Source organism: Flavobacterium sp. LM4 (assembly GCF_002017935.1).
Taxonomy (GTDB): domain Bacteria; phylum Bacteroidota; class Bacteroidia; order Flavobacteriales; family Flavobacteriaceae; genus Flavobacterium; species Flavobacterium chungangense.
Window position 1 is genome coordinate 1,672,473 of the sequence record NZ_MUFW01000001.1, and the last position, 230,686, is coordinate 1,903,158.

The 230,686-nt window shown below is 33.7% G+C and carries 201 protein-coding genes, 4 tRNA genes and 3 pseudogenes (2 of these 208 only partly in view); 98 read left to right on the top strand and 110 right to left on the bottom strand.

What is annotated here, in order from left to right; all coding sequences use genetic code 11:
* From BXU10_RS07525 to hutH, 9 genes are all read right to left on the bottom strand, one after another.
* Positions 1 to 530, bottom strand: the start of a protein-coding gene (locus BXU10_RS07525; protein ID WP_078226814.1) for a beta-ketoacyl-ACP synthase III. The gene continues 607 nt to the left of window position 1, outside the view; 530 of the gene's 1,137 nt are visible here — the first part of the coding sequence; it begins with the start codon at positions 528 to 530; the stop codon falls past the left edge of the window.
* A gap of 16 nt (positions 531 to 546) precedes the next feature.
* Positions 547 to 1,449, bottom strand: coding sequence for a hypothetical protein (locus BXU10_RS07530; RefSeq protein WP_078226815.1), 903 nt, complete (start codon positions 1,447 to 1,449; stop codon positions 547 to 549).
* Positions 1,450 to 1,491: 42 nt separating this feature from the next.
* Complete coding sequence (locus tag BXU10_RS07535; RefSeq protein ID WP_078226816.1) at positions 1,492 to 3,132, bottom strand: NAD(P)/FAD-dependent oxidoreductase; 1,641 nt, start codon at positions 3,130 to 3,132, stop codon at positions 1,492 to 1,494.
* Positions 3,133 to 3,198: 66 nt separating this feature from the next.
* The gene (locus tag BXU10_RS07540; protein ID WP_078226817.1) at positions 3,199 to 4,074 is read right to left on the bottom strand and encodes a lipid A biosynthesis acyltransferase; all 876 of its coding nucleotides are present in this window, start codon (positions 4,072 to 4,074) and stop codon (positions 3,199 to 3,201) included.
* Positions 4,074 to 4,328 (bottom strand): acyl carrier protein, encoded by a 255-nt coding sequence (locus BXU10_RS07545; RefSeq protein ID WP_078226818.1) that lies wholly within the window; start codon positions 4,326 to 4,328, stop codon positions 4,074 to 4,076. The genes BXU10_RS07540 and BXU10_RS07545 overlap by 1 nt, the downstream gene beginning before the upstream one ends.
* A 2-nt stretch (positions 4,329 to 4,330) precedes the next feature.
* Positions 4,331 to 5,554 carry a beta-ketoacyl synthase gene (locus BXU10_RS07550; RefSeq protein WP_078226819.1) on the bottom strand — a complete coding sequence of 408 codons (1,224 nt, stop codon included), beginning with the start codon at positions 5,552 to 5,554 and terminating at the stop codon, positions 4,331 to 4,333.
* Positions 5,555 to 5,573: 19 nt separating this feature from the next.
* On the bottom strand, positions 5,574 to 6,305 hold the full coding sequence (gene fabG / locus BXU10_RS07555) for a 3-oxoacyl-ACP reductase FabG (RefSeq protein ID WP_078226820.1): 732 nt from the start codon (positions 6,303 to 6,305) through the stop codon (positions 5,574 to 5,576).
* A gap of 49 nt (positions 6,306 to 6,354) precedes the next feature.
* Entirely contained in the window at positions 6,355 to 7,485 is a 1,131-nt protein-coding gene (locus BXU10_RS07560) for a WG repeat-containing protein (protein ID WP_078226821.1), read from the bottom strand.
* Positions 7,486 to 7,517: 32 nt separating this feature from the next.
* Positions 7,518 to 9,038, bottom strand: a complete 1,521-nt coding sequence (gene hutH / locus BXU10_RS07565) for a histidine ammonia-lyase (protein ID WP_078226822.1) — start codon at positions 9,036 to 9,038, stop codon at positions 7,518 to 7,520.
* A gap of 104 nt (positions 9,039 to 9,142) precedes the next feature.
* On the opposite strand from hutH, the gene BXU10_RS07570 reads away from it, so the two are divergent.
* Positions 9,143 to 10,381, top strand: a complete 1,239-nt coding sequence (locus tag BXU10_RS07570; protein WP_078226823.1) for an NAD(P)/FAD-dependent oxidoreductase — start codon at positions 9,143 to 9,145, stop codon at positions 10,379 to 10,381.
* Positions 10,382 to 10,432: 51 nt separating this feature from the next.
* Here the strand turns inward: BXU10_RS07570 and BXU10_RS07575 are convergent, their stop codons facing one another.
* Positions 10,433 to 11,038 (bottom strand): hypothetical protein, encoded by a 606-nt coding sequence (locus tag BXU10_RS07575; RefSeq protein WP_031453932.1) that lies wholly within the window; start codon positions 11,036 to 11,038, stop codon positions 10,433 to 10,435.
* Positions 11,039 to 11,462: 424 nt separating this feature from the next.
* Between BXU10_RS07575 and BXU10_RS07580 the strand changes: the two genes are divergently transcribed.
* Positions 11,463 to 12,737 (top strand): Y-family DNA polymerase, encoded by a 1,275-nt coding sequence (locus BXU10_RS07580; RefSeq protein WP_078226824.1) that lies wholly within the window; start codon positions 11,463 to 11,465, stop codon positions 12,735 to 12,737.
* On the top strand, positions 12,728 to 13,168 hold the full coding sequence (locus BXU10_RS07585) for a LexA family transcriptional regulator (protein WP_078226825.1): 441 nt from the start codon (positions 12,728 to 12,730) through the stop codon (positions 13,166 to 13,168). The genes BXU10_RS07580 and BXU10_RS07585 overlap by 10 nt, the downstream gene beginning before the upstream one ends.
* Before the next feature lie 51 nt (positions 13,169 to 13,219).
* Here the strand turns inward: BXU10_RS07585 and BXU10_RS07590 are convergent, their stop codons facing one another.
* Complete coding sequence (locus BXU10_RS07590) at positions 13,220 to 13,588, bottom strand: hypothetical protein (RefSeq protein WP_078226826.1); 369 nt, start codon at positions 13,586 to 13,588, stop codon at positions 13,220 to 13,222.
* 126 nt (positions 13,589 to 13,714) lie between these two features.
* On the opposite strand from BXU10_RS07590, the gene BXU10_RS07595 reads away from it, so the two are divergent.
* Positions 13,715 to 14,002 carry a hypothetical protein gene (locus tag BXU10_RS07595; protein ID WP_078226827.1) on the top strand — a complete coding sequence of 96 codons (288 nt, stop codon included), beginning with the start codon at positions 13,715 to 13,717 and terminating at the stop codon, positions 14,000 to 14,002.
* A 56-nt stretch (positions 14,003 to 14,058) separates the two neighbouring features.
* Positions 14,059 to 14,382, top strand: coding sequence for a hypothetical protein (locus BXU10_RS07600; RefSeq protein ID WP_078226828.1), 324 nt, complete (start codon positions 14,059 to 14,061; stop codon positions 14,380 to 14,382).
* A 328-nt stretch (positions 14,383 to 14,710) separates the two neighbouring features.
* Here the strand turns inward: BXU10_RS07600 and BXU10_RS07605 are convergent, their stop codons facing one another.
* The 16 genes from BXU10_RS07605 to BXU10_RS07680 all read right to left on the bottom strand — a co-directional run bounded on the left by BXU10_RS07605 (position 14,711) and on the right by BXU10_RS07680 (position 31,638).
* Positions 14,711 to 15,952, bottom strand: coding sequence for a PQQ-binding-like beta-propeller repeat protein (locus tag BXU10_RS07605; RefSeq protein ID WP_078226829.1), 1,242 nt, complete (start codon positions 15,950 to 15,952; stop codon positions 14,711 to 14,713).
* Positions 15,953 to 16,223: 271 nt separating this feature from the next.
* Positions 16,224 to 16,652 (bottom strand): hypothetical protein, encoded by a 429-nt coding sequence (locus tag BXU10_RS07610; protein WP_078226830.1) that lies wholly within the window; start codon positions 16,650 to 16,652, stop codon positions 16,224 to 16,226.
* Between the two features lie 14 nt (positions 16,653 to 16,666).
* The gene (locus BXU10_RS07615; RefSeq protein ID WP_078226831.1) at positions 16,667 to 16,861 is read right to left on the bottom strand and encodes a hypothetical protein; all 195 of its coding nucleotides are present in this window, start codon (positions 16,859 to 16,861) and stop codon (positions 16,667 to 16,669) included.
* Positions 16,862 to 16,952: 91 nt separating this feature from the next.
* Positions 16,953 to 17,477, bottom strand: a complete 525-nt coding sequence (locus tag BXU10_RS07620) for a hypothetical protein (protein ID WP_078226832.1) — start codon at positions 17,475 to 17,477, stop codon at positions 16,953 to 16,955.
* A gap of 102 nt (positions 17,478 to 17,579) precedes the next feature.
* A complete protein-coding gene (locus tag BXU10_RS07625) occupies positions 17,580 to 18,314 on the bottom strand; it encodes a hypothetical protein (protein WP_078226833.1) in 735 nt (244 codons plus the stop codon).
* Between the two features lie 191 nt (positions 18,315 to 18,505).
* A complete protein-coding gene (locus BXU10_RS07630) occupies positions 18,506 to 19,285 on the bottom strand; it encodes a hypothetical protein (RefSeq protein WP_078226834.1) in 780 nt (259 codons plus the stop codon).
* Positions 19,286 to 19,409: 124 nt separating this feature from the next.
* Positions 19,410 to 20,096, bottom strand: a complete 687-nt coding sequence (locus BXU10_RS07635; protein WP_078226835.1) for a hypothetical protein — start codon at positions 20,094 to 20,096, stop codon at positions 19,410 to 19,412.
* Positions 20,093 to 20,800: a hypothetical protein gene (locus BXU10_RS07640; RefSeq protein ID WP_078226836.1), complete on the bottom strand. Its 708-nt coding sequence runs from the start codon at positions 20,798 to 20,800 to the stop codon at positions 20,093 to 20,095. Before BXU10_RS07640 ends, BXU10_RS07635 begins: the two co-directional genes overlap by 4 nt.
* A 2-nt stretch (positions 20,801 to 20,802) precedes the next feature.
* On the bottom strand, positions 20,803 to 23,541 hold the full coding sequence (locus BXU10_RS07645; RefSeq protein WP_078226837.1) for an OmpA family protein: 2,739 nt from the start codon (positions 23,539 to 23,541) through the stop codon (positions 20,803 to 20,805).
* Between the two features lie 17 nt (positions 23,542 to 23,558).
* Positions 23,559 to 24,059 carry a DUF4280 domain-containing protein gene (locus BXU10_RS07650; RefSeq protein ID WP_078226838.1) on the bottom strand — a complete coding sequence of 167 codons (501 nt, stop codon included), beginning with the start codon at positions 24,057 to 24,059 and terminating at the stop codon, positions 23,559 to 23,561.
* A gap of 12 nt (positions 24,060 to 24,071) precedes the next feature.
* Positions 24,072 to 25,238: a LysM domain-containing protein gene (locus BXU10_RS07655; protein WP_078226839.1), complete on the bottom strand. Its 1,167-nt coding sequence runs from the start codon at positions 25,236 to 25,238 to the stop codon at positions 24,072 to 24,074.
* Between the two features lie 121 nt (positions 25,239 to 25,359).
* Complete coding sequence (locus BXU10_RS07660) at positions 25,360 to 27,045, bottom strand: sodium/sugar symporter (RefSeq protein ID WP_031453954.1); 1,686 nt, start codon at positions 27,043 to 27,045, stop codon at positions 25,360 to 25,362.
* Between the two features lie 273 nt (positions 27,046 to 27,318).
* Positions 27,319 to 28,332 (bottom strand): UDP-glucose 4-epimerase GalE, encoded by a 1,014-nt coding sequence (gene galE / locus BXU10_RS07665; RefSeq protein WP_078226840.1) that lies wholly within the window; start codon positions 28,330 to 28,332, stop codon positions 27,319 to 27,321.
* A 1-nt stretch (position 28,333) separates the two neighbouring features.
* Positions 28,334 to 29,383, bottom strand: a complete 1,050-nt coding sequence (locus BXU10_RS07670; RefSeq protein WP_078226841.1) for a UDP-glucose--hexose-1-phosphate uridylyltransferase — start codon at positions 29,381 to 29,383, stop codon at positions 28,334 to 28,336.
* A 2-nt stretch (positions 29,384 to 29,385) separates the two neighbouring features.
* A complete protein-coding gene (galK, locus tag BXU10_RS07675) occupies positions 29,386 to 30,555 on the bottom strand; it encodes a galactokinase (RefSeq protein WP_078226842.1) in 1,170 nt (389 codons plus the stop codon).
* A 36-nt stretch (positions 30,556 to 30,591) separates the two neighbouring features.
* The gene (locus tag BXU10_RS07680; RefSeq protein WP_078226843.1) at positions 30,592 to 31,638 is read right to left on the bottom strand and encodes an aldose epimerase family protein; all 1,047 of its coding nucleotides are present in this window, start codon (positions 31,636 to 31,638) and stop codon (positions 30,592 to 30,594) included.
* 102 nt (positions 31,639 to 31,740) lie between these two features.
* Between BXU10_RS07680 and BXU10_RS07685 the strand changes: the two genes are divergently transcribed.
* Positions 31,741 to 32,739 (top strand): GntR family transcriptional regulator, encoded by a 999-nt coding sequence (locus tag BXU10_RS07685; protein ID WP_078226844.1) that lies wholly within the window; start codon positions 31,741 to 31,743, stop codon positions 32,737 to 32,739.
* Between the two features lie 182 nt (positions 32,740 to 32,921).
* On the top strand, positions 32,922 to 34,064 hold the full coding sequence (locus BXU10_RS07690; protein WP_078226845.1) for a geranylgeranyl reductase family protein: 1,143 nt from the start codon (positions 32,922 to 32,924) through the stop codon (positions 34,062 to 34,064).
* A gap of 11 nt (positions 34,065 to 34,075) precedes the next feature.
* Here BXU10_RS07690 and BXU10_RS07695 read toward each other — a convergent pair whose 3' ends face one another.
* Positions 34,076 to 34,516 (bottom strand): hypothetical protein, encoded by a 441-nt coding sequence (locus tag BXU10_RS07695; RefSeq protein ID WP_078226846.1) that lies wholly within the window; start codon positions 34,514 to 34,516, stop codon positions 34,076 to 34,078.
* Between the two features lie 386 nt (positions 34,517 to 34,902).
* Here BXU10_RS07695 and BXU10_RS07700 point away from each other — a divergent pair, with 386 nt between their 5' ends.
* Positions 34,903 to 36,945, top strand: a complete 2,043-nt coding sequence (locus BXU10_RS07700) for a transketolase (protein WP_078226847.1) — start codon at positions 34,903 to 34,905, stop codon at positions 36,943 to 36,945.
* 23 nt (positions 36,946 to 36,968) lie between these two features.
* On the top strand, positions 36,969 to 37,625 hold the full coding sequence (gene fsa, locus BXU10_RS07705; protein WP_031453962.1) for a fructose-6-phosphate aldolase: 657 nt from the start codon (positions 36,969 to 36,971) through the stop codon (positions 37,623 to 37,625).
* Between the two features lie 125 nt (positions 37,626 to 37,750).
* Here the strand turns inward: fsa and BXU10_RS07710 are convergent, their stop codons facing one another.
* The gene (locus BXU10_RS07710; protein WP_031453963.1) at positions 37,751 to 38,440 is read right to left on the bottom strand and encodes an NUDIX domain-containing protein; all 690 of its coding nucleotides are present in this window, start codon (positions 38,438 to 38,440) and stop codon (positions 37,751 to 37,753) included.
* Positions 38,441 to 38,991: 551 nt separating this feature from the next.
* On the opposite strand from BXU10_RS07710, the gene BXU10_RS07715 reads away from it, so the two are divergent.
* The 18 genes and pseudogenes from BXU10_RS07715 (at position 38,992) to BXU10_RS07815 (ending at position 65,904) form a co-directional block, all read left to right on the top strand.
* The gene (locus BXU10_RS07715) at positions 38,992 to 42,060 is read left to right on the top strand and encodes a TonB-dependent receptor (protein ID WP_078226848.1); all 3,069 of its coding nucleotides are present in this window, start codon (positions 38,992 to 38,994) and stop codon (positions 42,058 to 42,060) included.
* Positions 42,061 to 42,088: 28 nt separating this feature from the next.
* Complete coding sequence (locus BXU10_RS07720; RefSeq protein WP_078226849.1) at positions 42,089 to 43,651, top strand: RagB/SusD family nutrient uptake outer membrane protein; 1,563 nt, start codon at positions 42,089 to 42,091, stop codon at positions 43,649 to 43,651.
* Between the two features lie 127 nt (positions 43,652 to 43,778).
* Positions 43,779 to 44,780, top strand: coding sequence for an arabinan endo-1,5-alpha-L-arabinosidase (locus BXU10_RS07725; RefSeq protein ID WP_078226850.1), 1,002 nt, complete (start codon positions 43,779 to 43,781; stop codon positions 44,778 to 44,780).
* 61 nt (positions 44,781 to 44,841) lie between these two features.
* Complete coding sequence (locus BXU10_RS07730) at positions 44,842 to 46,389, top strand: alpha-N-arabinofuranosidase (RefSeq protein ID WP_078226851.1); 1,548 nt, start codon at positions 44,842 to 44,844, stop codon at positions 46,387 to 46,389.
* An 11-nt stretch (positions 46,390 to 46,400) separates the two neighbouring features.
* Positions 46,401 to 48,017 carry an arabinan endo-1,5-alpha-L-arabinosidase gene (locus BXU10_RS07735; RefSeq protein WP_078226852.1) on the top strand — a complete coding sequence of 539 codons (1,617 nt, stop codon included), beginning with the start codon at positions 46,401 to 46,403 and terminating at the stop codon, positions 48,015 to 48,017.
* Positions 48,018 to 48,087: 70 nt separating this feature from the next.
* Positions 48,088 to 49,047 (top strand): glycoside hydrolase family 43 protein, encoded by a 960-nt coding sequence (locus BXU10_RS07740; RefSeq protein ID WP_078226853.1) that lies wholly within the window; start codon positions 48,088 to 48,090, stop codon positions 49,045 to 49,047.
* 166 nt (positions 49,048 to 49,213) lie between these two features.
* Positions 49,214 to 51,529, top strand: coding sequence for a glycoside hydrolase family 127 protein (locus BXU10_RS07745; protein ID WP_078226854.1), 2,316 nt, complete (start codon positions 49,214 to 49,216; stop codon positions 51,527 to 51,529).
* Between the two features lie 9 nt (positions 51,530 to 51,538).
* A complete protein-coding gene (locus BXU10_RS07750; RefSeq protein WP_078226855.1) occupies positions 51,539 to 52,522 on the top strand; it encodes an arabinan endo-1,5-alpha-L-arabinosidase in 984 nt (327 codons plus the stop codon).
* Positions 52,523 to 52,765: 243 nt separating this feature from the next.
* On the top strand, positions 52,766 to 54,751 hold the full coding sequence (locus tag BXU10_RS07760; protein WP_078227939.1) for an alpha-L-arabinofuranosidase C-terminal domain-containing protein: 1,986 nt from the start codon (positions 52,766 to 52,768) through the stop codon (positions 54,749 to 54,751).
* Between the two features lie 165 nt (positions 54,752 to 54,916).
* A complete protein-coding gene (locus BXU10_RS07765) occupies positions 54,917 to 56,608 on the top strand; it encodes a ribulokinase (RefSeq protein WP_078227940.1) in 1,692 nt (563 codons plus the stop codon).
* Complete coding sequence (locus tag BXU10_RS07770) at positions 56,592 to 57,293, top strand: L-ribulose-5-phosphate 4-epimerase (RefSeq protein WP_025570946.1); 702 nt, start codon at positions 56,592 to 56,594, stop codon at positions 57,291 to 57,293. The genes BXU10_RS07765 and BXU10_RS07770 overlap by 17 nt, the downstream gene beginning before the upstream one ends.
* A 434-nt stretch (positions 57,294 to 57,727) precedes the next feature.
* Positions 57,728 to 59,965 (top strand): annotated as a pseudogene (locus BXU10_RS25735) (hypothetical protein); the annotation flags it as partial.
* Positions 59,966 to 60,064: 99 nt separating this feature from the next.
* A complete protein-coding gene (araA, locus tag BXU10_RS07785) occupies positions 60,065 to 61,573 on the top strand; it encodes an L-arabinose isomerase (RefSeq protein WP_078226859.1) in 1,509 nt (502 codons plus the stop codon).
* Between the two features lie 139 nt (positions 61,574 to 61,712).
* Positions 61,713 to 62,900, top strand: a complete 1,188-nt coding sequence (locus BXU10_RS07790) for an aldose epimerase family protein (protein ID WP_078226860.1) — start codon at positions 61,713 to 61,715, stop codon at positions 62,898 to 62,900.
* A gap of 233 nt (positions 62,901 to 63,133) precedes the next feature.
* A complete protein-coding gene (locus BXU10_RS07795; RefSeq protein WP_078226861.1) occupies positions 63,134 to 63,472 on the top strand; it encodes a hypothetical protein in 339 nt (112 codons plus the stop codon).
* Positions 63,473 to 63,584: 112 nt separating this feature from the next.
* The gene (locus BXU10_RS07800) at positions 63,585 to 64,565 is read left to right on the top strand and encodes a phospholipase D-like domain-containing protein (RefSeq protein WP_189328069.1); all 981 of its coding nucleotides are present in this window, start codon (positions 63,585 to 63,587) and stop codon (positions 64,563 to 64,565) included.
* A gap of 334 nt (positions 64,566 to 64,899) precedes the next feature.
* Positions 64,900 to 65,118, top strand: a complete 219-nt coding sequence (locus tag BXU10_RS07810) for a DUF2281 domain-containing protein (RefSeq protein WP_078226864.1) — start codon at positions 64,900 to 64,902, stop codon at positions 65,116 to 65,118.
* 321 nt (positions 65,119 to 65,439) lie between these two features.
* Positions 65,440 to 65,904, top strand: a complete 465-nt coding sequence (locus BXU10_RS07815; protein ID WP_078226865.1) for an OsmC family protein — start codon at positions 65,440 to 65,442, stop codon at positions 65,902 to 65,904.
* A gap of 82 nt (positions 65,905 to 65,986) precedes the next feature.
* On the opposite strand, the gene BXU10_RS07820 is transcribed toward BXU10_RS07815, so the two are convergent.
* From BXU10_RS07820 to BXU10_RS07830, 3 genes are all read right to left on the bottom strand, one after another.
* Complete coding sequence (locus BXU10_RS07820) at positions 65,987 to 66,643, bottom strand: aspartate kinase (RefSeq protein ID WP_025570960.1); 657 nt, start codon at positions 66,641 to 66,643, stop codon at positions 65,987 to 65,989.
* A gap of 117 nt (positions 66,644 to 66,760) precedes the next feature.
* The gene (locus tag BXU10_RS07825) at positions 66,761 to 67,132 is read right to left on the bottom strand and encodes a YraN family protein (RefSeq protein WP_078226866.1); all 372 of its coding nucleotides are present in this window, start codon (positions 67,130 to 67,132) and stop codon (positions 66,761 to 66,763) included.
* Between the two features lie 120 nt (positions 67,133 to 67,252).
* Positions 67,253 to 68,254: an LD-carboxypeptidase gene (locus tag BXU10_RS07830; RefSeq protein WP_369801768.1), complete on the bottom strand. Its 1,002-nt coding sequence runs from the start codon at positions 68,252 to 68,254 to the stop codon at positions 67,253 to 67,255.
* Positions 68,255 to 68,374: 120 nt separating this feature from the next.
* Here BXU10_RS07830 and BXU10_RS07835 point away from each other — a divergent pair, with 120 nt between their 5' ends.
* Positions 68,375 to 69,466: an endonuclease gene (locus BXU10_RS07835; protein ID WP_078226867.1), complete on the top strand. Its 1,092-nt coding sequence runs from the start codon at positions 68,375 to 68,377 to the stop codon at positions 69,464 to 69,466.
* Between the two features lie 75 nt (positions 69,467 to 69,541).
* Positions 69,542 to 70,081 (top strand): 3-hydroxyanthranilate 3,4-dioxygenase, encoded by a 540-nt coding sequence (locus BXU10_RS07840; protein ID WP_078226868.1) that lies wholly within the window; start codon positions 69,542 to 69,544, stop codon positions 70,079 to 70,081.
* Between the two features lie 130 nt (positions 70,082 to 70,211).
* On the opposite strand, the gene BXU10_RS24970 is transcribed toward BXU10_RS07840, so the two are convergent.
* Together BXU10_RS24970 and BXU10_RS07845 are read right to left on the bottom strand one after the other, a co-directional pair.
* Positions 70,212 to 70,370: a hypothetical protein gene (locus BXU10_RS24970; RefSeq protein WP_189328070.1), complete on the bottom strand. Its 159-nt coding sequence runs from the start codon at positions 70,368 to 70,370 to the stop codon at positions 70,212 to 70,214.
* 7 nt (positions 70,371 to 70,377) lie between these two features.
* Positions 70,378 to 71,718, bottom strand: a pseudogene (locus BXU10_RS07845) (serine hydrolase domain-containing protein).
* 225 nt (positions 71,719 to 71,943) lie between these two features.
* On the opposite strand from BXU10_RS07845, the gene BXU10_RS07850 reads away from it, so the two are divergent.
* The 7 genes from BXU10_RS07850 (at position 71,944) to BXU10_RS07880 (ending at position 76,688) form a co-directional block, all read left to right on the top strand.
* The gene (locus BXU10_RS07850; RefSeq protein WP_078226869.1) at positions 71,944 to 73,158 is read left to right on the top strand and encodes an aminotransferase class V-fold PLP-dependent enzyme; all 1,215 of its coding nucleotides are present in this window, start codon (positions 71,944 to 71,946) and stop codon (positions 73,156 to 73,158) included.
* A gap of 11 nt (positions 73,159 to 73,169) precedes the next feature.
* Positions 73,170 to 73,595: a hypothetical protein gene (locus tag BXU10_RS07855; RefSeq protein ID WP_078226870.1), complete on the top strand. Its 426-nt coding sequence runs from the start codon at positions 73,170 to 73,172 to the stop codon at positions 73,593 to 73,595.
* Between the two features lie 2 nt (positions 73,596 to 73,597).
* Positions 73,598 to 74,023: a SufE family protein gene (locus tag BXU10_RS07860; protein ID WP_078226871.1), complete on the top strand. Its 426-nt coding sequence runs from the start codon at positions 73,598 to 73,600 to the stop codon at positions 74,021 to 74,023.
* 183 nt (positions 74,024 to 74,206) lie between these two features.
* Positions 74,207 to 74,617: a GxxExxY protein gene (locus BXU10_RS07865; RefSeq protein ID WP_078226872.1), complete on the top strand. Its 411-nt coding sequence runs from the start codon at positions 74,207 to 74,209 to the stop codon at positions 74,615 to 74,617.
* Positions 74,618 to 74,761: 144 nt separating this feature from the next.
* A complete protein-coding gene (locus tag BXU10_RS07870; protein WP_078227942.1) occupies positions 74,762 to 75,085 on the top strand; it encodes an SUF system Fe-S cluster assembly protein in 324 nt (107 codons plus the stop codon).
* Between the two features lie 82 nt (positions 75,086 to 75,167).
* Positions 75,168 to 75,677 (top strand): DUF2480 family protein, encoded by a 510-nt coding sequence (locus tag BXU10_RS07875; protein WP_078226873.1) that lies wholly within the window; start codon positions 75,168 to 75,170, stop codon positions 75,675 to 75,677.
* A gap of 78 nt (positions 75,678 to 75,755) precedes the next feature.
* Positions 75,756 to 76,688 carry a DUF3078 domain-containing protein gene (locus BXU10_RS07880; protein WP_078226874.1) on the top strand — a complete coding sequence of 311 codons (933 nt, stop codon included), beginning with the start codon at positions 75,756 to 75,758 and terminating at the stop codon, positions 76,686 to 76,688.
* 447 nt (positions 76,689 to 77,135) lie between these two features.
* Here the strand turns inward: BXU10_RS07880 and BXU10_RS07885 are convergent, their stop codons facing one another.
* The 18 genes from BXU10_RS07885 to namA form a co-directional block, all read right to left on the bottom strand.
* Complete coding sequence (locus BXU10_RS07885; RefSeq protein ID WP_123921967.1) at positions 77,136 to 77,654, bottom strand: hypothetical protein; 519 nt, start codon at positions 77,652 to 77,654, stop codon at positions 77,136 to 77,138.
* A gap of 89 nt (positions 77,655 to 77,743) precedes the next feature.
* Complete coding sequence (locus BXU10_RS07890; RefSeq protein WP_078226876.1) at positions 77,744 to 78,370, bottom strand: hypothetical protein; 627 nt, start codon at positions 78,368 to 78,370, stop codon at positions 77,744 to 77,746.
* Between the two features lie 77 nt (positions 78,371 to 78,447).
* Positions 78,448 to 78,975, bottom strand: a complete 528-nt coding sequence (locus tag BXU10_RS07895; RefSeq protein WP_078226877.1) for a hypothetical protein — start codon at positions 78,973 to 78,975, stop codon at positions 78,448 to 78,450.
* Positions 78,976 to 79,077: 102 nt separating this feature from the next.
* A complete protein-coding gene (locus BXU10_RS07900) occupies positions 79,078 to 79,584 on the bottom strand; it encodes a hypothetical protein (RefSeq protein ID WP_078226878.1) in 507 nt (168 codons plus the stop codon).
* Positions 79,585 to 79,595: 11 nt separating this feature from the next.
* Entirely contained in the window at positions 79,596 to 80,075 is a 480-nt protein-coding gene (locus BXU10_RS07905; protein ID WP_078226879.1) for a hypothetical protein, read from the bottom strand.
* A 28-nt stretch (positions 80,076 to 80,103) separates the two neighbouring features.
* Positions 80,104 to 80,859, bottom strand: a complete 756-nt coding sequence (locus tag BXU10_RS07910; protein ID WP_078226880.1) for a hypothetical protein — start codon at positions 80,857 to 80,859, stop codon at positions 80,104 to 80,106.
* 1 nt (position 80,860) lies between these two features.
* Positions 80,861 to 82,282, bottom strand: coding sequence for a T9SS type A sorting domain-containing protein (locus BXU10_RS07915; RefSeq protein ID WP_078226881.1), 1,422 nt, complete (start codon positions 82,280 to 82,282; stop codon positions 80,861 to 80,863).
* A gap of 76 nt (positions 82,283 to 82,358) precedes the next feature.
* On the bottom strand, positions 82,359 to 83,225 hold the full coding sequence (locus tag BXU10_RS07920; RefSeq protein WP_078226882.1) for a hypothetical protein: 867 nt from the start codon (positions 83,223 to 83,225) through the stop codon (positions 82,359 to 82,361).
* A gap of 34 nt (positions 83,226 to 83,259) precedes the next feature.
* The gene (locus BXU10_RS07925; protein WP_078226883.1) at positions 83,260 to 84,786 is read right to left on the bottom strand and encodes a hypothetical protein; all 1,527 of its coding nucleotides are present in this window, start codon (positions 84,784 to 84,786) and stop codon (positions 83,260 to 83,262) included.
* A gap of 22 nt (positions 84,787 to 84,808) precedes the next feature.
* Positions 84,809 to 86,380: an O-antigen ligase family protein gene (locus BXU10_RS07930; protein ID WP_123921968.1), complete on the bottom strand. Its 1,572-nt coding sequence runs from the start codon at positions 86,378 to 86,380 to the stop codon at positions 84,809 to 84,811.
* Between the two features lie 675 nt (positions 86,381 to 87,055).
* Entirely contained in the window at positions 87,056 to 88,285 is a 1,230-nt protein-coding gene (gene hflX / locus BXU10_RS07935) for a GTPase HflX (RefSeq protein ID WP_031454005.1), read from the bottom strand.
* 162 nt (positions 88,286 to 88,447) lie between these two features.
* A complete protein-coding gene (locus tag BXU10_RS07940) occupies positions 88,448 to 89,311 on the bottom strand; it encodes a hypothetical protein (protein ID WP_031454006.1) in 864 nt (287 codons plus the stop codon).
* A gap of 296 nt (positions 89,312 to 89,607) precedes the next feature.
* Entirely contained in the window at positions 89,608 to 90,960 is a 1,353-nt protein-coding gene (locus BXU10_RS07945; protein ID WP_078226885.1) for a DUF5689 domain-containing protein, read from the bottom strand.
* A gap of 19 nt (positions 90,961 to 90,979) precedes the next feature.
* Positions 90,980 to 93,817, bottom strand: a complete 2,838-nt coding sequence (locus tag BXU10_RS07950; protein ID WP_078226886.1) for a carboxypeptidase-like regulatory domain-containing protein — start codon at positions 93,815 to 93,817, stop codon at positions 90,980 to 90,982.
* A gap of 301 nt (positions 93,818 to 94,118) precedes the next feature.
* Positions 94,119 to 95,336, bottom strand: a complete 1,218-nt coding sequence (locus tag BXU10_RS07955) for an MFS transporter (RefSeq protein WP_078226887.1) — start codon at positions 95,334 to 95,336, stop codon at positions 94,119 to 94,121.
* A gap of 111 nt (positions 95,337 to 95,447) precedes the next feature.
* A complete protein-coding gene (locus BXU10_RS07960; RefSeq protein ID WP_078226888.1) occupies positions 95,448 to 96,011 on the bottom strand; it encodes a DUF4256 domain-containing protein in 564 nt (187 codons plus the stop codon).
* A gap of 127 nt (positions 96,012 to 96,138) precedes the next feature.
* A complete protein-coding gene (locus BXU10_RS07965) occupies positions 96,139 to 97,182 on the bottom strand; it encodes a Gfo/Idh/MocA family oxidoreductase (protein ID WP_078226889.1) in 1,044 nt (347 codons plus the stop codon).
* Between the two features lie 76 nt (positions 97,183 to 97,258).
* Positions 97,259 to 98,329: an NADPH dehydrogenase NamA gene (gene namA, locus BXU10_RS07970; RefSeq protein WP_078226890.1), complete on the bottom strand. Its 1,071-nt coding sequence runs from the start codon at positions 98,327 to 98,329 to the stop codon at positions 97,259 to 97,261.
* A 199-nt stretch (positions 98,330 to 98,528) separates the two neighbouring features.
* On the opposite strand from namA, the gene rseP reads away from it, so the two are divergent.
* The 6 genes and pseudogenes from rseP (at position 98,529) to BXU10_RS08000 (ending at position 104,323) form a co-directional block, all read left to right on the top strand.
* Entirely contained in the window at positions 98,529 to 99,875 is a 1,347-nt protein-coding gene (gene rseP, locus BXU10_RS07975; protein ID WP_078226891.1) for an RIP metalloprotease RseP, read from the top strand.
* Positions 99,876 to 99,961: 86 nt separating this feature from the next.
* A tRNA-Asn gene (locus BXU10_RS07980) sits at positions 99,962 to 100,035 on the top strand.
* A gap of 39 nt (positions 100,036 to 100,074) precedes the next feature.
* A tRNA-Asn gene (locus BXU10_RS07985) sits at positions 100,075 to 100,148 on the top strand.
* A 116-nt stretch (positions 100,149 to 100,264) separates the two neighbouring features.
* Positions 100,265 to 100,702: pseudogene (gene tnpA / locus BXU10_RS07990) on the top strand (IS200/IS605 family transposase).
* Positions 100,703 to 100,867: 165 nt separating this feature from the next.
* Positions 100,868 to 101,821, top strand: coding sequence for an AAA family ATPase (locus BXU10_RS07995; protein ID WP_078226892.1), 954 nt, complete (start codon positions 100,868 to 100,870; stop codon positions 101,819 to 101,821).
* Positions 101,822 to 101,827: 6 nt separating this feature from the next.
* The gene (locus tag BXU10_RS08000; RefSeq protein WP_078226893.1) at positions 101,828 to 104,323 is read left to right on the top strand and encodes a S8 family peptidase; all 2,496 of its coding nucleotides are present in this window, start codon (positions 101,828 to 101,830) and stop codon (positions 104,321 to 104,323) included.
* Positions 104,324 to 104,427: 104 nt separating this feature from the next.
* Here the strand turns inward: BXU10_RS08000 and BXU10_RS08005 are convergent.
* Positions 104,428 to 104,507: transfer RNA gene (locus BXU10_RS08005), tRNA-Leu, on the bottom strand.
* A gap of 302 nt (positions 104,508 to 104,809) precedes the next feature.
* On the opposite strand from BXU10_RS08005, the gene BXU10_RS08010 reads away from it, so the two are divergent.
* From BXU10_RS08010 to BXU10_RS08025, 4 genes are all read left to right on the top strand, one after another.
* Positions 104,810 to 105,751, top strand: a complete 942-nt coding sequence (locus BXU10_RS08010) for a ribose-phosphate pyrophosphokinase (RefSeq protein ID WP_078226894.1) — start codon at positions 104,810 to 104,812, stop codon at positions 105,749 to 105,751.
* 73 nt (positions 105,752 to 105,824) lie between these two features.
* On the top strand, positions 105,825 to 106,436 hold the full coding sequence (locus BXU10_RS08015) for a 50S ribosomal protein L25/general stress protein Ctc (RefSeq protein ID WP_031454017.1): 612 nt from the start codon (positions 105,825 to 105,827) through the stop codon (positions 106,434 to 106,436).
* Between the two features lie 595 nt (positions 106,437 to 107,031).
* Positions 107,032 to 107,658 carry an aminoacyl-tRNA hydrolase gene (gene pth / locus BXU10_RS08020; protein ID WP_078226895.1) on the top strand — a complete coding sequence of 209 codons (627 nt, stop codon included), beginning with the start codon at positions 107,032 to 107,034 and terminating at the stop codon, positions 107,656 to 107,658.
* A gap of 137 nt (positions 107,659 to 107,795) precedes the next feature.
* Positions 107,796 to 108,407, top strand: a complete 612-nt coding sequence (locus BXU10_RS08025; protein WP_078226896.1) for a superoxide dismutase — start codon at positions 107,796 to 107,798, stop codon at positions 108,405 to 108,407.
* Positions 108,408 to 108,856: 449 nt separating this feature from the next.
* Here BXU10_RS08025 and BXU10_RS08030 read toward each other — a convergent pair whose 3' ends face one another.
* Positions 108,857 to 110,755: an amidophosphoribosyltransferase gene (locus tag BXU10_RS08030; RefSeq protein WP_078227943.1), complete on the bottom strand. Its 1,899-nt coding sequence runs from the start codon at positions 110,753 to 110,755 to the stop codon at positions 108,857 to 108,859.
* Positions 110,756 to 110,835: 80 nt separating this feature from the next.
* Positions 110,836 to 111,759 carry a PfkB family carbohydrate kinase gene (locus tag BXU10_RS08035; RefSeq protein WP_078226897.1) on the bottom strand — a complete coding sequence of 308 codons (924 nt, stop codon included), beginning with the start codon at positions 111,757 to 111,759 and terminating at the stop codon, positions 110,836 to 110,838.
* 233 nt (positions 111,760 to 111,992) lie between these two features.
* Here BXU10_RS08035 and BXU10_RS08040 point away from each other — a divergent pair, with 233 nt between their 5' ends.
* Complete coding sequence (locus BXU10_RS08040) at positions 111,993 to 112,562, top strand: hypothetical protein (RefSeq protein ID WP_078226898.1); 570 nt, start codon at positions 111,993 to 111,995, stop codon at positions 112,560 to 112,562.
* Between the two features lies 1 nt (position 112,563).
* Here BXU10_RS08040 and BXU10_RS08045 read toward each other — a convergent pair whose 3' ends face one another.
* Positions 112,564 to 112,959, bottom strand: coding sequence for a hypothetical protein (locus BXU10_RS08045; protein ID WP_078226899.1), 396 nt, complete (start codon positions 112,957 to 112,959; stop codon positions 112,564 to 112,566).
* Positions 112,946 to 113,530, bottom strand: a complete 585-nt coding sequence (locus tag BXU10_RS08050) for an RNA polymerase sigma factor (protein ID WP_078226900.1) — start codon at positions 113,528 to 113,530, stop codon at positions 112,946 to 112,948. The genes BXU10_RS08045 and BXU10_RS08050 overlap by 14 nt, the downstream gene beginning before the upstream one ends.
* A gap of 335 nt (positions 113,531 to 113,865) precedes the next feature.
* Between BXU10_RS08050 and BXU10_RS08055 the strand changes: the two genes are divergently transcribed.
* Positions 113,866 to 114,216, top strand: a complete 351-nt coding sequence (locus tag BXU10_RS08055; protein ID WP_031454026.1) for a DUF6249 domain-containing protein — start codon at positions 113,866 to 113,868, stop codon at positions 114,214 to 114,216.
* Positions 114,217 to 114,265: 49 nt separating this feature from the next.
* Here BXU10_RS08055 and rnhA read toward each other — a convergent pair whose 3' ends face one another.
* Positions 114,266 to 114,742 carry a ribonuclease HI gene (gene rnhA / locus BXU10_RS08060; protein WP_031454027.1) on the bottom strand — a complete coding sequence of 159 codons (477 nt, stop codon included), beginning with the start codon at positions 114,740 to 114,742 and terminating at the stop codon, positions 114,266 to 114,268.
* Positions 114,743 to 114,821: 79 nt separating this feature from the next.
* Entirely contained in the window at positions 114,822 to 115,385 is a 564-nt protein-coding gene (purN, locus tag BXU10_RS08065; RefSeq protein WP_078226901.1) for a phosphoribosylglycinamide formyltransferase, read from the bottom strand.
* A 175-nt stretch (positions 115,386 to 115,560) separates the two neighbouring features.
* Here purN and BXU10_RS08070 point away from each other — a divergent pair, with 175 nt between their 5' ends.
* The 5 genes from BXU10_RS08070 to pyk all read left to right on the top strand — a co-directional run bounded on the left by BXU10_RS08070 (position 115,561) and on the right by pyk (position 120,031).
* Positions 115,561 to 115,797 (top strand): acyl carrier protein, encoded by a 237-nt coding sequence (locus BXU10_RS08070; RefSeq protein ID WP_007137004.1) that lies wholly within the window; start codon positions 115,561 to 115,563, stop codon positions 115,795 to 115,797.
* A gap of 178 nt (positions 115,798 to 115,975) precedes the next feature.
* Complete coding sequence (fabF, locus tag BXU10_RS08075) at positions 115,976 to 117,229, top strand: beta-ketoacyl-ACP synthase II (RefSeq protein ID WP_078226902.1); 1,254 nt, start codon at positions 115,976 to 115,978, stop codon at positions 117,227 to 117,229.
* A gap of 8 nt (positions 117,230 to 117,237) precedes the next feature.
* The gene (gene rnc / locus BXU10_RS08080; protein WP_078226903.1) at positions 117,238 to 117,978 is read left to right on the top strand and encodes a ribonuclease III; all 741 of its coding nucleotides are present in this window, start codon (positions 117,238 to 117,240) and stop codon (positions 117,976 to 117,978) included.
* Positions 117,979 to 118,103: 125 nt separating this feature from the next.
* Complete coding sequence (locus tag BXU10_RS08085; protein WP_031454031.1) at positions 118,104 to 118,592, top strand: IPExxxVDY family protein; 489 nt, start codon at positions 118,104 to 118,106, stop codon at positions 118,590 to 118,592.
* Between the two features lie 5 nt (positions 118,593 to 118,597).
* Entirely contained in the window at positions 118,598 to 120,031 is a 1,434-nt protein-coding gene (gene pyk / locus BXU10_RS08090) for a pyruvate kinase (RefSeq protein WP_031454032.1), read from the top strand.
* A 159-nt stretch (positions 120,032 to 120,190) separates the two neighbouring features.
* On the opposite strand, the gene BXU10_RS08095 is transcribed toward pyk, so the two are convergent.
* Together BXU10_RS08095 and BXU10_RS08100 are read right to left on the bottom strand one after the other, a co-directional pair.
* Positions 120,191 to 121,051 (bottom strand): CPBP family intramembrane glutamic endopeptidase, encoded by an 861-nt coding sequence (locus tag BXU10_RS08095; RefSeq protein WP_078226904.1) that lies wholly within the window; start codon positions 121,049 to 121,051, stop codon positions 120,191 to 120,193.
* A gap of 78 nt (positions 121,052 to 121,129) precedes the next feature.
* Entirely contained in the window at positions 121,130 to 121,927 is a 798-nt protein-coding gene (locus BXU10_RS08100) for an AraC family transcriptional regulator (protein WP_078226905.1), read from the bottom strand.
* A 242-nt stretch (positions 121,928 to 122,169) separates the two neighbouring features.
* On the opposite strand from BXU10_RS08100, the gene BXU10_RS08105 reads away from it, so the two are divergent.
* The 5 genes from BXU10_RS08105 (at position 122,170) to BXU10_RS08130 (ending at position 131,703) form a co-directional block, all read left to right on the top strand.
* On the top strand, positions 122,170 to 123,366 hold the full coding sequence (locus BXU10_RS08105) for an aminopeptidase C (protein WP_078226906.1): 1,197 nt from the start codon (positions 122,170 to 122,172) through the stop codon (positions 123,364 to 123,366).
* Between the two features lie 156 nt (positions 123,367 to 123,522).
* On the top strand, positions 123,523 to 124,248 hold the full coding sequence (locus BXU10_RS08110) for a metallophosphoesterase family protein (protein WP_031454036.1): 726 nt from the start codon (positions 123,523 to 123,525) through the stop codon (positions 124,246 to 124,248).
* 43 nt (positions 124,249 to 124,291) lie between these two features.
* Positions 124,292 to 124,822, top strand: a complete 531-nt coding sequence (locus tag BXU10_RS08115; protein WP_078226907.1) for a DUF6646 family protein — start codon at positions 124,292 to 124,294, stop codon at positions 124,820 to 124,822.
* A 557-nt stretch (positions 124,823 to 125,379) separates the two neighbouring features.
* Positions 125,380 to 128,211, top strand: a complete 2,832-nt coding sequence (locus BXU10_RS08120; RefSeq protein ID WP_078226908.1) for a T9SS type A sorting domain-containing protein — start codon at positions 125,380 to 125,382, stop codon at positions 128,209 to 128,211.
* 465 nt (positions 128,212 to 128,676) lie between these two features.
* Positions 128,677 to 131,703 carry a T9SS type A sorting domain-containing protein gene (locus tag BXU10_RS08130; RefSeq protein WP_078226910.1) on the top strand — a complete coding sequence of 1,009 codons (3,027 nt, stop codon included), beginning with the start codon at positions 128,677 to 128,679 and terminating at the stop codon, positions 131,701 to 131,703.
* Positions 131,704 to 131,781: 78 nt separating this feature from the next.
* On the opposite strand, the gene BXU10_RS08135 is transcribed toward BXU10_RS08130, so the two are convergent.
* Positions 131,782 to 133,335, bottom strand: coding sequence for an aldehyde dehydrogenase family protein (locus tag BXU10_RS08135; protein WP_078227944.1), 1,554 nt, complete (start codon positions 133,333 to 133,335; stop codon positions 131,782 to 131,784).
* Between the two features lie 169 nt (positions 133,336 to 133,504).
* Here BXU10_RS08135 and BXU10_RS08140 point away from each other — a divergent pair, with 169 nt between their 5' ends.
* The gene (locus tag BXU10_RS08140; protein WP_078226911.1) at positions 133,505 to 134,464 is read left to right on the top strand and encodes an MBL fold metallo-hydrolase; all 960 of its coding nucleotides are present in this window, start codon (positions 133,505 to 133,507) and stop codon (positions 134,462 to 134,464) included.
* Between the two features lie 85 nt (positions 134,465 to 134,549).
* Here the strand turns inward: BXU10_RS08140 and sufD are convergent, their stop codons facing one another.
* From sufD to BXU10_RS08170, 6 genes are all read right to left on the bottom strand, one after another.
* Positions 134,550 to 135,866, bottom strand: a complete 1,317-nt coding sequence (sufD, locus tag BXU10_RS08145) for a Fe-S cluster assembly protein SufD (RefSeq protein WP_078226912.1) — start codon at positions 135,864 to 135,866, stop codon at positions 134,550 to 134,552.
* 115 nt (positions 135,867 to 135,981) lie between these two features.
* Positions 135,982 to 136,350, bottom strand: a complete 369-nt coding sequence (locus BXU10_RS08150) for a four helix bundle protein (protein WP_078226913.1) — start codon at positions 136,348 to 136,350, stop codon at positions 135,982 to 135,984.
* A gap of 50 nt (positions 136,351 to 136,400) precedes the next feature.
* Entirely contained in the window at positions 136,401 to 137,147 is a 747-nt protein-coding gene (gene sufC, locus BXU10_RS08155; RefSeq protein ID WP_078226914.1) for a Fe-S cluster assembly ATPase SufC, read from the bottom strand.
* A gap of 13 nt (positions 137,148 to 137,160) precedes the next feature.
* Positions 137,161 to 137,649 carry a flavodoxin family protein gene (locus BXU10_RS08160; RefSeq protein WP_078226915.1) on the bottom strand — a complete coding sequence of 163 codons (489 nt, stop codon included), beginning with the start codon at positions 137,647 to 137,649 and terminating at the stop codon, positions 137,161 to 137,163.
* A 7-nt stretch (positions 137,650 to 137,656) separates the two neighbouring features.
* Positions 137,657 to 139,105: a Fe-S cluster assembly protein SufB gene (sufB, locus tag BXU10_RS08165; protein WP_078226916.1), complete on the bottom strand. Its 1,449-nt coding sequence runs from the start codon at positions 139,103 to 139,105 to the stop codon at positions 137,657 to 137,659.
* Positions 139,106 to 139,185: 80 nt separating this feature from the next.
* Positions 139,186 to 139,515 carry an iron-sulfur cluster assembly accessory protein gene (locus BXU10_RS08170; protein WP_031454045.1) on the bottom strand — a complete coding sequence of 110 codons (330 nt, stop codon included), beginning with the start codon at positions 139,513 to 139,515 and terminating at the stop codon, positions 139,186 to 139,188.
* A 515-nt stretch (positions 139,516 to 140,030) separates the two neighbouring features.
* Between BXU10_RS08170 and BXU10_RS08175 the strand changes: the two genes are divergently transcribed.
* Positions 140,031 to 140,954, top strand: coding sequence for a hypothetical protein (locus tag BXU10_RS08175; protein WP_078226917.1), 924 nt, complete (start codon positions 140,031 to 140,033; stop codon positions 140,952 to 140,954).
* Positions 140,955 to 141,036: 82 nt separating this feature from the next.
* A complete protein-coding gene (locus tag BXU10_RS08180) occupies positions 141,037 to 141,894 on the top strand; it encodes an MBL fold metallo-hydrolase (protein WP_078226918.1) in 858 nt (285 codons plus the stop codon).
* 66 nt (positions 141,895 to 141,960) lie between these two features.
* On the opposite strand, the gene BXU10_RS08185 is transcribed toward BXU10_RS08180, so the two are convergent.
* Positions 141,961 to 143,268 carry a T9SS type A sorting domain-containing protein gene (locus BXU10_RS08185; protein WP_078226919.1) on the bottom strand — a complete coding sequence of 436 codons (1,308 nt, stop codon included), beginning with the start codon at positions 143,266 to 143,268 and terminating at the stop codon, positions 141,961 to 141,963.
* A 174-nt stretch (positions 143,269 to 143,442) separates the two neighbouring features.
* On the opposite strand from BXU10_RS08185, the gene BXU10_RS08190 reads away from it, so the two are divergent.
* The 8 genes from BXU10_RS08190 to BXU10_RS08225 all read left to right on the top strand — a co-directional run bounded on the left by BXU10_RS08190 (position 143,443) and on the right by BXU10_RS08225 (position 157,888).
* On the top strand, positions 143,443 to 145,077 hold the full coding sequence (locus BXU10_RS08190) for a S8 family peptidase (protein WP_078226920.1): 1,635 nt from the start codon (positions 143,443 to 143,445) through the stop codon (positions 145,075 to 145,077).
* A gap of 88 nt (positions 145,078 to 145,165) precedes the next feature.
* Positions 145,166 to 147,031 carry a M1 family metallopeptidase gene (locus tag BXU10_RS08195; RefSeq protein ID WP_078226921.1) on the top strand — a complete coding sequence of 622 codons (1,866 nt, stop codon included), beginning with the start codon at positions 145,166 to 145,168 and terminating at the stop codon, positions 147,029 to 147,031.
* Positions 147,032 to 147,216: 185 nt separating this feature from the next.
* Positions 147,217 to 148,008, top strand: coding sequence for a hypothetical protein (locus BXU10_RS08200; protein WP_078226922.1), 792 nt, complete (start codon positions 147,217 to 147,219; stop codon positions 148,006 to 148,008).
* 36 nt (positions 148,009 to 148,044) lie between these two features.
* Positions 148,045 to 149,775 (top strand): DUF4280 domain-containing protein, encoded by a 1,731-nt coding sequence (locus tag BXU10_RS08205; protein WP_078226923.1) that lies wholly within the window; start codon positions 148,045 to 148,047, stop codon positions 149,773 to 149,775.
* 51 nt (positions 149,776 to 149,826) lie between these two features.
* On the top strand, positions 149,827 to 152,271 hold the full coding sequence (locus tag BXU10_RS08210; protein WP_078226924.1) for a glycoside hydrolase family 104 protein: 2,445 nt from the start codon (positions 149,827 to 149,829) through the stop codon (positions 152,269 to 152,271).
* 1 nt (position 152,272) lies between these two features.
* Entirely contained in the window at positions 152,273 to 153,373 is a 1,101-nt protein-coding gene (locus BXU10_RS08215) for a hypothetical protein (RefSeq protein ID WP_078226925.1), read from the top strand.
* Between the two features lie 467 nt (positions 153,374 to 153,840).
* Positions 153,841 to 154,992 (top strand): serine protease, encoded by a 1,152-nt coding sequence (locus BXU10_RS08220; protein WP_078226926.1) that lies wholly within the window; start codon positions 153,841 to 153,843, stop codon positions 154,990 to 154,992.
* Positions 154,993 to 155,059: 67 nt separating this feature from the next.
* Positions 155,060 to 157,888, top strand: coding sequence for a VIT domain-containing protein (locus BXU10_RS08225; protein ID WP_078226927.1), 2,829 nt, complete (start codon positions 155,060 to 155,062; stop codon positions 157,886 to 157,888).
* 64 nt (positions 157,889 to 157,952) lie between these two features.
* Here BXU10_RS08225 and BXU10_RS08230 read toward each other — a convergent pair whose 3' ends face one another.
* Positions 157,953 to 158,891 (bottom strand): L-threonine 3-dehydrogenase, encoded by a 939-nt coding sequence (locus tag BXU10_RS08230; RefSeq protein WP_078226928.1) that lies wholly within the window; start codon positions 158,889 to 158,891, stop codon positions 157,953 to 157,955.
* Positions 158,892 to 159,096: 205 nt separating this feature from the next.
* On the opposite strand from BXU10_RS08230, the gene BXU10_RS08235 reads away from it, so the two are divergent.
* From BXU10_RS08235 to BXU10_RS08250, 4 genes are all read left to right on the top strand, one after another.
* Positions 159,097 to 159,705 carry a hypothetical protein gene (locus tag BXU10_RS08235; protein WP_078226929.1) on the top strand — a complete coding sequence of 203 codons (609 nt, stop codon included), beginning with the start codon at positions 159,097 to 159,099 and terminating at the stop codon, positions 159,703 to 159,705.
* Complete coding sequence (gene mfd / locus BXU10_RS08240; RefSeq protein WP_078226930.1) at positions 159,698 to 163,060, top strand: transcription-repair coupling factor; 3,363 nt, start codon at positions 159,698 to 159,700, stop codon at positions 163,058 to 163,060. Before BXU10_RS08235 ends, mfd begins: the two co-directional genes overlap by 8 nt.
* Positions 163,061 to 163,883: 823 nt before the next feature.
* Entirely contained in the window at positions 163,884 to 164,966 is a 1,083-nt protein-coding gene (gene dinB / locus BXU10_RS08245; protein ID WP_078226931.1) for a DNA polymerase IV, read from the top strand.
* Between the two features lie 78 nt (positions 164,967 to 165,044).
* Positions 165,045 to 165,560 carry a PAS domain-containing protein gene (locus tag BXU10_RS08250; protein ID WP_078226932.1) on the top strand — a complete coding sequence of 172 codons (516 nt, stop codon included), beginning with the start codon at positions 165,045 to 165,047 and terminating at the stop codon, positions 165,558 to 165,560.
* A 49-nt stretch (positions 165,561 to 165,609) separates the two neighbouring features.
* Here the strand turns inward: BXU10_RS08250 and BXU10_RS08255 are convergent, their stop codons facing one another.
* The 19 genes from BXU10_RS08255 to aspS all read right to left on the bottom strand — a co-directional run bounded on the left by BXU10_RS08255 (position 165,610) and on the right by aspS (position 182,959).
* A complete protein-coding gene (locus tag BXU10_RS08255) occupies positions 165,610 to 166,386 on the bottom strand; it encodes a Bax inhibitor-1/YccA family protein (protein ID WP_078226933.1) in 777 nt (258 codons plus the stop codon).
* A gap of 161 nt (positions 166,387 to 166,547) precedes the next feature.
* Positions 166,548 to 167,939 carry an NADH-quinone oxidoreductase subunit N gene (locus BXU10_RS08260; protein WP_078226934.1) on the bottom strand — a complete coding sequence of 464 codons (1,392 nt, stop codon included), beginning with the start codon at positions 167,937 to 167,939 and terminating at the stop codon, positions 166,548 to 166,550.
* A 64-nt stretch (positions 167,940 to 168,003) separates the two neighbouring features.
* Complete coding sequence (locus BXU10_RS08265) at positions 168,004 to 169,014, bottom strand: NuoM family protein (RefSeq protein ID WP_255406038.1); 1,011 nt, start codon at positions 169,012 to 169,014, stop codon at positions 168,004 to 168,006.
* Entirely contained in the window at positions 168,972 to 169,445 is a 474-nt protein-coding gene (locus tag BXU10_RS25215) for a hypothetical protein (protein ID WP_223255408.1), read from the bottom strand. Before BXU10_RS25215 ends, BXU10_RS08265 begins: the two co-directional genes overlap by 43 nt.
* A 10-nt stretch (positions 169,446 to 169,455) precedes the next feature.
* Positions 169,456 to 171,345 carry an NADH-quinone oxidoreductase subunit L gene (nuoL, locus tag BXU10_RS08270; RefSeq protein WP_078227945.1) on the bottom strand — a complete coding sequence of 630 codons (1,890 nt, stop codon included), beginning with the start codon at positions 171,343 to 171,345 and terminating at the stop codon, positions 169,456 to 169,458.
* Between the two features lie 6 nt (positions 171,346 to 171,351).
* Positions 171,352 to 171,672 (bottom strand): NADH-quinone oxidoreductase subunit NuoK, encoded by a 321-nt coding sequence (gene nuoK / locus BXU10_RS08275; protein ID WP_026982591.1) that lies wholly within the window; start codon positions 171,670 to 171,672, stop codon positions 171,352 to 171,354.
* Positions 171,672 to 172,211 carry an NADH-quinone oxidoreductase subunit J gene (locus BXU10_RS08280; RefSeq protein WP_078226935.1) on the bottom strand — a complete coding sequence of 180 codons (540 nt, stop codon included), beginning with the start codon at positions 172,209 to 172,211 and terminating at the stop codon, positions 171,672 to 171,674. The genes nuoK and BXU10_RS08280 overlap by 1 nt, the downstream gene beginning before the upstream one ends.
* Positions 172,212 to 172,757 (bottom strand): NADH-quinone oxidoreductase subunit I, encoded by a 546-nt coding sequence (locus BXU10_RS08285; RefSeq protein ID WP_031454067.1) that lies wholly within the window; start codon positions 172,755 to 172,757, stop codon positions 172,212 to 172,214.
* A 157-nt stretch (positions 172,758 to 172,914) separates the two neighbouring features.
* Positions 172,915 to 173,970, bottom strand: a complete 1,056-nt coding sequence (gene nuoH / locus BXU10_RS08290; protein ID WP_078226936.1) for an NADH-quinone oxidoreductase subunit NuoH — start codon at positions 173,968 to 173,970, stop codon at positions 172,915 to 172,917.
* 2 nt (positions 173,971 to 173,972) lie between these two features.
* Positions 173,973 to 175,004 carry a 2Fe-2S iron-sulfur cluster-binding protein gene (locus BXU10_RS08295; protein WP_078226937.1) on the bottom strand — a complete coding sequence of 344 codons (1,032 nt, stop codon included), beginning with the start codon at positions 175,002 to 175,004 and terminating at the stop codon, positions 173,973 to 173,975.
* Positions 175,005 to 175,102: 98 nt separating this feature from the next.
* On the bottom strand, positions 175,103 to 175,675 hold the full coding sequence (locus BXU10_RS08300; protein ID WP_078226938.1) for a hypothetical protein: 573 nt from the start codon (positions 175,673 to 175,675) through the stop codon (positions 175,103 to 175,105).
* Between the two features lie 8 nt (positions 175,676 to 175,683).
* Positions 175,684 to 177,054 (bottom strand): NADH-quinone oxidoreductase subunit NuoF, encoded by a 1,371-nt coding sequence (gene nuoF / locus BXU10_RS08305; protein ID WP_078226939.1) that lies wholly within the window; start codon positions 177,052 to 177,054, stop codon positions 175,684 to 175,686.
* 1 nt (position 177,055) lies between these two features.
* Positions 177,056 to 177,586, bottom strand: coding sequence for an NAD(P)H-dependent oxidoreductase subunit E (locus BXU10_RS08310; protein ID WP_031454071.1), 531 nt, complete (start codon positions 177,584 to 177,586; stop codon positions 177,056 to 177,058).
* Positions 177,587 to 177,668: 82 nt separating this feature from the next.
* Entirely contained in the window at positions 177,669 to 178,907 is a 1,239-nt protein-coding gene (locus tag BXU10_RS08315) for an NADH-quinone oxidoreductase subunit D (protein ID WP_078226940.1), read from the bottom strand.
* 17 nt (positions 178,908 to 178,924) lie between these two features.
* Complete coding sequence (locus tag BXU10_RS08320) at positions 178,925 to 179,446, bottom strand: NADH-quinone oxidoreductase subunit C (protein ID WP_078226941.1); 522 nt, start codon at positions 179,444 to 179,446, stop codon at positions 178,925 to 178,927.
* A 1-nt stretch (position 179,447) separates the two neighbouring features.
* Positions 179,448 to 179,996, bottom strand: a complete 549-nt coding sequence (locus BXU10_RS08325; protein WP_031454074.1) for an NADH-quinone oxidoreductase subunit B — start codon at positions 179,994 to 179,996, stop codon at positions 179,448 to 179,450.
* Positions 179,997 to 180,085: 89 nt separating this feature from the next.
* Complete coding sequence (locus BXU10_RS08330) at positions 180,086 to 180,451, bottom strand: NADH-quinone oxidoreductase subunit A (protein ID WP_031454075.1); 366 nt, start codon at positions 180,449 to 180,451, stop codon at positions 180,086 to 180,088.
* Between the two features lie 242 nt (positions 180,452 to 180,693).
* The gene (locus BXU10_RS08335) at positions 180,694 to 180,888 is read right to left on the bottom strand and encodes a cold-shock protein (protein WP_007137066.1); all 195 of its coding nucleotides are present in this window, start codon (positions 180,886 to 180,888) and stop codon (positions 180,694 to 180,696) included.
* A gap of 319 nt (positions 180,889 to 181,207) precedes the next feature.
* Positions 181,208 to 182,959, bottom strand: a complete 1,752-nt coding sequence (aspS, locus tag BXU10_RS08340) for an aspartate--tRNA ligase (protein ID WP_078226942.1) — start codon at positions 182,957 to 182,959, stop codon at positions 181,208 to 181,210.
* 159 nt (positions 182,960 to 183,118) lie between these two features.
* Between aspS and BXU10_RS08345 the strand changes: the two genes are divergently transcribed.
* Together BXU10_RS08345 and BXU10_RS08350 are read left to right on the top strand one after the other, a co-directional pair.
* A complete protein-coding gene (locus BXU10_RS08345) occupies positions 183,119 to 184,114 on the top strand; it encodes a TlpA disulfide reductase family protein (RefSeq protein WP_078226943.1) in 996 nt (331 codons plus the stop codon).
* 206 nt (positions 184,115 to 184,320) lie between these two features.
* Positions 184,321 to 184,668: a toxin-antitoxin system YwqK family antitoxin gene (locus BXU10_RS08350; protein WP_031454078.1), complete on the top strand. Its 348-nt coding sequence runs from the start codon at positions 184,321 to 184,323 to the stop codon at positions 184,666 to 184,668.
* Positions 184,669 to 184,748: 80 nt separating this feature from the next.
* Here the strand turns inward: BXU10_RS08350 and BXU10_RS08355 are convergent, their stop codons facing one another.
* The 9 genes from BXU10_RS08355 to BXU10_RS08395 all read right to left on the bottom strand — a co-directional run bounded on the left by BXU10_RS08355 (position 184,749) and on the right by BXU10_RS08395 (position 196,582).
* Entirely contained in the window at positions 184,749 to 186,296 is a 1,548-nt protein-coding gene (locus BXU10_RS08355; protein WP_078226944.1) for a PepSY domain-containing protein, read from the bottom strand.
* Between the two features lie 4 nt (positions 186,297 to 186,300).
* Positions 186,301 to 186,591 carry a hypothetical protein gene (locus BXU10_RS08360; protein ID WP_078226945.1) on the bottom strand — a complete coding sequence of 97 codons (291 nt, stop codon included), beginning with the start codon at positions 186,589 to 186,591 and terminating at the stop codon, positions 186,301 to 186,303.
* Positions 186,592 to 186,593: 2 nt separating this feature from the next.
* Entirely contained in the window at positions 186,594 to 186,926 is a 333-nt protein-coding gene (locus BXU10_RS08365; RefSeq protein WP_078226946.1) for a hypothetical protein, read from the bottom strand.
* Between the two features lie 62 nt (positions 186,927 to 186,988).
* Positions 186,989 to 189,424: a TonB-dependent receptor gene (locus BXU10_RS08370; RefSeq protein ID WP_078226947.1), complete on the bottom strand. Its 2,436-nt coding sequence runs from the start codon at positions 189,422 to 189,424 to the stop codon at positions 186,989 to 186,991.
* Between the two features lie 211 nt (positions 189,425 to 189,635).
* Complete coding sequence (locus BXU10_RS08375) at positions 189,636 to 192,812, bottom strand: efflux RND transporter permease subunit (RefSeq protein ID WP_078226948.1); 3,177 nt, start codon at positions 192,810 to 192,812, stop codon at positions 189,636 to 189,638.
* Between the two features lie 118 nt (positions 192,813 to 192,930).
* Positions 192,931 to 193,998 carry an efflux RND transporter periplasmic adaptor subunit gene (locus BXU10_RS08380; RefSeq protein ID WP_078226949.1) on the bottom strand — a complete coding sequence of 356 codons (1,068 nt, stop codon included), beginning with the start codon at positions 193,996 to 193,998 and terminating at the stop codon, positions 192,931 to 192,933.
* Positions 193,999 to 194,007: 9 nt separating this feature from the next.
* Positions 194,008 to 195,342, bottom strand: a complete 1,335-nt coding sequence (locus tag BXU10_RS08385; protein ID WP_078226950.1) for a TolC family protein — start codon at positions 195,340 to 195,342, stop codon at positions 194,008 to 194,010.
* Between the two features lie 14 nt (positions 195,343 to 195,356).
* Entirely contained in the window at positions 195,357 to 195,953 is a 597-nt protein-coding gene (locus tag BXU10_RS08390) for a TetR/AcrR family transcriptional regulator (protein WP_078226951.1), read from the bottom strand.
* A gap of 107 nt (positions 195,954 to 196,060) precedes the next feature.
* Positions 196,061 to 196,582 carry a YceI family protein gene (locus BXU10_RS08395; RefSeq protein ID WP_078226952.1) on the bottom strand — a complete coding sequence of 174 codons (522 nt, stop codon included), beginning with the start codon at positions 196,580 to 196,582 and terminating at the stop codon, positions 196,061 to 196,063.
* A gap of 249 nt (positions 196,583 to 196,831) precedes the next feature.
* On the opposite strand from BXU10_RS08395, the gene BXU10_RS08400 reads away from it, so the two are divergent.
* From BXU10_RS08400 to BXU10_RS08410, 3 genes are read left to right on the top strand one after another with little or no spacing between them, the layout of a single operon-like run.
* A complete protein-coding gene (locus BXU10_RS08400; RefSeq protein ID WP_078226953.1) occupies positions 196,832 to 197,806 on the top strand; it encodes a polyprenyl synthetase family protein in 975 nt (324 codons plus the stop codon).
* A gap of 15 nt (positions 197,807 to 197,821) precedes the next feature.
* Complete coding sequence (locus tag BXU10_RS08405) at positions 197,822 to 198,568, top strand: hypothetical protein (protein WP_078226954.1); 747 nt, start codon at positions 197,822 to 197,824, stop codon at positions 198,566 to 198,568.
* 54 nt (positions 198,569 to 198,622) lie between these two features.
* The gene (locus BXU10_RS08410; RefSeq protein ID WP_078226955.1) at positions 198,623 to 198,976 is read left to right on the top strand and encodes a hypothetical protein; all 354 of its coding nucleotides are present in this window, start codon (positions 198,623 to 198,625) and stop codon (positions 198,974 to 198,976) included.
* A 45-nt stretch (positions 198,977 to 199,021) separates the two neighbouring features.
* Here the strand turns inward: BXU10_RS08410 and BXU10_RS08415 are convergent, their stop codons facing one another.
* Entirely contained in the window at positions 199,022 to 199,576 is a 555-nt protein-coding gene (locus tag BXU10_RS08415; protein ID WP_078226956.1) for a hypothetical protein, read from the bottom strand.
* A 118-nt stretch (positions 199,577 to 199,694) separates the two neighbouring features.
* Here BXU10_RS08415 and BXU10_RS08420 point away from each other — a divergent pair, with 118 nt between their 5' ends.
* From BXU10_RS08420 to BXU10_RS08430, 3 genes are all read left to right on the top strand, one after another.
* A complete protein-coding gene (locus BXU10_RS08420; protein WP_078226957.1) occupies positions 199,695 to 202,475 on the top strand; it encodes a 2-oxoglutarate dehydrogenase E1 component in 2,781 nt (926 codons plus the stop codon).
* A gap of 78 nt (positions 202,476 to 202,553) precedes the next feature.
* On the top strand, positions 202,554 to 203,795 hold the full coding sequence (odhB, locus tag BXU10_RS08425; protein WP_078226958.1) for a 2-oxoglutarate dehydrogenase complex dihydrolipoyllysine-residue succinyltransferase: 1,242 nt from the start codon (positions 202,554 to 202,556) through the stop codon (positions 203,793 to 203,795).
* Between the two features lie 85 nt (positions 203,796 to 203,880).
* Positions 203,881 to 205,104 (top strand): TCR/Tet family MFS transporter, encoded by a 1,224-nt coding sequence (locus tag BXU10_RS08430; protein ID WP_078226959.1) that lies wholly within the window; start codon positions 203,881 to 203,883, stop codon positions 205,102 to 205,104.
* 81 nt (positions 205,105 to 205,185) lie between these two features.
* On the opposite strand, the gene BXU10_RS08435 is transcribed toward BXU10_RS08430, so the two are convergent.
* The 7 genes from BXU10_RS08435 to BXU10_RS08460 form a co-directional block, all read right to left on the bottom strand.
* Entirely contained in the window at positions 205,186 to 206,637 is a 1,452-nt protein-coding gene (locus BXU10_RS08435; protein ID WP_078226960.1) for an RNA-binding domain-containing protein, read from the bottom strand.
* 145 nt (positions 206,638 to 206,782) lie between these two features.
* Positions 206,783 to 207,223 (bottom strand): retropepsin-like aspartic protease, encoded by a 441-nt coding sequence (locus BXU10_RS08440; protein WP_078226961.1) that lies wholly within the window; start codon positions 207,221 to 207,223, stop codon positions 206,783 to 206,785.
* Positions 207,175 to 209,823 (bottom strand): CHAT domain-containing protein, encoded by a 2,649-nt coding sequence (locus BXU10_RS08445; protein WP_078226962.1) that lies wholly within the window; start codon positions 209,821 to 209,823, stop codon positions 207,175 to 207,177. The genes BXU10_RS08440 and BXU10_RS08445 overlap by 49 nt, the downstream gene beginning before the upstream one ends.
* A 124-nt stretch (positions 209,824 to 209,947) precedes the next feature.
* Positions 209,948 to 211,708 (bottom strand): PKD domain-containing protein, encoded by a 1,761-nt coding sequence (locus BXU10_RS08450; protein WP_223255409.1) that lies wholly within the window; start codon positions 211,706 to 211,708, stop codon positions 209,948 to 209,950.
* Positions 211,624 to 211,899: a hypothetical protein gene (locus tag BXU10_RS25220; protein WP_223255410.1), complete on the bottom strand. Its 276-nt coding sequence runs from the start codon at positions 211,897 to 211,899 to the stop codon at positions 211,624 to 211,626. Before BXU10_RS25220 ends, BXU10_RS08450 begins: the two co-directional genes overlap by 85 nt.
* 185 nt (positions 211,900 to 212,084) lie before the next feature.
* Positions 212,085 to 213,068, bottom strand: coding sequence for a hypothetical protein (locus BXU10_RS08455; RefSeq protein WP_078226963.1), 984 nt, complete (start codon positions 213,066 to 213,068; stop codon positions 212,085 to 212,087).
* A gap of 192 nt (positions 213,069 to 213,260) precedes the next feature.
* Positions 213,261 to 213,557 (bottom strand): hypothetical protein, encoded by a 297-nt coding sequence (locus BXU10_RS08460; RefSeq protein ID WP_078226964.1) that lies wholly within the window; start codon positions 213,555 to 213,557, stop codon positions 213,261 to 213,263.
* A gap of 126 nt (positions 213,558 to 213,683) precedes the next feature.
* On the opposite strand from BXU10_RS08460, the gene BXU10_RS08465 reads away from it, so the two are divergent.
* From BXU10_RS08465 to BXU10_RS08545, 17 genes are all read left to right on the top strand, one after another.
* The gene (locus BXU10_RS08465; RefSeq protein ID WP_078226965.1) at positions 213,684 to 214,268 is read left to right on the top strand and encodes an RNA polymerase sigma factor; all 585 of its coding nucleotides are present in this window, start codon (positions 213,684 to 213,686) and stop codon (positions 214,266 to 214,268) included.
* Between the two features lie 2 nt (positions 214,269 to 214,270).
* Positions 214,271 to 214,996, top strand: coding sequence for a hypothetical protein (locus BXU10_RS08470; protein WP_078226966.1), 726 nt, complete (start codon positions 214,271 to 214,273; stop codon positions 214,994 to 214,996).
* Positions 214,997 to 215,310: 314 nt separating this feature from the next.
* Positions 215,311 to 216,090 carry a TatD family hydrolase gene (locus tag BXU10_RS08475; RefSeq protein WP_078227946.1) on the top strand — a complete coding sequence of 260 codons (780 nt, stop codon included), beginning with the start codon at positions 215,311 to 215,313 and terminating at the stop codon, positions 216,088 to 216,090.
* Between the two features lie 63 nt (positions 216,091 to 216,153).
* On the top strand, positions 216,154 to 217,290 hold the full coding sequence (locus tag BXU10_RS08480) for a 1-acyl-sn-glycerol-3-phosphate acyltransferase (RefSeq protein ID WP_078226967.1): 1,137 nt from the start codon (positions 216,154 to 216,156) through the stop codon (positions 217,288 to 217,290).
* The gene (locus BXU10_RS08485) at positions 217,280 to 218,317 is read left to right on the top strand and encodes an asparaginase (RefSeq protein WP_078226968.1); all 1,038 of its coding nucleotides are present in this window, start codon (positions 217,280 to 217,282) and stop codon (positions 218,315 to 218,317) included. The genes BXU10_RS08480 and BXU10_RS08485 overlap by 11 nt, the downstream gene beginning before the upstream one ends.
* Before the next feature lie 84 nt (positions 218,318 to 218,401).
* Positions 218,402 to 218,488, top strand: a tRNA-Ser gene (locus BXU10_RS08490).
* 513 nt (positions 218,489 to 219,001) lie between these two features.
* Complete coding sequence (locus BXU10_RS08495) at positions 219,002 to 219,226, top strand: hypothetical protein (RefSeq protein ID WP_078226969.1); 225 nt, start codon at positions 219,002 to 219,004, stop codon at positions 219,224 to 219,226.
* Between the two features lie 60 nt (positions 219,227 to 219,286).
* Positions 219,287 to 219,583 carry a helix-turn-helix domain-containing protein gene (locus BXU10_RS08500; RefSeq protein ID WP_189328071.1) on the top strand — a complete coding sequence of 99 codons (297 nt, stop codon included), beginning with the start codon at positions 219,287 to 219,289 and terminating at the stop codon, positions 219,581 to 219,583.
* Positions 219,558 to 220,400, top strand: coding sequence for a reverse transcriptase family protein (locus BXU10_RS08505; protein WP_078226971.1), 843 nt, complete (start codon positions 219,558 to 219,560; stop codon positions 220,398 to 220,400). The genes BXU10_RS08500 and BXU10_RS08505 overlap by 26 nt, the downstream gene beginning before the upstream one ends.
* A gap of 322 nt (positions 220,401 to 220,722) precedes the next feature.
* A complete protein-coding gene (locus BXU10_RS08510; RefSeq protein ID WP_078226972.1) occupies positions 220,723 to 221,085 on the top strand; it encodes an S-adenosylmethionine decarboxylase family protein in 363 nt (120 codons plus the stop codon).
* A 3-nt stretch (positions 221,086 to 221,088) separates the two neighbouring features.
* Entirely contained in the window at positions 221,089 to 222,321 is a 1,233-nt protein-coding gene (locus tag BXU10_RS08515; RefSeq protein WP_078226973.1) for a DUF4178 domain-containing protein, read from the top strand.
* A gap of 2 nt (positions 222,322 to 222,323) precedes the next feature.
* Positions 222,324 to 222,503, top strand: coding sequence for a hypothetical protein (locus BXU10_RS08520; protein ID WP_078226974.1), 180 nt, complete (start codon positions 222,324 to 222,326; stop codon positions 222,501 to 222,503).
* 11 nt (positions 222,504 to 222,514) lie between these two features.
* Positions 222,515 to 222,730 carry a DUF350 domain-containing protein gene (locus BXU10_RS08525; protein ID WP_078226975.1) on the top strand — a complete coding sequence of 72 codons (216 nt, stop codon included), beginning with the start codon at positions 222,515 to 222,517 and terminating at the stop codon, positions 222,728 to 222,730.
* The gene (locus BXU10_RS08530) at positions 222,723 to 224,243 is read left to right on the top strand and encodes a polyamine aminopropyltransferase (RefSeq protein ID WP_078226976.1); all 1,521 of its coding nucleotides are present in this window, start codon (positions 222,723 to 222,725) and stop codon (positions 224,241 to 224,243) included. The genes BXU10_RS08525 and BXU10_RS08530 overlap by 8 nt, the downstream gene beginning before the upstream one ends.
* On the top strand, positions 224,218 to 225,846 hold the full coding sequence (locus BXU10_RS08535) for an NAD(P)/FAD-dependent oxidoreductase (RefSeq protein ID WP_078226977.1): 1,629 nt from the start codon (positions 224,218 to 224,220) through the stop codon (positions 225,844 to 225,846). The genes BXU10_RS08530 and BXU10_RS08535 overlap by 26 nt, the downstream gene beginning before the upstream one ends.
* A complete protein-coding gene (locus BXU10_RS08540) occupies positions 225,824 to 226,849 on the top strand; it encodes a hypothetical protein (protein WP_078226978.1) in 1,026 nt (341 codons plus the stop codon). Before BXU10_RS08535 ends, BXU10_RS08540 begins: the two co-directional genes overlap by 23 nt.
* Positions 226,850 to 226,879: 30 nt before the next feature.
* A complete protein-coding gene (locus BXU10_RS08545; protein ID WP_078226979.1) occupies positions 226,880 to 227,416 on the top strand; it encodes a hypothetical protein in 537 nt (178 codons plus the stop codon).
* Positions 227,417 to 227,569: 153 nt separating this feature from the next.
* Here BXU10_RS08545 and BXU10_RS08550 read toward each other — a convergent pair whose 3' ends face one another.
* The 4 genes from BXU10_RS08550 to BXU10_RS08565 form a co-directional block, all read right to left on the bottom strand.
* Entirely contained in the window at positions 227,570 to 228,346 is a 777-nt protein-coding gene (locus tag BXU10_RS08550; RefSeq protein ID WP_078226980.1) for an SGNH/GDSL hydrolase family protein, read from the bottom strand.
* 67 nt (positions 228,347 to 228,413) lie between these two features.
* Positions 228,414 to 229,196 (bottom strand): DUF3050 domain-containing protein, encoded by a 783-nt coding sequence (locus BXU10_RS08555; protein WP_078226981.1) that lies wholly within the window; start codon positions 229,194 to 229,196, stop codon positions 228,414 to 228,416.
* An 89-nt stretch (positions 229,197 to 229,285) separates the two neighbouring features.
* Positions 229,286 to 230,464: an acyl-CoA dehydrogenase family protein gene (locus BXU10_RS08560; RefSeq protein ID WP_078226982.1), complete on the bottom strand. Its 1,179-nt coding sequence runs from the start codon at positions 230,462 to 230,464 to the stop codon at positions 229,286 to 229,288.
* 138 nt (positions 230,465 to 230,602) lie between these two features.
* Positions 230,603 to 230,686 carry the 3' end of a tRNA1(Val) (adenine(37)-N6)-methyltransferase gene (locus BXU10_RS08565; protein WP_078226983.1) on the bottom strand. 624 nt of this gene lie beyond the right edge of the window, so only the last 84 of its 708 coding nucleotides appear in the window; the start codon falls outside the window, past its right edge — the gene reads right to left on this strand; its stop codon occupies positions 230,603 to 230,605.

Below are 230,686 nucleotides of genomic sequence, written 5' to 3' on the forward strand. Positions count from 1 at the left end.
GGCTGTTCTTCAAGATTTTTTAAATTGATGATTTCGTGATTGTATTTTTGGGCAGCAAGCCATGTCGAAACTTTTTCGGATCCGGTACAGATTGCATTTTTAGAATTTCCTGATTTTACCGAAAGATAGCCAAACTTTAAGGCGTTCATACCAGAGCAGCAAATTCCCGACGAAGAATTCAACTCAACCGATTTATTTTTTAATAAACCATGAACCATAGCGGCATGAGAAGGGGCCAGAACATCTGGTGATGAAGTACCGCAAGAAAGGACTTCCAAATCCTGAGGTGTAAAATTGTCATCAAACAATTGTACAACAGCGTTTCGGGTTAGTTCCGTATTGTTATGTGTACTGTTTCCATTTTTATCAACAGCATAATAACGAGTGGCAATTTTATTATTGCGCAAAATAATACGTCTTGCTTTTGAAGCAGTATCATTTATTAGTCCTAAATAGTTTTCCATTTCATCATTCGAAACGGCTTCATTTGGCAAATACTTTGCAGCTTTTGTAATATATACTTCAAACATAATTTAAATTAGGATTCTAAACTCCTTGATAATATTGGGTTTGTCTTTTTATGGTTTTTAGTTTAAAAGGATAGGTAATGAGGTGCAATATATATACTATTGGCGAGATTACCCATATTGCTAAGAATAAATAAATATAAAATATTTTAAGAAGTCGCTTTCTGTTGTTTTGATTTTTAAAAATGAATTTAGACCATTTTTTAAAAATTTTATTTGCAGTTTTGTCAACTTTAATTAAATATGAACTAATTCTAACAGCGCCCAAAGCTACCAATTTTGGCTGTAAATTAACTAAATTATTTTGGTTAAATTCTGAAAGTATTGCTTCTCCGAATTTTGTTGATTCCTGAATATCTTTTTCAGACACGCCAGGTAATGGAAAGAAGCCTAAATATTTTTTCTTTACACCTGAAAACATCCATTCAATAATAGTAATAACACTAATTAAGTTTCCAACACGATCTACCAAAGCTATATTTCCTACCAATTGGGCATTTGCCTGTTGCAATAACACCTTAATTTTTTCCTGAGCCATAATCCACATGTTGCGGGATCCGTTAATAGTAACTATAGGAGTATTGTTTAAGATTTTTTTGCCTTCATTACTTTTTAAAAATGAATTCATTGGAATGGATGGTGATAAATACCAAACCTGATAGTGCAGCAAAATCAAATCAAATTTTGTGTTTAGAATTTCTTCAGAAACGGGTTTTAATGTTGTGGGAATTTGTAGAAATGTTTCAGGAAAAGCATCAAAAAAGGAAGTTTTGTCCCAAGGAAACGGAAATGGTTTTTCTAATTGTATTTCATGAAAAGTAACTTTTATTTCTTCGGAATCTAAAAATGGCTTTGCAATGTTTTTTGCAATAGATTTTAATTGTCCGGATTGCGAATAATAAATAACGAGAACATTTTTCATTAGGCTGGCTGCTTTGGTAGATGGCAAAAGTAAGTATTTTTTTTAAACGAATTTTCGTATTTTATCAGTTCGTTTGGTATGAATCCAATCTGGCCAGGTTGTTCTGTCTTCGGCATCATAAATACGTATTTTTTGGTTCTCATCTTCAATTAGTAAATCATCTGAGGTACATTTTAAAATGGAGGCTGCTGCCGCAAGTCCTGAATAAGTTGCTCCTGTAACGCCATGTGATAAGGTACATGCGCCACAAAGATGTAAATTTTCTATTTCAGATTTGTTTTTATATGAAAATGGTCCAACCTGATTTAAGGTTTTTTCAGTACCGTAGACATTTCCATTGGTCGAATTAATGTAAAATTCATTTGTTTTTGGAGTTCCTAATTCAGCCTGAATGACATGTTTTTTTGCATCAGGAATAATTTTCTCTACATTGTTCATTAATTTTTCAGTAACTTTTTCTTTAAACGCAATGTACTCCTCATTGTGATAATCTTCTGTATCTGAAAAATTAGGGATATGTTCGTAATTGACATACGTTACAATTTCGAAATTATGATAGCGCCCGTTAAAACTTGGCGGATCTTTGAGTGTTGTACAACTCATAAACAGTGCTGGGAAAGAATCCCCATCAGCAATAGTGTCGCTCATTAAATCCTCAAAATTTGCATCGTCATTTTCATCTTTCATGACCCACATATTTCCGGAATCAATCCCGTAGCGTGTTACATCTAAGTCCAGCGTTAAAAATAAAATTAGGGAAGTAACTGAATATTTTGTTTTTTGCAGTTTTTTCAGCAGCGAATTGCTTAAGTATTCCTTGCCAATCAACTTAAGATAGGTAATTGACGGATCAGCATTTGAAATAATATTTTTTGCAAAAATCTGATGTCCGTTTTCTAATTGTACACCAATTGCTTTATTATTTTCAATTATTATTTTTTTTACATTTTGCTCGACCCTTACTTCGCCTCCATGTCTTTTTATTCCGTTAGTCATGGCTTTTACAATTCCGCCGCCACCGCCCATTGGGTAAAATCCGCCATCAAAATAATGACTCATTACTGAACAATGTACAGGAAAGCAGGCTCTGTTTGGCGAAAGTCCATGATCGCCACACTGAATATTTAAAACAGCTTTTAGCATTGGATTTTTTATATGCCAGCCGATAACTTTTTTTAAGGGGAAAAGGGCAAATTTTCCAAAGTGTTTGGTTCGAAAAGGAACGGTTATTTTCTGCCACCAGCCTTTTAATTTGGGAATTAGCTGAAGTTCATAACTTACCCTTTCTACTAATGTAAGATATTCATTGATATTTTTTTTTTCTGAAGGGAAATGTGCCGAAAGCGTTTCTTTGAGGTTATCTATTCCTGCAGGCAAATCGAAAGTTTTATCACCTATCAGGCAATGTTCAAAAGCATTTTTGTTCATTCTGAAAAACACCATATCATTGGCAATTCCCAGACCACGATAAAGTTTGTTTGTTGATTGCCCTTCATCCAGAAGTCCAACATAATGTACTCCCGGACTAAAACGTTGTCCTTTTAGTGTAAAACTATGACTCCACCCTCCAGGTACATAATGTTGTTCGAGAACTAAAACTTTTTGTCCTGCTCTTGCCAGGCAAATTGCAGTTCCTAAACCACCAACACCAGAACCAATAATAACCGAGTCAAATTCTTCCATACATTATTTTAAGTTTACAACTATAAAAAACAATAGCTGTTTGTCATTTTAATTGAGGTTTTTTATTTAATTATTTTTCCAAAAATCGAAATAATTAAACCACTGCAGCGGATATTTTTGCAGAATATTTTCTACACTTTCAACATAAGCTTTTAAGAGTCCTTTTTCATCACGATGTTTTACGGCTGCCTCTCTTGCATATAAATGATAATGTAAATTGGGTTCTTTCATTACATAAACAAAAACTACGGGTACTTTTAATCGTGAAGCTATTAAAAAAGGACCTGCAGGGAAGTTTGCTTCCTGTCCCAAAAGTTTTTCAGAAAGTGATTTTGTTCCTTCAAAATAACGATCGCCTGTAAAACAAACTAATTCATTGTTTGCCAAAGCGGCATTGATCTCAAAAATATGAGATAAATCATCTTTGATAATGATGAATTTTACGGCTGATTTTTGAGTAACACTTTCCAGATATTTTTTAATAGCAGAATGTTCCAAATCGGTAGTGACCAGATTAATCTGAAAATCAAGATCGATTTCTCCAAAAAAGTGTTCGGCAATTTCAAAGTTTCCAACATGGGCACTTATAAGAACTCCACCTTTTTTCTCTGCCAATAAATTTTTCAGAATTTCGATTCCATCAAATTCATAGGTAAATTTATTTCGCATTCCTGCCGAAATGGAAACTTTGTCAATAATGGTTTGACCAAAAGTGTAATAACTTTTGAAAACCATTTTTTTAGATTTGAAATTAGAATAGTGGAGCCTCTCTTTAAAATAATAAAAAATCGCTTTGTTGCTTTTCTTTAAGAATAAAAAATAATAAGAAGCAACAAAATAAAGTAATACATAAGCAGCTTTAATACCTGCTTTTTGTATTAAAAAAACGAATATTCTATAACCTAAAACTGTTCCTTTTGATTTGCCATCCCATTGACTCATTAAGCAACTTTAACTTTTAGTTTAGAGTCGATAAGGTCATAAAAATTCTCGAAAGTGGCAATTCCTACAAAATCGACTTCAACTAGTTTTACTCCAAAATTTGCTTCAATAGAAACGACCAAATCTACATAATCCAAGCTGTCAAGCCCAAGTGTGTCTTTTAAATTGGCATCTGGTTGAATGTCATCATTGTCAACCTCAAATTCATCTACCAAAAAACCATTAATTCTCTTTATAATCTCTTCTTTGTTCATCTTCATTTAAACTTTTTAACTACCAACGCAGAGTTGGTTCCTCCAAACCCGAAGGAATTCGACAAAAATATATCAAATTTTTTATTTAACGTAGTTTTAACTAAATTTAATTTTAATGCATCTTCATCAGGGTTTTCTAAATTGATGTTTGGTGCAATAAAATCGTGCTGCATCATTATGATAGAATAAATTACCTCACTGGCTCCTGCCATCCAGCATTCATGACCTGTCATTGATTTTGTAGAACTTATGTATGGATTTTTCTCACCAAAAACTTCAAAAATTGCTTTGGCTTCATTTTCATCACCAACCGGAGTTGAAGTTGCATGAGCATTTATATAATCAATATCACTTGGTTTTAACTGTGCATCATCAAGTGCTCTTTGCATAGCAATTGAGGGTCCTTCGACATTTGGAGTAGAAATATGACCTCCGTTTGATGAAAAGCCGTAACCTCCAATTTCTGCAATGATAGTGGCACCACGGGCTATAGCAGATTCATAGCTTTCTAGAATCAAGGTTGCTCCTCCGCCACTCGGAATTAAACCATCACGGCCGGCATCAAAAGGTCTTGATGCTTTTGTAGGTTCGTTTTCTCTTGAAGCAAAAACACCTAAGCCATCAAAACTGCTCATTGCATATTTGTTAATTTCCTGTGCACCGCCACAAATAATAATATCCTGAAAACCACTTTTTATTAAAAAATAAGCCAATCCAATAGAATGTGAACCGCTTGCGCAGGCTGCACTTATAGTCAGATTAATCCCTCTAAGTTTAAAAATAGTAGATAAATTCATTGTTATTGTTGAATTCATCGATTTAAAAATAGCTCCTGAACCAATTAAAGCAGTGTCTTTTTTATCCCGAATAATATCTGTAGCATCAATAATAGCTTTTGAGACACTATCATTTCCATACATAATTCCAACTTCTCGAGTATCAAAAAAAGAATCGTCAATATTGGCATTTTTTAAGGCTTCGATAGTTGCCATATATGCATATTCGGTTTCTTCACCAATGCTCATTCGTTGTCTGCGGGTCAGTGCGTTTTTTAAATCAGGTTTTGGAACCATTCCTGTTAAGGAAGATTGAAAACCAAACTCTTTTCGTTCAGGATCAAACTGAATACCTGATTTTCCATTGTATAAAGACTCCTTTACCTCTTCTAATGAGGTACCAATGCAGGAATAAATTCCCATTCCTGTAATTACAACTCTCCTGTTCATCTTCTTTTAAAGTAATTTTTTAAGAATATATTCCTCCGTTTATGTTGATAATTTCACCTGTAATATAACTTGCTTTTTTTGAGATTAAAAAACTCACTAAATCGGCTACTTCTTCAGCTTCTCCAAAACGATTTACCGGAATTAGTTTTAGTAATTCTTTTTCGTCTAACTGACTTGTCATATCGGTTCTGATAAAACCAGGTGCAACTGCATTTACAGTGATATTGCGTTTTGCAACTTCCTGTGCCAATGCTTTTGTTGCTGCAACTATAGCGCCTTTTGCAGCAGAATAATTGGTTTGGCCTGCTGTTCCTTTTACACCTGAAACGGAGACCATATTTACGATTCGGCCATATTTATTACGCAACATTTTTTGCATAAAAAACTGCGTCACATTAAAAAAACCGTTTACAGTTGTATTGACAACCCCATTCCAGTCTTCAGGAGTCATCCACATAAAAAGACCATCTTTTGTAATTCCGGCGTTGTTGACAATAGCTTCAACAATAGCTTCAGGATTTGATTCCTGCCATTTTGTTAGCGTATTTTGAACCTCCTCAAAATTCGAAACATCAAAACCTAAGATTTCCCCCGTTGCTCCTAATTTCTGAACTTCCTGAAGTGTTTCTTCGGCAGCAGTTTTATTGGAATGGTAGTTAATCAGGATATGATAATCAGATTCAATGGCCAATTTTTTACAAATAGCACTTCCAATTCCTCTTGAACCGCCCGTTACTAATACACATTTCATAGATTAAAAATATTTTTTTTTGAATTCCGTTTTTTTGAATAAACCGGAATTAGATTTTTGGTTTATTATTTGTAAAAAGTTCTGCATTTTCAAACCATTGGTTTCCTAAAACGGTACCGTCTGGTTTAAGAAAACCCCATTTGCCTTCGTTTTGTACTCTTGCAATGCCATCGATAAAGCCTTTTCCCTGATCTGTAAACAATGCTGCAAAACCTTTGGCAGTAATTCCGTATTGTGTTGGGATTACCAGTTTCCCTTTTTCATCAATAAAACCCCAGTTGTTTTCTTTTACAGGAGCCAATCCGTTTTTACTGAAAACTTCGGCATCTTTGTAAGTTGGCGGAATAATGAATTCTGCTTTCAAATTGATATATCCCCATTTTGACCCTATACATACCGGAGCTAAATTTTTTGAAAAAGCTTTTGCTTTATCATATATAGGTAAAATTATCCATTTTCCTTTTAAGTCAATGTAACCAATTTTTCCGCCCTTTCTGGCATACGTTATATCTTGTGACTCAAAATCCCAGATTTTATCTGCACCGTCTACAGGAATAAATTTTCCGGCGGTTACTAATCCAAAAGCCTCTCCTTTTTTTGCCCAGGTTGTGGTTTTGTAATAATTTCCGATTTCGGCATAAATTGGTTCAACGACTTCTTTTCCTGCTGTATTGATAATTCCCCATTTGTCATTATTCTTTACTCTTGCAAACCCATTTTCAAACGGTTTGATCAAATCGTATTTTGGTTCTAATATAACCGTCATTTTAGAATTGATTAACCCTACTTTGTTTCCTTGTTTGATAAAAGCTATACCGCCATCAAAATCAAATAATTTTTCAGAAGCCGGTGCTTTTAGTACTTCTCCTTTTGTATTAATGTAAACCCAGTTTTTATCTTTGGATACGATACAGATTCCGCTATTAAAATATTTTACATTGTCAAAAGTAGCTGGGATTGCCCAGTTTCCTTGTGCATCGATAAATCCCCATTTTCCGTTATCTTCTACAGCAGCAAGGCCTTCTGAGAAGTTTTTGGCAACCTTATATTTAGGTTCTATCTGAAATGTTCCTGCTTTAGTAAAATAACCAAATTTGCCATTTTTCTTAACTAAAGCCAATTCCTGACTATTAACAAATTGAATAGATACTAACAATAAAAAAAGCAATGATTTTTTCATGGGTTTAAGATTCAAGATTAATAATATATGGTTTAACTGTTTATAAGGTAATCTTTTACATTTTGAACAAAAGGATACATCACCTGGTCTTCCTTAAATACAGGAATTATGTTTCGAACATCATCGTACCATTTTCTGGTTACTGACGAAATTTTGTCTTTTTGCTGTAAATAATCGATTGCCTGAACAATTGTAATCATTTCGATTGCTAATACTTCAAAAGAGTTTTCGATCACTTTTGATGTAATTACCGCCGAGTTTGTTCCCATACTCACGATATCCTGATTGTCGTTGTTGTTAGGAATACTGTGTACGTACATTGGGTTAGACAACATTTGGCTTTCTGCTGTTGTTGAAGTCGCCACAAACTGAACACCCTGCATTCCGAAATTGAAACCTAATGTTCCTAAATTGACAAAAGGAGGAAGTAATTCGTTGATTTTTGAATTTAATAAATAATTCAACTGGCGTTCTGCCAACATTGTTAATTTGGTAATAACAATTTTCAATTTATCCATTTCAAGCGAAATATAATCGCCGTGGAAATTTCCTCCGTGATAAACGTGCTGGTTTTTTACATCTATAATAGGATTGTCGTTTGCAGAGTTAAATTCATCTTCTAATATAGAAGCGACATTGTTTATTGTTTCTAAAACGGGACCTAAAATTTGAGGCACGCAACGTAGTGAGTAATATTCCTGAACTTTTTCTTTGAATATTTCTTCAGTGTTTTCTCCTGAATATAAGTGATCTTCTCTTTTACGGATCAATGTACTGTCAGAAAGATTTTGTCTCATTCTTGCTGCTACTTCCTGTTGTCCTTTATGACGTTTGGTTTGGTTTAATTCCTGAGAGAAATGATCATCATAAGCCTGAACCAATTCGTTTATGGCACAAGAACATTTTAAAGACCAGTCTAATAATTTATTAGCGTGATGTACATTTACAACCCCAATTCCGGTCATTACTGAAGTTCCGTTAATCAATGCCAGTCCTTCTCTGATTTCTACCTGAATTGGTTTTAGTCCTTCGATTTCGAAAACTTCCTGAGTTGGTCTTCGGTCTCCTTTATAAAAAACCTCACCTTCGCCAATTAAAACTAATGCTAAATGTGACAATTGTACTAAATCGCCGCTGGCACCTACACCGCCATGTTCGAAGATTAAAGGTGTAATATCTCTATTGATAAGTTCTGCCATTAAATGAATTACTGACGAATGTACGCCAGAATTTCCTAACGAAAGAGTGTTTAAACGTGCTAAAATTGCTGCTTTTGCACAGGCAGGACTTAGTGGTTTTCCTGTTCCAGAAGAGTGGCTTCGGATTAAATTATATTGTAATTGAATCTGATCGGACTCCTTAATTCGGTATTGGGCCATTGGTCCGAAGCCTGTATTAACACCGTATATTACTTTGTTTCCTGAAAATTCTTTCAGGAAATTGAAGCTTTCATTGACTCTGTTTAAAACAATATCGCTGATAACAACTTTATTATTACCAAAGATAATGGCTTCAAATTCTGCTAAACTTAAATATTCATTAATTGTATTCATTAAACCTGTTTTGATTGTGCTAATTTAATTTTATTTATCAAAATAAATGTAGTTATTTTGATGATGGCAAATGTAAGTTAAATAAATCATAACATTTCGAAAATATGACAAAGGAGTTTGTAGATGTTTTAATCATAGGTGCGGGACCATCAGGATGTGTATCGGCATCGTACCTATATAAGAATGGAGTTAAAATAAAAGTAGTTGAGAAAACAAAGTTTCCAAGACTTGTGGTTGGCGAGAGCCTTATCCCTAGGGTTATGGATCATTTTTCTGAAGCAGAACTTTTTGAAAGTCTGGATGCAATGAATTTTGAAAAGAAGCTTGGAGCGCGTTTTATTCGGGGCGAAGAAATTTGTGTTTTTGATTTCAGTAAAAAATTTGGTGAGGGCTGGGACTGGACCTGGCAGGTTCCCCGTGCAGATTTTGATAATACGATGGCACAGGAAGTAATCAGAAAAGGAATTGATCTTGAATTTGAATCAGAAGTATTGGAAGTGTCTTTTGAAGGAAAAAATTCGAAAACGATTGTAAAAGATAAGGATGGAAATCTAAAAGAAATTCATGCTAAATTTATTATTGATTCCAGTGGATACGGACGTGTATTGCCAAGACTTTTAGATCTTGATACCCCATCTAAATTAGATCCGCATTCTTCAATTTTTGCACACGTAAAAGATATCAACAGACCGGAAGGCGAGGAGGGAACCTTGATTTCTTTTGATATTTTGGAAACTGAGGTTTGGCTATGGGTCATTCCATTTTCGAACGGAAACACCAGTTTAGGCGTTGTAGGACCGACAGATTTTATCAATTCGCTTTCTGAAAACAAAGACAATGCAGAGGCTCTGCGAAATGCAATTCAGCTTTCAGATTATTATATAAAAAGATTTAAGGGAACGGAATTTTTATTCACTCCTGTAAAATTGGAGAATTATTCGAGAGCCGTAAAAAAAATGTACGGAGATGGTTTTGCGTTAACAGGAAACAGTTCTGAGTTTTTAGATCCTGTTTTTTCATCAGGAGTTGCTTTTGCTACAGAATCAGGAATGCTGGCTGCAAAATTATACCTTAAAGAGTCAAAAGGTATCGAAGTTGACTGGGAAGTTGAATTTACAGAATATATGAAACGCGGTATTGGTGTTTTTACTACTTATGTGAAAGAATGGTACACTGGAAACCTGCAAACCTTGTTTTTTCATCAGCCTGAAAATCCAGATGTTAAAGAGAAAATTTGTTCTGTTTTAGCAGGATATGTCTGGAATGAAGAAAATCCGTTTGTTAAAAAACATGACAATGTGATAAAAAATATGGCCTATCTTATTGATATGGAAAAGAAATAAAAACAAAAAACCCTGGTGTGAACCAGGGTTTTTTTTTTATTTTGGATTGTATTATTTGTAAGCCTTTTTCAAAAGTAATTTAGCAAGTGATTTACCTGTTTTAGCATAACCTTCGCCAAGTCTTGATTCGTTGCTGAAGTTATTTCCCCATTGATCTCCTGGAGCCTCTTCACTTGTAATCTCTAATAATACATTTGATTTGTTTGCCGTTTCAACAAATTTTAAATTTGTAGTAACTTTTGCAGGCTGTTTCATCATTGCCACATCCCAACCCGGGTATAACCAAACTGTTTTTACTATTAAAGTGTAAGGAGTACTTAATCCTTCCTGAAAAGTAACATCTTTCTTTTCTTTACTTAATACGATATTTACAAGCTCTAAAAACTTTGGAGTCCAGATTAATTCTTTTGCAGATTCCCATTTCTTTTTCCAGATGTTTCCGTTTCCTTTTGTTTTTTCATTTAATTCTGCAGTTCTTTCTTCTACATATTGTGCCTCAGTTTTTTTGTCTTTCATCATAGTAAAATCACTATAATCAAATTCTACGTTGATTTCTTTTTGATCTTTTAAAAAATCAAAGCTTCCTTTTACAACATCTACGTCCTGAGCAAATGTAATTCCTGTAAAAAGCAATAATGCAAGTACTGTTTTTTTCATAAAAAATGTATTTAAGTTAAAATTCAAATGTAAGTTTTTTATTTAAATTAAAACATTAAATTTTTATTCTGTTTTTTTTAATTTAATGGTATCAAAGCTTTCAAAAACTGGCTTTGCAGTAATTCAATTCTTTTGATTTTGTTTCGTATAAATATTTTATAATCAGTAAATTAAGTTTATTGATTCTGAATTTAAAAATCACGTATGATCAGTTTTCTGGTTTTTCTGATTTTTTTAAAGCCTGGACAGGGTGTTTACACTTGCATTCAATAGTATGGTAAAAACACTCTTCCTGAAAACAATTAAGCAGAAATAAGTTTAATTCTAAAAAAATTAAATTATTTCAACGATAAGCGTATTGCTTAAAATAAAATTTAACTCTTCTTATCAAAAAGCATATTGCACTATTGCGTAATTTTGCAAGATGTATGCTTTAGTTGATTGTAATAATTTTTATGCTTCCTGCGAACGTGTTTTTCAACCGGAATTCAACGGAAAACCGGTTGCGATATTGTCCAACAATGATGGCTGCGTAATTTCGAGAAGCAATGAGGCTAAGGCGGTTGGAGTTCCTATGGGTGTGCCGGCATTCAAGATTAAGGAATTGGTAAAAGAAAAAAACATCAAATTGTTTTCTTCAAATTATCCTTTGTATGGAGATTTGAGTGATCGTGTGATGAAAATTCTGGAGCAGTTTACGCCCAATGTAGAAATTTACAGTATAGACGAAGCCTTCCTGAATTTTGATGGTGTTGGAGTTTTAAGTTATCAGGATTATGGCCTTCAAATAAAATCCCGTATTCAAAAATGGGTTGGGCTTCCGGTTTGCATTGGCTTTGCCGAAACGAAGGCGTTATCAAAATTAGCCAATAAAATTGCCAAGGAATTTCAGGACAGAACTAAGGGTGTTTATGTTATTGATACCGATGAAAAAAGAATCAAAGCTTTAAAATGGACCAAAATTGAAGATGTCTGGGGTATCGGCCATCGAACAAAAAAGAAAGTCAAACTTCGCAACATTCATACAGCCCTGGATTTTATTCAGCCACAACACGAAGCCTGGATTAAAAAAGAAATGGGCGTGATTGGCCTTCGCCTGAAATATGAACTGGAAGGGAAATCGGTTTTGGATTTGGAGCCTTTGCCGGATCAAAAAAAGAGTATTGCAACTACCAGAAGTTTTCCAAAACAAATATCCGATTTTGATTTGCTGCGTGAGCGTATTGTTACTTTTGCCTCTGTTTGTGCCGAAAAGCTTCGCAGGCAAAATTCGTGCTGTCATACTATAATTGTAATGCTGGTTATTGACAGGCATACCATTAAAAGTTCTAAATATTACTTTAATATGGCCGTAACGCTCCCTTATGCCAGTAATTCGACTTTGACAATTTCAAATGCGGCTGTAGAATTACTGAAGAAATTACACAAAGGAAATGAGAGCATCAGGTTTAAAAAAGCAGGAGTTGTAGTGACAGAATTGATTGATGAAGATAAAAAGCAGTTTCAGTTGTTTGAAGAAGAAAACCCAAAACATCTGGCTTTGATGAAGGTGATGGATCAGCTGAATGATAAAATTGGAAAAAGAAAAGTTAAACTGGCTTCGCAGGATCTTAGTTTGACCTGGAACATGAATCAGAATTATCTCTCGCCTAAATATACTACTGATTTCAAAAAATTATTGGAAGTAAAATGTCTGTAAAAAAAGAACAAAAACTGACCTTCTTTAAGGCTGATTTCGAAAGTGAAATCAGGATTCCGTACAGTACTGAAGGTGTTTCGGCTGGTTTTCCGTCGCCGGCTGCAGATTTTATGGAAACCAGTATTGATCTTAATAAGGAGTTAAGTGAGAATGCGCTGGCTACTTTTTACATTAGGGTCAAAGGTAATTCTATGATTGATGCAGGGATTAATGACAAAGATGTTTTAGTTGTCGACCGAAGCCTGGAACCACAAAATAATAAGATTGCGATTTGTTTTATCGATGGCGAATTTACCGTAAAACGCATTCAGGTCGAAAAAGACTGTTTGTACCTCATGCCTGAAAATTCAAATTACAGCCCCATAAAAGTTACGGAAGACAACCAGCTTATTATTTGGGGAATAGTTACTTATGTGATTAAAAAAGTTTGAGTGGTTTTACTAATTTGTTTTAGTAGAATACGTTTCGCAAAATATTCTGTATTACTTCTTTTTCTTATCCTCTAATTTCTTTTCGATTAGGGCAATGATTTTATCTGTAGTGGCTTCTTTATCAAAGTATTTTAAGAAAGCTACATATCCGGGATCTGAATTTTGATAAACTGAATTTGGATCACGCAAAATGTTGTCTTCTGTAATTTCCATATCACCCATACCTGTTAAAACCCAGTTTATGTTTAAATTAGGATAAACCTGCATAATTTTTTTCAAAATATTCATTCCCAATGACCTGGAATTCGTCAAAATTGGATGTAAAGAGGTGTATAATATATCATTTTCTATACAGAACTGCCTAAGGTTAACCTCCTTGCTTTCAATGTAGTAGCGTAATCTTTCGCCTTCTGTTTGCATTTTTTTTAAATTTTTGTATTAAAAATGATACAATATATCAATAAATGATATATATTTGAAATAGTTACTTCGTAGTAAATACGTAGTAAAAATACAATAATTATATGATTCAAATAAAACTTATCTATGATTACAGCCAGACAAAGGAATAAAATGAAGAAAGTCTTTAAAACAGGCTACTCAAAAGATGTTCAAAAGCTTTTAGCAGAGAAAGCGATATGGAATAAAAAAGGGATGCCGTTTAGTAATTCTTACATTACTCATGTTTTTAATGGCAGAAATACGAATAACGATATTGAAGAAGCTATCATTGAATTGTATCAAAAAAGATTATACGAAGAAACGAAGATTACATTGCGGAGAAAAGAAATTTTTGGCAAAAAACAAAAAACAGACCGTATTAGAAAAAATTAATATTTAATGCAAATAAAAAGATTACCGTAGTTATAAATTAAAAATCATCAGTAATTATGAAAATAATAAAAAATGAAAGTTTAGGAAATATGGGTTACTTCTCAGACAAACATGGTTTATTAACGAATTTTATTTTTGAAATTCTGTCAGTCGAATACAGTGATAATCTGTATGGCTATTTCAGAATAAAGCTGACAAATGATAATTCAAAATTTGTGGTTATTAATAATCTTAGCATCTGTGGTTCATTTTCTGACACTTTTCCGGATCGGGTATTAGAAGAGGGTTTGTATTTATGCCATCCGGATTTAAACCATGAAATTGTGCTTGATATATTCAGCTTTGAATTTGATTTGTATAAAAGCAGATCCTTTAATTAAAACAAGAAAAGCAGATTTTTTTACTATCGCAAGATTTAATATATAAAAAAAGTTTATTTGATTTAACCCATAGTTCAATTAGCTTTTCCATAAGTGTGAAACCCTTTTTTTGGGGTAAGTATTGAGCTTTTTTTAATCTAAAAAAAAATACGCGTTAATTTGTAATAATTGTGATCTGTTACTTAGGTACAGCATATTTAGAAAAAGAAACCCCGCCAAACTTAAAATGATTAAGTGAAGCGGTTCTGTACGATTTTAGTCGATAGGTACTATTATCGTCTTTTTCAGCATCTTTATTTTTTTAATGTTTGATAAAATGGATAATTATTTATTCAATCTGCATATATGGGCTTGTATACTCATCCTCGGGTTTGTATTTTATTCCTTTATAAACAATGGTTTCTGTTTTTAGTGTTTTGTTGAGTTTATATAAAACCCCATCTTTGCGCAAATAATAATAAAAATCATTAGTAGCTTTTATTGCTCCTACAATCTCGTTGTTGAAAAGAAACTTTTTTCTTTTTAAATTACCATTGTTTGAGTCATATACCGCAATACAGGAAGAAGTATTTGCAACAACTTCTTCGTCTATTATTTGTAATGATTTCAGCACTCCCACTTTGTCATTCAGTATACTATGGAGATCCTGATCTTCTCGTAAATTCTTTCTAACCTGAGCTACATCCTCTGGTGATTCCCAATTGATAATTGGTATGGTTGCTAACCATTTCATTTGTCCGGTTTTTTTATCAATACCAATAATATGTTCTGCATCTCCCAGTACAATTAGTTTTTCTCCTGCAGTAAGATTAGTTAAGGTGTTAATATTGGTATCTGTAGTCACATTAGTATTGGCGTTCTCATCGTATTGTGTGTCGGTTATATAATTATTTACTTCAAATTGCCACTTTGTGTTTAATTCCTGATCAAGACAAAAAGCATTTCCGTTTTCATCGATAACAAAAATTTCTCCATCACTTACCACTGGTTCATGCGGTAGCGGATGAACAAATTTCAGGTTGGTAATAAATTGCCCGTTTTTTGCATTTACAGCACAGAGATTATAGCCGGTGTTTACAATAATTTTATCTCCAATAGCAGTTGGCGATACAAACACTTTATTTTTTACATCATATACCCAATTTGGCTGCATTGTATTCGAATTAATAGATTTTACTTTTCCATTTAAATTAGAAAAAATAAAATTACTCTCATACACAAGCGGGTATTGCGAAAACATAAAAAGTGAGGGACTTTCAGGTATAGACTCGTTCTCTTGATATTTTTTTATGATAGCACCTGTCTGTTTATTGAACACAATTATTTGTCCGTTTTCATACGATTTTATTATGGTATTGTTGTCAATTTTAAAATAGGAGTCACTACGGGTGTCTTCTATATTTTTTATGTTTTCCCAATTACATTTTCCGGTTGCTAAATCTATGCTGTATAGGTTTCCGTTATTGGTTGTGAGAAATAAAGTAGTGTTTTTTGAAACCTCTTTCTGTTTGCAGGAAAACACAGATAGTGCAAGAATTAGAAATATTTTTTTTAATAATAATTTGTTCATTATGTTTTAGGGGAATTAAAAATGATGTTTAAGTGTTTTTATAATAATAAAAAGGTAAGAGATGCAACTTTCAAATATGTGTACAAAAAAATGGAAAGGATTATTAAAATCGAACAGTAATGTTGGTATTATTCTTCTGTACAAAAATGTACAATTAGATATGTGAGATAGTTTTTACTGCAGACTCATTAGGCATCTTCCCTGACTCTTTTATTAAACTTGTACAATAATTACAATACGATAAAATCAAAAATTAACTTAGGATCATCTTCTATTTTTTATCCTGAGTTATACAATGATTTTTTATTATATCGTTAGTTACCTCTATATATTCTCCAATTCTCGCTGAGTTTTCATCAATTCCTAATCTTTTTTCATAGTTTTTAATTGCATTACTTAACATTTTATGATGTTCTTCAAAATATTCGGGAGAATAATTCCCAAGCCTTACCTCATATTTTTTATCTAATATCAATGTGCATGAATCAGAAAGAGAATAATGAGAATAGTTGAAATATTCACAAAACGAAATGTTTTTTTGATCTAAACTATCTAATAATGTATTAAAGACGACTAGAGTGTCTTTTTGTATGTGAACCTTAGAAAGTATTTCTTCTCTAAAAGCATCATTTACTTTAAATTCTTTTTTACAGCTTATTAATGCAAAAAAAGCAGCAAGTACCAATAATTTGTTTTTCATATCTATTCTAATAATTATATTACAGTTAATTTTTCTCCTTTTTCTTTTCTTTGAAATCTAAAGTCTAAATGTATAACCTCGGCAGGATTCTTTTTGTTTTTCAATTTTATGATTCCTTCTCCGTCTGCTTTATGTAAAAACATAATAATTTTTCCATATGCTTGATATTCTAATTGAAATGTTTCTTCAAACAAGAGCTCTATTTTCATAATCGTTATTATTAAGCCAATCTTCCGCCATTTTTATTTTTTCTTTATGGTTTTTTTCAGTAGATTACATTGTTTTTCCTATATTTTAATGTTAAATTGATCCATCTCTTTTATAAATTTCCTCTACAGTTCTATTATATCTATCATACAACATTTTCCAAGGTAATTCGTTAGATCTCTTTGGTTTCCAATATTCCTCTGTAATAGTTTTATCGCCTTTTATAGTTATTTTTTTTGAAACTAATTCACCTTTTCTATTGTCTTCATAATAATTTATCTCTTCTTTTTTATTTAAATATCTTTCTATGATTTCGGGAAATTCGTAAAAATCTTTGTTCATATCATCTCGCATTCTAAGCTTTTTGTATTTTTTATTCTTTAGAAAAAAACTAATTTTATTAAGCCACCATGCATTTTGATTTAAACTGTATTGAGCAGGTTTGTTTAAATAAACGATCCATTGTGCAGAATTTTCATAATGAGTATTTGGAGAAAAAATTATTGTTTCTATCGTGGACCATTTAATAAAACATACTGTTTCAGATACGGGACTACTTATTTTAAAGCCCAAATTATTATGTATAATTGAATGTTTGTTTTTTTCTTGAATTAACATTATAATAATTTATATATTTTATTTATAATTTTTCGAATTCAAAGAGAATTATCAAGTAATGAAATGCCTTAATTTCTAAATTGTATGATGGTCTATTCATGATTAATTTTTATTGTCAGTTTCTTTTCGGAACGTATTTAGATTATAATCGTTTAAATTGTTTTCGCGATCAAAAATTTTATAAAAACCAAAGGTTTTTAATTGTTCGTCTATATTTTTCTTTGTTGTATTTTCTGATTTTATATTTTGGATCTTATTTCCGAATTTTAACTTTAAGTATGAGGAAGTTTCTGGATTCACTTTTACTAAATATTTATTTATTGCTTCATTAAAAGTGTAGAAATCTATGTTACTATAATCATTAATTTTAATAATTGGGAGACCTTTCTTTTTTGGTTTAGGTAAAATGGATATTTTATTGTACCAACTTTGAACATCATATTTAATAACAATGGGTTCAGAATTTGAAATTATCAGATATTCAAAATTATGGTATTCTCCATCTAATGGAGGTTTGTTCAATAAAAATATAGCTTCTATATGTTTCCAAAAAACAACAGTTTTTTCTTCTAAAATTGGAATATCTATTGTAATTTTTTCTTCGGTATAATTTAATTTTTTTTTTGAATCATCTATTTTCTTTGCCGTTTTTTCTGTTATTGATATACCAAAGTTTATAGTATACATGATATATAAAATAATTATTAGAATACCAGATACAATAATAATTGGTAGATAGCCTATTTTTATTTTAAAAAGAAAGTAATCCAACCACAATCCCCCTGCAAAGAATAAGAAAAGAAAAGAGTTGAATATAATTATCGGATTTATTTTCATAATGTATAAAATTCGATACAATTTATTACACAAAGAGGGACTTTAATATCCTCATACAACAAACCTTTAAACATAAATGAGGGATTGGTTTTTATACTATTATTAAAAAATTTCAAAATCAGTTTGCGAGTTGTATCATGTAATCAGGAGACTTATGATAATCAATAATATTAATTGTTTTCATATTGCTTTTAAATAATTTCAGGTTCTGTTTTTCCTTTAGGAATATAAAACATTTGATCGATCATAAGTTCTTCTTTCGTTTCGTTATTAAATAAATAGAAGGCTGGTTCACCATTTAGTTTTTTGAATGTTGCTAATTTGCCATATCCATAAAATCTTAAGATTGTGTCTTTGGGAAAAGGCATTACTGTGAATCCATTTTTAGCATCTTCAATTAAACTATTAATTCGTGCATTAGATTCAGAACTGCTTAGATACATTGATGTTGCCATATTTTTTTCTCTAACCTTAATTTTTTCGGCAAATTCACTGTACTTTTCTTCTTTAAGAAGATCAGCCAATTTATCATATGCTGTAATAAGTTTTTCTTTAAAATTAGCTACATCTTCTAAATTTTCGCCATCAGTCCATTTGGTTAATGAGTATGTAATCTCAGCTGTAAATTCTGTTGAAGTGGTCAATAACGGAATTTTTTGATTTTCTTCCACTTTTTGAACTGCTGTTTCCGGGAAATCTTTTATATGTTTAAATTCATTATTTGCTACATCGTATAACCTAACGTTAAATCTTAAAGAGGCTTCAGGATCTAGATTTTGTTGTCCGGAAAGAGGTTTTATAATCGCTTTTACAAATTGTTCCCCAGAATTATAAATAGCGTAATTTACCGGAACATTACTAGAAATTTGCCCTCCAACTTCCATTGTTAGTACAGGAATATCGTTTATCAAAATTTCAAAATTGCAGGCTGCGACTGAAAAGTCTAAGGTGTAATAGGGCTCGTATATCATTTTTAGTTCAATTAATTGAAAACTTATTGTTTTTCATAGGGCTTAATTTGTCAGTTAATTATAACTGATTTTGTAGTTTGATTCCTCATGAGCATTTAATTTCTCTCTTTAGAAATTTTAAAATCTAATTTTTATAATACATATCCAAAGAACGGTATGAAACCCAATCTTTATATTTTTTGTTGTCTTTGTCTATTGCGATTATTTGTAAGCTACCTTCTACAGGTTTTGTGTCATAATTAACCTTATAAATGAGGAAAAAAGTAGCCTTTTCTTTTAAGTCTTCCCAGACTAAAATGCGTTGCTCCATTTTATCTTTTTTGAATTCTCCATTTTCATCTAAAAAAAGAGGATGCTCTTTTGTGGACAAAGAAATTTTTGAAAATGCAGGTTTTACACCGTATTTGTTTTCAAAACTTTTAATTATTTTGAGCGCATCATCATTATCTAAAATATTTATTTCATAACACCAAACAAGTTTATCTTTTTTGTTATAAAAGAAGGAAGTTTCGTTTTTTTCAAAATCAATATTATTTCCAAATAAATTTATTTGACGAGGAGTAAATTTAAATTCGTCATAATCTCCTGAAATATTATATTCATTTAAAGCATTATCGTTTAATGTCAATCCAATTCTACTTAATATTTCGTTTACATTGGACTTAAATTTTAAATCTGTGAGATTAAGGGTTTCCCTAGAATTATTTTTTTTTGCTTCCATTGGTGATTTTTTAGACTCTATGATTTTTTTTTCTTGTTGTCCATTACATGAAAGCAAGCTTAATGCTGCTAAAATTGTTATTTTTTTCATTGGTTTATTTTTAATCCTTTAATTCCTTTTAAATAAAAATCATTTCCATTATTGTTTTCTTCTTTAGCAAAAGTCAGATAACTGTAGTTTTTTAAATTTTTATTTTGTCTTTTTCTTTCCTTTAGATAAAATTCGTAAAATGTTGCACTATTTATATGCATTATCAAATTGTCTAATTGATTAATTAGAACAATTAAATTAGCTTCATCAGTTTTTTTATTTTGTATTATAGAATTATATCCAATATTAAGAACATAAATTTCATCCTCATTTTCCCATACAATGTGACGATCAATTTTGTCATTATCATCGTAATTAGGTAAACCTAATTTTTTTTTAAGTGAATTAAATAGTTTTTCACTTTCTTCTGTTGTATAGGTATGTAATTGATACCCTTCTATTTTTTTTGCCTTTTCATTAACAAGCAAATTGAGATAATTTTTTCCACAATAAGTTGCTGAAATATCAAAGTCTACTGAGTTAGATAAATCATTTTGATTATAAGTTAACATTTTAGAATCTGTGTATTCATAAGCAATAAGATTAGGGTCATAAATAAATGGGTGTTTTTTTACGTCTATTTCATCTTTAATTAAAATACTCTTGTGTATTGGTAATTTAATAGAAGCTAAATCAATTTTTTCTGAATTACAACTTTGTAGTATTATTAGATAGTTAAAAAGAATAATTATTTTCGTTCTCATAATTATTTATGCTTTTTTTCCCAAAATAATATTTGAGGTTTATAACCTGTAATTTTCCCTAAGTTTTCCATGATATCAAATTCATCATAAAAAGTTCGGGTTCTGTTATAATTAACAGGTTTCCAGTCAGAACTTACTTTTTTATACGTAAATCCTACTTTTATCATAAGTATGACTTGACCTACACATGGATCTACTTTCAAGGTTGGAGTATAATAAACTCCTATTTGCGAATTATATTTTAGAGAATGACCAGATGTTAGCCCCATTTTTGCACTTGCCTTAAATGTACCTTCTATATGACCTTCTAATTCTGGTTTTTTTACTGTTCCTATTACTACAACCATCCCTTTTAATTCTAAACCAGATTTTAATTCAATAGAAATATTAGAATCTAAGTTAAAATTTGCTTCACTATCATCTTTAATAGTACTGTAAGTAGTGTCTATAAGTCCAGAAACTGAACCTTTAATTTCCAGATCTATATACATTTTAAAATTTACTACAACATTTTCAGTTTCATAACCTTTTTCAGCCCAACTCCTTACCATATTGAATACTTCTAAAGCTAATGCGTTACCACTTCCTAATGTTACAACTGCAACTCCGGCTTGGACAGCTAAACTCAAAAGATCAATAACTAAAGTCAACTCTATTAAAGGCTTGGCTTCTAAGAAAAATTTAATTTTTGTACCTATTTCACTGTGGTTATTATTTATATCGGCTTCCCATTCTGAACCAAAAAATACTGCTGGGGCATTTAATGTAATATCAAAAGGCAATTTTCTCCCTATTCCCTTTGATAATTTCCCTTTCGTAGTTGTAGTTATCCCTTGAGATATTTTTTTTACTGAGGAAATAACAGAAAAAAGAGATTTAATTTTCTCGTTATATTTAAAGGTTAAATCAGGAGTTTTTTGATATTTACCATTTTCATCTTTATCGAAATTTGCTTCTAAACTAACGCCAAAATCCACTTCGGTATATTCACCTTTCTGTTCGTTAGCTAATTTTAAAGCCTTTTTTCTAAGTTCATCATGTTTGCTCTCATGTAATTTTTGCCATTTTATGCTTAAAGCATTACTCAAATTTACATAGAAATTAAATTTCCATTTAATATCTGGATAAGCCATTACCCGAATTGTAATATTCTTGTCGTTTGAAAAATAGCGACAAGAATGGACATGTATATCATATAAATTAGGTGTCGAGCTTGCTGGCCAAATATATTGTAGAGGAGCAGGATTCCATGTTTCTAAATTAGATTTTACAGGAAAATCTAATTTATTTGTAACCTTATCTATTGCTTTAATATATTCAAGAGAATTTATTTTGATGTTTTTTTTGTGTTTGTCTTTTTCCCTAAAGCAAGCTTTGTTTTCGTATTCTGAAACTTCTAGAGTAAAGTTTTCATCATGAGATGATCTAATAGTTTTATAAATTATGGTTTGTGCATCGTGACCAAAAGTATCAAAAGTAACGTCTACACGACGGTTTTCCATATATTCTTTTTCATCTTTATGCTTTATGTTATCTCTGCCTTGTTTATTATCAGTAGGATTTACTTCACCTCGACCTGTAGAGATGATTCGGTTAGGATCTAAGCCACCATCAACGAACAGCTTTTTTACAGCATCACTTCTTTCTTGTGATAATTTTTGATTATATTGTTCTTTTCCGATAACACAGGCATGTCCTTCAATTTTGATATAAGAATGTTGCCCCCCTAGCAAATATTGTAAGACATTGTTGAGGTTTGTTTTGGCATCAGAAGTTATGCCATATTTGTCAAATTCAAAAAAGATAGTTTTCGTTATAGGAATTTTGGGATTTGATGCGTTTTTTAAATTTTCACCATTATTAAAAAGAAGTGTTGTTTTCGAGGGTTCCGTTATGCTTATGGTCTCAAATTTGCAAAGTTCAAATCGTTCTTTGGTTTTTTCTGGTTGTCCATTTTTTAAAGGAGATAAATTTTTTGGTGGTTTTATTTCCTCAGAAACAATTTTTTTGTTAATTCTTAAAAAACGTGCGTGTACTGTGTCATTATATTTTTCATCCGGAATATAAAGTCTATTGGAAGGGTCAAAAACTTTGATGTAAAACTCTTCTTTTTCTTTTATATACTTAAGCTTAGGATACCATGTATTTGTACTTTTAATCTCAAGATTAATTTCTCCATCAATAACATCGACACTTGTATATCGGTATATAAGCGGATCTGACTGATAATCCAGATGCCTAAAGATATCGATACTTAAATTTTGATGACCGTTTAGACCTTCAGTCATTAACTTTAGATAAACCGTTTCTCCATAATTGAAAAAATGATCTTTTCTAACATCTTTTCCGTCTTTGGTTATGGACCACTTACTGCTAAGTATTCTTGTGGGACAATTACCGCTAACAATTAAGCCTGTATGATTGACTAAATCTCTTTGTCCTGAAATACTTGCTTCTAAATAATATTCAAAAGGTCCACACAAAGCTTTGGGAATACTAATTTTTTTGGGAGCATAGGCTGGTTGTACCCTCTGTACAATAATGGTTTTCTTTTTTCGGTCTTGCAGAATCCAGGTTAAAGTTTTCTTCTTATCTGCCTCGGGAGTTCCTTCGTGCCATAAATCTACTTCAAAAGCAACATATTGATCTGGATGAATTACTATTTTTTTATTAGGAGTAGATAAGTTGGAAATTACTTTTCCATCACCTGTCCATTTTATTCTTTTTACACCTTTTGCCATTTTAAATTTTGTTCAAATTAATTATTAAAACTTAATCCCTCATGTTTAGCCTCTTTAGTATACATTTCCCTAACATCCACCATTGGGTTTACAAGATTATGCACCATAGGCTCGGCATTTTTAAAATTTTGTTCGCCGGGTTCTGCAGTTTGTCCGTGATCTGTAATTTCGATACAATCCGGAGCTCCAATGGGGCAGGTTGCTTTGCTGTTTTCCAGGAGTATTTTGCCTTGATTGCTAAGGGTTACATTTTCATAAAAACCGCTCCATTTAGTTATTACAGCCTGACAAGGCAAAAAACTATTGCCCGCAGGTTGTTTTTTGCATTTTCCAAAGGTGTTTTTTTCTAAAGTCTGCCCAATTTCTTTAGTAGTAGCAATTAGTTTTTCTGATCCTTCCTTATCATTTCCAAAATGTTTTTTGTGTGATTTAACCTTAATTTTATCCGTTTTAGAAGGGTCTTCACTAAACTTGCATTTGCAGGTAGCCCCCTGGACTACAAAATGTTTTTCGCTCATAATTTAGGTTGTTTAAAATTGCCACCACTTTTTTTGAGGCTGGGTTTCTTCGATAAATAATTCCTGTTTCGGCGTTGCGCTGATTTCTTTACGCTCGTTTAAGTTAGCAATCGAAACCGAGTATTTCTGCGGGACATCGAGTTCTAAATTGCAGGATATAAAAATGCTCTCGGGAATATAATCTTCAGGGTTTAAAAAATATTTTGCCCTGTAGCTGCCAACAGCTTGTTGCTCTGAATATTCTTTTACAGGTAAATTTAATTCGTTTTCAAAATCGGTTTTGGTTCGTTCATCATGAAGTTTTCCATTAACGTCGATCACTAAAAAATTATCAACATCCAGACGATCGTCTACTTTTTGATCAACGAGATATTTTATATTTTCAGTTTTAGCAATAAGAGGGAAATCAATTTCTTTCTGAATCGATAATGAAGGTGGGTATTCTGTATGGAGTCCGTTAAAAAAGGCATTTAAAAACCAGTCTTTTGAAAGGGAGAGATATAAGGTATCGCTGTCTTCTAAATTTCTGTCGTAAATAGAGAGGTATTTTTCGACATAATCTCCTTCATAATATTTGAGGATTTGTTTTTTGGTTTCCTGCCAGCGTTCTTCAATCTGGCTAAAGTTGTTAATGTAAACCCATTTTCCGTTTTGGTCCACTACAACCAATAAAGGGTATAGGGCAGCAGAAGCTTTTTCGGCAATTTCTTCGGCCATAGTGCTGGCGGCGGTATCGTTTATGTAGATATTTCCAATTCTGTCTACTTCAAAAAAATAAAAGCCATTTTCGTTTTTTGCTTTCCATTCAACGTTAATTTCCTGTTTTATAGTATGCGTTTCTGATCCGTTTTCTATCGTATATAGTACACCATATGAGTTACTGACTTGTGCATTATTCAAAGACATTTTGAAAGGAGCGTCATGAAAAACTACTTTTTTACGCTGTTTTTCTCTTTCTTCATCAGAAAGTTTTATTTCGGGAGGTGGTAAAATAAGGTATTCAAGCCGCGATGGAAAATCAGCTTCTATCAAATCCTGCAATGGGCAAAATCTATTATGATAAGCTCTAAGAGCATAAGTATCAAGGCCTAACTTATTAGCGACACTCACTAAGGTATCGCCTTTTTTAATGGTATAGGTTAAATAATCCTTATAAGAAGGCTCTGGAATATAGGACATATAGTTGTTGACATTTGGGTAGCCAAATATATGTTTTTTCTCTCAAATTATTTGCATGATGTAAAAAAAAGACTGCCTTTTAAAAGCAGTCTTTTTTTGTAATTATTTAAATATAATTATTTTACCAGAACTTAACGTATAAAGCTACGATAACTAATAAAGTAATTACGATCAATACTGTAGTTTGTGGTTTTACAGAGAACATTCCAGGCTCTGTTTCGAAAGCTTTAGGGTTTACTTTTGGTCCTGCAAAACTCATTGCTACCATTACAAGTGTTGTAAAGAAGAATGATAATCCCATACAGATGTGGAACGGAATTTCGTAGATACCCTTAGCATTTTTATAAGCTGTGTACAATAAAGTTTCGTTTCCGAACAATGCAGGAGCATATTCATTAAATAAAACAGATAATACAAATCCTAAAATTACACCTACAATAGCTGCAGCTCCTGTAGTTCTTTTCCAGAACATACCTAAAACGAACATAGCAAATACTCCGGGGCTAATGAATCCTGTATATTTTTGGATGTACGTGAATCCACCAACACCACCAATTCCAAGAACGTCATTCCATGTAAATAAAACAGCCAGAAGCATCGCTGCGAAAACGGCATATCTACCAATGTTTACCTGATGTCTGTCACTGGCATTTTTCTGAATGTATTTTTTGTGAACGTCTAACGTATAAATTGTAGAAATACTATTTACTTTTCCTGCTAATGAAGCTACGATAGCTGCTGTTAAAGCGGCAACAGATAATCCTTTAAGACCTGTTGGCAAGAATGTCAACATGGCTGAGTAAGCTCCGTCTTTTCCACCAACCAATTGTGGTAAATCACCATTTTGGTATAAAACATAAGCTGCAATACCCGGTAACATTACGATAACAGGCATTAATAGTTTTAAGAAACCTGCGAATAAAATACCTGTACGGGCAGTTTGTAAATCAGCACCCAATGCTCTTTGCGTGATGTACTGGTTACATCCCCAATAGTTAAGGTTGATGATCCAGATACCTGCCAAATAGGACATCATTCCAGGGAAAGTCAGGTATTTGTCAATATCGTTTTGAGTAGAAGCAGCCGTTGGCTCAGGAATAATCATTTTGAAATGCTCAGGAGCTTTTTCCATCAATAAGTTGAAACCGGCAAGAGCGTCTTTTCCGAAACCAAAACTTTCTGCTACAACAGTCAAAGCAATATAAGAAGTAACCAAACCTCCAATAATTAAAACCGCTACCTGGATAACGTCTGTATAAGCTACCACTTTCATACCTCCCAAAGAGATAATTAAAGCAAAAACAGCCAAACCAATCATAATAGCATGCAGATATTCTCCACCTGCTAAACCGTTAATAGCAACGGCTCCTAAATATAAAATAGAAGTAAGGTTTACAAAAACATATAAAAACAACCAGAAAACCGCCATAATTAAAGCAGTAGATTCGTTGTAACGTGTTTTTAAGAATTGTGGCATCGTATAGATCTTATTTTTCAGGTATACCGGGATAAACCAAACGGCAACAATAATAAGAGCAATAGCGGCAATCCACTCATAAGCAGCAACTGCAATCCCCAGAAAGAAACCCTCACCACTCATTCCGATAAATTGTTCTGCTGAAATGTTTGAAGCAATCAAAGAAGCTCCAATCGCCCACCATGTAAGAGTTCCTTCAGCAAGGAAGTAAGCCTTGGCATCGTGTTCGTTTTTTTCGCGTTTGCGATAGATGATGTATCCGTAAATGGACACAACGAGAAAATAGATAATAAATACTGCATAATCTGCAAAAGCAAGTTTTGAGCTCATTTGTTAGTAATATTTGAAATTAATATAAAGTGATTTTTGATAGTTTTAAAGTTTGTTTTTAATGTGAAATGTCAAAAATAGTTTATTATACTTACGAAACTAATTAATTTATTCTTTTAATCCGAAAAAAATACGATATGTATTTTAATTTGGTGCTTTTTTTATAAAAATCGAAAATCAAAAGTAAAGTAAAAATAGTTACGGGCAACATAAATAAATGTGTTTTTTACATTTATAACAAAAAGATATAATATCAGTTTTTATTTAAACTTTTTATTGTCTGATTTTTTGTTCCCATTTCCAGGCGCTCGCTATGGCATCATCAAGACTCAGTTGTGTTTTCCAGCCCAGAACATTATTGGCTTTGTCGGTATTGGCATACGCCTCGGTAACATCGCCTTCTCTTCTGTCTACAATTTTATAAGGCAATTTTTGACCGCTTGCTTTTTCGAATGCATGGATTACCTCAAGTACAGAGCTGCCTTTTCCGGTTCCTAAATTAAAAATCTCCAGTTTATCGGTATTCGTTTTGTTTACCAATCTTTGCATTGCAATTACGTGCGCCTTTGCCAGATCGACAACATGAATATAATCACGAACACAGGTTCCGTCTACAGTTGGATAATCGTTTCCGTAAACTGATAATTCTTTTCGTAAACCAGCTCCGGTTTGGGTAATAAACGGAACTAAATTTTGCGGAACGCCAAGTGGTAGTTCACCAATTTCGTTTGATTCATGTGCACCAACCGGATTAAAATAGCGCAATAAAATTGCATTCAGATTACTTACTTTAGTGACATCAGTAATAATTTCTTCGCCAATTTGTTTGGTGTTTCCGTATGGAGACATTGCCGGCTGGATTGCCGTAGATTCTGCAATTGGCATCTTTTCGGCCTGACCGTAAACGGTACAGGAAGAACTGAAAATAAAGTTTGCTTCGGGTTTTTTGTTTAATTCCTGCAGAATGTAAACCAGAGAATTGATATTGTTTTCATAATACAGCAATGGATTCTGAACACTTTCGCCAACAGCTTTTGAAGCTGCAAAATGAATAACGTCTGAAACATCATTATATTTTTTGAAGAAATCCTGAACGGCTGCTTTATCTCTTACATCAATTTGTTCAAAAAGTGGTTTTTTTCCTGTAATTCTTTCGATACCATCTAAAACTTCAATCGAAGAATTAGAAAGATTGTCTATAACAATTACTTCGAAATTTTCGTTTTGTAATTCTACAACTGTATGAGAACCAATAAAACCTAATCCTCCTGTAACAACTATTTTCATCTTATTTGTTTTTATAGTGTATATCTGATTGCTCTCTTAAAATGGCAGCACTTTTTTCAGGAGTGATATCTCGCTGAGATTCGCCTAACATTTCATATCCTACCATGAATTTTTTTACAGTCGCAGAACGCAATAATGGCGGATAAAAATGCATGTGAAATTGCCATTCTTCATGTTTTCCGCCGTCTGTAGGAGCCTGATGAATTCCTGAAGAATACGGGAATGAAGTGCTGAAAAGATTATCGTATTTTGTCGTAAGCTGTTTTAGGATAGTGGCATAAGCAGTAACTTCATCAGCTGTAAAATCAGTGATTTTGGTAATATGTCTTTTGCTGATAATCATCGTTTCGTATGGCCAGATTGCCCAAAACGGAACCAATGCTGCAAAATGATCATTTTCGATCACGATGCGTTCCTCTTTTTTTAATTCAGCCTGAAGATAATCCTGTAACAGGTTGCTATTGTTTTTAGTAAAATAACTTTTTAAATTATTCTGTGTTTTTTCAACCTGTGTTGGCAAAGACGACTGAGCCCAGATTTGTCCGTGTGGGTGCGGGTTGCTGCATCCCATAACGCTTCCTTTATTTTCAAAAATCTGAACGTGGTTGATATAGTCAATATTGCCTAAATCAGTATATTCTTTTTGCCACGTGCGGATAATATTTTCGATACCGGGAACTTCCATTTCAGGTAAAGTAAGGTCGTGTCTTGGTGAAAAACAAACTACTCTTGAAATTCCTCTTTCCGGCTGTGCTTTAAAAAAAGTTTGTCTGATGTCGTCTTCAAACATGATTTCGTCCTGCTTCATGGCTGCGAAATCATTTTCAAAAACAAACGAACTTTCATAATTTGGATTATTCACACCATTGGCGCGAATATTTCCGGGACATAAATAACAGGTTGGATCGTATTCCGGTAATTTTTCGGTAGAAATAGTTTCATTTTGACCCTGCCATGGTCTTTTTGCACGATGAGGTGAAACCAAAACCCATTCGTTTAGTAATGGATTGTAACGTCTGTGCGGATCTTCGTTAATATCAAAATTTCTCATTCTTAATTTGTGGTATAAAGTGATGTTCCGTTTGAGACCTTCACATCATAAATTTTTAAATCAATTCCAAATGTATCAAAATAAAGGCTTGTAAAAGCTTCTTTTACTCTGTTTTCATGTCCTTTTTTGATTAAAGTAATTGCACAGCCTCCAAAACCGCCTCCCATTAATCGGGAACCAACAACTGCGTCTTCTTTTTTGGCCTGTTCTACAATAAAATCCAGTTCGGCACAACTTACTTCATAATCCTTTGATAATCCGTCATGGGTATCAAAAAGCAATTGTCCTAAAAGTTCAATATTTCCGTTATCCAAAGCCTCGCAAGCCTCAGTAACACGCAGAATTTCTTTAACTACAAAATGGACTCTTTTAAAAACCACTTCAGACATTTTATCCTTAAGGCTTAAAACCTGCTCCTCGGTACAATCCCTGAAAGTTTTGATTTCCGGAAAATGATTTTTGATGATCGAAAGCCCTTCTTCGCACTCCAGTCTTCTGTTGTTGTATTCAGATGTAAAAAGAGAGTGTTTTACATTACTGTCAAACAAAACCAGTGAATAATCTTTGAAATCAGCATTGTGATATTCAAATTCCAGCGTGTTGCAGTCTAATTTGATTACCTTATTTTCAAGTCCGTGAACGCTTGAAAACTGGTCCATAATACCGCAATTAATACCTACCCAGTGCTCTGCTTTTTGTCCTAATAAGGCAATATCTACTTTCTCAATTTTAAAACCGAATAATTCTTTGATTCCGAAAATCATTCCGCATTCCAAAGCAGCTGATGAGGATAATCCTGAACCAACCGGAATATTACTGCTGAAAACACAATTGAAACCATCGAAAGAGAAGCCATTATCCTGCAGTTGTTTGATAACACCAAGGATATAATTTGTCCATACCACATCGCTCAATTGAATTTCCTGAGTAAGATCAACTTCAAATTCTTCATTAAGATCGATAGCGATAATTTTGGATGTTTTGGAATTGCTTTTTTCAAAAGCAAAACAGATAATTTTATCAATTGCTGCTGGTAAAACATAACCGTCATTATAATCGATATGTTCGCCGATAATATTGATTCTCCCCGGAGAAAGTACAATTTTTTGAGGGGCTGACCCGAATGATTTCTCAAAAAAAGCAGTGGTATTCTGTATTAAAATCTCGTTCATTATTTTTAATTTTCTGAGTTGTTTTTGGTATAATTTCTATTTTATATTTTCAAATTTATAAATAGTTGTTTGTTGGTATTCATCTCCCTTTTTTAAAACCGAATTAGGAAAATGATCATGATTTGGTGCATCAGGGAAATTTTGGGTTTCAAAACAAATTCCGCTGACCGGAGTGTAATTTACGTTTTCTTTTCCTTTTAAAATATCAAAACAGTTTCCGCCTACATAAATATGAACGCTGGGCTGATCCGTATAAACGCTCATCTTTAAATTATTTTTCGGACTCAATAACTGAGCAGCAATTGATACATCTGAATTAATGACAAACGAATTGTCAATAGAAGCCGGACAGTTTTTTGCAGTTCTGAAATCGAAATTGTGACTGTCAAGAACAATGAATTTTCCGGTTGGAACATTCTCCTCGTTTGTTTCCAGTATTTTATCTGCGTCAATAAACATTTCCTGATCCAGTACATCCGAATCATGTCCATTCAGATTAAAATAACTGTGATGGGTAAGATTTATAATGGTGTCTTCTGAAGAACTTGCTTTATATTCAAGTTTTAACTCATTTTCTTCCGTTAAAGTATAGGTTAGAAAAACCTGTAATTCTCCGGGATAATTTTCTTCTAAATTTTCGCTGATCAGATAAAAAGTAATCGACAGGTCTGTTAAATTCCTAACATCCCATATTTTTTGACCAAAACCGGTATTTCCTCCATGTAGAGCGTTTCCGTTATTGTTTCCCGCCAGTTCAAATGTTTTATCATTTAAAGTAAAACGTCCTTTATTTATACGCCCTGCATAACGTCCCACTGTTGTGCCAAAATAGGGCGCACTCGGTAAATTATACGATTCGATATAAGAATTAGCATTATCAAAACCCAAAACTACATCTGTCAGTTTTCCATCTAATGCAGGGACTTTTAGTGAAGTTACAGTTGCACCATAGTTGGTAAGCTGTACTTTCATTCCGTTTTTATTGGTCAGTTCAAAACAATGAATTTCTTCGTTATCGGAAGATAAACCAAATAATTTGCAATTAGAGTGATTATGGAAATGCGATATATGTTTTAATTTCATGTTATTTTTATCAAAAGTGAAAATTCAAAATTATATTTATTTTAGCTTCTTGTATACCAGTACCTACCAGTTTTTTGTATTATTGCAAAAAAAATATTTTTCATGAGTATAATTTCGATTCAAAATAATCTGGGTTTACCAAAATATAAACAGATAATTCTTTCAGTTGAAAAAGCAATTGATGAAGAGAAGCTAAAAAAAGGGGACAGGCTTCCTTCTGTCAACAAGGTCTGCCTGGCTTTTTCTTTATCGCGGGATACCGTGCTGCAGGCATATGATGAACTCAAAAAAAGAGGGATAATTTATGCAATTCCAGGCAAAGGCTATTACGTTAAAAGTGTTGAAACCAGCATCAAACAGAGGGTTTTTCTACTTTTTGACGAGCTTAATATATTCAAAGAAGACATCTATAATTCGTTCTTAAAAAATATTGGAAAAAACGTTCAGGTCGATATTTTTTTCCATCATTTCAATGTTCCAGTCTTCAAAAAATTAATAAATGACGGAAACGGCAATTATACCAGATATATCATTATGCCCACCAATCTGACAGGGATAGTTGAGACCATAAAAACCCTACCAGTAAACGAAGTGATTATCCTAGATCAGACCAATCCGGATTTAAAATCGTATCCTGCCATTTATCAAAATCATCAAAAAGATATTTTTGAAGGACTTTTAAAAGGAAAATTACGACTGGGCAAATACAAAAAACTGATTTTAATTTTCCCTGGTTTCCGTGAGCCATTAGGAATGAAAACCGGATTTGAAAATTTTTGTACAGAACATCATTTTGATTACGAAATTATTACCCAGTTTACCGATCATGAAATCGCAATAGGAGATTTATATGTGATTCCAAATGATCGTGACCTGGTTGGGGTAATTGAAAATGCACGGAATCATAACCTTAAATTAGGAACTGATTTTGGAATTATTTCGTATAATGAAACTTCTTTGAAAAAAGTCGTTGCAAACGGAATTACCACCATTTCTACCCATTTTGAGGCCATGGGAAAAATACTGGCAGATATGGTTCTTAAAGGAAAAAACGAACAAATAGAAAACAAGTCTTCCCTAATTATGCGAAATTCACTTTAAGTTTTCAATCGATTTTGGATATATAGAATTTTTTAAATTATTGTACTCAATAATAGCTAGGAAAAAGACTAAAAATTAATATTTTTTATTGAATACAGACCGTAAACAAGACTTTAGTTAAGTTCAGAAAATAATCAAATTTTGTTTTTTACTATGATTGCTTTAGTTTTGGAAAAAAAACAATGAAATTATTTGATGTAGCCATAATTGGAAGTGGTCCGGCCGGAGCTTCTGCTGCTTTTGAATTATCGAAAAGCGGAATTACGACTGTCATAATTGAGAAAGAAACGCTGCCAAGATATAAAACATGCGGTGGCGGTTTAGTTCACAGAGGAAGAAACAATATTCCTTTTGATATTTCATCTGTCATTGAAAAAGAATTCCATGAAGTCGATACTTATTTTTCAAATACAAACATCAAGCTTACAACAAAAAGAGACAGACCCATAATTAGCATGATTATGCGTGATGCTTTTGATAATCTGATAGTCGAAAAATCAAAAGAAAATGGTGTTACTCTTTTACAAAACCATAAAGTTAGAGCTATTACTTTCGGTGAAATTCAAACCATTCATACTTCTGAAGGTGATGTACAGGCAAAATTTATTATTGCCGGAGATGGTGCATTAAGCCCGATAGCCAAAATGGCAGGATGGGAAGAAACCCGGACGGTTATCCCGGCTTTAGAATATGAGATTGAAGTTCCTTTGGCTGATTTTGAAAGATTATCAAAAAACGTCCGCTTTGACATAGATGCTATCCCGTATGGTTATGGATGGTGTTTTCCGAAAAAAAATCATTTATCTGTAGGGGTTTGTATTTTGACAAAAGCGAACCAGAAGATTGATTTGAAAAAATATTATGCAGACTATTTAAAAACATTAGGAATTACAGAAATTGTGAAAGAAGACGCCCACGGATTTGTCATTCCGGTTTCTCCACGAACAGATACTTTTGTTCGTAAAAATGTTTTTTTAATTGGCGACTCAGCAGGATTTGCAGACCCTGTACTTGCCGAAGGAATTTCAAACGCCATATTAAGCGGAGTTTTAGCAGCACAATCCATTATAGAAGGTAAACTTGATCCTGTAAAGTCATCAGAACTGTATCACGAAAAATTAAAAAATGGTATTTTACCCGAAATAAAAGCCGGAGTCACTTTGGCCAAAATTTTCTATGGCAAAAAAAGATTGCGCAATTTCGTTGCCAAAAATTATGGTGCTGTTCTATCCAATGCCATGACCGATATTTTTATGGGAGCCAGAACCTACCCTAAAGATTATAAAAAGACTATTCGGGAAAAAATTAAAGGGGCTATTTTTTAATTTAATATTTTTTATTTTTTCTCCAAAGTCATATGATTATATGTGGCTCCTGGAAATTCCATTCCAATAATCAATTTAATCGCATCATTGTATAATATTTTTATGGAATAAACATCGACATAATCGCTATCTTCTTTATCAACAATCTTTAAGACATCAAGTTGCTTGTCGTTCGTGGTAGAAACAAAAATATTTTGGTAATTATTGGTCAATATTATTTCGTAATTATAATTTCCTTTCAAAATATTATTGTCAATTATTTCTAAAGTATTATTGGTTTTAAAATTATATAATATTTGTGATTTGCTATAATCTCCCGATTCAGCGTCGAAATTTAATTGAATCCATTCACCCAAAATCTTATTTGAGTATTCATTTTTATTAATTTCTTGTGCTGATATGTATGAAGAAAAGAAAAACACAATACATAATTGTATAAATATATTTTTCATTTTTGTTAGTTGTACTTTATTAAATTGCTCACACAAATTAAGATTGATAAAAGTCAAATGTAATGTTTTTCAAGATATAGATTATATTCAGCAAGTTTCATTAAATCAAATACTGACGTAAAGTATTTAAATTATTTTTTTGTTTAAAAGACAGCTTATTTCTTCAGTACTTAATAAATCCTCAAAAATTTAGTAAAAAAAATAAACAAAATATTTTTTGTTTTTGTGAAATTATTTTACATACATTTGTAAATGTAAATTTCACACTTATTATTTGATTTGTTTCTGCCCAATTATTTTTGAAATTATTTTGATTTCAAATCCGGTATTTGCAAGTCGAAAACTCTATTGAAAAAACCACAAAAACTTTACAAAAATAACCAAGAATGAACAACAAAATAGACCAGTTATCGGCAGATAATATACGTGCTTTAGCGATCTCAATGGTAGAAAAAGCAAATTCAGGCCATCCCGGAGGAGCTATGGGAGGTGCAGATTTTCTTCACATTTTATATACTGAATATTTAAAATACGATCCATTAGATATGCAATGGATTTTCAGGGACCGATTTTTTATGGATGCAGGACATCTTTCGGCTTTGATGTATGCACAGTACCATTTGCTGGGGAATTATGAAAAAACAGATTTAGAAAATTTCAGACAATGGGGATCTGTTACGCCCGGACATCCTGAAATTGATGTGAAACGTGGAATTGAAAATACTTCGGGACCTTTAGGACAGGGACATGTAATGGGAATAGGGGCAGCCATTGCAGCCAAATTTTTATCAGCACGATTTGATAATTTATTCGATCATAAAATATACGGATTCATCACTGACGGAGGTGTTCAGGAAGAAATTTCGCAAGGAGCAGGACGTATTGCAGGACATTTGGGATTGAACAATTTTATTATGTTTTATGACTCTAATGACGTACAGCTTTCGTCAATGACCGATGAGGTTACGACAGAAGATACAGCCATGAAATACGAATCATGGGGATGGAAGGTAACTACGATTGACGGACATGATCATGACCAGATTCGTAAAGCCCTGACAGATGCCACTAACGAAACTGAAAAACCAACCCTGATTATAGGAAGAACCATAATGGGTAAAGGATGTGTGACAGCAGACGGATCAATGTATGAAGGACAATGTGAACTGCACGGAAAACCAATTGGCGCCACAAAAGCTGATTTTAATAAAACACTACAGAATTTAGGTGCAAATATTGAAGATTCATTTGCGGTTTATGAAGAAGTTGCAGCACATTATTCTGCTATTTTAAAAAGTAAAACTACAGAATCAGCTGAAAGAAAATCAAAAATGGCAGCGTGGGAGAATCAAAATCCTGAACGGGCTCAAAAAATCCAACAGTTTTTCTCAGGAGATTTGCCAAATCTTGATTTTAGCAGTATTACCCAAAAAGCAAATGCAGCAACGCGTGATGCTTCTGCAGCAGTTTTGGGTTATCTGGCAGAAAACGTTGAGAATATGATTGTGTCTTCAGCAGATTTATCGAATAGTGACAAGACAGACGGTTTCTTAAAAAAATCATCGGTTTTGCAAAAGAATAATTTTCACGGAGGCTTTTTACAGGCTGGTGTTGCCGAATTAACAATGGCTGCAATTGCCAACGGAATCGCATTGCACGGAGGAGTAATTCCGGTTGTAGCTACATTTTTTGTGTTTTCAGATTATATGAAACCGGCAATTCGTCTGGCAGCGATTCAGGAATTAGCGGTAAAATATGTCTGGACGCATGACTCTTTCCGTGTAGGTGAGGACGGGCCAACGCATCAGCCAATCGAGCAGGAAGCACAAATACGATTACTGGAAAAAATTAAAAACCATTCAGGACATCAAAGTTTACTGGCTTTGCGTCCTGCTGATGCTCTTGAAACTTCTGTAGCCTGGCAAATGGCATTAGAAAACAAGAAAACACCAACCGGTTTAATTCTTTCCAGACAGGACATTAAGGATCTTCCAACTAATGGAAATTCAAGATTTGAAGAAGCTTCTGAAGCCAAAAAAGGAGGTTATTTAGTAAAATCAGTTCAAAATCCGGATATCACTTTAATTGCTAATGGCTCAGAAGTGGCAACTTTAATTGATGCGGCAGCTGAACTGGAAAGCACGATGCAGGTAAAAATAAATGTAGCCTCGATAATTTCTGAAGGATTATTCAGGTCACAATCAAAAGAATATCAGCAAAGCGTGATTCCAAATAGCGGATTGGTTTTCGGACTTACAGCAGGGCTTCCGGTTAATCTGGAGAGTCTGGTTGGAAACAACGGAAGAGTATTTGGTCTGGATCATTTCGGCTATTCTGCTCCGGCTTCAGTTTTAGATCAGAAATTTGGATTTACCAGTAAAAATGCAGCAGAGGAAATCAGTAAATATTTAAAAGAAAACAATTTTTAATTCACTAAAAGCAAAAAGAAAACATGAAATTTTTTATAGATACAGCAAACTTAAAAGATATTAAAGAAGCCAATGATTTAGGAGTTTTGGATGGTGTTACTACGAATCCGTCATTGATGGCAAAAGAAGGAATCACCGGAGCTCAGAATATTCTGGACCATTATATAAAAATCTGCGAATTGGTTGACGGTGATGTAAGTGCTGAAGTGATTTCAACAGATTTTGAAGGAATGATTGCCGAGGGAGAAAAACTGGCAGCATTACACCCGCAAATCGTGGTAAAAATCCCAATGATAAAAGATGGTGTAAAAGCCATTAAATATTTTTCGAATAAAGGAATCAGAACCAATTGTACTCTTGTGTTTTCATCAGGACAGGCATTGCTGGCAGCAAAGGCCGGTGCAACTTATGTTTCTCCGTTTATTGGAAGGCTGGACGATGTTTCAACAGACGGTATGAATCTGATCGAAGAAATCAGGCTGATTTATGACAATTTTGGATTTGAGACCCAGATACTGGCAGCTTCTGTTCGAAATGTAATGCACATTATTAATTGTGCAAAAATAGGATCAGATGTTATCACAGGTCCTTTGAGTGCAATCGAAGGTTTATTGAAACATCCTTTAACCGATATTGGTTTAGCTACATTTCTGGCAGATTATCAAAAAGGTAATAGTTAAAAAAAGAGAATAATTAGTTTAGTTTTAATAGTAGTTTTATTTAATGCAAAACCCTGAAAGTTTGTGGGCTTTCAGGGTTTTATTTTTTTGATACTTGCGGTTTATGTAAAATTTGTGTTTCGTTTTTATAAATTTAAGACAAAATCGTTAAGTAATTTTTCTTCATATTTTTCTTTATTGAAAGTATACAAATAAGATCCTTTTCTGGAAGACTGCATGTCTTTTTCATCCAGTTTATTTAAAATTTCCAAAGAATTGATTTTACTGATAAAGTTCCGTTTGTCGAGTTCTTTGCTCAAAATTGCTTCGTATAATTCTAATAATTGTCGCATGGTGAATTTTTCCGGTAATAATTCAAAGCCAATTGGTTTTATTGAAGTTCTGTAACGTAATCTTCTAATGGCGTGTTGTACCATTTCATTGTGGTCAAAAATAAGATTTGGCGCATCAGCTATGCTAAACCATTCTGCATGATAATTTTTAATCAATTCCTCATTATGGTTTTCAATATTAATCAGGGCATAATAGGAAACAGAAATAGTTCTGTCTACAGGGTCACGATCTATTTCACTATACGCGTGCAACTGTTCCATATAAATATCGTGTAGTCCGGTATAGGTATTCAGAATTCTAATGGCTGCATTGTCTAATATCTCATCACGTTTTAAAAATCCTCCCATCAAGGACCACTTCCCTTTTTCAGGTTCAAAGTCTCTTTTAATCAAAAGTATTTTTAAACCCTGGTGGTCAAATCCAAAAATGATGCAATCTACTGCTAATAAAACCTTATCCGCAGAGCTATAACTGTTTAGCATATTTTATATTTTATCGGTAAATATATAAACTTCTCAATATGTTTCATAATTTATTAATGTCGATTTCACACTTAATAAAGTTATTTAGAAAATTTCTTGAAATTTTATGTTTAATTCAGATTAAAAATGTGTAAAAGTACAATTAAATCTATTTTGTACTAAAAAGAGATTGTTTTATTCCTTATAAAACACATTTTAAGTAAAAATTAATGCTAATAGTTAAGTTTTTTATTACAAATATATATGCTTAATTAATTTTTGTTCTTTCAAAACACATTATTTATAACTTTTTCTTAACATCTGTTTTTTTGATTAAATGTTTGCTTTTTGATAAAAAGTGTAGTTTTTACACAAATAAAATGATTAAAAGGCATTTTTTTTAAAAGACCATCAAATTTTAAATGTTGATTTAACACTTAAATTGCAATATGTGTTTTTTTTATTCACTTTTTTTATTACATTAATTTGTTTTTGCACTTTTTTTTTATTTAAATTTACAAATGTAAAATTAACACTTATAATTATACACTAACTAACTTAAAAACACCAGTATGATAACAAACAAAAAAATGTTTCTTTATTGCAATTTTTTATTGCCAAAAAGAGAATGGCTCGTAGCATTATTTATGCTAGTATTTTCTGTTAATCTTATGTCGGCTCAGGGCAAAGAGATTAGCGGGATTGTTACTTCAGGACAAGACAAATTGCCTTTGCCGGGAGTGAACATTATGATAAAAGGAACTCAAACATCAACCACAACCGGATTTGATGGGCAGTACTCTATTAAAGCATTGCCAACTGATGTGTTGGTTTTTTCATTTATTGGATTTGAAAACCAACAAGTAACAGTAGGTAGTCAATCAAAAGTAAATATTGTATTAGGTGAAGATACCAATAAGTTAAATGAAGTAGTTGTAGTAGGATATGGTACTCAAAAGAAAGGAGACATTACAGGAGCCGTTGGTGTGGTAAATATGGAAAGCGCTAAAAAGGTAATAGCATATGATGTTGCAAAAGTTTTGCAAGGTCAGGTTGCGGGTGTTACAGTGCAGTCTTCTGGAGAACCTGGTAGTTTTGTAAATATAAAAATTAGAGGAATTGGTTCATTTACTAATAACAATCCTCTTTGGGTTATTGATGGAGTTATTGTTGATAGTCCTTATGATTTTGCGACAGGTGATATAGAGTCTATGCAAGTGCTTAAAGATGCCTCAACAGCTGCAATTTATGGAGTTCGAGGTGCAAATGGTGTAGTTATTATTACTACCAAAAAAGGAAAATCAGGAGCAATGAGCATCAAATACAAATCTATCCTTAGCATACAGGATATAACTAAAAGATGGTCGTTAACAGATAGAGTTGGATATCAGACTATTGCAAATGAAGCAGAAAAAAACAGAGATCTTCAAAATGGGGTGGCAATAAATATTGCACCTGGTAATGATCCAACTAGTCCATATTATATAAATAATGTAGATACTAACTGGCAGGATGAGGCTTTTGATACAGGTGTAATTCAAAATCATTCAGTTGCAGTTTCGGGTGGAGCAGAGTCACTTTCATATAATCTGAATTTGGATTATTTTAAAAACGACAGTTATCTTAAATCTCCTCAGCAATACGAAAGATATGCTTATAATTTGAATTTAAGCGGTACAAAAGGAAAGTTTAAATATGGTACAAAAGTTAGTTATACACAGTCTGATAAAGAAAACTTCAACACTTATTTTGGTACAGCAGTATCCGGATTGGTAACAGCAATACCAACTATACCAGTATATGATGAAAATAGACTTGGAGGTTACGGAGGTGCAGACTCAAACACGCAGAGGGCAATTTCTTTAAACGTAATAGGATTTAATAATCTGCTGCAAAACGAAACCAGAAGAAATCGTTTTGTGGGAAATATTTGGGCACAATTAGAAATTCTTAAAGGTTTAAAATATAAAGTAAATGTAAGTGCAGACCGATTAGACTTCAAAAACAGATATTTTAATCCCCCAAGTGATTTAGGCTGGTATTTTGTTGTAAATGAAGAAAAAGCAATACTTGATGCCAGTAACGGTAGCGAAACCAGAACATTTTTGGATAATACACTTACATATGATTTAAACATAGATAAACATAAGATTGAGCTTTTAGCAGGTATAACACAGGAAAATTTTAACCATTACAATCATATCTCAAGTGGTTTAGGATTTGCAACAGGAGAGATTGTACATTTAGAAAATGCAGATGAGGTAACGACTCGTGAATATGAATCTAAAATAACAGCAAAATCGTACATAAGCAGAGTAAACTACAGTTATGATGATCGTTATTTTATTCAGGGTAATTTCAGACAGGATAAATCTTCTCTCTTTGCTGAAAAAAATAATACAGCAAATGCATATTCTTTTTCTGCTGGTTGGAAGTTAAGCAGTGAGAAATTTATAAAACTTCCTATTTGGGTAAATTTAGTTAAATTAAGAGGAGGTTATGGTATTTTAGGTAATAATACCCTTGGACCATATAGTTATGCTGAAACGGTTAATCCTTTTGTCCCTTATTCTTTTACTACCAGTGCAGGTGTTTCTACAATGGTACCAGGAACAACTGTTGTTTCGGCAAAGGATCCAAATATTAAATGGGAAACATCAAAATCCAGCTCTGTGGCTTTAGAATTAGGACTGTTTCAAAACAAATTACAATTCACAGGAGAATTTTATGAAAAAATAACATCTGATCTTTTAGCAGAAGGACCAACGCCTTTATCTTCAGGAACTTTCCCTGCATCTATTACAACAAACGTTGCGAAAGTAAAAAATTCAGGACTGGAGTTCTCTTTATCGTATGCTAATAATGATAATGTTTTCAAGTATAGTGTTGGAGCAAATTTTTCTACACTTAAAAATGAAGTACTGGAACTAAACAAAAACAATGATCCAATTTATGGCGCCGCTTCAAAGACAGTAGTAGGAAGATCAATAGGAGAATTATATGCTTTTGAAGCTATTGGTATTTTTCAGAGTGATGCAGAAGTTGCATCTTCTCCAACGCAAAATAATGCAAAAGCCGGCGATATTAAATTTAGAGATGTAGATGGAAACAACTTAATTACGAATGAAGACAGAACTTTTCAGGGATCTGCTATTCCAAAATATACTTATGGTTTAAATTTTAGCTGCTCTTACAAAAATTTCGATTTTTCTATGTTTTGGCAAGGTAACGCTGGAAATAAAATATTTAATTCAACATACCGTGACTTAATGGCTGGACAATATTCTAATGCCCATACCGATATGTTAAATTTTTGGACACCAACAAACACAGATACAAATGTACCAAGACCTATTATTGGTGATCCTAATTCTAACGGTAGAGATTCTAACCGATTTATCGAAAGCGGTGATTACATAAAACTGCAAAATTCTCAAATAGGATATAACATTTCTTTAGCAAATACTAAATTTATTAACAAAGCCAGAGTTTATCTTAGTGGTCAAAATTTATTAACTCTGACAAAATACAGAGGTTATGATCCGGATTTCATTAGTGACGGATTATTTTCCAGAGCCTACGAAGGAGGGTCATTTCCAAACCCAAGAACAATTTCGATGGGTGTAGAGATTGAATTTTAATTTAGTTAATAAACAAAAATATAACAAGATGAAATATAAAATATTAAGTTACGCTACATTGTCACTTTCACTTTTTGTGTTGGCAACGAGTTGTGTAAACGACGAAGATTTAGTTCAGGCAGATCCTAATTTAGAAACAACAGGTTCATTTTGGAAAACAGATGCCGATGCAATGCAAGGTTTAAATGCAACTTATGCAGCTTTAGTTACAGATGGTGCGTATCAGCGAAGTACTCCATTATGTTTAGATCTTAAAGCAGATGATTCACGAAGTGAAAGTCCTTGGGGGGCAATGCTAAATGTAGGACGTTTTAATAGTGATGTTTATAATTTTGACATTTATGGATGGGCTTATGAAACTTATTATATAGGTATTAATCGTGCAAATCAAGTGCTCTCAAAAGTGCCTGGAATTGCAATGGAAGATGCTGAACTTAAAAAAAGAATACTGGGACAAGCTTATTTTTTGAGAGGATTATATTTGTTTCATGCAGTAAATATGTTTAAAAATGTACCTGTTCCAACAGAACCGGCCGCTTTTTATCCTCAAAAAACACAAGCCGAAGGCTGGGCACAAGTAATTGCCGATTTTAAAATGGCTACTGATTTATTGCCGACTTCATACAACAATGTAACAGGATTGGATGCAGGATTTAAAGGCCGTGCAACAAAAGGTGCTGCTTTAGGATATTTAGGAAAAGCGTATTTATTTACTAAAGATTTTGAAAATGCTAAAACAACTTTTAAGCAGGTAATAGATTTAGGTGTATATTCTTTAGTAGCAAACTATCGTGATAATTTTACCGAGGCTAACGAAAACAATTCTGAATCGTTATTTGAGGTTCAATTTGATTCTTCTTTAGGAGGGACAAATATTTTTCCTCACGGAGGTATACCTGGTCCTACATGGAATCTTGCAAGCGCAAGAGCTGTTACTTATGGTGCGAGAGGTTTTGGCTGGAGAGATGTTCAGCCTACCCGAACATTATTCAATGATTTTCAAATTGAAAAAACAGTTACCAATGAAGTAGATCCCCGCCTGATTGCCACAATAATGTATAATAAACCGGGTGGCGTTACATTGTACGGTGTTGATTTCGCTACTCATTATGCAAGTAGCCCAGGAGATTTAAATGATCTTTTTTGTAATAAATATGAAAACTCCGATACAAAAACAGATGAGTTTGGCTGGAAATCAGGAATTAATGAAAGAATATTACGCTATGCAGATATTTTACTTATGTATGCAGAATGTTTAAACGAAACAGGTGATACACCTGGAGCCTATACTTATATTCAAAAAGTAAGAGATCGCGTTAATTTGCCAAATTTAGCAACTGCAAAACCAGGATTGACACAGACAACGATGAGAGAACAGATAGCTCATGAGCGTTTCTTGGAATTTGCTCTTGAAGGACACAGATTTGATGATATTCGTCGCTGGGGATGGTTAGAAGACCTTACAAAATTAGCATGGTTAAAATCCAGAGATGACGAATTCAATTCTTATGTAAAAGGAAGAGAATATTTTCCGATACCACAAAAAGAAAAAGATTACAATCCAGGGACTATCCAAAATGATGGTTATTAAATATTTATTGAATTAGTGAGATTTCATAGTATCATATGGCAGCTTAAACTGCTATGTGATATTATGTTTTTTAAAGACATAGAATACAGAGAAGTTAAATTCATACAGTAACTAAATTATTATCACAATGAAAACAATTATAAGTTTGGTTTTATTAGCAATATTATTAGGAAGTTGTCAAAATGAAGACGTTGTTTCTCCAAACGAAGAAGCAGCTTCTGTGACTCAGGATTCTCAGATTACAAATTTAACAGCAAAAACAGTAGTAGGAAATGTTCCTTCACACGACCCAAGCACAATAGTAAAAAGCGGGGTCAATTATTATGTTTTTACGACAGGAGATAATATTCCGATGACATATTCAAGAGATTTGGCAAACTGGACATGGGGAACCTCTGTATTTACATCTACTCCAAGCTGGATAACAGGGTATGTACCTGGTTTTACCAAAACATTTTGGGCACCGGATGTTGCCTGGTTCAATAACAGATGGAACATGTATTACTCTTGTTCTACTTTCGGATCGGCTACTTCTGCTATTGGGTTAGTAACTGCTCCTTCAATTTCACAAAGTGCAGGGACAACCTGGACAGATAGAGGCGTTGTGGTTTCTTCTAATTCTTCATCAGATGTGAATGCAATTGATGCTTCTATTTTAGTTGATGGCAGTAATGTTTATATGGCCTATGGTTCCTGGCATGCCGGAATTGGGGTAGTTCAGATTAATCCTTCCACAGGAAAACCAACAGGAACAAGAACAGTTGTAGCAGGAGGAAACAATGCTTCATGGGAAGCACCTTGTTTAATTAAAGAAGGCAGCTATTACTATATGTTTGTAAACCGAGGTACTTGCTGCAATGGTGTAAACAGTACCTATTATATTGTTGTAGGCCGTTCAACAAGTCCGTTTGGAACTTTTGTTGACAAAAATGGGGTATCCCTAAAAAGCGGAGGGGGAACAACAGTTCTGGCTTCTCAGGGCGATTACATCGGACCAGGTCATTTATCCAGAATTACCGGAACCCAAAAAGGGGCTGTTCATTATTACAATAAAGCAGACAATGGAAATCCAAAAATGGAAATTGTATACTTTACATGGTCAGGAGGATGGCCAACGCTTTCGTATTAAAAAATTAATATAAAGAGGAAAATTGATTAATTTCCCTCTTTATAACTATCTATACCATAACATGAAAAAAACATTTTTAATTCTATTTGTATTTACATTTTGTAATCAAATTACTTTCGCACAAAAAGAAACTACGATTGTCACATTAAAAAATGATGACAAGGCTCCAACTATCAACAAAAATATCTACGGGCATTTTGCAGAACATTTAGGGCGCTGCATTTACGGAGGTTTTTTTGTAGGGGATACTTCAAAAATACCAAATACCAAAGGAGTTCGAAATGATATTATTGCGGCTTTAAAAGATTTGAAAATTCCAAATTTAAGATGGCCTGGCGGTTGTTTTGCCGATACTTACCACTGGAAAGACGGAATTGGACCTCAGGAACAAAGACCAACTATTGTAAACAAATGGTGGGGTGGAGTAACGGAAGACAACAGTTTTGGGACACATGATTTCTTAAATATGTGTGAGCTTTTAGGAACAGAGCCCTATTTATCAGGAAATGTTGGAAGCGGAACCGTTCAGGAATTGGCTGACTGGGTTCAGTATACCAATTTTAGCGGTAAAAGTCCGATGAGTGATTTGCGTAAAAAGAATGGCAGAACAGAACCATGGAAAGTTAAATTCTGGGGAATAGGTAATGAAGCATGGGGCTGCGGAGGAAATATGACTGCGGAATATTATGCAGGAGAATATAGAAAATTTGCCACTTTCATGTCGGATTGGGAAAATACCGGAGGCATTACCCGTATTGCATCAGGATCAAACAGTGCCGATTATAACTGGACAGAAGTTTTAATGAAAAACATTCCACTTAATATGTTAGGAGGAGTTGGTGTACATCATTACGCTGTAATCAACTGGAATAAAAAAGGAGACGGAGTTGATTTTACAGAAGAACAATATTTCAAAACCATGCAATCTGCTCTAAAAATGGAAGAATTGGTTACCAAACACGGTGCTATAATGGATAAATACGATCCTGAGAAAAAAGTAGCCATGCTGGTTGACGAATGGGGAGGTTGGTATGAAGTAGAAAAAGGTACAAATCCGGGATTTTTATATCAGCAAAATACAATGCGTGACGCAGTTTTAGCTGGTTCAACATTGAATATTTTCAACAACCATGCTGACAGAGTTAAAATGGCAAACTTAGCGCAATGTGTAAATGTTTTGCAGGCTGTAATCTTAACTGACAAAGCAAAAATGATTACTACACCTACTTATCATGTAATGAAAATATACGCTGTTCATCAGGATGCAAAACTATTACCTGTAAGTTTTCAGTCGCCATTATATACGGTGAATGGAGAAACACTTCCTGCAGTATCGGCTTCGGCTTCAAAAGATAAAAATGGGGCAATTCATATTTCTTTAGTAAATGTGGATGCCAAAAATAAAAACAAAATTGAGATTGATGTTAAAGACCTTGGCGTAAAAAACTTCACTGGAACAATAATAACATCAGCAAAATTACAAGATTACAATTCATTCGATACACCTAATAAAATTGTACCAACAGTTTTTAAAGGTTTCGAAAATAAAAAAGGAAAATTAGAAATCATTATTCCTCCTTTCTCAGTAGTTGTTTTAGAAGGAAAATAAAAATACAAAAGATGAAAAAATCAAATTCCATTTTAAAAATGGCTTCGTACATCGGTTTTTTTTTGTTTGCTCTTGCTGTAGTAAGCTGTTCAAAAGATGACCCTGCAAATGAAGACACAGATCCGCCTGTAGTGGTAGATCCACCTGTGGTTACACCTACTTTTCCGGGGCCAACTTATGCTGACAATTATACTTCAATTTCTTCCTGGAATAGCAGAGCACAATGGAATTTAGCCAACGTTCACGATCCTTCAGTCGAAAAATCCGGTGAATACTATTATATGTATCAAACCGATGCTTCTTATGGAAATGCACATGAAGGTCACGGTCATTTTCCTTACAGACGTTCCAAAGACCTTGTAACCTGGGAATATATGGGATCAGCTATGGCTACAGTTCCTGCCTGGGTAAAAGATTCTTTAAACAATAAAAGAGCCCGAATGGTTCCTACTTTGCCGGCAATAGCAAATCCACGATATGGTTGTTGGGCACCTTATATAAAAAAAGTAGGCAGCAAATACCGACTGTATTATAGTATTGTTGTTGACGAACCAATTACCGGAACCAGTTTTGAAACTTCATGGTCAGAAAGAGCTTTTATCGGATTGGCAGAATCAGATGATTTGGCAACTAATGTCTGGGTAGATAAGGGGATGGTGGTATGCTCTGAACCTGATGGCATAAAACCATACTCTTATACAGGAGCCAGAAATTGGGAAAATGCCTATTTCAAATTCAATGCTATTGATCCAACTTTTGTAGAAACACCTCAGGGAGATCAGTACCTGATTTACGGTTCCTGGCATTCGGGTATTGCATCATTAAAATTGAATCCGGCAACCGGAAAACCAGATCAGTTGAAAACCTTAAGTGATTATGGAACCCGCATAGCATCCCGAAGCTCAACAAGTCGTTGGCAGGGTTCAGAAGGGCCTGAAATTATATACAATCCTGATAATCAATACTATTATCTTTTCCTTGCTTATGATGGTTTGGAAGTCCCTTACAATACCAGAGTTTGTCGTTCCAAAAGCATTACAGGCCCTTTCTTAGGAATCAACGGTGCTAATGTAACAAACGGAGCAGATTGCTGGCCAATGCTTACGCATCCTTATAGTTTTAATAATCATACCGGATGGGTTGGATTTGCTCACTGTTCTGTTTTTCAAAATCCGGATACTAAACAATGGTATTATGCTTCGCAGGCACGTTTACCTGTAGGTGTTTCAGGGATTAATGTATCAAATGCTATTATGATGGGACATGTAAGAGCTATTAAATGGACAGAAGACGGCTGGCCCGTAGTTGATGCCGAAAGATATGCTGCTGTACCAGAAACTACTATAACAGAGGCTTCTTTTATTGGAACATGGGAACAAATTACAATGAATTACCAATATGAGGTTATTCAAAAATCAGTTACTATTTATTTAACGGCTGATAAAAAAGTGAGCGGGGCTATTACAGGTACCTGGTCGTATGACAGCACAGCTAAAACATTAACCGTAAATGGTGTAAAATGTAAAGTAAGTGACGCCTGGGATTGGGAATCAGCTACCAGAAAAGTGACTATAACTTATTCCGGATTAACAACAGCCGGATTACCGGTTTGGGGTAAAAAAAAATAATTAAAAATCCAATTGCCCTTTCATAGCCGGAAGGGCTTTTGCAAAAAAATAATGTTGCAAATTAACTATAATGAAAAACCTAATTACAAGCCTGTCGTTTTTAGTTTTAATTGTTTCCTGCACAACAGTAGTGGCACAAATAGATCCTGCAAAATTCAATAACCCAATTATAAAAGATCAATATACTGGTGATCCTGCAGCATTGGTTTACAAAGACAAAGTGTATTTATACGCCGGTCATGATGAAGCGCCAAACGATTTTAATTTTTATAAGATGAATGAATGGGTGGTGTATTCTTCTTCAGATATGAAAAAGTGGGAATCACATCAGGTGCCGTTAAAAGTGACTGATTTTGCTTGGGCAAAAGGAGATGCATGGGCTTCGCAGGTAATTGAAAGAAACGGAAAATTTTATTGGTATGTAACGGTAGAACACGGTTCAATACCCGGAAAATCGATTGGAGTAGCAGTTTCAGACAATCCAATTGGTCCTTTCAAAGATGCTTTAGGAAAAGCGCTAATTACAAATGATATGACAACGCACACCAAAATAAGCTGGGATGATATTGACCCGACAGTTTATATTGATTATGATGGCCAGGCTTATCTGATTTGGGGAAATACCGTCTGTCATTATGCTAAATTAAAAGCAAATATGATAGAATTAGACGGACCAATCCAAACAATCGATTTGCCAAATTTCACCGAAGCGCCGTGGATTCACAAACATAAAAACTGGTATTATTTGTCGTATGCGTATCAGTTTCCGGAGAAAATCGCCTACGCCATGAGCAAATCAATTACAGGTCCTTGGGAATTTAAAGGAATTTTGAATGAATTAGCCGGAAACAGCAACACTAACCATCAGTCAATAATTGATTTTAAAGGACAATCGTATTTTATTTATCACAATGGAGCTTCCATTCCACTCGGAGGAAGTTTCAGAAGATCAGTCTGCGTTGATAAATTATTTTATAACAAAGACGGAACAATGAAACGAGTTGTGATGACATCTGAAGGAATTCAGTAGTTTAGTCATCAGTGTTCAGGTTTTTAGTGTACAGTTTAGTTTTTCAGTTTTTATAGGCACTGCTTATATGATCTAACAAAGTTTACAGTTAACCAAAACTTAAATTTACTTATATCACATATATGGTTAACAAAAGAAATATTTTTAATAATTATATTTTAAACACATGGCTTTCTCCTATATTAAAGTGAGTTTGAAAAAAATAACGACTAAATCATTTTATTTAGTCGCAACTCTCTTAATTACTCTCCCTTCAATCGCACAGATGCAGGAATTTAAATTGCAAGAGATAAAACTAACGAGTGGTCCTTTCAAAAATGCACAAAATGTTGATCTTAAATATTTATTAGACTTAAATCCAGATCGACTACTAGCACCTTATTTGATAGCTGCCGGTTTACCTACAAAAGCGGATAGATATGGCAACTGGGAAAACATAGGTCTTGATGGACATATAGGAGGTCATTATGTAGCAGCATTATCAATGATGTATGCTTCTACGGGAAATAAAGAAATTAAAGACCGTTTGGATTATATGATTTCTGAATTGGATCGTTGCCAGCAAAAGGACGGAACTGGTTATGTTGGAGGTATTCCTGAAGGAAAAGTCTTTTGGGATAGAATTCATAAAGGAGATATAGACGGTAGTGGTTTTGGTTTAAATAATACCTGGGTTCCAATCTATAATATTCATAAACTTTTTGCAGGTTTAATTGATGCCTACAATTATACGGGTAATGAAAAGGCAAAAGAAATTGTAATAAAATTAGGAGATTGGTTTATCGAATTGATCCGACCTCTTTCTGATGAGCAAATTCAAAGAATCTTAAAAACAGAACATGGTGGTATAAACGAATCTTTTGCTGATTTATATAGCATCACAAAAAACAAAAAATATCTTGAAACGGCTGAAAAGCTTTCGCAAAAAGCCATTCTCGATCCATTAATTAAAAAGGAAGACAAACTAACGGGTTTACATGCTAATACACAAATACCAAAAGTTATTGGTTTTGAGAAAATTGGAAAGCTATCGGATAATAAACAATGGTCCGATGCCGCGCAGTTTTTTTGGAAAAATGTAACCGAAAAAAGAACTGTCGCTTTTGGAGGAAATAGCGTTGCTGAACATTTCAATCCTATAAATGATTTTAGCGGCATGCTAAAATCCAATCAAGGCCCGGAAACTTGTAATTCCTACAATATGGAACGTTTAAGTAAAGCGTTGTTTTTAGACAAAAACGATGTGAGTTACCTTGATTTTTATGAGCGTACACTTTACAATCACATTCTTTCCAGCCAGGAGCCTAACAGAGGTGGTTTTGTGTACTTTACTCCAATTCGGCCAAATCATTATCGCGTGTACTCGCAGCCAGAAACCAGTATGTGGTGTTGCGTTGGTACAGGTCTTGAAAATCATTCTAAATATGGAGAATTAATTTATAGCCATTCACAACATGATATTTTTGTAAATCTATTTATTCCATCCACTTTAAACTGGAAAGAAAAAGGAATAGAATTAGAGCAAACCACAAAATTTCCTTATAAAAATAACAGCGAGATTGTTTTAAAACTTAAGAATCCTAAATCTTTTGTTTTGAACATTCGTTATCCAAAATGGGCAACGATTTTCGAAATTCTAGTAAACGGAAAATTGCAAAAGCCAGAAGCTAAACCAGCTAATTATGTTAGTCTGGCAAGAAAATGGAAATCAGGAGATAAAATAACCATTGCATTTAAGACTTCAACGCATTTAGAAAAATTGCCAGATGGCTCCAATTGGGCAGCATTTGTAAATGGTCCTATTGTATTGGCTGCTAAAACTTCTACTGAAAATTTAGATGGTTTGTTCGCTGATGATAGCCGAATGGGACATGTTGCTCAGGGAAAATACGTTTCGTTAGACAAAGCTTATGCATTGGTAGGAGACGAGGGAACTTATGTTTCAAAACTTAAAGATTTAGGCAATATGCGCTTTAAGTTAGATTCATTAGAATTACAACCCTTCTTTGAAATACACGATGCCCGTTATCAGATGTATTTTCAAACCTATAAACAAGAAGATTACAAAGAAAAGCAGGCATTGTTAAAGCAACAGGAAATCGAAGCTATGGCAATTGAAGCTAACACGGTCGATAAAATAAATTGTGGAGAACAACAGCCTGAGGTAGATCATCATTACAAAGGAGAAAAGAGTGACTCTGGTTATGAGGAAGATGGTTTTTGGAGAAATACCAGCTCGTATATTTCCTATCAAATGGTAAATAAAAATCTAAAGGGTAAATTTATTGAAATTAGTTTTTTAGGAGACTTTAAAACGGATAACCTCGATGTTTTTATTAATGAAAAACCTGCGGAGATTATCGCAAAAAAAGACAAAATAATTCAATTCAAATTAGACAATACTCAAATTATTAATTTAAAAATTAAGTCTAAAGACGGCAAAAAAACGTCTAAAATTTATCAAATAAGAATTGTAAAATAAAAAATAATCATGCAATTGTATACCAAAATAAAATCAATATTCACGCTCCTGTTTATTCTAATAGGATCCGCAGCAATAGCGCAAGACATTGTTGTTCACGATCCGGTTGTGATTAAACAAAAAGATACTTATTATTTATATTGTACCGGAAACGGAATTAGTGTCTTTAGTTCAAAAGATTTAAAAAAATGGGACAAACAGCCTCAGGTTTTCAAAGAAAAACCAGTTTGGGCAGACGGTGTTGCAGCCGATTTTAAAAACCATATCTGGGCACCGGACATCTCGTTTCATAACAATATGTACTACCTGTATTATTCGGTTTCGGCTTTCGCCAAAAATACTTCGGCGATTGGCGTTGCGACTAATACAACATTAGATCCATCTGATAAAAATTACAAATGGGTCGATCAGGGAATTGTAATTCAGTCACAGCCTAATCGTGACATGTGGAATGCCATTGATCCAAATTTGATTTTTGATGAAAATAATACACCCTGGCTTTCTTTTGGTTCTTTTTGGGAAGGACTGAAAATGGTAAAATTAAATCCAGATTTAAAATCAATTGCACAGCCTCACGAATGGCATACCATTTCAAAGCGCAAAAGAACTTTTGAATTATCCGATTCTGATCCAGGCGACGGCGCGCTTGAAGCCCCGTTTATTTTTAAGAAAAACGGATATTATTATCAATTTCTTTCTTGGGATTTGTGTTGCCGCGGCGAAAAAAGCACTTATAAAGTTGTGGTTGGAAGATCTAAAAACGCAACCGGACCTTATGTCGATAAAGACGGAAAACCCTTAAATGAAGGTGGAGGAAGTATTGTGGTTCAAGGCGATGAAAATTATTTTGGTGCTGGCCACAACAGCGCTTATACTTTTGATGGTAAAGATTATATTTTTTATCACGCTTACGAAAAGAAAACCAACGGAACACCAAGATTAGTTGTAAAAGAAATGAAATGGGACGCTGATTTATGGCCTCTTTTAAAATAGATAAATCAATTATAATTAAAATAAAGCCAAAGATTAAAGGAATAAAATCTGCTCCAATTTGCAATAATCTGCGGGAGAAAAAATTGAACACAAAGCGATGTATTTTTAGACAAATGAAATGCCTTTTTAATGAAAAGGAAACTATGAATCTATGTGTTAGAAAAATTAAATCAGCGCAAATTTGTTGGATCAGTAAAACTCATGGTTCAAAAACCGCAAAATATAAAATTAAAGACAATAAAAATGAACACTAAATTAATCACAAAAGCGACAATCTGCGGACTATTATTTAGCAGTATTCTCGCATCGGCACAAAAAAATAATCTTCAGGTAGATATTGCAAAAACAGTAACCAAAATTGAACCGACAATGTACGGTGTGTTTTTCGAAGACATCAATTTTGCGGCAGATGGAGGTTTATATGCAGAAATGATTAAAAACAGATCATTCGAATTCCTTTTTCCAATGATGGGATGGCAGGAACCGAACAGTGACCGTCATAAATTAAACCAACAATCCGGAATTGCAAATGTGATTCAGTATTCCCAAAAAGGAACCAACCATAATTATTGCCGCGTTACAATTAATGATGCAAATGGTTATGAACTGATTAACGAAGGTTTCAGAGGAATGGGAATCAAGAAAGATTTGAAATACAATCTGACTTTAAAAGCTTTAAAGATTTCAGGTACTATTTCGAAAATTAAATTCCAGTTTATTGACAAAAACAATAAAGTTTTAGGAGAAACTTCAATTGTTCCAACATCAAAAGACTGGTCAAATTATACGGCTCAATTAACATCAAATGCAACAGAAGCTAAAGCAAAATTAAAAATCACTTTTGAAGGAAACGGAGTAATTGATTTAGATAATATTTCATTATTTCCGGAAGATACCTGGGCGGGAAGAAAAAACGGACTTCGTAAAGATTTAGTACAATTATTATACGATTTGAAACCGGGATTTTTACGTTTCCCAGGAGGTTGTATTGTTGAAGGAAGAACTTTGGCAGAACGTTATCAATGGAAAAAATCGGTTGGAAAAATAGAAGACAGAGAAACGGCAGTAAACCGCTGGAACATGGAATTTGCGCACAGACCAGCACCGGATTATTTCCAAAGTTTTGGTTTAGGATTCTTTGAATATTTCCAGCTTTCAGAAGACATTGGTGCATCACCGCTTCCAATTTTGAGCTGTGGAATGGCTTGCCAGTTCAATACAGGACAATTAGTCCCGATGGATCAGATCGATCCGTATGTTCAGGATGCGTTAGATTTAATTGAATTTGCGAATGGCGGAACCGAAACCATTTGGGGAAAACTCAGGGCAGATATGGGACATCCAAAACCATTCAGTTTAAAATTCATCGGAGTTGGAAATGAGCAGTGGGGTCCGGATTATATTGAACGTTTCAAAGTGTTTCAAAAAGCGATTAAAGCCAAATATCCAAACATTACGATTGTTTCAGGAACAGGACCTTTCCCTGAAGGAGATTTCTTTGATTACGGCATGACCGAACTTAAAAAACTGAATGCTGAAATCGTTGACGAACACTATTACAAAGATCCGGCATGGTTCCGTAAAAATGTAACGCGTTATGATAGTTACGATCGAAAAGGACCAAAGATTTTTGCTGGAGAATATGCAGCACAAAGTGTTGCGATTGCGAGTCCGGACAATAAAAACAACTGGGAATGTGCTTTCTCTGAAGCAGCATTTATGACTGGAATGGAACGTAATGCTGAGGTCGTTCATTTAACTTCTTATGCACCTTTATTAGCACACGAAGAAGGGTGGCAGTGGACTCCGGACATGATTTGGTTCAACAATTTAGAATCATTTGGAACACCAAATTATTATGTTCAGAAATTGTTTTCTAACAATAAGGGAACCGATTTAATCAATATTACAAAAGATGGACAAGCCGTAACAGGTCAAAATAATTTGTTTGCATCGGCAGTGAAAGATTTGAATTTAAAAGAAGTAATTCTGAAAATAGTGAATACAGCTTCATCAGATCAAAATGCATCAATTGATTTAAAAGGAGCCAAATTAGATACAAAAGGAACAGCTGTAATTTTGAAAGGAGATGGGCTTAACGATGAGAACTCTTTTGCAGCGCCTACTAAAATTAGTCCTAAAGAGAGTGAATTTAAAGTAAAAGGAAACCAAATTCAATACAATTTTCCAGCGTATTCTGTAACTGTTTTGAAAATAAAGATGAAATAATCGCAACATAATAAATGTATAAGTAACGTTTGTTTTTTGTTTTAAACATAAATCATTGTTTTGATGCATTATCTGTAAAAAACAACAAGCTAATTTTTATTAAGTGTTTTTTGTACACTTATAAATTAATTATATTATATTTGTCATCATAAAATGAATTTCGAAATGAAAAATTACGTTATAGGATTAGATTACGGAACAGATTCTGTTCGTGCGGTGCTAATAGATACTGAAAATGGGCAGGAATTGGCATCCAATGTTTCTCATTACAAAAGATGGAAGAATAAGCAATATTGTGATGCATCGATTAATCAGTTCCGTCAGCATCCTTTGGATCATATTGAAGGATTGGAAATTACGATTCAAAATGTTGTTAAGGAAAGCAAAGTTGATCCTGCTGCAATAAAAGGAATCTGTATAGATACTACAGGATCTTCTCCTGTACCAGTTACAAAAGACGGAATTCCATTGGCTTTGACAAAAGGTTTTGAGGAGAATCCAAATGCGATGATGGTGTTATGGAAAGATCATACATCGATAAATGAAGCAAACGAAATCAACGAACTGGCAGTTAGCTGGGGCGGAGAGAACGTAACAAAATATGTAGGTGGAATTTATTCATCAGAATGGTTCTGGGCAAAAATCCTGCATATTGCAAGACAAGATGAAGCGGTTCAAAATGCAGCACACACCTGGATGGAACACTGCGATTTAATGACCTATTTGTTAATTGAAGACAAAGATTTAAAAACATTTAAAAGAAGCCGTTGTGCTGCGGGTCACAAAGCAATGTGGCACGAAGACTGGAACGGACTTCCTCCGGTTGAATTCTTAGAAAAATTACATCCGTATTTAGCACAGCTTCGTGGAAATTTATACGACGAAACCTATACTTCAGATTTAGTTGCCGGAAATTTAAGCAAAGGATGGGCAGATCGTTTAGGACTTTCTACAGATACAGTTGTAGCGGTAGGAACTTTCGATGCACATTCTGGAGCAGTTGGTGCAAAAATTGGCGAAAACACTTTGGTTCGTGTTATGGGAACTTCAACCTGCGATATTTTGGTGGGTTCTTATGAAGAAGTAGGTACCAAAACCGTTCGCGGAATCTGCGGTCAGGTTGACGGATCTGTGATTCCCGGATTTATTGGTCTTGAAGCAGGACAATCTGCTTTTGGCGATTTATTAGCCTGGTACAAAGAACTATTGATGTGGCCAACAGAACAATTATTAGGTTCATCCTCTCTTTTAAATGATGCCCAAAAAGAACAATTAAGAGAAGAATTCAGTGATAAATTAATTGTAGAATTAACCAAAGAAGCTGAAAAGATTCCGTTGTCTGAAAGTATCCCAACCGCTTTAGACTGGATCAACGGACGCAGGACTCCGGATGCTAATCAGGAAGTAAAAAGCGCCATTTCAAACTTATCTTTAGGATCAAAAGCACCTCATATTTTTAAAGCTTTAGTAAACGCAATCTGTTTTGGATCTAAAAAAATCGTCGATCGTTTTGAAGAAGAAGGTGTAAAAATTGACAGCGTGATCGGTATCGGTGGTGTTGCCCGTAAATCGCCTTTTATCATGCAGACTCTGGCTAACGTTTTAAACAAGCCAATAAAAGTTGCTCTATCAGATCAGGCGCCTGCTTTGGGAGCTGCAATTTATGCTGCTGTAGCTTCAGGAATTTATCCAAATGTGATTGAAGCCAGTCAAAAAATGGGAAGCCCTTTTGAAAGTGAATACACGCCACAACTTGACAAAGTGGCTGCTTACAACAAATTACTTTTAGCATACGACCAATTAAGTAGTTATGCCGATCCATCTATTAAAATTACAGAAAATGAGTTCTCTTTATAAAGATTTAAAACAAGAATGTTACGAAGCCAACATGCAGTTAAATGCATTGAATCTGGTGGTATATACTTTTGGAAACGTAAGCGCAGTCGACAGAAAAAATGGTGTTTTTGCCATTAAGCCAAGCGGCGTTCCTTACGAAGATTTAAAACCGGAAGATATTGTGATTGTCGATTTTGACAATAATATTATCGAAGGAACCATGCGTCCATCATCAGACACAAAAACGCATGCTTACTTATACAAAAACTGGCCGAATATTGGAGGTGTTGCGCATACACATGCGACCTATTCGGTGGCTTGGGCGCAGTCGCAACGTGATATTCCAATTTTTGGGACAACACATGCAGATCATTTAACGGCTGATATTCCGTGCGCCCCGCCAATGGCAGATTCGCTTATCGAAGGAAACTACGAACACAATACCGGAATTCAGATTTTGGATTGTTTCAAAGAAAAAAATCTTTCCTACGAAGAAGTAGAAATGGTTCTAATTGGAAACCACGGTCCGTTTGCCTGGGGAAAAAATGCAGCAAAAGCGGTTTACAACAGCAAGGTTTTAGAAGTCGTAGCCGAAATGGCGTACCTGACTTTACAAATAAATCCGAATGCGCCAAGATTGAAAGATTCCTTAATAAAGAAACATTACAATCGTAAACACGGAAAAGATTCGTATTACGGACAGTAATTGAGATTTTGGAATCAATGAAAAAGCAGATTGTGAATTAAATTATTGTTGAGAATTTTATTTAATAACCATAGCTGAATTTAGATGTTTATCATTTATAAAACGCATGGCAATACTTTTTGAATCAAATAATAACCAAAATAATTAATTAACCTAAAACCAAAAAAAATGAAAAAAAAAGCTTCACTTTTTAGTTGTCTGTTTTTTATTACACTTTCTGCTTTCTGTCAGGTAAAAGAAAATGAAATTACAATTACGAATTCAAAGGGTAAACCTGAACTCATTAATTTCAAGGAAACCAAAATTAATGCGGATGACAAATCGGTAAATGCTTTTTTAAAAAAACAATTTGAGTCTAAAACGGATGATGATTTTGTATTAGATTCTAAAAACACCAGAATTGAAAACAAACTTGAATCAAAAAAATACAAACAATATTACAAAGGATTAAAAGTAGAATTTGGTATTCAGAATGTAGTTTCTGAAAATGGTGTTGTAAAAACCGCAAATGGCAGGTATGTAGATGTAAAAAATCTGGAGACAAAAGCTAAATTATCAGAAAAAGAAGCATTGACATATGCTATAAAAAATATTGATGCAAAAGAATATATGTGGGAGAGTAAAGAAAATGAAGATTTTTTTAAGAAGGAACAAAATGATCCATCTGCAACTTATTATCCAAAAGGGGAACTGATAATTGTAGAAAAAGATTTATTTGGAGAAAATCCAATACCGACACTTGCTTATAAATTTAACATTTATGCTTCAAATCCAGTAAGCAGAGATTATGTATATGTAGATGCCAATAATGGAGAAATACTGCTTAAGGATGCAATAATAAAGCATATTCAAGGAACTGGAGATACTAAATATAGTGGACAAAGAGTAATAGAAACACAACAAACAGGAAGTCAATACAGACTAAGGGATTATACTCGTGGGAATGGTATTGAAACCTATAATATGAACAGAACTGCAAATTATGCTAGTGCAACAGATTTTTTAGATAACGATAATAATTGGACAAGTGCCGAATATAATAATTCAAATCAGGATAATGCTGCACTAGATGCTCATTGGGGGCTGAGAAAACATATGATTATTTTTTGTCTAAACACAATAGAAATAGTTATAATGCTAATGGAGCAATACTCAAAAATTATGTACATGCAGATTTGATAGCTATGGGTTATGGTAGTAACACCAATGCATTTTGGAATGGATCAGCTATGACTTATGGAGATGGTTCATATCCGTTTAGTGCCATAACAAGTATCGATGTTGTAGGTCATGAAATAGGTCATGGTGTTTGTGAAAATTCGGCAAATTTATTTTACGGTTATGAATCCGGTGCAATTAATGAAGGATTAAGTGATATTTGGGGAGCAATGATTGAATTTTATTCGGATCCTAATAAGCAGACATATTTAATGGGTGAAGAACTTATACCCGGGTCTGCATTTAGATCTATGTCTAATCCAAAATATTATGGAGATCCGGACACTTATGGAGGTACTTATTGGTCTAATCCAAATTGCGGAACTGCAAATAGTTCCAATGATTATTGTGGTGTTCATAGCAATAGTGGTGTTTTAAACCATTGGTTTTACATTTTAGCAGAAGGTAAATCGGGAACTAATGATTTAGGTAATAGTTATAATGTAGCGGGTATTGGTAAAGATAAAGCTGCAAAAATTGTGTATAGAGCAGAAACTGTATATTTTACTTCAACTACAAATTTTTCACAAGCGAGAACTTTAACGCTACAGGCAGCTAATGATTTATATGGAGCCAATTCTTTAGAAGCGATAACGGTATGTCAATCCTGGTTTGCTGTTGGAGTAGGAAGTGGAAATTGTATTGCGGCACAAATAACAGGACCTGATGCAATTTGTAATACTACATCAAATAATACTTATACAGTTAGTAATCTATTACCAAATTCAAGTGTTGTCTGGAGTGTTTCTGCGAATTTAAGTATTGTTAGTTCAACAAATTCAACTGTAGTTGTAAAAGCATTAAATACAACTTCTGGACAATCTACCATTACTGCAAATATTTCCGGACAAATTGTTACAAAAAATGTTTGGTTAGGAATTCCACAATTTAACGTTCAAAAAACAAATGAAACTTGTGGTCAGTATCGTTTTGTGACATTAACGATAACAAATTCTGATACTTCACATATATATAACTATTCGTTTTCTTATTTGCCAACAGGAGTTACTTATGTTCAGAGTTCCTATAACGTATTTCTTTTCAAAATATCGAATACATATACACAAAATTCTTTCACTTATGGTGTTACTGCAACTTTGGGATGTTCTTCAGGTACATATGGCAATTATGTTATGTTTGGTAGTTGTCCACCATTTGGCTCATCTACGACAAATACATTAAATGCTACAGCTGTAGGAGAATCAACAATATATAAAGTTTATCCAAATCCAAGTGATAATATTCTAAATATATCATTATTTGATGAAAATAATGCACCTGCAAAAACATCCACAATTAATGCCATTCTTTATGATCTGAATGGACAAAAAGTAGATGGTATTACAGTGGTTAATAATATTGCATCATTGAATGTTAGTCATTATAAAAAAGGAATATACGTATTGACAATAAATATTGATGGTAAAACAGAAACCCATCAAGTAATAGTTAAATAATAAAAGTATAATTAAATATTATAAACAACAGTTATAGAACGATCTGGATTCATTCAGAAATAATTAAAGAATAAAGAATAAATAAACGATTAAAAGATGATAGATATCTCTCAAAAAGAAGTTTGGTTTGTAGTAGGAAGCCAGGAATTATACGGTGAAGAAACATTAAGAAAAGTAGCAGAACATTCTCAGATAATTGCAAAAGGGTTAGGAGAATCGTCTCAAATTCCTGTAAAAGTAGTTTATAAGGATGTGGTAAAATCTCCGGCTCAGATTTTAGATGTATGTCTGGCAGCAAACACTACTAAAAACTGTATCGGACTTATCACCTGGATGCATACTTTCTCACCTGCAAAAATGTGGATTGGCGGATTAAGCATCTTGAAAAAACCATTATGCCACTTGCATACCCAATACAATGCTGAAATTCCGTGGGGATCTATCGACATGGATTTCATGAATTTAAACCAATCTGCTCACGGAGATCGTGAATTTGGTTTTATCATGTCAAGAATGCGCAAAAAACGTAAAGTGGTTGTTGGGCATTGGGAAGACGAAAGAGTTCAGAAAAAATTAGGGATCTGGACAAGAGTTGCTTTAGGATGGGACGAACTTCAGAACTTGAAAGTGGCTCGTATTGGAGACAATATGCGTGAAGTTGCCGTTACGGAAGGTGATAAAGTAGAAGCTCAAATCCGTTTCGGAATGTCGGTTAACGGTTTTGATTCTTCTGATGTGACCAAACATATCGAGAAAGTTACAGAGCAGCAATTAAACGATTTATTAGCGGTTTATGAAGCTTCTTATAATTTGACTGATTCTTTAAAAGAAGGCGGAGCACAAAGAAGTTCATTAGTAGAGGCAGCAAAAATTGAATTAGGTTTAAGAGCTTTCCTTGAAGAAGGAGGTTTTGGAGCTTTTACAGATACATTTGAAAATCTGGGAGCATGGAAACAATTACCGGGAATCGCTACACAAAGATTAATGGCCGATGGTTATGGTTTTGGTGGAGAAGGCGACTGGAAAACAGCTGCAATGGTTCGTGCATTAAAAGTAATGAACATTGGTCTTGAAGGAGGAACTTCGTTCATGGAAGATTACACATACCACTTTACACCACAAAAATCATACGTTTTAGGATCACATATGTTGGAAATCTGTCCATCTATCGCTGACGGAAAAGCTTCCTGCGAGGTTCACCCGTTAGGGATTGGCGGAAAAGAAGATCCAGCACGTTTGGTATTCAACTCACCTGCAGGAGAAGCAATCAATGTTTCATTAGTGGATATGGGGAACCGTTTCCGTTTAATCGTAAACGAAGTTGTTGCGGTTAAACCAATGGCTGAATTGCCAAAATTACCGGTTGCAAGAGTTTTATGGGATTGTAAACCAAACCTGGATATTGCAGCTACAGCATGGATTTTGGCTGGAGGAGCACACCATACAGTGTACAGCCAGTCAGTTACAACTGAGTTTATGGAAGATTTTGCAGACATTGCCGGAATTGAATTGTTGGTGATTGATGAAAAAACGACTATCAGAGATTTTAAAGATAAAATTAATGCCAACGAAGCGTACTACCATACGTTTCAACACGGATTGTAATATAAACTAAGTCAAAAGTCTAATGTCGAAAGTCTAAAAGTGCCAATGTAACGAATGAAACCTTGGTAAATTTTGTAACTTCGACCTTAGATTTTTGACTTTAAGACTTTTGACTTTACAACTTTAAACCAAAAAAATTATGAATGTATTAAAACGTTGTGTTTTCGGAATTGCGATAATCGGTTTGACAACACTTTCTGTTCAATGTAAAAGCGATAAAAAAATGGATGCAACCACAACTCAAGACACAAAAGATTCTGTAACAATTGTAAAATCTGATTACGGAACAACTCCAAAAGGAGAAAAAATTGAAAGCTATAAGCTGAAAAACCAAAATGGGATGGAAGTGGATATCATCACTTTTGGAGGTATTATCACTGATTTGAAAGTGCCAAATAAAGACGGTGTTTCTGAAAATGTAGTAACCGGATTTAATTCTCTGGAACAATACATGAAGCCAAACCCGTTCTTTGGTGCATTGATCGGACGTTTCGGAAACCGAATTGCAAAAGGTAAATTTACATTAGACGGTAAAGAATATACACTGGCTACAAACAACGGACCTAATGCGCTGCACGGAGGACCGGAAGGTTTTTTTAGAGCAGTATGGAAAGCAGAAGAAACAAAATCAGGAGAAGCTGCTGTTTTGAAATTATCTTACTTAAGCAAAGATATGGAAGAAGGCTATCCTGGAAATCTAAAAGTTGTAGTGACTTATACGTTAACTAAAAACAACGAACTTGAGGTACTTTACGAAGCTACTACTGATAAAAAGACAGTTGTAAATTTAACACAGCATACGTATTTTAACTTATCGGGGGATTTCTCTAAAACAATTTTAGATCACGAGATTACTTTAAATGCCGATAAAATTGTTCCGGTAGATGCTACTTTAATTCCAACAGGAGAATTACAGGATGTAGCCAATACGCCATTCGATTTCAGAAAACCAAAATTAATTGGAAAAGAAATCGATGCTAAAGATGAACAATTGATAAGAGGAAAAGGTTACGATCACTGCTGGGTACTAAATAATACAGAAAAAGGCAAAACAGTTATTGCAACAGCTTACCACCCTGCAAGCGGAAGAGTTTTAGAAATGACCACAGACGAACCTGGAATTCAGTTCTATTCTGGAAATTTCCTTGACGGAACTTTACCAATGCGTAACGGCGGAACTTATGCACAAAGAACAGGTTTCTGTTTAGAAACAGAACATTATCCGGATTCTCCAAACCAGAAAAACTTTCCAACGACAGTTTTAAATCCTGGCGAAAATTATAAGACTAAGACAACTTTTAAGTTTTCTGTAAAAAATAATTTTTGAAATTTAGTTAATTTTAAAAAACCTCGAAATTTTTGATTTCGAGGTTTTTTTGTTTAGATTTTTGAGTATTTATACTTGATTGATTTTTGTAATTCTTTTTTACATTTGATGAAGTGTAAAACGAAAAATGACTTTCGACAATTAATCATCTTTTAGGTGCATAGAAAGTTTATTTTGTTTATATCCAAGCTTTATGAAACACTAAGAACTAATCAATCATTTAAAATGCAAATATGACAACAGAACAATTTAAAGCAGATTATTATTTAGAAAAGATTTATGAAAATATATCCGAAACAGAATTTAATTGTAAATTAACAATAAAAAGGAAGTCTGATGATGCCTTTATAACTGGACTCAAAACAAAAATAAATGTTCTCGAAGTAGGTCAAGATATTGCAGATTCCAAATTTGAAATTAATACAATTGACTGGGAAGCATATTTAGATGCGACAATCATTATGCAGTTTAATTTATTAATGTTGAAAATTAACCTTATAGATATTTATAATACTGACGGAAAGAAAAATATTGCTGACTTTTTCGAAGAAAATCCGTTTCACAAAGATTAAGCTTTCGCTTAACAGCAGTTACACAAGATTTAGCAAGTCCGAATAATGGACTTAATTTATTTCCAAACCTCTTGTAACAAGAAAATGTTACAAACAACTATAAATCAATATATTGCAACTATTCAGTAATATTCAAAGCGAATTAATAAATCGAATTGTAAATTCAAAGAAAGGTTTACAAATTGCAGTAACATGGTTTACTAATCATGAGCTTTATAATGCCATTATAAAAAAATTAGAAACGCCTAACTTCAACTTAGAATTAATTGTATTAAACGATAGAATTAACAACAAAAAAGAAGGCGTAAATTTTCAAAAGTTAATCGACTTAAAAGCTAAATTCTACTATTCAAATGTTGAAAATATGGTTCATCACAAATTCTGTATAATTGACAATGAAATTGTGATTACGGGTTCTTATAATTGGACGTATTATGCTGAAAACCGAAATTGGGAGAACGTTTTAATATCTGATGATTCGCAAGTAGTAAAAAACTATGTCGAAGAGTTTGAAAGAATAAAAAGTGTACACAAACTTGTAGAAACAATTGCAATTGAAGAGAGAGACGATATTTCAATCAATTTTAATGACTACTTAGAAACGGATTATATTTATCAAGCGAAGGCTGAAGAAAAAAAAGGAAACGATTTAGGAGTTGCAAAAATCTATACTGAATTACTCAAAATTAATAATAAGCAAAGCGAAATAATTTCGGCAAGAAATAAAATTTTACAAAAGTATAATTCAAAAAAGTTTGAGGTAGCGCCGTTTGAAATTGGAATCCTTTTTAAAGATGGATATATTACAGTAATTCCTGCATTTTCAAAATTACCTTTTACTTTTGAAAAAAATGGAAAAACATCAGTTGATAAACAGACTGGAATTTTAGTAACGATTCAAAAAAATGATTATATCAAGAAAAATATATTACAAATCTCTTTGAACAACATTAAGCCATCACCAGCTGGAACATCTAAAATAAAACATACAATTACATTGAAAAATGACGGTCAATTAACTGTACATTGTAAAGAATTAGATGGTTATGGACGAACAAACGTTGGTCAAATTAATATAAAAGACTGTCTATAACAACTCAAGACCATGGCAGATTTTTGGGATGTTATAAATTTAAGGTTTTTAGATACTTTTACATTCGGAAGATAGTGCTTTCTACGAGTTACGCCTCGATTCAGATCGCTCGGATATACAAAAACTTCTTAGTAAGATAACGCGGATTTGTAATCCGTGTCCGCAAAGAAATTTACCAAGATATAAAGACATGTCTAATTTCTGAATTAGTTTTGTTTTTACTTGCATTATAGTTAAATTTGGTTCAATAACTTTCTGAAGAGAAACACACATTGTAAAAGAACTAATAGATGCTTTATCTAAAAAGTAATTTACAATAACAAATTTTTTAATTATGACAGCAACAACCATAAAACAAGTAAATGCAAAGCTTAAAAGTTTACCTGATGCTTTGGTAGAAGAAGTCGAAAAATACATTGATTTTCTTGCCTTTAAACACTCTCAGGAAACTCAAGAAATCCCTGAGTGGCATAAAGAAGTAGTTTTAAAACGAATAAAAGACAAGAAAGCTCCTGTAGATGCTTTTGCTATGTTAGACAATTTAGAGCGTTAAATTGAAAAAATACACTTTAGTTGCTGAGCCAATAGCGGAAGGCGATTTAAAACAACCTCAAGATTTTGATTTTTTTTATGGATTAAAAGTTAGCCACGAATTACACTAATTTTTACGAATTATTCGTTTTTGTCATTTCGACGAAGGAGAAATCTTCGCAAGTAATTCCGCAACGATAATCCAATCTTTGTCGAGTTTCTCGGGAAGATTTCTCCTTCGTCGAAATGACAAGATTGGGGCAAAAATTTGCTACTCTGCGCCTTTGCGAGATTAATTCTTTACCACATAAAATCTTAACTTAACAAAAGTAAATAATAGTAAATGAAACATTTTTTTAAAGCAACAATAAATTGGACTTCCAACCAAAATCAGGAACAATCAGTAAAAAAAAATTACAGCAAAACCCATCAAATTAAAATCGAAGGAAAACCAATTTTAGACGTTTCAGCCGCAAAAGCTTTCAAAGGCGATCCCGAATTATACAATCCTGAGGATTTACTCTTAAGCAGTTTGGTTTCCTGCCATATGATGTCGTATTTATATGTGTGTTCCCAAAACGGAATTGAAGTTTTAGAATATACCGATAATGCCGAAGCAACACTCGAAGTTACTGCCGATGGAAGTGGTCGCTTTACAGAAGTTCGTTTACATCCGAAAGTGAAGATTGCAAATGTAGATAAAATGCAGGAAGCTTTAGAGCTGCATATAAAAGCGAATCAATTGTGTTTTATAGCCAATTCATGTAATTTTCCGGTTCTGCACAATGCTACTTGCGAAACGGCATAAAAAAAGAGACTGTATGAACAGTCTCTTCGTATATTGTCTTTTTTTTTATTTTTTTTTTTGATTGGGGTTTTGGCAAAACAAATTAATTTTTTAAGTCTTTGATTACTTTAAAAGCAACATCAACTTGTTCTTCTCCTACCAGAATTGTAAATTCGTTTGAAGTAGAAATTACTTCATTAATAATGATTCCTTCCCATGCTAAACGCTGAAAAATGAAATAATAAATCCCGGGAACTACAATATTTTCTTTTGGTAATTTTACGGTAATTGAAGCCAGGTTATCCAATTTTTGAATCAGTTTTTCGCGGATAAAATGTTTTTCAACTAAATGGTTGATACTGCTGCTTACTACGATATTGGTTTCGTTTACGCCACGTGATGAGGTATAAAAAATATCAGATAGTACATTAATATCAGAAATCAAATCAGCTTGTTTGTTTAAAACAGTGTCAGAAGCTGCAAAAGTGTAATCTGTCAATTCAGAACGAACTGTGATTTCTCCAATGTTTTTAATGACCTTGTTGATTTTGTGGTTTAGTTTAAAATCTAACTCTTCTGTCAGTCTTTTTAGGGACATTACTACAGCACCTTGTTTTACTTCTTTACCAAATTCACTTTCCAGTTCGGTCATGATGTTGCGCGACAAAGAAGTCAGGTTAATAATTCCAAGAGAAAGAGCATTGAGTAAAAATGGCTTGGTCTTGATGTAATTTTCTACAATAGAAGAAACGGTTTTCATAATCTTTAATTGTTTTTTGAACGTAATTGTGTTAGTTTGGTTGTTTTTGATGTTATAAATCTCTGCAAAGATAAATAAAAAAACAATTTGTTACAAATATAACAATAAAAAAATATGTTAAAAATGATAAAATGCGTCAGTAAGATGCTCAATAGCAAATGTTTCCTCGGTTTTATGGATGGCAATAATGTCAAAACGAATTTCTAAATCATTATCAAAATCCTTTTCCCTATCGTTTATGTAGGCATTTACTGCTTTTATGAGAAGCTGAATCTTTTTTGGTTTCACAAAATCCTGAGGAGAACCATAATCTAAACTCGATCTGGTCTTTACTTCTATCACGGCCAAAAAATGATCTTTTTTAGCAATAATATCAATTTCGGCTTTTTGAAAAATCCAGTTTCGTTCTAAAATTTTATAATCATTTTGAAGCAGATATTCTACGGCAAGATCTTCACCTTTTTTCCCAAGTTCGTTGTGTTCTGCCATTTTTTGGAGTTATGAGTTAAAATTTGTGAGATATAAGTGATAATAAAGTGTTGTAAAAAAATATAGGCCATGAAATTATTTGTTAACCTCATAACCTATAATTATTAACTCATAAATTTTTTACTTAAAAACAACATTACTTCCGGAAGCATTCACTTCAATTGAAATCGTACTTCCCATAACTAGTGCACGATTGTCCTGAATATGTCCGGCCGGGAAATTAAAAATCACCGGAATATTGTATTTTTTAGTCACATCGTCAATAATTTCAAGTGCATTTTTCCCCCAAGGAACTTCATTGTCTTTCATTTTGGTCATACCGCCAATAATAATTCCTTTCAGATTTTCGATACAGCCATTTCGACGTAAATTCATCATCATACGATCAATATGATAGAGGTATTCGTCTAAATCTTCAATAAAAAGAATCTTGTCCTTGCAGTCAATTGCCGATGGTGATCCTAATAAACTGTATAAGATAGAAAGATTTCCACCCACCAATTCACCTGTTCCCTGACCAAAACGGTTCATAGTATGAGGCGCAACCGAATAAGACAAAGGCTCACCAAACAAAGCCGATTTCATCGAACTAATGGCTGCCGGAGTCGCACGCGGAATCGTAACCGGCATTACGCCGTGAATCGATTTGTATCCCATCGTATTCAAATGATTGTGTAAAACTGTCACATCGCTAAAACCAACAACCCATTTTGGATGTTGTTTAAATTTGGTAAAATCCAGTAAATCCAGCATTCTGACAGTTCCGTAACCGCCTCGCACACACCAAATCGCCTTAATATTCGGATTATCAAGTTGTTTTTGAAAATCGGCAGCGCGCTGTTCATCTGTTCCTGCCAGTTGATGGTAATCCAGACCAATTGAACTTCCGATTACAGCTTCTAATCCCCAGCTTTTTAGTAAATCTATGGTAGGTTTTAAATTATCGTCGATGTTTTTTCGGGCTGTTGCCAAAAGAGCTACAGTATCTCCTTTTTGTAAATAAGGTGGTGTTATCATATTTTGTTGTGATTGACAGGTAAAGGATTGTAAAGCAAAAATAAGGAATACGAATTTACAAAAAGCAAAAGGGCTGTTTATAGGAAGGAATCTGCTTGTATTCATTTTCTTTTTGGCTTTTGATTTATTGATAACAAAGATAGAGATTTAAAAAAATAAAATTAATTGAAATTTCTTACAAATGTAAAAATTCATTAATTTCAGCGATTTAAAAACCCCATTTTTATGCAAATAACAATACTTAGAATTTTTTTGATTTTCTTTTTTTCAATTACGTCTTTTGGTCAGGCTAAAAAATATGTAATCCATACAGTAGCTTTTTACAATTTCGAAAATCTTTTTGACACAATTGATGATGTTTACACCAATGATGATGAATGGACACCTTTGGGAAGTCAAAACTGGACAACAGAAAAATACAATCAGAAACTGCAAAACCTTTCAAAAGTCCTATCAGAAATTGGCAAACCGGAAAACCCAAATGCGCCTGTTTTTGTTGGAGCTTCAGAAATTGAGAACAGAGGTGTTCTGGAAGATTTAGTGAAACAGCCCGGATTATCGCCCTTTGATTACGGAATCATCCATTTTGATTCGCCGGACAAACGCGGAATAGATGTGGCTTTATTGTATCAGAAGAAATTTTTCAAGCCCACTACTTTTTCAAACATACCTTTATATATATTAAAAAATAAAGAGAAAGAAGAAGAAAAAAACGAAGAATCACCTGATGAAGAGACAGCAATAAAAAAGGAAAACAACCGTGTTTTTACCCGTGACCAGCTTTTGATAACGGGTTTTTTAGAAGGAGAAGAAATCAGTATTATAGTTAATCACTGGCCTTCGCGTTCCGGAGGTGAAAAAGCCACAAGTGAATATCGGGAAGCAGCCGGAAAATTAAACCGCAAAATAATGGATTCGTTACAGCAAATCAATCCAAATGCAAAAGTGATTACAATGGGCGATTTAAATGACGGTCCTTATAACAAAAGTATAAAAGTTGCCTTGGGGGCAAAAGCCAAAAAAGCAGAAGTTCCGGAATTTGGCACTTATAATCCTTTTGAAGAAATGGCGAAACGGGGCATGGGAACAACAGCTTTTCGGGATTCCTGGGATATTTTCGATCAGATCATTATTACGGAATCACTTATAAAACCTGATTTTTCATCATTCAAATTCTGGAAAGCCGGAATTTTCAATAAACCGTATCTTATCCAGAATTCAGGAAAATACAAAGGATATCCGCTACGGCACAGTACAAATGAAGTAGGTTTCAGTGACCATTTTCCGGTTTATATTTATCTGATAAAAGAAATGTAGATCCATAAACACATTGCAGTGCGTCTCTACAAATTTTCCTTAACTTAGCCTCTCAGAAACTTAGAATCTCAAAAAATGGCCATAGCAAAACCTTTCAACCTGACTAAATGGATAGACGAAAACCGTCATTTACTAAAACCGCCTGTTGGAAATAAAAATTTATATGTAGACTCCGGTGATTATATTGTGATGATTGTCGCAGGCCCAAATGCCAGAAAAGATTATCATTACAACGAAACCGAAGAACTTTTTTACCAGCTGGAAGGAAATATAAAAGTAGTCATTCAGGAGGATGGCGAACGCAGGGAAATGATTCTGAATGCAGGCGATATGTACCTGCATCCTGCAAAAGTTCCGCATTCACCCGTTCGTTCGGAGGGTTCAATAGGTTTGGTAATTGAGCGAAAACGTGCCGGACTGGGTTATACGGATGGTTTGCTTTGGCATTGTGATAACTGCAACCATAAATTATATGAAGTGTTTTTTGAACTGCACAATATCGAAAAAGATTTCCTCCCACATTTCGAACATTTCTACAATTCAGAAGAATTAAGAACCTGTGATAATTGCGGAACCGTTATGGAATCTGACCCAAGATTTGTGGCTAAAAAATAATTTTCAAAAGATTTATGAACTATTTCCCGCTATTTGTTACAAACGAAGTTCACTGAACTCCGATTAAAATAAAAACTAAGTGAAGTAATCGGGGTTATTATGTTTTCAAAAGTTTTTTTTAATTAAACTCTTAATCGGACAATAAAAATATAAATCCGAAAAAAAGCAAACCTAATCCAAGGCAAAGACAAATTGTGTTTACAGGCGCACCAATATTTTCAGACCAGGCTATGCCGTTTAAAATAAAACCAGTAATCATCATTGCAATAGGGAATACTATTTTTTTCATTTGACTATTATTTCAAACTCTCAACAATCCCTTTCAAAAAACCATTAAAATCAAAAGCAGGATCTTCTTTCAATCCCATTCTCACAATCACCATATCTTTTGACTGAATAATAGCAACCATTTGTCCCTGATATCCGTTGCAGTAAAACATGTCGCGGGGAGCTTCAGGAAATTTCCCGCCGGCGTTTAGCCAGTATTGTGCGCAGTATTTTCCTTCAGAAGTATTGGTTGGGGTTGCGGTGTATTTTACCTAGCTTTCGTCGAGAATTTGTTTACCGTTCCAATTGCCTTTATTTAGATATAATAATCCAAATTTTGACCAGTCACGTGCAGTTGCCCATGCGTATGAGGAACCTACAAAAGTTCCGCTCATATCCTGTTCCACAATCATAGAGTTCATTCCGATTTTATCGATTACGGCACTGTACCAAAAATCAAGATATTCCTGTTGGGTTTTAAATTGTCTTTTTAAAATCAGTGATAATAAATTGGTCGTTCCCGAAGAGTAGTTCCAATGTGTGTTAGGTTTAAATTCAGCGGGTTTGTCCAGTTGGACTTTCCCCATATCTTCTGCCTGAAAAAGCATTTTGGTAGCATCGCAAATGGTGTTGTAATTTTCTTCCCACTCCAAACCGGAATTCATGTGAAGCAGATCATTGATAGTGATGTTTTTTCGTTCGTCATTTTGCCATTCTGCGACAGGAGCAGGTTTATAAATATCTATTTTTCCTTGTTTCGCCAAAACTCCAAAAGCCGAACTTGTAATGCTTTTTGTCATTGACCAGCCTAAAATTTTACTGTCTTTCGTAAAACCGGTATCGTATTTTTCGGCAATCAGTTTGTTTTTGTACAAGACAACTACGGCACGGGTTCGTTTTAACTTTCCACCCGATTTGTCAAAAGCGTTGTCGATTGTTTTTTTTAATTGGTTATAATCAATATTCGAAAAAATAGTGTCTTTTGGCTCGATGTTTCCGTAAGGGAAAGGCAAAGTTTTAGATTTTAATCTTCTGGGAAGCAAATAGGGTTTTGAAACATCAAAATCATCATTTATTAAAGTTGCTCCCAAACCTTCACGGTAAATGGCTTTTCGTTCCTTTAATCCGTAGACATTGGAAGTAGCAAATTTTCCGGCATCATCAATTGTGTTTGTTGCCAGGTCGATGAGGTTAATATCATTGTCGGTTTTTTCGATTAACTCTTTCGAACGGTTATCCAAAAAATGTCCCGAAGCAATACTTTTGGCTGAAAAGCCTGAAATCAGATCCAGTTTTGGATAAGTTGTAAAACCAAAATAAAGAATTATTAAAAGAAGAAGAATGCCAAGTAAACGAAAGACTTTTTTCATAATTTTTTGCAGTTGTTTTGAATGCAATATAAATAATTTATAGACAGGATTTTATCAGGCTGGTTTTTAAATTATTGGAAAGAAACTCTGAAAAAAAGAATTAATTTTTGAGGAATCTGCATTACAATTTTGAATTTGATAGTACTATAAAAGGAAATGATAGAATTGGCAGATAAAACAATTTAGATTTAGTACTTTTGTAAATAGAATTTTTCTAAATAAATTATGCTGGATATTCAAAAAATAAGAGCTGATTTTCCCATACTTTCTGAAAAAGTAAACGGAAAACCATTAATATATTTCGACAATGGGGCAACCTCGCAAAAACCACAAATCGTGATTGATGCTGAAGCGAAATATTATCAGGAAATAAACGCCAATATTCACCGTGGAGTTCATACTTTAAGCCAGTTAGCGACTGACGCTTATGAAATTTCACGGGTAAAATTGCAACATCATATCAATGCCAAATTTTCTCACGAGGTTTTATTTACTTCGGGGACAACACACGGAATCAATTTAGTAGCGAATGGTTTTGCTTCTATTTTAAAACCGGGTGATGAAGTTTTAGTTTCTTCTCTGGAACATCACAGCAATATAGTGCCGTGGCAAATGTTGTGTGAAAAAACGGGAGCTGTCTTAAAAGTGATTCCGATCAATGAAGAAGGAGAGCTGATCATGAGCGAATACGAATCTTTATTATCTGATAAAACCAAAATCGTTACCGTAAACCATATTTCGAATGCACTTGGTGTAATCAATCCTGTGAAGGAAATGATTGCTAAAGCACATGCCGTTGGAGCTGCTGTTTTAATTGACGGAGCACAGGCTGTTCCGCATTTAAAACCGGACGTTCAGGATTTGGATTGTGATTTTTACGCTTTTTCAGGGCATAAAATGTGCGGGCCAACCGGAACCGGAATTTTGTACGGAAAAGAAGCGTGGCTAAACAAACTTCCTCCTTATCAGGGCGGAGGAGAGATGATTAAAGAAGTAACTTTCGAAAAGACAACTTATGCCGATCTGCCTCATAAATTTGAAGCCGGAACACCAAATATCGCTGGCGGAATTGTTTTAGGTACAGCTGTTGATTACTTGAATAATATAGGCTTTGGAAATATACAGCTTCAGGAAAACAAACTTTTGGAACACGCTACAAAACGTTTACTTGAAATTGAAGGCTTGAGAATTTACGGAAATGGAAAAAATAAAGCTTCGGTAGTTTCGTTTAATATCGACGGGATTCATCCTTATGATATTGGTTCAATCATTGATAAATTAGGAATTGCAGTTCGTACCGGACATCACTGTGCGCAGCCAATCATGAATTTCTTTTGCATACCGGGAACCATTCGTGCATCTTTTTCTTTTTACAACACCAAAGAAGAAATTGATGTAATGGTTGAGGCTGTTAAAAAGGCAAAAACCATGTTAAGCTAAAAATTCATCTTATGAGAATACTATCTTTATTGCTTGTGGTTATGTTTATCGGAACGGGATGTTCCAGCCAAAAAAAAACAGACATGACGTCAACAGTTATTGAATATTCGGCTATGTCGAGAGGTTATTATAAAAAGATAGTGGTGCAAAATCAAACGGTTTTAGTTACTAAAGGAAGAGATACACAAACCGTAGAAAATAAAATAGATAAGGCAAATTGGGAAAAAATTGTAACCGAATTTGAAAAGATAGATTTAGAAAAAATTCCAACATTGAAAGCACCAACCGAAAAACGTTTTTATGATGGCGCTGCAATTGGAAATTTAAAAATAACCCAAAATCAGAAAACCTACGAAACACAAGGTTTTGACAATGGTTCCCCTCCAAAGGAGATTGAAAAACTGGTTAATTTGCTGACTGATTTTGCTAAAGAATAATTATGACAATTAAAGAAATACAAGACGAAATAATAGACGAGTTTTCGATGTTTGATGACTGGATGCAGCGTTACGAATACATCATCGAATTAGGAAAAAGTCTTCCGTTAATCAAAGAAGAATACAAAACCGACGAAAATTTAATCAAAGGATGTCAGTCGAAAGTCTGGCTTCAGGGAGAACAAAAAGACGATAAAATTGTGTTCACGGCAGACAGCGATGCGATTTTGACAAAAGGAATAATCGCAATTTTAATCCGCGCTTTCTCCAATCAAAAAGCATCAGACATTATAAATGCGGATACGCAATTTATAGACGAAATTGGTTTAAAGGAACATCTATCTGCAACACGTGCAAACGGTTTAGTTTCAATGATAAAAAACATTAAAATGTACGCTTTGGCTTTTGATTCAAAAAACAAAAATTAAAAGTTTTTTTAACCATATAAGTTCATATTAGAAAATATAAGCTTTGTGCTTACTGGTTTACTTAAGAAAGAAAATCATATAAGATTACAGTATTTAATTAACTTATATTACTTATATGGTGAAAAATAAAAAAAAGTAAGTTTTATCGTTCTTTTTTATTTCTTATTATTGTGAAAAAATTACATGATAACAAAGAAATATTTAACGGATTTAATTTATCAGGTTAATGGAGCGGCGATTGAAGTTCATAAAAATATTGGCGCAGGGCTTTTAGAAAACATTTATCATCAGTGCTTGATAAGAGAATTATCTTTAAGAGGAATAAATTTTCAATCTGAGTTGATTATTCCGGTTGAATATAAGGGCTTAGTATTGGAATCAGATTTAAGATGTGATTTATTTATAGAAAATTGTTTAGTACTTGAATTAAAAGCTGTTGATCAGATTATTCCAGTTCATATTGCCAAATTAATGTCTTATATGAAACTTTTAAAGTCTCCAATTGGACTAATGATAAACTTTAACGTTACAAATATTTTTCACGAAGGCCAAAAAACATATGTCAACGAATTGTATCGCTGGTTAGAAGATTAAAAAAAATAAAAATTAAACCATATAAGTTATATAAGTAAATTTAAGTTCGCTTCTTAAATGCGCTTTTATTATCCGACACAAATAGGTTTCAAAAATTAAATGAACTTATATCACTTATATGGTGAAAAAGAAAAAACAAATAAAATGGAACAAGAAATAGACACAAACGAATTAGGAGAATCAATTGTAAAAGTTTTAAAAACGATTTACGATCCTGAGATTCCTGTAGATATTTACGAATTAGGATTGATTTATGATGTAATGGTGAATACGGATTACGAAGTGAAAATCCTGATGACTTTAACATCTCCAAACTGTCCTGTTGCAGAAAGTTTGCCACGTGAAGTGGAAGAAAAGGTAAAAACAATTGAACATATAAAAGATGTAGATGTTGAAATTACTTTTGATCCGCCATGGACCAAAGATTTAATGAGCGAGGAAGCAAAATTAGAATTAGGAATGCTTTAAAAATAGTCATAAGCCTAAAAGTCATAAAGTCTTAAATTATAAGACTTTATGACTTTTAGGCTTCGGCTTTCAGACTAAAAAAATGGAAGAAATTATCAATAAAGTTGCCAACAGCGTCTTAGAAGTTTTTGATCTGGAGGATTATTATCCAAAAGGAATGCGCGTGCAGATTGATATTTCGCAATGGCTTCTTGAAGGATTTCTATTAAAAGAAAAAGACTTTAGGGAGCATCTTAAAAATCATGACTGGTCGCAATATCAGGATCAATATGTCGCCGTAAATTGCAGTACAGATGCTATTATTCCGGCTTGGGCATTAATTTTAGTTGCAGTACAATTAGCTCCATTTGCAAAAAAAGTAGTCAATGGAACAATAGAAGATCTGGACGGAAGTTTATACGAAGAAATTTTGCCTGCAATAGATTATTCATCCTATAAAAACAAACCTGTTATTGTAAAAGGCTGTTCCAGAAAACCGGTACCTATGCGTGCTTATATTTTAGTTACGACATATCTTCAGCCATTTGCAAAAAGTATCATGTACGGAGAAGCTTGTTCTGCAGTACCCTTGTACAAAGAATCTAAGAAATAACGTACTTTTGCTATCTGTTTATCTTAAGGCTTTTGCTGGTTTTTAGTATATTTGTTACTACAATATAAACTAAACATTATGAGAAAGATACTTCTATTACTCTTCGTTTTAGCAAATTTAGCTTTAGTTCAGGCACAAAACACCGAAAAAGAATTAATTCAGAATACCGAAAAAGCAGTTAAAATTATAAACGATACTGTTGTAGATGAAGGCTGGAAAACCAAAGGAACCGTATCACTGTTGTTAAATCAATCGAGTTTCAACAACTGGATTGCAGGAGGAGAAGACAGTTTTTCAGGGACTCTTGGAATTAATTACGACTTCAATTACAAAAAAGACGATATAACCTGGGATAACAAAATTCTGGCTTCTTACGGACTTTTACAGACTAAAACGGCTGATTTCGCAAAAAAGACGGATGACCGTTTAGAATTTAACTCTATTGTAGGTAAAAAAGCTTTTGGAGAATGGTATTACTCCTATTTTTTGAATTTTAGGACACAGTTCACAACAGGATATATTTATGGTCAGGATAGTAACGGAAAAGAAATCAGAACAGAAAGTACTAAGTTTTTGTCTCCGGGTTATCTGACTACTGGTCCTGGTATTTACTGGTCAAAAGATGCCAATCTAAAAATAAACTTTGCACCATTAACCTCAAAATTCACTTTTGTAGATAATGCTTACACTTCAGGAACTGGTTACGTAGATGGAACTTATTTTGGAGTTGATGCTAATAAAAGTGTACGTTACGAATTAGGTTTTTATTCCTCGATTTATTACAAACTGGCTATTATGACCAACGTAACTGCAGAAAACACCCTGAATGTTTATTCAAACTATTTAGAAGATCCACAAAATGTTGATATGGATTACTCTTTAAATATCATTATGAAAGTTAATAAATATCTATCAGCCAATTTTTCTTTCCAGGCCATTTACGATGATAATGCTTTCAGGGGATTTCAAACCAGACAAGTTTTTGGACTAGGGATTAGTTTCGGATTTTAAAAGTTTTAAAAGCAATAACAAAAGGCTGCTGAAAATTTTCAGCAGCCTTTTGTTATTATATATTGTTGTATCTGGTTTATACTTTAATAAAAATATAGATTATTTTTTTGCACTTACAATATCAGGAATTTTTATTCTTCGTCCTTCTCAATCGCATCCTTGTAATCCGGATACAGGAATTTATTATAAGGGAATCTGGTAATATGAATCCATCCGGTGCTCGTTTGCAACGAGTACCAGCTTATTGCTGTGAACTAAATAAAGCGTTTGTAACCGGATAATTTATGTAGATTACTAAATGTGGGCTTTTTTCAAATATATTGATTTTAAAACAACTGTAATTTTTCATTTATATTACATAGTTTATCATTCGGATTGTTTATTTCTTAAATTAAAAAGAGAAGGCCGTCTAAAATGATAAACGGCTTCTTTTTTTCTAAAATCTGCCTATTTCTTTTTATAATTTTCAAGATTATAATTTGTTCTCACTACATCACCTACAATTTGCTGTTTAAAATATGCTTCTTTTTCGGGTGTCCATTGGCCACTTTTTGTACGATCAATAATTAATTTGTTAGCGTCAAGGGGAGGCTGCCAGGTTATTATGATGTTTACAGGGATCTCCCCTTTTTCTAATTTTCTACTGGTTTCAAAACCATCATAAATTTCAAAGTATGTATAACTTACTTTTTTGGTGTTACTAAAATCAGGGGTAAACATGATATTTTTTATTGGGATATCTAGGTCGTCTAATAATACTTCAAATTTTTTACCTATATAATATTCTTTTCTGTCTAAAATTTTAGTTTGTACGTATTTTAAAGTATCTCCCTGAAATTCTTTCAGTTCTTTATGATTTGGATTTTTAGACTTTGATGCAATTGTGACATCTTGTTTTGTTAGGGCTTCTTGTTTTGATTTACAGGAAACCAAAACAATTAGTACTATAAAAAATATTTTTTTCATTTTCATTTTTTGGTTTATTTGCAATCGTTTATTATAATGATAGTATTTCCGTTAGGGTCATCACCAACTAATTTGATGTCGATTTTTTTTTAGTTAAAGACATTAGGATCATAAAATTCAGCTATAACAACCCATTTATCCTTTGTTTTTTTAACTAAACATATTTTTTTATCAATGCTCGCCATTGGTACAAAACTATAATAATATAAAAGGGCATACATTTTATTTTCAGAAATAATAGGTTTTGAAATAACATTTCCTGACGTGTTTAAAGAAAAACTTTGATTCGCAATTTTAGAATCGAATTCTTTTCTTTTTATTATTGGAATGTCTAGAGAATTGAAGTTTTTTAACTTCCAATGATATCCTAAAGTATCGTTTTTATAAATTGATTTTAATTCTTCTATTTCAGCCATATTTATTGGCCATACTTTTAAATTACGAGGAGAAGAATCAATTCTTCTGTTGTGAAATATTGAATCCCGATCTAAATATGCTATTTTGTAATATTCTAAAACATTTTCATTCGAACCTGCTTCTTCAATTAAGTAGGAGGCATCTGTGTTTTGTGTGCGTTTTAAATTCTCTTCTTTAATAAAGTCCTGAACTATTTGCTCTTCAATTTTAATTGAGCAAGAAGATCCAAATAATATTAAAAAAATATTAAGTGATAGTATATACTTTTGCTTAATTTTATTTATTACATAGTTTATCATTCGGATTGTTTATTTCTTAAATTAAAAAGAGAAGGCCGTCTAAAATGATAAACGGCTTCTTTTTTTCTAAAATCTGCCTATTTCTTTTTATAATTTTCAAGATTATAATTTGTTCTCACTACATTACCTACAATTTGCTGTTTAAAATACGCTTCTTTTTCAGGAGTCCATTCAGCTCGTTTGGTTCTATCTATTATTAATTTATCTACTTCATCAGCATTAAGTGGTGTCTGCCAGGTTATTATGATGTTTACAGGAATCTCCCCTTTCTCTAATTTTCTACTGGTTTCAAAACCATCATAAATTTCAAAAATGGTATTACTGACTTTTTTTATGTTATTAAAATTGGGAGTGTACATGAATCTTTCAATAGGTATGTTTAAATCATTTAATAGAACTTCAAATTTTTTACCGATGTAATATTCTTTTCTGTCTAAAATTTTAGTTTGTACGTATTTTAAAGTATCTCCCTGAAATTCTTTCAGTTCTTTATGATTTGGATTTTTAGACTTTGATGCAATTGTGACATCTTGTTTTGTTACGGCTTCTTGTTTTGATTTACAGGATATCAAAACAGTAAATAGTACAAATAGTAATTTTTTCATTTTATGAATTCAAATGTTAATTTATAGATCAACTGATCCTGTTTTCAAAAAAATAAAATAAAGAGGCTTGTCTGGCTTTTTAGACAAGTCCTTTAAGGCTTATTAGTAATTGGGTACAACCATACCTATTTCTTTTATTATATTTTGCCCGTAATAATTTTTCTCTTCTTCTGTCCACTGACCATTATTTTTGCGTAATAGTTCAATTATTTTTTCTTGGGGTAAGGGAGTCTCCCAATCAATAGTTAATACAAGTGGGTTCTTTTTATCTTTTATTTTTACTCTTTTTTCTGTTCGGGTATGAAAATTTAAACTTAGACCGTTACTTAAGTATAAATTTGAACCATAAGAATTTGAACAATATTGTATGTCAATTTCCAAATCATTTAATAATATGTCTAAAGGTTTTCCTTTGTAAAAATCTCGGTTTTGAAGAAAATTTGTTTCTAGGTATTTTAAGGTATCTCCCTGAAATTCTTTTAGTGTTTTATAGTTTGGATTTTTATCTTTAGAAATAGCTATAATGTTTTCTTTTTCCAGAGGTCTAATTTCTTGTTTGGATTTACAGGCTACCAAAACAGTAAATAGCATAAATAGTATTTTTTTCATTTTTATAAGTTTTAGTTACAATCAATAATACTGTAAACAGGAATTCCATTCGGGCTCGTGGCTGGAGCATCCTCTCTCAAGTCAATTTTTTTAAAATTAATTGTTGTTGCATTAGATTTTAATAAAGTGACACCAGCATTCTGCAGGACATGAGCAGTAGCTCTTGTAAAAGCTTCCTGTGGTGTATATCCCGCTATTTGTAGGTTATCATTTGTCTCCCAAAATAAATCTCCTATATTCGTTCCGTGTGCAAAATTATTATCAGTTCCAACAAATCCAGAGTTGTTATTGATAAAAGTATTTAGTTTAGCAGCATCATTAATGTATAAGGCATAAATGTTTCCATCAGCAGATGAAACATACGATGTTGTGAAATTACTTGTTAGCCCCCGTTTATTGTTTAAAGCTTTTAAATCTTGAGCTGAAGGAGCAAAAGCCCCTGGAGGTGTATGAATATGAATGTCGGCAATTACATTTACTGTAAAGTCCATACTAGACCCCCCATCGGGCAGTATTTCTCTAATTGGAGTTGTCGTGATATTTCCGTCTATTTTTTTTTATGTTAAATATAAATTCGTTTTGTTCGGGGTTAGTAGCGTATGTAAATGCAGGTAAATTGTCGAATGCAGATTTTACGTTATTATTTTTCATAATATTACTAGCTACTGTTCCTGCAGCTGTTGCGGCAGAGTTGCATGGATCTAAATCGGGATCAGGTGGCGGAGGTGTATTTATTTTAACACATTCACAATTTTCTAATCTATATCCTGTAGGACATGTCCTGGTACATACACAGTTGCAGGTTGTGTAATTTAGCTGATAACCACTATCACACATAACCTCATTTCCACAGGGGTTTCCAGGGCCTCCAGGATCAGGATTACCAGGGTCAGAATCACAAGATTCAATCCCTGTTGATCCTCCTATACAGCCACAACTTGCTAGATAGGCAGACCCGCCTATTTCTCCAGTGCAGTCTGGTTTATCATCATTATCATCAGGAGGCTCATTCTCACTACGAACAGATGAGCAATTCCATTCACAATCATTGGTATCTATACCATCTTTATTAGACCATACACAGGTTTCGGTCATAGTATAACTGCCATAATCATCAACTGTAATCTGATCTGGCTCGTTACAAATAACGACCTCCTCCAGTCCCAAGGAATCCTCCTGTCCATAGGAGGAATAGCAAACCAAATTTATAGCATTATTTTTTAAAACAGGCGTTATACCCGTCAAAAATAGTATTAAAAACAGTATTTTTTTCATTTTACAATTTAGATTTAATTACTATTGTCGATTTACTGTTATTGTTGTAATTTACCTTTAAAATATAAGATCCATCGGCTACGTTTACCGCAATGGTGTGGGTGTGATTCCCTGCAGGAAGAGATAATTTTTCAGTATATAAAACAGTTCCTGCCATAGAGTACAAAGCAATATCAACGGCAGTTTTTTCTTCTAAACGCAGGTTAAATGAAAAGCTGTCGTTGAACGGATTAGGATAAATTACTAACGGATCATTTTTTAATGATGGAGCACCAGTATCCTGTTTGTTTTTGACCAAACTGATATACATCGGTTTTTCAGGCTCATTTTGCCTTACAGACCATAATTGTAAATTTCCTGCCAGATAATGTGTCCCCTGGTAGTTTAGGGTTTGTAAACGGGCATTTTTAAATACGAATTCAGTTGGTTTTTTGGCACTGTAATGATCAATTTTGCTGTAAGCCGTGTCATCAAACAATACTTCCGTATCAGTAATTTTGCCATGTAAATCTACACTGGTTTTGTCGTTTTCTGTCCAGGTACCGCTAAAAGTACCATCGCTCTGCGATTTCAAATCGACAGTTAAGGGTTCTTTGGCAATAATATGCTGTCCGCTCCAATCGTAGGTAACAATGTACCCGGTATAATTTCCGTCCAGTGTTTCCGGATTATTTATCTGGTGTTTTACAGCCTCAAAATGATTTTTAGCTTCCGGATGTGTTTCTTTTTTCTTTGAATAAGAGGTTAGCGTTTGTTTATAATCGGCAAACTCAGGTTCTGCTTCCATCATTTCGTTTTGTGCTGGCTCATAGCCATAATTAGCTGCTTTGGTAAGCCATTGTTTGGCAGCGACCAAATCTTTAGGCGTTCCATACCCATTGCGATAACATATTCCTAATAGATACATTGAACCCAGACTACCGTATTGGCTTGATTCTTTAAACAATTCAAACGCCTGTTTGTAATCCTGCTGGCAGCCTAAACCTTTGTAGAGCATATAACCTTTGCCAAAAACACTGCTGGTTGCTTTTAAGGCAGCACCTTTAGAATAGTATTCAAAAGCCTTTTTGAAATCCTGTGGAGTTCCCAGTCCTTCTCTGTGCATCGTTCCCACATTAAACCAGGCTTTTGCATAACCGGCTTCTGCTGCTTTAAGGAACCAGCTCAATGCTAATTCCTGATTTTGTTCTGTTCCCACTCCATCGCTGTAAAGAATAGCGAGCATATTCATTGCTTTAGGAATGGCTTCTTCTTCTGCGGCCTTTTTACAGGAAAGAAATCCTTTTTCAGGATTGTAAAAAGAATGATTTTCGTTAAGCTGCATTTTTGCCATATCCAGTGAGGTTATGACAACTTTATTTTTGGTTTGTGCCCAGAGCTGCAGTGATAACAGGAGCACTATTATTTGGATAATTTTTTTCATGTACGGTTTTTTTAATAATTGTTAAGAAACCTATATGTTTTGTATATGACTTTTTCTAAAAAGAAAGTTTTTGAATTTACCATGCAAATTTGGTTTTGGTCTCTTCCGGTTTTTTCGAGGTATTACGGGCTTCATCAGATTGTAATCTTCTAAGGGATTCCGGAAGAGTTGTATTCATTTTACGCATGCTTTCGCTTGTTTTTGGAACATCCTTGCCAAAACGTTCTTTTTTTACCAGTTTGGCTAAATTGTAATTGAAAAGTTCATTGTGTACTTTGGTACTGTCCAGTCCCTGATCAATCCCCCGTTCTTTCATTTTTTGCCAGGAGCCTTTTGCCCAGGCATTAGCCGTTTTTTTGTTCAAGTCAATTAACAGTTGAGTGTATTGTTCATCCGTAAGAATGGTCGGCAATATTTTTCTTTCGTAAGACTTTAAATCCAAAGATTCGTTTTCTGCTTTCTTTTCAGCCATCAGCTTACTTTGATAGATAAGGCTGTCAATTTGTGTTTTGTCCAATTTTAGCTTTTCCCTGTTTCTGACAGCACTTGCAAATTTTGAATTATCATCCGGACGCAATATTTTATCGCCGATAAGATTTTTGTTTTTTAAGGCTTGTACATAATGATTAGAGATCGAATCGTATTTTAAAATGACATGGGTAAGATTGTTTTGCGATTTTTTGGATTTCTCCGTTGACATCATGGCTTTCTCCAGTTCAATTCTACGATTGTAATAGGTCTGGTAAAGCGTTTTATAAGTTTCAGAATCTAATTTGTATTTACGGGTAATTAAGACCATTTGTGCTTTTGCCTCTGCATCAGCATTCTTTTCAGCTTGTTGCAGATACTGATCTTTAAATGTTTGTTTTTGGTTGTTTTGTGCATTCATTGAATGCGAAAAAAGAGCAAGACTAATTACTAGTCCAAAAATTGTTTTTTTCATGGTTTGATGGTTAAATAGTTAATAATTATTTGAATTAAAACCAGATTCTTTCCTGGTTGTCAGTTATAATAAAAGGTCTTTCTTTACCTTGTGAATATTCGGGAATTAGCAGTAATAATGCATTTTTAGGAACTTTTTCAAAAACAAGGAAAGAACTTCCTTCTACAGCCGTTTTTTCTCCCATAGAAATCCAGTTATTGTTCCAGTAATACAGGGTGTATTTTTTGTCTAATCTAAACTTGAGGTATTTGTCCTGTTCTTCAATAGTTACATTTCGGGTATTTGCCAAATCGGGCTTTAGTGTCAGCTGGTGCTGGTATCCGGAAGCAATAGGATATGCGGCAGCTTGTATTTTTCCGTCTACGAAATAAGCAGGTAAAAAAACGGCTCCTTTGCATAAATTATCAAATTTTACTTTGCCTTTATTTATTTTCCCCCACCAGGTAGGTTTCCACTTCATACCGTTAAATACACATACGTATGCTATTGACGGTTGAGACGGAATGGTAAAAAGTGGTGTTTCCAGACTTCCGGTTTGCCAGTAGTTTGCCGTGACGTCCATGTAATTTTTGTTGCGCATAAATCCCGGAGGTATTTGTTCGCGATCTATGATATTAGCCAATACATCCGGCTGTTTTGCATAGGTAATGCGTATGACTTTAGAAGGCTCTCTCGAAAAATTATCGATTTTTATATTAGCTGTGGAAACATCAAAAGGAATCAGCTTTCCTTCAGACGAAAAAGTACTATTGAAAAAATGAGTACCTGTGGATGTTGCCCAATACGGAACACTTTCCAGTGAAGCGCAATATCCCTGAGAACGGAGCGTGTAAGTCATTAAATTACCAATGTCATCACAATTTCCTTTTTTGCGGTTTAGTAACTGTATGGGGCCCAAATGAGGTAAAGGTTCTTTTCGCTGTTCCTGATCCCAGGTGTTGACAAACCATGTTCTCATATCTTTTGCAAAATAATGTAATGCCTGTTCAGTGTTTTGTGTTTTTAAACTATCCTCAATCCATCCGAATTTTTCATGATAAACAGCTCGCCAGTCCTGCAAAGGTTCTGAACCCACCCTGTATGGTAATATATAATTGCAAAAATCAGTGAATGATATGTTTTTGGATTGAGGCTGTTTCCAGACAGCAAAAGCATTTTCGATATTCCTGATTAAGAAATCAGCTTTTATAGTATCAATATCTTTATAAACATAGGGTACTGGTTTTATATTTTCATATTTTGATTTTATTGCTTCAAAAGCTTTAACAGCAGTTACAAAATCAGGATAATCCATTTCGTTATAAGGAATGCGTTTTCCTGTTCCATCTGTCCAGTAATAATCGACAGAAGAATGAATATCCATATTTGAAATCAAAAAATAAGAGGCTTTTAGCTTCAGACTGTCTGCTGTATTTTTATTATACTGCTGAATTACTTTTTCCAGCTCACCCCGATTTTTTCCTGCTTTTTCTAATACTGCTGTTACATTTTTTGGTAAGTTATTTTGGCTGCAAACATACAGGCTCGAAAGAAGCAATAACATCATTATAATTTTACCCATAATTTGAGATTGGATTTAAAGTTTAAATTGAATTTGCGGTATTATTTTGGCAGCTTTTCAAAAATAGATTTGCCTCTTTTTGATATTTTTCAGTTAACTCATTGCGTTGAACAGGTTGCATATTCACAATCTGCTGCGCCATCATACAGGCTAATTTTATTTGTTTGTCGGTTCTCAAAACTTGCATCAGATTGAATTTATATTTCATTGTTTTAGGTGAGAGTGTCGTAAGCTGATATAAATTTGATATTGCTCCTGTTCTATCCTTTAATTTAAGCAGACATCGGGCAGACATGTCATAAAGCTTAGGATTAGCACTGAATTTTTTGGCACAATTAAATTGGTATAAAGCTTCTCCATATTTATGCTGCGCATACAGAAGATTGCCATAAATTATACAAAAACTCACAGAGTTTTGCTGAGTTTCCCTCAACGGTAAAAGCAAATTTTCAGCTTCATCAAAATTTCCTGCCATTAGAAACTCTTGTGCTTTTTTATTCTCACGATTTGCTTTAGCCTGGTTTAATTGGCTGTAAGTGATATAAACAGTAATACAGATAACTATGAGAAGTACTGTTTTGAATCTGCTTGGTGCAATGTTTAATTCAACAATTTTTTTTTGATTGGCACTATTGCATAAAATTCCTGCGTAACAACAAAAAAGAAGCATAACGGGAATTGCTTCGATTATAAAATTAAAAATTGCCATTAACGTAAAGGAAGCAAAACCGGCATAAGCAGCATAATGTATTTTTAGATTTTCATTAGCACCACTTTCTAAGACTATGTCGTTGTTTTTTTTGGATGGATATAAAAAGGAAATTAGCATTGTAATAAACAATACTATGGCAGTAATACCGCCTTCTATGCCTTGTTCTAAATAATCATTGTAAGCCATCAATACAAACGAAGCATTTTTTAACTCTTTTTGATTTAGTTTTCCTTCCTGTATGGCTTTAGCTTGTTTAAGATTGTATTCTTTTTCAAACATTCCTGTCCCATATCCTCTTACAGGAGAATCTAATATCATTTGTGAAGAAATAGTCCAGATAAGTTTGCGGCCGTCTGCTGAATCCTTTTTATCAATGTATAATTGTTTTGCTACAGGGATACATAAAATTGCTACTGTCAGAATTCCAAATAAAACGTATTTAATTTTATAGCGTTTGAGTATATCAAAATAGAATATCAGAAACAGTCCGGAGGAAAATGCACCACCTAATAATGCTGTACGGCATTCTAAAAGAAATAATCCAATGCATACGGTTAAAAGCATCAGATAATGAATGATTTTTAAATTCAAGACAGACGTCTTGAAGCATAAACAGAGTAATGCCGGAAGAGACAATGCCATATACATGGCTACCACATTCGGATTTGCAAAACTTCCTGTAACTTCAAAGCTGGCATTTTCACTGGGAATTTTGCCTAAATATTGCAGGATACACCAGATGCCTTGTAATGCAGCAATAAAGGCAACGGCTCTATAAAAAACGATTGTCTGGTTTTTTCTTAAAATTATAAAAGAAATAAGAAACACAAATAGTATTGCAATACGATAATTCTTAGACTGGACTGCTATTCCTGTTTGCACAAAGACAAATAGTGCCCAAGCTAAAAAAAGAACAAAGGGCAATGTTATTTTAATTCCGATACTATTCTTTGTAGTTCGATATTTCCAAATAAGAACTAGTGTAAAAATTACTCCACTTCCTATTATAAATGAAAAATAATTAAAGAAACTACTGTATATAAATATTTTGAAATTGATTAAACAGCTTAAAAACAATAAAGAGGATAATAAAAAGCAGACTTTAGAGAGGATATTAGATTGGGAGAGATGATTCACGTTGAATATTTTTAACCATTTATAGATTGTTAAAATGTAAATATTTGTAATATATACACTTGTAAAAATATACTTATGATGTCAGTAGAGCAATACCCACTTTTAGTGATATTTATATAAAAAAAGATATATATTTTTTGTTCTGTAAGCAGAAATCGAACAAATTAAATCTTTAATATAAAATGCTTTAGCGAAGTAAATGTGGGTTCTGCAAAATTATTATGAGTTTGATTTGTATCATTTAGAATTATAAAAAAAGCAGTCTTATGGTTTCCTGATTTTTTGATAATTTTTATGAAAAAATGGGTGTACGTCTAAATGGTGTTAGAAGACAATGGATAAAATAGGGGATAGTATTAAACAAAAAATCCCTTTTGATTTTTTCAAAAGGGATAATCTTGCTTTTAATTGAAGGAATTTTTATTCTTCGTCCTTCTCAATTGCATCCTTGTAATCCGGATACAGGAATTTATTATAAGGGAATCTCGTAATATGAATCTGTCGGACAGCTTCGTAAACCCTTTCCCTGAATTCTTCGAAATTCTCTTTATTGGCAGCCGAAATAAACAGAGCATTATCTTCGCCTAAACGATGCATCCAGGTTGTTTTCCACTCCTCAAGTGTAAAATGTCTTGGCGTCTTTTCAGTCATTAAATCATCTTCATCAATCGTCAGATGTTTGTAAGCATCAATTTTATTGAAAACCATAATAACTGGTTTTTCATGTGCTTTAATATCCTGCAAAGTCTGATTTACAGAGGCAATATGATCTTCAAATTCAGGATGTGATATGTCTACAATGTGTAGCAATAAATCGGCTTCGCGAACTTCATCAAGTGTACTTTTAAAAGAATCTACCAATTGAGTTGGCAATTTTCTAATAAAACCTACCGTGTCCGAAAGTAAAAAGGGCAGGTTTTTAATCACGACTTTTCGAACAGTCGTGTCTAAAGTTGCAAATAATTTATTTTCGACAAAAACATCACTTTTTCCAATGGCATTCATTAAAGTCGATTTTCCAACATTGGTATATCCTACCAGCGCTACACGCACCATTGCACCACGATTGCTGCGCTGAACTCCCATTTGTTTATCAATGGTTTTGATTTTATCTTTCAGAAGCGAAATTCGGTCACGCACAATACGTCTGTCGGTTTCAATCTCAGTTTCACCCGGACCACGCATACCAATACCCCCTTTTTGACGCTCAAGGTGTGTCCATAAACCAGAAAGTCTTGGCAATAAATATTGGCATTGTGCCAGTTCTACCTGCGTTCTGGCATACGATGTTTCGGCTCTTTGCGCAAAAATATCCAGGATAAGATTAGTTCTGTCCAGAATTTTACAATCTATAATTTTAGAAATATTTTTTTGCTGCGATGGCGTTAATTCATCATCAAAAATTAAAGTTGATATACTGTTTTCTTTTACAAAAAGATTAATTTCATCTATTTTTCCCGTACCCACAAAAGTTTTAGGATTCGGGCGTTCCATTTTTTGCGAAAAGCGTTTAATCACTTCACCGCCGGCGGTAAAAGTCAAAAACTCTAATTCATCCAGATATTCGTTAAGTTTTTCTTCACTTTGATTTTGAGTTACAATACCAACAATAGCTGTTTTCTCAAAATTTATAACTTCTTTTTCTAACATAGCTTTGAATAAGTTGCAAATTTAATGATTTGTAAACTACTAACACTTATAGAATATTGTTTTTAAGTTCTATTTAAGAAATTGTTGCAGACCTTGTATAAAAACAAAACCATTTAGAAAATTAATTCTCTAAATGGTTTAAAGTAAACTGAAATACAGTGTTTATTCGTAAATAAATGTTTTTTCTGTTTTTACAATTCCGTTTTCTTCAATTTGAGAGCATGAAATAGGAAAATTTAATTTATTGTATTTGTACTTTCTGCTTACGGCAACTAAAGCAGTAGAAGTAGGGCTGAAATTTACTTCATTATTATAAGATATTGTTTCAAAGCTAAATTCATTTTCATGATATGAAATCATTGGAACAATAATTTTATAATTATCGCCAAATAAATTCTGAACGATTAACTGATCTACAGACTTTTTATCATCAAAAGTATACGTTTTAGAGATCTTATCTCCAACAAGCCCCTTATGTTTTGATACGTTGTCATTTACATAGACATATTCAATTTTACCAATAATGGCCTTATTTCTGTCACGTGAGGTGCGTCTTACAATAATGCCGTTTTCTACAATATATTCGATATCTTCAAGGATATTCTGGTGATTTGTACTTTTCTTTGTTATTGCTTTTATTCTTGCACCGTCGTATGAAAAGGTCACGGTTTTAGTTATGTAGTCATTACCTTCGTGATACTTGTTTACAAATTTTGTAATATTGTTATCTGCGTTATAAGTGTAATTAATAACTTCTTTCCAGTCGCTCCCAATTTTATCCTTCACGGTCATATCCAATAATCCATTTTTATTGTAAAAGAATTTCTGAATAACATCTGAAGTTGTGATGCTTTCAATTTTTCCGTCTTTAAAAAGAACTGTTTTGTTTACAATTTCACCGTCTTTAGAATTTTGGTAATTTGTTTTTACAATGTTAATTTGTTTTAAGCGAACTGGGCTGTCCTGACTGTGTAATAAACTGGTAGAAACCATTGCGATGATGGCAAACAAGTAGATTTTTTTCATATGTATTTCAATTGATTTGGGACGACCAAAATACAAAATTCTATAAAAAATTAACAATTTATGATTAAAATAATTTTTAAAATTAATTCATAAACCATTTGTACTTTGTAATCTATTATATTTTCTAAATTTTAACTGGTTTATTATTGATTTTAAAGGTGTTTATTATTTTGGTTGCTTCTTTAAAATACAGATTAAAAAATTTATTAACTAACTTTAGTTGTTTTTGGATTACAATTAAACAAAGCTATTAACTACCAACTTGAATTAATTATTATTTGATGTTTAGTTATTAGCTAATTTTTTTCTCCAAACATTTTCACATCGTCCACCATAAATGCTCCGTTAAGTGTCTTGTCTTTTCCGGATCCTATATATTTAAATGCAATATTTACATTTCCTGAATAAGCAGATAAATCAATCCCTCCGGAACTAATAAACTGGCGTGTTGGCGTAGAAAGTGACGCTACTTTGGCATCTAATTTTATCCAGGTGGCTTTGGTTACATTTGATCCGTCAAAATTAGTTGAGATGTAAACTTCTAAAGTGTTCAAAGCCGAATTGACTTTTAAGTCATGTTGTGCACTTCTAAAAGACAATACCGTATTTTTATATTGAGTTAAATTAATTTTTGGCGTTACCAGCCAGGCAATATTTTGAGCAGCTGTTGTGCTTGTAGTGTTAAATTCTGCATAACCGTTTCCGGAGGTAACCATAGTTCTCCATAATTTTGAAGCTTTTTCTACGATATTGCTCCAATCTGGTAATGCAAAATTGACATTATTGGTAACCGTTTGAAAATCTTCGGTAAAAAAAGGAATATTGCTTTTTCCATCCATAACAACATCTTTTTCTGAACGGATCATTAATTGATAATCGGAAGCATATTTGGTTAAAATTCCGCGTACTTTTCCGCTGCCTTCAGGAACTAAATGGTCTGAAAAATCAGCAAAACTACTGGTCCTGAAAATGATCTGATTTCCGGATTTATCTCTAAGGCCCCAGTTGGTAGATCCTCCAACATTATTCGCCTCTTCAAAATAATGACGGCCAATAGCTGCTTCCAGAAACTGAACATCAGACAATTCAATAAGCGTGTTTAGTTTGCTGTCGTCTAAAGCTTCTTCAATAGAAATTGAATTGACTAATTGATCTTCATCGAGCATCGTACACGAAGCATGTACTACTTTTTTATAATCATTTTGAGAAATTCTTCCTACCGAAGCGGCTCCTGAATTGCCTTCATACAGACTTCCAATTCGCATTCCTCCATAAAATAAATCGGTAAACTGGTCTTTTAATTTGATGTACACTTTATTTCCAACACGATAATCTATAAAAGTGTTTGTCGCATCTATAGCAACGCTGAATCCAACAGCTGGCTTGGTGTCTGTCGCCAGAGTCTGAAGATACAGGATTTTAAAAAAGTTTCCGTTTTCATCACTTGAAATTACATAAGCTTCAATTATATCATCGTAAACATATTTTGTAGCAGTAATGGTTGCCGTTTTCAGCACATTTTCAACGGTTCTGTTTACGATTAAATCAGGCTGCGTGCATTCTAATTTTGGAATGTTGACATCCTCATTACAATTACAAAAAAGGAATAGGAATAATATTGATATGAAACTTTTATAGCTGATTTTCATTTGAAAAAGTATTTTTAAATTATAAATTAATAGTCATATTCACAAAATAAGTTCTTCCGTAGCCATAAAAATATTTGGGTCCAAAAGAAGGAGTTCCGCTGGAAACATCCTGATTCAATTCTCTGAAGTTTGAATTTCTTGCCTGCTCAAACCCGCCTGTTTTATATTTAAAATCAAGTATATTGTTAACACTGGCAAAAAGTCCGATTGTTTTATTGTAAATGCGCCAGGATTTTCCACCGGTTATATTTAAGAGGGATACCGGATTTAGTTTTTCTTGTTTTAACAGCATTTTTGCCCGTTCTTCTGAAGCCTCGGGAAAATTAAAACCACTGGCAGGATTGATGTAAAACCGGGAGGTTCTTGAAATTGGAGAAACATCGACATAACTGTTTGTAATGTAATTGAGATTAGCAGAAATCCACCAGAATTTAGGATCACGATATTCTATTCCACATGAAAAAGCCTGTTGCGGCATACCGGATTGTTTGTAATTTTTGAGTAAGGATTTACCAAAATCAAATGTGTTTTCCGTATCTGCAACCACTGCATTGGCATCATTGGTAATCAAAACATTTGGATTGCTGCTATAGGTGTAACTTCCGTAAGCCGCTGAGAAAATACTTTTAAGAGTAGATGAAACCTGATATTCAAGGCTTAACTCGGCACCGATGTTTTTCTTGTCTAAATTGGTCAGTGTCTGACTCACAAAAGCATCTGTATTGTCATAGCCGGCTCCGTCATCAAAAATTCCTTCGGCATAAAAGAAGGATGTTTTTGTTGTATTTTTTATCAATGCATAATAACCTGAAATACGCATTTTTAGTTTTGGGGAATGGTAAACATAATTGAGATCAGCACTACTTATAGTTTCGTTTTCGATTCCGTTTACAATTGAATTGTTTAGTCTCGAATTAGAAAAAGTATTTCGGAGAGAAGGCGCTTTGGTTTGATGCATTCCACTAAAAAACAGCCATTGTTTTCCTGAAATTTTATAGTTAAGTCCGCCTTTGAATCCGAAATTTTCAAAATTTACTTTTTCGCTTTTGCCGAATGAATTGTCCGGATAAATGCCGTTTTGGTATAAACCTTCTCTCTGGTATTTTGAAGTTGAAAAAGAATTTCCTAAGTAAAAATCGACTTTTCTGTACACAAATCGAAACTGCGTAAAAGCTTCTGCCGTTGTAGCATAAAAATTAAAATTATAGCCATAAGTATCACCGGTTTTTACCTCACGATCCGGGTTTTTTAGATCCGATTGAGATTGGTCTCCTTTATAAAATAAATCAATATCCTCAAAATATTCACCGCCTAATAAATCCAGAAGATTCTGAAAATTATGTGATTTTAGATTTTTAAAAAGTATTCCTCCGCTAAAAAAAATGTTTTCTGTAAGCTGCGTAGTAAGGTTTGAATTAAACGCTAAAGTTTTGTCGTCGGTTCTGTCTTCATAAAGAACATAATGGCTTTTTGAAGGTTCATATCCTGTAATAATTCCTTCAGAATTTGCTACAGCTTTCTGATTGGCTTTGTACATTGCATCCCAGTCAATCTGCGAATTTGCCAAAAACAAGGTTTTACTTATTGCCGCATTTTTGTAATCAGGAGTAAATTCTCCCGAAAATTCTCCATTGTCGACAGCATAAAGTGAACTAAAATAACTGGGCAATTTCCTGTAATAAGTTGGGTCAGGACTGTCTGCATTTTGGTAATCAATATTGCTGTTACCGATTTTTCCGAATTGGTACATAACAGCCGAAGTGAGGTTGGTGTGGTCATTTATTTTAAAATAATGATTAAGCATTAATAGTGGCTCTTCTACATTTTTTACTCTTGCATTTCTTTTTTCACCATTTTGATAGCCCCAATAAGAATTGTATTTCTCAGATTTTAGATTGATTACTTCGTTAGTATTAGGAGCGTTTTTCCCTCGGACATTTGGGGTATAAAAACCGGTAAAATTTAAAGAATGCTGCGGGTTTAATTTTTTCTCTACACTTATAAAAAAAGAGTTCGCATTATAATTTGTTCCTTCAAAATAGCCTTCGCCGGCCCAGCGTTTTCCAACTGAAAAAACATACGCCCAACCGGAGGTTTTCATTCCTGAAGCATAGGTAACCATGGTTCTCCAGTTATAATTTGTATTGGTTCCCGAGAAAGATATTCGGGTTCCTTTTCTATAAGCAGATGCCTGTGTAAAAATTTGCTGAGTACCTAAAATACCTCCAAAAGTATAGTCGGAAGGAGCTGCACCTATTGAAAAGTCCTGATTTCTAAGTACATCATTCAATCCTCCCCAGTTATTCCATTGTGGTCTGCCGTCAAAAATTTTATTCATTTTCATGCCATTAAGCATCATAGTTGCGTTTTCACTGTCTAATCCACGAACGCTGAATCTCGCCTGACCCCAGTTGAATGCTGCTATCTGTAAAAATGCATCTCTCGAAGATTGTAAAAGTCCGGAGGTAGTTTCAGAAGAGGTATTATCTTCTTCTAAATCGCTTTCTAAAAGCGAAATAATAGTTGTCTGTAAATTTTCTGTTTGATCTTCTTCTAATACTAAGATTCCGAGATTTACTTTTTGCCCAAAATTGAAATTAACTTTTAGTAGTAAATCTTTATAACCTTGAGTGTGTACTAAAAGTAATTGTTCACCTGAAAGATCTGAATGCAGTTCAAATGTTCCGTCTTTTTTGGTGAGTTGCATCAATGTTGAATTTTGAATGTTGACTACGGTGTTTTCTAATGGACTTTGAGTTTTAGAATCGATAACCAGTCCTGAAAAAATAGTTTTTTCCTGAGCAGAAGCAATTTTGAAAGTTATAAATAAGGTAAGAACCAATAATTTTTTATGCATGAAACCAAATTTGTTTAAAAAAACCCTTTTCCTGTAAAAGGAAAAGGGTGTAAATAGTTTTTTGACTGAAACTTTGAATTTCAGAAATTTCAGTCAAAAAAATCAAATTGAGTTTGGAAATATAAATGATTGAAAATAAGTAAATTAGTGGTATTAATTTTTTTCAAACATTAATAACTTTAAAGTTAGATGTGAATTATATTACAAAGATACTATAAAATTGCTTTTTATTTGTTTTTTCTTGTTAAAAATTACTTATATGCAGAATTATCTTCTTATAAAATTTGCGAAATGATTTAGATTATGCTGATACTTTTATTTTAGAAACCATAAAAGCAATCAAAACGCCAAAGATTCCAATAAAGGCAAAAGAAAATTTAAGCCCAAAGGTTTCTGCAACATACCCAATAACAGGAGGGCCCATAAGAAATCCAAGAAAGCTAACACTTGAAACTATGGTTAAGGCTTCACCTGCTGACACAGTAGGGTTTTTACCTGCAAGGCTGTAAACAGTTGGGACTATAGTAGAAACACCCAGACCAACAATCATAAAAGCAATTGTACAAGGTATAATGTACGGAAAGAAGACAGCCGTAAAAAGACCCAAAGAAATCATGCAGCCACTAATTTGCATGACGCGTTTTCGGCCAAATTTATTATTCATAGCATCTCCAATAAAGCGCCCGCTGGCCATCATAATCATAAATGAAGTGTAACCTAAAATTACCAAAGCACCCGGAGCTTTTACGATATCTTTAAAATAAATTCCGCTCCAGTCAAACATAACGCCTTCGCTTGCCATGCTGCAAAAACCAATTATTCCGAGCCATAATAAGGAGCTATCGGGTTTGGTAAATAATTTTTTACCTTCTTTCTTGGGTTTAATTTTTTCTTTTGCTTTAACCAAAAATTTAAAATTGAAAGCAACCATCAACAAAACAACAATTCCTACAATTATAAAATGATGGTAAGGAGTTAAATGAAGTGACAGCATACCCAGCCCCACCAAAGCGCCTGTAAATCCAGCAAAACTCCACATGCCGTGAAAGGATGACATGATGTTTTTTTTGAAAAGTGTTTCAGTATAAACGCCCTGAGTGTTCACGGCGATGTTAGCTAAGTTTCCAAATATACCAAAGGTGAATAATCCCAAGGAAAGCTGAAGCGCACTTGCCGCCAGACCTAAATTGGTCAGACTGAAAACATACATGATTAAAGAGAAAATCAAAATGCGGTGACTTCCAAATTTAGTTACCATTTTGCCCGAAAAAGGCATGATAATCAATTGCCCCACCGGAAGTGCAAAAAGAACAGAACCTAATTCTCCCTCGCTTAAATGCAAAGCCGTTTTAATATCCGGAATTCTGCTTGCCCAGGTGGCAAAACTCAAACCCATTCCAAAATAAAACATTCCAACAGCAAAACGAATTCTATTCAAATAGGAAGCTTTTGCCACCCGATAGACTTTTTTGATTTTTCCTTTGGTTTGGAATAAGGCTAATGGATTGAAATCTATCACAGAAATACATTTTAAATTTGTATATACAAAGGTACGGAATTCCTATTTTAAAGTTAAAGAACAACGAATTTTTTATTAAATATACAACGTTATTGTTTATAAATTGTGAATTTAAACCCTTAGTACTCCCCGAAAACCTCTTGCTGCATAATACGATTCAGCTCCGTTGTGATACACAAAAATAGTTTCATAACGATAATCGCAAAAAAGCGCACCGCCAAGTTTTCTAATTTCAGGAGGCGTTTTTATCCAGCTGGAACTTTTTTGGTCAAATTTTCCAAGCTTTTGTAATTCCCTGTATTGTTCTTCGGATAAAAGTTCAATGCTCATAGCGGCAGCCATGTCAATAACATTGTTTTTTGGTTTGAATTCTTTTCTTGATTCTTGTGCTTCACGATCATAACAAAAACTTCTTCTTTCTTTGGGGCTTTCTGCAGCACAGTCAAAAAAAATGTATTCGTTTGTTTTTTCGTCAAAACTTACAACATCCGGTTCGCCTCCGGTTTTCTCCATTTCATTAAGAGACCATAGTTTTTCAGGATTAGCTTCCAGTTTTATCTGCACTTTTTCCCAATCCATATTTTGGTGACGGTTTATGTTTTTCTCAAAACGGTTTTTTAGAGTTTTAAGCAGCTGATCATATTCTTCCGGTAACAATTCTTTTTTGTTTTTCATGACAAAAAGGTTTTTTAGCAAGTTAGTTTTAATTTAAATTTAGTTGTCAGGCTGAGCGGAGTCGAAGCCCTTTTTAAGATCAAAACCTTCAATTCTATTAAGTACGGCAATAATTTCTATATAACATTTATTGTAGATCAATAATTTTTTTCTGCACATTACTCGCAATCGCGGCTTCAATAACCTGCATTACTTTTACACCGTCCTGAGCGGTAACAGGTTCCGGTTTATTATTTACAATGGCATTGTAAACACCATCAAAATATTCAAAATAATTGCCCTGAAGTGTTTTGATTTTTTCACGGATTGGTTTTCCATCAATTTCGGTGTGCAAGAGTCCTTCAAAACTGTCTAATTCTGTCCCCCAGGAGTCATGGTTTGGTTTTTTACCTATTTTGAGTTCGTCTTCCTGAACATCGCCACGCTGTTTTAAAAAAGAACCTTTTTTACCGTGAATGGTATAAGCAGGATGTGCTTCTCTCACAAAAAAGCCTGCTTTTAAACGTACCCTGAAATCTTCATAAATCAATAACAAATCGATCCAGTCATCTACAACTGAGTTTTCTCTGGTATAACGAATATCTGCAAAAACAGATTTTGGAGAACCAAACAGACAAACGGCCTGATCAATTAAATGAGGCCCTAAATCTTTGAGGATTCCGGCTCCGTCATTGACAGTTTCTTTATGAGCTTTTGGACTTAATATCGGATTGTATCGGTCAAAATGAAATTCGGCTTCAACCAGATCTCCCAAAAGGCCGTCGTTGATTATTTTCTGAATCGTTTTAAAATCGCTGTCCCATCTTCTGTTTTGAAAAACAGCCAGTTTCAAACCTTTCTCTTTGGCAATTTGAGCCAGTTCTTCAGCCTCAGCTACGGTTGTAGTAAATGCTTTTTCAACAACGGCATGTTTTCCGGCCAGAAGCACTTTTTTAGCATATTCAAAATGAGTTCCAACAGGCGTGTTTACAATAACCAAATCTACATCGTCTGCCAATAATTCATCAATTAAAGGATAACTTTTTACAGTTGGATAATCTTCCTGAATCAGTTTTTTGCTTCTTTCCCATGAACCTAATAATTCAAAACCGGGATGAAGATCTAAAAAAGGAGCGTGAAAAACTTTTCCCGACATTCCGTATGATAATAGTGCTGTTTTTATTTTTTGCATTGTTATATGTTTTTTTCTGCTACGTATCCACGAATTTATTTTTAAAACTATAATTCGTAAAGCGTGGCTAATAAATTTATAGTTTAGCTCTTTCGTATTGTTTTGGCCATTGAATATTGTCGTTTAATGCAGCGGCGAAATCTAATGGCAGGTGTGGATTTCTTAGTGATTCTCTGGCAAACAAAATTAAATCGGCCTGACTGTTATTTAAAATTTCTTCAGCTTGTTTGGCTTCGGTAATCAAACCAACTGCTCCGGTTAAAATATTAGCTTCTTTTTTTACTTTTTCTGCAAAAGAAACCTGATAACCCGGGGCAATAGCAATTTTTTGATGTGAAACCAATCCGCCGGATGAAACATCGATTAAATCTACTCCTTTTTCTTTTAATAGTTGCGAAAGCTGTACAGATTCTTCAGGATTCCAGCCTCCTTCCGCCCAGTCTGTCGCTGAAATTCTGACAAACAAAGGCCAATCTGAAGGCCACTCTGTCTGAACGGCTTCAACAATTTCTAAGGTAAAACGAATTCTGTTTTCAAAACTTCCGCCATATTCATCTGTTCTCACATTCGTTAAAGGCGATAAAAACTGATGTAATAAATAACCATGTGCGGCATGGATTTCGATAACCTGATATCCGGCTTCAACGGCTCTTTTAGCAGCGTTTTTAAAATCAGAAATCACTTTTTGAATTCCGGTTTTATCTAAAGCTTCCGGAAGAAATGGCTCATTTTCGTGATAGGGTATTGCGCTTGGAGCGACAGTTTGCCATCCTATATTTGATTTCTCTAACTTTTTATTTCCCAGCCATGGAGCCGAAACACTGGCTTTTCGTCCTGCATGAGCGAGTTGAATTCCCGGGATCGAATTTTGAGAAACTATAAATTCATTTATTTCTTTTAGTTTTTCGATGTGCCCGTCTTTCCAGATTCCCAAATCTGCAGGAGAAATCCTGGCTTCGGGAGAAACGGCTGTAGCTTCCTGAATAATCAAACCTGCGCCACCGCTGGCCCGGCTTCCTAAGTGAACCAAATGCCAATTATTTGCAAATCCCTCTACTGCAGAATATTGGCACATTGGCGAAATAACAATCCGGTTTTTGAACGTAATATTTTTTATAGTAAGTGGTGAGAATAATAATGAAGCCATATCTGTAACTTTTAATGGTTTTATGCTACCAATTGAATAGGATAGCGATTAAAAAGTAAAGTTAAAGCATCTTTGTAAAAGTAGAAATTCAAATGTTTATTAATTAACAAACATTTAAAACCTTATGTATTATATTGCGCTGTCAAATTAAAATAGAAACGTTACTTTTGTGCGTTAAATTAAGAACTAAAAATACAAAATGGATATAGTTATCAAGCTTTCTCAATTTCTATTGAGTTTATCATTACTTATTATTCTTCACGAATTAGGGCATTTTATTCCTGCAAAATTATTTAAAACCAGAGTCGAAAAATTTTATTTATTTTTTGATGTTAAATATTCGTTGTTTAAAAAACAAATAGGCGAAACCGTTTACGGAATTGGATGGCTTCCGCTTGGAGGGTATGTAAAAATCTCCGGAATGATAGACGAGAGTATGGACAAAGAGCAAATGGCTCTTCCTCCTCAACCATGGGAATTTCGTTCGAAACCGGCATGGCAGCGTTTGATTATTATGTTGGGAGGGGTTACGGTAAACTTTATTCTTGCTTTTATTATATATATAGGTATGGCATTTGTTTACGGTGATACGTATGTGGCTAATGCGGATTTGAAAGATGGTATTTGGGTAACCAATCCTGCAATTGAAAAGGCAGGAATACAAACGGGAGATAAAATTATTGCTGTTAACGGAAAGAAAATGGATCGTTACAATGATATCGCTAAGAACTTATACATGGGGAAAGAAGTCACGGTAGAGAGAAACAACGAAACAAAAACGATTAAGTTTCCTATTAACATCATTAATAAGATTAGTAACTCTGGAGTAAAACATTCTTTAGTAGAAATGAGAATTCCGTTTGTGGTTAGTGGATTCCAGAAAGGTTCTCCTAACACTAAAACTTTACAAAAAGCTGATATCATAACTCACGTAAATGGGATTCCTCTAAAATATGCAGATGAAGTATCTTCACAGTTTAAAAATTTTAGTGGAAAAACTGTTCCTGTAACAATAAAAAGGGATAATAAAATCATTCAGACAACCATAAAGTTCAATAATAAATCTCAGGCAGGAATAGAGTATCCTCATAGATTACCTTATTCTAATCTTGAAAAATTGAATCTTTATAAAATTAATCGTGAGCAATATACTTTTGCAGAATCTATTCCAATTGGAATTAGAACAGGAGCAAACGGATTGGTTGAATATGCAGGTCAGCTTAAAACGATATTCAATCCTAAAACAGAAGCTTATAAAGAAGTAGGTGGTTTTGCTGCAATTTTTAATATTTTTCCTGAATTTTGGAGCTGGGAAGCTTTCTGGTCAATCACTGCTTTATTATCAATTATGCTTGGCGTAATGAATTTATTGCCAATTCCGGCCCTTGACGGAGGTCATGTGATGTTTTTATTGTACGAAATTATTAGTGGCAAAAAACCAAGCGATAAATTCCTTGAAAATGCCCAAATGGTTGGTTTCGTAATACTTATAGCACTGCTTTTGTTTGCCAACGGGAATGATATTTACAAGGCAATTATGAAGTAGAAAAAATATTTTTTAAAAAGAGTTAAAATATTTTTGAGAAACTAAAAAATCAATTATATTTGCACTCGCTAAAAAGAGCAACAACTTCCTCCTTAGCTCAGTTGGTTAGAGCATCTGACTGTTAATCAGAGGGTCCTTGGTTCGAGCCCAAGAGGGGGAGCAAACTTTTTTTAGCAAACATATTTACCTTTAAGGTGATTCCTCCTTAGCTCAGTTGGTTAGAGCATCTGACTGTTAATCAGAGGGTCCTTGGTTCGAGCCCAAGAGGGGGAGCAATATTATAAAGCCATTCTTCGGAATGGCTTTTTTATTGGTCTCAGATTCGTGTTTAAAACCCTGCAATTTATTGCAGTACTTTAGTAATGCGAAAAAATCTTTATCTTTAGATTATGAGTGCAGATGTAAGAAAAAGTTCGCATACAGTAAGCCGATTAACATGTCATGTTGTTTGGGTAACCAAGTATAGGTTTAAAGTTTTGAAGGGAGATATTCAAAAGCGTTGCCGTGAACTTTTAATACAGATATGCGAGGCTGAAGGAATTGAAATTTTAAAAGGAGTTGTGAGTTCAGATCATGTTCACATGCATATCGAGTATGCACCAAAGCAGAATGTTAGTTCGATTCTAAAAAGTTTAAAAGGACGTACCTGAAGAAAATTGCAAATGGAATTTCCAGATCTTCAAGCCCGTTACTGGGGTCAGCATTTTTGGGCAAGTGGTTACGGAGTTTGGAGTACAGGAAATATTACTGATGAAATGGTAAATGAATATTTAGAGCATGATAGAAGAAAAGAAGGGGATGATAATTCAAATTTCATTCTTGAATGAAATAGAAAGAGGGACTTTCAGTCCCTCGTCAAACAAACCTCTGCACTTTCAGTGCAGAGTGGTTTAGTTTTTTATAATGTGCCAACCTCTGCAAATTCTTCTAACGTATTGTTACTAAAGTCAACTTAAAGTACATACGAAACCTTTTTTCATTACTTTTGCGATATGGCAACATCGGAACAATTAAAATCATTATTGCAATCTCATTATAAAAACGATAATGAAAGATTCACTTCTATCGCTCTTCAGGTAGCTGCGCACGAAGCTAGGCAAGGTCATATGTCTATTGCCAAGGAGATAAAAGATTTAGTTGACAGATCAAAAACGGATGGTTTTAAAGTAATCAGGATAAATCCTGACTTAAGCGATTTAGTCCTTGTTTATTATCCTGAAAACAGATTAAATGAATTGATACTTTCTCAAGATGTTGCGAGTAAATTAAATCGAATAATCAGAGAATATAAGCAACGTGATAAAATTCTTAAACATGGTTTGCACAACCGCAGAAAAGTATTGCTTTCTGGACTACCAGGAACTGGAAAAACAGTTACTGCTTCTGCGATATCAGGTGAGTTAAAGTTACCGTTATATGTTGTTATGATGGATAAGCTAATGACAAAATATATGGGGGAAACTGCTTCAAAATTGAGACAGATTTTTGACATGATGGTTTCTAATCGAGGTGTTTATTTATTTGATGAGTTTGATGCTATAGGGGCTGAAAGAGGAAGAGATAATGAAGTTGGTGAAATGCGTAGAGTACTAAATTCGTTTCTACAGTTTATCGAACAGGATTCATCAGAAAGTATCATTTTTGGAGCAACAAATAATATAAAAATATTAGATTCGGCTTTGTTTAGACGTTTTGATGATATTATTACTTATACTTTACCTAACAAAGATGAAATAGAAGAGTTAATAAAACTTAAACTTCATAAATTTCTTGGAGATTTCTCTTTAAAAACTGCAGTTGATTCAGCAAATGGATTAAGTCATGCAGAAATAACAAATGCATGTAATGATGCGTTAAAAGAAATTATTTTAGCAGATAAAAATTCTGTAACTCAAAAATTATTGGTTCAAATGATGAAGGATAGAAAAATCAATTATAATCTGTAATGGTTTATGAGTGAAAATTTCAAGCCTCATCTATTTGTGAAAAATGTACATTCCTCACAAGATTATACAACTCCTCCCGGACCACCAATTAAATCAATATTACCAGAAAGAGATAGAGAAACTCATGGTAAATTTATACTATCTTCTTTAAATGAAATTTGGGAAGCGTATAGTCAGGAATTTCTTCAAAAATCTGAAGCAGGTATACCTGTTAAAGATGGAGAATACATAACATTTTTTGGTGCTGAAAAGCAATTATTAGAACTTGATTCTTTGAGCTCTGATGGTGCTAAATTATTGAATGTTAAAACTAATTTCGAAAATAAATCACAAATAGCTACACTATATATTCCTGAAAGTAAAAAAGAAAAACTATTAGGAAAGATAGAAAAATATATTGGAGAAATCACAGATAAAGGTCTTCCTAAAAACCAGCCATTAGTAGAGAAAATTGAAGCTATTCGAAAGAGTACAGTTGAATTTATTTGGAGTAGTGCATACGAGTATATGCCTAAAGAAGAACGTCTTTGGTGTGAGCTGTGGTTAGCTATTAATGAGTCTGAGATTGATGCAAAACGTGAACAATTAAATTATATATGTAAACTTTTAGGTATTCATATTTCGGAAATCTCAACGATTTTCCCTGAAAGAGTAATTATTAATGTTAAATTGAATTATAATCAGTTAGTTGAACTTATATTTTCAATTGGAGAAATTGCTGAAATTAGGCGAGCAGAGGAATTAAATAGTTTTTGGCTTGGCCAAACAATTATTAATAGAGAACACTGGATCGAGTCAGCAGTTAACAATGTCCAATTTGAAGATACAAATAGTTTTATTTCAATATTAGATTCTGGAATAAATAATGGTCACTTATTAATTAAAGAAGGTTTATTAGATGGTGACCGTCTTACTGTTAATGAAAATTGGGGTAAAAATGATTCAGGGCATAATGGACACGGTACAAGTATGGCTGGTATAGCTTTATATGGAAATTTAAGTAAAATTTTAGAAAATAATTCCCATTTAATAATTAAGCATAGGTTAGAATCAATTAAAGTTCTTCCACCAAATGGTATTGAAAATGAATTAGACCTTTGGCATTATGTAACAAAAGATGCGGTCAGCATTGCGACAGTAAATAATCCTGATTATAAAAGAATTTATTGCATGGCAATAACTGGGAAAAATCAAAATGATTTTGGGAAACCTTCTACTTGGTCTGCGTATTTAGATGATATAGTTTTTGGAGAGGATCATACAGATAAAAAGATTTTTGTAGTCAGTGCTGGTAATGTTAGAGAAGAAGATGATTATTTAAATTATCCAGAAAGCAATTTAAATTTATCAATCGAAAGTCCCGCACAAGCATGGAATGTAATTACAATAGGTGCTTTTACAGAGAAGATTTTGCCGAATGCAAATACCGTTGCAAATAAATTTGAACTTTCACCTTACAGCCGAACGTCTAGCTCTTGGGGGAATTTTTGGCCAATAAAACCTGAAGTTGTGTTTGAAGGAGGGAATTTAGAAAAACTTCAAGATGGCGGTATCAATTACAATGAAGATTTGGATGTTATTTCTACTTCAACAAATTCAAGTGTAAATGCCTTTTCAAGATTTAATGCGACTAGTGCTGCTACCGCCTTTGCTTCTAATTTTTTAGCCAAGTTGAGAGATGTTTACCCTAATGCATGGCCAGAAACTTTGAGGGCTTTAATGATTCACTCCTCCTCTTGGTCGGAAGGGATGATAAATCAATTTCAAATTGATTTAAGGAAAATTAGAGATAAACAAAAATTATTAAGGACTGTTGGTTATGGTATACCTAATTTAGAGAAAGCTATAGAATGTAAATCAAATTATTTGACGTTTATTTCAGAGGAAATAATACAGCCTTATAAATTAGATGGGACAATAAAGACTAATAATATTCATTACTATGAATTTCCCTGGCCATCAGAAATATTAGCTAATTTAGGTGCTGTTGATGTAACTTTGAGGGTAACTTTGTCGTACTATATTGAACCAAACCCTGGCGATAAAGGATATTCAACTAAATATTCTTATCAATCTTGTGCATTAAAGTTTATCCTCATAGATCCAACCGAAGATTTCGAAAACTTTAAAATTAGAACTAATAGAATTAATATTGAAAACCTTAAAGAAGAGTTGGGAGTTGATAAATTATCTGATGGAGATTATGATAAAATGAAAGATACAAGATGGTTTCTAGGTGCCGATACCGTATTCAAGGGTTCTGTGCATAGTAATTACTGGAAAGGTTCTGCTGCCGAAATCGCTGTATGCAATAAGTTAGCAGTATTTCCTTTAGCATCTGGATGGTGGAAACAGTTAAAAAAACAGAATAAATACAATTCACAATTACGTTACTCATTAGTGGTGTCAATTGAAACTCCTGAAAATTCAACTGATATTTATACTTCAATCGCAAACCAAGTTCAAATTCAAAATACTACTGAAGTTGTATTTCTTATTTAATGAATTCTTAATATTTGGATAAAAATCCAGTAGTTATAAAATCATCAACTCTTTTAGTGCTGTTTTAAACCAAAAAAACCTCTTCCGTTAAGAAGAGGTTTTTGTACCCGGAGCCGGAGTCGAACCGGCACGGTTTCCCACAGGTGTTTGAGACCAGCGCGTCTACCAATTCCGCCATCCGGGCTTAGCAGACGAAAAAACAACTAATAAATCAGTTATTTTAACGCAATAGAATAAGTAATTATGAAGTCATAAACTGTGCTTATTCCTTTAACACGGTGCAAATGTAAAAAATAAAATTAAATGTGCTACTAAAAATACTTAAATTTTTCCTTTCAGTGTCCAATAAATTTTCTAAATTTGCACCTCGTTAAAACGAAGCACACACAACTAACTACACCCGAGGCAATTATATGTATTTTGCTTTACCGAAAATGGTGAAGCCGAATTGTACAAAGCGCAGCGGAGCAAAAACAACAAATTATAATGTCGCACCTAGAACCAGAAGCTAAAATTTTTGCTTGTTCACAAAGTGTTTATCTTGCAGAAAAAATTGCAGAACAATACGGAATTCCGTTAGGAAAAGTAACGATGTCAACGTATAGTGATGGAGAATTTCAGCCATCTTACGAAGAATCAATTAGAGGATTGCGCGTTTTTATAGTGTGTTCGACTTTTCCAACAGCCGATAATTTGATGGAATTGTTATTAATGATCGATGCTGCAAAACGTGCATCAGCAAGACATATTACAGCTGTTATGCCTTATTTTGGTTGGGCAAGACAGGATAGAAAAGACAAACCAAGAGTGCCGATTGGAGCAAAATTAGTAGCTAATTTATTAGATGCTGCCGGAGCGACAAGAGTAATGACAATGGATTTACACGCAGATCAAATTCAGGGGTTTTTCGAAAAACCGGTAGATCATTTATTTGCATCAACGATCTTTTTACCATATGTAGAAAGTTTAGGACTAGAAAACTTAACCATTGCATCTCCGGATATGGGAGGTTCAAAAAGAGCATACGCTTACTCTAAGTTTTTAGAATCAGATGTAGTAATCTGTTACAAACAAAGAAAAGCAGCCAACGTTATCGATACTATGGAGCTTATTGGTGAAGTAAAAGGACGTAACGTAGTATTGGTAGACGATATGATCGATACTGGCGGTACTTTGGCGAAAGCAGCCGATTTAATGATCGAAAAAGGAGCATTAAGTGTAAGGGCAATTTGTACCCACGCTATCTTATCAGGTGGAGCTTACGAAAAAATTGAAAACTCGAAATTGAGCGAATTAATCGTAACAGATTCTATTCCTTTAAAGAGACATTCAGATAAAATAAGAGTAGTGAGTTGTGCGCCTCTTTTTGCAGAAGTTATGCACATGGTGCACCACAACAATTCCATCAGTGGAAAATTTATAATGTAGTCATTGCGAGGAACGAAGCAATCTCACTACAACAAGAATTAGAATATTTTATTAATAACTATATTTTTTTACAATGAAATCGATTACAATTAAAGGATCAGAAAGAGAAAGCGTGGGCAAAGTGTCAACTAAAGCCTTACGTAATGCTGGAGCGGTTCCTTGCGTGTTATACGGAGGAAATCAGGCAGTACATTTCTCAGCGGACGCTGCGGCATTCAAAAACTTGGTTTACACTCCAAACGCACACACAGTTGTGATTGAGCTTGGAAAAGGAAAATCATTCAATGCAATTTTGCAGGACATTCAGGTGCACCCGGTATCTGACAAAATTTTACACATCGACTTCTTTCAATTATTTGATGATAAAGAAATCACAATGGAAGTTCCTGTGAAAATCGTTGGTACATCTAAAGGTGTTCTTGCAGGTGGTGTTTTACGTTTAAACACTCGTAAATTAAAAGTAAAAGCTTTACCTAAAAATCTTCCTGATTTTGTTGAAGCTGATATTACGCCACTTGAAATGGGTAACAAATTATACGTTACTAAAGTTGGATCACCAGAATACAAAGTAATGCACCCGGATAACACAGTTGTAGCTCAGGTAAGAATTTCTCGTGCTGCTATGAAAGCTGCTCAGGAAGCTGCAAAAGCTGCAAAAGCTCCTGCAAAAGGAAAGAAAAAATAATTTTTTTCAAATCAATACAAAAGCATCAATCGAAAGGTTGGTGCTTTTTTTGCTTTAAAGATTTTGAGTTGCTAAGATGCTGAGGTTCTAAGTTTTCAAATGTCAGGCTGAGAGAAGTCGAAGCTTTTTATATTTTTACATTTTTTGTTTGTAGCAGATACTTTTCGTTTTTTCAAGGCCAGACGTTCCTGCCATCCACTTGTATCTTTTCCTGGCTAAAGAAGCCAGAAAAAGGATACCGCTTCTGTCAGGGCTAGCTAAACGTTTAGTTTTTATAAGCTTTTGAGATGAGAAAATCTACAACATATCAGACTGAGCGAAGTCGAAGTCCAGTAAAACAATTTTCTTTAGATTGTCGAGCTTCTTGCGGAGATCCTTCCTTCGTCAGGATGACAAAAATGGGGGTAAATTTGGTGTTATAAATAAAAATCCGCGTAAATCGGTTTAAAATCTGCGTCATCTGCGTGCTGCCCTTAGCGAACTTAGCGAACTTAGCGAAAAAAACCTTTGCGTTCTTTGCGGTTAATGACAATGTAAATCAAATTATCTAATTGACACATTTTCTAATTACCAAATTAAACCTATTTTTGCAAGCATGATAAAATGGATTACAAAACTGTTTTCATCAACACAAAAAGAAGAGAACACAGATTATATGAAAAAATATTTAATCGTAGGATTAGGAAACATCGGAGCCGAATATGTTAACACAAGGCATAACATTGGATTTAAAGTACTGGACTTTTTAGCCAAAAAAGAAAGCCTTTCCTTCGAAACTGTCAAACTCGGTGCACTTGCCCAATACAAGTTTAAAGGAAGGATCTTTTTGCTGCTCAAGCCAAACACTTATATGAACCTTAGTGGAAAAGCGGTAAAGTACTGGATGGATAAAGAAAACATTCCGTTAGAAAATGTTCTGATCATTACAGATGATTTAAACTTATCTTTCGGAACTATCCGCATCAAGCCGAAAGGAAGCGATGGAGGTCACAACGGACTTAAAAACATTAATTTAGTTTTAAATACACAACAATATACCCGTTTTAGATTTGGAATTAGCGATCAGTTCAAAAAAGGTCAGCAGGTTGACTACGTTTTAGGAGACTGGGATGAAGGGGAAAAAGCAAAATTACCTGAAAGGCTCGAAGTCGCTTCAGAAATTATCAAATCTTTTGGTACTGCAGGATTAGAAAATACAATGACAACTTTTAACGGTAAGTAAAGGCTTTTACATCGATTTTAGTGTAAAAACAACAATTATCACTTAACTAAATTCAATTATAACGAAATAGAATTTTCTATTCCAAAGTTAAATGTATAAATTTGAATAAATTATTATAAATCATAAAATCATATATCATGGCTTTTGAATTACCACAATTACCTTATGCATATGACGCATTAGAACCACATATTGATGCACGCACAATGGAGATCCACCATTCTAAACATCATAATGCTTACACAACAAATCTTAACGCTGCAATTACAGGTACAGATTTAGAAGGAAAAACAATAGAAAATATCTTAATCAATTTAGATAAATCTAACGCAGCAGTGCGTAATAACGGTGGAGGTTTTTACAACCACAATTTATTCTGGACTGTTATGTCTCCAAACGGTGGCGGATTACCAACAGGTGATTTGTTAGCTGCAATTGAGGCTTCTTTTGGAACTTTCGAAGAGTTTAAGGCAAAATTTGCTAAAGCTGGTGCAACGCAATTCGGTTCAGGATGGGCTTGGTTAACAGTTCAAAAAGGAGGAAAATTAGAAGTTGTAGGTACTCCAAATCAAGATAACCCATTAATGCCGGAAGTTGCTGGTAACGGTGGAACTCCAATCTTAGGAATGGACGTTTGGGAACATGCTTACTACTTAAACTACCAAAACAGAAGACCAGATTATATTGAAGCTTTCTTTAGTGTAATTAATTGGACAGAAGTTGCAAGAAGATTTGCTTTAGACAAATAAAAGAATAGAGTAAGTAATATAGAAATAGACGGATAATCAAAAGATTGTTTGTCTATTTTTTTTATTTATGTTTCTGAAATTGTTATGTTCAGTTTGGGAGAATTTATTAAATAAAAAAGGCGGAATCTCTTCCGCCTTTTTTGCCCCAAATTTACCATATACTTAACCTACTTAATTTTATGGTAGATCAAATGTATGGCACTATATTATTTATTTCAAATATTTCTGGTTAAATGCAATAATATCCGATTAACTGATTGGTTTCTAAAAATTTAAATTTATCCCAATAAAAAAGGTGAGATTGCTCCCACCTTTTTTGCCCCAAATCTACCATAAACTTAACCTACTAATGTTATGGTTCTTCAAAGATATATTAGCATTGCAGTTTTCCCAAAAATATAGGATGAAATACATAAAAATCCGATGAAATGCATTTTTTAACTTTTTATTTAGTATGCTCTTGCGTTTTTTCCTTCATAAAAGTTAATAAATGCTCTATTTACAACACGATTTCCGCCTGGAGTTGGATACTCTCCGGTGAAATACCAATCGCCGAGATTTTTCGGACAGGCAATGTGTAAGTCTTCTACTTTTTGGAAGATAATTTTTACTTCGGCATTGATTTCAGGAGAGCTTAACATCTCGGCAATTCTGTCTGAAACTTCTTCAGGTGTAAATTGATCATAAATCGCTGTTACATAATTTACAACATCTGTATCTACATAATTTTCCTGTGCTTTACATTTTGCATATACTTCATCAACGATATGATATAAATTTCTTTCTTTCAATAAATCCAAAGCCGCTCTAAAAGCAACAAGGCCTTCCAGTTTTGCCATATCAATTCCGTAGCAATCCGGATAACGAATTTGCGGGGCAGAAGAAACAATTACAATACGTTTTGGTTTTAAACGATCCATCATTTTAATGATGCTCATTTTTAATGTTGTACCACGAACAATACTATCGTCAATAATGACCAAATTATCTTCTGGCTTAATCACTCCGTATGTAACATCATATACGTGAGCTACTAAATCGTCACGGCTGCTGTCTTCTGTAATAAAGGTTCTAAGTTTAGCATCTTTAATGGCCACTTTCTCTGTGCGTATTTTTACGGCTAAAAGTTCCTGAAGTGTCTCAGCGGTTAATGTATTTCTGTTTTCTAAGATATAATTGTTCTTTCTTTGGTTTAAGAAATCCTGGGCTGCTTCAACCAATCCGTAAAAAGAGGTTTCAGCTGTATTTGGAATATAAGAGAAAACGGTGTTATCTGTGTCGCTGTCAATTGCTTTAAGAACTGCAGGCAAAATTAATTTTCCTAAATTTTTACGTTCCTGATAAATTTCAGCATCACTTCCTCTTGAAAAGTAGATTCTTTCAAAAGAACAAGCCTTTTTAACGGTTGGTTCCAGAATTTGATTCATGGTAACTTTTCCGCTTTTCTTTATAATTAAGGCATTTCCAGGTTCAATTTCCTTAACGCTTTCAAACGGAACATTAAATACAGTTTGAATAACAGGTCTTTCTGAAGCTACAACAACAACTTCGTCATCCTGATAGAAATAGGCCGGACGAATACCCGCCGGATCTCTAAAAACAAATGCGTCTCCGTGCCCTAATAAACCAGCCATTGCGTAACCACCATCTAAATTTTTAGCTGAGCGTGTTAGTATTTTTGCAAGATCCAGGCGTTCTGCAATTACCGGAGAGGCTTCTCTTTTTGAATATCCTTCTGCTTTACAGTCCTGATACAATTGCATTACTTCTTTATCTAAAAAGTGACCAATTTTTTCCATGACAGTAACGGTATCAGCCATTTCTTTTGGATGTTGTCCAAGTTCAACCAGATTTTGAAAGAGTTCTTTAACATTTGTCATATTAAAGTTTCCTGCCAAAATCAGATTACGGTGCATCCAGTTACTCTGACGTAAAAAGGGGTGTACGCTTTCGATGCTGTTTTTGCCGAAAGTTCCGTAACGAACGTGTCCTAAAAACAATTCTCCTATATAAGGTATGTTTGCTTTTAGCTCTTTTATATTGTCATTCAGTTCAGGATTTGCTTTTAGTTCCTCACTGATACGTTCATTGATTTGTTTGAAAACATCCTGGATTGGCTGTGAATGGTTTGAACGAACCCTGCTGATATAACGTTCACCAGGTTCTACATCTAATTTGATACTTGCAAAACCAGCACCATCCTGACCACGGTTGTGCTGTTTTTCCATCATCAGGTACATTTTCTGAATTCCGTAAAAAGCAGTTCCGTATTTTTCTTTGTAATATTCAAGCGGTTTAAGAAGTCTGACTAAGGCTATACCACATTCGTGTTTTAAAGCGTCGCTCATTGTTTTTGTATTTGTGTGTTGTTGTAAGTTGTCTGTATTGTCGTAATAAAAAAGCCCCGTTTTACCGAGGCTAGTAAGCATTATATTTCTATGTCAAACTGAGTTAACGACTTAAATTGCTGTAATCGAATCGCTACTTCGGCCTTGCTTAATGTTTCCATCCTCTCAGTTCCGAATTTCTCGACACAAAATGAAGCTAAATTTGAACCGTAAATAATTGCGTTTTTCATGTTGCCAAACGAAATATTTTCACTTTGCGCAATAAATCCTGAAAATCCGCCAGCGAAAGTATCTCCCGCTCCGGTTGGATCAAAAACTTCTTCCAGCGGTAAAGCTGGCGCAAAGAACACTTCTCTGTTGTGGAATAAAAGCGCACCGTGTTCTCCTTTTTTGATCACCACATATTTTGGTCCCATTTCCTGAATTTTAGCAGCCGCTTTTACTAATGAATATTCACCTGAAAGCTGTCTTGCTTCTTCGTCATTGATTGTAATAACGTCAACACGTTTGATAACCTCCAGTAATTCCGGAAGAGCGCAGTCCATCCAAAAGTTCATGGTGTCTAAAACCACTAATTTTGGTTTTTTCTCCATTTGATCCAAAACACTGCTTTGTACTAACGGGTGTAAGTTTCCTAACATTACAACATCAGCATCTTTATAGTTTTGAGGAACTTTTGGCTGAAAATCAGCTAAAACATTTAATTCTGTTACCAAAGTGTCTCTTGAATTAAGATCGTTATGGTATAAACCGCTCCAGAAAAAGGTTTTTCCGCCTTTTACAATTTCGATACCGGAGATGTCGATATTTTTTGAAGTTAGTAAATCTAAATGTTTCTGAGGAAAATCGTCACCAACTACAGAAACAATGGCCGATTGCAGGTTGAAAAATGAGGCTGATAAACCAATGTACGTTGCAGCACCACCTAATATTTTATCTGTTTTTCCGAAAGGAGTTTCAATTGCGTCGAAAGCAACCGTTCCAACAATCAATAATTTATTCATTTTATGAATTTCGAATTAAGGTGCAAAGATACTTTATAAGTTACAATATTGCAAAGGTTTGTAATCTCAAAATTTTCATAAAAAAACGACAACGATTTCGAGGTAAAACTCTTGTAAATGAATTGTTTAAAATTGTTTTTTCAGAAAGCTTAAAATATGTTTTCCCAATTTAAAATGCAACTTATATTTTGTAAATGTTTTTAGTTAGATTTGTTTATATATGAATCCTAACGATGAAGAAAATTTTACTTTTATTGCTGTTTTGCTTTTTGTTTTCTTGTGAAAAAAAAGAACCTAATTTTTCTGAAGATATGATTGAAAAATTATCAGTTATGCAGGAATATAAAGATGGAGAATTATTACCATCAATATATTTGGGCTTGGATTTATATGGTTTGGCAAAAAACAATGAAGTTTATAAAACCAACAATCATGAATTATTCTTTTTTTATAAAGAGTACTATTTTAAAAAATTTAAATCCTTTGAAGATTTTTTAAGCGCAGTTCTAAACAAAAATTTTGTTTTGGATAAAGAATTGTTTAAAAAGCGAATTTATCTGGCAAGTTTTAAACTCAACCCAGTTATAGAAAAAGAATATTCAGATTTAGGATTTGATAAATTTTTAAAAAAATATTCGAAACCATCAATTAGAAAAGATGAACTAGAACTGAATAAATCAGTTATAAAGACTGGTGGGTATTCGACAATAAAATATTTTTTATTTTTAAATAGATATGATGTTAGCGTGGATTGCTATATCGGAAAAGATTACATAAGGAAAAGGGAAGGTGCTTTTAAATAATTCACACCTGATACTTCTTATCAAAATAATTCTTTAAAACCCCAACCTGAACCAAAATCATAAAAGGAACAATTAAGATTGCATACAATGTAGTTTTAGAAATATGAATCCCGGAAACAATTGCCGAAATTTTATCGGTATACGTTTTTCCAATTTCTATATTATTTTCTGCTCCGGCAAAAAAGACATTATAAAGAGCCAAAACAGCCAAAGCAATTCCGATAAAAATCCATGTTGAAATGGAAATCAAAGGTTTATAAGGCTTAATTTTTGCTTTTTCAGCCACAAGAATATGTGACATTAAATTGGATGTAAAGTCGGCAGATGGCGATTCTAAAGTGTTTTCGGCCATCATTTTCTCAATTAGATTTTCTATTTCTTTATCATTTTCTTTCATAACATTCTATTATTTCTGGTTCTAATTGCTTTTTCAAAATTACAGCTAACTTTTGTCGGCTTCTAAATAATTTTACCTTGACATTATTAGCATTAATATTCATGATTTTACCTATTTCTTCTAAACTCTGATCTTCAAAATAAAATAAAGTTAGCAGAAAATTCTCATCACTTGTTAATAAATTTAGACAATTCTGAATCGTCTGCTTTCGCTCTTTCTCTTCCAAAGCACTTAAAGCATTGTCCATCGTTTTAATTAAGTGTGCCGAAAATTCATCTATCGAAATATTGTTTTCTTCCTTTTTGCTTTTCTTCAGACGATCTAAACAGGTGTTATATGCTATTTTGTAAATCCAGGTCGAAAATTTAGAATCGCCTTTAAATTTACTCAGTGAATTATATATTTTGATAAAAGTGTCCTGAGAAACTTCTTCGGCTTCTTCTCTGTTTTTAACCATTTTGAGGGCCAATGTAAAAATCATATCCTTATAACGGTCAACCAGCACGGCAAAAGAACTTGTTTCGCCCTGAAGGATTTTATCGATATAATGTTGATCAGGTATTGTACTCATATTATATAGGACGACAATTTGTTCTTTTAGGTTACAAGAATTTTAAAAATAAATTCCAGTTTTTTAAATTTCCAAAATTTCAACTTCGATATTTTACATATATAATTAAGGATTGAACTTTGACAAAAACTTACATTCATAAAATGGTTCATGCGTTTTGTCATTTCGACTCGTATTTTGAAATTAAATCCTTGTTAATGATGTTTAAAATTAGCTGAAAATCATCAGGTTTTGGAGTTTTTAATTTAAAAATTGAAATTTTTCACCAAAACATGTAACCTCAATTTAAAGGATATCGTCATATGAAGTATCAATCAATTAAAACAATATAAATTATGGGACCGGAAATATTAGTACCATTTAGTTTTTGTGCAACAATCTTTGGGATTGTCTATCTTATTTACTCAACAAGAAACAGAGAACGTCTGGCTCTTATCGAAAAAGGTGTTGATGCCAGTATATTTTTAAAAGGAAGAGGGAAAGGCGGTTCTGCCTGGAAAATTTTTGTTGTAAATCTTGCTTTCTTGTTAATAGGCAGTGGTGTTGGAATTTTTATTGCTTTATTAATTACAACCTACACTTCATTAAATGATGGAGCAGTTTACCCTTCAATTATTTTTGTAATGGCTGGTATTGGACTTTTGGTTGGCTTTAAAACAGCAAAAGATATTGATAAAGAAGGATAAAAAAATTAAGTAAGTAACGAAAAAACGCATCAATTTTTGATGCGTTTTTTTATTCTTTAGATCCAATGGTTTCGTAATATGTGTCTACAGAAAGTTTAGGCTGCATCGATGCCATTACAGCCAATTGATCGCAGCGTTCGTTTTGAGGATGATTATTATGGCCTTTAATCCATTTAAAATCAACCTGATGTTTGCGATAAACAACTAAAAACCGTTTCCATAAATCTGGATTCTTTCTGCCTGCAAATTTCTTTTTTTCCCAGCCTAAAATCCATTTCTTCTCAACGGAATCGACAACATATTTTGAGTCTGAAATCACAAGCACTTTCATATTTGGCTTTTTCAGTTTTTCTAAACCAACAATTACAGCCAAAAGTTCCATTCGGTTATTTGTTGTTAAACGAAAACCTTCATAAAACTCTTTTTTATGGGGTGTTCCAACTAATTCCATAACGACTCCATAGCCGCCATTACCGGGATTTCCTTTTGCAGCACCGTCTGTATATATGTGTACTTCGTGAGTCATTGTTTTGTATTTCAGATTTCAGATTGATTAAGCTAATCTAAAATTGATTTTTTGTGTTGTAATTATTTTGGATTGGTATTTATTCGCTTAATAACCTTTGAATAATCTCAGGGAAATGTTTTTGTTCTAATTCATGGATTTTCTCTGCGACTGTTTCAGGAGTATCCTGGTCGGTCAGGGCAACATTTGCCTGAAAAATAATGGCACCTTCGTCATAATGTTCGTTTACATAATGAATAGAAATCCCTGTTTCTTTTTCCTTATTATTGACTATAGCCCTGTGTATGTGTATTCCGTACATGCCTTTTCCTCCATAATTAGGTAAAAGTGCAGGGTGAATATTGATAATTTTATTTGGATACAGTTCAATTATGTTTTCAGGGAATTTCAATAAAAATCCAGCCAGAACGATCAGATCCGGGTCGATTTCTTGTATTTTTTGTAATACATTTCGTTCTAAAAGTTCGTTTTTTGAGAAGATTTCGACAGGAATTTGATGATTTTTTGCTCTTTGAATAACTTTTGCATTTGGGTTATTTGTAAAGACCGAAACAACATTTGCAATTTTAGTTTCTTTAAAGTGTTTGATAATATTTTCTGCATTACTGCCTGAACCTGAGGCAAAAACAACAATTTTTTTCATAATCAAATTTATTTTGAGAATGCAAAAAACGGAATAAAAAATCAAAATAAATAGTATTAAAAGACCTTTCTTGAAATTAATTTTATAAATTAGTAACACATTTATTAACTAAATAGTTGTTTTAAAATAAAGTTTTTTATTTTTGCCAACAAATTAAATTCTAAAATTAAAGATTATGTCAGACATTGCATCAAGAGTAAAAGCGATTATCGTAGACAAATTAGGTGTTGACGAAAACGAAGTTGTAACAGAAGCAAGCTTCACTAATGATTTAGGAGCTGACTCATTAGACACTGTTGAGCTTATTATGGAATTCGAAAAAGAATTTGATATTCAAATTCCGGACGATCAAGCAGAAAACATTGCTACTGTTGGTCAAGCTATTTCTTATATCGAGGAAGCTAAAAAATAATAAATATACACCCGGTTTATATGGTATAAACCGGGTGTTATTATTTTTTTTAAAATTTAAATTTAGATTGGTACACAATCAAAAGATATATTTATATTGTAATGCCCATGGCTCTTAAGTAAATACTATAGTTAAGAAAGCATGGGTTTTATTTGTTAAAGACACAAAATACATTTTTATGGCATTAAAGCGAGTTGTTGTTACAGGACTAGGTGCTCTTACTCCTATTGGAAATAATATCCAGGAATATTGGGATGCACTTATTAATGGAGTTAGCGGTGCTGCCCCTATTACGTATTATGATACAGAGAAACATAAAACTAAGTTTGCCTGCGAAGTAAAAAACTTCAATATTGAAGATTATATGGACCGCAAGGAATCGCGCAGATTAGATAAATTTGCTCAATATGCAGTTGCGGCCAGTGATGAAGCTATTAAAGATGCTGGATTAACAGACGAAAATGTCGACAAACAAAGAGTTGGAGTTATTTGGGGAGCCGGAATTGGAGGTTTGGAAACTTTTCAGGATGAAGTAATGTATTATGCAAAAGGGGATGGAACTCCAAAATTCAATCCTTTCTTTATTCCTAAAATGATTGCCGATATTGCGCCAGCGCATATTTCTATGCGTAATGGCTATATGGGGCCTAATTATACAACTGTTTCAGCTTGTGCTTCTTCTGCAAATGCTTTAATTGACGCTTTCAACTATATTCGTTTAGGAATGTGTGATGTTATTGTGTCAGGAGGTTCAGAAGCAGCAGTTACTATTGCAGGTATGGGAGGTTTTAGTTCCATGCACGCTTTATCTACAAGAAACGAAAGCCCGGAAACGGCTTCCAGACCTTTTGATGCTACCAGAGATGGTTTTGTTTTAGGGGAAGGAGCAGGAGCATTGGTTCTTGAAGAATACGAACATGCTAAAGCCAGAGGCGCAAAAATTTATTGTGAAGTTGGAGGAGGTGGAATGTCATCTGATGCTTACCACTTAACTGCACCACATCCTGAAGGAATTGGAGTTATTGCAGTAATGAAAAATACTTTAAGAGATGCAGGAATGAACCCGGAAGATGTTGATCATATCAACACACACGGAACTTCTACTCCTCTTGGAGACGTAGCTGAGTTAAAAGCGATCAGTGCTGTGTTTGGAAGCCATGCAAAAAACATCAACATAAATTCAACAAAATCAATGACTGGACACTTACTTGGTGCAGCTGGTGCTATTGAGGCAATTGCGTCTATTTTAGCGATGCAGCACAGTATTGTTCCTCCAACAATTAATCATACTGTTGTTGATGAAAATATTGATCCGTCATTAAACCTAACTTTGAACAAACCTCAAAAAAGAGAAGTAAATATTGCTATGAGTAACACTTTCGGTTTTGGAGGACACAACGCTTGTGTATTGTTTAAAAAATTAGTTGACTAGTTTTGTCTATGAATATTATCAAAAAAATATTTTCAAAATCCCGTTCTCAAGAAGACGGGATTTTTTTTGACACTATTCAGAAAATTCTTGGTTTTCAGCCAATTACTATAGGGTTTTACAAGAAAGCATTTACACACCGCTCCTCTAATAAATTGGATGAATCCGGAAATCCCATTAATTATGAGAGACTTGAATTTTTGGGTGATGCTATGTTAAGTTCTGTTATTGCTGCACATTTATTTAATAAGGCACCCAACGGTGATGAGGGTTATTTGACTAAAATGCGCTCTAAGATTGTAAGCAGGGAACACTTGAACGAACTAGGTAAAGATTTAAATTTAGTAAGGTTTGTTGAGAGTAAAGTGCCTATTCAGCATTTTGGTGAAAATATTCACGGAAATATTTTTGAAGCACTTATAGGTGCTATTTATTTAGATCGGGGCTATTCTTTTTGTGAAAAATTTATTCAAAAAAGAGTCATTATACCCTATGTTGATATAGCACGACTTGAAGGAAAAGTAATTAGTTATAAAAGTCTGGTTATCGAATGGTGTCAAAAAGAGAAGAGAATCTTTCATTATGATATTTTTGAAGATAACGGAATTGATGGGCAGCGTTTGTTTGGCGTTAAATTAAGTATAGACGATAAAATAATTGCAAGGGCAAGAGCAACTTCAAAAAAGAAAGCAGAAGAGAAAGCTTCGCAACGTGCATATTTTGCATTTCAGGAAAAAATGGATAAGAAATAACACGAAAAGTAGTGTAATATTCCTAATGCTATAACGTTTTCGTTTATAAATTAACAAAAACATGCTGTTCTTAACTATTGATGCTACGTTAGAAATAGTATATTTACAGCTTGATATTTTATGAAATGGCTATTCATAGATTAGATTTAGACGAATTTGACGAAATTGATTATTATTTAATGGCGATCCATACTTCTTTAGAAGATTATAGATTAGCGTATTTTATTAATAAAAAACTTCCGATAAACTTAAGTAAGAGTAAAAACGAGATCCATGCTCAAACTAAGGAAGGAGAAACAAATTTTTCCAGATTCTATTATTATGACACCGACAAAGCCCTTTCATGGAATTTGATTCAGAATAAAAATGAAATCATTTCAGTGAGTACGAATGATTTTCAGAATTTGTTTTCCAATGAAAATAGTGAGGTTTCAACAACAATTCATTTACTTCCTGAATTCAAAAAAGTAGATTTTTTCCTGAAAATAGATAATAGCGGTGAGGCTATAAACTTTTCAGAAATACAGCAAAAGCTAAATACAATTGAGAGTATCGCAGCTATTTATGCTGTAGATATCAATAAAATAAAATCAAAAAACAATTTAATTTTTTAAAAAAAATGCTTACAAACAAAAAAACCAAAATTGTAGCCACACTTGGACCTGCATGTGGAACGAAAGAGATCATTAAAGATATGATCGACGCTGGTGTAAATGTATTTAGAGTTAATTTTTCGCATGCTGATTATGAAGGTGTAAAAGAGAAAATTAATATTATTAGAGGCTTAAATGAAGAGTTTGGTTATACTACTGCAATATTAGGAGATTTGCAGGGACCTAAACTTAGAGTAGGAGTAATGGAAGAAGGAACTACAGTTAATGATGGTGATTTAATCACTTTTACAACTGCAGAAGATATTGTAGGAAATGCTCAAAGAGTATTTATGAAGTATCAAAACTTTCCAAATGATGTGAATGAAGGAGAGCGTATTTTACTTGATGATGGGAAACTTATTTTTGAGATCGTTTCAACGGATAAAAAGACAGAAGTTGTTGCTAAAGTTATTCAGGGGGGAGAATTAAAATCTAAAAAAGGAGTTAATCTTCCAAATACAAAGATTTCTTTACCGGCATTAACAGAAAAAGATATTGCGGATGCTATTTTTGCTATTGAGCAAAAAGTAGACTGGATTGCGCTTTCGTTTGTAAAAACGCCTCGTGATTTACAAGACTTACAGGAATTAATTGCTAAACATTCAGATGTTAAAATTCCGATCGTTGCTAAAATTGAAATGCCGGAAGCTTTAGAGAACATGGATAGAATTGTAGCATATTGTGATGCTTTAATGGTGGCTCGTGGAGATTTAGGAGTTGAACTTCCTGCGCATGAAGTACCATTAGTTCAAAAAGACTTAATTCGAAGAGCTAAAACTGCCAGAATTCCTGTTATCGTTGCTACTCAAATGATGGAAACAATGATTACAAGCTTAACGCCAACAAGAGCAGAGGTGAATGACGTTGCAAACTCTGTAATGGATGGAGCTGATGCGGTGATGCTGTCAGGAGAAACTGCTACAGGAAACTATCCTGTACAGGTAATTCAAAAAATGACTCAAATTTGTGAAGCTGTTGAAAACTCTCCGCTTATTCATGTTCCACAAAACACACCACAAATAAAAACAAAACGTTTTATTACTAAAACAATTTGCCAACAAGCGGCTTTAATGGCTAATACAATTCAGGCAAAAGCCATTTGTACATTGACAAATAGTGGGTATACTGCTTTTCAAATTTCGGCCTGGAGACCATCATCGGCACATATTTTAGTGTTTACTTCAAACAGAAGAATTTTAACACAATTGAATTTATTATGGGGAGTTAAATCATTTTTCTATGATAATGAAAATAGTACTGATGATACAGTAACTGATGTAAATCAAATTGCTGTAGAAAAAGGTTATGCTGTAAAAGGAGATTATTTAATTAATCTTGCTGCGATGCCAATCAAAGATAAAGGAATGGTAAATACCATGAGAGTTTCTGAAATAGAATAATTTTTTTCAAAATAGATATTTAAAATCCATCCGATTATCGGGTGGATTTTTTTGTTTTATTTGTTGGGGAAAAAGATTAGACATGATGAAATATAACCCCCAGATAATTTTTAATTATCTGGGGGTTATAGGTAATTTGTGAGACATAAATTACAAGTACTATCTTTTCCGGGATGGTTTAATAATTTTATTTTCTTTATGAATTAAAATTAAAAATGCTATTGTTGCAACCACACAGAAGGCAATAGCCTGAATTGATCCTTCAGGGCCAAATTCACCACCTGTAATATATTCAGGACCTTGTATTTTGGATTCAAGTAAGCTATTTGTTTTTTCGTTTCCTGATGTAATGGCGCCAAATATTCCCGACTGTGTAAAGTTCCAGGCAAAGTGTAAAGCAATTGGCAGCCATAAACTGCGACTGTAAATATAAGCAGCTCCAAATAAAAAACCTGCGGTGGTTATGCATATTCCCGAAAGCAAAGTTCCGTGAGGATTTGCCAGATGAAAAACACCAAACAGAACTGATGAAATGGTAAGCGAAATATGGCTTCCCAGTTTTTCTTCTAAAACTCTAAATATAATTCCGCGAACCAATATTTCTTCTATAATAGCCACTGTAAACATAATGGCAAAAGGAATCAGGATAAATGAAACCGGGTTTACAGCCGCAACACTATAACTTCCGTTTAGGTAAATTACTAAAATAGTTAACGATTGCAGGATAAAGCCAACCGAAATTCCAATGATAAGATTTTTTGCAATTCCTTTTGAAGCAAATTCTGTTACAGCTCTTTTTTCGTATTTTTTAAAGAAAAGAATATAGCTTAACACACATGATGTCGAAACAAAAAGTCCTTTTAAAAGGTTTCTATAGTCTTTGTCTAGTGGAGTCAAGGTAAGTAATTTTGAAGCAATCTGTTGTCCGATAATAACAACTGTCATAAAAACAAGCAATGCAAGAATCATCTTGGTTACAGGTGATTTAAATATTTTTTGTTTTGTAGTAAGGGTTTCCATTTCGATTTGGTTTAAGTATTAATTTGAAGCAAATGTAGATCGATGCTTAACCAAAAAATAGAATGAAATTTGCCTGCCTTATAGTTTTTGGAATTGCTTTGGTAAAAATCCGGTTAGGTTTTTGAAGGTTCTGATAAAATGGCTTTGATCAGCAAACCCACATTCTAAGCTAATTTCAGTTAAATTGCTTTGGTTTAACTGTATAAGTGAAAGCGAACGGTTTATTTTGATTCGGCGCATATATTCACCCAGCGTGCACCCAAAATATTTTGGAAAATGTTTGGATATCGTAATCGGATTTAGTTGTAAAACCTGCGCCAGATCATGAAGGTTTGGATTCTCATTCCAGCAATCGTTTAATAATTCATTTAGGCTTTTTACCCAATACGGACTTTTTTCATATCTGTCTAAATGCTTATGAGTATTCGATAATTGAGAAAATAACATCGTAATGCTATCGCTGGAAAATGCATCCGCAGTGATTGTTTCCTTAAAAATTTTCAAAATTAAAAATTTCGTAAGTACAGAATTTTGAATTGCTTTTTCGAGAATGTTTTCGGTTAATTGAAGGTTTTTAAGAAAATTTTCTTCAATTTCGATATTAATATTTCTGGACGGAAAAAGAGTATTTTTATTTAGATGTAATTCATCACTGTGATAAAATAATAATGAGCCCGAACCTACTGTTTCACTAAAATTTTTTCGTTTTTCGGTTGTTCCGCCTTTCAGAAAAAGTGTAATATGTGCATTATTATGTGAATGCCAACCTTCGTAAACTTTATTTTGATACTCAGTTTCGACCACTGAAATACCTTGTGTGGTGTTGAAAATGTTTTTCGTATTGCCTAAATATTTCTCCTTTTCGAGTTCGTACATTCGTGGACTGTTGATGGTATTTATAAACTAAAAATACTATTTATTAAGAAATTAAAATATTAAAAAAGCACTTTTTTGATCAATGATTGCTTTTTGAAGAATTTGTAAGGTTTGGCTGCTTAATAAAAATATTGTATAAATATTAACTGAAAAATAATAGTTTTTTTACTTAATATTTAATTGATTTGTAACAAAAATAAAATAGGGGCTACTAATGAGTCAACTATTTAAATCATTTGATTATGTATAAAATTACGATGAAATCAGTTTTTGCTGCGTCTGTTTTTTTGGTAGGTGTCAGTGGCGGTTTTGCACAAGACATTTTAGTAAATTCACTAAAGCTCAATGCAAGTGATAAAAGCAAAGAAAATTTTAAGTTCACTGAAGTGATTAATTTAGGAACGACTTCGGTAAAATTACAAGGCTCTTCGGGAACTTGCTGGAGTTATTCTACAAATTCTTTTCTGGAATCTGAAATGATTCGTTTAGGAAAACAACCAGTTGAATTGTCTCAGATTTTTTCTGCAAGAAATGTATATGTTGAAAAAGGAAAAAATTATGTACGCATGCATGGAGCTGTTACTTTGGGTGACGGAGGATCTTTGCATGATGTAATTAACATGTATAAAAAATACGGAACAGTTCCAAGAGAAGTTTACACAGGGCTAAACTATGGGACTGATAAAAATAAATTTGCAGAAATGGCAGCTCTTATTGAAGGAGTCTTGACGGCTGTTGTTAAAAATCCAAATGGTCAATTGACGCCAAGCTGGGAAAAAGCGTATGCCGCTGTTATTGATTCTTACTTAGGTAAAGTTCCGGATAATTTTGCATACAAAGGAAAAAACTATACACCCCAAAGTTTTGCAAAAGAAGTGGTAGGAATTAATCCGGATGAATATGTTGAGATGTCATCATTTACTACAGCTCCTTATTATCAAAAAACACTTTTGGCTGTGCCGGACAACTGGTCTTTTGATCAGGTTTACAATGTTAAAGTAAATGATATGACTGATGTTATTGACAATGCTTTAAAGAAGGGTTATACAGTAGCCTGGGCAACTGATGTGAGTGAGAAAAGTTTTAGCTGGAAAAATGGTGTTGCTTACGTTTCTACTAAAAAATATGATGACATGACGGCTGATGAAAAAGCGGATATGTTTAACGGACCAAAAGTAGAACCAGAAATCACTCCGGAAATGCGTCAGACTGCTTTTGATAATTACCAAACTACAGATGATCATGGGATGCATATTATTGGTTTGGCAAAAGATCAAACTGGGAAAGAGTATTATATTGTAAAAAATTCATGGGGAGAAACAAATGACTATAAAGGTTTCTTGTTTGTGACTAAAAACTTTGTAAAATATAAAACTACTGCCTTAATGGTTAACAAAGGAGGAATTCCAATAGAAATTGCAAAAAAACTTGGAGTTTAATTTTTTATAAAATTCTAAATTATCCCGGGAACCTAAAACAAATTTATAAGGTTCTCGGGATTTACGTTTGTATTAGCAATATAAATTAGATTGACGAGTTAATGTTTAAAGCAGATCATTTTCTATATTTTTGTATTCCGGATTAAATAATTAAAAATGAGAACATTTGTTATTGGCGACGTTCATGGTGGTTTACTTGCCCTTGAACAAGTGATGAAAAAAGCTGAAGTTACTGAAAAAGACACCTTAATATTTCTTGGAGATTATGTTGATGGCTGGAGTCAGTCTCCACAGGTAATTGATTATTTGATTCATCTTCAAAGTAAACAAAACTGTATTTGTATTAGAGGTAATCATGATGAGTTATTATTAGAATGGCTTAAAAATGCTAAAAACAATGAACTATGGTATCAGCATGGAGGGGAAGCCACAGTTTTGGCTTATGCAAAATTAAATGAAAAACAAAAAGAGGTACATATAAAATTTTTAGAATCATTGCAGGATTATCATCTTGATGAAGAAAATCGATTGTTCGTACATGCAGGTTTTACGAATTTAAATGGTGTTGCTTATGAATATTTCCCTAAATTATTTTATTGGGACAGAACTTTATGGGAAACAGCTCTTTCGGTAGATCCAAATATGAATAAAGAAGATTTATATTATCCCAAAAGATTTACCTTATATAAGGAAATTTTTATAGGTCATACTCCGGTTAGCCGTATTGGAGAAACAGTTCCGGTTAATAAAGCATGCGTTTGGAATATAGATACAGGGGCGGCTTTCAAAGGGCCATTGACTATAATGAACGTGGATACAAAAGAATTTTGGCAAAGTGAACCTTTAAACGAATTGTATTCTAATGAAAGAGGAAGAAATTAAGTTGTAAAATTCTATTTTTGCTAATAAAAAATATTTAAGATTTATGAAAAAAGGTATCACATTATTATTTCTGATATTATTCGGAATTACACAAGCACAGGAAGCTTTTAAAGGAAAAGGAGATATAAAAGTTAATGTAGGTGCGAATATTCAGGATGGAGGTTCAGGAATTCAGGGTTCAGTTGATTTTGGTTTGGCTGAAAATTTTTCTTATGGTTTTGTTGGTTCTTATTTATTGGGAGTAAACGAATTTTCAGGATTTTATAATGGTAGTGAAACTCCATATAATAATGTAAAACCAGATTTTAAAGATCGTTTCGACGCAAAATTCAGAATAAATGCTAATATTGGAAATGTTTTTAATGTCGATGAAAAATTAGACATTTATCCCGGACTAAGTTTAGGGCTGAAAAATTTTGGAGGTCACGTAGGAGGCCGTTACCTTTTTACAGAAGGATTTGGTGTTTTTACTGAACTTGGGTTTCCAATTGCAAAATACAGTGATGATAATGATATGTTTGATCACTTAAATAATCAGTTTACTTTTAGTTTGGGAGCATCCTTTAATTTATAAGGAATAATATAAAAGCAGCTTTCTTATAAAAAGGCGACAATTTGAAATTTCAAATTGTCGCCTTTTTTATTTCCAAAAACTTAGACGGGTTAGATTTAGAATTAAATAATTAAAACCCGTTAGGTTAAATTAAAAATAGTGTCATCCTGAGCGGAGTCGAAGCCCTTTTGTGTTCAAAAGCCTTCGACTCCGCTCAGGATGACATCAATTCCTTAAGTTATAAATGATATTTTAAAAACGATGATTTAATTGATTTGCTTTAAGGCGAAATTATAAATAGGAATATTCTGTTGTTTGAATTTCTTCATTTTCCAAACTGATTTTTAAAATAAAATTCAGTTTTTATTAGGGATGACTTTATTTACGGGCTTTTCATTTAGTTTAAACTATAACGTTATAGATGTTGTGTTGATATTTATTAAGTGTATTTTTTTAACTATATGTATTTTTAGTGTAAATTTTTTTTGAATTATAAAATTTTACTTATTTTCGTGTAATCGATTACATTTAATAGTGTTTTTGATCACTTAAACTATCTATTTAACTAAACCACAATTATGAAAAGAATTTTACTTTACATGGCTTTACTTTTTATCTCGGTAAAAGTTGAGGCGCAAACTATTACAAAATCATCAGGATGGCTGGAGTCTGCTTTTGTTGAATGGTCTGCTGTTGCAGGAGCAGACAGTTATAATGTTTATTATACAGGTGGCGGAGAAACAAACAAAAAGATTGATGGGCCTCTTATTCGAAGTTATGGTAGTTATTTTCGTGCAGATATCCCTGGTATTGCTGCTGGTACATATACCTTAACGGTAAAGCCTGTTACTGCTAATGTTGAAGGAATAGGAACAACAACCTCTTCTTTAACTGTTTTAGCTCATGATCGCAATGGTTTTGCTTTTGATGGTGGTCGTATTCCGGGAGGATATAATTCAGATGGAACGCCTAAAACTGGAGCTCAGATTCTTTATATTACTCAAAATACAAAAAATACAATTTCGATGAATATTACAGGAGCAAGTGCAAATCCTTGTGTTGGCTTACAAAATATTTTATACGGGATTAAAAAAGGAAAAGATACACGTCCTTTTATTATTCGTTTAATTGGAAACATTACAGATATGACTGTAATGGAAGGTGGTGATATTACAATAGAAAATAACAACAATGCCAGTAGTTTCATTACATTGGAAGGTGTAGGAAATGATGCTGTAGTAAATGGAATGGGAGTTCGTCTTAAATCAGCTTCTAACATTGAAGTTCGTAATCTTGGCTTTATGAACTGTAATAGCACAGCGGGAGATAATATTGGAATGCAACAGGACAATGATCATATTTGGGTTCATAATAATGATTTGTTTTATGGAAATGCCGGTAGTGATGCTGATCAGATTAAAGGGGATGGTGCATTAGATAATAAAAATTCAACTTATATCACATTATCATACAATCATTTTTGGGATAGTGGGAAAGCAAGTCTTTTAGGTTTAAGTGAAGGAACTACAACCGGACTTTATATTACTTATCATCACAATTGGTTTGATCATTCTGATTCCCGACATCCTCGTGTTCGTTATTATTCTGCACACATCTATAATAACTATTTTGATGGAAATTCTAAGTATGGTTCGGGTTCAACGTTAGGATCTTCTTTGTTTATTGAAGGGAATTATTATCGTAATAGTAAGAATCCCATGATGACATCGCTTCAGGGTACTGATGTTTGGGATTCTGCGAATCAGGTAAATAACGCAGGTACAATGGGAACATTTTCAGGAGAAGCAGGAGGTAGTATAAAAGCATTTAATAATACATTTGATATTGATTTAGGTACTAATAGCATGCGTTTTGTGGCTTATGGAGATCCAAATCCTTTATATAATATTGCTGGTAAAATTAGTTCTACAACTGATTTTGATGCTTATTTAGCAACAACAAGAGGGGAAGTTGTTCCTGCTACAGTTGCATCAAAATCGGGCGCTAATACTTATAATAATTTTGATACAAATGCATCATTATATGTAAAAAACCTGGTAATTGAATCGCCTGCTGATGCAAAAACAAAAGTGATGCAATATGCCGGACGTGTATCTGGCGGTGATTTAAAATGGACATTTGATAATTCGGTTGATGATAAGTCCTCACTTGTAATTACAGCGTTAAAAACTGCTCTTACTAATTATACTTCGGCAATGGTGGCAGTTCAGGGTGAAGTTGCAGTTTCAGGAAATCAAACCTTAGTTGCTACTACGAACAACAACAATCAAACAGTGTCAAGTGGCACTGCAATAACTAATATTGTATTTACGTGGGGTGGTGACGCTACGGATGCAGCTGCAACGGGATTGCCTAATGGAATCACAGCAACAAAAAATACTACTGCGAAAACATTAACTCTTTCAGGAATCCCTACTGAAACTATGGAATATAGGGTTACTACTATCGGAAGTACCGGAACTTCTGCTTCAGATTCAGGAACAATCACAATGTTGCCTCCAAGCAGCCAAGTGCTTACTTCTACAAGTAACAATAACCAAACAATAACAGTTGGTTCTGCTATAGCTCCTATAGTGTTAACCTGGAGTGGAGATGCTACAGATGCTGATGTTAGCGGATTGTCTGCAGGTCTTACGGCGACAAAAGATGTTGCTGCTAAAACCATTACAATATCTGGCACGCCAACCGCTACTGGTTCTGCTACTTTTACGGCAATTACTTCAGGTGTTTTAGGAACTCCTGTTGCAGTATCTGGAACGATTACGGTTAATACGGTTGTTTCTGGGAATCAAATACATAATTTTACAAAAACGGGAAAAACTAGCTCATTTTATACTTTTGGATCAACAGCTAACATGAATAGTACTGCCGGATCTACGTCTTATGATGGTGAGAATTTAACAGCACGTTTGAAAATTGAATCCGCAACAAGCATCACTTATACAACGACTGCTGTGTCTACTTTAACCTTGGTATTTGATCCAACCTATAATGGAAATATTAAACTTGACTCAAACAATTACAATATAGTAAATGGAATTGCGACTATACCATCAATTCCTGCAGGTGCACACACAATTGTCAAAGGGTCTACTTCGAATCCAAATTTATATTACATCAAAACATCTTATCCAGCATTAGGTTTAGGGGATAGTGTTGAAGCTTCTGAGTTATTCTTGTATCCAAATCCTGTTTCGGATCAATTGTATATTTCTTCAGAGAATCAAAGAGTGGGCAGCGTTGTTATTTATAGCTTATCAGGAACTGTGGTAAAAAGCATTGTAAATGAAGTTGATTCTGTAGATGTAAGTAGTTTGGCTACAGGTAATTATTTTGTAAAATTGGTTACGGATGAAGGAGTTGTTGTTAAAAAAATCATCAAAAAATAATTGAAAATTAAATTTCAGCAAAGGCTTTCGTCTGGAAGCCTTTTTTTGTTTATAGCTTAATGTGTTTTTTTAGAATAGGTTTTAGCATAGTTTTTAAATAGATTTTCAGCTTCTGAAATTACAAATAATAATATTTTTCTTATGTAAATTTTAATATTTAACAGATTTAAATTTATAAAACAAAAAACATTGTTTGAGTTATTATTTGTTAAAAAATGTATTTGCACAGTTTGTGAGGTATTGTAAAACAAGGATCTTTTGATGTGTGTAATTTATTACATTTTATGCAACAAATTACATTTAATTTATTTAACTGCAATTATTTTTATTTAATATGTTTTTTTATTACAAAAATATTATCAATAATTATATTTTATATATTTTTGAGTAATCGATTACATTTTTTGAAATGGTATGTCGATAAAAACAAAAAACACTTTATAACTATCAATTAACCAAAACCACATGAGAAAAAAAATATTTTTATTGGCCATTTTGTTTGTTTCTCTACAAACACGGTCACAGCAAATTAATGAAGCGGTTGGCTGGCTTGAATCGGCTTTTGTAAAATGGCAACCCGTAAGTAATGCACAAACCTATAATGTTTATTATACCGGAAACGGTTTTACAGACCAAAAAGTTGATAATCAATTAATTCGTAGCTATGGGGCTTATTATCGTGCCGATATTCCAGGGCTAAAAGCAGGAACTTATACGGTAAAAGTAAAACCGGTTATTTCCGGAGTTGAAGGAACAGGGACTACAACGGGTTCTTTGACGGTATTAGCTCAGGATCGCAATGGTTTTGCTTTTGATGGTGGCCGCGTTCCCGGAGGATATAAAGTCGATGGTACTCCTAAAGATGGAGCGGTGATTCTATACATTTCACAAAATACAAAGAATACAATTTCAATTGATATTACCGGAGCAAGTGCAAATCCGTGTGTAGGTCTGCAAAATATTTTGTATGCCATTAAAAAAGGGAAAGATACTCGTCCGTTTATCATTCGCTTATTAGGAAATATTACAGATATGTCGGTCATGGAAGGCGGAGATGTCGTTATCGAAAATGCCAATAATGCATCAAGTTATGTGACTTTAGAAGGTGTTGGTAATGATGCAGTTGCCAATGGCTGGGGAGTACGCCTTAAGTCTGCCTCCAATATTGAAGTTAGTAATATTGGATTTATGAACTGTAATAGTACAGCAGGAGATAATGTTGGAATGCAGCAGGACAATGATCACATCTGGGTTCATAACTGCGATTTATTTTATGGAGATGCTGGAAGCGATGCGGATCAAATAAAGGGCGACGGAGCTTTAGATAACAAGTCGTCAACTTATATTACATTATCTTATAATCATTTTTGGGATAGTGGAAAAGCGAGTCTTTTAGGTTTGAGTGAAGGAACCACAACAGGCTTATATATTACGTATCACCATAACTGGTTTGATCACTCAGATTCTCGACATCCAAGAGTTCGTTATTATTCTGCACATATTTATAACAACTATTATGATGGAAATTCAAAATATGGAGCCGGATCAACATTGGGTTCTTCTTTATTCATGGAAGGAAATGTTTTCCGAAATTGTAAATATCCTATGCTTACCTCTAAACAAGGAACAGATATCTTTTATGATACTACGGGGACTTTTTCTGGCGAAGCCGGTGGCACAATTAAAGCATTCAACAATACTATGACTGGTCAGACACGTTACGTTCCGTATAATGCCACTAATTATCCTGTAGAGTTTGATGCTATAGAAACTGCAACCAGAGGCGAAGTTATTAGCAGCAGTATAAAATCAAAACTGGGAGGGAATAGTTACAATAACTTTGATACTAATGCCGCATTATATGTTAAAAATCTGTTAATAGACCAGCCTGCGGTAGCACAAACTAAAGTAACACAGTATTCAGGCCGTGTTTCCGGAGGAGATTTAAAATGGACTTTTGATAATTCGGTTGATGATGTATCTTCTACAGTAATTACAGCATTAAAATCGGCTCTTACAAATTATGCAGGAACATTAGTTTCAGTACAGGGTGAAACAAGTGTTGTCAGTAATCAGACGCTTACGTCAACGACTAATAACAACCAAACTGTGATAAGCGGAACCGCAATCAGCTCTATTGTTTTTACATGGGGAGGAACCGCAACAGATGCTACGGTAACAGGATTGCCGTCCTCAGGAGTTTCTTTTGTGAAAAATACTACCGCAAAAACAATCACTATTACAGGAACACCAACAGCAACTTTATCATATTCAATTGCTACTACAGGAACAGGTACGGCAGCGACAGGATCAGGAACAATTACGGTTACGCCGGTAAGTGCTCAAACGCTAACTTTGACCTCTAATAATAATCAAACTGTGACAAGCGGTACAGCGATTAGTTCCATAGTTTTTACCTGGGGAGGAAGTGCAACGGATGCAACTGTAACGGGATTACCTGCATCCGGTATTACTTTTGTAAAAAATAGTTCTGCAAAAACCGTCACTATTACTGGAACACCAACAGCAACTTTATCATATTCAATTGCTACTACAGGAACAGGTACAGCAGCGACAGGATCAGGTACAATCACGGTTACCCCGGTAAGTGTCCAAACGCTAACTTCAACCTCTAATAATAATCAAACTGTGACAAGCGGTACAGCAATTAGTTCGATAGTTTTTACCTGGGGAGGAAGTGCAACAGATGCCACTGTAACGGGATTGCCTGCATCAGGTATTACTTTTGTAAAAAATAGTTCTGCAAAAACAATTACCATAACAGGAACACCAACAACAACTTTGTCTTATTCAATTGTTACGACCGGGACAGGGACAGCTGCAAACGGATCAGGTACTATTACTGTTACAGGTACCTTTTCAGGAAATCAAATACATAATTTTACCGTTTCCGGAAAAACAAGTTCGTTTTACACGATTACAGGGAATATGAATTCTACTGCAGGTTCAGTAAGTTATGCTGGATTAACATTAACGGCTCGTTTAAAAATGGAGTCCAGTACAGCTATAACTTATACAACGACTGCTGCCTCAACATTAACATTGGTATTCGATTCTAACTTTACAGGAACAATAAAAGTTAATAATATCTCTTATACGGCAACATCAGGAGTAGTTACAGTTTCTCTTCCTGCAGGAGCAAATACGATAACAAAGGGTTCTGTAGCAAATCTGTATTACATTAGTACGACATATAACACTACGGCGCGTATGTCATCTCATGGTTCAGTAGAAGAAGAAGTGGCTTCTGCTAAACTAGCTTTATATCCAAATCCGGTTTCAAACGAGTTGAATATCGATTCAGATAAAGCGATTCAAAAAGTAGAAGTGTATAATTTGACGGGGGCACTGGTAAATTCACAAGCAGGAAATAATAACACAATTGACATGAGTGATCTTGCCAATGGCAGTTATTTGGTAAAAGTTTATACCGAAAACAGTTTGACTACAAAAATTATAATTAAGAAATAATAACCAACTAACTAACCATTATTTTTTAAAAGTAAAAGGCTTCCAAATTTCGGAAGCCTTTTATGATTTAATTAAATACTATAAATCAAATTTAATACCCTGTGCCAATGGCAGGCTTGTGGTATAATTAATTGTATTTGTCTGGCGTCTCATATAGATTTTCCAGGCATCAGAACCGGATTCTCTTCCGCCTCCCGTTTCTTTTTCTCCTCCAAAAGCACCTCCAATTTCGGCACCAGAAGTTCCTATGTTGACGTTTGCAATTCCGCAATCAGAGCCTGTAACAGATAAAAATCTTTCTGCTTCACGTAAATTGTTTGTCATAATTGCAGAGGATAGCCCCTGAGCCACACCATTTTGTTTTTCGATAGCATTATCAACTTCACCCGAATATTTTATGAGGTATAAAACTGGAGCAAAGGTTTCATGTTGTACTATTTCAAAGGAGTTTTCTGCTTCGGCAATTGCGGGTTTTACATAACAGCCGCTTTCATAACCCTTGCCGGAAAGCACGCCGCCTTCAACTAAAATTGTTCCGCCTTCTGTAACAACTCTGTTCAGGGCTTTAGCATACATTTCTACAGCATGAATATCAATTAACGGTCCTACATGATTGTTTTCGTCCAGCGGATTTCCGATGCGTAATTGTTTATAGGCAGCAATCAGCGCTTCTTTTACTTTGTCATAAATACTTTCGTGAATAATTAATCTTCTGGTTGAGGTACAACGCTGTCCGGCAGTTCCAACAGCACCAAAAACAGCTCCGATTACGGTCATCTTAATATCTGCATCGGGAGTAACAATAATAGCATTGTTTCCTCCTAATTCTAATAATGATTTACCTAAACGTCCGGCAACAGCCTGAGCTACTATTTTTCCCATTCGTGTTGATCCGGTTGCAGAAATTAAAGGGATTCGGGTATCCGCGGTCATTAATTCGCCAATGGTAAAATCACCATTTACAAGACACGAAATTCCTTCAGGCAAGTTATTTTCTTTAATGACTTGTGCGATAATATTTTGGCAGGCAATTCCGCAAAGAGGTGTTTTTTCAGAAGGTTTCCAAACACAAACATCTCCGGAAATCCATGCCAGGGCAGTATTCCAGGACCAAACAGCTACCGGAAAATTAAATGCTGAAATGATTCCTACAATTCCTAATGAATGATATTGTTCGTACATACGGTGGCCGGGTCTTTCGGAATGCATCGTTAATCCGTGTAATTGGCGTGATAAACCAACAGCAAAATCACAAATATCAATCATTTCTTGTACCTCACCATAACCTTCCTGTAATGATTTACCCATTTCATACGAAACTAATTTTCCAAGAGCTTCTTTGTTTTGGCGTAATTTTTCTCCAAACTGGCGTACAATTTCTCCGCGTTGTGGTGCCGGAATCAAACGAAATGTCTTGAAAGCTTCAGTTGCTGATTGCATTACCTTTTCATAATCTTCAGCTGTTGAAGTTTTTACTGATGCAATTAATTTTCCGTCAACAGGCGAATAGCTATCTAAAATTTCTCCTGATGAAAAATTTTCTAAACCCGTTGAGGTTCCTTCATTTATAAATTTGATGCCCAATTTTTCCAGAGCTTCATTTATTCCAAATTGCGATGCTATTGTTGTCATTGTAACTTTTTTAGTTGAAATTGTGATATATTTATGTAAAGATATTATTTCGAAATGAATAATATCGATGTAATCAAAAGTAAATTTAGAGTTATTTGATATGATTTTCATAAATACACCACTATTTATTGAGGTTAATTAATGAAATTTGCAGTAATAAAATTATCATATGACTACTATAAAGACACTTTTGATTTGTTTCATTTTAATTTCAATGAATTCGATTGCGCAAAAACAGCAAAAATCGACTTTTCAGGTGGTTCCTTTGGGAGTAAAAGGAGGTATTGATGAAAAAAATCTTTCAGCTTATTTATTGGCACCCATCAATACAAAAGATTTTATTTGTCTGGATGCCGGGACTATAAATGCGGGGATAGAAAAAGCGATTGAAAATAAAGTATTCAAAATTTCAGCCAGTGAAGTATTACGAAAATATATTAAGGGATATTTGATTTCGCATGCACATTTAGACCATGTTTCAGGGTTGATAATTAATTCACCCGCTGATTCTTCAAAAACGGTTTATGCTACAAAACGATGTATGGAAATGATAGAAAATCATTATTTTAATGACCAGACCTGGGCTAATTTTGGAGATGAGGGACCTGGTTTTCATATTAAACGCTATCATTTTCAGACTTTAAATATTGGCGAAGAAACTCCAATTACCAATACGACTATGACTGTAAAATCTTTTCCATTGAGTCATGTGAATCCATTTGAAAGTACTGCTTTTTTAATTAGAAATAATGATACTTATGTTTTATATCTTGGAGATACTGGTGCGGATGCAGTAGAGAAAAGTAATAATTTAAAGGAGTTATGGACTGCAATTGCTCCATTAATTCAAAGCCAGCAATTAAAAGGTGTTTTTATAGAAGTTTCCTTCCCGAATGAGCAGCCGGATCAATTTTTATTTGGCCATCTGACTCCAAAGTATTTGATCAATGAACTTCATGAATTAGAGAAATTAGCCGGAAAAAATTCCTTGAATGGATTTAAAATAGTGGTTACACATTTGAAACCGCCAGGTAAAAACATTAAATTAATTAAAGAGCAATTAAAAAATCAAAATGATCTGGGATTGAAATTTATTTTTCCTCAACAGGGAAAACGATTTGAATTGTAATTAGGAAACTTTAAACGAAAGAATATATCATAAAAAAACCGACAAACTTAAAATTTGTCGGTTTTGCATTTATGGGAATAGGTTTCTACAAATCGAATCCTAAATTCACACCTAATTTCATAGCGATGATTTTAGTAATACGCTGTTTTAATTCCGGTATTTTTATGCTTTCGATAACAGCATTTGAAAATGCGTACATCAATAAGGCTTTAGCTTCTTTTTTTGGAATTCCTCGAGATTGCATGTAAAACATTGCAGTTTCGTCTAATTGTCCGATAGTACAACCATGAGAACATTTTACGTCATCAGCAAAAATTTCTAGTTGTGGTTTTGCATTGATAGTTGCTTTGTCACTCAATAGAATATTATTGCTTTTTTGAAAAGCATTCGTTTTTTGAGCTTCTCTGTCTACAAGGATTTTGCCGTTAAAAACCCCTGTTGAACGATCAGAGAATATTCCTTTATAATCCTGGAAACTCTCACAATTTGGCTGTGCATGATTTACTAAAGTATAATGATCAACGTGTTGTTTATCATTTAGAATTGAAATTCCGTTTAGAGTACTTGTCAATCTTTCGCCAAAGTGATAAAAGTTTAAGTTGTTTCTAGTTATATTTCCGCCAAATGAAAAAGTATGTACATAAACATGACTTTCTTGTTGTTGGGAAACATAAGTGTTGTCAACTAAGTTAGCTTCGCTATTATCATTCTGGATTTTATAATAATCAACAATAGCACGTTTTTGAGCGAAAATTTCTGTAACCGAATTGGTTAAAACTGGATTTTCGTTCAAACTTTGATGACGTTCAATAATTTGAACATGTGAATTCTCACCCACAATAATCAAATTTCTTGGCTGAACCATTAAAGCTGCTTCATTTCCTGTTGAGAAATACATAATCTCGATTGGTTTGTCGGCGACTTTTTTCTTTGGAATGTTGATAAACGCACCTTCAATTGCAAAAGCAGTATTTAATGAAGTCAGGCTGTCATCTTTGCTTGCAATCTGATTAAAGTAGGTATCAATAACCATTTTATATTTTGGTTTGGTCAATGCCGATGACATTAAACAAACATCGATTCCGTCATGTGTTGTAGAAGACAAATGCGAACTGAAAACACCATCTATAAAAACTAATTTATAAGTGTCAATTTCGTGTAAAAAGTATTTTTTTACCTGATTGAATTCGATTGCATTTTCCTGCTTTGGAAAAACCGTAAAGTCATTTTTTAAGATGGCATTTAGCGATGTATATTTCCAGGCTTCTTCTTTTTTGGTTGGGAAACCTTTATTTTCGAAGTTTTTTAAGGCATTTGTACGTATGTCATGTAAATCTGAATGTACATCAACACGCTCTTCAAAAGCCATAAAAGACGATACTAATTTTTCTTTTAAATCCATTGTTCTTTTTTAGTCTTAAAGTCGAAAGTCGAAAGTCGAAAGACTTTAGATTGTCGACTATTTTGTGATAACTCATAAAGAAAGCTGAATGTGTAAAATTTTTCAACTTTTGACTTTATAATTTTTGACTTAAATATTTAATAAAACCACTTATTAGTTTCGAAATTTCGGTTATCGATTCTAAAAGCATTTCAAATTCTTCTTTTATAATGTATTCTAAATCAAAAGCTAAATATAATTGAGATCTAACTTCTCCTGCAGATGCTTTGGCTATATATAAAAAGTAAATAAACTCTTTGTCTGTATTTCTCTCGAAACCTTCTGCAATATTTGATGATATAGAAAGTGATGCGCGTCTTATTTGTCTAACAAAATCAAAGTCTTTTTTGAAATTAGAATTTTCAGTAATCAAATATATTTTCTTATTGAAGATTCGAGATTTTTGCCAAGAATTTATTTCCTCAAAAGATCGGAACTTACTCATTTAGTTTTTGGACTTTATGACTTTAGACTTTAAAACTTTACGACTCAGAATTAATTTTCTGCTTTAATCCAGTCGTATCCTTTTTCTTCTAATTCGTATGCTAGTTCTTTTCCGCCAGATTTTACGATTCTTCCGTTGTAAAGAACGTGAACGAAATCCGGAACGATATAATCTAACAAACGTTGGTAGTGTGTGATAACAATAATAGCGTTTTTGTCGCTTTTTAATTTGTTCACCCCGTTAGCTACAATTCTTAAAGCGTCGATATCAAGACCAGAATCGGTTTCGTCAAGGATTGCTAATTTTGGCTCTAACATTGCCATTTGAAAAATCTCGTTTCTTTTTTTCTCTCCTCCGGAAAAACCTTCATTTAAAGAACGAGATAAAAATTTACGGTCAATTTCTAACAATTCAGATTTCTCACGAATTACTTTCAGCATTTCGTTTGCCGGCATTTCTGCCTGTCCGTTTGCTTTACGAGTTTCGTTGATAGCCGTTTTCATAAAGTTAGTTACGCTAACTCCAGGAATTTCTACCGGATATTGAAACGAAAGGAAAACACCTTTGTGTGCTCTTTCTTCAGGAGCTAAATCAGCAAGATCTTCTCCGTCCAGAATAACTTCTCCGTCTGTAACTTCGTAGTTTTCGTTTCCGGCAATAACTGCAGAAAGTGTACTTTTTCCAGAACCGTTTGGTCCCATGATGGCGTGTACTTCACCAGCTTTTACTTCTATGTTGATTCCTTTCAGGATTTCTTTATCACCAATTGCGGCGTGAAGGTTTTTTATTGATAACATTGTTTTTTTTATTTTATATAAATGTCAATTCTATTTTTGTTGTTTGGTTTAGGATGTTGGCATTAAAATGCGCATGTCCTAAATATTCCATGCCTAAATAATCGGCAGTTTTTTGAAACGGAATGTAAAAACTATCTTCAATTACATTATCGTGTGAATTTGTAATCACTCCAATTTTCTTTCCTCTTAGCTTTCTTCCGGTTTCTTTTTCAATTCGGATTAAATCTGAAATCCTGTCGAAAAAGACCTTCATAATACCGCTCATATTATACCAATAAATGGGCGTTGCAAAAATTAAAGTGTCGTACTGTTCGAGAATTCTTCTTATTAAAGGAAGAAAATCATCCCCTATATTTTTACTTTCGTAATCATAATAGGATATAGTATAATCACTTAAATTCACTACATCAAGGTTGTTTTCTTTAGAAATTTCATCCACAATTTTTGTTGTGTTTCCGTTTTTTCTTGACGAACCTAATATGATGACTTTTTTATTTTCCATCTTCAAATTATCCAACAGATCCTTCTAAAGAAATCTCTAATAATTTTTGAGCTTCAACCGCAAATTCCATAGGAAGTTTGTTCAAAACATCTTTACTGAAACCGTTTACAATTAAGGCAATCGCTTTTTCAGTCGGAATACCTCTTTGGTTGCAATAAAAAACCTGATCTTCTCCAATTTTACTTGTCGTTGCTTCGTGCTCAATTTTTGCCGATGGATTTCTACTTTCGATATAAGGGAAAGTATGTGCTCCACAATTGTTCCCCATTAAAAGAGAATCACATTGCGAAAAGTTTCTTGCATTTTCTGCTCTTGGCGAGATTTGCACTAAACCGCGGTAACTGTTTTGTGATTTACCAGCCGAAATACCTTTAGAAATAATAGTCGATTTAGTGTTTTTTCCTAAATGGATCATTTTTGTTCCGGTATCTGCTTGTTGGTAATTATTGGTAACGGCGATAGAATAAAATTCTCCTACTGAATTATCTCCTTTTAATACACAAGATGGATATTTCCACGTTACGGCTGAACCCGTTTCAACTTGAGTCCATGAAATTTTAGCGTTTGTTTCGCATAAACCTCTTTTGGTTACGAAGTTGTAAACTCCACCTTTTCCTTCTTTGTTTCCAGGGAACCAGTTTTGAACTGTAGAATATTTAATTTCAGCATCATCCAAAGCGATTAATTCCACTACAGCGGCGTGCAATTGGTTTTCATCACGACTTGGAGCTGTACATCCTTCAAGATACGAAACATAGCTTCCTTCATCAGCAATAACCAAAGTCCTTTCGAATTGCCCGGTTCCTGCCTGATTGATTCTGAAATAAGTTGAAAGTTCCATCGGGCAACGAACGCCTTTTGGAATATAACAGAAACTTCCGTCAGAGAAAACTGCTGAGTTTAACGCTGCATAGAAGTTGTCTTTTTGAGGGACAACAGTTCCTAAATATTTTTTAACTAATTCAGGATGTTCTTTAATAGCTTCAGAAATCGGACAAAAAATAATACCTTTTTCTCCCAGAGTTTTTTTGAAAGTTGTAGCCACAGAAACAGAATCGACTACAATGTCCATTGCGACATTGTTCATCATTTTTTGTTCATCTACAGAAATTCCTAACTTTTTGTACATTTCAAGAAGTTCCGGATCAACATCATCCAAAGTTTTGTTAGGATCTACTTGTTTTGGAGCTGAATAATAAGAAATGGCTTGAAAATCCGGTTTTTCATAACGGACATTGGCCCATTCCGGTTCGATCATTTCTTTCCAGGCACGAAAAGCTTCAATGCGCCATTCGGTCATCCATTCTGGCTCTTCTTTTTTAAGAGAAATAGCCCTTACAATATCTTCATTTAAGCCAATAGGAAAAGTCTCTGACTCTATATTAGTATAAAATCCGTATTCGTATTCTTTAGTTTCGAGTTCGATTTTTAAATCGTCTTCTGTGTATTTACTCATTTTTGATGTAAAGATTTAAAGATATAATTTTCAAAAAAATCAAATAATTATTCTTTATTAGTCTTGTTATTCTTTATTAATTATAGTGAGAATGATTCCCCGCATCCGCATGTTCTACTGGCATTTGGATTATTGAAAACAAAACCTTTTCCGTTTAATCCACCAGAAAATTCAAGAATTGTCCCGGCGAGATAGAGAAATGATTTTTTTTCAACAGCAATTTGTATATCATTGTCTACGAATACTTTATCGTCATCTCCTTTGGTTTTGTCAAATTTTAAATCATATGACAAACCAGAGCATCCACCGCTTTTCACACCTACACGTACATAGTCATGCGAAGCATCAAAACCATCGTCATTCATCAAATCGATGATTTTCTTTTTGGCTGTATCAGAAACTTTTATCATTGTTTTTATGTTTGTTATCTTTTCATTTTTCAATCAGGGTTTTAAAAAAAATCCCCCTTTTTAAAATACTGAATTTCAATGTCGAAATGAAATTATTTGCAAAGATACGACTTAAAAACCTTTTTCCATAACGCTTCACATTATTATAACAAATGTTAAAATAGATATAAATTATTTTGATTGGATGTTAGTGAGATTCATTATGATATACAAGATGTTTTTTTTAACAGGTTATAATTGTTTATAACCTGTTGGGTGAAATTGATTAAAAAAATTGATTTGATTATAAAAAGTATAAAATCGGGAGTAAAACATCATTTATAACTTAAGTAATTGATGTCATCCTGAGCGGAGTCGAAGGCTTTTGAACACGAAAGGGCTTCGACTCCGCTCAGCCTGACACTTATTTTTAATTTCATCCAACGGGTTGTTTGTATTAATTATATAAAAAGCGTACTTGTACTTACTTTTAGTAGTAAAATATCGCTATTTTTGCAGAAAATTAAAATAGCTTTATGAATAAATACAATAAGAGTTGGGCAATAAAAGCGATTATTGCAGTATTATTTGTCTTTGGATTTGGAATCACATTTTATATTTTTAGTAACACATCAACGAATAATTTTAGCTTATTTAATTCTGCTGAGAATAAAAATATGACTGAAATGGATCAAAAATCATTTGCCCAAAAAAGCATATTAGACTCCTTAAATACTTTAAAAATAGCTTATGATGAGGCTTTAATAGAAAAAACAGCTCTGTCACAAGAATTAGAACTTGAAAAGAAAAATGTTGAAAATTTAATGGAAATTATAAAGGCTTCAAAAAATCCTTCCTCTTCACAACTGCAAGTTTACCGAAAACAACTTTCTACTTTGAATATTTCGTTACAGTCAAAAGTTTCTGAAATCAAAAACCTCAAAGCCCAAAATAAAAACCTGTTGACAGAGATTGAAAATCAAAATTCAGCTATGTATCAGCAAAGAATCAAAAATGATACATTGGCATTACAGCGAAAAAAACTGGAATCAACTTTAAAGTCAGCTTCAAAATTAGAATTAAATAACTTTAAAGTTATAGCGCTTCACGAAAAAAAATCTGGAGAAGAACTGGAAACTGACAAAGCAAAAAGCACTAGTAAACTCAAGGCTAGTTTCTCCATTTCGGGAAATCCTGTAGCCAAGACAGGAAAAAGAGCTTATTATGTTCAGGTTTTAGATCAGAAAAATGCTGTTTTAGGCGCCGATAAGCTAATTGAATTTAGTAATGGCAAAGCTTTGGTTTATAGCTTTATAGTTGCAATAGATTTCCAGGGACAACCAGTAAATGTTTATGGAGTTTTAAATTCAGACGGAAATGGATTTACAAAAGGCACTTACTTTATTAATTTCTTTGATAAAAATGAAATCATTGCGAGTACTTCTATTACATTAAAATAATTATTTGTTTAAGTTTCGAATTGATATTTAGTAATAAAAATTGGATTTCTTAGCTTTGTCTAAATCTTAAGAATTCAAATTCATGAAACTTTATCCAATAGAATCAGGAAATTTTAAATTAGACGGAGGTGCAATGTTTGGCGTTGTACCTAAAACAATCTGGAATAAAACCAACCCTGCCGATGCTAATAATTTAATTGATATTGCGGCTCGTTGTCTGCTTATCGAAGATGAAAAACGTCTGATTTTAATTGATACCGGAATGGGGGATAAACAATCAGACAAATTTTTTGGTTATTATTCGCTTTGGGGAACTCACTCTCTGGATAGTTCTCTTTTAAAATATGGTTTTTATAGGGACGATATTACCGATGTTTTCATGACACACCTGCATTTTGACCATTGTGGAGGAAGTATACAATGGAATTCTGATAAAAACGGTTACGAACCTGCTTTTAAAAATGCCAAATTCTGGACAAATGAAAGTCATTGGGAATGGGCAACAAAACCGAATGCCCGTGAAAAAGCTTCTTTTTTGGCAGAGAATATTTTGCCGATGCAGGAAAGCGGACAATTAAATTTTGTTGAAAGACCTCAAAGTGATTTTGGTTTCTCAAAAGAATTAGGTTTTGATATTTACTATGTTGATGGTCACACCGAAAAACAAATGATTCCATATATTCAATATAAGGATAAAACGATAGTATTTTGCGCCGATTTGTTAGCGACTGCCGGACATATTCCGTTGCCTTACGTTATGGGATATGATACACGGCCCTTATTGACAATGCCGGAGAAATCAAAATTGCTAAATGCTGCTGCTGACAAAAATTATTATTTGTTTTTAGAACATGATGCACATAATCAAATTATAACGGTAGAACATACTGAAAAAGGAGTGAGGTTAAAAGACGTTTTTACCTGCGAGGATATCTTATAAAACATAAAAATCATATTTTCAAACTACTGAAAATATGGTTTTTGAATTTATAGTAACTTTCTGTTTTTATTCGATTATTATTTTTTTAACAATAGTTGCTCCTTCGTTTTCCAAATAAAGGTAATAAAGACCACTTCGAAGTCCTGCTAAATTAATGGTGTTATTATTTGAACCATTAGTAAACTTAGTTGTTGTTATTAGTTTTCCCAGTGTATCATATACAGTTGCTTTTTCAAGAACAGTATTGTCAATATGCAATTCTCCTTTTACAGGGTTAGGGTAAACAGCTATTTTGTCAAAAGTTGTTTCTTTTGTTCCTAAAGTAGAACAACTTAAACTATAAGTTGCAGTAGCATCTTTAAACATAGACCAGTTAGTATTTGAATAGGAAACATCATCTACGTCAATACAATTTAAACTGGGGTTCGATTTACAATTTAAATCTGTTAACAAAGAGTTTTTTCCGTTTTTTAAATTAAGACTTGTTAATTGGTTAGAATAACAATGTAACCTATCCAAAGCAACGTTTTTAGAAAAATCTAATGTTGTTAATTTATTAGAATGGCAATCTAAACTTTTTAAAGCTATGTTTTTAGAAAGATCTAATGTCGTCAATGATCCAGAAAAACATGATAAATTTTGTAAAGCGGTATTCATAGAAAGATCTAATGTTGTCAATGTATTGTAAATACACTGTAAATATACCAAAGCGGTGTTATTAGAAAGATCTAATGATGTTAATGGATTTGAATTGCAAGTTAATTGTATTAATGCGGTGTTTTTAGAAAGATCTAATGTTGGTAATTGATTATTATGACAAACAAAAATTTTTAAAGCAGTGTTTTCAGACACATCTACTGTTGCTAATTGATTATTATCGCAAGTTAAATTTTCCAAAAAAATATTTTTAGAAACATTTAATGTTGTCAACGAGTTATAGGAACAAGTTAAATCTTTCAAAGCTATGTTTTTAGAAAGATCTAATGTTATAAATGAGTTAGTATGACAATCTAAAGTTTCTAAAGCGGTATTTTTAGAGAGATCTAATGATGTTAATTGGTTTGATCTGCAATATAAATATATCAAAGCGGTATTTTTAGAAAGATCTAATGTCGTCAATTTGTTATAATGACAATGGAAATATTTCAAAGACACAAAATCCTGAATGCCCGTCAAATCAGTAATTGAACTATTTGAAACATCAAGAGAAGTTAATTTGTCAATATTACTAGTAAGCACCTGACCATCGGTAGTTCCGGAATCAATACCAAGAGCAATCAATTTGTTTTCAAAGTTAACATCCGGGATAGAAGTGTATTGAGCATAAATTGAAAAATTCACAAAAAATAGTAATAAAAGTAGTTTTGGCTTCATAAAGTAATATTTTAAGATTTGAAGGTGCAATTATACAAATTTATAAGCTATTTTCTTATTTTAAAATGTTCATTGTATTTTTAAAATTCATAACACAGTGTTAACAGTTAGTTTTTTGTAACAAAAAAGTATAATTTAGTCCCATCTTTAACTTTTACATTAATATATAGATACATGAGTCATATAAAACCACTCAATTTATCTGCTTTTGCATTCCTTGTTTTAGCAGGTTGTGGAGCTACTTTGCAAGCGCAAGTTTCAGCTCCGAAAGAATTTATTACTGCTCCTTTAACGATTGTTAAAAAAGCACCGGTAACTGAAAATGAATTAAAAAGATGGAGTCATCTTGATTTAATCAAAGATTCTATTCCGGGAATGAGTGTAGACAAGGCATATGCTGAATTACTACAAGGAAAAACAGGTAAAAAAGTAATTGTTGGAGTCGTAGATTCAGGAGTTGATATTGAGCATGAAGATTTGCAGGGAATGATTTGGACAAATCCAAAGGAAATTCCGGGCAACGGAATCGATGATGATAAAAATGGATATATTGATGATATTCACGGATGGAATTTTCTGGGAGATGTAGTCAATGAAAACCTTGAAATGACCCGTATTGTTAAAAAAGGCGATGACGGTTCTGAACAATACAAAAATGCTTTGGCACAATATACTGAAAAATACGACAAGGCTTTAAAAGATAAAGAACAAGTCGATTTTTTGCTGGATGTTCACAATACTATAAAAGCGGCTTTAAATAAAAAAACTTATAAAGCTGAAGATCTGAATACCCTTACCTCTACTGATCCGAAAGTGGCGAGAAGTAAGATGGTAATGATGCAAATTTTTACCAATGCCGGACCAACTTTTGACCCTGAAGCTGAATTAGAAGATTACAGAGAACAAGTTTATAACGAACTGAATTTCAATTTAAACAAAGATTTTGACGGAAGAAAAGTTTTAGGGGATAATGCTGATGATATCAAAAGCACTAAATACGGAAACAATATTGTATTTGGCCCGGACAAAGAAAAAGCACTTCACGGAACCCACGTTGCCGGAATTATTGCGCAAATTCGTGGTAATAATTTAGGTGGAGACGGAGTGGCTAACAACGTAGAAATTCTGACCGTAAGAGCCGTTCCGGATGGAGATGAATATGACAAAGATATTGCTTTGGCAATTCGTTATGCTGTAGACAATGGAGCAAAAGTAATCAACGGAAGTTTCGGAAAAAGCTTTTCTCCACATAAAAAATGGGTGTATGACGCTATAAAATATGCAAAGAAAAAAGATGTTTTAATTGTTCATGCTGCAGGTAATGACGGTTATAATATCGATGAAAAACAAAATATTAATTATCCTAATGATTCTGAAGATAACAGTAAAGAATTTGCAGATAATCTAATAACAATTGGAGCTATTAATAAGGCTTATGGACAAAATGTAGTTGCTAATTTCTCTAACTTCGGAAAATTAAATGTTGATGTTTTTGCACCGGGTGAAGAAATTTATGCTACAGTTCCAAACAATAAATATAAGTATTTGCAGGGGACTTCAATGGCATCTCCAAATGCTGCAGGAGTTGCGACTTTAATTCGTTCTTATTATCCTAAATTAAAAGCTTCACAGGTAAAACAAATTTTGATGGATTCCGGAGTTGCTCTTCCTGTTAAGGTTGTATTAGGTGAAAATTCAGATCCAAATCAGGAGCCTGTTGCGGTTTCATCTGCTGAATCATCAAAAACAGCTAAAATGGTCAATGCTTATAATGCTTTACTATTGGCCGAAAAAATGTCTAAAAAATAAAAGCTAAAATTTTAAAAACTTAAATTACAAGTTTACAGAAAAGATTTTTTTGTAAGCTTGTAATTTTTTAAATACCACAGCAATTCAAATGAAAAAAATTATTTTACTATATTTTTTAAGTTTAAGTTTCCATACTTCTTTTGCTCAAAGTACTTCTTACTGGCAGCAACATGCCGATTATAAAATGGAAGTAACGATGGATGTTAAAAACTATCAATACAAAGGAAAACAAGAATTGGTTTACTCCAATAATTCTTCTGATACTTTAAAAAAAGTATACTATCATTTATTTTTTAATGCTTTTCAGCCTGGAAGCGAAATGGATGCCCGTTTGCATTTTATAAAAGATCCGGACGGAAGAATGGTAACTAAGATAAAAGGAGCTGACGGAAAAGAGGTAAAACAAAGCCGTATTGAATCTTTGAAACCAAACGAAATTGGATTCTTAAAAATTACCAACTTCAAACAAGATGGAGTTGTTGCTCAGACAAGAGTTTCAGGAACCATTTTAGAAGTAACTTTGGCTAAGCCAATTTTACCAAGTTCTAAGTCCACTTTTACATTAGATTTTGATGGACAGGTTCCGGTTCAGATTCGTCGTTCAGGAAGAAATAATTCTGAAGGAGTTGAACTTTCAATGTCGCAATGGTATCCAAAATTAGCCGAATTTGATTTTGAAGGCTGGCACGCCGATCCTTACATTGCAAGAGAATTTCACGGCGTTTGGGGTAATTTTGATGTAAAAATCACTATTGACAAAGATTACACGATTGGAGGTTCAGGATATTTACAGGATAAAAACTCAATTGGTCACGGTTACGAAGATGAAGGCGTAAAAGTAGTTTATCCAAAAAAGACCAAGACTTTAACATGGCATTTTATCGCACCAAACGTTCACGATTTTACCTGGGCAGCTGACAAAGAATATACCCATGATATTGTAAAAGGACCAAATGATGTCGATTTGCATTTCTTCTACAAAAACAATCCAAAAACGACAGAAAACTGGAAACAGTTAGAGCCTTTAATGGTAAAAGTGATGGATTATTACAACCACAGAGTTGGTCAATATCCGTATAAACAATATTCATTCATTCAGGGCGGAGATGGCGGAATGGAGTATGCCATGTGTACTTTGATGTTAGGAAACGGAACTCTTGAAGGTATTCTGGGAACAGCTACGCACGAATTGGGTCATTCCTGGTTTCAGCACATCTTAGCTTCAAACGAATCAAAACACCCGTGGATGGATGAAGGTTTTACAACTTACATTGAAGACAGTGCTTTGAATGAATTAGCCGGAGATAAAAAAGTTTCAAATCCGTTCAAAGGAAATTATGCGGCATATTATCAACTGGTAAATTCCGGTAAAGAACAGTCTCAGACCACACACGGAGACCGTTATGACGAAAACCGCCCGTATAGCATTTCATCATATGTTAAAGGAAGTATCTTTTTATCACAATTAGAATATGTGATTGGAAAAGAAAATGTAGATGCAACTTTAAAAAGATATTTCAACGATTTTAAATTCAAACACCCAACTCCAAATGATATCAAAAGATCTGCTGAAAGAGTTTCCGGGGCAGAATTAGACTGGTATTTGACAGATTGGGTACAAACAACCAATACGATTGATTACGGAATAAAAGAAGTTGTTGATAATTCAGGAAAAACAACCGTTACTTTAGAAAGAATCGGAAGAATGCCAATGCCAATTGATTTAAAAGTGGATTATACAGATGGCACTTCTGAGACGTTCTATATTCCGTTACGAATGATGAATTTCATTAAACCAAATCCAAACGAAAAAAGAACCGTTTTGGACGACTGGGCGTGGGCACAATCAAATTACAGTTTTACAATTGATAAAAACAAAACGGCAATCAAAAAAATCACAATAGATCCGAGCGGATTAATGGCTGATACAAAGCCTGCCAATAATGTTTTTTAAGTGAAATAGAGATTTATAAATTAGTTTATTAAAGAAGCCAAAGTTAGATTTATTTCTAGGTTTGGCTTTTTTGGTTTTAAATATAAGTATTGGATTATAATTTTGCTCAAAAATAAATATTAAATAATAAAATTACTACAAATTTAATTTAATTTTTTACTTTTGGCTCAAAATTTACAAGCCCCATGAAATCTGATATCAAATATAATTTTAGAGTTACCAATTCAATCAATTTTGAATTATTTGAACAAAAGTCTACTGCTACCAGCAACTACGAAATTGAATTTGAAAAATTAGAAGCTAAAAATTTTAAGATTGAAGTAAGACGAAATGGCTTTAGAATAAATGAAAAAAAGATAGATTTAAAGTTTGAAAAAGTCGCTTATGAATATCAAAAAGCAATTTTTCCTGTTTTGTTTGATGTGAAAGAGGGTAGCTTTTTACTCGCTAATTTTCAGGAAATATCAGATAGAATCTCCTTAAAAGATGAAGAACTTTCTTTACAGTATGAGGGTCATGGATTTCAATACATTCGGAGTCAATTTTTAGATAACGTTGCCAAAGATGGTTACGCAATGACCAACTACTTCTTTTCTTTGGGTTTGATGAAAGTAGTAATGCTTTGTTTTCAGGAAACAGAAAATTTAGAACAATATCAATTTCAATGGGATATTGTTCCTTTAGAAACCACCTTATCCTGGAAAGGAAAAGGCGTATTGAATTCGGATACAAATATTTTGAAATACTACGGGCAAGAAGCTCAAACCGAAAATCTTTTTGAGAAAATCAAAGCGTATGGTATTGCAAACAAATATCTTCAGGAGTTAAGCGATCAAGCTGCCCTAATTACAACAAGGGTTACTAACGAAACTCAGTTTGTAACCACAAAACTTGATTTTGAGCGCTCTGAAACAGAGATAAAAATCAATAATCCGTATTTTAATTATCAGGAAAAATTATCGATCAATCGCAATTAGTAACGAGTTTATTATTTAACTAATAAATAAAATAAAATGAGTACTGCCATACCTTATTTAGTAAAAAAAGGAGATACATTAGAGACTATTTCGTCAGAATTAGGAATAAAAGATTCGTATGATTTACGCACGTATCATAATATGAATAGTGAAGTAAAAGACGGGCTTGGTGCTGATGCAGTCGAAGGGAAAACACTATTAACGCCTCCACAAGAAAGAATCGACGCTATGAACGCAAAGCGGGCAGATAGTGAAGAGAAAGATAAAGCAGCCAGTGATAAACAGGAAGAGGAGAAAAAAGAAGAAGAAAAGAAAAAAGAAGAGGAGAAAAAGGAAGCTGCCAAAAGCGAACATGATGATAAATATTTTGTCGTACATGGAGCAACATGTGCTTGTAATCAGGCTGAAAATCCTAAACAAACAGCAAAATTATTAGTTACATCGCATCAAAAAGTAGTTCTTAATGATGAGGACAAGAAATTTTTTGCCACAGAAGCAGATAAAACATTTGATCCTGCAGCAGCTACTTTTGGTAAATGTAAACTTCAGCCTTCTTCAAGCGGATATTTACCCTGCACACTTAGTCCGGCTCCGAAATGGAGTAAAGTATACGAGAAAACACAGATCTTGGGTAATAAAGCGCTAACAGAAATCTCTACTTTACAATGTACGATTGGCGGTAAAATTGAAATAGTAAAGCATGGACAAACCAACAGTGTCATGAAAGAACACGCCGAGAATACCAACCCGGCAGCATTGGCTCTTATAAATCCGGCTGTAAAAAAACCTGCTTTGGAAACAGCTTACCCAAGCGTTTCGGGTATAACATTAAAAAGTTTAGAAAATTATCCGGATTTTAAACCTGTGTCCTCTTCAGAAGGCAAAAAGGTTGAACAGCTATTTGTACGTCCCAATACGGAATGTAGTTTTGAGGCCAAAGTTAAAAAAGGTAATCTTGCCCTGACCTCCTGGGTAATTTATGAAGGACATACAGGTGATAAAGACAAAAAACTATTTACTAGTGAACAAGTTGGAACTAATTTTAAAAACAGTTTTCCAGCATTAGGCAAATATCGTGTTGAAGGATATGGTAAACCCAAAAAAGAAGATTTCGAAAAAGGAAAATATGATAAAAACGACCCGGATTGTTCTATAGACATTGAAGTAGTTTATAATAAACTTGTTGGAAACGAGTTGAAACCTATAGATGGAGAGAACTTTACAAAATCTGTGAATGGAAAAATACGTATAAGACAAAATTTCCCAGTTACTTTTTCTGCAAAGTTTTTGATGCCGCCAACAAATGATGAGCTTGAACGTTTAAAATTATATGCTACAGATGCTTCAGGAAATATTATAAAATCACTAAAATTAGATAATAGTGTTTCTTTTACTCCAATAAATACAAAGGCACAATATAAAATTATAGCAGAGTATAAATTAGATTCTGGAGAAGTAAATACGCAAAGTTTTATTGCAGAAACAATGGCTAATTCAGTATCGGGAATAAGTCATAATGCTGAGGTAATCAGACCAGGAACTCCAATGTCGTTTTCTGTAAAAGAAGGGGCTTTTAGTTATTATATTCCGAATGATGAAATAGCTAATGAAGCTATTAATAATGAGTTAAAAGAAGTAAAGTGGAATTTAAACGGACGCCTTATCGGTGCCGGAAAAACTATCGTTATACCCGGACATGAGTTTATTCGAAAAGAGAAATATGTTGTTGAAGCCTATGTAATGAAAGCCAATGCATATGGAACATAAGCCATTGATGAGGAAGACGACTGGCGTTTTGAAGTAAAAGATAATGACGTTATGGCTTTTAGTTATGTAGAAGTTCCCAAGGTAGGTAAAACCACTCAGTTAGTCGCTGAATCTTTTGTAATGCCCAATTTGTTAGACAACGAGTTAATATCATGGAAAACCACCATACCACACAAAACGATAGATAAAAAAACAATATCGATAATCCCTTCCGTTGCCGGAAAGCAAAACATAAAATGCAGTATTAATAATGGAACAGGAGTAACATTAAGTATTGATGTTAAACAGGGCAAAGTACTTGGAATGTTTTTTACAGACAGTAATGGTATCGAGATCGAAAAATCAAGTTGGCTTCAAACAGTAAATATCTGGGTTAAGCAGGAAAATCTGGTAGGAGAAGATTTAACGATAGAAATTTGGGACAATGATGCATTTGAAAATGATTATTGCAAAGTTATCAATGTTCCTAAATACGACGGAAATCTTATTCCGTTTACTTTAGATAGTTATGTGAGAGGCAAAGCAGGAGATTGGGGAATGTTATTTGTGAAAATTGCAGTGCCAAAACTAAAACTAGCCAACGCTAATAACGTTTTTGAATCTAAAAACCACTTGAATGTGGAGGATAAACGAGAGATTTATTCGGCACATATTGGTACTCAGGATGGAAAAGACAGACATTATCATGTAGATTATGATAAGATAAGTTATTTTTACGGTAAATCGAGAGGAATAAAAGAAAACGAAAAATTAAAAATCACAATTTACAGTAAGGGTAAAAGTCTTTTCGAAATTCCTTCTTCTGAAGTTAAAGTAGATAAGAGCGGTGCAATACAAGCAACCGTAAAATGGGAGAAAATAAATCCAAAACTATCCATGTGTATTGTTTATGCTGTTGTGCAAGACAGCCATGGTGAGATTTTGTACAATGGAGCAAGATCCGCTACGGGAACTATTGCTGTAACCAAAAAAAGCGCTTTGTTAGGATTGGCGGAGTATAAAAGTGCTGTTTTGGTGGGGGGCGAGAGTTTAAACAATCAAAGCAGTAAAGATAATAAATATGGGGTTTGTGAGAGTGAGGCAAGAGTTCGGGCATTTATGAGGATGTTGAGAGTAGGTGAAGGAACCCAAGACGAAGGAGGGTATAAAAGATTATTTGGCGGAGACGATTTTACAGCTGTTCCTCATAATAAAAATATGAGTAAGCATCCGCAAATTGTGATATCACAAAGTGGTTATTCGTCATCAGCCACAGGAGCCTATCAAATTAAAGGTGATGTTTATAATGAATTAATAAGCAAACAAGGAAGTTTCTATGATATTAATGGATTCGATGAAGAAACTCAAGATAAATTGTGTTTGGCAATTTTAAAACATAATTACTTGTCAAAAAGGCCATTAACATTCTTTAATCCAAAAAGAGACAATGGACAAATTAACACTGAAAAGAAAGAACAAAGAAAGATTTTTGAAAATGCTTACGGAGATATATTGCAATTAATTATTGATGGAAATCTAGAAAAAGCAGCATTGATTGCTAGTTTATGTTGGGCTAGTTTACCTGGATCTCCTTATGGGCAGCCTACTCATTTGAAAACATTTGCTGAGGTTAAAACAAAATACGAAGAGTTTTTAAAAGAAGAGTTAGAAGCAAAAAGTAAAGCACTGCATCTTAAAAAAGGATTTTTAAGAGAATTTGGATATGTTAATTGTATTCCTTTCAATGCTCCTGATGGTATTGTGACTTATCGCGTTTATGAGAATGGAATTATAGAAAAACACATTCCAAAGAGGATAAAAACCGGTTTTGAAAATAAATATAAATATATTTACCATGGTTCTAAAAATGTACAAAATGAAATATGTTTTGTAGAATGGAATGAAACAATTCAGAAAAAAAACGGACAAAGATTTAACAATAAACCAACTCATAGTCCTATAGCGTCAGAAGTTGACGTTGTTGAAGGACAAACAAGAAAGAGGGTTAAGTATGAGAATGATGATATAGCTGAATATGGATCCAATGAGGGACAGAGTTTTTGGAATTTGTACAAATGTGCTGAAGGTAAACCAAAAATTGAAGTTGTAAGAATGCCTGATAGCTTAAATTATCAAAAAAATGGGGTAATAATTGCATATGCATTCAGCGATACACAAAGACGTTATACATCGCCGGGTGCTTTGGCTGGGTTTATTGGTGCTTTGGCTGAATGTGGTTATACTAATGTAAAAACTACTGGTAGTTGCTTTAAAGAAGCTTCTTGTTTCCCGAGTGTATCTCATGTTAATGGAAAGAGTATAGATACACAATACCTTGATGATAGTGAAAAACAGAAGAAGATTATTGCGTCAATGAAAAATTTTAAATTTAATATACAGATTACTGGTACGGATTCGACACACTCTTATGCAGGTACAACTCATGACCCACATCACAATAGTCACTTGCATTCTGGCTTTAATGAACCAGCAGTTTTAATTGTAAAAGAAAAATAATATGAAAAATAATAAATCATTCCTTTTAATCATTTTAGTATTCCCTTTTTTATTATCATGTAAAAAAGTAGATAATCTATCAGCAAATATGCAATCTATAGATTCAACAAAAGTAATCGAAGAGACATATAAAATTTCAGACAGTTTATTTATTGGTGAACCATTGGTAAAGGATGCTGAGTTTATAAGAAATGTAGAAGCAGGAGGTGATAATTATCGCTATTTTGAACAATTTGGAAATGTTTTAAAGGCACATAATAAGAAATATGTAAACTATAAAAGTAATGGCTTCATAAAAACATTAAAAGTGTCTGATAAATTCACTTTAGAACTTAAAAGAAAAAAATACATCCCAAAAAACAAAAACAGTGACATCCAAATTGTATTATTTACAAAGATTAACAATGTTATTAAAGATTCTATTGTTTTTTATAAGTACCAGTTAGATCCGGATTTTCCTAAAGAACAGCGATTCGAAACCTTGGCTTTTTTAGACAATAACTTAGAGATTTTTAAATTAGAATCTTATAGCGGATTATCTGAATTTGCATTTCAAGCTGAAAAATGGGAAAAGTTTAAAATAAACAGTTCCAACGGAAAGATTGAATTAATAAAGAAGTTAAATTATAAAGACTCAGCAAATACAATTTCTGATAGTAAAGAAACTAATACTGAAGTAAGTGAAGTAAGCACTGTCACTGCCGAGATATTTCCTTTTGAAGATAGTGCAGCAAAATGGAAACTTACCTGTGATAATTCCAATCCACAGAAGAATGTTTATTTTGAAAAACACGAAGCTAACTTTGTTTTTTCATATTCTGATGGATTTAGAATTGTATTAATTGTCAGAAAAATAAATGATAAAGAATACGGTCTATACTATAGTTATCCGCCCTTCTTTCCAGCACCAAAAGATATGGATTTTGAAAATTATGCAACAACAAAACCTTGCGCTACCTTTAATTTGATAAACACTTCAAAAATTGAATTTACATGGCATGGTTTTTATAATAAAAAAACTAATAAAAAGGAACGCCTAAATAACCCATTCACTCAAAAAATAGAGACAGAGCCGATTATTTTAGAGAAATGTAGTTCGTAATTTTTTATTCAAATAAAAACATAAATGATTTTATAAGACATTAGTTAATTGAAGTTATATGATTCTGAATGTGTCAAGTTTAAAATAAACAACGAGATTTAACTCAAATGCTCAATCATATCCTGAGTCATCAGTTCCGAATCAAGAATGTTTCAATTCCCAGTCTTTTCTCGAGTGAGCTTCATCAATACTTGCCAATCAATTGTCTGCGATTTTCTGATGGTAATTATGATTGTAACCTAAGAGATTATCTTTTGATCTAATTATTTAACATCAAGAGTAGCTAGCCCAAATGTTTTTACAGATAGTAATGGTGTTGAAATCGAAAAATCAGGTCTACAATAGTATTTTTATTAATATAATTTAACAATTAAATTACTACCTTCGGACCGTAAAAAATGGCAAATATCAATAATTTTGTCAATTGACACTCTAGAAACATATTAATAAAAATTACCTATTTACAAATGAAAATTAGAAAAATCGGAACCAACAATGATTTACATGACGGCAATAATAAAAAAAGAAATCTTTACAAAATTATTTTCGCTTCGATAATCATTCTATCAACAGCAACTTTTTTTGGTTTTAAATATTTTAAAAAGCCACCTGCTACTATTTGTTTAGACTCAGATACAAAAATATACGACGAATATAAAGGTGCAGTTGTGCTGATAAAACACAGTTATGGTTATTTTGCAAAAATTAAAGGAAAAGAAATTCAGCTTACTACTGAGGATGCAAAAGAAGAAACGGTTTTCGGAACAGGTTTTTTCGTAGACAGAGATGGAAAAATACTGACTAACAGCCATGTTTTACAGCCATGGAATTCATCAAATGAAGAGCAGGAAAAAACAAATACTACTATAAGAAATCTAGGATTGAAAATTGCTTCAATTCTTACTACTGATGTTTCAGAAGAGGAGTATCAAAGTTTTATAGAAACAAACTGGAAAGTTGCATCTGCTTATGACGAAAGTGAAGGCGAAGGTGATTATGAAGGTGAAGGCGAAAGTGAAGAAACAAGCCAAGAGCCAGCGGGTGAAGAATTTGTTAGTTCAAATGATACACAAGAAGATACAACAACAGTAACAACAGATATTGCAGCTGCTATTCCGGTTAAAGAATACGTATCGAAAGAAGATATTGAGGTATATGTAAAAACGATAGATATTGCGGTAGCACTTCATGATTCAGATAACCAATGGCTTAGTTGCGAGATCGAAAAAATTTCAGAAGATACCAATATTGATTTAGGTATTGTACGACTAACAGATCATAAAACCCCGGAAAGTGTTGTAAACATCATCAATCTTGACAATGCAGTCGAGGATGACGCTTCTTTAAATCCGGGACAAAAAGCAATAATGGTGGGCTATCCTTTAGGAATGGATTTGGCAAAGACAAATTCAGGTATAAAAGTGCAGCTTTATGATGGTAAAATAAGTAAAGAATCAGACGGGAATAAAATTCAATACAGTATCACTTCGACACATGGTGCAAGCGGTGCACCAGTATTTAATGAATGTGGTCAGTTGATTGCGGTCAATTTCAGCGGAGTAGATGAGGTACAGGGTTTTAATTTTGGAATTGTTGCTAAACATATTCGCACTTTCTAATTAGAACCTATTAAGAATTTATTAGTTTTTCTCCTTTGTAATCAAATAAAAAATCACTTTTTTTAATATGAATAAACTTTTTACTATATGTGCATTAATGGTATTTGGTGCAGTTTTTTCTCAAATCCCAACTCTGGATGTAGAAAATCTAAAAAAACATCCGGTCATTCTGCAGGAAGCAAAAATTGAAACCAAAATTTTGGGGAATCTTGCCACAACAACAGCCATTTACACATTTTACAATCTGGGGGACAGAATTTTAGAAGGCAAACTTACGATTCCGTTACCTGAAGGAGTGAGCATAAGCGGCTACGCTTTAGATATCAACGGAAAATTAAGAGATGCAGTTCCCGTTCCTAAAGAACGGGCTAAGGAAGTATTTGAAAGTATTGAAAAAAGAAACATAGATCCGGGGATTATTGAAAAAGTAGCCGGAAATAATTTCCGTACAAGAATTTATCCGATTCCGGCGAAAGGCAGCAGAACCATTAAGATTACTTATCATCAGGAACTAAAAAATTCTGCTTCAGAGTATCACTATTTTTTAAGTTTTGCCAATGCAGTTAGCATTCCAAAATTTAATCTGAAAGTGTTGGTTAATGAAAGCTTGATAACTCCCAAAATCACTGAAAATCCAGATGGTAGTTTTGCTTTTCAGAAACAAGGAAATCAATGGGTTGCTGAAATTAGTAAAGAAAACTTTACCCCAAATGAAAGTCTTAAAATAGCAATCCCAAAAGCAAATCAATCTTCCAGTGTTTTGCTGCAGAAAGCTTCTGATGATAAATTTTATTTTGCTGCCAGTGTTTCGATGGATTTCCCTGTAAAAGAAAAGCCGAAATCTAATAAAATTGCCATTATTTGGGATAATTCATTCAGCGGATCAAAGAGAAACCATCAAAAAGAACTGGATTTTCTGATGGCCTTTTTTTCCGATAACAAAGATGTTTTGGTATCATTTGTTCTATTAAATAATACTCTGGAAAAGACAGAAGAATTCACTGTTTCTGGTGGAAACTGGAGTACATTAAAAAATAGAATTGCTGACCTGAAATACGATGGTGGAACCGACTTTGGTGCATTAAAAGAAATTCCAGGAGTAGAAGAATACCTTTTATTTTCTGACGGAATTTCAAATTTTGGTGATTTGACTTTAAAATTCAAGAAACCACTTAACAGTATCGTAAGTACGCCTACTTCCGACTTTAACCTGCTTAAACTTTTAGCATCGCAATCAGGAGGAAATTTTATTAATCTTAATGAATTAGACACTCAATCGGCGCTGAAAACCTACAAAAAACTTCCGGTTAAATTTTTAGGATTTAAAGAAAATGCGAATGTTCAGGAGCTGTATCCAAATATTGGAACGGCAGTAAATGAGCCAGTCAATATATTTGGAATTTCGTCTTCAAATTTGGGTAAGCTGACCGCTCTTTTTTCTGTAGGAAATAAAAACTTTGAAATACCTGTAGATTTTAATACAGCTGTTCAGGTAGAAAACTGGCCAATTGCACAATTTTGGGCGCAAAGAAAAATCAATGATCTTGAACTCAATTCGACTCAAAACCGTGATGAAATCAGAAATCTGAGCGAACAGTTTGGGGTGGTAAGTAAGAACACCAGTCTTATTGTATTGGATGATGTCAATGATTATGTGCGATACAGCATCACACCCCCTCAGGAATTATTATCTGAATACAACAAAATCGTTTCAAGAAATAAAAAAGAGATTTTAGAAAAAAGAAAAAACCTTCTATCCAAATCTTTTGATATAACCCGCGAACTAACGGCCTGGTGGAATACGGAGTTTAAACCTGTCGAAAAAAAGCAGTATCCTAAGATTTCTAAACAAATGGTAAGTGAATCTGCTAACAAAAATCAATCATCTGTACCTGTTTCTGCGGGTTATAATGCTGAAAGCATTGTTGAAGATAGAGCTGTTGCGCAAGCGGAAGTTAAAGCAAAAGGCAAAATAACTTTGGTAGATGTAGAAAGCAAAGAAGAGTATATGAAAGATTTTCAAAATCTGGAGTCCTCTGAGCTGATTTACCAAAAATATCTTGAAAACCGTTCAAAATATGAAAAGCAGGTAACGTATTATTTTGATGTCTCTAAATTGTTGTTCAAAAAAGGAGATAAAGCGCTTTCTTTAAAAGTTTTAAGTACATTAGCAGAGCTTGATCTGGAGAATGAAGAATTATACAAAACGATATATTATCTGCTAAAACAGAGAGGCAATTATGAAAAAGAATTGTGGATTACCCAGAAAATTCTGGAATGGAGGCCGTTCGATTCTCAAAGTCACAGAGATTATGCATTGGCCCTGATTGATAATAAAAAACCTCAGGAGGCTCTTAATGTATATAAATCCATGCTGTATCAGGAATATACCGATGAAATTTCAGTAAGAGACAATGGTATAGAGGAGATTTTGATTATGGAAATTAATAATATCCTAAGCCAGAATAAAAATGTTGATGCCAGTAAAATAGATAATCGTTTAAAAGCAAATCTACCTATAGACATTCGTGTTGTAATCAACTGGAATAAAGACAATACAGATATAGACCTATGGATTACAGATCCGAGGGGGGAAGATTGTTCCTATTCTCATAAATCTACAGAAATTGGAGGCAGATTAAGTAATGATTTCACTCAGGGTTTTGGTCCTGAACAGTTTTTACTAAAAAAAGCCATAAAAGGTAAATATAAAATTAAAACCAATTTTTTCGGAGAGAGACAGAATATTCTTTCCGGTCCGGCAACTGTGATGGCAGAAGTATATTTGTACTATTCTGATGGAAGGCAAGAACGAAAAATTGCTGTTTTCCAGAGTCAGAAAGAAAATAAGCGCGAAAGTGACAGCAAAATTCTGATTGGAGAATTTGAGTTTTAGAAAAAAACATATAAAAATACCGAAGCGTTTTTAACTTCGGTATTTTTTTGTTTTAATTTTGAAATTAGCCCAAATGCTCGAGCATATCTTTGGTCATAGATTCCAGATCAAATTTGTGATTCCAGCCCCAGTCTTTTCTTGCATCAGCATCATCGATACTAGCAGGCCAGCTGTCCGCAATTTTTTGACGGAAATCCGGATTGTAAGTAATTTCAAATTCCGGAATATGTTTTTTGATTTCAGCAGCAATTTCAGTTGGCGTGAAACTCATGGCAGCTAAATTATAAGAAGAGTGTATTTTGATTTCTTCAGCCGGAGCTTTCATGATGTTGATTGTGGCGTCAATTGCATCATCCATATACATCATTGGCATTTTGGTTTCTGAGGATAAAAAGCACTCATATTTTTTATCGGCAATAGCTTTGTGAAAAATATCTACGGCATAATCTGTAGTCCCGCCGCCCGGAGGAGTCGACCAGCTAATTAGACCCGGATAACGAATACTTCTAACATCAACTCCGTAAATATTATGGTAGTATTCACACCATCTTTCACCGGCTTGCTTACTGATTCCGTAAACTGTCGAAGGTTCCATAATCGTATATTGAGACGTATTTTCTTTTGGTGTTGTTGGACCAAAAACTGCTATACTGGATGGCCAGAAAATCTTCTGAATTTTTTTGGCTTTCGCCAGATTCAAAACATGAAATAAAGAGTTCATATTCAAATCCCAGGCAAAAGCAGGGTTTTTTTCAGCTGTAGCCGATAAAAGGGCTGCCATTAAATAAATATCAGTAATCTGATGGATCTCTACAAGATGTTCAATTTGGTTAAAATCCAAAGCATTAATTACTTCAAAAGGACCGGAGTTAACGACGTCTGTATTTAATTTTCGGATATCAGAAGCAATTACATTCTCGGTTCCGTACAATTTACGAAGTTTCTGAGTCAGCTCTGTTCCAATTTGACCACAAGCACCAATAATTAATATTTTTGGATTCATTTGAATAGATTTTAAAGAGCAAATATAGTTTATTCGTAAATTATAGTGCTTTTAAGAATGTTAAATTATGAATTTAATAACAAATAATATTTATTTTTGTATAATTCGTTCTGATGTGCATTTCTTAAACTTAACAAAATGCTTGTAATTCAAAATTCATAATTGTAAAATTTACTTGTAACTTTGTAGCTTAATGTTTTATAAAATGAAATACAAAATATCTCTTCTTCTGCTTTTCGCTTTCATATTGAATTCATGTCAGGATGAAAATGAAAGACGTATAGCTGAAAATAAAAAGGAAGCCAAAAAAAAGGAAATCATTTTTAATAATATAGATAAAGGCTGGTCGTTTATTGACGAACCTATTAATGAAGTTTCAGAAAAAAATGTAAATGATTGGAAAGAGTGGGGTGAATTTTTAAAAGAATTAGACGGAAAGCCAAAGAAAACTATTGGAGCATTTCAAAAAAAATCTGCTGCGATTGCCAAAAAAGCAATGGCATTAAACAATAATATTCCGGCACAATTCAATCAGCCTCAAATCAGAAGTCGAATTTCTATTTTGATTACAAAAGTGAAGATGATGGATTTGTTTATTCATTTAGATAAAATTCCGGATGAAAAAGTTACTTTTTTAATTGGCGAAATCAATAAAGAGTTAGTTTCATTAGAAAGACAAATGGATAAAATTGTTGAAAAAAGCAAAATTCCACAAGAAGAAGGAGAGTCAGATTTCTTAAGAATGTTAGATACTACACGAGCAATCCCGAATTCGATGCCACCAATAGATAAAAATTTACCTAAAGTTGAGTAAAAACGCCTTATATACAACCTACGATAATCTGCCAAAAGCTGAGCAGATCGCAGCAAGTTTACTGGAAGGAAATCAAATAAAAATGAATCTTTCAGGATTACTTGGTTCTGCGGTTTCATTTATAATCCGTTCCGTTTTTAAGAAAACCGAACTGCCTTTTTTGATTGTTTTAGACAATAAAGAAGAAGCTGCATATTACCTGAATGATCTGGAACAAATGATCGGAGAGCAGGATGTTTTGTTTTATCCGGCCTCATTTCGGCGCCCGTACCAGGTTGATGAAACCGATAATGCAAATGTCTTGCTTCGCGCTGAGGTTTTAAACCGAATCAATTCCAGAAAAAAACCAGCTGTAATTGTTACCTATCCGGAAGCGCTTTTTGAAAAAGTGGTTACGAGAAGGGAACTTGATAAAAACACTTTAAAAGTAGCCTTGAACGATAAAATTTCGATTGATTTTATCAACGAAGTTTTATTTGAATATGAATTTAAAAGGGTTGATTTCATTACAGAACCCGGAGAATTTTCGGTTCGTGGGGGAATTGTCGATGTATTCTCTTTCTCAAACGATCATCCGTACCGAATTGAGTTTTTTGGCAACGAAGTAGACAGTATCAGAAGCTTTGATGTAGAAACACAATTATCGGTAGAAACACATAAAAAAATTACGATTATCCCGAATGTCGAAAACAAACTTTTTCAGGAAAATCGCGAAAGCTTTTTAGATTATATTGCGGAAAGTACCGTTATTTTTATTCAAAATACAGAAGGGCTTTTTAGTCAATTAGACAAACAATTCGCAAGGGCTGAAGAAGCTTTTGAGAAATTGTCCAAAGAAATAAAACACGCTATGCCGGAACAATTATTCTTAAATCAGGCTTCATTTATAAAGCGGTCTTTGGATTTTTCTGTAGTAGAATTGTCAAAACCGGTTTATAAAACAGCCAAGAAATTCGAATTTCATATTCAGCCACAGCCCTCGTTCAATAAGCAATTTGATTTGCTGCTAAACAATCTGAGCGACAATCATTTCAACGGATACAAAAATTATTTGTTCTGTTCAAATGAAACGCAGGCAAAACGTTTCCATGATATTTTTGAAAGCTTAGACGAAGCCAATTCGGAGAATATTAGAAAACAATATCATACGATTGTACTGCCTTTGTACCAGGGTTTTATTGATGAAGAAAATCAGATTACGGCGTATACCGATCATCAGATTTTTGAGCGTTATCATAAATTCAACATCAAAAATGGCTATTCGAAAAAGCAGAATATCACGTTAAAAGAACTAACAGCACTTTCAGTTGGCGATTATGTAACACATATCGATCACGGAATCGGGAAGTTTGGCGGTTTGCAGAAAATTCAGGTTGAGGGAAAAACCCAGGAAGCTATAAAACTGGTTTATGCCGATAATGATATTGTATATGTGAGTATTCACTCGCTTCATAAAATCTCGAAATACAACGGAAAAGACGGAACGTCTCCAAAAATTTACAAACTTGGATCGAACGCCTGGAAAGTTTTAAAACAGAAAACCAAAGCACGCGTTAAACATATTGCCTTCAACTTGATTCAGCTCTATGCAAAACGCCGTTTGGAGAAAGGTTTTCAGTTTGCGCCGGACAGTTATCTTCAAAACGAATTAGAAAGTTCGTTTATTTATGAAGACACTCCGGACCAGACCAAATCGACAGCAGAAGTAAAAGCAGACATGGAAAGTGATCGTCCTATGGACCGCTTAGTCTGTGGAGACGTAGGTTTTGGTAAAACAGAGGTTGCGATTCGTGCTGCTTTTAAGGCAGTTGACAACAGCAAGCAGGTAGCCGTTTTGGTTCCGACCACAATTTTGGCCTATCAGCACTACAGAACTTTTTCAGAACGATTAAAAGATATGCCGGTCACAATTGGGTACTTAAACCGATTTAGAACTGCCAAACAAAAATCGCAGACTTTAAAAGATTTAGCCGAAGGAAAACTCGATATCGTTATTGGAACACATCAATTGGTAAACAAAAATGTAGTTTTTAAAGACCTGGGTTTATTGATTGTCGATGAGGAACAAAAGTTTGGTGTAAACGTAAAAGATAAACTCAAAACCATTGCTGCAAATGTCGATACGCTGACGTTAACAGCAACACCAATTCCGAGAACGTTGCAGTTTTCATTAATGGCAGCGCGCGATTTATCAGTAATTACAACGCCTCCTCCAAATCGTTATCCAATTGAAACGAATGTAGTTGGTTTTAATGAAGAAACAATTCGTGATGCAATTTCATATGAAATTCAGCGCAACGGACAGGTTTTCTTTATCAATAACCGAATCGAAAATATCAAAGAAGTGGCAGGAATGATTCAGCGTTTGGTGCCAAATGCAAGAGTTGGAATTGGTCACGGGCAAATGGAGGGAGCAAAACTCGAAGAATTGATGTTAGGTTTCATGAACGGAGATTTTGATGTTTTGGTAGCAACCACAATTATCGAAAGCGGATTGGACGTTCCAAATGCCAACACGATTTTCATCAACAATGCCAACAATTTCGGATTATCAGATTTGCATCAAATGCGTGGTCGTGTTGGGCGAAGTAATAAAAAAGCATTCTGTTATTTCATCTGTCCGCCGTATTCATCCATGACCGAAGATGCGAGAAAACGAATTCAGGCATTGGAGCAATTCAGTGAATTGGGAAGTGGTTTCAACATTGCGATGAAAGATCTTGAAATTCGTGGTGCCGGAGATTTATTAGGCGGAGAACAAAGCGGTTTCATCAACGAAATTGGTTTCGATACCTACCAAAAAATCATGAACGAAGCCATCGAAGAATTGAAGGAAAACGAATTCAAAGATTTATATCCGGAAGAAAATGATATTGAAACGAAGGAATACGTTAAAGATTTACAGATCGATACGGACTTCGAGTTGTTATTTTCTGATGAATATATCAATAATGTCACCGAACGTTTGAGTTTATATAACGAATTGGGTTCAGTCAAAAACGAAGAAGAGCTGGTTACTTTTCAAAACAAACTAATTGACCGTTTCGGGCAAATGCCACCGCGAGCCAATGCCCTGATGAATAGTATTCGTATCAAATGGATCGCTACAAATATTGGTATCGAGAAACTGGTAATGAAAAAAGGCAAAATGATTGGTTATTTTGTTTCGGATCAACAATCAGATTATTATCAATCTTCGAAATTTAGAAAGGTTTTACAATTTGTACAAAAACAAAGCAGTCTTTGCACAATGAAAGAAAAACAAACGCCAAGCGGTTTACGACTTTTATTGACCTTTGAGAATGTAAAATCAACCAAAAGAGCTTTGGAGTTAATGGAAATGTTGGGTGAATAAATTTTAGAAGCAGAATAACTGAGTTTCAAACACCAACAGTCCCGCTATTCCTTTCACACGATCGATTGCGAACTGACGAAGTAATCTTTTGCACCGAACCACGGCACAAAAGGATTTCCAGCCCTATCGGGGCTAAGTTAGAGGTTTAGTAATTTTATTGACCTTCTCAAACGTCTTTTTGAAAAGTAAACATAAAAAGTAAACCCGAATGAAAATTTTCATTCGGGTTTACTTTTTAAACAATATTAATTTGTGTAATTTAAAAGTTTTTACTTTAAAGCTTGCTTCATTGATTACCTGTAACAGTAATTTTCAAAAAGTAAAAAAATCACCTTGGGAAGGTGATTTAATTGGTCAATTGGTTTTTTGGTTTAGATAGTTCATCATGAACCCAAAATACTTGCATCTATTCTATGCGAGTTTTTTGTTTTCTGATAGTATTTATAGAGATGCCGAGTCCATTATGATTTATTTCTTAAGAACTCATGCCTTTCTTTCATGATATTTAATTTTTTTTTCTGCTTGTGATTTTCAATTCACTTTACCAAATGTCTGGTGTAATTCATTTCTGTATGGCAAATATATAAAAATATTTTTCTCAATTATAGATATATAAAAAAACTTATTTTATTTTTTTTATCCGTATTTTTTTTAATAATTAAAATTAACACTTAATTTATTAAGATATTTCAAATGTAGCTATTTCTTTTTTTGATCATGAAAAAACGTTGTTATCAGGAATTATATAAAAATTTCAATTTACTAAAAAACATTTGATCAGTTTTGATAGCTCAGATTACCTGTTCTTCTTTAAATTTGTATTATGTCTGAAACTCCAATTCATCGAAAAATAATCCACATCGATATGGATGCTTTTTATGCTTCGGTAGAGCAAATGGATGATCCTGCTTTGCGTGGAAAACCCATTGCTGTTGGTGGCTCAGAGAATAGGGGAGTAGTTTCTGCAGCAAGCTATGAAGCCAGAAAATTTGGTGTCAGAAGTGCTATAAGTGGTGTTTTGGCCAAAAAATATTGTCCCGAAATTATATTTGTCCGGCCTCGTTTTGATCGTTACAAAGAAATCTCTTCCAAGATTCATAAAATCTTTCATGAATACACAGATATGGTGGAGCCGCTTTCGCTTGATGAAGCCTATCTTGATGTAACTCAGAATAAAAAAGGAAATCCAAGCGCATCCTTATTGGCTCAGGAAATCAGATTACGAATTTTGAATGAAGTTGGAATCACTGCTTCTGCAGGAATTTCTATAAATAAATTCGTAGCTAAAATTGCGAGTGATTACAATAAACCTAATGGTCAAAAAACGGTAAACCCTGATGAAGTAATTCCTTTTTTAGAAGAATTACCGATTCGGAAATTTTATGGAGTCGGAAAAGTGACGACAGAAAAAATGTACCAACTGGGGATTTTTACAGGATTAGATTTGAAAAGCAAATCACTTGAGTTTTTAGAAAAGCACTTTGGAAAATCAGGAAAATTTTATTTTCACGTTGTTAGGGGAATTCATAACAGCGAAGTAAAACCTTCACGGAATACCAAATCTGTTGCCTCAGAACATACTTTTGATGTCAATCTTACATCGGAAATTTTTATGCTGGAACAACTCGAAAAAATAGCTGTTTCGTTGGAAAAGCGATTAAAAAGGCACAATGTTTCAGGAAAAACGGTCACACTTAAAATTAAATACAGCGATTTCACACAGCAAACAAGAAGTAAAACACTGCCTTATTTTATTTCTGATAAAAGCTTAATTCTTGAAACGGTTGAAGAGTTATTGTATCAGGAACGAATGAAAGATTCTGTCAGATTATTGGGGATTTCTTTGAGTAATCTAAATACAGAACAAAAAAAATCGGTAGTTGTTCAGTTAAAATTTGCTTTTTAATTAGATTAAAAAATCATTAAGTGAATAAAAAGCTAAGCAGTACAATTTTTTTAGCTAATTTTAGATATAATTTTTTTTATGAATTCTGTTAATCATTATAGAGCGTTTTTTACTGAATCTGAAGCAAATTTAAATTGCAATTCAGTTCCGATACTTTGTTGGGATTTTCATTATGAATCTTTAAATGAACTGAAAACTTTCTCTTCGGATGTAAAAAAAATACAACGTATTTCCAGCCAATTTAAATGGAATATAACTGATTTAGGAATAAATGAACGAATGAAAGATGAGGTTGTTTTAATTACCGATTTAGAACAAAAAATAATTTTTGCTTCAGAGGGAATTTGTAAAATGACAGGTTATACAGAAAAGGAAGTGATTGGAAAATTACCAAAGATGTTTCAGGGACCGGAAACTTCAAGTGTAATATTAGGGGAAATCAGAACAGCAATAAAAAAACAAATTCCTTTTGAAAAGACAATTTTGAATTATAAAAAAAACGGAAAAACTTATGACTGTACAATTCATGGTTTTCCTGTTTTTAATTTGAATGGCGAATTGTCACATTTTATAGCATTTGAAAAAGCAGCATAAAAAAGGGCCTTTTGAATTTCAAAAGGCCCTTTTTTTATTGAGAAAAAAGTTAATCTCTGCTTGCAAATTTTGACAATAATCTAAGGAACTCTATGTATAACCAAACTAATGTAATTACTAATCCCATAGCGCCATACCATTCCATGAATTTTGGCATTCTTTGCTGAACACCCTTTTCGATTTGGTCAAAATCTAAAAATAAGTTTAAGGCAGCAACAATGATTACAAAAACACTAATTCCGATACTCATCAATGAATTTCCATGATGAACAGGAGTAAAGCTGGTAAACATTGAAACTATCCAGGAAATTAAATAATAAGTTGCAATCGCCAATGTTGCAGCAATAACTATTGATCTAAATTGCTCATTTACTTTTACGATTTTAAATTTATATAGACCCAGACAAACTAAAAAAGTGACTAAGGTCGCTCCTACAGCATTTAATACAATTCCTGGAAATTTTGCCTCAAAAATAGCGGAGATTCCTCCAATAAACAACCCTTCAAATATAGCGTAACCTGGAGCTAAATAAGGAGAGGCCTGAGGTTTGAATGCTGAAATTATTACCAAAATAAGGGATATAATGGCGCCTCCAATAGTTGGTAACATTGCATTCATTCCATTAAATGCCATCCACCATGTTAAAATTGCTCCGGCACATAACAGTAAGAATAAAATGGCTGTTTTATTTATAGTACCGGATATAGTCATTTCCTGATTGTAATCGATAATCTGTGCTCCGTGTACTTGCTCAGAAGACTTAGAAACAGCATTTGATGAAAAACGCTTGTTACTTAAAAATGGATTTTTCGAATTGAAGTTCATATTTTAATACATTTAATTGTAATCAAATATAAGTAGTTTTTTTGAAGTCTGCAGGTTTGGATAAAATTTTTAACATCATTTTTTATTACAAATTATTGATTAAAATAAAAAATCCATCAGAAATTTTTCTGATGGATTTGTAATTATAAGAATTGAAATTTTTAATTCAATAAATCTAAAACTAATGAAGGGAACAAACCTAACGCAATATTTAAACCAATTGAAATGATGGCAACAGCATAAATAAGGAATGGTTTTCCGCTACGCTCCTGATTAGGCTCTTTTGAATACATAGCTAATATCAATTTAAAATAATAACCAACGCTAATAATAGAATTAATAACGGCTACAATAACTAAAGTAATATGACCAGCCTGAATGGTTTGATTGAATAAAAATAGTTTTGCAAAAAAACCTGAAAAAATTGGAATACCTGCCATTGAGAGTAAAGAAGCAGTAAGGATTGCAGCCAACAACGGATTTGTTTTTCCTAAACCGTGAAAGTTGGTAATATCTTCATTGTCCTGATTTTTGCATACGTATAAAATTACACTAAAAGCGGCGATACCTGCCAAGGCGTAAGCTGTAGTATAATACAATAGAACTCCTGCAGAAGTTGCAACAGTTAAGAAAGTCATTAACATAAAACCTGCATGAGAAATTCCTGAGAAAGCCAACATACGTTTTACATTTACCTGACGTAATGCCATTATATTTCCGACAGTCATAGAAGCAATTGAAATGATAACAATTATAGTTTCAAAAGTTCCTAAAAGTTCCTGATTTTCAAGAGATGAAATTAAATTTAGCCCAGCTATTAATTTATAAAGTGTTGCAATAGCTACTACTTTTGCCAATGTACTCATTAAAGCAGTTGTTAAAGCCGGTGAGCCTTCGTACACATCAGGTGCCCAGAAGTGAAAAGGAACTGCGGCAACTTTAAACAACATACCTACAGTAAGCAAAATCATTCCGATCGGGAACCAGATTGGCAATTCTGCAGATAAAGAATATTCACTGATTTCCATTACATCAAAACTTCCCATTGCCCCGTAAATCAGACAAATTCCAAAAAGGATAATTCCTGAAGCAAATGAACCCATCAAAAAGTATTTCATTCCTGCTTCGTTGCTTTTTAAATTTAAACGCTCACTTGCTGCCAGAATGTATAAAGAAATAGAAAGTATTTCGATACCTAAGAAGAACATGGCTAAATTTCCAAAAGAAACCATTGCTACTGCTCCGGCTAATAAAAAAACTTTTATAGCAACAAAATCTGAAATTTTATTTTGATGATTTTCGTAAAAATTATGGCTTAAGGCAACAAGAAAAATAGTCAATACAATAAATAATGATGAAAAAGCAGTAGAAAACTTACTCACTGTAATCATATTGTTATAGTAACTTTCTGTTGATCCAAATTCTGAAAAATTAAGTGCCAGAACAGCCAATAATCCAACAATTGTTATCGGAACAATGGCTTTCCTTAAATTAAGAATTTCAAATAATAGGCAGAAAATACCCAATCCTGTAATTGCTATTAATGTATTCATTTTTGCTTTTTTGATTTAGGAAATCTAAAACTGGCGATGCCCTAATTTATTTTTATTTAAAATATTAATTTTTATTGATAACGTTTAAAATCGTTTCTAAACTTGGTGTTATTAAGTCAGTAATTGGTTTTGGATACAATCCAAAGAACAATAAAATGCCAATAATTACAACCAGTGAAATTCCTTCGTTAAGAGTAACATCAGAAAAAGTTTTAGCATTAGCTTCACCCAACATTACATTTTGAAACATTTTAAGCATATAATAAGCGCCTAAAATAATCGTGGTTCCACCCAAAACTGCAAACCACACATTAATTTGAGAAAGACTGTATAAAACGGTAAACTCACCTACGAAGTTAAAAGTTCCCGGTAATGCAACTGAAGCCAATACCAGAATTAAAAACATCGAAGTGAATTTAGGTGACTGAATACGTATTCCGCCTAATTCAGTAATATCTCTTGTAGCAAATCTTCTAAAAATGATTTCGGCAGCAAAGAATAATCCAACCACCACAAAACCGTGAGCAATCATTTGTAAAACTGCTCCGCGTAAGCCATCAAGAGTTAAAGTGTAAGATCCTGCCGCAATTAATCCCACGTGAGCAAGAGAGGAGTATGCTAATAATTTCTTTACATCTTTTTGTCTTAAAGCTACAATTGATCCATAGATGACGCCTGCAATTCCCAAACCGATAATAATATTCATTAATTCTTTAGAAGCAAAAGGTGCAATTGGCAATTGCCAGCGGATAACGCTGTACAATCCCATTTTAAGCATGATACCTGATAAAAGCATAGTTCCAACAGTTGGTGCTTTTTGGTACACATTTGCCTGCCAGGTGTGGAAAGGAATAATTGGAATTTTAATAGCATAAGCTAAAAAGAAAGCCAGGAAAATCCAAAGCTGTTCGCAAACGGATAATTCTACTTTGTATAAATCTTCAATTAAGAAACTTCCGTTTGCTTTTTGAGATAAATAAATAAAAGCCACCAGCATGAATAAGGATCCGGCAAGAGTGTAAATAAAGAATTTCACAACTGCTTTTCTGCGTTCTTCAGCATCGCCATTCCCCAAATGAGAGCAATAAAGTAAATTGGAATTAATGCTAACTCCCAGAAAATATAGTATAAAAGACCATCTGCAGCAAGGAAAGTTCCTGTCATTGCAAAAGCCATAAATAAAATCAAAGCATAAAAACCTTTTGCATTTTTATATTCATTTCCAAAAGAGGAGAATATAATAATTGGAGTTAGTGCTACCGTTAATAAAACCATTGCGATTGCTAAACCATCAGCATTTAAAGCAAATGAAATTTTAGGCTTAGTAATCCAGGCGTTGATTAAACTGATGTTTTCTCCTGCCAAAAAATGATTCAACAAGACAACAGAACAGCCCAATGCTGACAAACTAAAGAACAAAGCTACTTTTGATGCCAGTTTATCACCAGCAAAATAAGTGACAAATGCACCAATTAAAAGAATAATTAATATAAGAGAAACGTTCATAGTTATAAAATTATTGAGCTAAAAATATATAGGAAACAATGGCGCAAAGACCCAAAACAAAAGCAAAAAGATACAATCCGACACTTCCGTTTTGTAATTTTTTACCCTGAAAACCAATCTCATTGGTTACTTTGCCTAATCCAAAAACAAGTGCAGATAAACCTGTTTCAATATAATCCCTAAAGAATTTTGATAAAAAGTTTACCGGAGCAACAAACAGTGCATCATAAGCTTCATCAACATAATATTTGTTATATAAAACTTTGCTCAAGCCTGTAATATTTTCATCAGATTCAGGAACATTATCTTGTTTGAAATATTTGATGTAAGCAATTAAAATCCCTAGTAACCCGCCTAAAACAGCAACTCCCATAAGAGTATATTCAGTTGCGCCTAAATGATGTTCTTCGCCGGCTACTTTCGTGAAAAGCGGAGCAAGATATTCATTTAACCAACTGTGTCCAGGTAAACTGATTAATCCTCCAAAAGCCGCTAAAATAGCTAAGATGATAAGCGGAATAGTAATTAAGGAACCGCTTTCATGTAAATGATGTTTTTGCTCTTCAGTTCCTCTAAATTCTTTGAAGAAAGTTAAGAACATTAATCTAAACATATAGAAAGCCGTCATAATTGAAGCAACTGAGCCAATAACGTATAATGTTTTACTGTGTTCGAAAGCCGTTAGTAAAATTTCATCTTTAGAAAAGAATCCTGAAAAGAATGGAACTCCTGAAATTGCCAATGAAGAAATTAACATGGTCCAGAACGTGATTGGCATTGCTTTACGCAATCCTCCCATTTTACGCATATCCTGCTCTCCGTGCAATCCGTGAATTACAGAACCTGAACCTAAGAATAAACAAGCTTTAAAGAAAGCATGTGTGATCACGTGAAAAACAGCTACTTCATAAGCCCCAAATCCTAATGCCAAAAACATTAAACCTAATTGAGAAACTGTAGAGTAAGCCAATACTTTTTTGATGTCTGTCTGAACTAAACCAATAGTTGCAGCAACTAATGAAGTAACAGCTCCAACTATTGCAATTACAGTCTGGACGTCATGAGCTAAATCAAAAACAAAGTTTAATCTCGTTACCATAAAAATCCCTGCAGTTACCATCGTAGCTGCGTGAATCAATGCAGAAACCGGAGTTGGTCCCGCCATCGCATCCGGTAACCAGGTATATAACGGAATCTGTGCAGATTTACCACAAGCTCCTATAAATAAACATAAAGCTGCAATTGATACATTCCAGGCAATTTGCGGCTCATAATGAATCGTTAGAATAGTTTGTTTTAATTCGGTATAATCTAATGTTTTAAAAGTGTATCCTAAAATAAACATTCCAATCAAAAGACCTAAATCCCCAATTCTGTTCATGATGAAAGCTTTTTTCGCAGCATCGTTGTAATCCTGGTTTTTATACCAAAATCCAATTAATAAGTACGAACAAAGTCCAACACCTTCCCAACCGATAAATAATACCAATAAGTTACTTCCAATTACAAGGGTAATCATAAAGAAAATGAATAAGTTCAGGTACGAAAAGAACTTGTGCATATTTTCATCATCATGCATGTAACTGATAGAATATATATGAATCAAAGAACCAATACCGGTTACAAAAAGCAGCCAAAGTAAGGATAACTGATCTAATAAAAACCCGAGATTGATTTTAAGATTACTAATCTGAATCCAGTCAAATAAAGTGACCTGAATGGCTTTTCCAGTTGAAGTAATTTGATTAAAAAGTAAAAGAGTAACCACAAAAGAAACTGCTACGGCAACGGTTCCGATAATTCCGGAAACTGTTTTTCCTAAATTTTTCCCAAAGAAAACATTGATTAAAAATCCTAAAAAAGGAGATAAAACTAAGACTAAAGCTAAATTGGTATCCATTTCCATTTATCCTTTTAAATTTTTTAAATTATCGATACTAATTGAGCCCAAATTTCTAAAAATAGAAACCAAAATGGCCAATCCTACCGCAACTTCTGCTGCAGCAACTGCCATCGAAAAGAACACAAAAACTTGTCCCTGTGCATCCTGATGATATGTTGAAAAAGCAACAAATAAAAGGTTAACTGCATTCAACATGATTTCGATAGACATGAAAACGATAATAGCATTTCGTCTGTACAATACACCAAAAACACCAATACAGAAAAGTACAACACTTAAAAAGATGTAGTTTTCAATACCTATTTGATTTAATATATTACCCATTATTTATTTAGTTTTTCTTTTTTAGACAATAATACTGTTCCAATCATGGCTACTAAAAGCAAAATCGAAGCAAATTCAAACGGAACCATATATTCGTTCAATAATATTTTACCCAATACTTTGATAGACTGAAAATCTTCTCCGGTTGAGTCGTATTCGCCAACAATTGGTTTTGAGTTAATGAAAATTGTAATCAATACAATCACAATTAAGCAAAAAGAAACAATAGCACCCAAACGTGTAATCCTCGGTCTGTGTACCTGATGACGTTCGTTTAGGTTCATCAGCATGATCGTAAACAGGAACAGAATCATAATAGCACCCGAGTACACTATAATATGTACGATAGCCAAAAATTGGGCATTTAGCAATAAATAATGACCTGCAATCGAGAAGAAACAAATCACTAAATAAATAGCGCTATGAATTGGGTTTCGGCTAAAAATGGTCAAAAAAGCAGTAATTACCGTGATAAACGCTAAGAAACAAAATATAACTTGTACAGTAGTTGCATGTGCAAAATCAGGAATATGTATCATTTAGTTAGCATTATTAAGTTGAGCATTTTTGATCGCCACATCAAGAGGCATCACTAATCTGTCTTTTCCAAAAATAAAATCTTCTCTTTCATAACTGGAAGGAACCAAAACTTTTGAAGTCGTCAAATAAATAGCATCTTTAGGACAAGCTTCTTCACAAAGTCCACAGAAAATACAACGCAGCATATTGATTTCATAAATCTCAGCATATTTTTCTTCTCTGTACAAGTGTTTTTCATCTGCTTTACGCTCAGCAGCTTTCATTGTGATCGCTTCGGCAGGGCATGATAAAGCACACAATCCACAAGCGGTACAGTTTTCACGACCTTGCTCATCACGTTTCAATTGGTGCTGGCCACGATAAACCGGACTCATTTCACGTACTTGTTCCGGATAATGAATAGTAGCTTTTTTTCTAAAAAAGTGCTTGATGGTAATCAGTAAACCTTTTACAATCGCCACAAGATACAATCGCTCCCAAAAAGTCATCTCTTTGTTAGAGACCAACTTTTTTCTACCCGATAATGATATAGTTTCTATTGACATTTAAAGTATATTTTGTGATTCAATTTGATGATTAGACCAAATTCAAATCTATTTGTTTTTTATTTAGTAGCTAATTCCTGCTATCCGCTGTATCTTTTATTTTTTAAAGAAAAAAATAAAAGGATGCCGCTGCTATCAGGGCTAGGGCTCTCCGTTATTAAAATCCTAAATAGGCAGCAATTTCGCTTCTTAAAATAACAACACCTGTAATCATGATATTAATAATAGAAAGCGGAATCAAAATTCTCCATCCCAAGTTCATTAATTGGTCATATCTAAATCTCGGAATCGTCCAGCGCACCCACATATAGAAAAAGATCCAGAAACATATTTTAGCAAATAAAACTGCTATTCCTAATATGTTAGCGGTATTCACACCAACATTTTCAACCATCCACTGCATTCCCGGATAGTTATAACCTCCAAAAAACAATACCGAGATAATAGTTGCAGAGATAAACATATTGGCATATTCAGCAAATAAATAGAATCCCATTTTCATAGATGAATATTCAGTATGGTAACCACCAATCAACTCCGATTCACATTCTGCCAAATCAAAAGGTGTTCTGTTGGTTTCTGCGAAAGCACAAATAAGGAAAATAAGGAAAGATAAAGGTTGATAAAACACATTCCAGTTCATTCCGGCCTGTTGCTCAGAGATTTCTTTTAAACTTAAAGTTCCGGTCATCATCAACAAAGCAATCATCGATAATCCCATCGCAACTTCATAAGAAACCATTTGCGAAGCGGCACGAACAGCTCCCATCAAAGAGAATTTATTGTTAGAGGCCCATCCACCAATCATGATTCCGTAAACTCCGACTGAAACAACGCCAAAGAAGTATAATAACGCAATGTTAATGTCAGTAGCCTGTAATAAAATATCCCTTCCAAAAAGATGTAATCTGTCTCCCCACGGAATAACAGCACTTGTCATCAAAGCGGTACTCATGGCAATTGCCGGCCCTACAACGAATAAAAATCTATTTGGCGTATTCGGGAAAAATTCTTCTTTCGAAAATAATTTCAAACCATCTGCAAGAGGCTGTAATAATCCTCCCCATCCGGCGCGGTTTGGTCCTACACGATCCTGTAAAAAAGCAGCAACTTTACGTTCTGCCCAAGTAGAATACATGGCCATAATCATAGTTACGGCAAAAACCACTACAATAACAACGCTTTTCTCTATAATAAATGCACTATCTACCATGTTTAAGAATTTTTGTTGTTAGTGTTCAACGGAATTTCAGCCATACTAATTTTTTTACGGTCAACATCTCTACCCAAAAGAATATTCTTTTCGGTGTCTATTTGTACTTTCTCTAATTTTTGAGTGTAGTTGTTTTGGTTGATAACAGAATCTTTTTCAAATTCTCTTGGTCCTTCAATAACCCAGTCATTAACATCTTTATGGTCAAAACGACAGCTGTTGCAGATAAATTCTTCTACTTCATGATACTCATCTTTACGACCCGTTACACGCTGAATTTCGCCTCCAAACATCCAAACGGTTGTTTTTCCGCAGCATCCCGGAGTGGTACATTCTCTGTGTGCGTTGTAAGGTTTGTTAAACCAGACTCTTGATTTAAAACGGAAAGTTTTATCTGTCAAAGCGCCAACAGGACAAACATCAATCATGTTTCCGGAGAATTCATTATCAATAGCTTTTGAGATTCCGGTTGAAATATTAGCATGATCACCACGGTCTAATACGCCGTGTACTCTGTTGTCTGTCAATTGATCTGCAACTTGTACACATCTTTGACATAAGATACAACGATTCATATGAAGTTGAATATTCGGACCGATATCTTCTGGCTCGAACGTTCTTTTTTCTTCAATATAACGTGATTTTGGATTCCCGTGTTCGAAACTTAAATTCTGCAAATCACATTCTCCGGCCTGATCACAAATAGGACAGTCCAGTGGGTGATTGATCAATAAAAATTCCGTTACAGATTTACGGGCTTCAGTTACGCGGTCAGAAGATTTACTGTTTACTTCCATCCCGTCCATACAGCCTGTTACACAAGATGCCATTAATTTGGGCATTGGTCTTGGGTCAGCTTCACTTCCTTTTGAAACTTCAACTAAACAGCAACGGCATTTTCCGCCGCTTCCTTTTAGTTTTGAGTAATAACACATGGCTGGCGGAACTAAATCTCCTCCAATCATACGTGCAGCCTGCAGGATAGTAGTTCCTGGTTCTACGTCGATACTTTGACCGTCTATGGTTACTTTCATCTCTCTTAATGATTTGAATGTCGAAAGTTTAGATATTCAAAAGATTTGCTGTCCTTTTAATATTATTACTTTATAACTTTCTGCTTTATACTTTTTTATTATTTGAAATGTTCATTATATAATTTAACCACATCAGCAACTTGGTTTTTTTTATAATAATTATCAGAGTCCATCCATTTCTGATGAAGTTCAGGATAATCTTCTATAAATTTTCCAAACCAATTTCTGAAATTAAAAAAATTTGTCTCCTTACTTGAAAGCTCATTGTCTTTACAATAAAAAGTTTTTTCAATTGGAAATGCCCCTGGTTGCATATTATTAACATATGATCTATATAAGGAAATCTTTCCAATAGTTACTTCTTGATAAAAATTTTTATGTTTATCAGCGTCAATACTGACAAATCTATAATCTCCAAATTTTGTATTTTTAATTAAAAACGCCTTTAATTGATTTGGATAATATTTTACTTTCTCACCTTTTTCAGTTATAATCTTTACACTTTTCAGAACCGAAGTTGGATAAAACATTGTTTGATCAAAAAGATTTGTCTGTACATCAAATGAACAGTTTATTGTATCATTTTCATTAGAAATAACATAACCATCAAATTTTTGAGCACTTAAAATTGTACTTAAAAAGAATAAAAAAATAAATAAAAATTTAGTCATAATTAAATTTATACGATTATCTTACCACCAACCAAATGTTTCACTTGTGAAAACGGTTCAGCAACAAAATGATCTCTGTGTTTTATTTTTTCAGGGAAACGAACATGGTACTCAAATTCATCTTTAAAATGGCGGATAGCAGCTGCCACCGGCCACGAAGCCGCATCGCCAAGCGGGCAAATCGTATTACCTTCGATTTTACTCTGAATACTCCATAATAATTCAATATCCTCTTCACGGCCGTGACCGTTTTCAATACGATGTAATATTTTTTCTAACCAACCTGTTCCTTCGCGGCATGGGGTACATTGTCCGCAGGATTCATGGTGGTAAAAACGGGCAAAATTCCATGTATTTCTCACTATACATGATGTGTCGTTGTACACGATAAAGCCTCCTGAACCTAACATGGATCCGGTAGCAAAACCACCATCACTTAAAGATTCGTATGACATTAAACGGTCTTCACCATTGGCTGTTTTAAAAATTAATTCAGCTGGTAAAATCGGCACTGAAGAACCTCCCGGTACTAAAGCTTTCAAAGGTCTGCTGGAAGACATTCCACCTAAATATTCATCAGAATTCATGAATTCATCAACAGATAATCCTAATTCAATTTCGTAAACACCAGGATTTTTGATGTGCCCTGAAGCCGAGATTAGCTTAGTACCTGTAGAACGTCCAATACCTATTTTAGCATACTCATCACCAGAATTATTAATAATCCATGGCACAGCAGCAATAGTTTCAACATTGTTAACGACTGTTGGATTTGCCCAAAGTCCAGAAACAGCTGGAAATGGCGGTTTAATACGAGGATTGCCTCTTTTACCTTCCAGTGATTCAATTAGTGCAGTTTCTTCCCCACAAATATAAGCTCCTGCTCCGCAGTGAACATATAAATCTAAATCGTACCCTGTACCTAATATATTTTTTCCTAACCAACCCGCAGCTCTTGCTTCGTTGATTGCTTTTTCTAAAATTTTGAAAACCCACATGTATTCTCCACGAATGTAGATGTAGGATAGGTTTGCGCCCAAAGCAAAACTTGAGGTAATCATTCCTTCGATCAATAAGTGAGGAATAAATTCCATCAAATAACGATCTTTAAAAGTTCCTGGCTCAGATTCATCGGCGTTGCAAACTAAATGCCTTGGTTTTCCTGATTTTTTATCAATAAAACTCCATTTCATTCCAGCTGGGAAACCAGCTCCACCACGACCTCTGATTCCTGATTTTTTTACTTCTTCAACAACTTCGTCAGGTGTAAGTGTTTTTAAGGCTTTTTCTACAGAAGCATAACCACCGTTTTGGCGATATACTTCGTAGGTCTTAATACCCGGAATATTGATTTTGTCTAATAATATTTTTTTTGACATCTTATTTATCGTGTAATATTATTTTATCATCTCTGCAATCAGCGATTAACTGATCGATTTTGTCTTCTGTCAGTTTTTCTTTGTAGAAATCGCCAAGTTGCATCATTGGAGCGTATCCACAGGCACCTAAACATTCTACTCCGGCAATGGTAAACATTCCGTCGGGAGTTGTTTCACCCATTTTAATGCCTAATTTTTCAGAAGTGTAATCCATTAAATTTTCAGCACCATTTAAACAACAACAAGAAGTCTGGCAGAATTCGAACATGTATTTTCCAATTGGTTTTTGGTTGTACATGGTATAAAAAGTAACCACTTCGTAAACCTCAATTGGTTTGATGTGCAAAATTTCCGCAACTTTATCCTGTAATTCAATACTCAGCCAGTTGTCGTGTGCATCCTGGACTTCATGTAAAACAGGCAACAAAGCTGACTTTCTTTTATCTTCCGGATAATGACTGATGAGTTCATTGATGCGGGACATCAATGCTTCAGTCATGTTTATTTCTTGTTTGTAATGTTTACGTTCCATTTTTTATTATTTTGAATATTAAATTTTAAATTCTAAATGTTTTCGGCATTTATAATTTATAACTCAAAATTTATAATTCATTTTATGCATCTAATTCTCCGGCAATAACATTTAAGCTTGACAAAATAACAATGGCATCTGATAGTAATGCGCCTTTGATCATTTCCGGATAAGCCTGATAATAAATAAAGCAAGGTCTTCTGAAATGTAATCTGTAAGGTGTTCTGCTTCCGTCAGTTACTAAATAAAATCCGATTTCTCCATTTCCACCTTCAACCGGGTGATAAATTTCTGCAACCGGTACAGGAACTTCACCCATTACAATTTTAAAGTGGTAAATCAAGGATTCCATTGAAGTATACACATCTTCTTTCGGAGGCAAATAATAATCCGGTACTTCTGCATGATATTCGTTTCCTGGAGGCATTTTGTCCAAAGCCTGACGGATAATGCTTAAACTTTCCCAAACCTCTGCATTACGAACGCAGAAACGATCGTAAGTATCTCCTGATTTTCCAACAGGAACAATAAAATCAAAATCTTCGTAAGAGGAGTAAGGCTGTGCAACACGAACGTCATAATCAACTCCGGCTGCACGTAAGTTTGGGCCTGTAAATCCGTAAGCCATTGCTTTCTCTGCTGAGATTGCACCTACGTTTACAGTTCTGTCAATAAAAATTCTGTTTCTTTCGAATAAGTTTTCGAATTCTTTCCATGCAACAGGAAATTCTTCAAGGAAAGTATCGAGTTTTTTGAAAGCTTCCGGAGACCAGTCTCTTTCAAATCCACCGATTCTTCCCATATTGGTTGTCAAACGTGCACCACAAATTTCTTCGTAGATTTCGTAGATTTTTTCTCTAAACTGAAAAACATATAAGAAACCGGTATAAGCACCAGTATCAACTCCTAAAATTGAATTACAAATTAAGTGATCTGTAATACGTGCAAGTTCCATAACGATAACTCTTAGATATTGAGCTCTTTTTGGAACTTCAATTCCCAGTAATTTTTCTAAAGTCATCCACCATCCCATATTATTAATAGGAGAGGAGCAGTAGTTCATACGGTCTGTAAGAGGAGTAATTTGATAAAAAGGACGATTTTCTGCAATTTTTTCGAAAGCTCTGTGTATGTATCCAATAGTGGGTTCGGCCTCCAGAATTCTTTCACCATCCATCAACAGGATATTTTGAAAAATACCGTGAGTAGCCGGGTGTGTAGGGCCTAAATTCAGTACTGAAAGCTCGCTTCCGTCTTCGTTTAGTTTGTCCTTAATTATTTTAGCATATCGATGCTCTGGTGATAATAATAGTTCTGACATTTATAATGTTGAATTATTTAGCAATTTGTTGTTGTTCTTCCAAAGAATCTGTCGTCTTTATCAGTTCTTCCACTGTCTTCCATCGGAAATTCTTTTCTCATTGGGAAAGACACCATTTCATCCATATTCAAAATACGTTTCAATTGCGGGTGGCCAATAAAATTGATTCCGTAGAAATCGTATGTTTCTCTTTCCATCCAGTTTGAACTTAAGAAGATATTTGAGACAGTTTTGATTTCTGGTTTTTCGCCATTTAGATAAACTTTAATTCGAAGGCGTTTGTTTTCGTACCAGTTATGCAAATGATATACGATGGCAAACTGACGCTCTGATTCGTTATCTGGATAGTGAATACCGCATAAATCGGTTAAAAAGTGAAAACGTAAATCGGCGTCATTTTTCAGGAAAAGAATCAGGGCTGTAATTTTATCAGCAGAGGTTTCCAGTGAAAAAATATCTCTTTCTTGTTGAAAGTTAAAAACATTTTCATTAAATGTTTCTACAAGTTTATCCTGAATAAGGTTGTTTTCTAAAGCCATCTTATGAAATGTTATAGGAAGCTAATAATTCTTGGTATTCCGGAGAGCTTCTTCGTCTCACAGATTCGCTTTTTACCAATTCTTGAAGTTTCATTACGCCGTCAACAATTTGTTCCGGTCTTGGGGGACATCCCGGTACATAAACGTCAACCGGAATTACTTTGTCAATTCCTTGTAAAACCGAATAAGTATCGAAAATTCCGCCTGATGAAGCACAGGCTCCAACAGCAATAACCCAGCGAGGTTCAGACATTTGTTCGTAAACCTGTCTTAAAATGGGTGCCATTTTTTTAGAAATAGTTCCCATTACCATTAACATATCAGCCTGACGAGGAGAAAAACTCACACGCTCAGAACCAAATCGTGCCAAATCGTAATGTGATGCCATAGTTGCCATAAATTCGATTCCGCAACATGAAGTTGCGAAAGGCAATGGCCAAAGAGAATTCGCTCGTGCCAAACCTACAACGTCATTTAGTTTTGTGGCAAAAAAACCTTCACCTACAACACCTTCAGGAGGGGCAACCATATTTACATTTGAATCGCTCATTTTGTATGTTATTTTGAATTTTGAATTATAAATTTTGAATGTTCAAATAATTTATAATTCAGCATTTATAATTTAAAAATAAATATTTTTTATTCCCAGTCTAATGCTCTCTTTTTGATGATATAGAAAAAACCAACTAAAAGAAGAGACATGAAAACAATCATTTTTAACATCCCTTCAATTCCTAATTCTTTAAAGTTTACTGCCCATGGATAAAGGAAAATTACCTCTACGTCAAACAATACAAATAAAATGGCTACAAGAAAATATTTTACTGAAAAAGGAATACGGGCGTTACCTACAGATTCGATACCGCATTCGAAGTTTTTATCTTTTGTCTCAGAAGTCCTTTTTGGGCCTAATTTTCCGGAAATAATGATAGTTCCTACTACAAAACCAACGGCTAAGATAAGCTGCATTAAAATAGGAAGATAACTGTATTGGTCAGATTGCATAAACTTAGGGTTTTTACTTAAAAAATAAGCCACAAAGATAGCTTTCAACTCTGTAAATCACAAACTAAAAAATGATTTAAGTTTAGTGTGTAATATGGATTAAGTGTAATTTTTATTGATTATAAATAAAAGGTCAGACTTTTGTATTTTTTTTAACAAGAAAGCAAAAAAAAACGTTTCGAAATAAATCGAAACGTTTTTAAACCATTCAGAGGCAAAAAAAATAAATTGCTATATTTTTCTTAGATTACTGCTACTTTAGCAGCAACTTTCCCTTTTCTTCCTTCTTCTTCTTCGTAGCTTACACGGTCACCTTCGCGTAATTCTTCCGCGTTAATTCCTGAAGCGTGAACGAAGATGTCTTTTCCTGTTTCTTCGTCTGTAATGAATCCATAACCTTTAGACTCATTGAAAAATTTTACTGTACCTGTACGCATTGTAATTGTAATAATAATTTATAATAAAGCAAATGTAATATATAAATTCATACAAAAGACACTAAGGTGTTAATTTTTTGTAAAAATTATTGATTTACAGTGTTTTCTGTGCTTAAATTATATTAAAATTCATATGAATTTCTTTGAATTAAGATTCATTTATTAAGGATAAAGCAATTTCAGCACTAATTTTATTGTAATAAACGGACTACTTATTAAAAATTTAATTTTTTTAAATTCTTACAATAAGTTTTAGTAAAATAAAAAAAGAGTTACAGATTAATTGTCACTCTTTATATATTTATCAAAAATTGTAGAACTATTTTAAATCCAGTTTAATTGATAATTCTTTCAATTGTGAATCGTCAATGGCAGCAGGCGCATCGATCATTACATCGCGACCTGAATTGTTTTTAGGGAAAGCTATAAAATCTCTAATAGTTTCCTGACCTCCTAAAATAGCAACTAATCTGTCTAAACCAAAAGCTAATCCTCCGTGTGGTGGTGCTCCAAACAGGAATGCATCCATTAAGAATCCAAATTGGGCTTTTGCTTCTTCTTCGGTAAATCCTAAATATTTGAACATTAACTGCTGCGTTGCTTTATCGTGAATGCGAATAGATCCTCCACCAATTTCGTTTCCGTTCAAAACCATATCGTAAGCGTTTGCACGAACTTTTCCTGGTTCTGTTTCCAATAGTGTCATATCTTCCGGTTTTGGAGATGTAAACGGATGGTGCATTGCGTGGTAACGACCGCTTTCTTCATCCAATTCCAATAATGGGAAATCTACCACCCATAACGGAGCAAATTCTTCGGGCTTACGCAATCCTAAACGAGTTGCCAGTTCCATACGTAAAGCAGAAAGCTGAGCTCGTGTTTTATTTGCAGGACCAGAAAGGACGAAAATCATATCTCCTGGGTTTGCTTCTGTTGCTTTTGCCCAGTTTGCCAAATCTTCCTGATTGTAGAATTTATCTACAGATGATTTGAATGTTCCGTCTTCATTACATTTTACGTAAACCATTCCAGATGCTCCAACCTGAGGGCGTTTTACCCAGTCAATTAACCCGTCGATTTCTTTTCTAGTGTAATTTCCTGCTCCCGGAACAGCAATTCCTACAACTAATTCTGCCGCATTAAATACAGGGAATTCTTTGTGCTGTGCAAATTCGTTCAATTCGCCAAATTTCATTCCGAAACGAATGTCCGGTTTGTCATTTCCGTATGTTTTCATGGCATAATCGTAGGTAATTCTTGGGAATTTGTCTACCTCAATGCCTTTGATTTCTTTTAATAAATGTCTTGTCAATCCTTCAAAAACATTCAAAATATCTTCTTGCTCCACAAATGCCATTTCGCAATCAATCTGTGTAAACTCAGGCTGACGGTCTGCACGTAAATCTTCATCACGGAAACATTTTACGATTTGGAAATATTTATCCATTCCGCCCACCATCAATAACTGCTTGAAAGTTTGTGGAGATTGTGGCAAAGCATAAAACTGTCCTTCGTTCATACGGCTTGGTACAACAAAATCTCTCGCTCCTTCAGGAGTTGATTTGATTAAGTAAGGGGTTTCAACTTCACAGAAATCTAAATCTGATAAATATTTACGAACTTCCATTGCCACTTTGTGGCGGAATAACAAGCTGTTTTTTACAGGATTTCTTCTGATATCCAAATAACGATATTTCATTCTGATATCTTCACCACCGTCCGTTTCATCTTCAATTGTAAATGGAGGTGTTAAAGCTGCGTTTAAAATGGTTAATTCGGAAACTAAAATTTCGATTTCACCAGTCGGGATATTTTTGTTTTTGGCTTCACGCTCAATAACTGTTCCTTTTACCTGAATTACAAATTCACGACCAAGAGTTTTGGCTAATTCAAAAACGTTTTTATCGGTACGGCTTTCATCGAAAATAAGTTGTGTAATTCCGTAACGGTCACGTAAATCAACCCAATTCATAAATCCTTTATCGCGTGATTTTTGAACCCAGCCTGCAAGTGTAACTTGGGTATTAATATTTGAGGCATTTAATTCGCCACAATTATGACTTCTATACATTGATCAAAATTTTAGACTGCAAAAGTAAACACAAAAATCAAATTAATATAGTAAAGTAATAACTTGATGCTTATAAAATTGAAATATTTTGTTAACGGCTAATTTTCTCACATATAATTTCTTTAGATTTGGTCTATTCAAAACAAAATAATATTGATTATGAAAAAAGTTTTTCTTTTAGCTTTAATTGTGCTTAGTGTTTTTAGTATTAATGCCCAAACAAAGAATCAAATAAAATTTACTGCGAAAATTGCCAATAGAAACAGTGATACTTTAGTTATCCGAGGAGCAAATGATTTTAAACAAGTCATTCCAATTAATAAGAAAGGAGTTTTTGATGCAACCTTCGAAGCTCCAAAAGGTTTTTATCAATTTTCAGACGGTCATGAAGTTTCAGGGTTGTATTTAAAACCTAATTCTGAGGTAAATCTGACTATGGATGCCAAGCAATTTGATGAAACGATTGTTTATAAAGGAAAAGGGGTAGACGAAAGTAATTTTCTGGCTCAATATTCCTTAAACAATGAAAAATTTCAAAATGAAGCTTTTTCTAAAGATGAAGCTGAATTTGCTACACTTTTAGAAGCAAAGAAAAAATGGGATAATGAAACGCTGGAAAAAGGAAAATATGATGCAGATTTTCAGACTGCATTAAAAAATTCATTTGCACAATTTAATCAGTATGCGGCACAGGCTTATGAAAGCAATGCTAAAACGAATAAACTCAAAGGAAAACCTTCACCTGATTTTGATTATGAAAATTATAAAGGAGGTAAAACAAAACTTTCAGATTTAAAGGGGAAATATGTTTACATTGATCTTTGGGCAACATGGTGCGGGCCTTGTAGAGCTGAAATTCCTTTTCTGCAAAAAATTGAAGAAAAATATCATGGAAAAAATATTGAATTTGTAAGCATCTCAATTGATACAGCAAAAGATCATGACAAGTGGAAGAAATTTGTTACGGATAAAAATTTAGGCGGAGTTCAGTTATTTGCTGACAAAGACTGGGGATCTGATTTTGTAACAAGTTATGGTGTAAATGGAATCCCAAGATTTATACTAATTGATCCAAACGGTAATATTATAAATCCGGATGCCGACAGACCATCATCTGCAACATTGCAAACCCAGCTAGATGCTTTATTGAAATAATTCTTCCAAATTTACAACGTTGTCGTAATTTGTTTATTTTTAAAAATACCAGTAAAACCAATGCTTCAGCGTTGGGTTTTTTATATTCGGTTGATTTCCAATGTTAAGATTTTATCTAATGTTACCAAATTGTTAAGCAAAAGTTTTTTTAATGTAAACATTTAATTATATTTGATAAAGATTTGATAACATTAATACCTAAAGATATGAAAAAGTGTGTAATTTTAGTTGCAATATTGTTCTCTGGAATTTTAGTTGCACAAGAGACAAAACCTGAGTTGGAAGCTGTTGGAAACAAAGTAAGAGCTACTTATTATTATGAAAATGGTAAAGTACAACAGGAAGGTTTTTTTAAAGAAGGTAAATTAGATGGTGTTTGGGTGTCTTATGACGAGAACGGAAATAAGAAAGCTATCGCTGAATACAAAGATGGCTTGAAAAGTGGAAAATGGATTTTCTTTAATGACAAAAACATTTGCCAGGTAGATTATTCAAACAGCAAAATTAATTCAGTTAAAAGCTTAGAAGAAAAGATTATAGCAAATAGAAATTAATATAATTTTAGTTAATGAAAAAAGGGAGAAAATTTTGTAAAATTTTCTCCCTTTTTTGTTCAATTAATTAATTGTCACAATTAGTTGCTTTCTTTTGGTTTTAATGAAAAAGCAACATATAGTGTAATTGAAGCCAGAACAATCCAAAAAACATCAATAAAGAAAATCTGAATCTGGTTTTGTATAAAAGAATTCCAAAACCAATTTCCTGTAATTATTCCATTTGTTATCGGGATTAACAAACCTAAAATACTTCCTGAGATTAAACACCATTTGTTGGTAAAAGCATCATTCTTTTTGATGATAAAAAAGATTGTAAGCAATAACCATCCAATAAAATAAATACTGTATAAATTAGACTGAGTTAAAGGATGAAACAGTTTAGCAGCTATAAAAGCCAATGCCGTAATAGGATACATGCTTAAACAAATAGCCAAATAAATTCGGACCACAACTTCATTAAAACGTCGTTTTTTTTCAGGCATATTTTTCTTATTCCTTGCAACTAACCAAATCATTACTCCCGAAATAATAACGAAGCAGGTTATAATGCCTAAAACAAAACTTATTATTTTTAAGGCATATCCACCATAATCACCAAAATGGATGCGGTACAAAACATTTTTTACAACATCTAAATAATTGTTTTCCGTTTCAGGATTTTTCTTTGCAACCTCTTTTGAATCAGAAATACGGTAAACTACTTTTCCGATTCCTGTAAATTTTTTGGTGCTTAATAATTCACCTTCTACGATAACATGCATATTGGTATCTCCATAATTTTGAATCATAACACGGTTTATTTCAAAATCTTTCCAATTGTTTTTTGCTTTTGTAACTAATTGATCAATACTATAAGGAGATACTAATTTTTTGTTATCAAACTTATATTCAGGATCCTTATATTCAAGTTCTTTGTATAATTTATCCTGGTCGCCTTTGTAAAGGACCATTACAGCCGGGGCTACTATTAGAAGCTTAATCATAAAAAAAGCACCTGTTACCGCATATACAAATTGAAAAGGTAAACCAATCATTCCTAATGCGGTATGAGCATCTGTCCATAATGTTTTTAGTTTTTCTTTTGGACGGAAAACATAAAAGTTAGACACAATTTTTTTCCAGTGTAATAAAACTCCTGTTACTATTGCAAATAAGAAAAACAAAGCGATAAATCCCGATAGATAATATCCCACAGGATAAGGAATCTGAGCCAAAAAGTGAAGTCTGTATAAAAACTCTCCCAATGAATAAGATTCTTCATAAGTTGATCTTTTATAGTTTTTGGTATCTAAATAAAAAAAGCTTCCTTCTTTTTGTTTAGCCGAAGCCAAAGTATCTTTTGTTCCTTCCAGATAAATGCTAACCCTTTTTTCGTTACTGTGCTTAGAAATAGTGATATTTCGCCCGTGCAAAATATATTCATTATCCAGTTTTTTTAAGGCGGTATCATAGTTTAAATCAATTTCTTTTGAATAAGAAGTCGATTCATTTCGCTCCCAATTGATGATTTCGTCCCTGAAAAAAGAAAATGATCCGGCAAAGAATATCACAAAAAGAACAACACTAATGACAATGCCGCTAACGGTATGGGTGTGAAAATAAATATTATAATTACGATTACTCATAGTGTTAATTATACGTTTGTCCTAAATAGATTAAAAGAGAGAAAACAAATGAAAGGAATAGGTAACTCAACCAGATTTTCCATCCGTTTTTGGCTAAAAAAGCAACAATCATTAGGGCTACCCAAAGAATGAAGCCGCTAAAAGCCATTGTAATCAGAACATCTGCACGATTCAACCAGCTGGCTAAAGCCAAATGAAATGTTACAGAAACAAAATAGCCGCCCAGAATGGCAGCAGTAATTTTGGCAAACCGTTGCCACTTTGATTGTGTTAAGTATTTTGGATTTGCGGGCATGATTAGGAGTAATAAAATTCTAATAAACCGATTATTATAAAAAGAATCAATAAAGATGAGCGACTTATTTTTTTTAACGGAGTCAATACTACAATTAAACTCCCTACTGCCATAAGCTGAATAAAAAATAGTAAAGTACCACAGCCCAAAGATTTTGTAAAAAGCCAAAAACCATAAGCAGTCAAGAGTAAAACTAATCCGGTGATTTTGGTTTGTTTTGGGTTTTTCTGCATCCATTTTTCGAAACCTAAATCATAGGATAGAACAGCTTTTTTCGAAGTATAATATAAGGTGTAAAAAGCTAAAAAAACGATAAGACTTGCTGTTGTTATCATGATTTATGAATTTTAAAACACCTTTCTAATTAAACAGAAAGGTGTTTTGTTACTAATTTTTATTAGAATCTATATGTGAAACTTGCAGCAATACTTCTAGGATCTTTTGGATGAACCGTTGACCATCCGTCATAGATTTCTTTGTTTGCAATGTTGTTTAATTTTACGTTTATTCCAAATTTTTCTGCGTTGTAGAACAAAGAAGAGTTGAAAACAACGTATTCAGGTATTGTAAATTCTCCAGATGTCCATCTGTTCATGATTTTATTGTCTCCTAAATAATTTCCTCCAAACCCTAATCCAAATCCTCTTAGTACTCCTGTTGTAAATTTGTAACTAGCCCAAAGGTTTGCCATTTGCACCGGTCCGGCACTTTCAGGTCTGCGGGCGATAAAATCTAAATCACCTGCAGTTAAAAGAGATTCGTTGTAACTGTAACCTGCAATAATGTTTAAACCATTAATTGGATTGGCAACTATTTCAGCTTCTATACCTTTATTTTCTTGTGCTCCATTGGTATAATAAGTAACGTCAGTTGCATTTGGTCTAATGCTGTAAACCTGATCAGTTACTTTTATTTGGTAGTAACTTACAGTTGCGTAGAGTTTATCTTTGAAAAGATTTAATTTTGTTCCTGCTTCCAATTGGTTCGCTCTTTCAGGTCCAAATGTTCTTGCTGTTGTAACTGTGCCATTGACATCTGCAGCCGGAGCTACGTTTGAAAATCCGTTCATGTAATTAGCAAAAATAGAAACCGTATTTAAAATTGGCTGATATACGATTCCAAATTTTGGAGAAAATGCGGTTTGGTTGTAACCGTCATTTTCAGCATTCATAAAACGATCCGCACGTAAACTTACCATAGCTGATAAATTGGGAAGAATGTTTAACACATCTGAAAAATAGGCGCTGTAAGTTTCTTGTTTTGTTTTACTGCTGTTTCTTGGGGCATTACCTAATAGTGCATCAGACCTTTCTTTAGTCAAAACACCCGTATCTCCGTTTGAAGTACCAAAAACACTATTGAAAGAAGCTAAATTATCCCCAATATAAATGTAGCCGTTTGCAGCATAGTTTGAACTATGGTCTGCAAAAGTTCTTTTGTAATAATCTAAGCCAACAACCAGTCTGTTTCTTAAGCTTCCGATTTTAAAATCACCAATAAAATTTTGTTGGATATCAGTAGTTTTGTTGTTGTTTTCCTGATAATTAAAATAACGACCCAAGACTATTCCTTCAGTAATAGTTGGGAAATATTGTGTCCCTTCATACAGGTAGGAATAGTAACCCTCAGATTTTGAGGTACTATTTGAGAAAACAGTCTGTGAAGTCCATTGATCAGAAAGTTTGTAAAATATTTGAGCCTGTATGTTAAAAGAAGGTGTTTTAATAGTTAACTCGTCACTGGTATAGGAGCGTTTATTGTCATATTTTAGTTCGTCAATATTATGAACTCTTAACGGATATCCCCTGTCAAAAAATAACATGGTTGGGTTAGTAGTTTCATTGCTCATAAATTCAGTTTGTACTAAGAATGATAATTTATCATTTAATTCATAAGATAAAGACGGAGCGATAAAGAACGATTCTCTAAAACCCGCATCCTGAAAACTATTTTGGTCATTATATGCAGAGTTTACTCTGAAATTTAATGTTTTCTTTTCATTTAATGAAGTATTAAGATCTACTGTTGCTCGGTTTAAAGCATAACTTCCAGTTGTATAAGTTATTTCGCCACCAAATCCTTTGTAAGGTTTTTTGGTTGTGGTGTTAATTACCCCTCCGTATGATATTAAACTGCTTCCGAATAAAGTTCCGGAAGGACCTCTTAAAATTTCGATTCTGTCAATATTTGCCGGGTCTAAACTTCCATTTGTTAAACCAGGTAATCCATTAACCATCGTTGGTTGTACAGAAAATCCTCTCAGCGAATAATATCCTGCACCATCACCTCCACGACCGGTAGAAGCCCAAAGTTGTGTTACTCCAGGAGCGTTTTTTAAAGCGTCATCAAAATTAGTTACTACCTGTTCTTTTAAGACCTCGCCAGTTATTGTTGTATAGACTTGTGGATTTTCAAGATTTTTAAGAGGCAGTCTGGATATCTGCTGATTTTCTTTTCGGGCAAAATGATTTGTTTTACCGGCATTAATAACTACTTCAGTTAATTCTTCCGAGTTAGTAGAGATAGTGAAATTTTCAATATGTTCTTCACCGTCATTGATAATTATGTTTTTTTCTTTAGTAGAATAGCCAACACCTGATACTTTTATGGTATAAGATCCAGGTTTTACATTTTTTATTTTATAATTTCCAGCTTCGTCCGTAATAGTACCTAAACGGGTACCTTTTAATATGACAGAAACATTTTCTGGTGTTTCATTGTTGTTTAAAGTTATTTTACCTTTTATAGTTGTTTTTTCTTGTGCACTGATTGATGTACCAGTTAACAAAATAAAGAATAAACTTAATAGTGGTATTGTAAATCTTATTTTCATCTTATTTAGAATTGTTTTTGATAGCGCAAATTTAGGTTTTGAATAGCAACTACGCAAATTATTTTTATTTATTCTAAATAAAATATTAATCAAAATTTAAAACGTATTTTTATTTAAAAAATTAACATTTTAAGCCCATTTGATATTGTAAGAAAAAAACCTGCTCAAATGAATGAACAGGTTTTTCAATTTAAATCAAATCAACAATTAACTAATGCGTGTGTTTAGGGTTAAAACCGTCTTCGCTTAATTCGATGTGCTCATAATCAGCAACCATTTCAGCTTCATAATCAATTTTATCTCCTTTAGAGAATTTATGAATAATTTTCTCCATAATATTATAAATTACCGGAACCACAATCAGGGTTAAAAATAAAGAAGAAATTAATCCCCCGATAATTACCCATGCCAAACCGTTCTTCCATTCAGCTCCTGCTCCAGATGCCAATGCAATTGGGAACATACCAAACACCATCGCAATTGTCGTCATCAAAATTGGACGTAAACGTGCGTGATTTGCCTGTATTAATGCTGTTCTGATCGATTCTCCTGCAGCTCTTCTCTGGTTGGTATAATCGACAAGCATGATCGCATTCTTACACACCAGACCAATCAACATGATAATACCTAATATCGTAAAGATGTTTAATGTATTGTTGGTCAAAGCTAAAGCTAACATCGCCCCGATAAAGGATAATGGTATAGCAAATAGTACTACAAAAGGGTGAACAAAACTGTCATACAAACCAACCATTACCAAATAAACTAAAATAATAGCAGCCAGTAAAGCAATTCCTAAAGTACCAAAACCTTCACTTTGATTTTCTTGATCACCTCCCCAAATATAGTTTACACCAATTGGTTTTTTAAGCTTATCTAATTTTTCCTGCCATTGGGTAACAATTGTTCCAGAAGCAACCCCAACGTTTTGTCCTTGTACTGTTACCGAAGCCGTTTTGTCTCTACGCTCTAACTGGCTTGGGCCTGAACCTTCTGTAATAGTTGCAAATTGGGATAATTTAATTTGTTGTCCGGCTGAATTAATAAAAATCAAATTACTAACATCTGTAATACTTTTTCGATCAAAAGCATTATACTTAATGTTGATATCATATTCGTATTCGCCTGCTCTGTATTTACCATCTGTGTTTCCACTATAAGCAGTTTGCATCGTTAAACCAACTGTTTGTAAAGTCAATCCTAAAGCAGCCATTTTATCACGATCTACCTTAACATTGATTTCAGGATTACCATCTTCAACGGTTAATTTAATCTCTGTTGTTCCGGGGATTTTACGTAATTCTGCTTCAGCTAATTTAGCAAAAGCCATTGCAGTTTCTGTTGAAGGACCTGTTACGATCAAGCCTAAAGTAGCATTATCTGCTGTTCCTAAAATACCAACCGGAACCGTCTTAACTTTGGCACCAACTAATACTTTTTCTAATTTACGTTTAATTTTAGCAGCGTATACAGAAGCTCCGTCTGTACGATCTTTTTGCTCAATCATTTTAACATCAATCTCTGCTTTGTAAGCGGTTGCTTGTGATGCTCCAAGACCTTCACTAGTTTGTCCTACTGTTGTAATTTGACTGTGAACATATTCTTGCGTTTTCAAAAAGGCTTCTGCTTTTTGTGTCATAAAGTTAGTTTGTTCTAACGAAGCGTCTTTAGGCATTTCGATCTGAACTAAAAACTCACCACTATCTGATGCAGCGAAAAACTCACCACCTATGAAACCGCCACCCATTAATCCAATTGTAGATCCAAAGAACAAAATAAGTACTACAACAAGAGTTTTTACATAATGATCTAAACACCATGTTAATAAGTGAGAAACCCAGTCTGTAAAACGTGTTAAATAATTTTCAAAACCAAGAATAATTTTTCCGAATAAATTTTTTCCTTCAATATGCTCTAATTTCCCAAAACGAGATGACAACCATGGAATAATAGTAAAAGAAGCTAAAAGCGATAGTAAAGTTGAAATAATTACAGTAACACAAAATTGTGTAATAATATTAGAAACTAAACCAGAACTCATTGCAATAGGCAGGAATACCACCACAATTACTAAGGTAATCGAAGTTACGGTTCCGCCAATTTCGGCTGTACCATCATACGAAGCGCGAATTCGGCTTTTACCCATTTCCATGTGCCTGTAAATATTCTCCAAAACCACAATTGCATCATCGACCAGAATACCTACCACCAGAGACAATCCTAATAAACTCATTAAGTTTAAGGTGTATCCCATTAAATAAATTCCGATGAAAGTTGCAATTAACGATGCCGGAATCGAAACCATTACAATTAATGAGTTTCTAATACTGTGCAGGAAGAACAACATTACTAGAGCCACCAGAATTACGGCTATTAATAAATCGTGAACTACTGAATCAGCAGCTTCCAAAGTAAAAATTGTACTGTCTTTTGCTACTTCTAATTGTAAATTGTTTTTTTCATAATCTTTTTCAAGAATTGCAATTGTTTTTAGTAATTGCTCACTTACGGCAACCGCATTCGCATCTGATTGTTTAATAATTTGTAAAACAATCGCACTTTTTTGATCAACACGTGATATTTTTTCAGCTATTTTCTGTGTATCCTGAACGTCAGCAATATCACTTAAACGAATTTGAATTCCGTTTTGAGAAGAAACTACTAAGTTTCTTAGTTCTTCAACATTTTTATATTTACCCGCTAAACGAATTAATATTTTTTGATCACGGGTCTGAATGTTACCTGTTGGGAAATCTAAGTTTGAAGACAAAATAGTTTGCTGAACCTGAGGGATTGAAAGCCCGTAACCCTGCATTTTTACCGCATCCAGATTTACCTGAATTTCACGCTCAGAACCACCAATAATATTTACTTGTGCGACACCTTGTACACGAGATAAAATAGGCGCAATTTTTTTATCAATTAAGTCATAAAATGCTGCTTCATCCATTTTTCCATTGGCGCCAATTGTCATAATTGGTAAATCGCTCAACGAGAATTTGGTTAATGCAGGCGTTTCAGCATCATCTGGTAAATCACTAATGATTGCATTTATTTTTCGCTGCGCATCATTCATAGAGAAATCAACCTTTGCATTTGAAGTCAAAGTAATGGACACAATAGACAAACTCTCGTAAGATTTTGAGTCAATTTTCTTGATATTCTCTAAGGACGCAATCGCATCTTCAATTTTCTTTGTTACCGTATTCTCAACCTCACTTGGAGAAGCTCCCGGATAAATTGTAGAAATGGTAATAACATTTTGTTCAAATTTTGGGATCAGCTCGTAGCCCAGTTGGCTGTAACTGAATAATCCACCAAGTGTCAGAATTGTAAACAATACAATTACCAACGACGGACGTTTTATGGATATTTCGGCTAATTTCATATGTTTCTTTTTTTAAGTCCTTAGTTTCTTATTAGTCTTATGATTCCCTGTTTTAGAGTTTTTAATAATTTCCTAATTCTATGAACCAGGGACTAAGTACTAATCACTAATTACTTTTTTACTTAATAATTTCTACTGTATTTCCGTCTTGTAAGTTAATCTGACCTGTGGTAATCACTTTTTCTCCATCAGATAATCCGTTGATAATTTCTACTTTATCACCTAAAATTCTTCCGGCAGTTACTTTTCTCAATTTAGCTTTACCATTTTCAACAACAAAAATTTCGTTACTGCTTACACTTCCAACAAATGCATTTCTTGGTACCACCATTAAGTTTTGTTTTTGTTGTTTTGAAGCAAAATTTGCAGTTCCGTACATACCGGCTTTTAGATCATTATTTGAGTTATTTGCAATTTCAATTTCAACAGGAAAGCTTAAAGTTTCATCTGCTTTTGCAGCAATAAAAGTAATTTTTCCTGAGAATGTTTTGTCTGGATAAACACTTGCAGTTACATTGATATTGTCTCCTTTTTTAAGGCTCGCTACCTGGTTTTCATTTACAGTAACTGTTAATTTTAATTTAGATGTATTTACAATATCAAATAATGCAGTTGCCGGCATTCCTGTTAAAATAGATCCCGGCTCAATGTATTTTTTATTGATAAATCCGTTAATTGGAGCTTTTACTTTTGTGTCACCTACATTTATATTGGCTTGTTTTAAATTAGACTCTGCATTTGTTAAAGCCAATTTTGCCTGATCTAATTGCTGTTTGGTAACCCCGCCGGTTTTAAAAGCATTTTCGTATCTGCTGAAATCAGATTTTGCATTTTGATAAACGGCCTGTGCTTGTTGTGCACTTACATTAATCACATCGCCTCTCATGGTCAGTAAGTTTTGACCTACTCTTACGTAATCTCCTTCTTTTACTAGAACGCTGATTACTTTTCCTGATTTTTCTGCAGCAAAAGTCAATTCCTGAGTTGGAGCAAAATTTCCGTTTGCAACAAAATCTAAAGAGATCTCTTCTGTTTTTACAGGAGTAACTTTTACTGAAACAGTAGCATTTTTTTCTGCCACTATATCTGTTTTTGCTTTGTTCTCCTTTTTATTGTTGCTTAAAACATATCCTATCACACCCAAAGCTGCGATTATGATTACGATCGTTGTAATAGTTTTTTTCATTGTAATTAGTTATTTAATAAGAGTTTTTAGTTCGCCTTTTGATTTGATAAGTGCTACTTCAGCTAATTTGTAATCTAATATAGCTGCGGTATAATTGTTTTGTGCTTCTATCGATGCATTTTCTGCATCTAATAAATCTGTTAATGAAGCCAGTCCTTGTAAATAATTATTTTTCGTGTTATTCAGAATTTCTTCTGCCAGAGTCATATTCTCTTTTTGATTTTCAATTGTAATCAAACTATTCTGAATTTGAGTCGTCGCATTTTTGTATTCTAAATCAAGTGAAAGTTGGGTATCTTTAATATTCTCCTGAAGTGATCTGATTTTTACATCTGCCTGTCTTACCTTGGCACGGGTGCCAAATCCTGTAAAAATGGGTACTTTTAAATTCAAACCAACTGATGCGTAATCAGACCAATATACACCATCTGCAGGTTTTGCAAACAAAGGTATTTCAGGCCCCTGTCCTATATAATTATATCCCGCAGACAAAGAAAGAGTTGGGTAATATTCTGCTTCAACTGATTTTTTCTGAAATACTAATAATTCCTCCTGTTTTTTCAAAAGCAGATACTCAGTTCTATTTGCAGTATTAGGAGCTTCGCTTAATGCAGCCGGAGTTACTTCAAATTCAGATTGTGGAATCTCGATTTGAGTTTCCATAGGCATTCCCATATAAAATTTCAAAGCATTTTCCTGTAACTGTACGGCATTCAAGATTTGCTGACGTTGCGTGCTGATGTTTGACAGTTTTACATTTACTCTGTCCAAATCGATTTTTTTTGCCAGTCCGTTATCAAATTGCCCTTTAATAATGTCACGAACTTTAGTTGTATTGACATAATTGCTGTCTAATAAAATTAATTTCTGACGTTGAACATATACCTGATAATAGTTGTTTGCTACTCTTTCAATTATTTGTTCCTCTGTTAACTGATCATTGATCTGATAGAATTGACGGGTAGATTTAGCAGCTTTTAAACCTGTAAAAACAGATTGGTCAAACAAAGCCTGGGTTAATGAAACTCCCGCTCCAGAGGTCCATTTTTGTCCAAAATTTGCCTGAATAGTAGTTCCAGGCTGTCCAAAAGAACCCCCGTCAATTACACTTGTCTGTAAGATAGGATTATGAGTTAAATTTCCGTTAGCCGAAATTTGAGGTAAAGCTCTTGAACGAACTTCCTGAATTTGGTATTCGCTGTTTTCAACGTCTAATTTTGCTTTTTTGGCATCAGCTTTATTTTGCAGTGCATAATTAACAGCATCTTTCAGAGTTAAAGTGGTGACCTGTGCATTGGCCGACAGACCAATTGTACACAAAAATATAAGAATGATTTTTTTCATAGATTGATGAATATTTAAGTAATAATTTTTTTAAGTTGTTTTTCTAATTCTAGAATCCCTAAGGGAGTCGACATTGCTCTGGTGTGGTATTCAAGTGCTTCTAATTCTAAATCTTGTGCCTCTTTTTCAGAAATCGTATTTCCATTTATCTCAAAGATCAGTGTGTAATAAAATTTCACATATTTATCTACGGGTATTTCTGATCGGTAAAATCCTTCTCGGATTCCTTTTTCGATATTTTGCTTAAAAACCGTATTACATTCGTTTATCTCTCTATTAACTAGTTTATTGTAGGTTTCAGAGTAATGTTTTTTTAACTGATACATTGGAGAGGTGTCTCCGCTATTGAACATTTCTTTGAACATTTTTCGAATTTCAAAATTTTCTTCAATAGCATTGTAATCTTTTTTTACTATTGCATCAATGCTTTGATGTACCTCTTTATGCAACACCCCAATACTTTCTTCTATCAACACCTCTTTGTTACAGAAGTATTTATAAATAGTTTTTTTAGAAATGCACATTTCGCAAGCGATGTCATCCATTGTGATGCTTTTGAAACCCAGTTTCAAAAATAATTCACTTGCTTTTGAAATAATTTTCTCTCTCATTTTAATTTTCAAATTCTATTACTAAAGTATTTAGGAAACTAAAGTTACAAAAAAAGTTTCCATTATATTTGTAATAATTTTACATTAACTTATTCATTATGTAGGGTTTAAATACTGAATTCTAAATTTGCAATAAGTTTGATATCTTTTCCCAATGCCAATCCTCCGTTGTGATTATAGGAATTATAGTCTAAACCAAAATCCTGACGTTTAATGTCTCCCTTAATTTCAAAAGCAACTTTTTTCTCTCCGTTATAGTTATTAACACCAATAAACTCTGCGTCAAGTTCTACAACTCGTGTAACATCTTTTATGGTTAAGTCTCCTTTAAAAAAGTTGATATTATTATTTACTTTTTGAAAAGATGTTGATTTGAAACTAATTATTGGATGCTCATTTACATTAAATAAATCATTCAGTTGCAGATGAGAGTCGATTTGCTGAAAACTATCTGCTTTATTGTTTATATCTAATGAAAAAGCAACTGATGCATCTTCAATTTCATTATCCTCGATATTTACATAACCATCAAATTTGTTTGCAGTTCCTCCCAAATAAGCAATTATCGAATGCCTCATTTTTATTAAAACATCTGACTGGCTAGAATCTACGGTCCATGTTGTTCTCATAAATATTTGATTTAATTGAGTTTATAAAAGCTTAAATTATATTGGAAACTTTTTTAGTGTTATTAGTTTCCGTTTGCAAATATAGAAAGGAAACTCATAACACCAAAAAAGTTTCCATGTTTTTTTTAAAATAATTTTAAAGGATTAAAAATGAGGTAATATTAAATTCTGATGAGCATTTAAATTTTAAAAACAATAAATTCATATTTCAATTGTATCTTTGGGCTTCGTAAATCAGAATTCCATTTTATGCACGATATTAGTCAGTACCAGGATTTTTTTATTAGTTATCTAAAAAGTCAAAACAGAACCAAAGAGCCTACTAACCTTTATGAACCCATTATATATATTTTAGGTCTTGGCGGAAAACGTATGCGTCCGGTACTAACTCTAATGGCAGCCGAAGTTTTTGACACTGATTATAAAGTAGCACTTCCGGCAGCAATGGCTGTAGAGGTTTTTCATAATTTTTCGTTGGTGCATGATGATATTATGGATGATGCACCGTTGCGAAGAGGACAAGTTACGGTACATGAGAAATGGAACCTGAATACCGGAATTCTCTCTGGAGATGCTATGCTTATTTTGGCGTATCAGTATTTTGAACAATACGAACCGGAAGTTTTCAGGGATTTAGCAAAGCTGTTCAGTAAAACGGCCCTTGAAGTTTGCGAAGGTCAGCAATGGGATGTTGATTTTGAGACCCGTTCAGATGTTACAATTCCTGAATATCTGAAAATGATAGAATATAAAACAGCCGTTTTGGTTGCTGCAGCAATGAAAATGGGTGCCATTGCAGCAAAAACCTCAGAAAAAGAAGCTTGTTTAATTTATGATTTTGGACTTAATTTAGGATTGGCTTTCCAGCTTCAGGATGATTATTTAGATGCTTTTGGTGATCCTGAAACTTTTGGAAAACAAGTAGGAGGAGATATTATCGAAAACAAAAAAACCTATTTGTACTTAAAGGCAGTTGAGTTTTCTGGTTCTGAAAAAGCAGCAGAATTAAAAAAGTTGTTCAGTTTGCAGTTGGAGGATAACACTGATAAAATAGAAAATGCCAAAGCAATTTTTAACGAATCCGGTGCGTCAGAAGCTACTCAAAAAGCTATAGAAATGTATACTTTTAAGGCTTTTGAAACACTTGATAAAATGGATATCAGTGTAGAAAAGAAAAATATTCTGAAAACTTTTGGAGAAAACCTAATGGGCAGAAAGGTTTAAAATAAATCAGAATTTATGAATGCTATTGTAAGCTCTGTTTTTTTTAATGAACAAAATTGTGATGCCAAAAAACAATTGTTTTTTGCTGCTTGCTTCCCTTTTTTTACCCTTTTCGCTTTAGGTATTGACAGTGTTTTTTTTAATGAGCAATATTTTGACGGTCGTCAAATTACAAACTTGTTAGCAATACTCTATTTCTCCTTTTTCTTTTGGGTTTCCGGTTCTTATTTAAGAAAACTGATGTTTGTGATGGTTTTCTTGTCTTATATAGGAGAAGTGATTTTTTGCACTTTGCTCGGAATGTACCATTACAGAACTACAGTTATTCCTTTATATGTTCCTTTTGGTCATGCAATTGTATACGCTTCAGGTTATGTTTTTGCACATGCAGAATGGGCAGTTAAGAACGACAAATTTCTTAGAAAATATTTCGCAGTTGGATTTACATTACTGTTTTTATTAGTTGGAATATTTCTGAAAGATGTTTTTTCATTGGTTTTCGGAATCTTTTTCTTTTTGCTTCTAAAGAGAAAAAAATGGCAGAATTTATATTATTTCATCGCCCTTTGTGTTATATTTATTGAGCTTGCCGGAACTTATTTTCAATGCTGGAAATGGGTGCCTAAAACCTTCGGATTAATTCCCGCCGCCAATCCGCCAATGGGAGCTGTATTTTTCTATGCAGGCGGCGATGTTCTTTTGTCTAAAATTGTAGATTATTGGAAATCAAAAACCATAAAAACCAATATCGATTGTAATTGAATTGATTTTAAAGTTGCCATTGCCATTAAAATTGAATTTTGAAATTGAAAAAATATGTATGTTTCACCATTAAATACCGATTTATTATTCGAAGAAGCTCAAAAAGATTCTTTGTATCTGAAATTAATTGAACAGCTCAATAAAGATTTTAATTTGGCAAACGAAGGCATAGATTTTCCGCTGAGCATCACTCCGGAAGAATTAAAAATCCAGCTTCACGAAAAAATCTACCGAATGATTCAGTACAAATTTGCTGAATACCTCAATTTGCTATACATAATTGATGTTCCTGAAAATGAAATCAAACAACTTGACGGGTCAGATTTGGTTGTTCTTGCTGAAGAGGTTTCTTTTTTAATTCTAAAAAGAGAATGGCAGAAAGTTTGGTTCAGGAATTTTTATAAGTAGAATCATGATCTTTCTAAAACGTGTTGTCTTTGTGTAATTTGAGCTTTAGAAATAAACCCTCACAAAAGGCATAAACGCAGATCCGTACAAACTTCTTTTTTCATTAAATAAAACATCATAGCGACCACCTACAGTTACGCTTCCGGTTCTGTAACCAGCACCAAGATATAGTGCCGTGTTCCAGTAATTATCTGAATAGCCGGGTACGTTATCAAGGCGTTCATATTTTGTATTAACCCTAACTTGTTCCAGTTCAGCAGATAACTGCATTTCGGGAATGGGGTTTACTAATCCGACAAGACTCCCCCCATATATGTAAGAATGATATTGGTTTTTAGAAGATAAATAGCCAAACTGCAGTCCTAATCCAACTGCGACAATTTCGTTAACATTATAAATAGCGCTTGGCATTACAGAAATATCAGTATATCCGGAGCCAAATCCAAGACCCAATCCGCCACCAAATTGCACTTTGTCCCAAAACTCTTTATTGTTATCGATTACATTATTTTCGTCCTGTGCAATTGTAAGATTTGAAAATAGGCTAATCAAAATCACAAAAAATGATTTGAAAACGATTGAAAGATGAATTTTCTTCATAGTTTAGGCTATTTTTAACAAATTTTTACGTAAAAGTACGTAAAAAAATCATTTAAATAATATCGATTGTTGTACTTTTGCCATTCTATATAACAAAAAGTATATTCACTCAAATATTATGGATAGGTTTTCATTTTTAAATGCAGCGCATACCGAGTTTTTTGCACAATTATACGATCAATATTTAGTAAACCCAGACAGCGTTGAGCCAAGCTGGAGAAGTTTTTTTCAGGGCTTTGACTTTGGAATGACTACTTATAACGACGAAAATCCTGTGCAAACAATCGTTGAGTATGTAACTACTACTAGCGACAACGCAGATTACAGTAAAGTTTCTGAAAAATTACAAAAAGAATTTAACGTATTGAAATTGATTGATGGCTACCGTTCACGTGGTCATTTATTTACCAAAACCAATCCGGTTCGTGACCGTAGAACTTCATCTCCAACTTTGGATATTGAAAACTTCGGATTAACTACTGCAGACCTTTCTACAGTTTTTGATGCTGCACAGGTTATTGGTGTTGCTCCTTGCTCTCTGCAGGATATCATTACCCGTCTTAAAGCAATTTACTGTCAGCATATTGGTGTTGAATATATGTACATCAGAAACCCTGGTGTTGTAAAATGGATTCAGGATAAATTGGGTGTTAACAACAATCAGCCTAATTTCTCTGTTGAAGAAAAACAAACTATCCTTAATAAATTAAATGAAGCTGTTTCTTTCGAGAACTTTTTGCATACTAAATATGTCGGCCAAAAACGATTTTCATTAGAAGGTGGTGAAACCATCATCCCGGCTTTGGATGCTTTGATCGAAAAAGCTGCTGAAAAAGGAGTAGAGCAGTTTGTAATGGGAATGGCGCACCGTGGCCGTTTGAACGTTTTGGCAAACATCTTCGGAAAATCTACTCAGGATATCTTTAGCGAATTTGACGGTAAAGATTATGATCAGGAATATTTTGACGGTGACGTAAAATACCACTTAGGTCTTACAGCCGACAAAAAAACAAGAACAGGAAAAAGCATCAATATCAATTTAGCACCAAATCCTTCACACTTAGAAACGGTTGGAGCTGTTATTGAAGGAATCACAAGAGCAAAACAAGATAAATATTACGCTGATGATTTTTCAAAAGTATTACCAATCGCTGTTCACGGAGATGCTGCAATCGCAGGACAAGGTTTGCTTTATGAAATTATCCAAATGGCACAATTAGACGGTTACAAAACCGGAGGTACCATTCATATCGTAATCAACAACCAGGTTGGATTTACAACAAACTATTTAGACGCGCGTTCATCAACTTATTGTACAGACGTTGCCAAAGTAACACTTTCGCCTGTATTACACGTAAATGCCGATGATGCAGAAGCTGTTGTACACGCAGTATCTTTTGCATTAGATTACAGAATGGAGTTTGGACGTGACGTATTTATCGATTTATTAGGATACAGAAAATACGGTCATAATGAAGGTGATGAACCTCGTTTTACACAGCCGGTTTTATATAAAATCATTGCAAAACATCAAAACCCAAGAGATATTTATGCTGAAAAGCTTTTATCAGAAAGCGTTATTGATGCCAATTATGTAAACACAATTGAAAAAGAATACAAAGCAGATCTTGAACAAAATTTAGAAGCATCCCGTAAAAAGGCGTTGACAATCATTACTCCATTTATGCAAAATGAATGGAAAGGATTCCAGCAGGTTTCTGATGATGTAATGTTGAAAAAGGTAGATACTTCTTTCGATAAAAAAGGCCTGGATTCAATTATCAATACGATTTCAACTTTACCTTCGGATAAAAAATTCATCAATAAAATCAACAAAATTGTATCTGACAGAAAAACAGGATACGATAACAACACCTTAGATTGGGGAACTGCAGAAGCATTGGCTTATGGTTCTCTTTTAACTGAAGGATTTGATGTCAGAATTTCTGGTCAGGACGTAGAGCGTGGTACATTCTCACACCGTCATGCGGTAGTTAAAGTAGAAGATTCTGAAGAAGAAGTAATCTTACTGAACAATATCGAAAACAAAAAAGGAAAATTCGGAGTATTCAATTCACTTTTATCAGAATACGGAGTTTTAGGATTTGATTACGGTTATGCTTTGGCAAACCCAAATGCTTTAACAATCTGGGAAGCACAATTTGGAGATTTCTCTAACGGTGCACAAATTATGATTGACCAGTATATTTCTTGTGGAGAAGATAAATGGAACAACCAAAACGGTATTGTTTTATTATTGCCACACGGATACGAAGGTCAGGGAGCTGAACACTCTTCTGCAAGAATGGAGCGTTACTTACAGCTTTGCGCAAGACACAATATGTATGTTGCCGATTGTACAACGCCAGCGAACTTTTTCCACTTGTTGAGAAGACAAATGAAAACAGATTTCCGTAAACCTTTAGTGGTTTTTTCTCCAAAAAGTTTATTGCGAGATCCAAGATGTGTGTCTTCAGTTGAAGAATTAGCAACAGGAAGTTTCCAGGAAACTATCGATGACAATACAGTAAACAAAAAAGACGTAAAAACTCTGGTTTTCTGTACCGGTAAATTCTACTATGATATTGCTGCTGAAAGAGAAAACAACGGAAGAAAAGATGTGGCAATTGTTCGTATCGAGCAATTATTCCCTTTCCCTGCAGAACAAATCAAAGAAATCATTGCAAAATATCCAAAAGCTGATGATTATGTGTGGGCACAGGAAGAACCTAAAAACATGGGAGCTTACAGTTTTATGCTAATGAACTTTGATCTTGTAAAATGGAGACTTGCTTCATTAAAAGCTTACGCGGCTCCGGCAGCAGGAAGTTATACACGTGCAAAACGCCGTCATGCAGATGCAATCAGAATGGTATTCGATAAAAATTTATTCAGATAAAAAAATGTTTCAAGTTTAGAGTTTCAGTTTTAACATTAACATGAAACTTTAAACAATACAACCTTAAACAAAAATAAGATGATTTTAGAAATGAAAGTCCCATCACCAGGGGAATCAATAAAAGAAGTTGAAATTGCAACTTGGTTAGTAAAAGACGGAGATTATGTAGAAAAAGATCAGGCAATTGCTGAAGTTGATTCAGATAAAGCTACTCTTGAATTGCCTGCTGAAATGAGCGGTGTAATTACACTAAAAGCTGAAGAAGGTGATACAGTAGCAGTTGGTGCTGTAGTTTGTTTAATTGATACTGATGCGGCAAAACCATCTGGTTCTGCAGCTGCACCAGCAGCAGAAGCTCCTAAGGCTGAAGCTCCAAAAGCAGAAGTAAAAGCTGAGGCTCCAAAAGCAGCTCCGGTTCAGGCTCCGGCAGCAACAAGTTATGCAGCCGGGACTCCATCTCCTGCAGCAAGAAAAATATTAGACGAGAAAAATATTGCTCCGGCAACTGTTTCAGGAACTGGTAAAGGCGGAAGAATTACTAAAGATGATGCTGTAAATGCAGTGCCTTCTATGGGAACTCCAACTGGTGGAAGCCGTGGAACTGAGCGTACTAAATTATCAATGTTACGTCGTAAAGTAGCAGAAAGATTAGTTTCGGCTAAGAACGAAACAGCTATGCTTACTACTTTTAACGAAGTAAACATGACGCCAATCAACCAAATTCGTAATGAATACAAAGACGCTTTCAAAGCTAAACATGGTGGTTTAGGTTTAGGTTTTATGTCTTTCTTTACAAAAGCAGTAACAAGAGCTTTACAATTATATCCTGATGTGAACTCTATGATGGACGGTGATTACAAAATCGCTTACGATTTTGCTGATATCTCAATCGCTGTTTCCGGACCAAAAGGATTAATGGTTCCTGTTGTTCGTAATGCTGAACTTTTAACCTTCCGTGGAATCGAAGCTGAAATCAAAAGATTGGCTTTAAGAGCTCGTGACGGTCAAATTACAGTTGACGATATGACTGGTGGAACTTTTACAATCACTAATGGTGGTGTTTTCGGAAGTATGTTATCTACTCCAATCATCAACCCTCCTCAGTCAGGAATCTTGGGAATGCACAACATTATCGAGCGTCCAATCGCTGTAAACGGTAAAGTTGAAATTCACCCAATGATGTATGTTGCTCTTTCTTACGATCACAGAATCATCGACGGACGTGAGTCAGTTGGTTTCTTAGTGGCTGTTAAAGAAGCTTTAGAAAATCCGGTAGAATTATTGATGAACGGAGATGCTAAAAGAGCATTAGAGTTGTAATCAAATAAATTCTTAGAAATAAAAAAATCCGTTTAGAACTTCTAAACGGATTTTTTGTTTATTTGCCTAACTAACCAACTCATTTATGTCAACCAAAAAAAAACAGGCAGCAATAGGCTTTATCTTCATCACCATGTTAATCGATATTACCGGATGGGGAATCATCATTCCGGTTATTCCAAAACTGATTAAAGAATTAATACACGGAGATGTGAGTGAAGCTGCAAAATATGGAGGCTGGTTGACATTTGCTTATGCGATGACACAATTTTTGTTTGCGCCGTTAATTGGTAATTTAAGTGATAAATTTGGGCGAAGACCTATAATTTTAATTTCCCTTTTTGCTTTTGCACTGGATTATGTTTTACTGGCATTTGCTCCAACCATTACATGGCTTTTTATAGGAAGAATAATTGCCGGATTAACCGGGGCAAGTATTTCAACCGCTTCGGCATATATAGCCGATGTGAGTACGCCGGAAAACAGAGCCAAAAATTTCGGAATGATTGGTGTAGCTTTTGGACTCGGATTTATAATTGGGCCAGTTCTGGGTGGTATTCTGGGACATTACGGATCGAGAATTCCGTTTTATGCAGCAGCAGTTTTGTGTCTACTTAATTTTCTGTACGGATATTTTATTCTACCCGAATCATTATCAAAACAAAATAGGAGATCAGTTAATCTAAAAAGAGCTAACCCGATTGGTGCTTTTTTGAACTTAAGGAAATATCCTTCGCTTTATGGATTGCTGATTGCCTTATTTTTGATTTACATAGCAGCACATGCCGTGGAAAGTAACTGGAGTTATTTTACGATGTATAAATTTAACTGGAACGAAAAGATGGTCGGAATTTCGCTGGGCGTTGTCGGAGTTTTAGTAAGTCTCGTTCAGGGCGGTTTGATACGATGGACCAGTAAAAAATTAGGAAACAAAAAAAGTATCTATATTGGAATGTCTTTATACACCCTTGCCATGTTTTTGTTTGCTTTTGTTTCAGAAAGCTGGATGATGTTTCTCTTTTTGATTCCGTATTGTCTTGCGGGAATAGCCGGACCTGCATTGCGAGCCATAATTTCCGGCCATGTTTTGCCAACAGAACAAGGAGAAATTCAGGGTACAATTGCCAGTTTAATGAGTGCTGCAACGATTATCGGTCCACCGGTAATGTCGGGTCTTTTTTATTATTTTACGCATCAGGACGCGCCTTTTGAATTTCCGGGAATGCCTTTTATACTTGGAGGAATCTTGATGATGAGCAGTGGAATTGTTTCTTACCTTTCATTGAAAAAACATTCGAATAATAATTAATCAAATTTATAAAAGTTTAAAATCCCAAATTCCAGTTAAGGAGTTTGGGATTTTTTATATGTAAATTTTAAGAGAGATTATTTATGCCCAAAAAGGAATGTATTTTTTATATTTTCTAGAATTACTGGAAGGATCATCATCTTTTATCAAACCTTCAATTATTGTGTCTTTTATAATTCTTGAGGCTATTGCTGAATTCTGTTCTTCAATTTGAAAACGCTCTCTTAAACTTTGATTTGTCATTATGTCATTTGACACATAACATAAACATGCATGTTGGTAACAAGCTCTAACTTTATCTTTTTTATCTAAATGATTAAGTTCTTTATAGCTAAACATTGTAATTCTGGTTCTTTTTTCAGATACAATAAAGTCTACTGCAGGTAATTGGTACATTTCATTGTAAAAAATCACTTTATCTATACCGCTTCCCTTTTCTTCGCATATACCAAATCTTCTTAAGATATCTGCTAATTTTTCATTTCGGGATATGTACTCATCAATAAAACGCTGAGGTGTTATTAGAGGTAAACCTGGATTGGAAATTTCGATTCTGTCTGAAAATATCTCAATCATAGGAAATCCTTTTTCATTAAAATCTTGATGGATAAGAGCATTAGCGACTAATTCTCTTATTGCAATCTCGGGATACATTTTTGTTTCTTTTCTAAAAGCTCTTCCTATTTCTTCATTCGCAGGTAACTGGCCATTTATCCAGTCAATGAGTCCGTCAAACCCGACGGCATATCCTCTTTTACCAATTTGTTCTCTTATTGTTTCGACTTTATTCTTTCCCTTATATACAATTACTCTAACCGCCTTTCTCCCTATTTCGTCAAATTCTTCAAGATTTTTAGCTAATAAAATAGCTCCTAATTTAGTTATATCATAATTGCCCTTACTCTTTTTTATAAATTTTTCAGAAATGAATTTTTCAATTACTCCTTCCTGAGTATTTGGGTACGGGAGTTTTAATAATTCGAAATAGGTCTGAGAATTAAGTAAACTAATTATTTCCGAAGAAGTAACATTTGTTTTTGCAACAAGGTTTTCTAATGGTTTATCGGGAGATTTTCTCCAAATTTTCCCTTCTTTTTCAGGGAATTCACTTAATTTTCTAGTATAGCTAGCTATTCTGATATATGGAATATGTAGAAAATCTACTGGACGATTGTCAGCGCTTGGAATTATAATCATAGAAATCCGTATTCCATCATCATAATCAAATTCATGAATTCTGAAATCAATTTTTGGGGCTAATCGATTAATAAGCCAGCTTTCCAAATCTTCTCCCCCTTTCTTATGTGATTTTATTTTAAAAGTTGTTCCTATAACTTTATGAGTTTTATCTTCTACTCCAAAAATCAAATAACCAAAAGGTTGGTTATGTAAGCAAGCTCCATTCGATAATGCTGATATTCTTTCACCTATTTCTTCAGCTGAATGATAGTTTAATTTAAATTCAACCCATTCACTTTCGTTAGGCTGTTTAGTTAAATCGTTTACGATATTTATTAACTTTTTTTGTTCCATAATCAAATAACCATCAAATAAGAAACCCTTGAATTTATTGGGATTAAAAGTAAAAATACATCTATTTGTCAAATAACTATCAAATAAGATTCTCTTTTTGGTTTTAATTGTTGATAACTTTTTATTTGTTTTTGATTAGTTTTTATTATTGCTTTAAGTACAAATAATGATTAAAATAATCAATAATCGCTTTTCCTTCCAGCAAAATATCAGCGCCAATGATGCCATGAACAGGTTTTGCTTTGTATTGCTGCAAAGCTTCATTAACGTGTGATAGGTCAAAAATTACCAGACTAAAATCGGTATTTTTCCAGGAACCCAACTGAAGCATATTGTGCTTCGAAATTTGTGTTTTCATTCCGGTTCCGCCGGCACCTGCAGCTTTAGTTTTAGATTTTTTTGTGGTTAAATCGAATTTTTCAATACTTTCAAAACCCACACAGGAATTTGATGCGCCGGTGTCTAAAATAAAAGTTCCGGAAACACCATTGATTTTGGCTTTAATAGATAAATGCTGTGTTTTGGTAACTTTGAATTTTATTTTTTTGTATTTCTCTTTTTTGAGAACCTCGTGAAGATTTTCCATTTTAGATAGTGATTGAAAACCAAAAATAAACCAATTACAGCCAATAAACTAATGATGTACCAGATATAATAGGCTGATTTTTCTTCTGGCGAAATAGAGCCGTAATAGACAAACGAACTCCAGTAATAAGGAGATTTTTTAGCGTTTGGAATCGATTTATCATTTAAGAAATCAAGTTTTGAGTTTGTATTGGCTTCAAAGTAAGTTTGCTTATTTTTGATATTTTTATAGAAATCAGTCATAAAAACCGACGTTGTATAATCGTTTACTTTCCATAACGAAAACAACAAATTGTGTGCTCCTGCAAACTGAAAACCTCTTGCTACACTCATCGCTCCTTCGGCTTTGTAAAGTTTTCCAATTCCGGTTTCACAGGCACTCAACACTACTAAATCCGGATTTATATTAAGATTGTACAATTCTGAATATAAAATTTCCTGATCATAAAATTTAATACTTGCAGGAGTTTGAATATCACCCGATGAAGCATGTGTGCTTAAATGCAGAATCGAATAATTAGAAACGTTATTTTTGAAATTATCGAAACGGGCATCGGTGTTTTCTAAATATTTGCCTTTAAAATTACTCCGGATTGATGCCAGTTCTTTCTTCGAATAACGCAACTCAAAAGCCGTTTTTTCGAAAACAGGAAAAACACCCAAAACGGTTTTTTCGGATTTAGAAATGGGTTTGGAATTTAAATAAATATTCGCCGAAGTATTATAGGCGATCTTAAAATCGTTCAGCAAATAATGCATTTTGGCAAAATTTGTTGTATTTGATGTACGTGTAATCAATGCTTCAAACGGAAGAAAATTCAAAATGCCATCAGGAACAATGATTAGGTTTTGATAAATCGAATTACCAGGCAATTGTAATAGATTATAAACATTATTTCCGGAACGATTATAACCCGCAATATCATTTATAATAGCATTGGCGTCATTAAAATAGTCCAGAAAAAAAAGAATATCAGCTAATTTTCCGTCTCCAATAGGAACTCTGTTTAATGAAATTTGATTGTGTTGTAAAGTAAAATAATACAATTTTTCAACACCCATGAAATAATAAACCATAATGGCTTTGTCATTTTGTAATTTCTTGAACAATGATTTTAAATCACAATTTTCCGGAATATAATCTTCATTTTCAGCCTGAATTTTCTTCAGTGAAAGCGTCAATTCATTTTGCTTTTGGATAAGATTATTGATTTTCGAAATATCTGCAGCATCTCCTTTTTGCTGTTCTTTTAAAATGGCATTATTTAAATTTTGAAATTCCTGCAAAAGCTGTTTTTCTTCTGCGGAAGCGTTTTTAATATTCGAACGATAACTTTTTAAAATTCCAGATTTAGTTCGTTCAGATAATTGAAAGGCTTTATTCATATATTCAGTTTTTCCTTCCTTTTCATATAAATTTTTATAAATCGAAATACATTTTTCAGTTCGGCTTCGTGATCGCAATTGCATCAGGATTTTGGAGTTTTCGTAAACCAAACCGTTCATCAGTAAATCTTCAATGTAAAACGAAAGTTCAAAAGCTTTCAATGCCTTTTTTGGCTGTTTAAGCTGTAGCATTTCTGCCTGAAGGTCGATTGCATCTGTCAAAACAGTTTCCGGATATAACTGGTTTTGATTTGGCAGAAGGTTTTTAGAATTATAACTTGGAATTAAAAGTTTAAAAACACCCGAAATTTGCTTTGTACTTTCGTCATATTTTCTTTCATCAAAAAGTAATAAAGCTTTTTCATAATAAAGTTTAGCCAGTTTTCGAGGCTGATGGTTGGGCGTTTTTAAAAACAGTTCTTCAGCTTTTTCTATATAAGAGTTTGCTGTTTCGAAGTTTCGTCTTTTTCGGTTAAGTGTTGCAAGATTTCGATAAGAATTCGATAAAGTTTCATATTCATCTTTTTCTTTTTGAAGAAATTTTATTGAGGATTCAAATGCTTTTTCAGTCTTTTCTCTTTTTTCGGGGAATAATAAATTTCCTCCTGAACTTAGTAAATAATTACTTCCCAGATTATTCAATAAAATTCCTCTCTGGACATTCGATAATTTTTCAGTTTTTAAAGTATTTTCCAAAAGTTCAATGGCCATTGAGATCTTGCCCGAACTCTGATAAACATTCGATAAATTGAGGATTGCTGCTATTTTTTGTGATTGGTTTTTCTCTGTTTCAGCAATAAAATAATACTGTTTGATCGTATTTTCAGCACTGTCATAATCGCCCAAAACAGTGTATAAATTGCCCAGGGGTTTCAGGCAATACTCAATAATATCGTAATTGTTAAGTTTGTATTTTTGGTACAATTGCCAGGCTTTTTCATAACCTGAAACCGCATTGTGTGTCTGTCCAAACTGATTTTGATAATACGCCTTGTTGCAGTTTAAAACCACTATGGACAATAATTCGTCTTTGGTTTTTGGTTTTGGATTTTTCCAGAAAGCGGTTTCGGTATTGGTTAAGTTTTGCAGCGCTTTCGCTGAAGGATGGGCAACAAATGAATCAATTGCGTTGTAAATTTTGTCTTCGGGGTTTTGCCCAAAAACAGTTAGATTCAGGAAGAAGAAAATTAAACCATATAAGCGATATAAGTTCATATAATTTGCTGCGTGTTTTGTTGTTTCACAGAGATACACAAAGGTTTTTCACAAAGATGCCCAAAGATTTAAAATAACTTTGCTAATCTCTGTATTGTCTTTGTGTATCTCTGCGGAATAACTTTTAAAACTTCCAGATCCCATAAACCTGAAAATAATTAAAATCCTTTTCAAAGTTCATCACATACCGAGCCCCTAAACTAGGGCCAATCCTTGCAAATCCAGCAGTTAAATCGAATAAAAGTCCTGTGTTTAAATTTGCCATTGATGCTTTGGCAGAATTTGATTCTGTTCTGGTATTAATTATAAGTTTATCTGAATCTCCCTCGTAAAGGTCTATTTTTTTGCTCTGACGCTGTTCCTGTGCAACATTTATGTTTGCCTGAAAACCGGCACCAATTCCTATGTAGTTATTGATGTTGTAGCGAATAAGAACCGGCACTTCCCAATTAACGCTTTTGTTTTCTGTACTTGTTGTGGTGCGTTGTCTTTGCTTTACACCATTGGCATTGGTAATTACTTCAGTAACCACATTAGCTGCGCTATCATAATTATTTAAACTGTTTACCCATTCTGCCTGCCAGTAAAAGCGGTAGGATTTAAAAGGAGAAATAGTTGCACCAACAAAATAGCTCGTTGAATTATCTAAATCAGGATAGAAATTATACCCGGCTTTAGCGCCAATCGATATTCCGGGTAAAAATCGGGTAGTGGCGTAATTGGTAATGATAGGTTCATTTTTGTCAAAAATTATTGCTGTTCGGCTTTTGGTTTTTACCTTATGAAAGTCTTCATTAAATTTCATTGAATATCGTACAAAACCTTTAGTACTGTCTTTTTCCTGAACGTTTTTTTGTTCAGTTCCCGGCAAATAAATATTCTTGAAAGTAAAAATGATTTGTTTTTGTTTAATGATAGTGTCGAGACAGCTTACGGTTGGTTCTTCGCCTTTTGGACAAATAGGGCATTCAGGATACATGCCTTCAATCTGGAATGTTTTTTTGTCGAACATATCCGGAATATCGGTTTCTAAACGAATTTTTCTGGCAGGTCCTTCTCCATTGTTTTGAAAACGGGTTTTAAATTTCACTCTTTTAAATCGGACGAATCTATAATTAATCAAACTTCCGTTAGACCCCATTTTGTTGGGATCGTGAGAGGTTACGATTTCCATTTCGAGGTTTTTGACTTTATGGTTTTTAAAACTGCGGTTTGGCACAAAAATCCCGCGCATGGTAACTGTTGCACTGGTATCTTTGATCATTTCCGGAGTGGTTTTGAAAGTATAAAAGACATTTCGGGTTTCATTTGGATTGGCTTCGTCAAATTCCAGGATCGAAACATTGTGATAAAGAGTATGTGCCTCTTTTAAACTTGCCTCTAAATCTTCTTCGGTTGTAGTATTTTTATATTTTTTGAATTTAAAAGTGTTTTCGGCAGAAGCCAGATAGGATTTCGTATCATCGAGATCGTCAATTGAAGCTACTGTGTTTTCTTTTACTTCACGTTCGCCTGCATAGTTTCGAAAATCGACCAGTTCGAAATTATTGTTTTTGAATTGCTTCTCATTATAAAAAAGATACAGTTTCCCATTTGAGACATAATTTTCCAGATTTTGATAACTCACTACAACTAGCATTTCCTGTTCCGGAATGGGGTCACAGTTTTTTTGAATGGCAAATCCGTTTTGGTCGGCAATCGAGGCGATGTCCTGATAAGGATCATCTGCTATTTCGTTAACAGCGACTTTTTTTGGCCGTGTAGCAGGAGGTTTTCCGTTATCATAATTGTTGGTAACGGCTAATCGGGCGGTGTAATTCCCCTTGTTTTTGTAGACGTGTTTGGGTTCTGCCTGTTTGCTGTAATGTCCGTCTCCCATTTCCATAAATAAGAGTAGCTTGGTTTTGGCGCACCGGCAATTGGAATTAATGGAGGTGTTTCGGGTTTAAACGTTACCGAGTTGCCTTTTTGGGTATAGCTTATATTTGCTCTTCGGGTGATGGTGTCTTTTACTTTGGTTTGCGCCAACACCATTGCTGATGATAGAAAAATAAAACAGCATAAAAGTTTTTTCATGGTCGAGGAGGTTTTTTAGCCCTGATGGGAGCGGCATCCTTTTTCTGGCTTCTTTAGACAGAAAAAGATACAGCGGACAGCAGGATTAGCTTCTGAAAATCATCAGAGTTAGTTTAAAACAGCATTAAATGTAAAAAAAAGTGATGAGCAAATCATCACTTTTTCCTAAAAAAAGTATTTGAAAGTTACTGAATGGCATTGATTGCTGCTACCAGTTGAGCTTCTGAACCTACTGTTGTTTCAGCCAAAGTAAAGCTGTAGGTTTGATTAGCGGCAATTGTAACACCTTTGATAGCATAACGCCATTGACCGTTATCTTCGGTAGCAAAAATGATGTGACAAGCTAAACCAACAGGAATCTGGCCATAGTGTTCGCTGAATAATCCGGCAGCTGTGTAAGTATCTAACTTAGCCAATGCATTTTGTCCTTCTCCGTCATAAGATAAGTAAATTGCACAATTGTTATTGTCATAACCTTCTGGAGCATCTACTAAAATAGTAGTTTTAGGTCTTGGATCGCTGTAGAATTTATCAACATTTGTCCATCCGAAGTTTCCAAAAGTTACATAATAATTGTTTCCTTCGCCCTGAACCCCGCCTTTTCCGCCTGTACCGTCAGCACCGTCTTTGGCTTCTCTCCACACTAAGTTTTCATCTTCATCAATGTTTCCAAACCAAAGTGTCATGGCATTATCCAAACCGCCAGTTAAATTAGTTGGTACAACCAGATTTATAGAGCAAGAAGTTGCCAGATCTACACCACCTTGCGTTGCTTTAATAAAGAATTCACCTCCGGAGATCAATAGGTTTTTCTTTCCGTCTGCCATTAAACCCATAGTTGGTTTATTGGTTACAAGCATATTTCCTTTGTCAAAAATTTCAACAAAATCAATGTTAATAGCACCTGTTACAGCGTTTCCTGCTTTAGTAAGACAGTTTCCGTTAATGGTGATTTTTACACCTTTTGCTGATGTAAGCGTAATAGCACCTGCACCTGCTGTTGCTGTAAAATGTTGTGTTTTTCCTGCCAAAGCCTCATCTCTTACAGCTGCAAATTCTGATGCCGATGGTGGTATAATTTTTTCGTCTTCACTGTTGCTGTCATCACAGCTTGCAAATGTTGCTAATGCTAAAAATAATAGTCCGATTTTTTTAAAATTTGTGTTCATGATTTCTAATTTTTATAAATCTGAACTGATTTTGATCAGTTGGTTTTCAGATTCCGGTTGTTAATTTAATTTTTATATTCTTATATCAATTCAGGGTTGATATTGTTACCCTTATTTTTAAAAATTCTTTTTATACCGTTATATCAAATCGCCTTTACAATTGTTACCCCTTTATTCGAAGTTTTTTTGAAACTATTTAGAAAGGCACTTTTCTTCAAAAACATTTCCGTCTTCGTCTAGTGCCACCAAAATTTGTTTTTTGCGAAGACTAATCAGTAAATAAAGCCAGACTATTGACCAAAGTCCTATGGTTGCAAAAACCAAAGTCAGCTGCAAAGAAGAATTGATTTGTTTTTTTTCTTTGGATAAAACCACATAAGGAAGTTTGTCGTTTTTTTCAATCACAATAAATCCATTGCGAATTTTGTTCGACAGTATCTGTTGAAACTTGGCAAAATCTTTCTCGGTTGTAAATTGATAACTTCCCATTTCTATGTGATTTTTAATTCTAAATAACCTTTTATTACTCTATATCAATTTGCGGTTATTATTGTTACCTTCTTTTCTGTAACTTTTTTCAGATTCTTTTTTTTACTTTAGCTAATAATTTTCGATATGGAAAAAAGTAAAACACATTCTGACCAAATGTATATTGACGGTATAGCGGCAAATGACTCGGCAATAATCCGTTCTATCTATAAAAATTTCGTTCCCAAAGTGGTTTTCTATATAATGAATAATTCCGGAGACAAGGATCAGGCTCAGGATGTAGTTCAGGAAATCATGATTTTGCTTTTTAATCAGGCAAAAGCCAATACATTACAGCTGACTTGTCCGTTTGATGCGTACTTCTTTTTGTTGTGCAAAAGGAAATGGCTTAACGAATTGAAAAAAACTTCGAATAAAGGGGTAACAATTAATGAAGATTTTGCATCTATCAATGAATCTGCTCTTGAATTGGTTCAGGAAGCCGAACAATTTGATGAAAAACAGCAGCTTTTTGATATGATGTTCCAAAAATTAGGAGATAAATGCCAGGAGGTGCTAAAACTGAGTTTCGCCATTAAATCGATGGAAGAGGTTGCCGAAAAACTAAACGTAACTTACGGATATGTCCGTAAAAAGAAATCGCTATGTATCGGACAGCTGACACAATGGATTCAGGAAGCAAAAAATTTTAAATCTCTTAAAAATAATTAGCCATGAACGAAGAACGCTACCTATTATTTGATCAATATCTGCTGGGAGAAATCACTGTTGAGGAAAGAAACAGCTTTGAAAAAGAGATCTCAGAAAATCCGGAATTTGCGGCTGAATTCAGAACTTTCAAAGAGGTTCAGGTACAACTGGAAAATAAATTCGGGCATGAGCAGGAAAGAAAAGCGTTTAAAGAAAACCTGTCCAATATTGCGAATAAACATTTCAATAAAGAAAAGCCAAAAGTGGTATTGATGCGTCCCTGGTATTATGCGGCGGCGGCATCTGTGGCAATTTTATTCGGATTGTTCTTTTTTGACTACAATCAAAATCCGTCTTTTAATGATTATAACCATCCCGGACAAGCTCATTTTACAGAAAGAAGCAATACAAATGTAAACCTGATACAGGCCGAAAAAGCTTTTAATGACAGAAAATTCAAAGAAGCGATTCCGTTTTTTGAGGCAGTTTTGAAAGACAAAAAAACATCCGAAATTCAATATTACTATGGTGTTTCTTTGGTGCAAACAGGCCAATATAAAAAAGCAGAGGGAGTTTTTAATGAATTGAAATCAGGAAACTCTGTTTACAAAGACAAATCACTTTGGAATCTGGCTTTACTAAAATTAAAACAAAAAGATTATAATGGATGTAAAGAAATCCTGGAGACTATTTCTCAGGACTATGAAGACTATGATGAGGTTCAGGAGCTTTTGGATGCTTTGGATTAGATATTTTACTAAGAAACACTGAGAATTTTACACAGAGATTCGCAAAGTTTTTAAAATACTTTGCGAATTTTTTTTATTGCTTTTTGCCATTCTGAGGAACGATGAATCTCCATAAATAATTCCATCCAGAGAATCGCCAATCTTTGTCGAGTTTCTAGCGAAGATTCCTCGTTCCTCGGAATGACAAAAAAGATAAAAAAATCTGTTAAATCCGCGTTTTTACAAAAGTGAATCCGTTTCATCCGCGTCCCAATCTGCACAATTGCTATTCTTTTAATATTGTCGTAATTTTGACAACTTTAAAAAACATACAATTGAATTCAACGACAATTATTACCGATACCCACACGCATTTATATTCTGAAGAATTTGATCAGGATCGTGACCAAATGATTCAGAGAGCCATAAACGCAGGAGTAACCCGTTTTTTTATTCCCGCTATTGATGCTGCAGCCACACAATCAATGTATGATCTGGAGCAAAATTATCCGGATCATGTCTTTTTGATGATGGGTTTGCATCCCACTTACGTGAAAGACAATTATCTGGACGAGCTGCAGCATGTTGAAACAGAACTTTCAAAACGGAAATTTTATGCCGTTGGTGAAATCGGAATCGATTTGTACTGGGATAAAACGCATTTAAAGGAGCAGCAAATCGCTTTTAAAAGGCAAATTCAGATGGCAAAGCAATACAGACTGCCCATCGTGATTCATTGCCGCGACGCTTTTGATGAAATATTTGAAATTCTGGAAGAAGAAAAATCAGCTGATCTGTTCGGAATTTTTCATTGTTTTTCCGGAACGTATGAGCAGGCGCTTCAGGCGATTTCGTATAATATGAAATTGGGAATTGGAGGCGTAGTAACTTTTAAAAACGGAAAAATCGACCAATTCTTACACCAAATTGATTTAAAACACATTGTTTTAGAAACCGATTCACCTTACCTCGCGCCAATTCCATACAGGGGTAAACGCAACGAAAGCAGTTATTTAACGAATGTAATTGCAAAACTGGCTGAAATTTACGAACTTTCAGAAACTGAAATTGCAGAAGCAACAACGCAAAACTCTAAAGACGTTTTCGGGATTTAATCCCCTGATTACAATACTTTGATTTTTTTTTTGTTCTTTTGCCCACCTAAATTGATATTTATAATGCAGAAATTTGACGCGATTCGACCATTTTATGATTCTGAAGTAAATGAAGCACTTCATGGAGTTGCCAATCATCCGATGATGAAAACCATGATGAATTTTACTTTCCCGGAATTAAACGATGAAGTCTGGAAAGAACAATTAAGGAAAACGCACTCTATCCGTGATTTTCAATGCAATTTTATTTATCAGACCATTCAAAAAGTACTCGAAAAAAGTTCAGAAGGACTTACGACTTCGGGTTTTGAAAAGTTAGAAAAAAACACTCCTTATTTATTTATTTCGAATCACCGTGATATTTTACTGGATACGACTTTACTGAATGTTTGTCTTTTCGAACACGGTTTAGTAATGACAGCATCGGCAATTGGTGATAATCTGGTAAAAAAAGCATTTTTGAGCATACTGGCAAAACTGAATAGAAACTTTTTGGTTTTAAGAGGTTTAACGCCGCGTGAAATGCTGCAAAGTTCTAAATTACTGGCCGAATATATGGGGCAGTTACTGCTTCGCGAAAATCGTTCGGTTTGGATTGCACAACGAGAAGGTCGTACCAAAGACGGAAATGACGAAACCAATCCCGGTGTTTTAAAAATGATCGCAATGGGTTCAGATGAAGCAAACCCGATGGATTATTTCAAAAAATTAAAGATTGTTCCGGTTGCTATTTCCTACGAATACGATCCTACTGATGTGCTGAAAATGCCACAATTAATGGCAGAAGCCAACAATGAGGTTTACGTAAAAGATAAAAATGAGGATTTCATGACCATTTTAAGCGGTATCATGGGAACTAAAAAAAGAATACATATCTCAGTGGGAGATGTTTTAGATACCGAAATTGATCAGATTGTTGCTGAGAATGACAATTCAAATAAACAGATTCAGGCTTTGGCACAAACAATTGATGATTCTATTTTGCAGAATTACCAATTATGGCCAACCAATTTTATTGCCTATGATATTCTGAATGAAACAGATAAATATGCACATTTATATAAAGAAAACGAAAAATTACTCTTTGAACGTCGTTTAGAAATGCGTATTGGAACTGACAATGGCGTAGCCAGACAAGGATTTTTAGCGATGTATGCCAATCCTGTAGTGAGTAAATTAAAATACCAGGATGTCATCTAAAGCTAAAATACTCTTAATTTATACCGGTGGAACCATCGGAATGAGTAAAGATTTTGAAACAGGGGCACTTAAAGCTTTTGATTTTGGAAAATTGCTCAAAAATATCCCCGAAATAAAACAACTGGATTGCGAAATCGAAACGGTTTCGTTTGAAAATCCAATTGATTCTTCGAATATGAATCCTCAAATGTGGGCTAAAATTGCCACTATTATCGAGGAAAACTATATTTCTTTTGACGGTTTTGTGGTGCTGCATGGCTCCGATACTATGTCCTATTCGGCATCAGCATTGAGTTTTATGCTGGAAAATTTGACCAAACCGGTTATTTTTACAGGTTCGCAACTGCCAATTGGAGATTTGCGCACCGATGCAAAAGAAAACCTGATTACAGCTATTCAGATTGCTTCCCTTCAGGAAAACGGAAAGCCTGTAATTACAGAAGTTTGTTTGTATTTTGAATATAAATTATACCGCGGAAATCGAACTTCAAAAGTAAATGCAGAACATTTCAAAGCTTTCACGGCACCCAATTATCCTGAATTGGTAGAATCAGGCGTACATCTTAAATTAAACCGACATTTATTTCTTCCAATAAAAACAGATGCGAAACTGATTGTGCATAAAAACCTGAACAATCATGTAGCCATTATAAAAATGTTTCCCGGAATGAGCGAAACCGTTTTGGCTTCAATCTTAGCGACTAAAGGTTTAAAAGGAATTGTTCTGGAAACCTACGGCTCCGGAAATGCTCCAACTGAAGATTGGTTTTTGAACCTGATCAAAAAAGCGATTCAAAACGGCTTGCATATCGTAAACGTAACACAATGTTCAGGCGGAAGCGTGAATATGGGACAATATGAAACCAGTACTGTATTGAAATCTTTAGGCGTTATTTCAGGAAAAGACATTACGACAGAAGCTGCCATCACTAAATTGATGTATCTATTAGGCCATACGGTTACGATTCCGCAAACGGAGTTTAAAACCATTTTTGAAACGGCTTTACGGGGCGAGATTTCACTTTAGCAATAAATAATAGCGAGTATTGAAAGGATTTTTGAAAATTACTTTTCTAACTCGTTTTTTTTCATGTTATTTGCAAACCAAAATAGAGAGGTGTCCGAGTGGTTGAAGGAGCTAGCCTGGAAAGCTAGTATATGGGTAACTGTATCGAGGGTTCGAATCCCTTCCTCTCTGCGAGAATTAAATCCCGCAATTTCATTTATTGAGATTGCGGGATTTTTGTTTTACGATCATATTGTTTTAAAAAGCTTTTTATCAATTGTTTAAATATTTTTTTAAAATTTTTTAGCTTTTTTTATTAACTACCAGTAATATATTTGTATATTTGCATCATAGTTCTTTGAAATATGTTTTGAAAGTTAATTGCTAAATGGAGAGTTTAAATTTTTGTTCATTTTCTCGAACAACCCTTATTGGGATTTAGGACACAATTATCTAAAGTTGCTGAAAGCTGTCGACGCCCCCTGAAAAGAGCGCCGCTTATCATTGAAAAGAATTGATATCAAATTCAATTACAATCAAAAGAAGTTTTAAGTAGATTAGAAGATAATTTGAATTGTTACTAAAGTTTCTTTTTTGGAAGCAGAATTTTGAAGTGGTGCATAGAGAGCATTGTCTACGCATTTAGTAATTAACGAGTGTTAAATAAGCAGATAGCAACGAAGCTATTACTAAAACTTAAATAATATGTCTAGAATATCAAGACTTCAAAACATCGATGGTTTAATAAACGCTTTAACCATCGCAAAGAACCAGTGCTCTCTATCGGAGAATGATGTTAATTTATTAAATGATGCAATAGCTAAATTAAATAGATTAAGAAAGAAAAAAGGACTGACTGATAAAAATTATAAATCTGAAGTATCAGATATTATCGCTCTTCTTATTAGATTTTTTAATTTAATGCTGTAAATCATGATTTTAAATATCGCTAATTTCCGACACCCCTTTAATTTTTTTATACTAATTATCATGAATATAGGTCAAGTCATCAAAGACGCAAGAAAACAGAAAGGGCAGACTCAGAGCGAGTTTGCTTTGTCTTGTGGAATCACTCAGACATATCTTTCTCAAATAGAAAACAATTCAAAAGAACCTAATTTATCGACTTTAAAAGTTATAAGTGAAAATCTTGATATTCCGTTACCTATATTGTTCTTTATGTCTTTAAATGAAGAAGATATTGCTCCAGAAAAAAGAGAAGCTTTTGCAATTATAAATCCATCCGTTAAATCCTTTATTAATGAATTCTTTAGAGACAAAATATAAATTGTTTTTACCATCCATTATAGGTGAAAAAAGTAAAGATCTTGACGAAATAATACAATCTATCGATGATCATTATAGAGAGCGTGTTGAACAAAAAATTGATAATAAAACTGGGAAACCTAAAACTTACCTCGATGGAACTGTTAAGAAGAGAGTAATTCGACCATCAAAGAAAAGATTGAATCTTATTCAATCAAAAATAAAAGATAGAATTCTTTCTAAAATTGAGTTGCCAGGTAATGTGCATGGTGGGGTAAAAAAAAGAAGTAATGTAACAAATGCAAAACCTCATCAAGGTAATAAATACGTTTTTGTAACTGATTTAAAAGATTTCTATCCTTCTGTTAAGGCAAAGAAAATTCATGATTTGTTTATTGAATTAGGTTATAATAAACAGTTTGCTTTTTATATTACTAAATTAACAACTTGGAAAGGTGAATTACCACAGGGAACTCCCACTAGTACACATCTTTCAAATATTTTTTTTCTTAAAACGGATTATGAACTTATAAAAATATGTGAGGAAAACAATATTACTTATACTAGATATGTTGATGATTTAACATTTTCATCTCCAAAAAATTTTCAACACTTAATTCCAACTCTTTTAAATATTGTTAAAAAAAGTGGATTAAAAATTAGTTACAGAAAAACAGATTATCAAGGAAAACAAACTGTAACAGGAATTAGGGTGTTACTTTATAAAATTGATGCGCCTCAAAAGATAATTGAAAAAGCAAAACTAGAAATTGATAATCATCCATCATGTAAACCTATGAGTAATTATGTCGAAAGTATAAGAAAAACTAATAGATAGTTCCTTATTTAAAATCTTTAATCATAATCTTTTCGTACTACAGTAAACGTTCGTAATTTTTTTTAAAATAATATTGATTTAGGTTTTTGTGATTAAAAATACGAAAACCTCTAATCCAGCCCCGATAGAAATGATATCCTTTTGTGGTGGGGTTCGCCATAAAAGATAAAATGGATAGCGGGACTAAAGGTGTTTTGAAAACAGATTTCTGCTTCTTGAAAAACAATTACAAGGGTAAATAGTTTTGTTCGTGATTCTTTTTTACATAATTTTATTAAATAAATTATTATATATTTGGCGCCGTTGTCAATATATAACTTTAATGGATTTACCTCCTTATTCGCCAGGTCTTCATAAACTGGTTACCCTTCATGTCGATAAAATTTTAGCACTAACTGATAGTCAGGGTTTTGTTGCTGTAACCAATTCCATTTTAGAGAAATACGAATTAGAAAAGGTGGGTATGGTGGTTCATGATTTTGATAACGATAGTTTTACCATTTCCGTTTGCTTAAAAGAATCTCATATTTGTATACACACCTGGCCAGAATACAATCAGTTGACTTTGGATGTTTATTTGTGCAATTATCTTCAGGATAACTCGCATAAGGTGCGTAGTGTAGTGGCAGATTATATCTCCTATTTTGAAGCGAAAATTATTAAGGATTTTGAAATTAACCGATAAAACATGAAAATTCCTTGTTACGATTGTAATACTGAAACCGAATTAGAGGTTGGTTTTGAAGTACTTAATTTTGTCTGTCCTAATTGTCTAAGCTTGTATGTAGCCGACGATGAGGGAAAATTTCGCAGAAAGTCACAATATAAAGCTGAACCAGAAGTTATTCCGCTGTCCATTGGCGATACTGGTTTTTTAAAAGGAAGCCAATATAAAGTGACTGGTATTTTGAGGAAAAAAGTGCATCCTGATTACAGATGGACAGAGTTTATTCTGCAAAATCAAGCCAAAGAGTTTCTTTATCTGTCGCTTTCAAACGGGCATTGGATGATGCTTACCGAAATGGAAAAGATTGACGATTTAAAAAAAGGGACTAAAATTCTGAAGTATGAGGGTAACGATTATGATTTATTTGAACATTCGGATGCTGAAATAGTTAACGCACAGGGATTTTTTGATTTTGAGATCCCGGTTAACAGATTAACACATCTTACTGAATTTATAAATCCGCCATACATTGTTTCGGTGGAAAGAATGAAGAATGTTCAAACGGCTTTCCATGGAGAATATGTCAGAAAGAGCGAAATGAAGAAAGCTTTTCCGGGAATAACATTGCCATATCAGTCAGGAGTCAGTATGATTCAGCCATACCGTTTTGATCTTAGAAATACGGGTATTATTTTCTGCCTTTTTGCTTTGCTGATTATAACCGCAAACTGGTATATTTATAAAGATCAGTTTGAACAGAATGTTTTTTCTAAAACAATAAAATTTAGCGAATTCGACAATAAAGAGGTTACAAGTGATGCTTTTGTTTTAAAAGGAGGTTCGGCTCCGTTAACGATCAAGGTTTCAACAAGTGTTGATAATTCATGGGCAAACCTGAATGTTGCATTAGTGAATGAGGATACAAATGATGAAATTTATGCCAATAAAGACATAGAATATTATCATGGATTTTCTGATGGAGAAAGATGGGCAGAAGGAAGCAGTTCTGAGGAGTTTAATATTTGCGGGGTAAAAGCCGGAAAATACCATCTTTTGATAACACCAATGAAAGCTCCTGAGGATATCAATAACAGCGAAATGCGGGTAAATGTAGTCTGGAACGAACCTTCGAGCCGAAATGTATGGTTAGTAGTTATCGGCATGATTGTTATTTACTTCATTATCCGATTTTTTAAATTAAATTTCGAAAAAGAACGATGGGCAGACAGTTCTTATTCCCGTTACGAAGAATAGATATGAAAAGAATTTCTGATTTTATATACAATAACTCACCTGCAATAGCAATTGGACTCTTTTGTTTTGGAGTCTATCTGTATTTTGCAATTGCCGGAAACCGTATTTGCGACTGCGAATCTACTGAAACTTACAAGTCAACGGGAAGCCGTACATCCTATAACCGTTTTTATCACAAATAAAATTTAACAATATGGAATTTATACACGCACAGCCAATAGTTAATTCAATAATTTATTCTTTTTTAGGAATAGTCATTTTATTGATCGGATATTTTATCATCGAAAAACTGACTCCTGAAAGCACATGGAAAGAAGTTGTGGAAAAAAATAATGTTGCTGTAGCGATTGTTCTGGCAGCTTTTATCATTGGGCTTTCAATGATTATTAGTGCCGCAATTCATGGGTAAAAAGTTTCTCAGGTTTGAATTTCTTTTACTGTTTGCCGTATTTATAATCGCTACCTGCGGACTCATTTACGAATTGGTTGCAGGAACACTGGCGAGTTATTTATTGGGCGATTCGGTAAAACAATTTTCATTTATTATTGGAGTTTACCTGTTTTCAATGGGTATTGGCTCTTTTTTTTCAAAGTTTTTTCATAAAAATTTACTCAATACTTTTGTTGAGATTGAAATATTAGTGGGACTGATCGGGGGATTGAGTTCGGTAGTTTTGTTTCTATTGTTCGAAAGTGTCGCATCTTTTCAATTGATATTGTATTTATTTGTTTTTGTAACCGGTTTTTTGGTCGGATTAGAGATTCCGCTTTTAATGAATATTTTAAAAGACAAAGTCGAATTTAAAGATTTGGTTTCAAATGTTTTCACCTTCGATTATATTGGAGCTTTATTGGCATCGATACTTTTTCCTTTGGTTTTAGTGCCAAAATTAGGCATAATGGGAACTTCATTATTCTTTGGAATGATCAATGTGAGCATTGCCATTGTTTTATGTTTTCTTTTGAAAAAGGAATTAAAAAAGCCTTATTTTTTAAAGGTAAAAGCCATTTTTTCGTTTTTGATTTTGCTGACAGTTTTTATTTTTTCAGATTCAATTTTGGATTATTCTGAAGGAAAATTGTACGGAGAAAATATCATTTACACGAATTCAACCCAATATCAGCGAATTGTTTTAACGCATAATAAAAGCGACTACAGACTGTATTTAAACAATAATCTTCAGTTTAGTTCTGCTGATGAATATCGTTATCATGAAGCTTTGGTTCATCCGGCCATGTCGATTGCCAGGAACGTAAAAAATGTTCTGGTTTTAGGCGGAGGAGATGGTTTGGCTGTTCGTGAAATCCTGAAATATAAAGATGTTCAAAAAGTCACTTTGGTCGATTTGGATGAAGGTATGACGAAGCTTTTTAAAACCAACAAAGTGTTAACAGGATTCAATCAAAATTCTTTAAATAATAAAAAAGTTACTGTTATAAATACCGATGCTTACATTTGGGCGAAAAGCTGTAAGGAGAGGTTTGATGTTGTTATTATAGATTTTCCGGATCCTTCCAATTATAGTTTAGGTAAATTATATTCGCTGAATTTTTACCAGACAATAAAAGCTATTTTACAGCCTGATGCAGCAATTGTAATCCAGACAACGTCACCTTATTTTGCGCCAAAATCATTTTGGTGTATCAATAAAACGGTCATGCAGGTTTTTCCTCAGGTTGATGCTTATCATGCTTATGTTCCTTCGTTTGGAGAATGGGGTTATACTATTGCTATAAATGGTTTTGGAACTACTTTTAATGATGTAAAAAGACAAGTTTCCGGATTGAAATTCTATAATTATCAGTTCGACCGATTTAATTATTTTACCAACGATATGATTTCAAACCAAATAGAAATCAATCGTTTAGATAACCAGATTTTAGTACGCTATTTTGATGAAGAATGGGGAAAATTGCAATAAAGGAAGGCGAAATTTCGTAAAAGGAATTGGTGCTTCTTTGCTTTTAATTCCGTTTTTACAGTTTTGTTCCGATAAAATAACTATTCTGATGATTCGTTTATCAGGGACTAACCATCTTTTGGGGCATCGGTTATGGATTAAGGATTTTCCGAAGCCGACAGCGCAAATTCAGATTCCGTATTTAATAATTGGAGGTGGTATTTCGGGTTTGAGTGCTGCGCGCCAGTTTCACAAAAAAGACATTTCAGATTTTTTGCTCCTTGAAATGGCAGATCATCTGGGCGGAAATTCCTCAAACGGTCAAAATAAATATTCAAAATATCCATTGGGAGCGCATTATTTGCCTCTTCCAAATTTTGATGATAAAGAATTGCTGCAGTTTTTGGAAGAAGAAAAAATTATCTTAGGTTATGATAAAAAAGGCCTTCCGGTTTTCGATGAACTGCAATTGACTTTTGCGCCTGACGAAAGATTGTTTTACAAAAACAACTGGCAGGAAGGCGTGGTTCCAAAAGAAGGAAATTCGTTTGAAGATGATCAGGAGTTTATACGATTCTTTAAGGAAATGGATGTGTTTCGAGTGGTAAAAGGAGTAGATCAAAAGTACTTATTTGATATTCCGATTTATCTTTCTTCGGAAGATGAAAATGCCCGAAATCTGGATAAAATAACGATGCAGAAATGGTTTGAAAAGCATAATTTCAAATCGAAACCATTATTTAATTATATCGATTATTGCTGCAAAGATGACTTTGGTTTGGGAATAGAATTCGTTTCTGCCTGGGCCGGGATTCATTATTTCGCCGGAAGAAAACAGGACTCGGTTACCGATAAAAATGAGAGCGTTTTAACATGGCCTGAAGGGAATGCCAGATTAGCCAGTCATCTTAAAAAATATACTGAGAAGAAAACCCTGAAAAACCATTTGGTTTATGAGGTAAAAGTCGAAAATAATAAAGTGGTTGCCAAAGCATTTGATGATGCTAAAAAAGTTTCGATTGAAATTATAGCAGACAAAGTTATTATGGCAACACCTCAGTTTGTCAATCAGTATTTGATAAAAAACCGTAAAGAATTTACAAAGGGATTTCATTATACACCCTGGCTTTTGGCGACCTTAACCGTAAATGATTTGCCGGACAATTTTAGTTTTCTGCTTTCGTGGGATAATGTGATTTATGACGCGAAAGGTTTGGGTTATGTGTATGCACAACATCAGACGCTGAATCAGGTTCATGAGAAAAAAGTAATTACCTATTACTATAGCTTTTCATCAGGTGATTTGAAGAAAACCCGAAAAGAAATCTACAAAAAAGACAAAGAATACTGGAAACAGGTCGTTTTTGACGATCTGAAAATTGCGCATCCGGATATCGAAGAATATATTGAAGAAATGGAAGTTTTTATATTAGGGCATGGAATGATTTCGCCAGTACCTGATTTTATTTTTGGCAAGGCCAAAGAGAATGCCGCAAAAAACATCGAAAACCGAATTTATTTTGCTCACACCGACCTGTCCGGAATCTCCATTTTTGAAGAAGCTTTTCATCAGGGAATTAATGCTGTAAACCAAATTTTAAATGATGCAACCCTGGATTCATAGAGCCAAAACAGATTTACTGTTTATCATTGGACCGTCATTTTTTGTACTGGCGATCATTTTTATGTTTCAGGATTATATAATTGAAATCGAAGATGATTATTCTTTTTATACCTGGCTTTTTCTAATTGTTTTTATCGATGTAGCTCATGTTTATGCGACTTTGTTTAAAACGTATTTTGTTGCAGATGAATTTCAGAAAAAGAAGAAACTGCTAATTCTCCTGCCGATTGTTTGTTTTGTGATAAGCATGATTTTGTTTTCTTTTGGAAGTCTGGTTTTTTGGTCTTTTCTGGCGTATGTTGCCGTCTTTCATTTCATTAGGCAGCAATATGGTTTTATGCGGTTGTATGCCCGTAATGAAGAAAAAACAAAGGTTTCAGTTATAACCGATAATCTGGCAATTTATGCGGCAACCGTTTACCCGATGTTGTTTTGGTTTCTATCTCCCAATAGAAAATTTAACTGGTTTGTTAAAGATGAGTTTTTTCATTTTAAGAATCAGGCCTTGTTGGAAATCCTGTTTTGGATTTACATTGGCATTTTATTATTGTATGTGGTTCGTACTGCAATTATTTCAGTGAAAAATAGCTTTTTTAACGTTCCGAAAAACAGTATTATTTTGGGAACAGCCTTGTCCTGGTATTTCGGAATTGTCTATTTTAATGATGATCTTGTTTTTACTTTGCTTAATGTAGTCTCACACGGAATTCCGTATATGGCGTTGGTTTATTTTAGAGAAGTTGAAAGCAAAGTTGATAACGGTTCAGGAGTTCTTGGCTTTTTAAAAAATTACAATGCCGTATTTATTTATGGACTGATTTTATTGGTAATTGCTTTTTCAGAAGAATTTCTTTGGGAGTTTTTTGTGTGGAATGAAAATATTTCCGTCAGTAATTTTGATTTCTCGGGCTGGCAGTTTGTGCTGGTTCCTCTGTTGAGTGTACCTCAGTTTACACATTATTTGCTCGATGGTTTTATTTGGAAATCTAAGAAAGCTGTATGATCGGTACGAATTATTTTATATTTTAATATTATGAAAAAACAAATTATACTTTTAAATTTTCTATTCATATTAATTTCCTGTTCTAAAAAACAAGAAGTCAGATCATTGCCTTCTGATAATCAGGAAGCCAAGCCATTTCCTTTTGATAATTTTGTTTTTACTTCAGCAGACTCACTTCATATTAATTCAATAAAATTTGCAAAAAGTGATACGATTTATGTTCATAAAAGTGATCCTTATCCAATAGAAAACGCTTATGCAATCCTTAAATCAGAAGAAAGAGAAAAACTTATTAAATTATTTAACGGAATAGATTTTACAAAGTTTGATAGTATTTATACAGAAGAGCATTTGTATGATCGTCAGGCTTATGTTTTGGGTATTTCTATAGGAGATAAGCGAAAAAAGATTTCTTTATATGGAAATAAATTTCCAAAAGAGCTCAAAATATTCATAGGTTCATTAGAACAAATAAATGCCAAATTAAAATTTCTCCCAACAAAAAAAGTTTTAGACTTTGGTGATTTAGGGCGTCTTTCGGCTCCACCTCCACCTCCGCCAATGTAAAAAAATGGGTTCTTTAAATTGAAAATTCTCTAATCTAGCCCCGATAGGAATGATATCCTTTTGTGGAGGTGTTCGCCACAAAAGATAAAATGGATAGCGGTACTAAATGTCTTATTGAAAACAGATTTTTTGCTTCTAAAATTTAATAAATATCTAATTTTGCAATGCTATTTTGGCTTTGGGCAAAAGACGCTCAACAAACGCAGCATAAGCAGATTCAGAAGGATGCAGTCCATCTGAAGTAACCAAGTTTGGATTGCTCAGTCCTTGTCTTGTGATATCGGTAATTCCAACAAAAACTATTTCATTTGCCTTGCAATAATTCTCAGCAAAATTATTGTACTGATTTATTTCTGTGGAGATTTTTGTCTTTTGGCTATCACTTAAATTTTTTGCATAAGGAGTGTAAGCATAATCCGGAATCGAAACTACAATTACGTTTTTTTTATCGCCTTTTGCGAACATAATGGCTTTGTTTGCCAGTTCCGGAAATTCTTTTTCATACAAAGAGAAATCTTTTCCCTGATATTGGTTGTTAACACCAATTAACAGTGTCACCAAATCATAATTGGATTCGGGTTTTTGTTGGTTTATGGCCGAAATTAAATTGGTGGTTGTCCAGCCTGTGGTAGCAATTACTTTTAATGAAAAATTGGTTTGTGTATAAAACATTTTTAAGCTCGTTTTGAGCTGTTCCGGAAATCGGCATGTTTCGCAAACGCTTTGACCAATCGTATAACTGTCTCCCAAGGCTAAATAATGTATGGATTTAGCAATGGGTCCGCTTGGAATTTCCGGATTTGGGACTGATGGTGGAGGTGTAACTGGCACGGGAGTAACAGCGGTTTCAGTATTTGATTCGTCTGTACTGCAACTCAAAAGAAATATAGAAAGTAAAACAATAACTATTTGTTTGAACTGTGGTTTCATAATTTGAATAAATTAGATTGGTCATCATTTCTAAACAAATAGTTACGTTAAAAAAGCAATTATGGTTTTATACCATTTCAGCTTTCATTGAAATTTCTTCTTCAATGGCATTCCAGAGTCCGATTCTTTTTTCCAGGGCAAGAATTGAAATTTCTTCAACATCAGACCATTTTTCAGCATCATTTCCGCATAAATCCGTAATCATTTGCATGGCCATTGGTCCGTGTTCATCGGCATCCAATTCAATATGTCTTTCAAAATAATAAAGTAATTTACTTAAATCGGTTTCCGGAAGATTTTTTTGAAAGTTCTTTAAGATTTGGGTAAACATAGCCGGAATTAGGTCTTCTCGTCCAAAAGTAAAGGCAGCGGCAATTTCATGCGGTTTTCCCTGTTCAATAACTCTGAAGGTGAAATCTAAAAATGATTTTACATCAGGATGTAATGAACTTTGTTTGATGGCCACAAAAATATTATGAAGCGAATTTACTTCGGATAAAAATTTGTTAATTGCAGTAGTATCAGCGCCACAATCTTCCATAGCTTCAAAATACATTTCGTAATGACTTTGTCTCCTTCCATCAATAGTCAGGTCGGTTTCTTCGGCAAGAACAATTTCGTTGATTAAATATCGGGTTTCGGGATTTTTTGTTGGAAACCACGGCGTAGTTGTGCAGGTAAGTTTAGCCTGTAAAGCCTTTAATAATGACATAAAGTCCCAAACTGCAAAAACATGACTTTCTAAAAAACGGTGTAAGTCATCGATGCTTTGAATTTTATTGTACAAAGAATGTTGTAAAAGCATTTCCTTTTGAGGATGAATGCGATTGTTGATGGTTTCAATATTCATAGACGTGGTATTTTCGGTAAATATAAAAAAGCTTCCCGATTAGAAGAAGCTTTTTGCATTGATTTTCAATATATTTTAATAGAGAGGTCTTATTTGAATGCTGAAATTCCGGTTACATCCATTCCGGTTATCAATAAGTGAATGTCATGAGTGCCTTCGTAGGTAATAACACTTTCGAGATTCATCATGTGACGCATGATCGAATATTCGCCTGTAATTCCCATTCCGCCCAGCATTTGTCTGGCTTCGCGTGCAATATGAATCGCCATGTCAACATTATTTCGTTTGGCCATTGAGATTTGGGCTGTTGTAGCTTTTCCTTCATTTCGCAAAACACCCAAACGCCAGGTTAATAATTGTGCTTTTGTGATTTCGGTAATCATTTCTGCCAGTTTTTTCTGTTGTAATTGTGTTCCTCCAATAGGTTTTCCAAACTGGATTCTTTCTTTGGCATAACGCAAAGCCGTGTCGTAACAGTCCATTGCTGCTCCAATTGCTCCCCAGGCAATCCCATATCGTGCCGAATCTAAACAGCCAAGCGGTGCACCTAATCCGGATTTATTTGGTAACAGATTTTCTTTAGGAACTTTCACGTTGTCAAAAATTAACTCACCTGTAGATGATGCACGAAGCGACCATTTATTATGGGTTTCAGGTGTTGTAAAACCTTCCATACCGCGTTCTACGATTAATCCGTGGATTCTTCCTTCTTCATTTTTCGCCCAAACGACAGCAATATCGGCAAACGGAGCATTCGAAATCCACATTTTGGCACCATTTAAAAGATAATGATCACCCATGTTCTTAAAATTGGTAATCATGCTTCCCGGGTCAGAACCGTGGTCGGGTTCTGTTAATCCAAAACATCCCATGAATTCACCGGTGGCCAGTTTTGGTAAATATTTCATGCGCTGTTCCTCATTTCCGTATTTCCAGATTGGATACATAACTAATGAAGACTGAACAGATGAGGTAGATCGCACACCTGAATCACCACGTTCAATTTCCTGCATGATCAATCCATATGAAATTTGATCTAAGCCTGCTCCTCCATATTCAACCGGAATGTAAGGGCCAAATCCTCCAATTTCTCCAAGTCCTTTTATAATTTGTTTAGGGAATTCGGCTTTTTGGGCATATTCTTCTATGATGGGAGAAACTTCACGCTTTACCCATGCACGCGCCGACTCGCGAACCAGTTTGTGTTCTTCTGTCAATAGATCATCTAAATTGTAATAATCGGGTGCTTGAAATTGGTCTGGTTTCATTTTTAATAGTTTTACTGAACAAATTTAAAAAATATAAATATAACAAAAACATTATATATTGTTGTATTCTTAAAGCAAAAAATGAAGATATAATTAAAAATGGCTGGATTTAAATTATTTAACCATAATCTCAAAAGATTACATTTTCAAATAAAACTCTTTTGTTAATTCAATATACCCAGCAGTATAAATATGTCTGTCAATTTCGATAATCAATTCATC

Excerpts from the sequence above, each read along its gene's own strand:
- BXU10_RS08045 (WP_078226899.1), bottom strand. The coding sequence starts at position 112,959 with ATGAAAGAAAATGATAAAGAAATAGAAAATCTAATTGAGAAAATGATG.
- BXU10_RS07625 (WP_078226833.1), bottom strand. The coding sequence starts at position 18,314 with ATGAAAATAAATCCGATAATTATATTCAACTCTTTTCTTTTCTTATTC.
- BXU10_RS08010 (WP_078226894.1), top strand. The coding sequence starts at position 104,810 with ATGTCGCACCTAGAACCAGAAGCTAAAATTTTTGCTTGTTCACAAAGT.
- BXU10_RS07820 (WP_025570960.1), bottom strand. The coding sequence starts at position 66,643 with ATGAAAACCGTTTCTTCTATTGTAGAAAATTACATCAAGACCAAGCCA.
- namA (WP_078226890.1), bottom strand. The coding sequence starts at position 98,329 with ATGGCTTCATTATTATTCTCACCACTTACTATAAAAAATATTACGTTC.
- BXU10_RS08110 (WP_031454036.1), top strand. The coding sequence starts at position 123,523 with ATGAGAACATTTGTTATTGGCGACGTTCATGGTGGTTTACTTGCCCTT.
- BXU10_RS08510 (WP_078226972.1), top strand. The coding sequence starts at position 220,723 with ATGGATTTACCTCCTTATTCGCCAGGTCTTCATAAACTGGTTACCCTT.
- BXU10_RS08295 (WP_078226937.1), bottom strand. The coding sequence starts at position 175,004 with ATGAAAGTAACCATAGACGGTCAAAGTATCGACGTAGAACCAGGAACT.
- BXU10_RS07850 (WP_078226869.1), top strand. The coding sequence starts at position 71,944 with ATGCTGGATATTCAAAAAATAAGAGCTGATTTTCCCATACTTTCTGAA.
- BXU10_RS08225 (WP_078226927.1), top strand. The coding sequence starts at position 155,060 with ATGAATAAACTTTTTACTATATGTGCATTAATGGTATTTGGTGCAGTT.
- BXU10_RS07920 (WP_078226882.1), bottom strand. The coding sequence starts at position 83,225 with ATGAAAAAAACAATTTTTGGACTAGTAATTAGTCTTGCTCTTTTTTCG.
- BXU10_RS07965 (WP_078226889.1), bottom strand. The coding sequence starts at position 97,182 with ATGCAAAAAATAAAAACAGCACTATTATCATACGGAATGTCGGGAAAA.
- BXU10_RS08135 (WP_078227944.1), bottom strand. The coding sequence starts at position 133,335 with ATGACAACAATAGCATCGCAATTTGGAATAAATGAAGCTCTGGAAAAA.
- BXU10_RS07640 (WP_078226836.1), bottom strand. The coding sequence starts at position 20,800 with ATGAGAACGAAAATAATTATTCTTTTTAACTATCTAATAATACTACAA.
- BXU10_RS07720 (WP_078226849.1), top strand. The coding sequence starts at position 42,089 with ATGAAATATAAAATATTAAGTTACGCTACATTGTCACTTTCACTTTTT.
- BXU10_RS07875 (WP_078226873.1), top strand. The coding sequence starts at position 75,168 with ATGGAAGAAATTATCAATAAAGTTGCCAACAGCGTCTTAGAAGTTTTT.
- pyk (WP_031454032.1), top strand. The coding sequence starts at position 118,598 with ATGCTTACAAACAAAAAAACCAAAATTGTAGCCACACTTGGACCTGCA.
- BXU10_RS07540 (WP_078226817.1), bottom strand. The coding sequence starts at position 4,074 with ATGAGTCAATGGGATGGCAAATCAAAAGGAACAGTTTTAGGTTATAGA.
- BXU10_RS07940 (WP_031454006.1), bottom strand. The coding sequence starts at position 89,311 with ATGAAAAAAATCTACTTGTTTGCCATCATCGCAATGGTTTCTACCAGT.
- BXU10_RS07710 (WP_031453963.1), bottom strand. The coding sequence starts at position 38,440 with ATGCTAAACAGTTATAGCTCTGCGGATAAGGTTTTATTAGCAGTAGAT.
- BXU10_RS07895 (WP_078226877.1), bottom strand. The coding sequence starts at position 78,975 with ATGAAAAAATTACTATTTGTACTATTTACTGTTTTGATATCCTGTAAA.
- BXU10_RS07870 (WP_078227942.1), top strand. The coding sequence starts at position 74,762 with ATGGAACAAGAAATAGACACAAACGAATTAGGAGAATCAATTGTAAAA.
- BXU10_RS08360 (WP_078226945.1), bottom strand. The coding sequence starts at position 186,591 with ATGCCCGCAAATCCAAAATACTTAACACAATCAAAGTGGCAACGGTTT.
- BXU10_RS07890 (WP_078226876.1), bottom strand. The coding sequence starts at position 78,370 with ATGATAAACTATGTAATAAATAAAATTAAGCAAAAGTATATACTATCA.
- BXU10_RS07795 (WP_078226861.1), top strand. The coding sequence starts at position 63,134 with ATGACAACAGAACAATTTAAAGCAGATTATTATTTAGAAAAGATTTAT.
- BXU10_RS08545 (WP_078226979.1), top strand. The coding sequence starts at position 226,880 with ATGAAAAAACAAATTATACTTTTAAATTTTCTATTCATATTAATTTCC.
- BXU10_RS08435 (WP_078226960.1), bottom strand. The coding sequence starts at position 206,637 with ATGGAACAAAAAAAGTTAATAAATATCGTAAACGATTTAACTAAACAG.
- BXU10_RS07810 (WP_078226864.1), top strand. The coding sequence starts at position 64,900 with ATGACAGCAACAACCATAAAACAAGTAAATGCAAAGCTTAAAAGTTTA.
- fabF (WP_078226902.1), top strand. The coding sequence starts at position 115,976 with ATGGCATTAAAGCGAGTTGTTGTTACAGGACTAGGTGCTCTTACTCCT.
- rnc (WP_078226903.1), top strand. The coding sequence starts at position 117,238 with ATGAATATTATCAAAAAAATATTTTCAAAATCCCGTTCTCAAGAAGAC.
- BXU10_RS08285 (WP_031454067.1), bottom strand. The coding sequence starts at position 172,757 with ATGTCAATAGAAACTATATCATTATCGGGTAGAAAAAAGTTGGTCTCT.
- BXU10_RS08430 (WP_078226959.1), top strand. The coding sequence starts at position 203,881 with ATGTCAACCAAAAAAAAACAGGCAGCAATAGGCTTTATCTTCATCACC.
- BXU10_RS08460 (WP_078226964.1), bottom strand. The coding sequence starts at position 213,557 with ATGGGAAGTTATCAATTTACAACCGAGAAAGATTTTGCCAAGTTTCAA.
- BXU10_RS08440 (WP_078226961.1), bottom strand. The coding sequence starts at position 207,223 with ATGGAAAATCTTCACGAGGTTCTCAAAAAAGAGAAATACAAAAAAATA.
- BXU10_RS07790 (WP_078226860.1), top strand. The coding sequence starts at position 61,713 with ATGAATGTATTAAAACGTTGTGTTTTCGGAATTGCGATAATCGGTTTG.
- BXU10_RS07610 (WP_078226830.1), bottom strand. The coding sequence starts at position 16,652 with ATGAAAAACAAATTATTGGTACTTGCTGCTTTTTTTGCATTAATAAGC.
- BXU10_RS08450 (WP_223255409.1), bottom strand. The coding sequence starts at position 211,708 with ATGGAAATGGGAGACGGACATTACAGCAAACAGGCAGAACCCAAACAC.
- BXU10_RS08120 (WP_078226908.1), top strand. The coding sequence starts at position 125,380 with ATGAAAAGAATTTTACTTTACATGGCTTTACTTTTTATCTCGGTAAAA.
- BXU10_RS07580 (WP_078226824.1), top strand. The coding sequence starts at position 11,463 with ATGTATGCTTTAGTTGATTGTAATAATTTTTATGCTTCCTGCGAACGT.
- BXU10_RS07765 (WP_078227940.1), top strand. The coding sequence starts at position 54,917 with ATGAAAAATTACGTTATAGGATTAGATTACGGAACAGATTCTGTTCGT.
- BXU10_RS07570 (WP_078226823.1), top strand. The coding sequence starts at position 9,143 with ATGACAAAGGAGTTTGTAGATGTTTTAATCATAGGTGCGGGACCATCA.
- BXU10_RS07925 (WP_078226883.1), bottom strand. The coding sequence starts at position 84,786 with ATGGGTAAAATTATAATGATGTTATTGCTTCTTTCGAGCCTGTATGTT.
- BXU10_RS07530 (WP_078226815.1), bottom strand. The coding sequence starts at position 1,449 with ATGAAAAATGTTCTCGTTATTTATTATTCGCAATCCGGACAATTAAAA.
- BXU10_RS07645 (WP_078226837.1), bottom strand. The coding sequence starts at position 23,541 with ATGGCAAAAGGTGTAAAAAGAATAAAATGGACAGGTGATGGAAAAGTA.
- BXU10_RS07575 (WP_031453932.1), bottom strand. The coding sequence starts at position 11,038 with ATGAAAAAAACAGTACTTGCATTATTGCTTTTTACAGGAATTACATTT.
- BXU10_RS07745 (WP_078226854.1), top strand. The coding sequence starts at position 49,214 with ATGGCTTTCTCCTATATTAAAGTGAGTTTGAAAAAAATAACGACTAAA.
- BXU10_RS08550 (WP_078226980.1), bottom strand. The coding sequence starts at position 228,346 with ATGAAACCACAGTTCAAACAAATAGTTATTGTTTTACTTTCTATATTT.
- BXU10_RS08470 (WP_078226966.1), top strand. The coding sequence starts at position 214,271 with ATGAACGAAGAACGCTACCTATTATTTGATCAATATCTGCTGGGAGAA.
- nuoL (WP_078227945.1), bottom strand. The coding sequence starts at position 171,345 with ATGGATACCAATTTAGCTTTAGTCTTAGTTTTATCTCCTTTTTTAGGA.
- BXU10_RS08105 (WP_078226906.1), top strand. The coding sequence starts at position 122,170 with ATGTATAAAATTACGATGAAATCAGTTTTTGCTGCGTCTGTTTTTTTG.
- BXU10_RS08070 (WP_007137004.1), top strand. The coding sequence starts at position 115,561 with ATGTCAGACATTGCATCAAGAGTAAAAGCGATTATCGTAGACAAATTA.
- hflX (WP_031454005.1), bottom strand. The coding sequence starts at position 88,285 with ATGTTAGAAAAAGAAGTTATAAATTTTGAGAAAACAGCTATTGTTGGT.
- BXU10_RS07880 (WP_078226874.1), top strand. The coding sequence starts at position 75,756 with ATGAGAAAGATACTTCTATTACTCTTCGTTTTAGCAAATTTAGCTTTA.
- BXU10_RS07760 (WP_078227939.1), top strand. The coding sequence starts at position 52,766 with ATGAACACTAAATTAATCACAAAAGCGACAATCTGCGGACTATTATTT.
- BXU10_RS08055 (WP_031454026.1), top strand. The coding sequence starts at position 113,866 with ATGGGACCGGAAATATTAGTACCATTTAGTTTTTGTGCAACAATCTTT.
- purN (WP_078226901.1), bottom strand. The coding sequence starts at position 115,385 with ATGAAAAAAATTGTTGTTTTTGCCTCAGGTTCAGGCAGTAATGCAGAA.
- BXU10_RS07735 (WP_078226852.1), top strand. The coding sequence starts at position 46,401 with ATGAAAAAATCAAATTCCATTTTAAAAATGGCTTCGTACATCGGTTTT.
- BXU10_RS08485 (WP_078226968.1), top strand. The coding sequence starts at position 217,280 with ATGTCATCTAAAGCTAAAATACTCTTAATTTATACCGGTGGAACCATC.
- BXU10_RS08235 (WP_078226929.1), top strand. The coding sequence starts at position 159,097 with ATGAAATACAAAATATCTCTTCTTCTGCTTTTCGCTTTCATATTGAAT.
- BXU10_RS07535 (WP_078226816.1), bottom strand. The coding sequence starts at position 3,132 with ATGGAAGAATTTGACTCGGTTATTATTGGTTCTGGTGTTGGTGGTTTA.
- BXU10_RS07605 (WP_078226829.1), bottom strand. The coding sequence starts at position 15,952 with ATGAACAAATTATTATTAAAAAAAATATTTCTAATTCTTGCACTATCT.
- BXU10_RS07700 (WP_078226847.1), top strand. The coding sequence starts at position 34,903 with ATGAACAACAAAATAGACCAGTTATCGGCAGATAATATACGTGCTTTA.
- BXU10_RS07650 (WP_078226838.1), bottom strand. The coding sequence starts at position 24,059 with ATGAGCGAAAAACATTTTGTAGTCCAGGGGGCTACCTGCAAATGCAAG.
- BXU10_RS07630 (WP_078226834.1), bottom strand. The coding sequence starts at position 19,285 with ATGATATACGAGCCCTATTACACCTTAGACTTTTCAGTCGCAGCCTGC.
- BXU10_RS08400 (WP_078226953.1), top strand. The coding sequence starts at position 196,832 with ATGCACGATATTAGTCAGTACCAGGATTTTTTTATTAGTTATCTAAAA.
- BXU10_RS25220 (WP_223255410.1), bottom strand. The coding sequence starts at position 211,899 with ATGAAAAAACTTTTATGCTGTTTTATTTTTCTATCATCAGCAATGGTG.
- BXU10_RS07660 (WP_031453954.1), bottom strand. The coding sequence starts at position 27,045 with ATGAGCTCAAAACTTGCTTTTGCAGATTATGCAGTATTTATTATCTAT.
- BXU10_RS07915 (WP_078226881.1), bottom strand. The coding sequence starts at position 82,282 with ATGAAAAAAATTATCCAAATAATAGTGCTCCTGTTATCACTGCAGCTC.
- BXU10_RS08280 (WP_078226935.1), bottom strand. The coding sequence starts at position 172,211 with ATGATACATATTCCTGATTTTGCACATGCAACTACTGTACAAGTTATA.
- BXU10_RS08500 (WP_189328071.1), top strand. The coding sequence starts at position 219,287 with ATGAATATAGGTCAAGTCATCAAAGACGCAAGAAAACAGAAAGGGCAG.
- BXU10_RS08250 (WP_078226932.1), top strand. The coding sequence starts at position 165,045 with ATGAATTCTGTTAATCATTATAGAGCGTTTTTTACTGAATCTGAAGCA.
- BXU10_RS07560 (WP_078226821.1), bottom strand. The coding sequence starts at position 7,485 with ATGAAAAAATCATTGCTTTTTTTATTGTTAGTATCTATTCAATTTGTT.
- BXU10_RS08355 (WP_078226944.1), bottom strand. The coding sequence starts at position 186,296 with ATGAGTAATCGTAATTATAATATTTATTTTCACACCCATACCGTTAGC.
- BXU10_RS08480 (WP_078226967.1), top strand. The coding sequence starts at position 216,154 with ATGCAGAAATTTGACGCGATTCGACCATTTTATGATTCTGAAGTAAAT.
- nuoK (WP_026982591.1), bottom strand. The coding sequence starts at position 171,672 with ATGGGTAATATATTAAATCAAATAGGTATTGAAAACTACATCTTTTTA.
- BXU10_RS07885 (WP_123921967.1), bottom strand. The coding sequence starts at position 77,654 with ATGAAAAAAATATTTTTTATAGTACTAATTGTTTTGGTTTCCTGTAAA.
- BXU10_RS07695 (WP_078226846.1), bottom strand. The coding sequence starts at position 34,516 with ATGAAAAATATATTTATACAATTATGTATTGTGTTTTTCTTTTCTTCA.
- BXU10_RS07950 (WP_078226886.1), bottom strand. The coding sequence starts at position 93,817 with ATGCATAAAAAATTATTGGTTCTTACCTTATTTATAACTTTCAAAATT.
- BXU10_RS08330 (WP_031454075.1), bottom strand. The coding sequence starts at position 180,451 with ATGCAATCTGACCAATACAGTTATCTTCCTATTTTAATGCAGCTTATC.
- BXU10_RS08205 (WP_078226923.1), top strand. The coding sequence starts at position 148,045 with ATGAGTACTGCCATACCTTATTTAGTAAAAAAAGGAGATACATTAGAG.
- fabG (WP_078226820.1), bottom strand. The coding sequence starts at position 6,305 with ATGAAATGTGTATTAGTAACGGGCGGTTCAAGAGGAATTGGAAGTGCT.
- aspS (WP_078226942.1), bottom strand. The coding sequence starts at position 182,959 with ATGTATAGAAGTCATAATTGTGGCGAATTAAATGCCTCAAATATTAAT.
- BXU10_RS07715 (WP_078226848.1), top strand. The coding sequence starts at position 38,992 with ATGATAACAAACAAAAAAATGTTTCTTTATTGCAATTTTTTATTGCCA.
- rseP (WP_078226891.1), top strand. The coding sequence starts at position 98,529 with ATGGATATAGTTATCAAGCTTTCTCAATTTCTATTGAGTTTATCATTA.
- BXU10_RS08415 (WP_078226956.1), bottom strand. The coding sequence starts at position 199,576 with ATGAAGAAAATTCATCTTTCAATCGTTTTCAAATCATTTTTTGTGATT.
- BXU10_RS07685 (WP_078226844.1), top strand. The coding sequence starts at position 31,741 with ATGAGTATAATTTCGATTCAAAATAATCTGGGTTTACCAAAATATAAA.
- BXU10_RS08365 (WP_078226946.1), bottom strand. The coding sequence starts at position 186,926 with ATGATAACAACAGCAAGTCTTATCGTTTTTTTAGCTTTTTACACCTTA.
- BXU10_RS08350 (WP_031454078.1), top strand. The coding sequence starts at position 184,321 with ATGAAAAAGTGTGTAATTTTAGTTGCAATATTGTTCTCTGGAATTTTA.
- BXU10_RS07615 (WP_078226831.1), bottom strand. The coding sequence starts at position 16,861 with ATGAAAATAGAGCTCTTGTTTGAAGAAACATTTCAATTAGAATATCAA.
- BXU10_RS08560 (WP_078226982.1), bottom strand. The coding sequence starts at position 230,464 with ATGAAACCAGACCAATTTCAAGCACCCGATTATTACAATTTAGATGAT.
- BXU10_RS08030 (WP_078227943.1), bottom strand. The coding sequence starts at position 110,755 with ATGAGCGACGCTTTAAAACACGAATGTGGTATAGCCTTAGTCAGACTT.
- BXU10_RS07840 (WP_078226868.1), top strand. The coding sequence starts at position 69,542 with ATGGCCATAGCAAAACCTTTCAACCTGACTAAATGGATAGACGAAAAC.
- BXU10_RS08535 (WP_078226977.1), top strand. The coding sequence starts at position 224,218 with ATGAAGAATGGGGAAAATTGCAATAAAGGAAGGCGAAATTTCGTAAAA.
- BXU10_RS08170 (WP_031454045.1), bottom strand. The coding sequence starts at position 139,515 with ATGATAAAAGTTTCTGATACAGCCAAAAAGAAAATCATCGATTTGATG.
- BXU10_RS07995 (WP_078226892.1), top strand. The coding sequence starts at position 100,868 with ATGGCAACATCGGAACAATTAAAATCATTATTGCAATCTCATTATAAA.
- BXU10_RS07655 (WP_078226839.1), bottom strand. The coding sequence starts at position 25,238 with ATGTCCTATATTCCAGAGCCTTCTTATAAGGATTATTTAACCTATACC.
- BXU10_RS08040 (WP_078226898.1), top strand. The coding sequence starts at position 111,993 with ATGAAGAAAATTTTACTTTTATTGCTGTTTTGCTTTTTGTTTTCTTGT.
- BXU10_RS08320 (WP_078226941.1), bottom strand. The coding sequence starts at position 179,446 with ATGGCTTTAGAAAACAACCTTATTCAGGATAAACTTGTAGAAACATTT.
- BXU10_RS08515 (WP_078226973.1), top strand. The coding sequence starts at position 221,089 with ATGAAAATTCCTTGTTACGATTGTAATACTGAAACCGAATTAGAGGTT.
- nuoH (WP_078226936.1), bottom strand. The coding sequence starts at position 173,970 with ATGGTAGATAGTGCATTTATTATAGAGAAAAGCGTTGTTATTGTAGTG.
- BXU10_RS08220 (WP_078226926.1), top strand. The coding sequence starts at position 153,841 with ATGAAAATTAGAAAAATCGGAACCAACAATGATTTACATGACGGCAAT.
- BXU10_RS25215 (WP_223255408.1), bottom strand. The coding sequence starts at position 169,445 with ATGAACGTTTCTCTTATATTAATTATTCTTTTAATTGGTGCATTTGTC.
- BXU10_RS08255 (WP_078226933.1), bottom strand. The coding sequence starts at position 166,386 with ATGAACTTCAATTCGAAAAATCCATTTTTAAGTAACAAGCGTTTTTCA.
- BXU10_RS08215 (WP_078226925.1), top strand. The coding sequence starts at position 152,273 with ATGAAAAATAATAAATCATTCCTTTTAATCATTTTAGTATTCCCTTTT.
- BXU10_RS08085 (WP_031454031.1), top strand. The coding sequence starts at position 118,104 with ATGGCTATTCATAGATTAGATTTAGACGAATTTGACGAAATTGATTAT.
- BXU10_RS07635 (WP_078226835.1), bottom strand. The coding sequence starts at position 20,096 with ATGAAAAAAATAACAATTTTAGCAGCATTAAGCTTGCTTTCATGTAAT.
- BXU10_RS08310 (WP_031454071.1), bottom strand. The coding sequence starts at position 177,586 with ATGGAACGTAAACATTACAAACAAGAAATAAACATGACTGAAGCATTG.
- BXU10_RS08335 (WP_007137066.1), bottom strand. The coding sequence starts at position 180,888 with ATGCGTACAGGTACAGTAAAATTTTTCAATGAGTCTAAAGGTTATGGA.
- BXU10_RS08230 (WP_078226928.1), bottom strand. The coding sequence starts at position 158,891 with ATGAATCCAAAAATATTAATTATTGGTGCTTGTGGTCAAATTGGAACA.
- BXU10_RS08200 (WP_078226922.1), top strand. The coding sequence starts at position 147,217 with ATGAAATCTGATATCAAATATAATTTTAGAGTTACCAATTCAATCAAT.
- BXU10_RS07960 (WP_078226888.1), bottom strand. The coding sequence starts at position 96,011 with ATGAAAAACAAAAAAGAATTGTTACCGGAAGAATATGATCAGCTGCTT.
- BXU10_RS07825 (WP_078226866.1), bottom strand. The coding sequence starts at position 67,132 with ATGGCAGAACACAACGAACTTGGGAAAAAAGGTGAAGATCTTGCCGTA.
- fsa (WP_031453962.1), top strand. The coding sequence starts at position 36,969 with ATGAAATTTTTTATAGATACAGCAAACTTAAAAGATATTAAAGAAGCC.
- BXU10_RS08555 (WP_078226981.1), bottom strand. The coding sequence starts at position 229,196 with ATGAATATTGAAACCATCAACAATCGCATTCATCCTCAAAAGGAAATG.
- nuoF (WP_078226939.1), bottom strand. The coding sequence starts at position 177,054 with ATGTCAAAAAAAATATTATTAGACAAAATCAATATTCCGGGTATTAAG.
- BXU10_RS07670 (WP_078226841.1), bottom strand. The coding sequence starts at position 29,383 with ATGAGAAATTTTGATATTAACGAAGATCCGCACAGACGTTACAATCCA.
- BXU10_RS07835 (WP_078226867.1), top strand. The coding sequence starts at position 68,375 with ATGCAAATAACAATACTTAGAATTTTTTTGATTTTCTTTTTTTCAATT.
- sufC (WP_078226914.1), bottom strand. The coding sequence starts at position 137,147 with ATGTTATCAATAAAAAACCTTCACGCCGCAATTGGTGATAAAGAAATC.
- BXU10_RS07905 (WP_078226879.1), bottom strand. The coding sequence starts at position 80,075 with ATGGACTTTACAGTAAATGTAATTGCCGACATTCATATTCATACACCT.
- BXU10_RS07860 (WP_078226871.1), top strand. The coding sequence starts at position 73,598 with ATGACAATTAAAGAAATACAAGACGAAATAATAGACGAGTTTTCGATG.
- BXU10_RS08150 (WP_078226913.1), bottom strand. The coding sequence starts at position 136,350 with ATGAGTAAGTTCCGATCTTTTGAGGAAATAAATTCTTGGCAAAAATCT.
- BXU10_RS08025 (WP_078226896.1), top strand. The coding sequence starts at position 107,796 with ATGGCTTTTGAATTACCACAATTACCTTATGCATATGACGCATTAGAA.
- BXU10_RS07725 (WP_078226850.1), top strand. The coding sequence starts at position 43,779 with ATGAAAACAATTATAAGTTTGGTTTTATTAGCAATATTATTAGGAAGT.
- BXU10_RS08390 (WP_078226951.1), bottom strand. The coding sequence starts at position 195,953 with ATGAGAGAGAAAATTATTTCAAAAGCAAGTGAATTATTTTTGAAACTG.
- BXU10_RS08405 (WP_078226954.1), top strand. The coding sequence starts at position 197,822 with ATGAATGCTATTGTAAGCTCTGTTTTTTTTAATGAACAAAATTGTGAT.
- BXU10_RS08525 (WP_078226975.1), top strand. The coding sequence starts at position 222,515 with ATGGAATTTATACACGCACAGCCAATAGTTAATTCAATAATTTATTCT.
- BXU10_RS08530 (WP_078226976.1), top strand. The coding sequence starts at position 222,723 with ATGGGTAAAAAGTTTCTCAGGTTTGAATTTCTTTTACTGTTTGCCGTA.
- sufB (WP_078226916.1), bottom strand. The coding sequence starts at position 139,105 with ATGAGTAAATACACAGAAGACGATTTAAAAATCGAACTCGAAACTAAA.
- rnhA (WP_031454027.1), bottom strand. The coding sequence starts at position 114,742 with ATGACTCACGAAGTACACATATATACAGACGGTGCTGCAAAAGGAAAT.
- BXU10_RS07590 (WP_078226826.1), bottom strand. The coding sequence starts at position 13,588 with ATGCAAACAGAAGGCGAAAGATTACGCTACTACATTGAAAGCAAGGAG.
- BXU10_RS08185 (WP_078226919.1), bottom strand. The coding sequence starts at position 143,268 with ATGAAGCCAAAACTACTTTTATTACTATTTTTTGTGAATTTTTCAATT.
- dinB (WP_078226931.1), top strand. The coding sequence starts at position 163,884 with ATGTCTGAAACTCCAATTCATCGAAAAATAATCCACATCGATATGGAT.
- BXU10_RS08540 (WP_078226978.1), top strand. The coding sequence starts at position 225,824 with ATGATGCAACCCTGGATTCATAGAGCCAAAACAGATTTACTGTTTATC.
- BXU10_RS08455 (WP_078226963.1), bottom strand. The coding sequence starts at position 213,068 with ATGAACACAAATTTTAAAAAAATCGGACTATTATTTTTAGCATTAGCA.
- BXU10_RS07910 (WP_078226880.1), bottom strand. The coding sequence starts at position 80,859 with ATGAAAAAAATACTGTTTTTAATACTATTTTTGACGGGTATAACGCCT.
- BXU10_RS08395 (WP_078226952.1), bottom strand. The coding sequence starts at position 196,582 with ATGAGAACAACATGGACCGTAGATTCTAGCCAGTCAGATGTTTTAATA.
- BXU10_RS08505 (WP_078226971.1), top strand. The coding sequence starts at position 219,558 with ATGAATTCTTTAGAGACAAAATATAAATTGTTTTTACCATCCATTATA.
- BXU10_RS08315 (WP_078226940.1), bottom strand. The coding sequence starts at position 178,907 with ATGTCAGAACTATTATTATCACCAGAGCATCGATATGCTAAAATAATT.
- BXU10_RS08370 (WP_078226947.1), bottom strand. The coding sequence starts at position 189,424 with ATGAAAATAAGATTTACAATACCACTATTAAGTTTATTCTTTATTTTG.
- BXU10_RS08095 (WP_078226904.1), bottom strand. The coding sequence starts at position 121,051 with ATGGAAACCCTTACTACAAAACAAAAAATATTTAAATCACCTGTAACC.
- BXU10_RS07595 (WP_078226827.1), top strand. The coding sequence starts at position 13,715 with ATGATTACAGCCAGACAAAGGAATAAAATGAAGAAAGTCTTTAAAACA.
- BXU10_RS08190 (WP_078226920.1), top strand. The coding sequence starts at position 143,443 with ATGAGTCATATAAAACCACTCAATTTATCTGCTTTTGCATTCCTTGTT.
- BXU10_RS08445 (WP_078226962.1), bottom strand. The coding sequence starts at position 209,823 with ATGAACTTATATCGCTTATATGGTTTAATTTTCTTCTTCCTGAATCTA.
- BXU10_RS08015 (WP_031454017.1), top strand. The coding sequence starts at position 105,825 with ATGAAATCGATTACAATTAAAGGATCAGAAAGAGAAAGCGTGGGCAAA.
- BXU10_RS08380 (WP_078226949.1), bottom strand. The coding sequence starts at position 193,998 with ATGAAAAAAACTATTACAACGATCGTAATCATAATCGCAGCTTTGGGT.
- BXU10_RS08210 (WP_078226924.1), top strand. The coding sequence starts at position 149,827 with ATGGCTTTTAGTTATGTAGAAGTTCCCAAGGTAGGTAAAACCACTCAG.
- BXU10_RS07730 (WP_078226851.1), top strand. The coding sequence starts at position 44,842 with ATGAAAAAAACATTTTTAATTCTATTTGTATTTACATTTTGTAATCAA.
- BXU10_RS07585 (WP_078226825.1), top strand. The coding sequence starts at position 12,728 with ATGTCTGTAAAAAAAGAACAAAAACTGACCTTCTTTAAGGCTGATTTC.
- BXU10_RS08195 (WP_078226921.1), top strand. The coding sequence starts at position 145,166 with ATGAAAAAAATTATTTTACTATATTTTTTAAGTTTAAGTTTCCATACT.
- BXU10_RS07550 (WP_078226819.1), bottom strand. The coding sequence starts at position 5,554 with ATGAACAGGAGAGTTGTAATTACAGGAATGGGAATTTATTCCTGCATT.
- galK (WP_078226842.1), bottom strand. The coding sequence starts at position 30,555 with ATGAACGAGATTTTAATACAGAATACCACTGCTTTTTTTGAGAAATCA.
- BXU10_RS07865 (WP_078226872.1), top strand. The coding sequence starts at position 74,207 with ATGATAACAAAGAAATATTTAACGGATTTAATTTATCAGGTTAATGGA.
- BXU10_RS08175 (WP_078226917.1), top strand. The coding sequence starts at position 140,031 with ATGAATAAATACAATAAGAGTTGGGCAATAAAAGCGATTATTGCAGTA.
- BXU10_RS08160 (WP_078226915.1), bottom strand. The coding sequence starts at position 137,649 with ATGGAAAATAAAAAAGTCATCATATTAGGTTCGTCAAGAAAAAACGGA.
- BXU10_RS07770 (WP_025570946.1), top strand. The coding sequence starts at position 56,592 with ATGAGTTCTCTTTATAAAGATTTAAAACAAGAATGTTACGAAGCCAAC.
- BXU10_RS07690 (WP_078226845.1), top strand. The coding sequence starts at position 32,922 with ATGAAATTATTTGATGTAGCCATAATTGGAAGTGGTCCGGCCGGAGCT.
- BXU10_RS08180 (WP_078226918.1), top strand. The coding sequence starts at position 141,037 with ATGAAACTTTATCCAATAGAATCAGGAAATTTTAAATTAGACGGAGGT.
- pth (WP_078226895.1), top strand. The coding sequence starts at position 107,032 with ATGATAAAATGGATTACAAAACTGTTTTCATCAACACAAAAAGAAGAG.
- BXU10_RS08260 (WP_078226934.1), bottom strand. The coding sequence starts at position 167,939 with ATGAATACATTAATAGCAATTACAGGATTGGGTATTTTCTGCCTATTA.
- BXU10_RS07545 (WP_078226818.1), bottom strand. The coding sequence starts at position 4,328 with ATGAACAAAGAAGAGATTATAAAGAGAATTAATGGTTTTTTGGTAGAT.
- BXU10_RS08375 (WP_078226948.1), bottom strand. The coding sequence starts at position 192,812 with ATGAAATTAGCCGAAATATCCATAAAACGTCCGTCGTTGGTAATTGTA.
- BXU10_RS24970 (WP_189328070.1), bottom strand. The coding sequence starts at position 70,370 with ATGAAAAAAATAGTATTCCCTATTGCAATGATGATTACTGGTTTTATT.
- BXU10_RS08300 (WP_078226938.1), bottom strand. The coding sequence starts at position 175,675 with ATGACTAAATTTTTATTTATTTTTTTATTCTTTTTAAGTACAATTTTA.
- BXU10_RS08140 (WP_078226911.1), top strand. The coding sequence starts at position 133,505 with ATGACTACTATAAAGACACTTTTGATTTGTTTCATTTTAATTTCAATG.
- odhB (WP_078226958.1), top strand. The coding sequence starts at position 202,554 with ATGATTTTAGAAATGAAAGTCCCATCACCAGGGGAATCAATAAAAGAA.
- araA (WP_078226859.1), top strand. The coding sequence starts at position 60,065 with ATGATAGATATCTCTCAAAAAGAAGTTTGGTTTGTAGTAGGAAGCCAG.
- hutH (WP_078226822.1), bottom strand. The coding sequence starts at position 9,038 with ATGAATACAATTAATGAATATTTAAGTTTAGCAGAATTTGAAGCCATT.
- BXU10_RS07945 (WP_078226885.1), bottom strand. The coding sequence starts at position 90,960 with ATGAAAATCAGCTATAAAAGTTTCATATCAATATTATTCCTATTCCTT.
- BXU10_RS08385 (WP_078226950.1), bottom strand. The coding sequence starts at position 195,342 with ATGAAAAAAATCATTCTTATATTTTTGTGTACAATTGGTCTGTCGGCC.
- BXU10_RS07900 (WP_078226878.1), bottom strand. The coding sequence starts at position 79,584 with ATGAAAAAAATACTATTTATGCTATTTACTGTTTTGGTAGCCTGTAAA.
- BXU10_RS08035 (WP_078226897.1), bottom strand. The coding sequence starts at position 111,759 with ATGAATAAATTATTGATTGTTGGAACGGTTGCTTTCGACGCAATTGAA.
- BXU10_RS08000 (WP_078226893.1), top strand. The coding sequence starts at position 101,828 with ATGAGTGAAAATTTCAAGCCTCATCTATTTGTGAAAAATGTACATTCC.
- BXU10_RS07620 (WP_078226832.1), bottom strand. The coding sequence starts at position 17,477 with ATGTTAATTCAAGAAAAAAACAAACATTCAATTATACATAATAATTTG.
- BXU10_RS08345 (WP_078226943.1), top strand. The coding sequence starts at position 183,119 with ATGAAAAAAGTTTTTCTTTTAGCTTTAATTGTGCTTAGTGTTTTTAGT.
- BXU10_RS08410 (WP_078226955.1), top strand. The coding sequence starts at position 198,623 with ATGTATGTTTCACCATTAAATACCGATTTATTATTCGAAGAAGCTCAA.
- BXU10_RS07855 (WP_078226870.1), top strand. The coding sequence starts at position 73,170 with ATGAGAATACTATCTTTATTGCTTGTGGTTATGTTTATCGGAACGGGA.
- BXU10_RS08100 (WP_078226905.1), bottom strand. The coding sequence starts at position 121,927 with ATGTACGAACTCGAAAAGGAGAAATATTTAGGCAATACGAAAAACATT.
- BXU10_RS08325 (WP_031454074.1), bottom strand. The coding sequence starts at position 179,996 with ATGAGCGATTCAAATGTAAATATGGTTGCCCCTCCTGAAGGTGTTGTA.
- BXU10_RS07815 (WP_078226865.1), top strand. The coding sequence starts at position 65,440 with ATGAAACATTTTTTTAAAGCAACAATAAATTGGACTTCCAACCAAAAT.
- BXU10_RS07830 (WP_369801768.1), bottom strand. The coding sequence starts at position 68,254 with ATGAATACAAGCAGATTCCTTCCTATAAACAGCCCTTTTGCTTTTTGT.
- BXU10_RS07600 (WP_078226828.1), top strand. The coding sequence starts at position 14,059 with ATGAAAATAATAAAAAATGAAAGTTTAGGAAATATGGGTTACTTCTCA.
- BXU10_RS08115 (WP_078226907.1), top strand. The coding sequence starts at position 124,292 with ATGAAAAAAGGTATCACATTATTATTTCTGATATTATTCGGAATTACA.
- BXU10_RS07740 (WP_078226853.1), top strand. The coding sequence starts at position 48,088 with ATGAAAAACCTAATTACAAGCCTGTCGTTTTTAGTTTTAATTGTTTCC.
- BXU10_RS08050 (WP_078226900.1), bottom strand. The coding sequence starts at position 113,530 with ATGAGTACAATACCTGATCAACATTATATCGATAAAATCCTTCAGGGC.
- BXU10_RS08420 (WP_078226957.1), top strand. The coding sequence starts at position 199,695 with ATGGATAGGTTTTCATTTTTAAATGCAGCGCATACCGAGTTTTTTGCA.
- sufD (WP_078226912.1), bottom strand. The coding sequence starts at position 135,866 with ATGGATTTAAAAGAAAAATTAGTATCGTCTTTTATGGCTTTTGAAGAG.
- BXU10_RS08495 (WP_078226969.1), top strand. The coding sequence starts at position 219,002 with ATGTCTAGAATATCAAGACTTCAAAACATCGATGGTTTAATAAACGCT.
- BXU10_RS07680 (WP_078226843.1), bottom strand. The coding sequence starts at position 31,638 with ATGAAATTAAAACATATATCGCATTTCCATAATCACTCTAATTGCAAA.
- galE (WP_078226840.1), bottom strand. The coding sequence starts at position 28,332 with ATGAAAATAGTTGTTACAGGAGGATTAGGTTTTATTGGTTCTCATACA.
- BXU10_RS08520 (WP_078226974.1), top strand. The coding sequence starts at position 222,324 with ATGAAAAGAATTTCTGATTTTATATACAATAACTCACCTGCAATAGCA.
- BXU10_RS08465 (WP_078226965.1), top strand. The coding sequence starts at position 213,684 with ATGGAAAAAAGTAAAACACATTCTGACCAAATGTATATTGACGGTATA.
- BXU10_RS07750 (WP_078226855.1), top strand. The coding sequence starts at position 51,539 with ATGCAATTGTATACCAAAATAAAATCAATATTCACGCTCCTGTTTATT.
- BXU10_RS08130 (WP_078226910.1), top strand. The coding sequence starts at position 128,677 with ATGAGAAAAAAAATATTTTTATTGGCCATTTTGTTTGTTTCTCTACAA.